Below are 230,686 nucleotides of genomic sequence, written 5' to 3' on the forward strand. Positions count from 1 at the left end.
CAACAGCTACAGATAAAACTCCTAGTAGACCTGCCGCAACCATAATTTCCACGAGGGTAAAACCAAACTCATTATTTCGTTTTTTGTAATTCATTTGAGACACCTTTAAATATGCATTATGTTATAATTATAAGTGTATTTAAATTTTAATGCATTATTATTAACTAAATAATTTTACCTCGACATAAAATATGTGCAAGTGACTGAAAATATGACTAAGAAAAAAATGATTATTACAGGTGGGTTAGGCTTTCTTGGAAGCGCTATTGCCAAGAATTTCTTTCATAAGTACGACTTAGTCATCATTGACAACGAGTCTACTAATGTCATTAAAGCTGACGAATTGTCTCTGTTAAGTGACCAAATTATCTACAAAAAGCTCGACTTAGCACTATTAAACGAACAAGAGAAAGATTGGTTTAAAAAAGAATTAGAAGATACCACATATTTTTGTCACTTTGCAGCCGCTGTAGGTGTCAAAAAAATTGATGAGAACCCGAATGCGGCCATTATAAATGAGTACCAAGTAAATCAAAATATACTTCCATTAATAGCGCAGTCTAATGCAAAACTACTCTTTGCTTCAAGCTCTGAAGTTTATGGAAATGCCACTGAATGCACAGAGGATCAGTCTCTTGAGATAGGCTCGCCTGATACCTTGAGATGGGGATATGCTTGTAATAAGCTTATGACTGAATTTCTAATAAAGAGTTATGAAATTCCACATATCACCCTAAGACTTTTTAATGTAACAGGTCCTGGTCAATCACCAGATTACGGAATGGTTATTCCAAAAATGATTAAGGATGCAAAAGAAGAAGGTAGTATTAATGTTTACGGCGATGGAAATCAATGTCGAAGTTTTTGTGATGTAGAAGACTTCCTAAAGGCCATCGACATATTAATATCGAATGATATGTTTCATAACCAAACTCTTAACATTGGTAATGATAAAAACCTCATTACAATTAAAGAATTAGCTCATTTAATAAGAGACACACTTAAAGTAGACGCACAAATTAATTATTTAAACTTCCATGATGTCTACAGTAAAAATAGTGATGATATTTATAAAAGATCACCTAATACAGCAAAGCTAAAAGAGATATACACTCCAGAGATCGATGTGAAGTCAATCATAAGAAAAATTGCTGAGCACAAATATGGATAAGAAGAAAGTTTTAATGATTCATGAGGTATTTGACTGGATGTTAGATCTTGATCTATCTGACTATATTATAACGTTTGATGATGGACTATATTCACAATACAAAAAACTAGAACATTTCAAAAAATTTAATACACCTAAGATATATTTTATTTCAACGGGGATTTTGGCCAGTGAAGACATTGAACAAAATGAATCAGTAATTGAATGTGCAAAAGCACATGAACTCTACTTCAAAAACGAAGACACTAGCAATTATATGAAATGGAGTCAGGTTAAAGAAATTGCTTCAACCAAGAATTGCTTCATAGGCGGGCATTCTCATGCTCATCGCGACCTAAGAAGTAACACAAGTATAAAAGATCTTCATCTACATCTAAAAGACGATACCGACTTAATGCTTAAGAAATTCAAGGAAAATGGAATAGAAATTCAAGATTTCTGCTTCCCATATAATTATGAAGCACCTCTATACAAAGAAATATTAAAACAAAATGGCATTATTAATTTCTTTGGCAAAGAAAGAGTTGCGATAGAGGATCTAAAAAATGCAATATGAGAATCAAAAGATTCTAGAAATTGGACAAGGCTCTCCTCTCAATATTAACTGGGAAATGGTATCTCATTGTCAATACGATTGTTCTTATTGCTACTATCGTCCATTTACTAGTGACACAAATTATTCAACTCTAAGCAAGATCATTCTCAAAAAACTTAAAAATATAGAAGAGGATTTCATTATCAACTTAATTGGTGGTGAGCCTACCCTCCACCCGGACTTTACACAAGTCATTGATGAATTAATCTCAATTGAAAACTTAAAAGAAATACGTATTGTAACAAACTTTATAAAGCCGGAAAGCTTTTGGAATAAAATACAAAGAAGCTCAAAAATAAAAATCACAGCAAGCTATCATCCAGAGTACAAAAATAAGGATTTTATCAAAAAAAGCGAGATTCTATCCGATCAATTCAATATCGACATCGCATTCTTGTTTACAAATAAAATTGAAGAATTCATTAAGTACAAAGAAGTATTTGAAGATGCCTATCAACTGGCAAAACAAAAGAAGCTTACACTCAACTGTGTAAGACTTCACAAAGAAGAATATAATAATACAACATACGAAGAGTATGATCCTGAAATTGAAGACTTCATTAAAGAAAGCGAACATAAAGTATCTTCACTAGATAACAAAGAAACCACACTGATTAAAACTAGTGATATTCAAAAAAATATAGCAAAGTCTCACTTTCTTGCTAATGGATATAACAAATTAAAAGGTTGGAAATGCGATATCAAGGCCTTTATTATTCATTACGATGCGCAAGTGTCATATGCATGTAAGAACACTAAAAAACATATTTTAACTTGTGACTTTAAGACAGAAGGCATTGTTTGTCCTTTTAACTTATGTGAATGTGATGATTACTGGAGCTTTAAAAAGGTGGCACCATGAATAAAAACATATTAATTGTTGTGGCCCATGCTGATGATGAAGTCCTGGGTTGTGGAGCCACTATAAGTAAACATATAAGAAATAAGGACAATGTTAGTATTTTAGTTCTAACAGATAGCTCTTCTGCACAAGGTAAAGATATTAACATTCGTCATAATGAGTTTCTTAAGGCAATGAATATCTTAGGAGTAGAAGATTTTAAGAAGCTAGATTATAAAGATAATCGTTTGGATTCTTACGATCTTGTGGATATTGTCAAAGACATAGAGATTATAAAAGAGAAGATTAATCCTGATATTGTTTATACACACTCATATAATGATCTCAACCTTGATCATCAAATTACAAACAAGGCCGTTTTAACAGCATTTAGGCCACTACCAAATTATAAGAAGTGTAATATTTTTGCATTTGATATTCCATCTAGTATCGAATATCAATCAGTCTATCATCTACGCACCAATCCAAACTATTACAACACGATTGATGAGATTGACTTAAAAATCAAAATTCAGGCCATGATGGCATATGAAACAGAACTCCATCCCTTCCCACATCCTCGATCAATTGAGAACCTTGAAATAAGTGCAAAAAAAGAAGGGACTATGTGTGGAGAAGCTCTAGCTGAGTCTTTCTATATTGAAAGGTTAATTAATTAGAATGAAATTGGTCAATAAGGCCACAGATATATTCAATTTCATCATCTTTTAAACATTCAAAAAAAGGAAGACTAAGTGAAGTTCGAAAATACTCTTCAGCGCCTTTAAATGTATCACCATTATTCCAATGAGAATGTAGATGAAGTGGCCGAAAGTGAATCGATGTTTCAGCTCCATGTTCTTTTAAGAAAGCCTTAAGCTCATTACGGCGTTCTGAGTGAATAATTAAAAGCGATGGTATATTAGCATTATAAGTTGGTACTAAATTGATATTTTCAGATAATAAACTTTTATATTTCTTATAGAGACTAGTACGCCTATCTACCTTTTCATCAAAATTATTAAGCTGATCGATTATAAATGCCGCACTAATATTGGTCATATTGGCCTTGCGTCCTAGTTCAACAATATCATAGCTTCCATCAGAAAATTTTCGTATACCATGGAGTCTTCTCTCTTTTGCCAAACTAATCATTGTTTCATCAGAAAAGACCATGCCTCCACCATCAGGAGAAGAAATAATTTTATTAGGATAAAAACTAAAAAATGATGCATCAATAGCTGAATGAAAACAATTTGGATAAATCAACTGGGCCAAGTCTTCAATAATTTTAAAACCATACTCTTTCTTTAGCGTAATCAAATTCTCCCGATCGTATAGTGCACCACCAATCGATACAGGAATGACAGCATTCACCTCATGTGACTTAAGTATTTCTGATAAATGGTTAGTATCAATCATCCCTAAAATTGGATCTACATCACAAAAGATCACTCTATGACCTAAACGCTTTGGAACTTCTGCTGTTGTTGCAAAAGTATTGGTTGGAACTACAATATTTACAGATTCATTAGTAAAAAACGTATCCAAAATAACTTCAAAAGCAGAAGTTGCACTACTTGTTGCAACAAAATTAGGAAAATTGAATTTTTCCATCAATAAGTATTCAGCTTCGGTAACCTTTACACCACCAGTCCAATATCCTGAGACAATAACCTCTTGGACTTCTTGAATTAACTTATCTGATGAATAGGGATAGAAAAAAGGAATTTTCATGTATATAAATACTTTTCCTGAGCATCCGCGATTGGATATTCTCGCGCTAATATATTCTTAACATTAAAGAAAGGGTTTCTATTCTTTTCGAGATAATATAAGCAGTTAATATTATAATCGCAGATATAGACAAATATAGGACGACGTTTTTGAATTTCAACGTATTTTAAATCAACTATCTTGATCTCACCTGTTTCAACATTCTTATAAACTTTAGAATAGAGTTGATTATAGAATGGAAAAAGTACTCTGCGATCATTTCCCCACAAGTTCTTAGTAAGCTCAACGATAACCTTTCCGTCATTTTCTTTGAGGTCATCCATTTTAAACCAACCGTTCTCTTCTCTGTAATATTCGAAAACAAGAAAGCTTTCAGACTCCTCTAATAACGTCGGTAATATTGTCTTTTTATTCATTACCTTACGATACTTTTCTAATAATTCATCAAAAGTGAAGTCCACTGAACGATCGATATCGGGAGCCTCTGTAACTAAGTATTTAAGAGCTGGTTTGAAAACATACTTTTTATTTCCTACAGGGATAAAGTAAAAGCTCTTACTTTTACCAAAGCCTGTTCCTACTGGAACATCAATATTAAATTCTTCCTTAAGCTTTGCTTGTGATGCATATAAGAATTCAATCTTCTTTTCTCTTAAGATATGTTCAATATCCAATTCAAACCTCTTTCATACGTTTAAAATATGCTATTCTCTCTCTCACTTTATCATATTTCGAGTTTGGATAGAGATGTTCATGCCAAAAATATATATTGCTTAATCGGTCTTTAGGAAAGGTATTAACTGAAGCGTAACCTTCACCTACTTGATAGTATTGAATAGGATAGATATCTAGCTTTCCTTCATTATACGCTTTTTCTATAACGTATTCCTCTAAAAAGTATTTTTCTACATTACTACAATACTTCTGCCACCTCTCATCACCATTTGTTTCGTAAAGTTTCATTAACTCATTAAAAAAGTAGTGATAAAAACCACTGTCTCTTCTTGATATAATAAAGCCTGTATCAAGAGGATTATCCCAGTCTTCTCCTATGAAGCGTTGATCCTTCTTTGATATATCGTCGTATTGTCCAACTACGATTTTTCCATTACAAACAATATCAAAAAGAGTTTGATCAATTGGTTTAATAAGGTTCATATCAAGATCAATGTGGATCAGGATATCCTCTTTAAGTTCTCTTTCGAGTAACATTCCACAAAATGGTACATTTATAAAACCAGATTCAAATTCTTCAGTTTCTTCATGATATTTTTCAATATAGGTTACATTCAATTCTTTAAATTTTTCTTTCGTTTTGGCACTTACAACGTGTTTGGACGGACAATAAGTATAGATTGGTATATCACTTAAATCCCCACCATTTTTACGCCAATTCTCAAAACACAGAATAGCTTCGTCTTCATAATATCTTTGATTTTCAAAAGTAATACCATTGTCATCATTTGTACTTCGGCCATTACTTTCAATCATTGTAATAAGAGCAATTTTCATACGTTCTACTTTGTATAATCGATATATTCGTCATCTCTATGTGTATCGAGCGTGGAACAGTGTATTCCACCACCAAAGATCTCACAATTTTCGAGCCTAACTGGGTGAGGAATAAAACCATGCTTATCTAAAAGCTCAATCACGTTAGATGCACTTTCACTAACAAGCACATTTTTTTCATCTATATTTACAATATTAATATCCATTCCTCTCGTACTTGCAAGTTGAATATCAATATCAGTTTTCCCAGATTCAATAACGGGCTCCGCCTTATAATCATCAGGGAATAGACATTCCCAATTCTTAAATTTTTCAGGTAAGAAATCTTTTATATTTCTATACTTAGGATTAACTAAGAAAGTACCAGGTTTTAAGCAAACGAGAACACCATCAATATGGTTATCAGCAACATTAACGGTATGGAAGTTAGATTCAGGAAAAAATGACTTCACCCACTCAAGTCCTAAGAAATGATTATATGAATTCACATTTACAATAACATCTTTTCCGATTCTTAGAAATTGTGCGCCATCAATGGCCATAGTATATTTACTACGATCAAAATTTTCATAATCTCTTTTAGAATTCCACTCACTTAAGTCCATGGCCTCTTCAACAAGTTTATTATGTGGTGAGCGAATCCATTTTCCACCTCGCCCCCCGTCAAAGAGTTTGTTATAAACATTATATAAGAGCGTATTTTCAAAAAAGCGATTTCTTACATATGTAGGTGTTTCAATTATATAATCACGATAGACAAGAGAGACATCCCTTACATTACTAGCACTAGAAAGTTCAGTTTTATAATCAGGTGTTTTAATCGTAACAACTTCACCAAGTCGCTCAGGCCTGTAAACTTTAACTCCTAATTTTTCAAATGTAGCCGCTAAATTATCTAATTGCTCATTTCTTTTTAATAGTAACTCATGATTAACATAATATTCTTGACCACCGTGTTCTAAGCGATCATAGACAGCGTGAGTTAAATTTTCGCCGTAAAAATGTTGAAACGTAAAGTCAGCAATTCTTTTACTAATTTCTAACTCTCTTCCGACAATTATAGAATTTAACTTACCAAATGAGGTATTACTATTTATCACGATATCTTCCTAATACTTTCTAAATTATCATATTCAAAATTATTCATATAGAAATCACAATTTAATTTACATTGAGTCGTATTCCCAAGGGCCTGAAAGCAGCGACAAAACTCTTTTGAGAACTTAATAAAGTCTGAAAAGAACTCAAAGGTATGATTATATGAATAAATACTTATTGGCTCAACTTTTGTTTTACCATAAATAAATGAAACACAAGGGTAACAATTACCATCAGAGTTTATATATATTCTTTTAAACCAAGGCTTAACTGGAGCTGAATGATTCTTCTTGTAGAGAAAGTCCATATTCCCTCTCAGGCTCTTCTTCTTTGGAGGTCTGATTCTATCTGTTACAAGAGTCGTATCTCTAAAAAGGAGATCTAATCCAAACTTATCCCTAACGAGATCTGCTGTTTTAATTGCATACTCTTCATTAAGCTTGTGACGTGAAAATATTAATTCAATATTGAGTTTATCTTTTAGCTGAGTAATATTTTTGAAAACTAATTCGAGATTCCCACCACTTCGCGTAAGTTCGTGAATCTCTTGAGTTGGTCCATCGATAGCAACCTGGTATACAATATTTTCATATTTTGATAACCGCTGAACATCAAGTGACATTAGATTTTCACCATTTGTAGCAATCAAGATATCTTGATTAAAATTTTCGCCAAGCTGTTCAAGAATAATGTTTATATCACTATGTTCTAGAGGTTCACCGTCATTTCCACAAACAAAGACTTCTTTTGGATTAAAGTCTTTTATAATGGGAAGTACTTTTGAGAAATCTAACTCACGCTTATTCTTATGTCCTGGGTTCAAACTTGGACATCCCTGACACTGTAATTGACAGCTATTATTTAAACTAAGTTCTATAAATTCAACAAATTTATTATATTGCATTATAGAATCTCAAGCTCCCACATATCCATTAAACGTTTGCAGTTCTTTTCACAAATTTGGCAACACTCATATTCAAAGTTTTGAATTTTCTTATAATCTAAATCCCATTTATCTTGTCGACTTTCTTCTAACCAAACGTAGCAAGGAAAGACCGTACCGTGCTGATCGATATGAATACTTTTATTGTGGTAAGAGCGACAGTCGATATCGTAATCTTTTCCTCCACTAACTTTTTCGCCCCATTTTTTCTTAGCAGAGTTAATAATAACGTCGTACTTTCTTTTTAGTTCAGGAGTAACAAGCATTTTATCCAAATTAAATGGATTCTTATAAACTTCAGTGTCGCGACGATATAAGGTTTGAGTTAGGTTAATATTACTGAACTCTTTTAATAGTTCATCCATACTACCGTCTTCTAAGTCTTTTGCATTGTAGTCAAAGAGGATATGCTGAATATAATCGATTCCATATGGATTAGATTCACGAAATGCTTTTGCATTTGCTCTAATATTAGCAAGACTCGTATTTACTCGATATATTTCATGTAACTCTTGAGTTGAACCACAAATTGTAAAGTAAACGCTATCTTCTGGCCCAAGGATCGTTCCAAGTTCCGCCCACCAATCGGGGTTGTGGGTGTCCCCATTTGTACATATTTCTATAGCAATATCTCTCTTGCGAAGATAGCGACACAAATCAAAAATCGAACGGTATAAAGTAGGTTCTGAAAATGCTCCCACTAAGTGGACATATTTTGCATTAGGGAAATGATCTAGTTGATCTGTTATCTCGTTTAGATGGCGTTCATTATACTTTACTTCTATATGCTTATAATTTCGTGCACACAAAGGACACTTTGCATTACATGTTCCAGTGAGATCTAATTCAATTCTCTCACTACGAATAAGGGCATCATTACTAGCAGACAAAGTCCAACTCCATTACATCAATTAGTTTTTGAATTCGCCTTTCACACTTAAAGCAATCCTTAAACTTAAAACTTAAAACTTCACCGTAATCAAAAACTTCACCAGAAAAATGTCCAGGTCCTTCATATTCAGCATGGCCATAACAAGGTGAGATTTGGCCAAATTGATCAATATAAATTTTTCGATCTCTTAAGCTCATACACTTTATTTCAATATCCGAACTTTCACCTGGCTTTGGCTTTATATTAAAAAGAGCATCAATGGCCCTTTTTCTTTCATCCTCAGGACGAATTAGATCCTTATCAAATGATTTTACATATTCATTAAATGTTCTCTGCCCTTCAGTATCAACATTAAAAGTCTTACTAAATCGGGCAATAATACTTTTCATCGCTTCACTTTCATAATCTTCACGATTATATTTGAACATAATATGTTGAATATGATCGATTCCCTCTTTATTTGTTGAAATAAAGCCCTGATGATTATCTAAAATGTCTTGTAACTTACTACCTACTCGATATTTTTCATGAAGTTCTTGTGTAGAACCACAGATTGTAAAATAGATGCGATCATTTGATGAAAGAATCTCACCTAATTCTGCCCACCACTTTGGATTATGAGTACTACCATTAGTAAAAAGTTCAATGGCAACACCTCGATCAACAAGGTAGCGACAAATCTCTTTAACTTCGGGATGAAGTGTCGGCTCAGAAATATTTCCAGCCATATAGAATACTTCAAGATTAGTGAATGTATCTAGTTGCTCTTTAATTTCTTTAAAGCTACGTACATTTCTTTTTAATAAGTGACCTGCATGAGCATAATTTCTTGTACAAAGTGGACAACGTAAATTACACGTTCCCGTTAGATCCATCTCAAGTTCGAGGATCTCACTTCGATGCAATGTTGTTTGCTTGCAACTCATTATCCCATCCTCTCTAAACCAATATCTTCTAGCATTTGGGTTGTCATTGCTTCGCACTCATAGCAAAAATCGTACTTAAATTGGTTTATTTTAGAATAGTCGAGATTAAATTTTTCTCCGACGTTATAAATTCGATACAAGAAACATGGAAAGATTTCTCCCCATTGATCTATTGCCACAAATTTCTCTTCCAAGCTTTTACAGCGCATTTGGCATTTAATTTCGCCAGTCTGGTTTCTCTCATAGCGTCGCTTAGCATGTCTTGTGATTAAGTTATAACTTCTTGCTAGATCAGCAGTTAAAGCAATGTCATTTTTCTCATCTTTAATAAAACCAAATCTTTCGTTATAAGGTAGAGTATTAATATTATACTCTCGACTAAAGCGTGATCGAATATCTTTCATCGCATCACTTTCAAAGTCTTTGGCATTGTATTCAAACTTTATATGCTGTAGGTAATCAATATCGTACTTACAACCTTCTTTAAATGCAGCGTGGTTATCTAATACTTGTTGTAAGCTTGAGCGAACGCGATACTTTTCATGAAGTTCTTGTGTTGATCCACATATTGTGAAAAATACATGATCTCTTGGACTCATCATTGCCCCAAGTTTTCTCCACCAATCAGTTGAATGAAGTGACGCATTTGAATAGAGTTCTACTTCGATTTCTCTCCCAATTAAATATTCCATTATAGTAAAGAATTCTTTATGCAAAGTAGGCTCAGATATCATTCCCGCCATACAGCACATTTTAATATTTGGGTATTGATCTAGTTGAGCAATAATCTCACTTGCTGGTCTTTCATTATATTTAACCAAGTGCTTAGCATTTGAATAACTTCTTGAACAAAGAGGACAATCAAGATTACAAGTTCCTGTTAACTCGAGTTCTATTTCGAGAATATCTTCTTTGCTCAATGAATCTGGTAATTTTTCCATAACTTACCTACTTATAATCACATTCAGGATAATGACCACGTCGATAGTGAAGAACATCATCTATCTTCTCACCTTCAACTGGATATACTTCCTGAACTTTTGATATTTTCTTTTCAACACCATCACACACAAAGAAGTATTTACAATTGAAACACTTCTTTTCTTTTGTATATGTATGCTTTCTTTTTTGTGCAGCAACTTCGAAATACTCTTTTGTATCCAAAACTTTTTCTTCTATTTTTTCCACATCATATGCATAAATATTCCAATCATTACGATCATAGATATGTTGATAAACACCTACTACATATTTCTCATACCCCTGCATAAAACAAAATGGGATATAGCGTACATTAATCTGAATACCATCATCTAAATTATCGATAGCTTTTTTTATATACTTACTTAAGTGTTCATAACTTTGTGATTCAAGACGATCAGCATCTTCCCAATAATTTAAAGGTAGGAAGTTAAGTTGATATGGTTTTATCTTATTTATCAATGTTACATACTCTCCAAGAAGCTCTGCATTCTTGTCTGTAACGGTACAATTGATACGAACTTTGATTCCTATTTCTTGGCAATTTGAAATGGCCTTCAGCATTTTTCGAAATGCGCCCTTTCTTCCAACTATTGTGTCATGATTCTCTTCATTTACTCCATGCAGACTAAAGAGTAATTCAGTAAGGCCATGCTCTTGAGACTTCTTACAAAATGCCAAGTTTGCAAATTTAGCACCATTAGTAAGAGCTGAGATATTCGTAAAACCTAAGTCATTACAATAATCAAGTATTGCAAACCAATCTCTGTGAACAGAACTTTCTCCACCACTTAGATCGATTTCTCGCATTCCACAATTATAGATTTTCTTTGCTCGTTCTTTAATGACTTCAAGAGGTGTGACTTTATCAAGATCATCAAGGTAATAGCAAAAGTAACATTCGTAATTACAGAATGTTCCAGTGTCGAGCTTTGCTCTCTTATTGAATTTATCATTAATTAGCCTCAAACCTGAATGGCTAAAAATATTATAATCCAATATGTTCTCCCAAGATTTCTAGTATGGGATCGCCTTCTTGAAGAAATATCGATTCAAAATCATTATCGATATCCCACTTTCTCCAATAGAGGCCTTTATCTTCATCCCAGTAATCTATATTATAATACACAACCTCTTTATCAAAAAATTTGCATTCTGAGATCATACGGGGACTACAATCAAACTTACGAGGAACGGGCGTATAGATGTATCTATCAAACTTCTCAAATAAATCCGGCACGGGCATCTCAGGAAACTCAAAACGCTCTGAGAGTCCCTCTAATCGTCCCTCAGGGCGATTCTCTTTATTAGTTAAGCACAGGAAGTCTCCATCATATTTTTCCAACAGATCAAAATACATTTGATCTGGAATATTTCGACAATTTTTTGTGCCATATAGAAGATTACAACGTGCTGATTTTGTTGGCTTTTTCAAGCGATTAAAGTTGATGCGTTTTTTATAATCAATAGCATTCTTACAATCACGATAAATGCGCTTATCTTGAAGAATAAATACATTATCCTTATCATTATCTTGTAGCTCCTTATCACCACAAGCAAAGTGAAATATTTTATGCGCTAAGATATGCTTACCTTCCAGAGACTTAGCTCCACCATCGGTAAAGAGGATATTATTTGCATGTATAAGATTAGGTCTATTTACAAAGAGAGTATCTTTTTCAAGCTGGACTAGCTCTTCTTCAGTAATGATATATTTTCCTACAATCGATGCACGAAACATTGGCCAGTCAATATCTTCGCATAAGAGGATCCCGACGCGCATATAATCTTTAAGAAAGAGATAGTAGTCGATCACCTCATATGTGTGACCACAAAGACCATGATTATTCGCACTCCAACTATAGGTGAGCCAGAGATCATAATTATCTTTATCTAGTCTTAAAATCATACTAATCCAAAAATGCTTGAATTAGCTTATCTTCTTCGTCTAAGTGATAAGCCTCAAATCCGTTTAATAAAATATCATTATAACGCATATTTACGGAGTCTTGTATAACACTCTTGAAGATTTCGACCTTCTTTTTGTAGTATAAACTTTCAGGAACAAGTCGATTATTTGTATCAACTTTAGCAGATTGGTAATAGAGCATCGTATCAAACTTTTCATGTAGATTCTCATGATGTCTATTTGCGATTTTATATATTATATTACGTTCTCTATATTCCTCAGGTATTTTAATATTTGAATAATCAAGAGAAGGTGTATTTACAAAGACGTAGTCAGAAACCTTTCCAAGCTCTTTATAATTACCAAAAGAGAATTTAAGAAGTTCTTGCTCATCAAAGTTTTGATACTCGTAGAATCCGAAATACTTGACCTTCTTCATCTTGTATCTTTGCATGTCATGGCCTTCATTAGAAAAGACAACTAGATCACAAGGAATCGTTTCTCCTAAAAGCTTGAGTGTATGAATATCTAAGATCATGCATCTCTTAGGTTTCAATTTGTAAATATCATAAACTCTTTGGGTAACAATGAAGTCAGATAGATACTCATCTGGAAAATGATATCTTTCTTTAAATACCTTAATCCAGCCGATGCGCTCTTCTTCTGTACAATTATAGAGAACAAATTTGACATCACTGCTTCGAGCTCTTGAAAAAAGAAAATACTCGAAGCAGTAAAATAATGTTCCATTTACTTTACGATGATCTTTTTGTGAATAGAGTATAACTCTAAAAGAATGTTGAATAATAATCCTCTAAGAACTTATTTGTTAGATCTTCGATTTTTTCTAGATCCTCTTCTTCAGTAATTAGCTTTCTAAAGTGATCAAACTTCTTGTTAAGAGCTGCGACCCTTTCAATTTGATCTTTTGTATTTAAGTAGTCCTCTAGCTTCTGGATAAGTTCTTCGTTACCTGTTTCTAAAATTTCAAGATATTTAGATTCTCTATTTTCAGCAGTAATAAAGAAGCCTTTGTCACAAAGTTCATTATTAAGGCACATAAAACTATAAAATGTATAACCACTTACTGAAGCAAGATCATGAGTGACAACCATACGGGCCTTTTTAATTGCAGATTCGCGAGCATAATTATGATCATTCTCGTCGCCTTCAATTAATCTAATCTCATGAGGCATTACTTCATTATATTCAAGAGGCTTCGTGATCCTTACTTCAATTCCCTTTTCAATAGCATGCTTAATGATAGAAGAAGAAACTGCTGAAAGGTTTAACAATTTCTCATGTCTCTCAATTGGATCAAGTGTATGAGGAAAAACATTTGTCACATACCAATGTGATCCACGATCTTCAACTGAAGCAACATCATATAACATCATATTTAAATCCTTTTAAAATATCTTAATAGTGACAACCACAATTATTGTGGCATGCACAAACAGCGTTACAATTACAGTCTGTATTACAAATACAGTCGGCCCTTAAAGTATTATAATAATTTAAAATCTCTTGAACATGAGGCTCTTTAATCGTTTGACCTGTTTTATTCCAACCATAAGTTCCACGATGATAACCACCGGCAGTATCATCATCTCTTGTTTTTGGCCTATTATCAGAAGGAGAAGGATTTGCAGCACTCCATACTGAATCATTTGGTGTCATTTGATTCAAACGAGAGACCATATTAGCTGCTACACTATTTGTAATCTTAGTACCTGCTGCATATGAGTTAGTAGGTGTACCAGGATTATACATTGCATGCTGACGTCGCCTTGCCATTTCTGCTGAGATAACATCTCGTAAAGCCTTAACATGGGAGCCGTAAATAATTTTTCCAACTGCAATATTAATATTTAACGTATGTGTTCTATTTGAAGAACAAACTCCACGGTGCCCTGAACAAGTTGAAGTTCCCGTATTATGATAGGAACAATGTCCACCACTACATGCCATTTGCCATCTCCCTGTTTCTGTATTCCTCATCAGTTTCTGCATGTAAAGCAAATAAGTGCTTCTGTACTGCGCGGTCAATTTCTCCAAAAGCTTTAAAAAAGCCACAAAGTTCATTAACCCAATTATCCGTCCACTTAGCGAAAAAGTCAGTTTTCTCACTCTTTTCATGACTTGCAACAGGACAAATCATACAAGTCGTGGCAACACAATCTTGGCAATCTTTATGGATTTTCTTTAATGGTTCTTCAAATTTCTTTGTATAAGCACTAATCTTTTGGACAAATTCTTCATCATGGATATCGCTATACGCTAATTCATCCTTATGTTTTGAATAGATGGCACCGTGACAAGCGTAGAGATTCCCTCTTTGATCAATTGCGGCCATATTATAACCAGCAGAACAATGCTTTCTATTATCTTCTCCACCAAACCATGAACAAAGATAGCGTCCATTTTCACGGTAAAATTCAATTTCACGCTTAGCAATTTTCAAGAACTCACTTCTAAAGACTTTTACCGCATCTTTTTTCTCGTCTAAGCTAAATTTTGTAATATAGTCGATGGTTGGTGAGTAATTGATATTAATATTCTTTGAAACCTTCCAAAGAAGTTTTTGAATATCATGATAATCTTCCCAACATTTATAAAGACTATCCATACTGTCAATTGGAAGGGTTGCCTTCATACTCACATTGATACCAAGATTTGCTAACTCATAGAGGTTATTAATTACTTGATTACTAGATGCCTTCTTATTCTTCATTAAACGGTAATTATCATTAACCGCACGGCCATCATAAGATACCTGAACATGAAGTTTAGACATATCAACATTATCAATAATTTTCTTCATATTGTGCATATTGAATGCATTTGTATAAAGGTGAAAATCAATATTATCGTGTTCACGATATTGATTCATAAGATCGATAATAAATTTTGGATTTAAAGTAGGCTCACCACCCCATAGAGAGATATTTAGGCCATCATATTTTGCTTGAAACCATTCCTTGTCTTCAAGGATACTATCAATCCTTTTAAAAATTGTTGGTAGATCGTTATCAAGCCTTGCCTTGTCAACTTTCTCTCCTTCAAAACAATATGTGCAATTAAGATCACATAGTGCAGAGGTTGTAATTTCAAGTGTGAAGTAATTCCTTACGCCACCTTTTGCTTTCGCTGGGTTTTCAATATTATAAGCTACCATTATTCAATCTCCGTATTCATGATTTCATCCAAGATGTTATCGAGTTTATCTTCCGAAACCTTTTCCTCTTCAACTTTTATCATTGCTAGAATTTCATCAGCATCTTTTAAAAGTTTGTCAGAATACTCAGGTGCAATTGGATGCATATGCTTACTAGCTTCAACAAGATGTTGAGCGGCCAAATACATACTTCGATTCAGTGCTTTAAGATTCATAAATTTCTCGCTTCAAGATTCGTTTAAAATATTCATTCCCTTTCAAAGTTTTAATCATACGTTGTACTTCTTTGTAGAAGTGCTTATACATAAAACAAATACTTTCAATTGGGCCTTCATTTTTTATGTTCTCATACAAACAGCCTTTTCTACAGTAATTTTTTACCGAACAAGACTCACAAGCTGCCATATTTTTGTATTCTGGAATTTTAAGATATAAGTCGTCATCTTTGAAGCGATTACAGGCAATTAGCTTATCTTCAGAGAAGGATAAATGAGTATCCCCGGCACCACAATAATCAATGCGCACATCTTTAGCTGTGTAGCGTAAAATATGCCTTAAATATGTGAGTATAATTTTTGGCATTTCAACATTATCAACGTTTTCAATATACCAATCGACCAGTTCACTAAAGCCATAATTCACTTCTTGTGCACTTTCATTGGTCCAAACACCCACATCTCGAATTAATGTTAAATCAGGATTGAGATTAAGGACTTTTTTAATATAGAGATGATTTTCTAATATATTATTATTTCCAGAGTAAATCATTGAATGACACGAAAGATCATTCAGCTTTTTTATTATTGGGAGCTTTTTTTGATAAAGATAATTGGTACCACGGCCATCATGCTGATTGCGATTTATATCCTGCCATAGGCCATCATATGATAATGAGACTCTAACTTTATTAGCATTTAAAAATTCAACTTTTTCATCATCAAGTAAAAGACCATTGGTTGGCATATAGAATTGCACATTGGGATCATCTTTTAGTTCTTTAGTTACTGTAACGATTTTATCCCAATGTAGGAGAGGCTCTCCTCCATAGAAATCAACTTGAATAAGCTCTTGTGGGTTTTTAGAACGTACTTTTTCATAGGACTCAAAGAATAAGTCAGTATTAATTGACTTCTTAGAAAGCTTATCAACATTGCAGTAACTACAATCTAAGTTGCAAGCTTCCGAGAAAGCTATTGATAAGACAATCATTTTATCCCTTTATGATTTAACTTTAACCCAGTGACGTCCATTGACCTCGATTTCAGTTTTTCCATCACCAAAAGTGTCTTTCATTTCCTTCTTCTTGTAAATGGCCACAAGACGTTCTGGAAAGTCTCTTTTTTCTTGTAATGTCATTTCAGTTAAATTTCCGTGCTCATCATTTGTAAGCGGTGTTCCACAAGGGTACTCCTGATCGACATAAGCAAGGACCCAACCACCAATAGCAATCGGAACTTCAAGCCCAGCATTACCTTCACCTACACCCATACCAAAAGTATCAGATGCAATTCCGATAACACTCAACTGACACCTTTCCGTACAAAGCCTTGCGCCTTCGACAGTGTCGATATAGCATTTTCCATATATTAATTCGTCATTAAGTAATTGAAAATCTGCGACATCATTCCAAACGGCATTAAAAACACGCGTAGCCGTCACATCACCAGTTGCCTTGATACTACCTCTTGCAACAAAGTTTCCATTACAAGCAAAATCACCACCGGAATAATATAAATCGTTTCCACCACCAGCTGTATATGAAAAAGTTGCAGCTCCATAATTTAATGTTCCAGTTCTCAATGTCATAAGTACACCTTTGAAAAATTATTCTATAATTTCCTAAAACTATTATATAATAATAACATGAAACGAAGAAATTTTATTTTATCTACAGTCTTTTCACTTTTTACCTACAAATCGTTTGTACATGCATTTTCACGTGCAAAAGTAATCGACTCAGATAACATACTAATATCTAAGGATAATGGAACCTGTATCACACTAAAGTCAGGAATGAATTACCAACTTCCTGATAATCCTAAGAGTATTCATTCTTGTATTCATTTCAAGGTTATAAAATCAAAAAATTCGAAATCCCCTACTATAACTAGTAAGAATCACATGATAGCCGAAAAAAATGGGCAACTCATTATTGACAAGGATATCAGCATTGAAAAGTCTCGTTTCTTTTCTCTACAGTATATTAACGAAGAGTTCGGCTGGATTGTTTTTCGCGGATAAGAAATAAGAGACCGATAAGAATTAAATTCGATACAAATTCCACCCTCATTGTTAAGACAGTTAACAGATGAAATATTATAATAGAACTTGCCCATAGATAGAGGCATGAGCGTTTTTTGAAATATAGAAATAAACCCGAAAGTTCTAAGATTACGATCCCTAGACCAATTAGAAATAGAATAACACTTGGGATTACATCTATGATCGGCCAGCTATGATTAGTTAAAAGGTGTGATTCCTTAATAATCTCTCTGAGTCCTTCAAAGTGAAAATATCCAAGGCTTTCATTAAAAAATGCTTTAAATGAATAAAATAATTTCCAGAATCCAGACATAAAATAAATGAGAACAATGGTAAGTTTAGAAAAATCTAAAATTGCTTTGTCACTTTTTTCATCTCTTCCTTCAAATATAAAAAGAATAGAAATATAAAACCAAGCAAATAGATCATGATCAAAATCGGCACCATTTGTTAATGCGATAATTAAAAAGAGGAAGATGGAATATAAAATGCGAAAGTATCTACGTAAAAAGGAGCCTATTGAACCAAATATTGAAATGGCCCAAAGTATTATTAGCGGAGTGATTGAATTAAATGAGGGTAGTAAGCTTGCAACCCAATTACCAGAGTTTTGAACTTCATAGCCTTCATAGAGATACATACTCACAAGTGGAAAAGTCATGAGGTAAAATATCTGAGATATCGTACTTAACATCTACTGGCCTCTCGTTGTACTAAAGAGATTCCAACTAAAGAAAGGATATACGTTTCCTCTATAGCCTATCGACTCACATAGAATAGATAGTGATATAAAAAGAATCGTAAAAATCAATTCTGCTTTTTTCACTAATTGATAACCTCAAAGAAATTTGGAAATGATTTTTCAACACATTCCGTATTTTCTAATTTTCCTCCACCATTAACAATCTGATAGAGGTAAGAGACCATAACCATACGATGATCACGAGGAGGTGTTAAATCGACGACACGTCCATCAGCTTTTCTGCCTTCTATTTCAAGAAGATCATTTTCTTCATCATAATGATGTTTGATATCGTATAGCTCCATTAAATCCATAACTGCATTTAAACGATCTGATTCTTTATGAACTAAAACTTCAACACTTCTAATAATTGAGACACCATCTGCATAAGATGCGAGAAAACAAAGCGTCGGAATAAGGTCGGGACAGTCTCGACAATCAATCTCAAAGCCATTTAAATTTTCTACACCATTAAATAGAAGCCCGTCTTTTGTAAAATCGAAGTCTCCACCTAGCTCTTCTAATAAACTTATAAATTGACTATCTGCTTGGAATCGATCGATTCCCTTACAATTCTCAACAAGCACAGGTCCAGACATACATGCATATGCTAGTGGATAACCAAGAGAGCTAAAATCGACAGGAACTTCAAAGACTTGTTCTCCACTTTTAAATCTTTCGATTAGATTTAGTGTCATCTCCCAATATGGACGACTTGTGGACATATTAACTGGCTCCACATCGATATCGTTGGGAGATAAGGCCATTGCCAGTCCCGTTGCAAACTGAGTTGATCTTGAGCAATCAACTTCATAAACACCTTTTGATATATTAATTGGCCCTTGAACTTGAAACCAATTTTCTTCATCTCTTAAAACTTCGACATCTAACTCATCTAGTGCCTTTTCTAGTTCATCCATTGGACGATCAAACATTTTTTCACTTGGTATCAAATTATACTTATTATTTCCAAGCGAAAGTAATGGGATTAAAAAACGATTTGTTGTTCCACCATCTCCTGAGACAAGGTTAATAACTTCATCAGTCTCAATTTCACAAGCAGGAAAGGAGTCCTTTATTGTGACACTTCTTCCCTCTTTATTGATCTGTAAACCAATATGCCCAAGACAATTAAGCATATGAATAACATCTGTAGATTCTGGAAGATCTAATAATTCAATGTCTTGTGGATATATAGCAGCTAAAACAAGCGCACGATTAGCAAAAGACTTAGATGAAGGAACGCGGATCTTCTTAATGAAATCCTTCGTTGCTCCTTTACCGTGGGCATACTCCATTAGTCGCTTTCTTATTTCATCCAGAGACACTTCTTGAATGATAGGCTTGCCTATCCCTGAAGGTAAAATCACTTCAATTGTATTATTAGCAACGACTTTTTTATCTTTTGCAACATATTCCATAAGCTCATCGATAGGTAAATTATCTTGCCACGGACACATAAGAGCATTTAGACCAAAGACATGAGCAAATTGATTTAGGAACTCACTCTCTTCATCTCTTTGAAAGATGTTAAATATAAGTTTAAGCCCCCAAAATACAGCAACTCCATGCGGTAGTTCGTAAACTTTTTCAATAGCGTGTCCTAGTGTATGTCCTAGGTTTAAGATCTTTCGAATTCCACCTTCTTTAAAGTCTTGATCAACTATCTCTTGCTTATAACGAGCACAGCGAATTGTAATTTCATCAAATGATGCTTCATTATTGATAAGGTTAAATACCTCTTCATCTAAGAAGAAGTACTTTGCTAATTCCCCAAGGCCAGAGATGAAATGATCTTCTGGTAAACTTTGGAGAAACTCAGAACATATATAAATATTATCTGGTAAGTGAAAAGCTCCGATTAAATTCTTACCAAAGGCCGAATTCACTGCAACTTTTCCACCGATACTTGCATCAATCATTGAAAGTAGAGTTGTTGGAATAACACTCCAGCTAATTCCTCGTAGGAGCATGGATGCAACAAGACCAGCAAAATCAGAACACGCGCCTCCACCAATAGCAACCAGGTGGGCCTTACGATGAATGCCTCTTTCTAAAAAGAATTCACATGCTTTTTCGACTTCACTTAACTTCTTACAATCTTCTCCGCCAGGAGCTATATAGATATCTACTCCATTCTTAGGATCTATTAGATCTAAGTAGAGATCATTAACATTAGAATCAATGATAATTAGTATCCGATCTGAATCGATCTCATTAATTATAGTATTAATCTTTTGAATATCACTAAAATGCTTAATTTCAGACAATTTAAACCTCGTATGCCTTTTGTCTTAAAAAATGATCTGCTAAAACGACTCTTACCATTGATTCCACGACAACAACTGCACGCGGAAGAATGCATGGGTCATGACGTCCTTCTTTTGCATTTGCGCCAACTGTTGAAGTGGGCTTAAATGTTAAATCTAAGTTAATCATCTCACCATTACTTATTCCACCTTCAATTCCCCCAAAATTTGCACTATCAACGCTTACTTCTTGTCCACTCATATCGGCCATTTTCACACCTGCACCAAATGAGAATGCGACACAAGCTCCAATTGATAAAACAGCTTTTGCAAGATCTGCTTTCAGCTTATCAAAAGCAGGCTCCCCAAGACCGACTGGACAATTTTCAATATTAACGGAAATTCGACCACCAACAGAATCGCCCTTGGCCTTTAAATCAATCAAGTACTTTTCAATCTCTTGATCTTTACTAGGATCTCCAAAATTATAAGTTCCTAAATCTTGTGGAAAAGACTTAATTATATTTTCACATTCAAACGGCCCAAGCTTAGAAATAAAAGTATTAACTTTCACCTTAGGAAGAACCAAACTTGCAAAATAACCAGCAACAACACGTGCAACTGTTTCTCGTCCACTACTTCTTCCACCACCACGATGATCTCTAATTCCATACTTTAAATCATAAGTTCGATCAGCATGACCAGGCCTATAATTATCTTTTAATTTATCGTAATCCTTACTTCGTTGATTAGTATTTCGAATGATAACAGCGATTGGTGTTCCCAAAGTCTTATTTTCAAAAACACCTGAGAGAATCTCTGCTTTATCTGCTTCTTTACGGGCAGTCACTCCCTTTGAGCGACCAGGTGCTCTCTTATCAAGCATTGCCTGTAAATCTTCTAGATTAAAATCAAGACCACTTGGTACTCCATCAAGAACAACACCAAGTGCTGGGCCATGGGATTCACCAAAGGTAGTCATTGAAAACATTTTACCAAATATACTTCCGCGCATTATAACTCCTATCCCCTTATTATCACCTTAAATATATAAATATTCCAATCGCAGCTGCTAGGTAAATATGTTATTAATTATGAATGGAAAACTTAAAATACTTAAAAGATGTCATGAGCCTAGATAAAGTCATATTAGGCTTAAAGCAAGCTAATAATGAAGAGTTAAAGCGTATTGAATTTCTCATTAAGCAAAAAGACAAGAAAGAAGAGGAAATTGCTCAACTACGTAATGATACCAAGCAAGCAAAAGAGCAGGTTACGGCCAATGAAAAGTCGATTTTCGAAATAGAAAAAAAACTAGAACAAAGTAGAGCAAATCTCAATGCTGTCACTAGTCAACAACAAGAAGAAGCATTAAGCGTAAGCATAAAAAAGCAAGAAGATGAGTTTGAAGGCTTGCAAGATAAAACATTAGAGCTTCTAGAAATGATCGAAGAAAAAGAAGCTCTTCAAAAAGAGGCCATTGAGTTTATTACCGGTATCACAAATACAATTGATGAGATTCAAGCAGAGGTCGATCAAGGCAATAAGGCCAATGAAAGTAAAGTTTTAAGTTTGGAAAATCAAATTGAAGGACTTTTAAGTGAAATACCTCCAGAAGCTGTGAAATTATATAAGATGGCCGCAGCAAAACGGGCCCATGATGCTTGTACATTTCTTATTGGACAAAGTTGTGGCAGCTGTAAATTTACATATGCAGTAGGAGAGGTTGCTACTTTTAATAAAGGAATTGATCTGATTCTTTGCAAGGGATGCCAAAGGTTACTCCTTCCTGCACCCCTAAGAGATATTTAATAAAAATATTGTTCAAGCTTTCCGTAGATATCAAGTAAGTTGAAATATAATTTTTCTCTTCTACTAATATATTCTACGTATTTATTTTCAGTATTTATAAGGCGCTCTTCTGCACTTATCACGTTATCAAAGTCAGCTCGTCCTCTTGAATATAATTTATTATATTCTTTAACAGATAGTGTTGCTAACTTATGCCTTTTTAAAACTAAGTCGATTGTTTTATCAATTAATCGCATTGTATTTGTCAGGGCCTCAAGTTGATTCTTAGTTCTAACTCTAGCTAGTCTCTGCTGATACTCTGTATTCATACGATTAATTTTTGCTTGTTTTAGAGAGTTCTCATCAGCACTAAAGCCAAGTGGTATAACTACCGTTAGTCCAACTTCTGTAGCATCATTATCAGAACCAAAAGTTCCGTCACTAAAAACATTTCCGTTGTTTGCTGTGACAGTTGAATAGGCATTTGTCTTATAGGCACCCATTAATTCAATCGTTGGAAAAACTGAATTATCAAACTTTTCTACCGTCTTATTTAGAGACTCAAGTTTTTTGTTCAAAGCTTGTATTGTAAGGTTCGAGTCAATATTACCTTCTTCAATTGGATCTAACTTAATTTTCTCAATACGATATAAGCTAATATCACTAAAGCGATGTCCTCTTTCGAGTTTACTTTCTAATGACTTTTTAAAAGTTTCTAATTGTGATTCCAATTCAGCATATTCTTCACTTACAGAGTTTACCTGTGCTTGTGCAGAATAGAGATCAACTCTCTCACGTAGTCCATCTCTTACCTGTTTTTGAACAAAGTTAAGTCTACGAACGGCCCTCTTCTTTGCTTCATCTTTTAAATTCAATAATGTCTTTGTTTTTTTATAATCGAAATAGCTTTCAATAAGCTCTAATACATTTTGAGATCTTTGCGCATCAAATTCGTATTTTGTTGAATATACTTCTTGTGCAGCAATTTCTTTATCCATTTTGTCATTGCGGCCTAAGAAGTTCTTACCAAGATCTTGTGTATAACTTACTTCTTGATTATAACCTTCATATTCAGTGCCACCATTAAAGTCGATATAAGATCCAGTGATCGCAAACTTTCCACCATAGATATTTTCTTTCGATAATTCAGCTGCCGAAGTATAGGCCTTATATGTATTAATTAAATTTGGGTTATTAGGATTCGAAATAAGTCCTACGTTATTAAATTCATTCAACAAACTGAGGGTCCATGGTCTTTTATCATCACTTTGAAGTTCAAAATTAAGTTTTGCTAACTCAAAATTATATCCAGCTTGTTTGATCTCAGTAGAATTTTTTAGATATTCTCTTACATAACTTTTAAGATTAGCACTGGCGTTTAATGATAGAATCGCCAATAAAATATATTTCATGTGGTCCCCACGTTATTACTTATCTTTATTACGAATGAAGTTAAAAAAAGTTTTACCAATTTATTCAACCCATGACTAGATACCGTGTAAGTCTTTGACATTCAGCGTGACATAGGGCATAAATCCAACAGAGTTAAGGAGACTATCGCTGGTTTATTATATTTCGGTATAATAGACGGGAGGAAAGTCCGGGCACCATACGGCAGCTTAGCGGGTAACGCCCGTCGGTCGCGAGACTAGGACAAGTGCAACAGAGAAGAAGTACAGGGGTTTGAACTCGATTGGGGTAGCTTCGGCCGGCCAATCAGTGACGAGATTTATCTCACCTGCTGTAGTGAAAATAGGTAAACTCTAGGCGGTGCAAGCTTGAATAGGTCAACTTATGGGGTAGCCGGCCCTTGTTGACGGGTTAAGCGCTCGAGCCAGTGGGTAACTACTGGCCTAGACGAATGATAGTCCAATACAGGACCCGGCTTATACCTTAACTCTATTTTTACAAATGTGTCGTTTCGGCGACACATTTTTCATTTCAGGGGGAATAATGGAATATCCTAAACCAAAGAAAGTCTCGCATGAGACAAAGATCCACGATCAAATTCTAACTGATGATTATTTTTGGATGAGAAATCGCGAAAGTGACGATGATGTCATGAAGCTTCTCAATGCAGAAAATGACCTTTTTAAAACATATCTAAAAAATAAAGGTAATTTGAAAGAAACAATCTTTGAAGAATTAAAGTCACGTGAGCTTCAAACTTATGAAACTTGTCCTTATCCTCACGATGATTATGAATACTATGAACGCTATGAAGAAGGTAAAGACTACCCTATTCACTTGCGTCGTCACTTAAAGTCTGGTGAAGTCCAAGTATGTTTAGATGAAAATGAATTGGCAAAAGGACATGACTTCTTAGACGTAGGAGCCTTTGATATCTCACCTTGCCACCGATATTTAATTTACACTGTTGATTATAATGGTGACGAACTATATGACTTATATATTCTTGATTTATCCACAAACAAGATCGTTCAAGAAGGACCAAAGAAGATTAGTTATTCACCATGCTGGTTTAATGACTCAAAGACTTATGCTTATATTGAAATGGATGAAAATCTTAGACCTTATAAAATCCATGTCACAGATATGGAAAACTCATTTGATAAAGTAGTCTACACTGAAGATTCTGGTGAATACTTCCTAAGCCTTGAAGAAACAATGGATCACCAATATATCCTAATCAATGTATCAGGATCTTCAAATAACAGTGTTCTTTATATGAAAGCTGATGCAAGTGATCTAAATCCAATTGAAATCTTTCCTAAAGAAGACAAGATTGAATATAGCGTTGAAAGTGATGGAGACGACTTCATTGTCCTTACAAATAAGTTTCATGAAAACTTTTCACTTCTTAGAACTCCAATAATGACTCCTTCATATAAAGACGCAAAAGTAATTATCGAAGGAACTAAAGAAAACTATCTAACAAACTTTAATACATTTAAAGATTTTATGGTCCTTCATTATCGCACAAAGGGACTTAATCGCTTTGCTATATTAAAAGATGAAAAGCGAATTGAGGCGAGTTTTCCCGAAGATGCCTACTTTGTAGGAGGTGGCGATAATGCAAACTATGAGACTAAGGTATTTCGCTATGAATACAGCTCATTAACAACACCTACTACAACATTTGACTACGATATAGAAAGTGGTGAATCAAAGAAGATTCATCAAAAAGAAGTCCCTGGTTTCGATCAATCTAAATACGAAGTTGAAAGAACTTTTGCTCCTTCTCATGATGGGGCCATGGTTCCAATGACTATTATTAAAGCGAAGACAACTAAGAAGGGTGATCCTAACAAATGCCTACTCTATGGATACGGCTCTTATTCCATGTCGATACATCCATGGTTTAATCGCAATATTATCTCACTTCTTGATCGTGGATTTGTCTATGCAATAGGACATATCAGAGGAAGTTCAACCCTAGGTCGTCACTGGTATGAAAACGGTAAATTTCTTTATAAGAAAAATACTTTTGAAGACTTCTATGCCTGTGGGAAATTTCTCATTAATGAAGGCTATACTGTTAAAGGTAAACTTGGAATCATGGGTGGTAGTGCAGGTGGAATGCTTGTAGGAGCAACAATAAATCTTGATAAAGAAAACCTCATCGGAGCTGCTGTTGCGGATGTACCATTTGTTGATGTTTTAAATACAATGCTTGATGACACACTACCTTTAACAAAACTTGAATACGAGGAATGGGGAAACCCAAATGATAAAGAATATTTCGACTATATGAAATCATATTGCCCTTATACGAATCTTGAAAAGAGAGAGTATCCTGCAGTTCTTGCAATAGGTGGGCTTAATGATCCTCGTGTTACTTATTGGGAACCTATGAAGTGGACTTATAAGCTTAGAGACCTTGCTACAGACTCAAGAGTAAAACTTCTTTGGACAAATATGGAAGCAGGTCATGCAGGTGCATCAGGTCGATTTGAAGCCTTTAAAGAAGTCGCCGATATTTATACTTTTTTAATAAATGAATTAGAATAATTCTACGAGGTCTTGGGGAGAGATCCCTAAGACCTTTGTCATCTTTGTCTTTTTTATCTCTTTTGACCAAATAAAACCATTAATTTCATCACCATCTAAAATTAATTTCATATCACCTTCTCCTGATCCTGGACGAAGGCAATCTTCATTTGAATGAGGCTGTTTTGAATAATCAAAGACTCTAATCCAACCATCTTCTTTTATTTCACGTATGATTGCGATATGACCACTATCACCACTAATCGGTATAATATTTTTTCGCCAAAGAACGATATCTCCGATACAAAGCTCACTAAACTTCTGCTTAATTTTCTTAGATGATTCAATTGCATCAAAAAGTTCAAAAACACGATTAAATGGAAGATTAATTCCCTTATCTGCCAACTCTTCTTGAATAACACTAAAGCAATTAACTTTCATGATAACTTAGCGAGGGCCTTTGTTGTGGCCGTTGAAATATTTAATTTATCCGTAAGCTTATACTTTCTAAACTTACCACTAAAACGATCTTTAAATTCTTGTGTTGATAACTCTAGAATATAATTTGTAATCTTATACTTAGTGATGGCGGTTTTATATTTTTTCAATTTCTTATAAGATAGTTTTTTATCTAAATGAGGATATTGCATTAAGTTCTTATCTTCACTTTTTAAGATAAAAGTTGGACACTCAACTTGTCCAGCAAGCCACTCGTCATCAGACTTCTTATATCCTAAGATCGAATTATTTTCATTTACAATAATTCTTAGAAGCTCAAGTTCATAAGTCTTAGCAATTTTCTTAACAGGAATTTCTGGATACTCAAGTGGATCTTTTGCATTTCCTGCAATACATTTTTTCTTAACAGGACAACCAAGACAGTTAGCACTTCTGGCCTGGCAGTAAATTCTACCAAGATCCATCAACGCTTCATTAATCTCACGGCCACCACATTTATTGATCTCTCTAAACTCACCTTCTTCAAACTTCTTTTTTAAAAGCTTTTGAAGTTTTGGTCCTTTCTTTCCTTGTATACCGTAAATTCGACTAACGACTCTTTCGATATTTGCATCTATTGCAAGTGCGTTCTTATTTTGTCCGATACTTAATATTGCATTGGCCGTATACTCACCAACCCCAGTAATCGTAATTAGATCCTCATAATTACCTGGAATTTTCCCGTCGTAATTTTCAACTATATCAATGGCAGCTTTTCTTAAGTTGCGCGCACGTCGATAGTAACCTAAACCTTTCCAAGCTACACATATCTCTTCTTCTGAAGTTTTAGAAAGTGCATGGACATCGGGATATATTTTCAAGAATCTTTCAAAATGATTTTGAACAGTTCCAACAGTTGTTTGTTGCAACATAATTTCAGAGACTAATGTCTTATAGACAGTTCTATCTCTTCGCCATGGAAGGTCTATATAAGCGTCTTTTGACCATTCGAGTAATTTTTTAAACATGATTATTTGTAGCGATTTCTACTATTTTTGACAAGTTGCTTTTAAATTATCTGCTAATTTAAATAGATCTTCTGGATAAAATGGCTTGGTTCCAACGCCATGTACCTTTGCTCCGATATTACTTAAAAAATCAGTAAGTTCCCCATTTGCTTCATCGATGTCTGTTAATACAAAGAGATGTTTCGCATTTGAATTCTTTACCCAGCGAATAATTTTCTTTGTATTATTTCCACCTTTAGTTTGGCAAAGGTAGAGATCATTAGCAATTTCTTTAAGGGATGAATCAAAGGCCTTAATCGTTAATGGACAAGAATGAGATAGTCTTGAGACGAAGCTTCGACGATAACAAGTATCCCCGGACTTAGACCAATCAGCACGTCTTAAAGAAGCACTTGTATCAATCCATATTTCATATTTTGACTTTGGTTTCTCTTCTACTTTTTTTGCCTTTCCACAAAAGATATCAAAGTAGGCACCAGTACAGCGAATCATATTTGATTCAATTGTATTTTCAACTTCAACCTTTTTATTAACTTTTCCATATTCTTGATCAACATAATCGACAGCTTTATCATTTTGGATATAGCCTTTCTGAGGATCAAAACATCCTTCACCCATTGGAACGCAATTTTCTTTTTCGTTTTGAGCTACTTTTCTATAATTGATTATTTTTGAATCTAATAACGTCGTCTTATTAGATGCCGCAGGAGAGATGAAGACGAATTCTACCGTATCAGGCAAGGAGAGCACTGACTGGGTAAGTAAGAATGCGAGAGTTAATCTCTTAAGCAATCATTCCCCTTTGTCTGAAATAACGAAATAAATCATTTCCTAAATCAACAATTAAATCACGAGCATCAATATCTAAGCTTAAAAAATCTGCAACATAAGCTTTTTGTCTTGGCGTTAGCTCTGCCATTCTTTGCTTTAGCATATCTTCATTACTTGTATCGGCCATAAATGGCATCGTTCTCGTTTTACCACCAACTTTTACTCTAGCATTGGCATTCATTTGAGCATTACCAGTTGAACCAGTTTTTAATGTATCAACAAGAGCATCTTCAAAACTTCCAGTAGGTACTTCTTCTCCCCTTGGTTGTTCCGGTGCTGATTGAGCTTGTGCTGCTGGTTGCTCTTTCTTTTCATCACCCTTATAGAACTTAACAAGTCTAATGAAGTGATCTGTAAAATGCTCTTCGACAAAATCAATCATTTCATGAAGTGGAATCTCAAGCTCCGCAGTTATTTTTGCTACTACTTGAGGGTTTATCTCCGTTGTCTTCATTGATAGAAAGCGTGAAATCGTTGAAACACCAAGCCCAGTTGCTTCGGCCAACTCTTTTTGAGTCATTGGGCCACGAACCTGCATGTATTTCCTAATAATCCCTAGGTAATCATCTAGTTTGTCTTTGTTAAATTCCGACATGAAATTCTCCTTGCAATTTGAAACACCATGCAAGTGCCTGATATTTCGATTACGTGCAATTGAGGTCCTAAAAAAAATCACCTCAAAAGTCCTTAATATCATTATCGGATTTAATTTTTATTTCTTGATGCAATTTTATTGCTTGACGCAATTAGTCAATTACCGCTATTATTGCATTGTGGATGAACAAATCCACTAATTAAGCAAGGCTTGGGGGGATCACATGGCCACATTAACAAACTTCATTATGCCAGAGAAACTATCAGACTTCACAAATGGACAATTTGAAGTGATTGAAAATGAGGTAGTAAAATCAAGTGATTTAAGTAACTTAACCGTATCTGGTTCTCTCTTCTCTCAAACTACTTTTGTCGCTGTTCACTTCAAGTCTTGCACTTTTTTTGGTTCAAAAATAAAACAGTGCAAATTTATCAACTGTGTATTTGAAAATTGCACCTTCGAATTTTCACATATTGAAGATTGCAATTTTGAAAGCAGCAGACTTATTGGGAATACATGGAAGTATTCCACTTTAAAGGGCTCAAGTATTGAGGAATGTGAATTTGATCTTGTAACTTTTAAGGTCATTAAAGATGGAGATCGAAATCAATACGATATTTTTGAAGAAACACAGGATATCGAAGAAATAAAAGAAGAAGTTGAAGCAGTTTTAAGCTTTGAACAAGCATTAACATCTTCACCGAAGCAATGGGGGACAAATCTCATTAACTTCATTAAATCAGCAGCATAAGTTTTAACTTAAATATTTAGCTGGCAATGGTGTTTATATCTAAAGTCTCAAGGAAAATACGGCCAGCCGCAAATCTAAATTGAGACGACATATCACAACCGAGTATAAAACAGAGGATGTTTTAGCGTAGGTAATCTCGCAACTAATAATTGCTCTTCGGCCAACTCTCTCTCATAGGTGTTGGCCTTCTTTTTTTATTTAGAGCTTTCTGTAAAAGCAACCAATTGATTCTTTATTACGCATCGAAGACTTTACGATCATCGTCGATACCTCAATAGCATTTCTTAAACCGATAAGACTATCATCTAATTTACAACTACGATAAAAGCGTGAAACTTCATCGTTAATTTCATTAAACATTGCAACCGCTCTTTTAAGACGATTCGTTGTTCTTGAAAGTCCAACATAATTCCACATGGTAAGCTTCAGAGTCATCCAATCTTGCTGGACAAGGGCCTTATCAATTGAAGCATATTCTTCACGCCAATCTTTTATTTGTAAATGAGAATATAAATCTTCATTTTTAACAGTCTCTTTAATATCCATGGCCGCAAGGTATCCCCATGTTAGGCCTTCTAAAAGAGATGTTGATGCTAGTCGGTTTGCACCATGTAGACCTGAGCAAGAAACTTCTCCAACTGCATATAAGTTTTTAATTGAAGTTTGTCCCTTCATATCGATCTTTACTCCACCACATGTATAGTGAGCGGCAGGAACAACAGGAATTGGCTCATTTGTCATATCAACACCGTGTTCAAGACAGTGCTTATAAATCGTTGGAAAACGCTCTTTAATCCAAGTATCTTCTTTGTGTGAGATATCCAGGTAAACACATTCATGGCGTGTCTCAATTGTCTCTTCCATGATAGAGCGGGCCACAACATCACGTGGTGCTAGCTCCATTTCAGGATGATACTTCCCCATGAATCTTTCGCCATTACAATTAACCAGAATTCCACCTTCCCCTCTTACTGCTTCAGATACTAAGAAACGTCCATGAGAAGAAGAGTCATAAAAAGTTGTGGGATGAAATTGAATAAATTCCATATCAATAATATCGGCTCCAGCTCTCTTTGCCATTGCGATACCATCACCTCGACTAGCTCCAGAGTTAGAGTGATGTAAATATAAAGCCCCAACTCCACCTGTTGCTAATACAGTCTTCTTTGCCATGGCCTTTACTACGTTACCTTTTTCTTGATTTAAAAGGTAAGCACCTAAGATTTTTCTTTCTTCATATCGTTGAGAGATGGTAATTCCATGATGGGATGCTGTAATAAGATCAATTGCAGTATGAGCTTCCAAAAATCTGACCGTTGGATAACGCTCATTATCTTTTAAAAGGTTTAGAAGACTTATTTGAATTTCTTTTCCAGTATAATCTCCACGGTAGAGTATTCTTTCAATAGAATGGGCGGCTTCTTTTGTGTATTTTAGATTATTCTCACAATCTTTTTCAAAGTTAACCTTGGCCATTTCTAATAGCAGCTCATCAATTGCATTCTTTCCATGTTCTTGAAGGGTTGCGATGGCAAGTGGATTTGATGTATTTGAAGAAGCTATTTGAATATCATCAAATAAAGCTTGATCATCACCTTTTGGATAGATTATTCCACCTTGGGCCCAAAATGTATTTGATACCTGTGGGTCTCTGGCACGAGTAACAATACCGACTTTTAAATGCTCTCCTGCAAGCTTTGCAGCTGTTGCAAGGCCAGCAATTCCACAACCTAGAATAAGTACATCAAAATCGTAATTGTCCAAATTTAGCCCCTACTATATTTAAGAGAGAGATCAACTGCAGGAGCATCGTAAGTAAGTGCACCAATGCTTATTGCATCCACTCCTTCAATTAGATAATTTTCAAGAGTATTTAATCTCACTCCACCAGATACTTCAAAAGTAACATCCGAAGGTTTTTCTTTTACTGCCTCTCTAATTTCATCTGGAGAGAAGTTATCAAGCATAATATGTTTTACGCCTTCATTAAGCGCTAACTTAAGTTCAGAAAGATCATGAATCTCAACTTCGATAGGAGTATAGAAAGAATTCTTTGACTTAAAAAAGTCGATGGCCTCTTTTACACCACCAAAGAAAGACTTATGATTATCTTTAACCATCCACATATCACTTTGACCAAATCGATGATTATTACCACCACCAGTTACAACAGCATATTTCTCAAGAGCGCGATAACCTGGAAGAGTTTTTCTTGTATCAAGAATCTTTACGCCACTACCTTTTGCCATGACAGCAAATTTATTCGTATATGTTGCTATTGATGAGGCCCTCTGAATTAAGTTTAAGGCAATCCTCTCCCCTGTTAGAGCGATAGAAAATGGAAGAGTGAAATGAATTTCGGCCATCTCATCTTTTTGATACTGACGTCCTTCATATTTTTTAAAATCTTCATATTTTAAATTAGCTCCAAGATAATTGAATGACTCTACAAAGTAAGGAAGGCCACATAGAATCATGTCATCCTTGATTTTTAAGCGACACTGTACTTCATCACTTGGAAGCGATTGAATATAATTAAGATTACGTGATAAATCATCTTCTTTGAAATAGTCCGCGATAGATTCTTGCAATGCTTTGTTTATAAGTAGATTTGTCATAATTAACTCCGTAGAAATAATTTCTACCATTTTCATTTTAGAAAAAAAACTCTCAAAAGATGAGTTTCAGCTGATATTTAGAGATTTCTTCCATATAAAGCTGCAATGCGTTTCAATATTATCTTTCTAGCTGCATTTCTCTTTATCAATCCACTAACTAATCAATTTAATTACAGAAAATACCGCCCCGCGCCCAAAATTAAGCTTCCAAGCAAAATAAAGAAGTCGTTTAAAGAAAAGAAGAATTTCTACTTCTATCGCTCAGTTATAACTGGTCAGAAATGGGGCCTTGATAAAAAATTAAAAAAGCGACTGTCACATTTGAATCTTATGCACTTGATGACACCATCCGGACTTCATCTCTCTTCTTTATTTCTAATTTTCTTTTTAATCAGAAGGAGGTTTAAGAGACCAACTCAATTCATAGAGCTTGTGATGTGTTTTATCTTTTATTTCTTTCTACCAGGATATTACTCTTTTCGAAGGATTGCCTTATTAAGAAGTTTCTTTATTTTAAATGATATTAGAAAAACAAATTATACGAAAATGCAGATATTCATCTTTTTTCTTATAACGGATTTTCTTTTCGGAACATACCGCTTTGGCCATCTTTCTTTTTACTTAAGTACATTATTTCTAGCATTAATTTTTTCAATTAAAGACTTTCGAGTATATAAGATGTACTTACTCTTTTTTGTTGCTCAACTTTTTATCGCCCATAAGTTCTCGGGTGTTATTTATCCCGCATCAGTAATTCTCTCTCCTCTTTTAACGAGTCTATTCACTTTGGTTTATCCCATTCTATTTTTAAATCTCTTCTTCATTAAAATATGGAATTATTCAGAGGTATTAATAATAATCTATACAAAACTCGTTGAATTCTGTTTTAATATTGCAAATAGTATAGGATTTATCCATGTAAACTTTTTAATCTTAATTGGTATAATAATTTACACAAGAAAATCTAAAAATTATTCATTTGCCTTAATTACGATTGGACTAATTAGTGATTTCCCAAGAGACGGGCTTCAAATCATTCTCAATGAGATAGGCATTGGCCTTTGAAAATGGTTTTGAGCCAAAGAAGCCGCGATAAGAAGAAAGAGGAGATGGGTGAACAGATTTAAGGACTAAGTGCTTAGACTCATCAATATTCTTGCCCTTCTTTTGTGCAGGAGAGCCCCAAAGAATAAAGACTACATTTTCACATTGCTCATTAATCACTTCAATAATTTTGGCAGTAAACTTCTCCCACCCTTTTTTCTGATGAGATCCTGCCTGTGCTTTTCTAACACTTAAACAATTATTAAGTAGCAGAACGCCTTCCTTTGCCCATTCTTCAAGAAATCCATGTTCAGGTACCTCGACTCCTAGATCTTCATTTAATTCTTTGTAGATATTTCTAAGAGAAGGTGGAATTTTCACACCTTTATTTACAGAAAAGCTTAAACCATGGGCCTGCCCTTCACCGTGATATGGATCCTGACCAAGAATAACGACTTTAACTTTTTCTAGAGGAGTTAAATTTAATGCTGAAAAGAACTCTTCTCTTTTAGGAAAGATTTCACCATCTTCTGAATTTAAAAATTCAGAAAGTTCACGCATATAATCTTTTTGGAATTCGTCTTTAAGGTAAGTTAGCCAGCTCTTATCATTTAAGAATTCAATCATAAGAGCTGGCCTTTATTTTAATAACTTAGAAGTTTATTAAGTTGTTCGTATACGTCTGAAACTTGTGGAAGAATATAATCTTCTGAAGTTGGACAATACGCAACGTGAGAGTCTTTTGCAGCAACACGAAGGATTGGAGCATCAAGTGCTTCAAAACATTCTTCGTTAACACATGCAGCGATTTCACCAGCAAAGCCTGAAGTTTTCGTTTCTTCGTGACAAATAAGAAGACGATTAGTTTTTTCAAGTGACTTCTTAATTGAATCCATATCAAATGGAGCAAGTGTTCTAAGGTCAATAACCTCAATCGTCTTACCAGTTTCAGATTCGACTTTCTTAGCGGCATCAATTGATTTTTGAACTAATGCACCCCAAGCAACAACAGTTGCGTCCGCTCCTTCTTTTGCGACACGGGCCTTACCAAATGGAATCATATATTCTTCACCTGGATCAGCAGTACGATTATAACCTTGGTAGTAAAGGTGCTTATGCTCTAGGAACATAACAGGATCATCTGATCTAATAGCAGTTCTTAAAAGACCAGCAGCGTCTGCTGCGTTTGATGGGAACACAACTCTAATACCTGGAACGTGAGTGAATAGAGACTCTCCACATTGTGAGTGATAAATCGATCCACCTCTTAGGTATCCACCGATTGGAACACGCACAACCATTGGACACTTAAAGTCTCCACCTGAACGGTAGCGAGTCGTCGCCATCTCATTCTTAAGTTGCATATAAGCAGTCCAGATATAGTCGAAGAATTGAATTTCAACAACAGGCTTAAGACCTCTCATTGCCATACCAATTGCACGACCGATGATATTTGCTTCTGCTAGTGGTGAGTTAAATACTTGTCCTTCTAAAGATGCTCTTTGAACACCTGAAGATACCTTAAATACACCACCTTTACCTTTTAGTTCTGGATCTTTTAATTTTTCTAGATCAGAGAAATCGGCAACGTCTTCTCCAAACATTCTTAGAAGTGGGTTCTTAGAAAACTCAGAGCGAAGAACAGCATTAATTGCTGATGCCATTGGAATATCTGTTTTTCCTTCAAATGAACCTTCAGTTTCAAAATCCGATGAAGTTGGATCAACATCGTGAGAATATAAGTGATCAAGTGCAGATTCAGGAGCCGGCCATTCAGTATCAACAGCTTCTTTCATTGCACGTCTTACATCAATCGTTACTTCTTCAAGAAGATCGTTAACTTCTTTCTCAGTCATTACACCAAGCTCAATAAGAGTCTTTGGGTAAGAGTTAAATACGTCGATTTGCTTTTCTTCAGCAAGCTCATCTTTTGTACGATACATTGACTGATCATCAGAAAGAGAGTGTGAGTATGGACGAGTTACATGAGAGTGAAGAAGAACTGGCCCCTTTCCTTCTCTAATATGCTTTGCTGCTTTTTCAGCGGCCTTATAAGATTCAATAGGACAATTACCGTCACATTCAATAATCTTTAAACCAGGAAATTCATCTAGAGCTTTAGAGATTGATCCACCTGGAGTTTGCTTAGAAGTAATTGTTGAAATGGCATAACCATTATCTTCAACGTGGAAAAGAACAGGAAGTTTATTAGCACAAGCTGTTGTTAGACCTTCCCAGAACTCACCTTGAGCAATCGTTCCATCACCACATGAAGTATAAACAACTTCAGCATCTTCAACTAAGAATTTTGATGTATCGTAATTATGCTTTTCTTTTAATTCTTTAAGAGCAAGTCCTGCTTCAGCAACACCACATGCCTGTAGAAATTGAGTTCCAGTACATGAAGACTTTTGAACGATATTTAGTTTTACATTCCCCCAGTGAGCTGGCATCTGTCGGCCATGAGTTGCTGTATCTCCGATGTTACCATTTGCTTGGCAAAGCATTTCATATGGAGTTACACCAAGACCTGTACATAGTGCTCTATCTCGGTAGTAAGGAATAAACCAATCGTGAGCTGGCTTTAGAACTTTTGCAAGAGCTGTTAAAACACCTTCGTGTCCCGCTCCAGAGATTTGGAAGAAAGCTGTTGATTGTTTCTTCATTGTGATCTCAGCATCGTCTAGCTTTCTTGAAACGAAAACATTACGAAGCATCCAAGTTAGATCCTCTTTTGAAAGATTGTACTTTTTAATAATCTCTTTTTTCTTATCTAATTTGTTAGATCCCACAGTTGATCCTTTTGCAGTTTTATCAAGCATTTAACGCCCCTTTTTAAGTGGGGCTAGCTTACCAATTTTAGTGCAAAAGGTGCACATGCTGTGCATTAAAATAGAGTATAAGTTTTGACAAATTTCAGGTATTTAGAAGATTAACTTTAAAAACCACTAGAGATTCCTAGCACATATCGGCGATCGACCTGTCCTCTGAAGTCTGAATCTGTTGTATCAACAGCATAAGTTGAGAGATCAAACTCCATTTTTCTCGTTCTAATCCCAATTCCTCCGGAACCAAAACCGTCACCGTAACCTAAACGGAAATAGAAAATACGACGTAAATCAAACTCTAAACCAAGTCCAAGTTTTCTAATAGTGTCGACATTCGAGTGTTCACCTAGCGCATCTTTATAATTTAATTCCATGTGAACACGCATCGTTCTACCTATTTGTGGTGTAAGAGAAAGTCCTAAGTCAAAAGTTTGTTTGATATCAGCTGGTGCTGCTGGACCTCCGGTCTGCTCAAAACTTGTACCACCTGTATTATGTGAAGTGATGGCAAGAGTTGGGAGAAATGTGTATGGAAGAGTTAAGCGAAAACCAGTAGTAAAAAATAACATTTTACCTTGGTTGTAGGCCGTATCTGGTAGATCTAATGCAACCGCTGGATCAGCTGTCCCGATTGCTTCCTTTCTAAATAGATAAGTTGCGGTAGCACCTATTTTTACGATTCCACCAAAGAGTGAAAAGTTAAAAGCTGCGTATGGACCGTGATCAGTTCTTTGTGCATATTCAAATTGGTCACCAGCTTGATCACCAATAAAAGCTCGTTGTTGAACAGCATAGACATATCCCATAGAGAAATAGCGAGTTGAGAAGTTTGGCATCATTTGGAAACGACTATGTGAAACTGTTCCCTTATTTTGATTGAGAAGTTTTCTTGCACCCTCAAGCGATAGTGCATCAAAAATATCACCGGCGTTACCAGTTACATCTCCACCAAAGAGAGTCTCCATCCATCCCTTATTGGTTTCAAATTGAAAGTTTGAAAGGTGAAAGTGTTTTCCACGATAAGTTCCAAGGCCTGCTGGGTTATAGAAAGCAGCGGATGCATCATCTACTTTTGCAATAAATGCATTTCCCATGGCAAGGGCACGAGATGAAGTAACAATCTCTGGAAAGACAGCATCCTCAAATTGTATTGCATAAATACTTGAGTGAATTAATAGGAGTAATAAAATCAACTTCTTCACGGAGTTAATTTTACCTTAAGAAGACCTTAATATTAACTCGTGGCACAAGATGCCGACATAAACAAAAAAGGCCCGTAAAAACGGGCCCTTATATCGAAATATGTCTATCGACTCTTTATTTCGATAGCTTTCCCATTGCTCCAGAGGCAACAAAGCCGGGCTTGAACCCGGCTTGTTGAATATATTTTTCATTTCATTGCAATGGGAGCTAGCGTAGCATCCAATGGACTGGCCTTAGCCAGTCAATGACGCTAGCGCTTCTTCCTACCTGGAAAACGGTGTCCTACGTGACCTAGGAACTTCCCTTGGATATTCTTAATTGATTCAATTCTTGATTCTGCAAGGATATCAGTTGCTTGATAAACTGGAATATCTTGTTCTTCAGAAATTTCGAAAATCTTCATTGTTGTATCATAGATTGTATCAACCATTCTGATTGCCTTATCTTCTGACCAACCTTCAAATTCAATTGAAACGTTCATTAGACCACCAGCATTGATTAGGTAATCTGGAGCGTATAGGATTCCTTTTTCTTTAAGGATTTTTCCGTGACGATTTTCTGCAAGTTGGTTATTTGCAGCACCTGCAACGATCTTACAATTTAGACGCTCAATCGTTTCATCATTGATAGTTGCACCAAGTGCACATGGAGCATAGATATCCATCTTCACATCATAGATTTCATCAATTCCTACAACCTTTGCATTTGGAACTTTTTCTTTGAAAAGTTCAAGGTTCTTTTCATTGATATCACATACGTAAACTTCTGCACCTTCATTGTATAAGTACTCACCTAGGTAGCGACCAACTGATCCAGCACCTTGAAGCGCAACAACTTTACCTTTTGGTGAACGGTCTCCGTAAACTTTCATACAAGCTGCTTCGATACCTCTGAAAACACCGCGAGCTGTCCATGGAGAAGGGTTACCTGAACCACCATGGATTTCAGCAACACCTGCTACATTATTTGTTTCAGTAAATACGTGCTCAATATCATCAACACCAATATTTACATCTTCTGCTGTGATATAACGTCCATTTAAAGACTCTAGGAAACGTCCGTATGAACGGAAAAGAGCTTCTGACTTATCCTTTTCTGGATCACCAATAATTACGGCCTTTCCACCACCAAGGTTTAGACCAGAAACAGCTGCTTTATAAGTCATCCCTTTTGAAAGTCTTAATACATCATTGATTGCTTCTTCTTCTGAATTATATGGCCACATTCTAGTTCCACCAAGAGCTGGTCCTAAAACTGTGTTATGAATCGCAACGATTGCCTTTAGGTTACAACTTGGGTCACTGAAAAAGATAACTTCTTCGTGTCCATCTTTGTATAGTCTCTCAAAACTAGGCATGCTTAATCTCCTTAATTGATTGCAATAATTACCCGAAATTTCATGGCAATTTAAATTGCTTAAAATAGTGCTACAATAGTGAAAAGAACAATAAACTTTCAAGGATAAAAACTGTATGCACAAAGCGTCACTAATCGATGAGAATGGGCAAAGTACTGAATTTACGATCGATGAAAATCAAAGTATCTTTGACGCACTTCAGGATCAAGGCAAGACTCTACCTCATGGATGCTTGAGTGGCTCTTGTGGCTCATGTCGTATACAGATCATTGAGGGAAAAGAAAACATGAAAAAACCAGGTATCATTGAGCAAAACACAATTGATGCAATAGCTGGTGAGCATCCAGAAGTTGAAGAAGGTAAAATTAGAATGGCCTGTCGAGCTAAGGTTCTAGGTGATATTAAATTTTCTTCTCTAAAATAAGTTGAATTAAAGCACGAAAGTGCTTAATGCGATCAAAGTCCCAAGACTTATTTCCATCTTTATAAAAATCTAATCGTTCTTGATCTAAGACAGTAATCAGATGATCAACATCATTAACGATAATATATTGTTCATCCTTAAAAAGAGCAGATTGAATATCCACCATTCCATCATTTCGACCGACACGATTATAAATATAATTACGGCTTGATTCTAATAGAGACTCTCGTCCATCTTGAGCATCAATAAAGGTAATGAATTGTAAAAAGTTAACATCGCCTAGAACCTTCATGACTTCTTCTCGATGCTCACTCATATACTTTTTTCTTTCGGCCGTACCTACAGACTGCATTCCACTAATGTCACCACCAAGAAGGTAGAAGGCCCAGCCAATTAGCGTTTTCGTCACTGTTCCATCAATAAAGTAATCTGCAAGAACTGATCCACGAAACGGAGATTGCATTGTCACCCAACCCACTACGCGATCTTTCACTTCTGGATGGTTTATTAAAACTTCTAGAAATTCAAGACCACCTTTAGAGTGACTTATAATAAGTAGTGGCCCTTTAATCTTATCTAACTTTGATTTAATGAAGCGTGCATTCTCTTTAACCGGTGCCTCTGATTCCACAATAATTCTTTTAAAAGGAATCTTGTGCTCTTCTAATAACTCCATATAATCACTAAAGTAATCACCTACAAAATAGGATAGGTTTAAAATTTGACCTGATTTCTTTATTGCTGATTGAGATAGAATTCCTGGTAAGAAAACGACTGTAAGCTCTCTTAGCTTTGCTATTTCTTTTTTAGATAATTTTGGTTTTGATTGATAGAGACTCTTATAATGAGTTGTTTTATTTAAGGCCCAGACAACTTCTGTCCTAAAGACAGAAGTTATCAGAGTAAATATAAGAACTAAGCTAAACCTTTTGATGTTAATAATGCTGCCCTCTTCTTGCGGCGAATTTTGGCGTTAATATCATCTAGAGAATCAACGGCCATATCCCATGCTGTATAAATTTGTTTCTTCTTATTGGCCCTCAGGTCACCGGCAACATAGAAATTTTCAATATTCGTTTCACCTTTTTCATTGCCTAGAACGTAGCCACGTTCATCAACTTCTGCGCCAATGGCCTTTGCTAATTCATTATAAACGATAGTCCCGAGGGAAACAAAAGAAAACGCTGATTCTAAAGTTCGCCCACTTGCAAATTTATAACCTTGAACCTGTCCTTCTTTACGATCTCCAAGTACATCCACAATTTTTTCCGTGAAAACTTCAATATTATAAGCTTTGATTAGAGTTTTAACTTCATCGCTAAAGTCAGGAGTCTCTCCATTTGTAAGGATCGACATCGAAGGAGTGTTGTACCTCTCCTTGAGCATCACAGCAACCCACACGGCCCCTGAAGTGTGCCCTATAATCGATGTGTGCTTATCATAGACATGGTGTCCATCACATCTTAAGCAGTAGTCTACTGTTTGTGCATTAGCAAAAGGAAGTATTGGTTTAATGCTGTCGTTAAAATGAGGCTGAACATCCATGATTCCAGTACAAAGGACCACATAGCTTGCTTCATACTCGCTTCCATCACTATCAATGAGCTTAAAAGAGCCATCATCATTTTTTGTGACCTCTGTGACACCTTTTCCTTTTACGAAAGTGAGATTATCTTTAAATTCAGACTCTTGAATCCACTCAAGAGTTTCCTTATTAGGTTCTTCGATCCCTTTTTTATACTTATGTGTACCAGGCATATTCTCAACCTTATAGACCCACTTCTCACGTGAACGCTTCTTATCGCGAGGAGAACCTGGAAACATCACAACTTTATCGTTATTTAATACACCTCTTAGTGTGGCCATCATTCCTGCGGCCCCGCCACCAATTACTGCAATATCAAATTTTTCGCTAGACATAATTTTCTCCATCTATGTTTCTCAATAAGTATAGACTAACAAAAAGAGGGAATCTAATAGATTCCCTCTATATAAAGATATATTAACTATATGATGAAATTAGATAGTTACTTTACTGGAATATCGACAAGATCCTCACCTGAGTCGACTGCTTCTTTGGCCTCTTTCTTAGAGAAGAAATGCTTTTCACCATCGACATCTTTGATTTTGACCTGTTTGATCTCATAATCAAAAACTTCAATTAGTTCAAAACTATAACCTTCCCAAATAATAATCTGACCAGATTCAGGGAAGTTATTACCAAGCATATCAAGTAGAAAACCTGCTAGGGTTGAATAATTATCATTAAGTGGAATCTTAATATCATAGTCATGATCAAGATCTCTTAAGTTAGTGGCCCCATCAATATCCACACCGTCGATAAGATCATTTTGTTCGTATTCTTTTGTAATCTGATCGATATCATCATCGTGCTCATCTTGGATTTCTCCAAGTATCTCTTCAATGATATCTTCAAGAGTAATAATACCAACGATTAAACCGTTCTCATCTTTAACAAGTGCCATGTGAACTTTCTTGCGATTCATATGATCAAATACGGCCTGTATCTTCATATGCTCGTAGACAAAGAATGGCTCTCTTAAGTGTTCAGATAATGTGAAATTATCGCGCTGGTCCTTCTTGATGAATGCAAGTTCCTTAACGTGAAGGAAGCCTTCAATATTATCAACTTCACCATCACATACTGGATAACGAGAGTGAATCGATTCCTCAATTTCACTAATAACTTCTTTGTAAGAGCTACTAACTTGAATTGTTTTGATTTCCCTACGAGGAATCATAATATCCTTAACCTTAATCTTAGGAAACTCTAAGATCGAGTTAAAAAGATCAATTTGCTTGTGATCAATCGTATTTTCTTTTTCTGCTTTTTGAATCATAAACTCAAGATCATCTTTTGTTACAATACGACCTGTAAGTTGAGCATTTTCACCAAGAACAGTATGGATTAACCACACCATAATCTTAATTACAGGATAAAGAAGATAGTAGAAAATTTGAAGAACTCGAATTACGAAAAAAGACATACTTTCAGCGTGTGTACGAGCAAAAGTTTTTGGAATAATTTCACCAAAGATTAAAATGATAAAAGTCGTGGCACCAACAGCAATTCCTATGGCATCATCGGCAAAGAGACGAGTTGCTAGAACTGTTGTAAGAGATGAAGCAAAAATATTAACGACGTTATTCCCTACGAGAATCGTTGTAAGAATCTCACTTGGACGATCAATCATAAATGCAATGGCACGTCCCTTTGCTCCACCTTCTTGAATAAGCTGGCTTGCTCGGTCATGAGGAATTGATAGCAACACGGCTTCAGAGCCAGAGAAAAAACCTGAGCCAATAAAGCAAACGATTAGTGAGACAATTTCAAGGCTACTAACATCAGTCATTGCCTTGTCCTAGTTTAAACGAAATGGAGTTGGAGTTTTTTAAGAAACAACAATAAAGCGGAGGTTCTATAAAATGTATCCTTGTTACGGGCATAGAGAGATTATCTCACCCTGTTCAATAGTTAATATTTTATCAGTATTCCTGATGTGATTCAATACATCATAACTCTATAAATTTCAAGGATATAGGTTTATTTCTTCACTAGTGATGATCTAGCTGCTCACCCTTGAAGTCGTGATCCGAGTACACAATTCGGTCATTCATCTCGTGATTAAAGTCATATATCTCACTGATATTACAGACTTTTCTAAAGATCGTCTGGCACTTATAGCAGATAACCACAGGCGGAAGACGCTTAAAAAGAGCGAAGTCAAAAATATATAAAATAATAAAAGGGGCCACTGAATATGGAGCATATTGAGTTGTGGCCATATAAAGTGTTAAGAGAGCGGCAATTACAAATAGGGTTACACCCACTTTTCGATTAAAGTCTTTTTGCTTATAAAAGTCTTTACGCTTGCAACAAGGACAGTCTTTTAAGATGCCTTTTTCGTGATCTTCGTTCATATGAACTTCAGTTTTTGTATGACAGATCTGACATTCAACTTCACTTACATCCTTATTTGGATGAAATGAAACCCCTGAGCCACATTCTTTACAAGTTAAAGTAATTTCCATCATAGTAGTAATCCATATGTATAAAATAAATAAATCGCAATAATTTCACCAATGAAGATAAAAATCGTCATGGCATAGAAAACACCTGTAGCACTTTGTGTACTTCTCATGCAAACAAGTTTCCAACCAAATATACTCATTGCAAAGATAACTAGGTATCCCCAGATATCACGCATAATAACCATTAACCAATTAAAGGCATAACCGCCGCCAAGTTGTGTCCCTTCTGTTAAATATGGCCCAAGCTTTGTGTGTTCAACGGCCGTCCAAATAAGCTTAATCCCAATGAGTGCCCACATCGCCAGAGTGGCCCTTTTAAGAGGAAGCTCTGAAAGCTTTGGCGTTACAAGATACCAGTGACCTAAAATCATAGCATATGTAATTGCACCTAAGTAATAGACTGACGAAGCGACATATAAGTAATTTAATAAATTCTTTTCTTGAAATAAATAAAGAACAATAAAGCCTAAAAGAGTTGGGATAGCATAAAGAATCCATAGTGCCGTATTCTTCTCATCATAGTGATTGTGTAATTGATGATGAAAGAGGATTGAAATCGTACTTATATAAATAAGAATTGCTTCAAGATCAGTTGCACTGTGACCCGTTATTATATGAGTGATAGCTGCAAAGAATAAACTAACTAAACATGTTGTCGAAAGAAGCTTTTGAAAACCTCCACCAGTCATCTTTGAGTTCGCAACAGGTGCAAAAGCAAATACTCCAAAGCCTGCGGCCAAGAAAAAGTACTTTGCGATTTCAAATGTATTACTCATTATATTTACTCTCTCGTAAGAAATGTTCTACTAAGCGCATAATTATTGTTTTATTTGCATCTGGAATATTAAGCTCTTCTACCTCATTTTGAGCGTTTTCAAAAGATATCTTTTGCGCAATAAGGTTCATACTTTCAATATAATCAGTAACATAGACATAGAGAAAGACACTTCGATCGGGGTACTTGAAGCTTAGATGGGTAAAAAGGGAAATTTTATTTAATTCACAGCCTACCTCTTCTAAAAATTCTCGACGAGCAGCCTCCTCACATGACTCACCATCTTCAATCTTGCCTCCAGGAAATTCAAACTTTCCATCCAGTGGGCCATCTTCTTGGCGTTTTTGTCCGAAGAGAACAATTCCATCTTCTTCTATGCGATAAGGTATAACTATTGATATTTCCATAAGATTATATCTACCCTAAAAATATTGAAATGTTAAAGAGCTGTGCTAGCTTTTTATAAGCGGATTGTTTATAAGAAGCTCAGTGAGAAAACTACCTTTTGATAAACATTCTATGATCTTTGCGCCGATGGAAGGTGTAACAGATGGCCCTTATCGCGAGGCCATTCAAAGGGCATTTGGTGACTGGGATTATTATTCAACAGATTTTTATCGAATTCCATCGGTGGGTAATGTTCATACAAAGACACTAGTAAAACACTACGGTGAAGAATATTTAAAAAAGAAGTCTCATAGCATTAAGACGGCCTATCAATTTCTAACCTCAGAAATTGCACAAACGAAGCAGGCCATTAATTTAATTAGTGAACTCAATTATCACCATATCGACTTAAATCTTGGATGCCCTTCAAAGAAAGTCAACTCCAATAAAGGGGGAGCCTATCTTCTATCTGACCTTAAGGCCCTTGAAAAAATCATAAGAGATATTCGTGAATCATTTCAAAATGTCTTCACGGTTAAGATTCGAATTGGCTATCGCGATGACTCGCTCTTCTTTGACCTCTTAAACCTTTTTGAAGATTGTGGTGTTGATGGAATTACAATTCATGCGAGAACCCGCGATCAGCTTTATAAAGGTGTTGCCGATTGGAGCTATATTGAAAAAGCTGTTAAGCACTCATCTCTTCCAATCATTGCAAATGGTGATATCTGGACAATTGAAGATATTGATCGCATTTATGACCAATGTGACCCTTATGCGATTATGTGTGGTCGAAGTGCCTTAAAGACGCCATGGCTTGCTTCAATTTATAAAGAATATCAGGGGCGTGCAGACTTTATCAGTGAAGAATTTCTCTTAAAGTTAAGAGCTCAAAACCTTGATCTCTACTTCTATGAATTAGAAAAAGAATACCGAAAGTTTGGCTATCCAGAATCGACAATACTTAAGAGATTCAAAGCATTTTGTCGCTATCTCTTTGATGATTATGAGAACTTTGAATTAATTAGAGGTAAGTTTTTGAGATCACAAGAACTTCGTGAATTTAAAGATCATCTTGATCAATTCGTTCATCGCTATTCTTAGCAACATAATTTAAAACACTTTTAGAATAGAAAAAGAAAGTTATCTCAAATAGAATGACTCCGCCAAAATAAACTAGCCAACCTTGAATTGACACTCCTGTTAAAGATACAAGTAGAAAGAAAAGAAAGCCTGGTATTTGTCTTACAAAGAAGTTTCCCCACGTATTATCTGGAAACCGTTTTTCTAAATTTAAAAAGAAGCTCATAACAGCATTGGCAAAGTTAAAACGATTTGTTCGCCCCTCAAAATATGAGACTCGATCTGGATGACAATAAAGTCCTGCAAAGGCTATTGCTGTAAAGAAACAAATATACTCTTCTGTTGAAAAATTAAGGACGGCCGAAGCAATAAAGAAAATAACAAAAGTGGGAATAAAAAAAATGTAGTAGCGAATGCCTAATTTCATCTTCATTACTTTTCTCCAAAATAAAAAGGCACCCTATTGGGTGCCCTCTTACTATTATAAATGTAATTAGTTTTACTTCGCAACTCCAACGGCCTTAGTCTCACGAACAACTGTAATTTTAATCGTTCCAGGATAAGACATTTGCTCTTCAATTTGCTTAGCAATATTTCGAGATAATAATACCGTCTCTTCATCGTTGATTTTTTCATTCTCAACAAAAACTCGTACTTCACGTCCACCAGAGATAGCGTAAGACTTGCTAACACCTTCAAATGAATTAACAATTTCTTCGATATCTGTAAGACGAGAAACATAAGACTCAGTAAGTGCTTTACGAGCTCCTGGTCTTGCACCAGAAATCGCATCAGCAGCTGCAACGATATGAGCAAGAATTGATTCCGGCTTCTCATCATCGTGGTGAGCTCTAATTGCATGAACAACGTCCGCAGACTCTCCATACTTTCTTGCAAAGTCAGCACCGATAACAGCGTGTGATCCCTCGGCCGCAGCATCAAGAACTTTACCAATATCATGTAGAAGACCCGCACGACGAGCTTGCTTAATATTTAGACCCATCTCAGCTGCCATTGAACCACAAATAAATGCTGCTTCAATTGCATGCTGGTATTGGTTTTGAGTATATGAAGTTCTAAAATTTAATGCACCAACAAGCTTAAGGATCTCAGGGTGAATACCGTGAACACCAATCTCCATTTGTGCCTTCTCACCTAGTGTAAGAAGCTTCTTCTCAAATTCAGCTTTTGACTTATCATGAAATTCTTCAATTTTTGCTGGGTGAATACGACCGTCAGCAATTAGCTTCTCAATTGTATCCTTAGCGATCTCACGTCTTACAACGTTAAATGAAGAAATAACAACGATCTCTGGAGTATCATCGATAATTAAATCAACACCACAGATTTGCTCAAATGCTCTAATATTACGACCTTCACGACCAATTAGACGACCTTTCACATCATCAGATGGAAGATCAACAGTTGAGATTGTCTTTTCACCAACATGTTCACCAGCATATCTTTGAATTGCAATACCAACGATTCTCTTAGCACGGCTTTCAGCTTCTTCTTTTGCCTCTTCTTCCATGCGTTTAATCATTTTAGTGAAATCAACTTGAGCGTCTTCTTTCATTGTCTCTAGAAGTTCTTCTTTGGCCTGCTCTTTTGTCATGGCCGCAACTTCTGAAAGCTTTCCAGCATATTCTTCTTGGCGAACGACATACTTTTCTTTCTCTTTAAGAGCGTCGAGTTCTTTTTCTTTAACTTCGTCTTCTCTCTTATCAAGCTTCTTCATTTTCTCATCAAGCTCATCCATTTTAGACTCAAGCTTGGCCTGTCTTTTATTCAGGTCTTTTTCTTGATCATTAAGCTCGCGCTTAACTTTTTGGACATACTTATCAGCGTCCTTCTTTTCTTCTTGGGCCGCTTCTTTTGCCTCTTTTCTCGCTTTATAGCTAATCTCTTTTGCTTGCTCTTTAGCCTTGTTGATGATTTCATCACCCTTTGCCTCACGCTCGGCCAATTCTTTTTTGGCCTGAAGGTTACGGATAACAAAACCAACTGCTAGTCCAAGAACAAGAAAAAGAAGTGATGCTAAGATTAAATCTGTACTCATTACTCTCTCCCTATATTCACACTTTAATCACTTTCTTTGCTGTTACAACAAAGTCCATTACTTGGTCATGTTGCTCGCAAGGAATGCTTTCTTGTAACTGCTGATTAAAGCAAACGCCTATTTTTAATGGTTCTTTCTTCTTTCTATTTGTGAGGTATCGATCATAATAACCCTTACCTCTTCCTAAGCGATGCCCTGACTCATCAAAAGCAACACCTGGGATTAATATAATATCTGGTTCAACAATTTGAGATGACTCACAAGGCACCTTAAATTCTTTACCAAAAGCATTAATAGTCTTTAACTCACTTAATGATGAAGACTTAAATTCCATATCATTTGAGTCTTCATCAAATACGGGAAATGCTAAGCTCCCCAGTACCTTTAAGTTAAGACAATTAACTTCTCCTGGAATCGGATAAAAGATCCCAAGAGTCTGCGGATAAAAGTTTTCGGATTTAAAAAGAGTAACGAGGTTTGAAACAACTTTTGCACTTTGAATCTCAAATTCCTGAGGATCCATCTGCGCTATGATATTTAAAACTTCTTTACGAAGGTTTTTCTTTTCCGAACTCATGATTAGTGAGTCTTTGGAAGTGATTCCTCTATCAATCTCAGGGCATTATCAGAAAGAGACATCACATCTGTGATCTCTTGTTTATACTCTTTCTCTAAAGATAACTTTTCCTTCGCTAACTCTAGTGCCACAAGTGCAGCCAATTGTGAGTTAGAAATTGAAGGGGCCTTTTGGCGAATATTACTTGCGATCGTATCAACATACTCAACAATTTCTGTCGCAGAAACAATCTCATCTTCTCCAGACTCTTGGAGTCTGAAATTATGACCTAAAACTTGATATTCTTTTACTTCCGTACTTATATCCATAGTAATTCAATTGTAGTCCTACAAAGGATTCCAGTCAATCAATCAATTACCTACCAGTGCGTCAAGATACTCATCTAAATTGAACACACTCAGGTCTTCGACATTTTCACCGACACCAATATAAGTAATTGGTATTTGAAGTGCGTCAACAATTGAAATTGCACTTCCGGCCTTCGAAGATCCATCACACTTTGTAAATACTAGACCTGTTAGATCCAATGCCTTATTAAACTCTTCCGCTTGGCGAATTGCATTCTGTCCAGTAATGGCATCAATAACTAAAAGTGTATGATGAGGTGCATCCTCCATCAGCTTCTTAAGAACATTCTTACTCTTAGTCAGCTCATCCATTAAATTTCCCGCTGTATGAAGACGCCCCGCCGTATCAAGGATACAATAGTCAGCTTCCTCATTCATTGCAGCCTGAAGCGCGTCATAACCAACACCACTTGGGTTGGCCCCTTCCTTTGCGCGAATCATTGTTGCACCTGCGCGATCGCACCACACCTGGAGCTGATCAACTGCCGCAGCACGGAATGTATCACACGCACCAACAACAACCTTTGCTCCTTGATTAGTAAGCTTTGTCGCAAGCTTTCCAATAGTTGTCGTCTTTCCTGCTCCATTAACACCAACAATCATTATGACCTTAGGTAATTTTGAATCACTCTTTTCGAATTGAAACAGATCACCAGGACTATTGGCCTGTACACTTGCCATTTTATTTTTCAAAAAGTCTTTAATATATGACTTAAATTTTGCTTCATCAAAATCCCCAGACTTTGCCTTTTCTTCAAGATCTTCAATGAGTTCACTTGTTGCCTTTGGCCCAAGATCTGCTCCATAGAGAAGCTCTTCGACTTCTTCAAGTGCATCCTCATCAAGACCTCCGCGGCCAAAGATACTTCCGATCTTTCCCCAAACTCCCTCACGAGAGCGTGAAAGACCCTTTGTAAGTCGATCTTTCCATGACTTCTCTGGCTTAGTCGGCTCAAGGACTTCTTCCTCTTCCTCTTTTTTTACTTCTTCAACAACTTCTAATACTTCAGCTTGTGACTGAGGCTCATCTTTTTCTTCTGTCTCTATTTTAGTTGGTGGAGGCAGCTTTGCCTTTGGTTTCACAAGATAGAAAAGCCCAGTGAAACCACTCACACCTATTACCGAACAAAGAGCAATAAAGGCATAAGCATATTCGATTGTGATTATGATATTCATTCCAGCTTGGTCTGCCCAAGACTGTAGAAAAGCAACGAGTTGCAACATATAATTCTCCATTTTGTGTGCTTTAGAGATATGATAAGTAAGTATAAAAATCAATATTTTAAGTCAAAAAACGGCATTAATATGGCAAATAAATTAGCTCTTTTTCAATTACAGCAAACGATTCGAAACTTTTTCAACAAAGAAGGTTTTATTGATGTGCTAACACCACCAATTGTGGAGAATCCGGGAATGGAAACTCACATTCATCCCTTTGCAATTCACTCGGTGCATCAAGAAAAAACTCATAATCTCTACCTTCACACTTCACCAGAATTTCATATGAAGGAACTATTGAGCGAAGGAATGAATAAGATCTTCACTATGAGCTACTGTTTTCGTGATGAGCCAAATAGTGAAACACACCGCAAGCAATTCATAATGCTTGAATGGTATCGAGCTAATGAAAATTATGAGAAGATCATGGAAGATACTATCCAGCTTTTTAAATACTGTTATGAGCAAGTTCGCAATAAGACAGAAGTTGATATAAAAAAACTTACTGTTCAAGAGATTTTTCAGACCGTGCTTAAATTCGATATTCTCAACTATCTTGAAAGAGATAAATTATTCAATAAGATAAAAAGTAACTTCAGTGAACGAATAAGTCTTTCTGATAATAAAGATGATTATGCGTGGGACGACCTCTTCTTCTTACTTATGTATAATTATATTGAACCAGAAATGAAAAAAGATCCTTTCGTTCTTCTTTATGAATTCCCAGAGCCGCTACGTGCACTTTCAACTATAAAAGAAGACGATCCTCGAGTGTGTGAAAGATTCGAAGTTTATTGTCATGGTATTGAAATTTGTAATTGCTTTAATGAACTGACAGATCCGATTGAGCAGATAAAAAGGTTTGAAAAAGATAGCAAATTAAAAGAAGAGATTTATCACTACAAACTACCGTGGCCAAAAAGATTTATTTCAACCCTTGAAAAGGGCCTTCCCAAGAGTGCAGGAATTGCACTTGGAGTAGAACGCCTTCTTATGGCCATTACAGCTGAAGAAGACGTATTCTTTGATTAGTTTATTGTTGTTTTTGAAGATGATTAAAAAGCAAGTGTAGCTTCAAGATAAGCTCCGACTTAACAATATCAGGTGTCATCTTCATGGCCCAGCGAAAGTGAACTCCACTTTCTTTTGTACTTCTTAGTTTACTACTCCATATTGGATAATTCTTGGCCAAGTCAGCAGATAAAACGGCGTACCAACGACTGAAATTTTCCTGACTTTGACCGAGGAGGGCCTCCATTACTTCAAGAGATTTTTCTGTCGTGATTCTTTTTATGGAATAAATATTTAAAGAACTAAGTTTAGCTTTTTCTAAATCATTATTTAAATATGTACCAAAGAAAGAAACAGTAAAGTCTTTGGCAACCTCTGAAGTTTGTTCTTTATAATTTTCAAGCCTCTGGTAATAAGGAGAGAGAACAAGAGAACGATATACACCTTCACGTGTTCCCCCTTGTTCTAGAGTACTATACCACTTTGATAACTCATTTCGATTTGCTTCTAAACCTCTTGTCGCTTTAATTAGCTCATTTATATAAGAGAGATTATATTGAGACATTTTTTCTTTTGAAAAAGGTGAATTATATTTTTTCTTGTTATAAACACTTAAGTCTTTTGCATCTTTTTTAATTGTTGGTATCTCAGGTAAAGTAACTTCGTCCTTTGCTCCCCAAATTTTATCCGCAAGTTCTGATGAAATATTTTTTTCAACAAATGGCCTTAAGTTTTGCAGAAAATTAACCTGTGCAAAGGTCGTACTCGCAACTAAACAAACAATAATGAGTTTCTTCAAAATGGTCCCCCAAAAAAAACAATAAGTTATCAATATTTCCTCATTATAAATGCCCTTCGTATTTTTAGGAAGTTAGCAAAAATTAGCCACATATTTTTGTCAAGTTTTTATCCAAGTCACAGGCAAGAAATACCTCTATCCCCCCGTAAACAGGGGTTATTTCAAATTTCGTAAAGATTATGGACGTTTCATTCGATAATAATTGTATGAAAACGTTAAAAGGTAGACCGTCACTCCATTTATTATTAATCTTACTTCTCATCACATCTTCATGTGTGCCAGATAGCTTAACTAAGTTTAAGGAAGAAGGTGCAACAAGTGATGATGCATCAAGTTCAGTTGGTGAAGTCGTCGATCCACCAAGTCAGTTCGAAGATGATTTTGGATTTCCTATTGATGGTGACTCTATTGAATCACCTACATCTGTTTCGTATTCAACATCACCGACAAGTATTTTTGTAACTGGTGATTCTGGACTTATTAATAAAAGTGATAGCAATATTGTCACAAGGCTCATTCCTTCAGGTTCATTTGGAGACTATACAATAGAAGATGATGAAGGTGTCTATGTTGTAACTCCTTCAACTCAAAATAACTTCTTAGACCCTATATCAAACCCTGGGTTTAACTTTGGGACCGACCTAACAACAACATACGCAGGAACTTTTAGCCTTAGTTCAAGAACAGGTGTAATTCAATTAACAAGTAGCACCGTAGATCCTGTTCGTAAGTTCACTGCCGCAAATACAAATTTTAACTTCTATAGTCCTGCTGATGAAACTGCAGAAACAATAACAATTACATCTATGCCTACAATAACTGTACAGGCTCCAATCCCAGAAAAACTATCATTCGAGGTAGAATCTAGTTTTAACTGTACTGGTACTAATATTGGTACATCAGCACCAGGCATACCGACAATAGGTGACACATACCTTGACGCTGGAACTTGTTACTACAACTATGATGGAACAAATTTAAATACAGTGGCTTTTCCATTCTCGGGACCTGTTTATATAGGTTTCCAATTAGACACAAATGCAAACTTCCTAATTGATGACTCTATTACGTCTGAAACATTCTCAACTTCAAGTGGTGCAACAGGAACTATTACTTATAAAGATGAAGCAAATGCCATTTATGGAACACTAACGTCAGGGGACTTATATCCTGGAGACCTAATAGACAATGAATTCCCATTTTCTAACACGGAAGGAATTATTGAAAAGGTTAAATATTACTTTCAACCTGAATCAAATATTATTTTAAAACTCATTAATGATACAAGTGTTGGCCCTGCAACTCACATTGGCTATAACAATCATACTAATATTGAAATAACACCAGATCTACCATCGACTTTAAAACTTGTTAAAGATGTTGATAGTCCACTGTTTGGTTATATCATTGATACATCAGGGACAAGTGATCATGAATTACAATCGGCATCAGAATATACAGTAAAGGTTTCAAATGATATTACAGAAAGAGTCTTTACATTTGATATCGGGATAGTAAATCCACCAGAAAAACTATCTTATTCTCAACTAACTGCTTTTAAAGTTAAAAATTTAGTTCAAACGAGTTCATCATTTACTGTAGGTCAAGAAGTCGCTACAGCTGTAACTCCTCCTTTTGAAGAAGGTGCAAAAGGGATTATTAAAAGAATTTTAGATATTGATGGAAATGAGAAATACTTAATCGTTCAAGTTATTTCAGGTCAATTTGTCAAAGATGCGTCTATCGATAACTATAAGGAATTCTTGGACGAAGAAGCAATTATTCAAACAACGCCAGTTTCACTTACACACATACTCGAGTTGAACACTACAGCGGCGTTTACCCCAACATACATAGCAGAGCAACCTTCTATTTGCCAAGAGTTCATCGCAGCCCCATCAAATGAATATGCTAAAGCAATTGTAACAGGTAATCCAACTGATGCGGGTCTTGCTGGATATATATTTGTAAATCAAGTTAAAAATCCAGATGATACCACTTCTAATAGAGATTTTATTGCTAGTAATACAACACTCGAAGATTGTGATTTAGGAACATCATATACAATGCAAGAAATATGGGCTCCTGTCCTAGAAGCAACATTTACAAATACATCATCGTTGACTTCAGGTATGGATTTACTAACAACGACTAATCGAGCTAGTTTATCTTTATCAAGTATCAACTCAACTGATAATACAGCTTTATTACAAAGTGCTGATGGGAAGTCTCTAACCCTTTCTCTTCCAGCGCAATTTTCATCAGTAAGGCCATATGCACTAAATGCTGCGTCGATTACAAATTATAAATCGCTTACTACTTTTGAATTACAAAGAGGTGTTGAATCATCACTAATTGCAACTCTTCCAAAAGGAGACTCAGTTGTGTATTCAGTAACACCTGAACTGCCACCAGGACTCTCTCTTGATCCAGATACTGGAGATATCTCTGGTATACCAGAAGTAGCAGCTGCTTCTAAAAACTTTGTCGTTACAGCGACAAATATTTTAGGGTCAGTTTCTAGCTCATTTAATATCTTAATCGAAGACTATTTCGAAGTTGATATTGATATTGCAAACACTCCTAAGTTTTACTTACACAAAGATGGTGAAGATAATCTTTTTAATCAGTGTCGTATTAAAAAGCGTGATATTGTATCCAACCCAAAAACGACAGCTCTAGAAACAGAGGACGTAGTTGATATAGATTGCTTTGCTGATATTGGAGAAAATAATATTCACCTTAGAAACCTAACATTTAATGCGAAAGTTGGCCCTGGAATCTGTCACAGTGTTAAATACCAGCCATTTTCATTTTTCTCAAAGAGACCTCACAGAACTTTGGCATCTGATACAGACATAAACTATAGTCCGACAGCAAGATTCATTGTACAAGAAGTTGTAAATGCAAGCCCAGAATGTGCTGGAGTCGTAGGTGCTGACAATACAGCAAATGATGGTTTAACTGGTAACCCTACACCTGCAAATACTTACAGCGTAGATGGTATCTATGTTAATGGTGTTTTATTTGATGGTACTCTTGATGACCTTTGTGCTGGAAAATATGATGATGTTAACTGTGATGATGGTCAATTTACATATGCTACTCTTGACTATACTTATACAGAAGCAGACTCAGACCTTGGTACTCCTGAAACTTGTGAAAATACTATTGAAGTTAAGACACATAGCTGTGAAGGAAATATGTACGCATGTCGTAACGGTCCAATTAGAGACTTATTTAATGATGTCGAAGTTGAAGAAGGATTTGGATCATTAATAATCGAAGCATTTAGTGGCCTCAATTATACAGAAGAACTAAGTTCACCAATTGATATTGGCGCATCTACTAATCGCTACATTGCTTCATATACAACAAGTAACTCATGTTTTAATCCAGGTGATAGTACTCAGTACTATGCAAAAGGTGTTGTAGAACACTCACGAAGAGCGGATGGTGACCCTAATGGAATTGTGGACCCATTTATTGAGTCTCAGCCATTTTACAGCTTTACATGTCTTGATGAATTCTCAGTGATCCAAGCACGAATTAATGTTCACGTTAGAGATTGGGATAATACATATGTACTTGATGATCTAGACAAAGTAACAACTGGAAATATGGATGAGGGTGTAAACGAAGATGTGTTCGATGAACCTTTAAATGAATATTCTGACTGGGATGACTCTGCGATCACGACAGGTGTATATTCAGGCTGTAATGATTCAAATCCGCCGTCAATAGCATCTACATTTGATTCTATAGGCACAGGTAGTGGAGTACAAAGTAGTCAATACTTCTACTTTGCAGCTAGTGGTCTTGGATTATACTCTGGGCAAGATGTGACGATTAATGGCGATGCCTATACCATTAAAAGGGTATATAGTAACGGTGTTAAACTAACACGTCCACTAGAGACAACATACTCTAGTGTAAATATCTCCGCTAGATATCTTATTCCATTCCCTGCAGTGGAGTTTGAAGAAAATAACTAAAGCACACGACCAACTAAATCAAAATCTAATACTTCGGTGATCTCAACTTCAATGAGGTCACCGATTTTTAAATCTCTCTCATTTAAATCATTGATAATAACTTTTCCATCAATATCCGGAGCTTGTCCAAAGTGGCGACCGACAATTAAAAGATCAGTATCCTCATGTGTTCCTTCAACTAAAACTTCAACTGTTTGACCTAAGAAATCTTGATTAAGCTCGCGAGCAATTTCTTTTTGAGCTTCATATAAGCGATCAAATCTTTCATCAATCACTTCCTGCGAGTTCTTATCTTTAAGACGATAGGCCGGTGTACCTTCTTCATCAGAGTATCTGAAAATACCAAGGTGATTAAAGCGAGCCTTTTTTACACCTTCTAAAAGTTTTTCGAAATCTTGTTCCGACTCACCAGGAAAACCGACAATAATTGAAGTTCGTAGAACAATACCTGGTATTCTCTCACGAAGCTTAACAATTCTCTCCATGATCTTCTCACCAGTGATCTTTCGATTCATTCTCTTTAACACGTAATCAGAGAAGTGCTGAACTGGCATATCAAGATACTTACAAACTTTTGAAGATGTTGCCATCTTTTCGATTACTTCATCAGTTAATTCATCTGGGTAGAAGTAGAAGAGTCTAACCCAATCAACACCATCAACCGTTTCAAGGCCAGACAGGAGTTCAAATAGATTATTTTCATCACTTAAATCAACTCCATAATCAGAAAGGTCTTGAGAAATAAGATTTAACTCACGAACACCTGATTCAGAAAGTTTCTTTGCTTCTTCAACCAGAGACTCAACAGTACGTGAACGAAGACGCCCTCTAAGTGTTGGAATAATACAAAATGTACAATTTCGATTACACCCTTCAGATATCTTTAACCAAGCTGTATAAAATGGAGAAGTATTAAGTCTTGGATCAAATTCAGTATGAATAAATCTTGGAACTTCAACAAATGACTTCTTTTCTAATTTATTATTTTCTAAAGCAGTTAGAAGAGGAACAATCTTATTGTATTCACCTGTTCCAATAAACATATCAACTTCAGGAAGACTTTTTTCAAGTTCATCTGAATATCTCTGTGCCATACAACCTGACACAACGAGGGCCTTACATTTTCCGACCTCTTCATCTTTATAGTCTGCAAGGTCTAGAATCATCTCTATCGATTCTTGCTTTGCCGCTTCAATGAAAGAGCATGTGTTAACAACAATTACTTCTGAATTTTGCGGCTCAGTTTCAACCTTGAAGCCATTTAGGCCCATATGCCCTAGCATAACCTGAGCATCAACAAGGTTTTTAGAACAACCCAGAGAAGTAAAGTAGACCGTGCGGTCGTTAAATTTTTGGTTAACTTGAGATGAAATCTCAGTCATATATGTCTCCAATGTAAGCGAAAGTAGGTACTTATAAGTCTCAACCGACGTTTTTTCAAGGTCTTATGTAATTTTTTTAGGTACAGAAGTGCCTATTTTCAATTACTTGAAGGAATTACCTTCTCGGCCTATTCTAGATAGTAATGAGATTAATTATTATAACAACATTTATTTTACTTCTGGCCTCTTGTACAAACTTAGATCGTCCACCAAAGGAGCGTAAAGCAAGTGGTGAATTAACAAACCTACTTGTGAAGATTTCAAAGAACGACAAAGTCTCATGTCGAGAATATGAAAAGTTTTTAGTGACTGATTTCCCTTTAGCTCCTTGGCTGAGAGCGAATTATCATAAAAACTGTACAAAGAGTATCCAAGAACTCAGTGAAGAATATAAGAACGTAGAACAATATCCATACTGGGCCCGTGAAGAACTCATCGACGCCATAATCTCAAAGCCTTATTACAATGATACTTATGTAAGTGCTGTATTAAATAAGATTGATTATTTGAAAACACGTGGAGAAACAGAAAGACTACTTCAAGACAGTTTAAAAAGATTTCCACAAAATACAAATGAATACGATCGAATCTATGAAAAATTAATTGAAGTTTCACCTCGCTTTAACACATCTCCAAAGCCAGAAGAGTTTATGGAAGTTGGAAAGAGTTTTGAGCGTGATCGCCAATTCCCAAAGGCGAGAAATTTCTATCGTCGTGTTATTAGAAATAAAGATTCCACAAAAGAAGAAAAGGTCGATGCTTGGTTTCGACTAGCATACTCATATAAGAGAGAACGTAAAGGTGATAGCTTTCGTGAAAATATCAGAGGACTTGTACTCTATCTTCAAAAGAATCGTGAATCAGAATACTTAAAAGAAAAGCATGCTGAGTATTCAATTCGTTTAGCAAGAATATATTGGACGGAAGATAATCTACAAAGAGCAGTGAGAGTCCTAAGAAACCTACTATTATATAAGGAAGTTCCAAACGATTCAGTAGTAACGACTTATTATACAATCGGTGGTATTTTTGAAGATTTAAGAAAATATGATCGCTCTATTAAGTTTTATAAAAAGGCATATGCAGCAATTGAAAAAGAACATGAGCATCTCGAAAGTATTGTATGGAATCTCGCCTGGACAAATTACAAAGCTGGAAATTATGAAGAGATGATCAGTTGGTTTGATCAGTTTGAAAGTAAATCAGAAGAGGCAAATTACCGTTTTCTTTATTGGAAGTTTGTAGGCTTAAAAAAGCTTAATCGATTTAAAGAAGCGCAAGAGCTTCTTAAAAGAATTCAAGAAGAAGATCAATTTGGATACTATGGCCAAATTGCTCATATGAATCATACAAAACTTGAACACATCAACTATCGTGAAAGGTTTGATATTACAATTGATGAACTGGCCTGGGCAGTATACTTAAATAATACAGAACTTGCTAAGAAGATTATCGATAGTAATGAAGATGTAAGCTATAGTGACTTATATGCGGCGAAATATTTCAATATTATGATCTTCAAGTTCTTCAGAGAAAGTGATGAAAAACAAAAAGAGATTCTAAGTAAAGATCCACAATTTGCATTTCCTTTAGCATTCAAAAAGGAGTTCCTTGAGAATAATCGCTCAAAAACAGTCACAACTCCACTACTTATGAGTATAGCTAGACAGGAGTCGGCCTTTAATCAATACGCACGCTCACCTGCCGATGCATTTGGACTTCTTCAATTAATTCCGGAACAAGGTAAACGTCTTTCTAGACGCTATAAGATTCCATACAATAGTTATGAAGACCTTTATAATCCAAAGATTAATATCACCTTCTCAAGCCTTCTTTTAAACGAGTTAATGAAGAGAAGAGATAATAACTTTATTGATTTTGTGGCCAGCTATAATGCTGGAGGTACACCGGTAAGACGCTGGAGAAGCCGAATTAAACTTCCAGACCTAGAGTATATTGAAGAGATCCCTTACAAAGAAACACGAAAATATGTAAAACTTGTAACGAGAAATTATCTCATATACTCACGATTACTAAGTGATGAGCCAATTACTTTGAAAGAGAACTTCTTTCGCGGTGGCTTTATTGATATGAAACGTTAGCACCTTTTGGTACTTGAAGGATAAAGTTCTTCTCTTGAAATTTCTTATTTGTGGCAATATTAGATAGTTCTAAATTAACACTTTTACCATCAGCATAGTTGATTTCAATCTTTGAAAGATTACTGAATTTCTTATCTGTCGATTTAAAAACAAGCTTTGTTTCAATTACACCAGTGTCCTTTACAGCCTTTTCTTCAAATACCAGTACACTATATTTTTCGCTGTCTTTAACCTTGTAATTCTTATTTGTTTTTAGTCCACTTTTTAAGAGATCAAAGAAGTTGGATAGCCCTTTATCACTTCCCTTATGGATAACAATCTCAGCAGGATCTCCAGGCATAAAGCCATCTCTCTTATACCAAGTTGTCTTTTCATTCGTTACATAAACAAGAGCATCAGTTCCAACTTGCTCAAGTCTAAGTTTTCCTGGGTACTGGTAATCAAAAGTCCCATTAGACTCTTTAGGCGTTCCCGTTAATTGATTTTTTACAATTTGTTTATACTTAGTAGAAAAAGACCTTGGAACGAATCCCAAGGCCATATTTGAAATAATTGTCAGTAGTAATAGTTTTTTCATTACTGTAATTGTACCGAAACTGCCTTTGAAACACCAGGCTCCTGCATTGTTACCCCGTATAGTGTATCGTTTAACTCCATTGTTTTCTTATTATGTGTAATAAGAATGAACTGTGATTCAGCACTCATTTCACGAAGAAGTTCATTAAAACGTCCTACGTTGGCATCATCAAGTGGAGCATCAACCTCATCCAGTAGACAGAATGGAGATGGCTTAACTAAGAAGATAGAGAAGATTAGTGAAACCGCAGTCATGGCCTTTTCACCACCAGACATTAGGTTAATATTTTGCATCTTCTTACCTGGAGGTTTTGCAATAATATCAACTCCACATTCTGCATCTTCAATATTTCCAACGATTTCTAGACGAGCTTCCCCTCCACCAAAGATGATTGGGAATACTTTTCTAAATCTCGTATCAACTTCTTCAAAAGCAATTTTAAATCTTTCTTTTGATTTCTCATCAATGTGATCAATCGCATTTTGAAGATCTTCTAGAGACTTTCTAAGCTCTACTTCTTGAACCTTTAAGAAGTCATAACGAAGTTTTTGTCTGTCATAATCTTCAATCGCCTGCCAATTAATCTCACCTAAGCGACCAAACTCAGACTTATAATTCTTAAGCTTATGCCCTTGGTCTTTAAGGTCTTGGCCATATTTACGAACAAACTCATAAGATTCTTTTTCAATCTCTTTTGGTCCATTCTCAGTTTCCATGAAGTACATTGTTGAAATATCATTAAGCTTTTCAAAGTCAGACTCACCATATTCAAGATAGCGACCAAGAGTCTCGCGAAGATCAACACGGTACTTCTCAAAAATATTACGTACGCACTCTTCTTCTTCATTAAGACATCTTTCAAGACGAACTTCTTTTTCAGTAATTTCCTTGTCGGCTTTATTGATATTCTTAGTGAGTTCTTTAACCTGCTCTTCTCTTTCTTGCATCGCAAGTAATAATTCAGAGAACTCATCTTTCATAATGCTTAGGACTTCATCTTTACTTGCAAGAACATCTGCCTTGTCATTATTTGAAAGTTCAAGCTCTTCAATCTCAACTTGAATCGTTTCGATTTCATTTTCAAGTTTCGTAATTAATTCAGTATTGGACTCTTTACGAAGCTTTTGCTTTTCAATTTGTTTTTCAATATCCTCTGACTGAGAACGAAGTGAATTTACACGCTGTTCAAAAGTCTTGGCCTCAACTTGTTTAGAAACATAAACCTCACGATCAGCTTCATAAACCTCATTCATCTCATTATATCCATCACGTAGATCTTGAATTCTTTCAGACATATCTGAAATTGATTCTTCTAGTGATGACTTCTCTTTATGAAATGATTCCTCTTTTTCAAGAATAGCAAGTCTAAGCTTAGACGTTTCATCCTTACGATTCTTAAGAATATCAAGTCTCGTATTTCCAGATTCCATTGAAGCAAGCTTTGACTCTAAAGCAGAGTTCTTTGCTGCATAATCTGCTCTTGCTTCACTTAGAGCAAGACGAGCATCTTCTAGTTCTTCAACTTTCGACTTTAACATCTCATTTGAAGCACTTACTTCTTCTTCAAGGTTGGCAACTTTTTCATTTAGAGAGACTAACTCGTTTTCAAGAGTTTCAATTGTATTATTTCTTTCAATCGCACTTTGACCTTGCTCTCCAGATCCTTTGATATGAAGAACTGTCGCATTACGGCGATTTCTAATTTGAATATTTCCTGCAATATCTGAGATTCCACCAAATGAGATCGAGCTCTCAAGTGAAGCAACCTTATCAACGTCAAGAGTATCAACGATGAATAAGCTTGATAAATAAGGAGTCAGTTTCGCTTTATACTCTTCAGGTAATTCAATAATATCACTTAACGTTGTTAGCTCTGCTCCTAGCTTAACCTGGAGTCTTTCACGTGCTTCAGCCGAAATGATATCTGCTGATTTATCAGCAAGTAAGATTTCAAGCGCATTCTCATCATTTTCAGACACCCAGTTTTTCAGAAGAGATAGGTCACTTTCAGAAGTAACTAAAGACTCTAAGAACTCTCCAAGAAGTGCTGTAACAGCTTTCGTGTACTTGTCATCACACTTGATAATATTTCCTAGAACAGTGTAATTTTCCGAGTCAACTTCATTTAAGAACTTCGATACACCTTCTTTTGCACCTTCTAGAGATGCGCGGATTTCTTTTAAAGAAGATAAGCGTGATTGTTTCGTAATCTGCTCTTTTGTAAGAGTTTTCAGTTCACTCTCTAGATCACGATCCTTAATAGTTAATTCATTTACTGTTTCTTTCAGGTTTGATTCTGATTCAGTTAACTCCTGCGCTAAATTCTTAGCGGCCATAACCTCGTCTCTTTCCTTGGCAAGTTCTGTTGAAACACCTGAGTATTGTTTTTCAATTGCTTCAATTTCAGTTGCAAGGTCTTGAAGAGTTGCAGCATATTCTTCAAGTTTTGAACTATTTTGAAAGGCTTGTTGTTCCATTTTAACAAGCTCTTCTTTTTTAATATTTAACTCTTCTTCAATTTCATTTATTTGAGATTGGCGATCTTCAAGTTCAGACTTTAAAGTTTCAAGTTTTTCACTTGCAGCTTCATAGTCATAATCTTCTTTTGAAGAAGTGATAACATCATTAATTTCTGTTTCAATTTCTTCTTTCTTCAGTAGTCTTTCTTCAATCTCTTGTGAAAGCTCTTCGATCTCTTTTTGCCTTTGCTCTAAATTCTCTTCCTTATCCGTTAGAGACTTGCAAAGAGCATTAAGCCTTTCTTCTGAAGCAGCTAATTTATTTGAGATCTCATTTCTTTCTTTTTGAAATTCATCAATTTTTGCAGTCTTCTCTTCTCTTTCAAAGCGCTCTTCTTCAAGAGATATCTCTAGAGAATCTTTCTGTGTACTCCAAGCCTCAAGGTTCATTCTTTTTTCAGTAAGTTCTGATGAACCATCACGAAGTTCGCGAAGATCTTCAAAAACCTTGTGTGCATTAACAGAGATTTCAGTGCGCTTAATTTTCTCTTTTAAGTTACGAGCTCTTTCAGCTTTTTCAGCTTGTTTTTGAAGAGATTTTAAATTCTTTTCAATTTCAACAGTAAGATCATTTAGACGATTTAAGTTTTGCTCTGTTGCTTCGATCTTTCTCATCGATTCTTTTTTACGAACTTTGAATTTCGTAATACCAGCAACTTCTTCAATCATTGTACGACGCTCAACCGGTTTTGCTTGAACAAGTCTGTTGATTTCACCTTGAGCAATAATTGAATAAGACTTTGCACCAGCACCAGTATCCATAAATACTTCTTGGATATCTTTGAGTCTTGCTGGCTCTCCATTGATACGATATTCCGTATCTCCATTTCTATATAACTTTCTTGTTAATTGAATCTCTGAAGGGTTTGCAACTTTTCCACCAATGTGAATATGCTTACCATCCGTATTTTCTAGGACAAGAGTTGCCTCGGCCCAAGCAGCTGGATTGTATTTAGAAGAACCAGCAAAAATAAGGTCCTTCATAGAGTTACCTCTTAGGTGTTTAGCTGATTGCTCACCCATAATCCAAAAAAGGGCATCTACGATATTTGATTTACCGCATCCATTTGGCCCAACGATACCTGTAATACCGTCGTCAAAATTAACAATTGTACGATCTTTAAAGGATTTAAAGCCCTGGATAATAAGTCTTTTCAGTTGCACTTTGATTCACTCCGTCAATGTCTACTATATTTTGTGTGTTGTGTAGGGCTTAATGTACCATTTCAAGCACCAAATCGTACACTTTTAATATTTAAGTTTCGCTAAAAGACTTACGTGTTTTTAATATCTTACAAAGCCAAAATCCTAACAAGAACTAACACGCCACTTTATATTGTACGAATTTAATACTAGGGCTTCATCATTCACTCAAAGTTGCCGATAAGAAATCCAATGAGCCAAGATCAAAAGACAGTCTATTTCACAATCGACTTTCATCTCGTTTCACGAGAAAAGCCGATGCTATATAATATCTACATCAATTCATCGACGGTAAAAGACAAGGATCACTATGTGAAAATTGTTAAGCCAGGTGAAGTACTTACTGACGCAGACGTGGAGGACTTTAAAAAGTATCAACGTATTCATGTCCTCGAGTCAGAACGAGGTCTTTACTTACAATCCCTTGCTGAAAATGATGATTTTGAATCTCTTGATAAAGTAACGGCCATTAAAGACTCAGCTGTTAAGCATCTCGATGATATCTTTAATCCAGGAAAAGAATTTAATACTGAAATTCTTGGTGAGGCCCTTGATGGTTGTCACGATTCAATGAAGGCCATGGTTGGAGTTATAAAAGACTACGATATCAATAGTCTTAAGAACCTGATCGGTGAATTATCTTTTCACGACTTCTACACTTACGATCATTCAATAAATGTTAGTATGTATAGTGTTCTCATCTATAAACAATATAGACCTAAGGCCAGTGAAGCAGATCTTGTAGCAATTGGACTCGGAGGACTTCTTCACGATTTAGGGAAAACAAAGATTTCAACTGAAATCCTCAATAAGTCTGGTGGTCTTTCTGATGAAGAATTTGCAGAAATAAAAAAACACCCAGAACTTGGTGTCGAGTTGTTTCGAGAAGCTAACCCAGATTTTCCAGGTTTAAAAAAAGAAGCAATTGAAAGAGTAATTGTTGAACACCATGAAAATATTGATGGTTCAGGCTACCCAAAGGGATTAAAAGGACCTGACCACCACATCTTTTCAAAAGTAGTTTCTGTTGCTGACTTCTTTGATGCCATCACAACAAAGCGTTCATATTCACAAGCACTTCCAATTGAAGATGCTTTAGAAATTATGAAAAAAACAGTTGGAAAGAAGATCGATGCTGAAATTTTTGATTTCTTTGTTAAAAAAGTTTCAAAAGTAATCTTAACTGGAAAGACAATGATAGAACTTCCAGAAGACTTCAACACTGAAATTGCCCACGCTGAACTTCCAGTACAAAAAGTACAACCAAAGAAGCTTGGTGAGAATTTCACAAAAGCACCAGATAATCCTAATAAGATTGAAAAATAAGTTAAATTTATGGGATTTGAAAAATGGTCGGAGTAGCAGGATTTGAACCTGCGACCCCTTGCTCCCAAAGCAAGTGCGCTACCAAACTGCGCTATACTCCGACATTGAAAAATTGGGTGTGATTGTTATAAGTGATCTAAACCTTTTTGGCAACCCAGAACTTAAACTTATTTAAAGTTCCTTAAAAAATTTCACAGCACTCTCAACGGCCTTCGCTCGATGAGAATTTGCATTCTTCCACTCTTCTAATTCAGCTACGGTCTTATTGGGAAAGGCTTTAGGGCAGAATACGGGATCGTAACCAAAGCCACCATCTCCCACATAACTATCTGAAATCTCACCTTCCATGCGCCCCTCAAAAAAATATATTTCCTCAGGTGAAATATAGAAACACAGAACACAAGTAAAGAAAGCTTCACGTTTTTCTTTGTCTAAAAGCTTCTCTAAAAGAAGCTCAGCTCTTTGTTTATCTGTTAAACCTTCTCCCCCAAAACGAGCAGAGAAAATTCCCAACTCATCAGGTAATGCCTCTACATTAATTCCGGAGTCATCTGCAAGAACAGGCTTTTTAAATTCTTCATAATATGCCTGTGCTTTTTTTAAGGCATTTTCTTGATAGGTTGTTCCATCTTCAACCACTTCTAATTTAGTTGGTGCTGCCTTTACGGTAACGTTACTATCTTTAAAAAGAATACCAAACTCTTCGGCCTTGTGGGCATTACCAGATGCAAGAATAAAGTTCATTACTGTCCTAAAGTTTCTTTTTGTTTTGCAAATACAATTTTTAATGACTCTGTTGCACAATCCATAAGAGCATCCATTTGTTCTCTTGAAAATGCCTGGCCTTCGGCCGTTCCTTGAACTTCAATAAACTTTCCAGACTCAGTCATAACAATATTCATATCTGTGTCACAACTTGAATCTTCTTCATAATTTAAATCAGCAATAATCTTACCTTCTTTATTAATTCCACAACTAATTGCGGCCAATGGTTCAATAATTGGACTTTCTTTTAAGTCACCACTTGCAAGTAATGATTGAATTGCCAATTCAAGAGCAATAAAAGAGCCAGAGATAGAAGTTGTTCTTGTACCACCATCTGCAACCATTACGTCACAATCTAGCGTAATCATTCGCTCACCAAGCTTTTCAAGATCAACGACGGCCCTTAAGCTTCGTCCAATTAACCTTTGAATTTCCTGAGTTCGTCCTCCAATTTTAGAGCGTTCACGTCTTGAGCGAGTATGAGTTGAACTTGGAAGCATTGAATATTCGGCCGTCACCCAACCTTTTCCACTGCCTTTCATCCACCTTGGAACATTATCTTCAATTGAAGCTGTAATATGAACTTTTGTGTTACCAAATTCAGCTAGTACAGAACCGGCTGCATAAGGGTTAATATTAATAGAAAAGTTAACTTCTCTTGGAGTAGAACGTTCGATTAGTGACATATTGAATACCTCTGATTTTATTAGTATTCTTCGATAATAACATAATGAGAAAGCCTATGAAACACTTACACTTTAAAGAACTTCCCTCTACCCAACTTAAAGCTATTGAATTAATTGAAGAACACAATTCAATTCTAATTAGCGCACAGAAGCAAACACAAGGAAGAGGTAGAAGAGATAATAATTGGGAAGATCTCGAAAATAGTCTAGCTTTCTCATTTAATATTAGCCCTACAGGTAAGCCTACTCTTCTGGCACTAGAAATTGCGATTACTCTTGCGAAGTATTTTGATGAAGATAATTTAAGTCTCAAATGGCCTAACGATATTTACAATGAAAAAGGAAAGAAGGTCATTGGAATCCTCGTAAATAAAGAGGGAGATGATTACATTATTGGTATTGGAATAAATTATGGCCCAGTTACGAAGTCCACTCATAATAACTATGGACAGCTAAAATCAGGTCACTTACTTAACGAAGAAGAGTACAAGACTCTACCGGAGCAAATTTATAAGTATATCTGTGAGAATCGATTAAACGATCATGACATTATCTCAAAATGGAGTCGATTAAGCTTTCATATCAATCAAAAATGTAAAGTTATTGATGGTGATGAGATTATCACTGGCACATTTGAAGGCATTGGTGAATATGGTGAAGCATTGATTAAAAACGGAGATAAAATAGAGAAAGCCTATACAGGCTCTCTCTTATTGGATTAGTTTTATTCTGAAATTGAAGTAAGAACTTTTTTTGAGATTGTCTTAAGTTCTTTTTTAATTAGGTTCTCTGCAAGATCTGGAACAATTTCCCAAATAATCTTCTCTAGGTTTTGTTCGCAATATTCTTTTGCATATTTTTCAATGATAGGTGCGACGTCAGCTCTTAATGAAGCTTTTAAGTCTTCCATATCAACACTTGGTGCCTGCTTTGATGCACCTTTATTAACAAGAGCTGTTGTTGTGCGCTCAAAAGAGAAATTATCATTCATTTCACTAGCATTAGAAACATCAATTTCGTGCTCATCTTCTTCTGGTGATGAAAATGCTTGAGAAACTTCTTCATCAACATCCCAAAGATTCTCATCTGCGATCTCTTGTGGGAAGTCATCTGATTCATCTGTAGCATCTTCTTCAGCAGAAAGTTCTTCACTAGTATATTGAGATCGTGGCTCCTCAATAATAGGCTCTTCTTGAGGAAAGTCATCATCAAGCTCGTCATCAAGACTTCCAAAATAATTACTAACATCTAAAACTGTCGAAGCCGCCTCTTGATTTATATCTGGTGCTTCATTCTCAGAACTAATTTCTTGCCCTTCAATAACAGGAGGCAGAGAATCAAAATCACCTGTTACATCGCTACCTTTTAAATTTGTTGGATCAAAGCCCCAACCGTCTAACTCAGAGCTTAAATCTGAAGGATCGATCGTTTCTTCATTTTCTAGAGAATCAATATCTTGCTTATCATCGAGGTGAAACTCACCTGTCTGATCTTCTTCTTCAAATTCACCTTGAGTCGTATCGACACCCCAACCAGAGAAGTTATCATCCTCAGAGTCTTCCTGAGGAAACTCTTCGCTATCTTCAATTGGCTGTTCATCAGAAACACCATTTTCAATTAAGTCATTACATAAATTGATAAACTTTTCAGTTTCGAAAGGCTTTACAACTTTATCTGAATATCCGCTACTACGTAGCTTCTCTTCATCAATGATATCAAATGTCCCTAGCATTGCGAGAATAGGAGTTTGTGAAAACCTCTCTCGAACTTTTCGACCAAGGCCATAACCGTCATCAGCAAGACCAAAGTCTAATAAAATCAAATCAAAGTCTTCACTTTGGTTGAAAATATCCTCTTCATCCAATACAGGAGTAAGCTCAAAGTCTTGGCTTGCAAATGTAATTTTGATTACTTTTTGAATCGTCTGACTATCGTCAGCAACTAATACCTTTCTACTCATATAAAACCTCAATATATTGTTACGCAAAAAATCCAGCTAAGCAAGTATTGAGTTTTACTAGGATTATTTAATTATATTATAAAATTGAGAAAATAATGGCCGACTGATTGTCTAAATTACCTTTTCGATTAGCAAAATTAAAAAGGCCGTCGATTTGAGTCACTTCATCAGGGCCCAATTCTTGAACAACACGTTTTATATCATTTAATGAAAGGCTTCCATAAACCCCATCCGATAGAAGAATTACTTTATCATGTGGCATTACATTTACTTCCCATATTTTTGGAGAAATCTCTTCATAGAGCCCCAATGCAACAAGAGGAAATGTACTTTTATGATGAGTATTATCTGAAGTTGATATTTGAGTTGGTGAATCTGGTGCGCTGATTTGTGATAAAGCACCGTCTCGATATAAAAGTGCAACGCAATTGCCACATGAAACAACAGATAGAATATTTTCCGATAACATTGTTAATGCAACCGAAACACCACCTTTATCCTTCATCTCTTTCTTCTTATTAATGGCCATTAAGTTTTTATGAGCAATCATCATGGCATTCACTAATGCATTAGTCTCTAAAACATATTGAGGTGAATAAAAATAAGGCATCGTTGCATTTGGATCACCTGATAACTTTGTAAAATAGTTTTCAATCGATTTAGTCACTGATTCGAGGTTTAAATCAGAAATCCCACTTCCACCAAAGCCATCAAAAACACCAAATATTTTCTGCTTTAAATTAATATAGGTACTATCTTCATTTAGATTTAAATATGGCCCTTGATGTGTGCGAGCAAAAAAGCTTTCAAGTTCTCTCATAAGTTTTTTAACCTTTTAGAGGCTTTGATATAATACTCATTATCTACAGGTGAGATTTGTTGAACTTCCTGAAACTTCTCTCTAGCCTCTTCAAAAGCACCTAGTGATTCAGAGACAAGACCCTGTCGATAAACTTTGCGGGCACGTTCAGTAAGTATCTCATTAATATCATCAAGCTCATTTTGAGCATCAATCTCATTTGGGTTGTATTGCAGAACTTCTTTAAAGACTTCATAAGAAGCTTTTAAGTCCTCAGCTTCTTTTAAGGATCTTGCTTTACCCAATAAAGGTCCAGTAATATTTTTCAAATTTTGTCGTGATTTCTTTAACATATCGACTGCCTTCTTCATTAAATCTTCGTCGATATTTTTTTCACTTATAAACAATTCAAGTGCATTCACAGCTTTAAACCACTCTTCTTGTAAGAATAATTTCTCACCTGGCCTTAATGCGTCGACCATTCTTTGTCTTTCTGCCTTCTTTTGGGCCTCTTCTAATTCTTTTCGATTCTTCTCTTTTACATATGCATTTATTTCTAACTCTAAATTTGCAACATCATAATTATCTGGATCAAGCTCCTTAATTTGCTGAAAGAGTCCTCTTGCTAAAGTGACGTTCTTTTCTTTTACAGCTGCTTGAGCTTTTTCTAACAATTTATCAACTTTGGCCTTTATAAGTTGTCTTTTTTCTTCGGCCCTTCTTTCTTGCTCAGCTTTTTCAAGCTCTGCATATTTATCTTTTGCTAACTGATAGAAAGTCTGCGCCTGCTTATAGTCTTTTGTGATTAAGAAAAGTTTTTCAAATTCTGTAATTGCTCGTACAACATTTCCTTCGTTAGCGTAGCGAGTGGCAAGTTGGTATAAAGCTTCTGCTTTTTCTTGTTGTTCTTTAGTTAGTCTCTTATCGACAGATGTAACAACTGCTTTCTTTTTTTGCTCTTGAGCTTGCTTATCCTTAGCACTCTTTTTCTGTTGAGGCTCACTATCAGGAAATAAAAACATATAAACCCCTAACAATACGACAGTATAAATTAGAACTTTTTTACGTTTTTCCGGATCTTTTAGTATTTTTTTGATGATTGATTTTTCTTCGGTATCATCAGGCATATCAGATAATTCAAGATCACCTAAATCGTCATCATCTGAAACTTCTACAACTTCCTCGATTTCGATTTCCTGATTATCTTCAACTGGCATCAGCATATCCTGCTGACTTTTAATGAAGTCACTTGCAATTTTTACAGTGAACGTCGTTGAACCAATAATAAATTCATCACCATTGGTGATTTCTTTTTGATTTATCCTCTTTCCATTAAGAATTGTACCGTTAGCAGATTGTAAATCTTCAAGAACACAAGTAATTCTATTCTTACGTATAACTGCGTGTACTGATGAAACCTCAGGGTCACTTAAGACAATTTGACATTTATTTGGGTCTCTTCCAATAAATGTTTCAGCTTGGTCGAGATTAAAGTGATCGTAAGGAACATCCTCACCAAATAACTCTAATATAAAATTTGCAAACCCACTAAATACTTGTGTCTTATCACCAGCATCATCATCTAGTGTGTCGATATCGTAATTTTGATCACCATACTCATCATTATATTCTTCTGAATAACCATCATCCTGAAAGTCACCAAATCCTTCTTCTTGATTTCCATCCATCTGAAAATCGTCAGAAGGTGCATCACTTTCAAAAGAGTCATTAAAGTCATCTTGAACTTGTTCCTGAAAGTCTTCTTGAACTGGCCCTTCATCGTTTAAGTCAAACTCTTGCGTTTGGGCATCATCCTCAATTTCTCCATTTTCAGGGTTATCCATAACAGAAGTTTCATCTTCTTCTTCCACAATTGGAATATCCACTTCGTCATCAAGTTCTGCTGGAGTGTCATTTACGTCTTGATGATCGTGCGACTCTGCAACATCATTTACAACATTGGCCTCTAATTCTGTGAATGTTATTCGATAATCATTACAAACAATAAAATAATTACTCTTAACTTCAACTTCAGAGTCAAACATAGGAGTGTTATTTAGCAATATCGTATCGTAATCCGATAGTTTTTTAATAGTCCAAGAAACACCATTATAATTCAAACTGGCCAATTGACGTGAAACTTGTGGATCTTCAAGTTTTACCTGAGCATCATCAGATCTTCCGATTAAAAAAGACGCACTTTGGCCTAAGATTACTTGGTCAGTAAACTCGTAGTTATTTAAAATTGTTCCATTTTTAGAAACAGTAATTATCACTCTTTTTCATCCCAAGTTTTTCGGCCATATCTTCAACGTTCTTTTTGGCCTCAATAAAACGCTCATCTGTTTTATATTCAATTAATAATTTATAAATTGCACAATAGGTCCCTAAGGCCCTTGAATATTTAAGTGAATCTTTGTTCTTAGTTGCTTGATCAAACATATCTTTAATCTTTTCATCAAGTCTTTGTTTAGCAATATTCAAGTGATATGCAGCTTCACCATCATTTGGATCCAAGGTTAAGGCAAGATTAAACTCTTGCATGGCCCTAAAATAGTTTCCTTCTCGCGCCTCACGTCTTCCACGATGGATATAGGCCTCTACTTTTTCTTTTACCTCTAAGTCTTCTTTATATTGAATCCCTGTATTTTTATTGCTCGACTCAATTACGGTACTTCCTGTTTTATTTGATTTTGCTTTCTTTACCTGTTCAGTATCCCCATCCATAAAGAAAAAGATCAACATAATTGCAGCTAGGCCATATATAAGCTTTTTTCTTTTTGCTTCTTTACTATCAACTTTCTTCTTTTTTGGCTTAGTCTTTTTTACCTCTTCCTCTTCTTCCTCGTCTTCTTCATCCTCATCTTCGAACTCAACTAATGCTTTTTCTTCTTTAACCTCTAGGAAAGAGTATTTAAATACAGTTGAACCAATAATAATTTTATCGCCAGACTTTAACTTATGTTGAGTAACCTTAAGATCATTTACCATAACCCCGTTCTGTGACTTTAAATCAGTTAACGTGTATTCATTATTAACTCGAGTCAATTCAACATGCTCTCGTGAGGCCTGTGTATCTAGTACTTGAACATCATTTGAACTCAGACGGCCAAGCACAACGCGCTTACCATTAAGGTAATAACAAATTCCCTTATTCTTTCCTGTCATGCAGATAATACGGTGGTATTTCCCAGCACTTTCAGGAGCAGATAAATTTTTTGTCATCCTTATAGCAGCGACCATTCTTTATTAATCCTCTTTAATTAGTGTAACATAGAACGCTTTTGCATAATTATCTCGTCCTATCAAACTCGTTACATAAATATTATAGTAGTGCCCTGATAGCTCATATTCACCTTTTTGAGATGTTCCACCATTATCTGCAGATGCATCACAAAGCTCTATAATTGTAGCTGCAAAGCCTTTTTCTCTGGCAACATCCAATAGACTCATCCCTTCTGATGAGCTTCCTCGAATAGCTGTAATATCTTCTGCCAGCGTATTTATATGTGCCAAGTTTTTTTGCGAATCTAATACAATAACAGCGCCATGTGCTCCTTGCATAAATTCATATAAATTTGCGACATAAGTCTCATCACTCTCTAGTTCATCAAAGCTCATGTCATCATCAGTTTTTTGTAGTTCTCTAATTCGTTGTATCATTGAATTAATTGAAGATCGTAATGGATCAATCTCTTCCCATAAATAACTACTTTCGATACTCTTTCTCGTACCACGTAGAGCCTCTTCAATTTGAAATCTCATTTCATCAAAATGACGAATCGTCATATAGTAGACAATTGCAAAAAATACGATTGAAGCAATAAATGATGTAATTAGAGCTTCAAGATATGCCACTCGGCTTTTTGATGCTTCATCAGCAATTGATGATGGTTTAAATCGAATCGCAATAACACCAACGACATCAAGCATACCGGTTTTAACGTTTGTCGCTTTGATTTTCTGACCAATTCCAATTTCACCATTTGCAAGTCTTCTAACGATTGGTAGATCACCATCATTCTTCTTTGTTCTCTCGGCCCATTCTCTAACCTGTACGGAGAATGAGTCATCGATGTACATATTAAGTTTTGTTAAAGGCCTAACGATTCGTCCATCAATATCAAAAAGATCATAAGAGACAACACCGTTATTACCTTGCTCCATAAACTTCGTATCAACACGATCCAGGTCTTTTCTCGCCAAAGCTCCACGATTTAATCTTTTGATTTCATCGGCATAATGAGCACCACGCTTTGCAACTTCCATTAGAAGTAGACTTTGTGATGTTTTCATTACTGGGAAGATTGTTAAAGTAACTGTAACAAGAACAAAAAGAGCCAGTAAAATACCTGTGAGAACACGCCATTCATATTCTTCATTAATTCCATGAACAACAGGCATTAAACGATATTTAAATAACCAAATAACCTTTCCAAAAATATTTTCAGGCATTTCACCACCTGAAATATATGTTGGTTCATCATCTTCTTCGTGTGTTTCTACACGCTTTTTAATTATCTTTTTCTTTTCTTTAACATAGACAACTTGAAGGATTGAATCTGGAAGAGCGATCTTATCCCCATTTTTTACAGTTGCTCGCTTAATTGCCTTCCCATTGATGAAAGTACCATTTGAACTTCCCAAGTCTTTAACAAAGGCAACATCTTGAGTTACTGTTACTGAAAGGTGCTTTTTAGAGACACCATTAACAGGGAAGTGTACATCACACTCTTCACTTCTTCCTAGAGTGTTTTCACCTTCTTCTAACTTATATTCTGTACCACGTAGCTTTCCTGCTACTACAACTAACTTGTACATATATCTAAATGATCCCCTTCTTTTACTTCTAATGGAAGTTGTCCATTGGCCAGTTCAAGAACTCTACTTGCCTTAAAAACAATTTGTGTATGTCTCCAAGGTTTTAAACCTCTATATATTTTTATAATTTCATTTTTTCGATTAAAGAAAACAACATCAATTTTATAATTCATGAAGCAGGTATGGATTGCGTTTGTTCCGTAGAAAACCATTCCATCAAATCCATCCATACGATCTGAGAACATTAATCCTTTTAATTTTTTAAAGAATGAATCTGCAACGATTGCATTGTTACAAATTTGATACTGGCCACAGGTAATCTTCATTAATTACCTCCAACAAGATCTACGATTAAAGGAGCAAAGATCATTAAAAGAACAGAAGGAACAATAAATGCCATCATTGGAAATAGAATTTTTGTTGCTGCAGTAGCACCTTCTTTTTCAATTTGTGCTGATTTCTTTTGTCTAATCTCAACGGATAGTGCTTTAAGGATAGGTCCGATTGATGCACCAACAGAATCAGCAGCAATCAAAGTAGCACAAAATGAAGATATTTGAATGAGGTCTACACGCCAGGCCATATTCCTTAGGGCCTCTGCTCGACTCGCACCAATTTTAGTTTCCTTTAAAAATATTTCAAACTCTTGTGTTAATGGGCCCGGCTTTGCTTTATCTACAACTTTTGTCATGGCAGCGACGAAATCAAGTCCTGCTTCAACTGACAGGGCCAACATATCAACGGAAAAAGGCATCCCTGAAATAATGTCTTTTTGTCTTTGATCAATCTTTCCCTTGATCCAGATATCTGGATATACAAAACCAACTGCTGCAACAACCGGAATTAACGAAAGCTGCCAATCAGCATCCATAAACTCTCTAACCCCTAGAAATACAATTGGGAATCCTATAATTAGGAAAAGCTTAAATGCATAAAAATCTTCAGTTGTAAGAACTTCAGTTAAACCAGCACTTGCTAGCTTCCTACGATATTTTTCTTTTATCTTCTTTTTGTTCTTCATTGAAGAAACAATGGGAGAAATGTAGCGTTTAAAAAATGGCCTTGAATATTGTAGAACAATACCGTGTTTTTTAAATTCATCCTGTTTCTTCGAATCACCTTCTTCAAGCTTTTGTGCCGCCTGGAAAGAGTCATTATCTTGAAACATCATTTGGGTAACAATGTAGACAGCAATCCCAATGAGAATGATAGAAGACCACATAAGAAGTTGTGAACTCTTAAACAGTTCAGCACCTTGAAGATAATCACACGCATTACGCTCACCATTTTGACATGCCTGTTGTATTATCTTTTTCCCTTCTTTAGGATAATTGATTCCATCTTGTTTAAAGTTTTTTCCAGTAAAGTTTTGATAAAGAAGACCTAATTCAAAACAACTTGCTTGCGCGCCTTTATCACAAGACTCTTTAAGAAGAGCAGCAAAGTCTCGTTGCGAGTAATCACTATATGTTTGGGCACTGACATCAAAAGATGTAAATGTCGTAACCACATAGAAAATAAGTAAAGTTATGAGACCTTTAGTCATAACATAAGAATATCAAAAATAATTGATTTCAAGCAGTTAGAGGCAATTATGGCCAGTTGAGTTAGGCCGAGAAAAACTATGCCTGACTAACCTGCTCAACGAGATTTTGATTCTCCGCTGTTCCTACCTGACCTGCGACATCAGGAATATAAATAGGAGAATAATTTGAAAGATACTTCTTCTTAAGTTCAAGAATTCGTTCATATCGACTCGAAACTTCCTGCGGAGTAAATTCTCCACTATTAACGGCATCCTTCACATACTCATATGCACTACGACAAGCTTCAAATGAACGATATTCAATAAGATCAGCCCCGGCCTTAAGTGCTTTTAGAGCAGCTTCACCAAGAGAGAGATCTTCAGAAATGGCCTTCATTTCCATATCATCGGTAATGATCACTTTTTTGAATTTAAGTTCTTCTCTAATAAGCTCATAGGCCTTAGGAGAAAATGTACATATATTTTCCTGATCAATTGAATCAACTTTAAGGTGCGCCATCATTACCATGTCAACTCTTGCTTTTACCGCTTTAACAAATGGTATAAATTCTTGCTCTCTTAATTGATCCAGTGATTTATTTACTATAGGAAGTTTAAAATGCGAATCCTCTAGAGTATCACCATGTCCGGGGAAATGTTTTGCACAAGACATAATTCCAGAAGTCTGCTGTCCCCTAATCATTGCAGAAATATACTTACTAACATCATCAGCATTCTTACCAAATGCACGATCACCAATGACACTATTTTTAGGATTTGTAAAAATATCACAAACAGGCCCTAAATTGAGGTTTACACCACAACTTAATAATTCATTAGACATTAATTGAGAGATTTCAAAACAAAGCTTTGGAGACTCTTTCTTAGTAACATCTAACATAGAAGGGATTTTAGTAAATCCTTCTTTAAAGCGTTGAACACGACCACCCTCATGATCAGTAGCGATAAAAAGAGGATAGTTATCACGTAGTGATTGAATATTATTAACAAGCTCAGCTAATTGTGCAGGAGATTCATAGTTATGTGAAAAAAGAATAACACCACCGATATTTTCTTTTTGAATAAACTGTTCTTCTTCAGCACTAAGCTGCTTACCTGAAATACCAGTTATAAATAATTGACCTAAATCTTTATTCATGTGCGTTTGCCTTTTTTAGTTCTTAAGCTTTGGATCTAAGTAATCTCTTAGACCATCACTAAATAGGTTTAATGAAATTATTAAACCAGTCATTAGTAAACTTGTAACAATAACAACGTGAGGCGCTTCAAGTAGTACAAGTTTGGCCATTGCCAAAATTGCTCCCCAAGAATACTCGCTAGCACCCAAGCCTAGAAAACCTAAACTTGCTTCACTTATTATAACCCCACTTATCCCTAAGACAAAGTGTATCGAAATTACAGGTATAATACTTGGTAAAATTGACTTATAAAATAAACGAAATTCACCTACACCAATTGCACGTGCACTTTCTACATAACCTAAATTAAGAACTCTCATCGTTTCACCACGGGCGATTCGCGCATAGCCTGGCCAAGACGTAAATATTAAACATAGCACTAATCCTGAGAAAGATTGTCCAGAAAAAGACATTACAAGAATTGCTAGCAGAATACTTGGGAAAATGAAAATTAAGTTAGTTAACATATCCATTATTTCAGAAATAAACTTTATTCTAATTGCAGAAAGATAACCAATTACAATTCCAATAACGCAAGAGCTGATACTAATCAGTAAAGAGATACCAACTGTATATATCAGGCCAACACTTAATACTTTAAATAAGCTTCGACCATTAATATCAGTACCTAAAATATAGTCATGACTAAAAGGAGAAAATAACTCGTGTGAGATAATACTTTCAGGAATATAACTTCCACCATGAGTCATTAACCAACCAAAGGCCCAAAGAATATATAAAGATAAAATTGCACCACCAATTATCATTTCTTTATTAATTCTTCTTGTATGCTTTTTAGAACTCATTATGCAATCCTCGGATCAAGCTTCTCATTCACATAATCAACCATTACGTATACAAGCATATAAATTACAGTTGAATAAGCAATGACTCCTTGGACAAGCGGATAATCGCGATTATTTATTGCTTCAAATAGTAATGAGCCAAGTCCTGGAATATCAAAAATTGTTTCCGTGATTACTGTTCCCGCTAAAACGACTGACAACTGGATTGCTACAACATTTAAAATTGTTGGCATACATATCTTTATTAAGCGATAAATCACGGCCCTACTTGAAAGACCTTTTGCGTTTAATACTAGAACCCATAATTGAGACTCTTCTTCGAGATACTTATTTCGCATTACTCTTACAATAACTGATGATAGTGGAAGAACGAGTGTTACAACAGGAATTACCATATGTTTGTAAGACAACCATTGTGATACTGGAAAGATTCCAAGCCAAATTGAGAATACTAATACCAACATTGGTGCTAAAGAAAATATAGGAAATGAAAGTAAAGTTAGAGTTAAAACTCTTATTGAGGTATCTGGAAGTTTTGATTTTTTCACAGCTGCAACAACACCAACAATTACTCCAATAGGTGTCGCTAGAATAATTGATATTAGTGCAAGAACAAGTGTTGGGGATAAGTGTTCTTGAATTAAATTAACAACAGGCTTTTTCTTAACATAAGACTTACCCAAATCGAAAGTAAGAATTCCTTCAGCGAAGTCTACATATTGTGCAGGAATACTTTTATCTAAACCAAAGTCAGCTCTTACCTTTTGGACTTCTTCGACTTTAGCCTCAGGCCCCAAAAGTCTTTCGACAGGATCACCCGGTGTTAATCTAAGTGCAAAAAAGATTGTTGTAATGGCAAAAAATAATGTCAGTAATGACTTTAAAAATAATTTCATTCAATAATCTCTTTTGTTAATCCCTGCGCTGCCCAGTAATGGCCAACAAGGTTTAGATTCTTATTCAAGGTATAAACAATTGATTGTCCTCCCACCGAAAGAAGGAATCGATAATTGCCTTTCTTATCAAAACTATCAAAAGTTAAAACAGCTTTAGAAACAATTTCTTTAGGCATATTGATATATTGTTCTTGAAAGTATGGGTAGCTTTCCCAAAGGACATGAAAAGACATATCACCATTTCTTTTCTCAATTGCTTTACTTATAAAGCCAGAGATCTTCGCACATTCAATTAAGTTTGAATAAAAGCATAGAGCTTTTATATCATCTGTAAATTTATATCTCTTTTGACCAAGCCACTTATATTCTGGAGAATTTAAATTATAAACAATCTCTCTTCTTCTCCAGTCCACCTTACCTCTTACAGTATAAGTATCCTTATTTAAATAATATGTTGATTCGTATTCAAAAGGTGCCAAGAACTCAACCTTGGGCATGATTTCTCTTTTCTTAGAAATTGTTATAGTTTTTTCAAATGCATTATTCTCATTATGCATTGATACAACTTCAATTTTTTTGATAAAACTATTGTTTTTTCCAAAGCCTGTCCTAGTCTTAACTAGATACTCACCACTTACTTCGACTTGTTTAAAACGAATCTCAGCAGGTTTAAGTTCAACGCTTTTTTCTGAGCTCATAAGTGAGCAAGACGTAATAAAGAATAAGTTTATAAGGACTAGAAGTCGTAACATGGACTACTCCTGAGACTGTTGATTTATATACTTATTAAATTCCTCATCAAGTGAAGTTAAAATAATAGACTTATCATCTAACTCATCTAGGTAATTCTTTAAGTCCTCACCTGCTTCAAAGTGAACACCAATTTTTTTCATAGGAATATTATCGAGTCTAAAATTCACATAGTCGATATCATAAACCTTTTGAATATTTTTAATATCAAATGACTTTTTCTCTAATACTAAAGTACCAATAGAGAATCGCTTATTTTCGTAGTTTTTAAAATCTTGCAATGACATTACAAATGAAGCACCAGAATTTGAGACATCAACCAATTTTGCTCCCCTAAACTCTGGGAAGTCATCTAAACTACTCGAGAAGTCTTTAATAAAAGATTCTTCTTTATTCTTTGCCTTATTGAAGTGAAGGATATTATCTGGCCCTTCGTTTTGAACCTCTTCATCGATGACATCAAAGTATAAATATGAGGAAGTCATATAAGAAACATTAAATCTCATATCTTCTCTTCTCTCGCTTCGGTAAACCTTACCTTTTAAAGTAATTCGATCAGAGTCTATCTCTCCTTTGAAGAAATAGCTCATTTGTCGAAGCGTAAAGGTCGCCATCACTTCCCCTTGAATATGGACGCCTTCTTCAACGGTAAGAATATTACCATCAATTCCATTAATTAGAACAGAAGAGACCTGTTGTGAATTGGTCCAGATTTTCAGTTTATTTTTTGTGGCAACAAGCTCTCTGATTTTTAAATTAATATCAGAGAGCTCTAATTCGATGAATAGTTTTTCAGAATTCAAAATATAACCTATGCCTAATTAAGAAAGAGTCGCAACTTGCTTAAGCAGGTCAATTGACTCAAGTGCCTTACCACATCCACGAACTACACATGTAAGAGGATCTTCAGCAAGAGCAACAGGTAGTCCTGTTCTTTCTTTAATAAGTACATCTAGGTTAGCAAGAAGTGATCCACCACCAGCTAGGATGATTCCGTTATCAACGATATCAGCTGCAAGCTCAGGAGGTGTTTTCTCTAATGAAGTTTTAATTGCTTCAACAACTTCAGCAATAGGATCAGAAAGTGCATCTCTAATCTCATCCGAAGTTACCTCAATAATTTTCGGAGCTCCAGCGACAAGGTCACGCCCCTTAACTTCATATGTTCTTACTTCATCATCAAAAGGATATGCATTACCAATCGACATTTTGATTTGCTCTGCAGTTCTTTCACCAATTAATAATGAATACTTTTTCTTAATGTATGAAGCAATTGCCTCATCAAATTTATCACCTGCTACTCTTTCTGATTGTGAGTAAACAATCCCACCTAAAGAGATAACGGCAACTTCAGTAGTACCACCACCGATATCAACAATCATATTCCCTGATGGTTCAGTAATTGGAAGTCCTGCACCAATTGCGGCTGCCATCGGCTCTTCAATAAGATAAACTTCTCTTGCACCAGCCTGCTCAGCTGATTCCTTTACTGCGCGTTTTTCAACTTGAGTAATACCAAATGGAATACAAATGATAATTCTAGGTTTTACTAACTTAGAACCTGATAGTGATTTTTGGATGAAATACTTAAGCATGGCACCTGTTACTTCAAAGTCAGCAATAACACCGTCTCTCATTGGACGGATCGCTTGAATTGAACCAGGTGTACGACCAAGCATTTGCTTTGCTTCTGCACCGACAGCAAGAACTTTTGATCCAGTTCCCTTATATCCTTGGTGAACAGCAACAACTGAAGGTTCATTAACAATGATCCCTCTATCTTTTGCGTAAACTAGAATGTTTGCAGTCCCTAAATCAATTGCTAAATCGTTTGAGAAGAAATTAAAAAATTGCTTTAACATTTCATATTCCTTTATAAAATTTTACCAATGATAATGTCTGATATTCTCACCGCGCTCAGCAATGTCTGCCATAGCTTCGATCCCTAATTCAATGTGAATATCTGTATACTTTCTGAAGACTGATTTAGCAGACTTCTTCGTTTTAATACCATCTTTAGTCATTGGACAATCGGAGATTAAAAGTAGTGCTCCAATATTTACCTTACTAACAAAACAAGAAACAAAAAGTGCCGCTGTTTCCATTTCAACTGCTAAAACTCTTTGCTCGATTAATCGTTCTTTGAAGCGATCATCAAACTCCCAAAAACGGTAATCTGTAGAGTGGATCGTTCCAGTACGGTAATCGTGTCCATGTTCTAATAATATTTGAGAAACAAATTTTTGTACTTTAAATGTTGGAAGGGCAGGAACTTCCCTAGGAAGAAAGTGCTCAGTAACACCTTCTGCTCGAATCGAGGCAATAGGTAGAACAAAGTCACCAACTTTAAGTGATGGGTGCACTGAACCAGCTAATCCTAAAAACAGAACGGCCTTCGGTTGAATTACTGAAATTAATTCACCAATTAATGCGGCCATTGCAGCACCAACACCAAACTCAATAATTGTTACTTTGGCTTTCTTTGAACTCGATGCCTTAAATGCAGAACCCTGCGTATAAATATGATCATCTAATAGTGCATTAAATCTTTCTACGTAGTAGTGAAAGTTCGTAAGAATAATCTGTTGCTGAAAATCACCAAAATCATGGCCCGTATAACGCTCGAGCATATCAATTGCAATCTTACGCTTGTCTTCATTCCAATGAATTCTTCTGGCACGAAGGGCAGCCTTCTTCATCTCTAGGTTTGCACCTAAATCTGTAGTATCCCTTTTTGACTTTATTGATAGTTCATCTACAAATGCAGACGATAAACTAGGCTTACTACTCTTAGTAGAAGTTTTCTTACGTGAAGTTTTTTTCTTTACAACTTTTTTCTTAGTTGCTTTTTTAGCGGCTTTTTTGCCAACTTTTTTCTTAGAAGTAGCAGTCGCTTTCTTCTTTGAAGCTGTTTTTTTCTTTGCAGCGCACATTCCATTACACCTTTTAATAGCAATCCATTTGCTTATATTATGTAAAATGTACCATTTAGGTCGTTTTATTGACAACTAATAAAAACATTTAGGGACAAAGCTCCCCTTCAAATCAGTGAAAATGGTACTTAGTACTTGTCAAAATCATTATTTTTAACTAGTATAACTGAACTATTTTCTAACACTACGCAAAAGGAAAAATTATGGGTGCAGGTAGAAAGAAGACTATTGCAAAGATGAGTAAGAAAAGAGCTCAACTTAAGAAAAAAGCTAGAATCTTACGTAGAATCAACGCTGCTAAAGCAAAGAAGTAATATAACTGACGCCCAAGGCGTCAGTTTCCTACTTCTTATTTATTCCCCAATCGATTTTTCAGTAGTGAAGTTCACTTTATTTAGCCTTCCTCTATAAAGGCTCATTAAACTCATTTCTTTCATCCAAACATCATCTTGTAGACGCCAAGACCCAGTAATACCAGCAACTTTTTGTGCATTCATAACTGTAGACTCTAATTCGTCTCGACTATTAAATTCACCTAAAGATAGAATATTTGCCGCTAAAGACATACTTTCAAAACCGAGAATTTCAACAACGCCTGGCCTTTGGTCATAACGTCTTTGAAAGCTTGAAACAAAAGCTGAATCTGTTTTTGGTACCTCAGAGTCAACAAATAGTAACTTTCCAAGTTTAGAAGCTTCACGAGAGATACGACGAGAACGCCAATTCGGACCACCAACAAGAGTTACATTGAAAGCATCATAGTAATTAAATGACGGTATCAACTGAAGAGCATCGTTAGGTGCTGCAGGTAAAAGAACCCAGTCAAAGTCAACAATTGGCCCAAGTGTTTGGACACGTCTAATTGTTGTATTCCCCTCAAGCTTATGTACTTCTTTTAGAAGATCATATTCTTCCTGTCTTTCACGAGTAAAGTATAGGCCTAAGATCTTTGCTACAGTGGAGCGATGATCTGTTTGATTGTGATCAAAAGATTGAATACTTACAATTTCAGCTCCTGACTTCTCGGCCATCTTCCACGCTGAATCAACATATGCATAGCCACTTTCTGTATTAGGATAAATAATAGAAACTTTATTTCCATACTTTGATAAATATTTTTCAGAAAAAAGAAGGGAAACTTGAGACTCAACAGAGCCTGGTACCTCTATTAAGAGATGATTCTTTTCATCTTTATTCGTATAGATTTGAGATAATGAAATAAAGAATGCCCCATACTTTCTTGCAGCTTCATACTCTGCTCTTGCTTCATCTTTTAAAAGGCCACCAATAACAATTGAAGAGTTTTCACGCTCAATCATCTCTCTAACTTTCTCTTTACCTACGATTGCACTACCCATGCTATCAAAAATCTTAATTTGTATTGGTTGAAAGTTAGGTTTATTGCTATTTCTTTCGTTATACTTTCTTACTGCGTGATCAATTCCAGCTAATGCCCTTTTACCAAATTTACTCTTATCACCTGTTAAAGGAAGGACTACACCTATTGATTGCATATTGATCTTGCTATACTTCTTTAACATTTCAAATCGAGTTGAAACTAGAGCTAAGATCTCAGGGAACATTCCAAAGTTAGACTGCATCCAACTTCCTACTTCTTGCGCCTTAGTTTTATTTCCTTCATTGATAAGTTGCTCAACTTCTAAATATGATAAATATGCACAAACAAACTCTTTGCCTTCTTTAAAGTCTTGAACAATCTTCACTCTTTGCGATTGATCAACAATAAAGTATTGAGTAACTAATTGTGGATAGAACTTATTATTCTTTAAGTCTTCAACTGTCGTCGCACCTGCATTAAGCCATAAAAGAGAATCTAATGCGACAGTTTGAAAGTCTAGTTCCTTAGAGACGCGATATCTTAACTTATGAAAGTTTTCGAGATCTCGATTTAAAAGATAACGAGAGTCAGTACCATCAAGTGTTTTGAATGTATTCTCAAGATCATCTAATTTATAATAACTACTCGCTAGGTTAAGTCTAATCTGAGCACTTAACTCTCCATCTTCTTGAGAACTATTAAGGGCCAAATTGAATTGAAAAATAGCTTGTTCAAAGTTGCCGTTTGAATAATTAATGACACCAATTAAGTTATTCTTTGTTGCAAGTTCTGCAGGCTTCAATTTTGCATCTTGGATATTATTTAACTGTTGAAGAGCGACATCTTTTTGCCCTTCCACAAAACTCTTTTTTGCTACATCAAACTTAGCGAGAAATTGTTTTGTATATAAGTGAGAAGTGTCGCGATTAATCATTTGGATTCCGCTACAACTCACAAGAAATGTAATTACAATTAGTGAAATGTATTTAAACATAATAGACCTTTTTTAATTTATTCAGTGTCTATTTTATTGGAAATAGGGATAGATGAAAACAGGAGAAATAAAAAGATAAAAACAATAATGGGAGACTAAAACACTCAGTCTCCCATTCATATAATAAATTAACTAAACAATTCTTTAACTTTATCAATGAAACCATGGCTCATCGGATGACATTGCTTTCCTTCTAGCTTAGCAATTTGTTCCAGAAGCTCTTTATGTTCCTTTGATAACTTTGTTGGTGTTTCAACATGAACAGTTAAAATTGCATCACCTGTACCATAACCACCAAGCTTTTGAATCCCTTTGCCTTTAAGTCTCATCTTCTTACCTGATTGAGTACCAGCAGGCAGGTCAACAACAACCTTTCCATCAAGAGTTGGAACTTCTACTTCAGCACCAAGAGCAGCCTGTGAAAAGCTAATTGGTACAGTATAATGAACGTTAAAACCATCGCGCTTGAAGATTTCATGCTCTTTTACATCTACAACAATGTAAAGATCACCATTTGGGCCACCCTGAGCACCAGCATCTCCTTCACCAGATAGTTTTAATCTCTGTCCATGATCAATACCTGCAGGGATTGTTACTTCAAGTTCAACTTTTTTCTTCTTGCGTCCTTGACCATGACAAGTACCACAAGGATCTTTAATCATTGTTCCTGAACCATGACATTTAGGACAAGTTGAAGCTACAGTGAAAAAACCTTGCTGACGTCTTACTTCACCAGCTCCATGACACATATCACAACTAGTTGGTTCTGAGCCTTCTTTTGCACCAGAGCCTTTACAAGTTTCACAAGTTGTTTCTTTATTAATTGAAACTGTCTTCTTAGCACCAAATGCCGCTTCTTCAAAAGTTACACCTACGGCCATTTGAAGATCATTACCAGGTACACCCTGACGACGACGTCCGCCACGACGACCTCGGCCTCCGCCCATCATGTCACCAAAAATGTCTCCAAAAATATCACCTAGGTCACCAAAGTCGCCAAATCCACCTTGGAATCCACCACCACCGAATCCACCGGCTTGGCCGTTTACTCCAGCGTGTCCAAACTGATCATATCTTTGGCGCTTACCTTCATCGAGTAGTACTTCTGCTGCCTCTGAAGCTTCTTTAAACTTTGCTTCTGCTTCAGCATTATCGGGATTACGATCGGGATGATATTTCATTGCAAGCTTACGATAAGCTTTCTTTATTTCATTTTTGTCTGCGCTTTTTGAGACACCCAGAATATCGTAATAATCTCTTTTATCACTCATAACTTTTTCTCTTTATTACGAAAAAGGGAGCACACTGCTCCCTTCCTCAATTTTATCTTTTAATTAAACTTCTTTGAAGTCAGCATCGACAACATCGTCATCTTGCTTATCATTTCCAGCATTAGCTCCAGCATCTGCACCGGCTTCTGGACCAGCTTGCTGTGCACCTGCATCAGCACCTGGTTGTTGGTACATTTGTTGAGCTACTGCATGAGAAGCATTCGTTAGAGCTTCTTGAGCTGCTTTTAACTCATCAAGGTTTTCTGATTGAAGTTTTCCTTTCGCTTCATTGATCGCAGCTTCTAGCTTTGATTTATCGTCGTCAGAAATTTTACCTTCACCGTCCTTAATCATTTTTTCACAGCTTAAAATAAGAGCATCTAAACTATTTCTTGTATCAACAAGTTCACGAGCTTTCTTATCCGCTTCCTTGTTTGCTTCTGCTTCAGCTACCATTCTTTCAACTTCTTCATCTGAAAGACCTGAACCAGCTGTAATCTTAATCTCTTGAGATTTACCAGTTGCTTTATCAACAGCTGAAACATTTACGATACCGTTAGCATCGATGTCAAAAGTAACTTCAATTTGTGGTACACCTCTTGGAGCTGGTGCAATTCCACTTAGATCGAAACGTCCTAGAGACTTATTATCTTTAGCAAATTCACGCTCACCTTGGCATACGTGAATTGTAACAGCTGGCTGGTTATCAACAGCAGTTGAGAAAGTTTGAGACTTTTTCGTTGGAATAGTCGTGTTCTTCTCAATAAGAGTTGTCATTACACCACCAAGAGTTTCAATCCCTAGTGTAAGAGGTGTTACGTCTAGAAGAAGTACATCTTTAACGTCACCAGCTAGTACACCACCTTGGATTGCAGCACCTGCAGCTACAACTTCATCTGGGTTAACACCTTTTGAAGCTTCTTTACCAAAGATTTCTTTAACTCTTTCTTGTACCGCTGGAATACGAGTTGAACCACCAACAAGGATTACCTCATCAATTTCATTCTTCTCAAGTCCAGAGTCTTCAAGACAAGTTAAACATGGCTTAGCAAGAGCAGTTAAGTGATCTGCAATTAGTGATTCAAACTTAGCTCTTGAAAGGTTTACATTTAAGTGTTTTGGACCTGAAGCATCTGCAGTAATGAATGGAAGGTTAACATCTGTTGAGTTAACATTCGATAGTTCATGCTTTGCTTTTTCAGCAGCTTCTTTAAGTCTTTGAAGTGCCATTTGGTCTTTTCTTAAGTCAATTCCTTCTTGCTTTTGAAATTCTTCAGCAAGGAAGTTAATGATATTTTCATCAAAGTTCTCACCACCTAAGAAAGTGTCTCCGTTAGTTGCTTTAACTTCGAATACACCATCAGATGTGATTTCAAGAATTGAGATATCAAAAGTACCACCACCAAGGTCAAATACAGCAATATTCTTATCTTGCTTAGAGTCTAATCCATAAGCAAGTGCCGCTGCTGTTGGCTCATTAATAATTCTTTTAACTTCAAGACCTGCAATTTTACCAGCGTCTTTTGTTGCTTGTCTTTGTGAATCGTTAAAGTAAGCAGGAACTGTAATTACTGCTTCTGTAACAGTTTCACCTAAGTAGTCTTCAGCTGCTTTTTTAAGCTTTTGAAGAACTTTTGCTGAAATTTCTTGTGGTGCCATTGCTTTACCGTCAACTTTAACCCAAGCGTCACCATTATCATTTGCGTAAATTTCAAATGGAGCTACATCAGCAAATTGCTTAGCTTCTGGCGTATCAAACTTACGACCGATAAGTCTTTTGATACCGTATAGTGTTTTTGATGGATTTGTTACCGCTTGTCTTTTGGCAACTTGTCCAACAAGAGTTTCACCGTTGTTTGCGAATCCAATTACAGATGGTGTTGTATTATGCCCTTCTGCATTTGGTACAATTTTGTACTTTCCATTCTCAAGAACTGATACACATGAGTTAGTTGTTCCTAAGTCGATTCCAATAATTTTTCCCATTATAATCTCCTTTATATATTAGTTTTTAGCTACTACTACTTTTGCTGCTCTAATCACTCTACCATTTAGTGAGTAACCATTTTGATATGTCTGAATTATTTCTTGATCTTCCTTTCCTTCAGCTGGCATCTGTGCCATAGCTTCATGGAAATGAGGGTCAAATGTTTTTCCATCAGTTTCAATAAGCTCTAATCCATTATTTTTTAGACAATCTAAAAACTGGTTTTTAACCATATCTACACCAGTGAAAATATTTTTAACTTTTTCGTCTTCATCATTTTCAATGGCCTGAAGTGTTCTTTCTAAATTATCAACAACATCAAGAAGGCCTATCATAACTTTTTCAGTTCCAAATTTCATTTGGTCCTGTAGCTGTTTTTCATGGCGTCTTTTTAAGTTTTCCATTTCAGCGGCTACATAATAGAACTTATCTTTAAATTCCATAAGCTCTTTCATCTCTTCAGAGATTTCTTGCTCACCATCTGTAGTTTCTTCCTCAGCAACTTGAGCCTCTTCATTTTCTTTAGCTTCAAGCTCTACTTCTTTTTCATTTTCATCATTAACTTGAGTTTCTGACATCTTTAACTACCTCTTTAAATTTATCTCTAATCATAAGATGGGAGCATATGGCCTAGTGTCAATGGCGAGGATAAATATTTTTTGAGATAAAGACTAAGTATCTAGAATTACTTAGATATTTTAAAGATTTCATCCATTATTGAATCAAGAATGAGAAAGCCGCGGGACGTTAGAGTAAATTTATTCACTCCAACCATGGCCAATCCGTCCTTCTTTAATTTTTGAACGTATTCGCTAAGATCACCCCAGTACTGATCCTTTATAGGAAAGCCGACACTAGAGCGTAAGTTCATATAGAGTTTCTCTATTTGATACTCATCCTCTGATAGTCTTTCTTCAACAACCTGAGCATCCTTGGTTTTCCACTTGTATCGATAACGTGTATTTTGGATAAGGCCTGTAGCTGATGGACCTAGCGCTGCAACAGATCTCATGCGCCAATAATTTAAATTATGCTCAGAGGCTTTCGAGCGCTTTGCAAAGTTTGAAACTTCATAGTGTTCAAAGCCATTGATAGAAAGGAATTGAGCAACTTTTGTATATTCATCACTTATCCACTCATCATCTGGTAGATCTTGAAAATATTTATAATGCTTAGGAACTGTTAATATATACAGGCTAATATGACTTGGATTATACGTTAAGATTTCAGTTAACTCTGAAATGATATCGCGATTGTATTTTTTTGAAAAAGGCAGACCTATCATAAAGTCGACAGAGAAATTATACTGACCTTCTTTAAAAAACGTTAGAGTATTATGCACATCATCCACGTTATGGACTCTGTCGATTATCTTTAAAAAATTCGAATCAAGAGACTGAATTCCTAAAGAGTAGCGATTAACTCCAATATTTCGCCAAGCTTCAAGCCCATCCTTAGTCCATGCTCCAGGGTTTACCTCAAGGGTAAATTCATTTTTTTCACAGAAAGAAATATTATTTTCTTCCATCCATTTACCTAAGAATTTTGCCCCTTCGATTCCCCATAGACTTGGTGTTCCGCCACCAATATAGAGCGTTTCAAGCTTTTTCAAAGTAGCGTTATTGTCTGTTAAAATCTCTTGATGCTTTTTAGACATCTGGGAAAACAAAGACTCAAATTCTTCTAATTGTGCCTCATCTTCCTTTATAGACTTATAAAAGTCACAATAATTGCAAAGATGGCGGCAAAAAGGAAAATGTATATATAGTGACTTTATTTCTTCCATATTAATTTTGTCCTTCACAGACTATAATTAACTGATACCTAAATATAAAAGGCTATGTAAATGAAATATGAAATAGAAAGACTAAAAAATGGTTTAGAAGTAATTTTTGTCGATGTTCCAGGTAATACTAGTGCATCAGTTCAAATTTGGTTCAGGGCCGGATCAACTTTAGAAGATAAGAGTAATTTTGGAATTGCTCACTTTTTAGAGCACATGTTTTTCAAAGGTACTAAGAAGAGACCTGGAGCTAAAATTGCTCACGATGTAGAATCATATGGTGGAGAAATAAATGCATTCACTTCATTTGATTACACTTGTTACTATATAAACTCACCAATAGCCTACTTTAATAATACAATCGATATTGTAATGGATATGGTTTCCAACCCTATGTTTAAAGAAGAGGACCTAATACCGGAAAGAGAAGTCGTCTTTGAAGAATATCGAAGAAGTCAGGACAATCCTGGACAATTCTCTTTTCAAAGAATTCAAGAAATGTCTTTTAAGGGGGGGTATGCTCATCCTATTTTAGGAAATGAGAATACGATTAAGAACTTCACTAGAGAACAATTAACAGAGTTTAGAAATAGCCACTATAATAACGCCAATGCTTTTTTAGTTGTTGCCGGTGATTTGAGCGAAAAAGAAAAGTACAAAAAAACGATTGAGTCTTATCACCTACCAGAAGGTTCTTTTTCTGAGCGTCCTTCTTTTAGCTTGCAAAAGAAATCAACAATTGAAATTCATAAAAAAGATGTCAGAATGTGCCAGCTAACAATGGCCATCGAATGCCCTCCAATGAAATCAAATGGAGCCGCTGCTGAAGATCTTGCCTACAATGCTTTAGGCTACGGAGAAACATCTCCACTATATAAGAACCTCGTCCTACGAAACACTCTTGCTAATAACTGCACTTCATCTTCTATGTTCTTTGCTGATGGTGGTATACACTTTTTGAGAATAAACTTTCCAAAAGAAAATTATCAGAAAGTTATGTCAGAGTTAGAAAAAACAATTTCAGAAGTTTCAACAGTCGGCTTAAAAGAAAGTGATATTAAAAAAATTAAGAATCAATATGTCGCTGCTAAAATTTATGAAAAAGAATCTCTTGAGTCATATGCGTTCTCTCTAGGAAGTAGTTATGCTGGAGCAAAAGACCTAGATGTTGAACAAGAATTTATCGATAAGATCAGAAAGATTAGCTTAAAAGAAGTTAATAAGAAATATTCTGAAATTTTTGGGCGATCAATACATTTAAGCCTACAGCTTCCAAATGACTTAAAGCCACAGGAATTTAAACCTAGACTTACTGAATTTAAAAAGAAACTTGCTCAGATCAAGAAGACAGGAAAAGATAATACAATTAAATCTACAAAGTCTAAATATGATCCAGCAACTCAAGTCATTGAAGTTAAGCCAGGAATTAAACTTTTATATCGTTATAACTCTATTACGCCTACGTTTGTAATGCATGCATACCTAAAAGGTGGGCTAGTTGATGAAACAGTGAAGACAAATGGTCTCTACAGCTTAATGAGTTCGCAATTAACAAAAGGCTATAAAGGCTTATCGTATGAAAAGCTCAAGCTAGACCTTGATAGTCGCTCAACAATGTTCAATAGCTTCTCTGGGAAGAATGCCTACGGAATAACAATGCATGGTCAGATCGAACACTTTTCTGATTTATCGAAGCATTTTTTCAAATCACTTATAACTCCATCTTTTCAATCAAAGAGCTTAAATCATGAGAAGAAGCTAATCCTAAGAACGATTGAGGCCAATAAAGCAGATCCAACAAGGCAATGCTTTACCGAAGCAACTAATATATTATTTAAAGGACATCCTTATTCTCTTTCTACAATTGGAAATGAGAAATCAATAAGATCCATAAAAAAAGATGACCTCATAAAAAAGCATGAAAAAAATCTAAAATCAAAAGAGATGCTTATCACATTCTGTGGAGACTTAAGTGTTGAAGAGGTTTTAGAAAAGGTTGAATTCTATTTTTCTGACTTAAAACCGAGAAAAGAAAAGAAAAAAGAAATTAAAAAAATTGAAAAAATAAAAACTCTTAATAAGCATATCGATTTCGACCGCGAACAAACACAGATATTGATCGCAACACAAACAAAGAAGCTAACGGCAAAAGAAAATGTAGTTTTCAAAATGCTAACAACTCACCTTTCCGGACAATCTTCAGAGCTTTTTGTCGATGTTAGAGATAGAAAAGGTCTATGCTATGTTGCTCAACCAATTCACATGAATGCACTTGAAGCTGGTTACTGGGGAATTTACATGGCAAGTGGACATGACAAGACATTGGAAGCAATTGATGCCATAAATTCGATCTTGGCCAAAATTCAAAGAGAGGGACTATCAAAGTCCAACTTCAATAGAATAAAGAAAATGATTGAGGGTCAAAATCAACTTAATCTTCAAGTTAACGATGACTATGCTAACGTATATTCAGTACCTACTTTACATGGACTTGGATCTGATTACTTTTATAAAGCAAATAAAGAAATCAGTGATTTTAAACACGAGGACTTTCAAAGAATTGTAAAAAAAGTTCTAAGTCAGAACTGGATTACAATTACAGTGGGTAAACCATTAGATAAAGAAATGTCTCCTAAGATACGTCTTTAGCGAAGAGCAAAAACTGCTCTTCGTTTAAATTACAATCACTTTGTAAAAGGCTCATCATATTTGTTAATTCATGAAATTGCTTTGAAAAGTGTTGGAAGAAACCTTTATAGTCGTAGAATGATTCTTGATAACTATCGAGCTTTCGATAAGCTGTTCGTCCAATCTCACAATAATAATTGATATCGATGATCTTCTCATTTATTGAATTAGAGAAATATCCACATAAAAACAAAGCTGTATCACCAATATCTCTGAGCTCTCTTCTTTTTTCTGACTCAGAAAGGCCTTCACTTTTTAACAACTTAATTCCCAAAGTCTTTTCTCGTACTCTGCCATCCTCTTGTTTTTCAAAATACTGATTAGATAAACTAAAACGATCCATAACAAGTGATGAATAATAAATAGATAAATCTGGTAAGGGTTCTTGTCGCTTCTGATTTATTCGACGCAGCTCATCAAAGAAGTAAGCTTGAAGCGAGGCCTCTAGGCAAATACTTGAGTTACTCTTCTTCATATTCTCCTCCATCTTCTTAATTATATCGCAATAACTTAACGCTGCACAACAACCCAACAATTTCTTCCTTTTGTGGTATAAATTCAACTATGAATAGAGAACTTTGTGATTTCCTACACTTAGAAGATAGTGATATCGACTTATTAGATACTTACACCAAAGAAAAGAAATATATCTTCTTTGATATGGACGGAACTATCTTAAATAGTGAGCCTCTTCACTACCAAGTTGTACAAAAATTATGTGGTAACAACGAAATTCCTTCCATGGAAGAAACCTTTGGCATGTCAGATGAAGAGGTTTATCCACTTATACAAAATGCCCTGGGGCTTGCTAGCCTTGAGGAATTCTTAGAGTTAAAGAACTCAGCATTAATAGGGCTTATTGGCCAGTCTGATCCAAATAATATAAGACATAGAAACATTAGAAAGCTTCTAGAAAGCCTTACTTCAAAAGGTCTAAAACTTGCACTTGTAACTGCAAGCCAATATGAAGTAACTCATCCTTTACTAGAGCATTGTGAATTAAAGAAGTATTTTGAAATAATAATAACAGAACGTGAAGTTGAAAAAGGGAAACCAAACCCTGAGCCATATTTAATGGCACAAAATCATTTCAACGCTAAAAGTGAAGAGTGCCTGATTTTTGAAGATTCACCAACAGGTATACGAGCAGCACAAAGCTCAGGAATTGATTACATTGTTGTTAAATGGTTTGAAGGAGAATAAATGAGCAATAGTATTGATGCTTGGAAAGAACTAGCTGACAAAGAAACAAAAGGTAAAGGCCCTAAAGTTACTCAAACACCTGAAGGTATTGAGATGAAGGCCCTATATACAAAAGAAGATCTTGCAGATAATGAATTAACAAATACAATGCCAGGTATGGCCCCATTTATTCGTGGGCCAAGAGCAACAATGTATACAGGACGTCCTTGGACGATTCGTCAGTATGCAGGTTTTTCAACAGCTAAAGAATCAAATGACTTTTACAAGAAAGCATTAGCAGCAGGAGGCCAAGGTGTTTCTGTTGCTTTCGATCTTGCAACTCACAGAGGTTATGACTCCGATCACCCAAGAGTTAAAGGTGACGTTGGTAAAGCAGGTGTTGCGATTGACACTGTTGAAGATATGAAAGTTTTATTTGATGGGATTCCATTAGATAAAGTATCTGTTTCAATGACAATGAATGGTGCCGTACTTCCAGTACTAGCAGGTTATATTGTTGCAGCCAAAGAGCAAGGTGTTTCTCTTGATAAGCTTTCAGGAACAATTCAAAACGATATTCTAAAAGAGTTCATGGTAAGAAATACTTATATCTTCCCTCCTGCTCCTTCGATGAAAATCATTGCAGATATCTTTGAATATACTTCTCAAAATATGCCAAAGTTTAATTCCATTTCGATTTCTGGTTACCATATTCAAGAAGCTGGTGCTGATGCAGCACTTGAACTTGCATATACTCTAGCAGACGGAAAAGAATATATTAACACGGCCATAAAAGCAGGGATGGAAATTGATTCATTTGCACCACGACTTTCATTCTTCTTTGGTATTGGGATGAACTTCTATATGGAAATTGCGAAGCTTCGTGCAGCAAGACTTCTATGGTCGGAGATTGTTTCAGAGTACAACCCAAAAAATATTAAATCGAAAATGTTACGTACACACTGCCAAACATCCGGCTGGTCACTAACAGAACAAGATCCATATAATAACGTTATCAGAACAACGATTGAAGCAATGGCCGCAGTCTTTGGAGGAACACAATCACTTCACACAAATTCATTTGATGAAGCGATTGCACTGCCAACGGAATTCTCTGCACGAATCGCCAGAAACACTCAAATCATTCTTCAAGAGGAAACAGGAATTACAAATACTGTTGATCCTTGGGGTGGTTCATACATGATGGAAAGCCTAACACAAGAAATCGCAGACAAGGCCCGTTCACTGATCAAAGAAATCGATGATGCAGGAGGAATGGCCAAGGCGATCGAAACTGGTCTTCCAAAATTAAAGATTGAAGAAGCAGCAGCACTCAAACAAGCAAAGATCGATCGCGGAGAAGATGTTATCGTTGGTGTTAATAAGTATAAGCCAACAACTGAAGATGAGTTTGAAGTCTTAGAAATTGATAATGTACAAGTTCTCAATGAGCAAATTAAGAGGCTTGAAGAAATCCGCGAAGCAAGAGATGAGGCAAAAGTTAGTGAGTGCATGGCCAAACTTGAATATTATGCAAAAACAGGTAATGGAAACGGACTTGAACTAGCAGTCGAAGCAATGGAAGCCCGTTGTAGTGTCGGAGAAATTACTTACGCTCTTGAAAAAGAGTGGGGACGTTATAACGCTAATACTAAAACAGTATCAGGTGTCTATGGACAATCATTTGAAAGTGATGAGGAATGGATGAATTTAAAAAACGAAATCGACCAATTTGAAAAAGATTATGGGCGCCGTCCAAGAATTCTAATTGCAAAGATGGGACAAGATGGACACGACAGAGGAGCAAAAGTTGTCGCTACAGCTTATGCCGATGTTGGCTTTGATGTTGATCTTTCTCCTCTTTTCTCAACACCTGAAGAAGTTGCAAAACAAGCAGTTGAGAACGATGTCCACGTAATTGGAGCATCATCACTAGCAGCAGGTCATAAAACATTAATCCCAGACCTTATTGAAGAACTTAAAAAGCTTGATGCAGAAGATATACTTGTTGTTGCGGGTGGAGTAATTCCAAGAAAGGACTACGACTTTTTATATGAAGCAGGAGTCAAAGGAATCTATGGACCTGGTACAACAATTTCTGATGCCGCAAAAGACTTAATTACAAAAATTAAAGAGGCTCAAAAGTAATGCAGATTGATCTTGAGAAATTGAAAACAGGAAATATTCGATCTCTTTCAAAATTTATAACTTTAATAGAAAGTAAAAAACCTGAGCATCAAAAAAATGCACAGAAGCTTCTAAATGAAATCCTTCCTTTAACTGGTAAGTCAATTCGTATTGGAATATCTGGTACTCCAGGTGTTGGAAAATCGACTTTCATTGAAGCTCTTGGCCTACACTTAATATCAAAGGGGCTTAAGGTTGCTGTACTCGCAATTGACCCAAGCTCCCCTTTAAGCGGAGGAAGTTTACTTGGTGACAAAACAAGAATGGAAAAGCTTGCTCAGGAAAAGAATGCATTCATTAGACCGACACCTTCTTCAGGAAACCTCGGTGGTGTTGCTCTAAAAACAAGAGAAGTAATGCTAGCATGTGAGGCTGCGGGCTATGATGTGATTCTCATTGAAACTGTTGGTGTTGGACAATCAGAATACGATGTAGCAAATATTGTCGATCTTTTCTCAGTACTACTTCTTCCAGGAGGAGGAGACGAGCTCCAAGGAATAAAGAAAGGGATAATTGAGTTATGTGACAATATTATTATCAACAAAGCAGATGGAGATAATAAGCAGAAAGCGCACGATACAATGGTTCAATACAAATCAGCACTTGGTGTCATCAAAACAGATCAAAAAATTGGTGCCAACGTTCTCATGTCTTCAGCATTAAATGATGAAGGAATCAAAGAGTATTGGAGCTTAATTGATAAGACATATAAAGAGAATAAAGAAAAGATTACTCAAAAGAGAAAAAGACAAAATCAAGCCTGGTTAAACAAACTTTTCCACGAACTAATTGAAAATAAAGTAAAAGAAAATCCAAAACTTCAAGAAGAATGGAATCAGCTTAACAACAACATACTCAACGAAGTCGAAACGCCTTTAAGCGCAGCAGAAAAACTAATTAACACTCTATTTGAAAAATAAAAAAAGCCTTCATTAAGAAGGCTTTATTTATAGTAGTCCAGCACCCTGCCTTATTATATCAGGGCCACCTTCTGTAAAATTAACAATAGTTGATTGTCCGGCGAAGCTTAATTCTCCTGGATCAACAATCATTGAAACGACTCCACCCAACTCTTCTTCGATCATATACGAATAAACTTCATCATATGATGTTACTGAGCTAGAAAACTTTTTAAGATCAACATTTGTCGATAAAACAGGCTCCCCGTGAACCTCAAGTAAACGTGTAACTAAAGTAGAGGGAACAAATCGTATACCAACCTCATGATCTGTTTTATTTGCAGCAACGGCTTTCGTAATCTTCTTACTGGCACCAAAAATAAAAGTAAAATGTCCTGGTATAAGTCGTTTAATAAAACGAAAGATATTATCTTCAATTATTGCAACTTCAGAGGCCATTGAGATGGAATCACAAAGTAATGAAAATGCTTTAAGCTTAGGAGCATTTTTATACTTATAAATCTTCTCCACACCCTTCTTGTTAAAAGGAGATGCAATAACAACCCAATTTGTATCAGTTGGTATACAGACAAGCTCTCCATTATTTAGAGCATCTGATACTTTCTTTAAAACACGGTCATCTGGATTTGATGCGATTACATATTCAATCAAAATTACCTCAAAAACTTTAGGAATTCGTTATCATTAGAAATAATTAATTTAGTATTTCCATCGATTGATTTCTTATAAGCCTCTAGCGTTCTAATAAACTCAAAAAAGTCAGGATCTTGCTTAAATGCTCTTGCGTAAACAGCACTTGCCTTAGCTTCTGCACGACCTTTAATCAGCTGAGCTTTTCGATAACCTTCTGACTGTATAGTTTGAAGATCTCGTACTAAACGACCTTCAATCTTTGCTTTTTCACCAGATCCAATAGATCTAATTTTTGAAGCAATTCTTTGACGTTCAGAAATCATTCTTTCGTAAACCTTTTTCTCAACAGATTCCTCGTAAGAAATTCGTCTAAGCTGTACATCGATTAATGAGATACCAAATTGTTCTAATTCACCTTCGGCTTTTTCAACAATTAATTGAGATAACTTTTCTCTACCAACTGCTACATTTTCAATGTCACCAGTTATTTCTTCTTCAATTTCGTTAACATTTTGTTTAGCTGATTCTAACTTCTCAATGATTGCATTTGAGTTTCTAACCGCTTCAACAAGTTGATGAGATGAAATCACATTACGTGTAGCCGAATCCAAAATCGTATCAAGTCTCTGCTTTGCCCCCTCAGTATTTCGTACTGTTTGGATAAACTTAAGAGCATTCATAATTCTAAATCGAGCTGTTGTATCTACTTTAATGAATTTCTTATCTTTTGTAGGTATTTGATTTGGAAACCCATCCCAACTCAAAATTCTTTTATCTACAAATCGTACATCTTGAATGAAAGGCTTTTTAAAATGAAGTCCAGCTTCAGTAATAGGTTCTCCAACAGGCTTCCCAAATTCTGTAATTATGGCCTGACGACCTTCATTAATAACAAAAATAGACTGCTTCCCTAAAACTAAACCAATAAATACAATTACAACTAAAGGAATTAACTTATTCATTACTTCCCTCCTTTATCAAATACAGGAAGTAGCCCTTTAACCTTAGGATCGATGATTGTTAGGTTTTTATAATTCTTATATAAACCTTCCATCGCTTCAATATAAAGACGCTTCTTAGTAATACGAGGCGCACGCTTATATTCTTTTAATACTTCCTTAAATTTTGCAACATCACCTTCTGCACGGTTAACTAATGCAGCAGCATAACCTTCTGCTTCAGAAACGATTTTCTCGGCCTTTCCTCGAGCTTCAGGAATAACTTTATTATAAGCACCTTCTGCTTGATTAATTGCTTTCTCTTGTTCTTGCTTAGCTTCGTTTACTTCATTGAATGATGCCTTTACAACCTGTGGAGGATTAACATCTTGAAGTTTAACAGAGATAATCGTTACTCCCATGTCATACTTATCAATTACTTCTTGCATAAGTACTTTGGCATCTGCTTCAATTTCGACCTTTCCTACAGTAAGAACATCTGTAACTGAGCGGTCACCAACAACACGTCTCATAATTGACTCAGAGATATCTCGAATATTTCTAACTGGCTCACTTGTTTGAAAAATAAATTTGAATGGATCACGGACTTGGTATTGAACCGCCCATTCTACTGAAGCAACATTCAAGTCCCCAGTTAGCATTAGTGATTCACTATCAAGATTACGACTCGAATAAGAAGTTCTTCTTGATCTTGTACTCTTTGTTCTAAAACCAAACTCTTCTTGAAGAACAGTTTTAACCTTAACTTTGATTACATTATCGATACCAAATGGGATCTTAAAATGTAGACCAGGTGGATTTGTATCGACGTACTTACCTAAACGAATTACTACGGCCTCCTCATCCGGCTCAACTGTGTAAAACGATGTGTATCCGAAAACAAATAAAACAACAAAAATAAAAAAAGGCCCAAGTAACTTGAGCCCTTTATCTAAATCTTGTTTCATTTTTTCGAAGTCATTTCTTGGTGCTTGTCCATTATTAAAAGACATTTACTCTCCTTATGCTTCTACTTCTAACATGAGAACGTTTTCTTCTAAGGCGTCCCCTTCCTTAACGTGGATGGCCTTAACAGTACCATCAATCCCCGTTTTAATTTCATTTTCCATTTTCATGGCCTCAAGAATTAAAAGTGTATCACCCTTTTTAACTTCTTGACCAACTTCCACATTGATTTTTACAATCTTACCTGGCATTTTTGTTAAGAATTCACCTGCGTCGGCTCCACCAAGTCCAGAAGGCTTATACCCTCTAAATAGTGAATAAACACGATCAACATTTACAACTCGAGATGGAAGATCTTGACGTGGAATCTTCTTCCAAGTTCTTTGATCTCTAGAGATGAAATACTGACCACAGATTTTCTTTAGCCACATTGTTTCATGTAAACTTCTCTCGCCATCTTTCAGAGTTGAGAAGTCAAATTCAACAAGGTTGTACTCATGAACTTTAGTTCTTGTTAAATCAACAATTACTTCTTCATTATCATTAATTAAATATGTTCTCATATTAAATACCCATCCTACGTGCTTCAGAGCCAGCAATGATCGTATATAGCTTTATATGATCAAGGTCTGTCTTCACGTTGTTCTGAGGTGCAACTTCACCAATGTAAGCTGTTGAATAATGTCCATCAACAAAGTTCTTCTCTGTCATAATTTCTTTTAACAGTGGAAGATTTGTTTTAAGACCTTCAATGAATAGTCCATCTAGGGCTGCATTCATTTTTCTTACAGCAACGTCACGAACGATTCCTTTACAAACAAGCTTTCCTACCATTGGATCGAAATCTGGAGTAACTTCTAATCCTTTGTATAGGCAGTGATCAAAACGTGTTCCTTGTGGAAAATTTGTTTCAAAACCTGTTACAAGACCTGGAGCTGGAAGCATTGTAATTGGATCCTCTGCACAGATACGACATTCAATCGCGTGTCCTGATCTTCTGATGAATTCTTGTGAAGGGATTCCCAACTCATCACCAAATGCAGCTTGAATCATACAAACAATAAGATCCATTCCAGTAATTTCTTCAGTGATTGGGTGCTCAACTTGGATACGTGTATTCATCTCAAGGAAGTAAAATTGCTTATCTTCACCCATGATGAACTCAACTGTACCTGCCGAATCATATTCAACTGCCTTTGCAAGCTTAACAGCTGTTTCGCAAACACGTTGACGAAGCTCCTCATCACTTCCAATAAATGGCGATGGTGCTTCTTCAATAATCTTTTGGTGTCTTCTTTGAACTGAACATTCTCTTTCAAAGAAATGGAATGTATTACCTTTCTTATCTGCAAGAATTTGAACTTCGATGTGGCGAGGATTAACAATAAGCTTCTCTACAAGTAGATCACCATTGTTAAAAGCCGCTGCGGCTTCTCTACCAACAGCATCAAATTGCTCACGTACTTCAGCTTCATTATTACATGCACGCATACCACGTCCACCACCACCAGCAACTGCTTTAAGTAGAACAGGATATCCAATTTTATCTGCTATTTGGACTGCTTCATCAACAGTAGGTACAGCATGATCTGTACCTGGAACAGTAGGAACACCTGCTTCATTTGCTAGCTTCTTAGACGTCGCCTTATCACCCATTACTCTAATGGCCTCAACATGTGGACCGATAAAAGTGATCCCCGCTTCAGAAAGTGCATTTGCAAAATCTCTATTCTCTGAAAGGAAACCATATCCTGGGTGAACACCATCTGCTTTAATCTCTTTAGCTAAAGCAACTAGTTTTTCAACATTTAGGTATGTCTCTGCATTTGTATTACCTTCAAGGTAAACCCATTCATCACAAAACTGAAGATGTGTCCCTTGAGGCTCATTATCTGTAAAAATACCAATTGCTGTGTGACCGAGCTCACGACAAGCCTTAGCTACACGAGAAGCGATCTCTCCACGGTTTGCAATTAATACTCTTCTTTCCATATTCTTTGGCTGTCTGATCATCATAATTGAATATTCCCGTGTTTACGTTTTGGTCTATCAACTTTTTTGTCTTTAAGTACTTTTAGATATTCATAAAGACGCTTTCTTGTTTCTTCTGGAAGAATAACAGAGTCAATATAACCTCTTTCAGCTGCTACATATGGATTAGCAAAGTTATTTTCATAATTTGCAACTAGCTCTGCTTTTTTCTTTTCATATTCTTCACCTTCAAGACCTTTTAATTCATTCCTAAAGACGATATTTACTGCACCTTCTGCACCCATAACGGCAATTTCACCAGTTGGGTAAGCAAGGTTAACATCTGCTCTAATGTGCTTTGATGCCATAACATCATACGCTCCACCATAAGACTTTCTTGTAATTAGAGTAATTAATGGAACAGTCGCTTCTGCATATGCATAAAGAAGTTTAGAACCGTGCTTAATAATCCCGCCATACTCTTGAACTGTACCTGGTAAGAAACCTGGAACATCGACAAGTGAAACGATTGGAATATCAAATGAGTCACAGAATCTAATAAAACGAGCTGCTTTACATGATGAATCTATATCAAGAACACCTGCTAAAACTTCTGGTTGGTTAGCAACAATACCAATTTTAATACCACCAATTGATGCGAAACCAACAACGATATTTCTTGCGTAGTCTTTATGTACTTCTAAGAAGTGCCCATCATCAACAATATCAAGAATAACTTCTTTCATGTCATACGGCTTCTTAGGATTACCAGGAACAACTTCCTTAAGTTTTGTATTATCTCTATAAACTGGATCCGAAGTATACTTGTCTTCTTGTGCTCTGAAGTTTGAAGCCGGTAAGTAACTCATTAGTTCTCTTACTCTTTCAAAAGTCTCATCTTCGTCCTTACACTTGAACTGACATACACCAGACTTCTCAGAGTGAGCAGTAGCTCCACCAAGGTCTTCTTTTGTTACTTCTTCGTGAGTTACAGTCTTGATAACATCTGGACCTGTAACGAACATATATGATGACTGATCTACCATGAAGATAAAGTCAGTTACTGCAGGTGAATAAACTGCACCACCAGCTGAAGGCCCCATAATTAAAGATATTTGAGGAATAACACCTGAAGCTTTTACGTTTCTATAGAAGATTTCGGCATATCCACCAAGAGCATCAACACCCTCTTGAATACGTGCTCCACCTGAGTCCTGAATACCGATTACAGGAATTCTATTATCAAGTGCGAAGTCCATTATCTTACAGATCTTCTTTGCGTGAGCTTCACCAAGTGCACCACCCCAACAAGTAAAATCTTGAGAATAAACAGCGATCTTTTGACCATTAATTTCTGCAATACCTGTTACGACACCATCACCAAGAAACTTCTTCTTTTCCATTCCAAAGTTTACACATCGATGTGTAACAAATTTATCAAACTCGATAAATGTACCTGGATCAACTAATCTTTCGATTCTCTCTCTTGCTGTGTACTTACCTTGGTCATGTTGCTTAGCAATTCTAGCTTCACCACCACCTTGCTCGGCTTCAGCTCTCTTGTTAAGGAGAAAGGCCCTTTTTTCTTCTAATATATTTTCACTGGTTGTCGACATAAACCCTCCACCAACTTCTTTCAAAATTTCATGTTTAAATTATCAGTGCATATTACACCTTTAAAATGCAATTTGCCCAATCACGATGCGTTATTTTATGGGGGTTAAGTCTATGAAATTATAGGAATATAAATAAAAAGGCCCTCGTTGAGGGCCCAAAAGTGTCTATATTTTATTATTGTAAGTTTTTAACTATTCATTACCTGCTTTCGCACGTTTATCTAGTCCATACTTATCAACTTTCATGATTAAACTAGCACGAGACATACCAAGCTCTTTAGCAAGCTTTGATTTATTAAAGTTACATCTCTTAAGCCCTTCACGAATCATAATAATCTCAAGTTCCATAAGTGCGTCTTTAAGTTTTCCAGATGTGTTAACACCTCTAGTTTGCTCAACTGGAGCCGCTCCGTGATCTAGAACCTGTGGACTAAGGATATCAGGTGTAATTGATTTATCATCACCAGCAAGAACAACAAGCCTTTCAACCTCGTTTTCTAACTGACGAACATTTCCTGGCCATGGATAATCAAGCATCTTTTCCATACACTTCTTAGAAAAAGTCTTCATTGGCATGCCTGACTCATCACACTTCTTCTTTAGAAAGTGCTCCATTAAAACAGGAATATCTTCTCTTCTCTCTCTTAGCGGAGGAAGGTTTACATTTAAAACGTTAATACGATAGTAAAGGTCTTCTCTGAACTCACCTTTTGCCATCATTGTTTTAAGGTCTTTATTTGTTGCTGCAATAATTCTCACATCTGTTCTTCTCGACTTATCAGCACCTACTGGTAAGTAAGTACCTTCCTGAAGAACACGTAGAAGCTTAACTTGCATCGATAGTGACGTATCTCCAATTTCATCAAGGAATAATGTCCCACCATTTGCTAGCTCAAATAAACCAGACTTTTCTTTATGAGCACCAGTAAAAGAACCCTTCACGTGACCAAATAATTCAGAATCTAGTAGGTTCTCGTTAAATGCAGAACAGTTAACAGCTAGGAATTGAGCATCTTTACGAGGTGATGCAAAGTGAATTGCTTTAGCAACAAGTTCCTTACCCGTACCGTTTTCACCCTGTACAAGTACAGAAGATTCACTAGTAGAAATTCTTTCAAGTAAAGAGTAAATCTTTTGCATAGCTTTCGATTTACCAATCATATTATGATAACGGAACTTTTCTCCGAGTTCAGAATTAAGCATATGAATTCTTTCTTCTCTTTTAGAAATTTCGACATGGAATGTAGCTACTTCACCGGCAACTAGTTCAACTAGTTCTTTTAGATATTCAATTTCTCTTGGAAATAATCGTCTTGTTTCATTTACACATTCCTGTGCTGCTTCTGGGCTCGCTCCATGCTCAGTAAGTGCGGCCACTAGCTCTTTTTCATCTTCATCACTGAAAGTACTTTTCAAAAAAGGAAAAGCAAAAACAGTTCCCTGATATTCACCTTCAATTTCAATTCTTGTCCCCATCATTTTCACACCCGGAAAATATGAATCAAAGATCATAACTGTTTCACCAGACTGACTTAATTCATCACTAAACCTTTCTACATCGGCCGTAATAAAGTCATAACCATGCGGAAGAGACATCTGTGTTTGAAAGAAAAGGTTCTTAAAATCATAATCCTTATCTTTATGTCCACTTCTTATTTTGAAATGGTTGTCTGCATAGAATACCTCTACACCAAACCACTTATTAATTATTTCTTCGAGCTTAGAAATAACATGTAGTCCATTTAGTTCAGTCCAATTGATCATTGTTAATCTCCGATGTTTATTTTTTTGGCACAAAAACGATATACCAAAGCTTAGTCTGTAAAACTTTTCGGCAGATTTTAATAAAACTTAACTACAAATGATGAAAAAATAGACAAATTCAAAGAAATATTATTAGTTTAATTTACCCCTAAGTAGTTAAGAACACGTGTGAAATATGAACTCATCTTCCAATCTTGAGGTCCCTTAAACATAATACGGTGATCGAGGTTAGAATCGAAAACAAAAGTTTCCGGAACTTTAACAACCCCTAATTTACTCATAGATATCCCAGAAACATCATGAATAACCATAGAATTGCTTGGTAGGTCTTTGAATCTTTTTAGAAACTTTTTAATTTTCATGTCCTCATCTTTAACGGCCATGAAAACGACTTTTACATTCTTTTCTTCGAGCTTACGTGCAAACTCAACGAATTCAGGAAATTCAGCTTCACAAGGTGCACACCATGTTCCCCAAAAATGGACAACAAGACCATTAGAGCTTTGCGCTAAATCTTGTAACTGAACAGGACTATTATCTTCAAAATTAGTTAACTCAACACTAGGGAGTGTTTTTAATATATACGTGCGACTTTCATCAACATAGGTATCAATTTTATTCTTATGATAAATAGAATAACCAAGCGTTATGGCCACAATTATAAAGATGAATGATATTTTTGAAGAAGTACTCATAGCAAATACAATGTGAAATAAAAAAACCCATCATACCTAAATATGATGGGCCTATTTTAGTTTGAATTAATTAAAATATTAATCAACGAAAGCAATATAAGCCATCTTAGAGTTATCACCAACTCTGTTATCAGAAAGCTTCATGATTCTTGTATAACCACCATTTCTTTCTTTAAACTTTGGCCCAAGCTCTGTGAAAAGCTTGTTTACTGCATCTTTATCGTTAAGTTTTTTGAATGCAAGTCTTCTATTAGCTACTGTGTCGTTCTTAGAAAGAGTTACTAACTTTTCTACAACTGGCTTAACAGCTTTAGCTCTAGTAAGAGTTGTCTTAATCATACCGTGGTCAATAATTTCTGACGCAAGGTTTTTAATCATAGAAACTCTGTGTGATGGACTTACACCTAATTTATATTTATGTCTTTGATGTCTCATATCTCTACCTCAACTTATAACAACTTTTAGTTTTCTTCTTTCAGGTCTTGCATAATGCTATCAACTTTCATACCTAGACCAAGTCCCATTTGAGATAATACTTCTTTAATCTCATTTAGTGACTTACGACCAAAGTTCTTAGTTCTTAGCATTTCACCTTCAGTTTTAGAAACTAGCTCATAGATATACTTAATATCTGCGTTCTGCAAGCAGTTTGCAGATCTTACAGACAGTTCAAGCTCAGAAACAGGCTTTAATAGAGCTGCATTAGCTGTATTTTGTTGTTTCTTTGGCTTAGCTTCCATTCTTGTAATTTCTTCTTCATCTTCAAAGCTTAGGAAAACTGCTAATTGATCTCTAAGGATCTTAGCAGAGTATGCAACAGCATCAGATGGCTCAACACCAGCGTTAGTCCATACTTCTAAAGTTAGCTTATCAAAGTCTGTTCTCTTACCAACACGTGAGTTAGTAACTGTATAGTTAACACGTGCAACTGGTGAGAAAAGAGAATCTAGATATACCCAACCGATTGGAAGATCAAATGATTCTTTATTATCTAGAGCAGTAACATATCCTTTTCCTCTAGCAACAAGTAGTTCCATCTTGATTGATCCACCTGTAGATAAGTTACAGATAGCGTGATCAGGATTAAGAACTTCTACGTTAGCTGATTCAGAAATATCACCAGCAGTAACAACACCCTCAACTGATTTCTCAAGAGTTAGAGTTACCTGCTCTTTATCTTTAATTCTAAAGTGTACCTCTTTAAGGTTTAGAATAATCTCAGAAACTTCTTCTTTTACGTTGTTGATTGTACCAAATTCATGTTCAACACCTTCAATTCTAATTGCAACAATAGCTGCACCTTGAAGTGATGAAAGAAGTACACGACGTAATGAGTTCCCAAGAGTTTGTCCATAACCTCTTTCAAGTGGCTTAGCAACGAACTTACCATAAGTCTTAGTTAGCTTATCGTTATCCATTTCCAAAGCTACTGGTCTTATCATTCCTGTCCAATTTTTTGCTGTAAATGTGTCCACAGACAACTCCTTAATAATATAAGTCTATAAATTATACTCTTCTTCTTTTTGGTGCACGACATCCGTTGTGTGGGATTGGTGACCTATCAGCAACAGAAGTAATCTTCAGACCTGCAGCGATGAATGCTCTTACAGCATTTTCTCTACCTGCACCTGGACCTTTAACTCTTACTTCAACGCTTGATAGTCCGTGCTCCATAGCTTTCTTGGCTGCTTCCATTGAAGCCATTTGAGCCGCGAATGGAGTCGACTTCTTAGATCCTCTAAAACCTAGCTGACCTGCAGACGCCCATGAAATTGCGTTACCATTCATATCTGTGAATGTTACGATTGTATTATTGAAAGAACACTGAATATGAGCGATACCTCTCGTGATGTTCTTTTTTACTTTTTTCTTTGAAGCTGTTTTCTTAACCATCATTAACTCCTAACAATTACTTCATTGACTTAATTGACTTCTTACCTGCGATTGCTACTGCTGGCCCCTTACGAGTACGAGCATTAGTAGAAGTTCTTTGACCTCTTACCGGTAGACCTTTTCTGTGTCTAATACCTCTGTAACAACCTAAATCTTTAAGTCTCTTAATGTTAAGACCAACTTCTCTTCTTAAGTCACCTTCTACAGTGTACTCACTTTCAAGAACAAGTCTGATTTCATTTGCTTCTTCTTCAGTAAGTTCGTTTGAACTTTTGTTTAAATCGATGTTTGTTTTTTCTAATACTTCCTTAGCAATCTTTGGTCCTACACCATAAATAGATTGCAGGGCAATTCTCATTACCTTATTTCTAGGAATATCAACACCAAGAATTCTCGCCATAGCTACACTCCTTCCTATTAATTAGCCTTGTCTTTGCTTGTGCTTAGGGTTTTTACATACAACTCTAAGTACGTTTTTTCTTTTAATAACTTTACAATCTTTACACATCGGTTTCACTGATGCTCTAACTTTCATAACTACCTCGTATGTTCTACTACACTAGCGTTTTTTACTTCTATATGTAATTCTTCCCTTCGTTAGATCATACTTGCTGATTTCAACAAGGACCTTATCTCCAGGTAAAATTTTAATAAAGTGCATTCTCATTTTTCCACTAATGTGGGCAATTACCGAATGTCCATTCGGTAGCTTGACTTTAAATTTAGTATTAGGAAGAAGCTCAGTAACTTCCCCTTCAACCTCAATAGTTTCCTGATTACTCATATACTAAAAACCTAAAGTAATTGCTTATATATGACTCATGGCCATATTGCAAGCTCAATCACTTATTTATAAATTATTTAACAACTTTTTTTATATCTTCAAAAATAGCGTCAAGGTCTTTGGTTGCGTCTACCTTAACTAGTCTTCCCTGTGACTCATAATACTCAAGTACAGGCTCAATATTGTCTGTAAAAACCTTCATTCTTGTTCTTACAGTTTCTTCATTATCATCTTTGCGATGCACAAGGTCTTCACCACTTACATCACACTTTCCATCAACTTTCGGTGGTTTAGTTTTAAGGTTATAAATCTCACCACTCTTAGGAGCGACACGACGATTTACAATTCTCTCAACTAAAGTATCGATATTGACTTCAAAATAAACAGCTAATGACTTAACTCCACCCAATAGAGCACTATCAAGATCTTTAGCTTGTACTAAATTACGTGGATAACCGTCAAAAATATATGTCGATTTATCAACAGCACAATTTGCTTTTAATAAATCTAATACAAGCTCGTCACTAACTAACTCACCAGAGTCCATTACTTCTTTGATTTTAGTACCTAGCTCACTTCCTTTAGCAACTTCTGCACGCAGAAGATCACCTGTAGAAACATGATTGTAACCAAGTTCGTTTACAATCTTTTTAGCTTGAGTACCTTTACCTGAACCGGGTGCTCCAATAAGTATTAACTGTGGCGACATATTGACTAGAACCTTCTGTTATTTCCGTTATATTTACCTTTAGACTTATATGATGACTCATATTTGTCAGCAAACATAAACGATTGCACATTCATCATTACTCTAACTGAAACTGAAACAAGGATCAGCATAGATGTTCCACCGAAACGTGTTTGAGCTCCTGTAATTAAAGAAGGCACAATACAAACAACAATAAGGAATAAGGCCCCAAAGAATGACATACGATTTAAAAGTGTATCTAGATATTCTTTAGTTTTATCACCAGGTCTAATTCCTGGGATGAATGCATTATTCTTTTGTAGCATTTCGGAAATTTTCTTAGTTTTGAACTGAATTGGTGCATAGAAATAAGTCATATACACAATCAAAGCTCCAAACAAGATATTAAATAGTAACTGCCCTGGGTATAAACTTTGTTGAATAGTATCAAAGTATGGCTTAAACGCACTATCAGCTGGGATAAATGTCGCAAAAGTTGCAGGTGCAGCAAGTAGAGAAGATGCTAAGATAGGAGGCATAACTCCACCAGTATCAACTCTCATCGGAAGTGTTTGATTCCCTCCGTAAACTCTGTTGTTAACAACTCTTTTTGCATATTGTACTGGAATAGCTCTAAAGGCTCTTTCAATAAATGCAACCACGAAGAACGCAACAACAATTACAGCAGCGAAAGTTAGTAGCTCTAAACCACCCATTTCACCGTTTCTAAATAATGTTATTTTCTGAATTACTTCTGTCGGTAGCTCAACTGCAATACCAGCAAAAATAATCAGTGATACACCATTTTCGAGTCCAAATTCAGTGATTCTCTCACCTAGCCATAGAAGAAACATTGTCCCTGCAGCTAGAGTAATCATTGTAACAACTCTAAAAAGCATACCTGGATCAGGAATAACTCTAGCACCACCTGGTGAAACAAATGTTTCAAACACAGCGGCCATTGAGTAACCCTGTATGCAACAGAGTATTACTGTTGCATACCTAGTCCATTTTTGTATTTTCTTTTGTCCTTCTGAGTCTTCCTGCATCTCTTGGATTTGAGGAATTACCTCACCAAGAAGAGAAAAGATAATAGAAGTAGTAATATAAGGCATAATCCCCAGTGCTAAAACTGAGAATCTCTTGAAGGCACCACCACTAAAAGTGTTGATTAGATCGAAAAGACCTCCGCCTCCAGATTCTGCAAAATATGAAGAAATTGCTTGCGCATCAACCCCTGGAACAGGGATTTGCGCAACCAATCTATATACTACTAATAATAAAAAAGTAAAAAAGACTTTTTTCTTAAGCTCTTCAAGTCTTCCATGAGCATTTGACATCAGACGATCCTTTTTATTTTGTTGCTATTTTTCCACCAGCTTTCTCGATTGCTTCTTGTGCACTCTTAGAAAACTTTTCAATATTAACAAAATTTAACGATTTTGAAAGCTCTCCGTTAGCAAGAATTTTCACAGGACGTCTTTTATCCGCACCCTTAAGAATACCCTTCTCAATTAAAGCTTCTTTTGTAACGTCTCCGCCATCAAATTTCGCTTCTAGAGTAGCTAGAGAAACTTCAGCATATACTGTTTTAAATGGAGCGTTAGAAAATCCTCTCTTTGGTAGACGCATGTATAATGGCATGTTCCCACCTTCGAAACCAGTTCTTACACCACCACCGGCACGAGCTTTTTGACCTTTATGACCTTTACCAGCTTGAGTACCTTGTCCTGAACCTTGTCCACGACCAATTCTCTTGATGTTCTTATGTGCACCCTTTGGGCTTTTTAAGTTATTTAAAGTTAACATATCTACCTCTTATTCCTGGATGTCTAAAAGGTGAATTACCTTTTTGATCATTCCTCTAACAGCTGATGTATTTTCTAAAGTCTTAGATGTACCTGTTTTTCTAAGTCCTAGACCTCTAACTGTAGCTTTTTGCTTTTCGTTGCACTTAATAGTACTTTTCTTCAATGTAACTGTAATTGTTTTCGCTGTCATATCAACCTCAATTAACCTTTAATTCTTAAGCCCTTAGCTTCTTTACCACGTACTCTTGCAACTTCTTCAACTGATCTTAGTTGTGCTAGAGCATCAAATGTCGCCTTAACGATATTGTGTGGGTTATTACCTCTAAGTGACTTAGTTAGAACGTCTTTAACACCTGCAAGCTCAAGAATTGAACGACATGCACCAGCAGCCTTAACCCCTGTACCTTCTGCGGCAGGCTTGAAAAGGATCTGACCAGCATCGAACTCACCCATAACTGTATGTGGGATTGTTCCACCATCAACAGGTACTGAAATCATACTTTTTTGAGCCGCTTGTGTTGCTTTTCTGATTGCTTCAGGAACTTCTTTTGCTTTCCCTAGACCAAAACCAACGCGACCTTTCTTATCACCAACGATCATTAGAGCACTAAAAGAAAATCTTCTACCACCCTTCATAACCTTTGCAACTCTGTTTACAGCAACAACTCTTTCCTCAAGCTCAACATCCATTCCGTTATTATTTTGACGTTTTTTAGATGGAGCTCTTTTAGAAGCTTTCTTCTTAGGTTCTGCTTTTACTGTTTTTTCAACGCTTTTATTTTCTTCAGACATCACTTACTCCTAAATTTGAATTCCATTTTCTCTAGCAGATTCAACAACAGCTTTAATTACACCGTGGTATTTAAGTCCGTTTCTGTCGAAAACAGCAGTTGAAATATTCTTAGCTTTTAAGTTTTCAGCAAGTTTAGCACCTACAAGTTGAGCACCTGCAACATTACACTTTCCTTCTACTGCGTTCTTACCATAAGTTTGAACACTGAAAAGAGTCTTGTTAGCTTCATCATCAATAACTTGTACAGTGATGTGCTTGTTTGTACGGTTTACAGATAGACGTGGTCTTTCTGCATTACCAGCAACTTTTTTACGAATTGCAAGTTTTCTTCTAATTCTTCTAGCTGTACTTGCTTTACCAGCTTTACCATAAGGTTTTCTAATCATTTTAGTCTCCTCACCCTAGGCCCTAACCGCGGGCCATTCTCAGGCTACATATTTATTACTTACCGCCAGATTTACCAGCTTTTCTAACAATGTGCTCTTCAGCGTATTTAACACCTTTACCTTTATATGGCTCTGGTGGTCTGAATGAACGGATTTTTGCAGCAGCAAATCCAAGAAGCTCTTTATTTGGTCCAGTAAGTTCAATCTCATTCTTAGTTACTTTTGCAGCAACTGTTTCTGGAAGAACGTACTCGATTGGGTGAGAGTAACCAAGGTTAAGTGTCATTGTGTTTCCACTTACTGACGCCTTGTAACCAACACCGTTGAACTCAAGCTTTCTTGTAAAACCATCAGTAACACCTGTTACCATGTTAGAGATGATTTGTCTTGCTGTACCCCACATTGCACGAGACTTTTTTGACTCGTCAATTGGGTTTACTTTTACTTCGTTACCTTCATGTGAAAGAGTTACTAAATTATTAAAAGTATACTCTAGTTCACCTTTAGGCCCTTTAACCGATACTGTTGTACCGTTTATTGATACCTGAGTTTTCTCAGGAACTATTACCGGGTTTTTTCCTACACGTGACATTACTCGCTCCCTACTACCAAATATTACAGATTACTTCACCACCAACTTTTGTCGCTCTCGCTTCTCTATCAGAAATAATTCCTTTAGAAGTTGATAGGATTGAAGTACCTAGACCACTGATTACTCTAGAGATATCTTTATAACCACGGTACTGTCTTAGACCTGGCTTAGATACTCTTTGAAGACCAACAATAGCGTTATCTTTTAGTAGTACTTTAATTCTTATATCTGACTGGCTTTTTGCAATAATTTTGAATGAACGAATATATCCTTCGTCCTTCATAACTTTACAAACACCAGCTTTCATTTTTGATGCTGGGAACTCAACTCTATCGTGTCCAGCATTAATTGCATTTCTAATTCTTGTTAACATATCTGAAATAGGATCAGTCATCATAATCTCGTCTCCTCTACCATCACCAGCTTGACTTAGTTACACCTGGGATCATCCCTTTAAGTGCTAACTCTCTAAATTGAATTCTTGATAATCTGAACTTTCTATAGAAAGCACGTGGACGACCAGTCAGTTCACATCTATTTCTTACTCTAATTTGAGCTGAATTTCTTGGAAGCTTTTGAAGTCTGATCATCGCTTCAAATCTCTCTTCATCAGAAAGTTTTTCGTTGATGATAGCAGCCTTAAGTTCTTTTCTTAAAGCACCATATTTTTCAGCAAGCTTAGCTCTTTTCTTGTTACTTTCAATTTTCGCTTTTCTAGCCATTACTATATCCTCTATTACTTGTTGAAAGGCATACCAAAAAGGTTTAGTAGCTCTCTACCTTCTTCGTTGTTTCCAGCAGTTGTTACGATTGAGATCCCTAGACCTCTTACTTTATCAATTTGATCGTAAGAAATTTCTGGGAAAATAATCTGCTCTTTTAAACCTAAAGTATAATTACCCTGTCCATCGAAACCTTTAGAAGAAACACCTCTAAAGTCACGAACTCTTGGAAGAGTAATATTAACAAGTCTATCAAGGAATTCGTACATTCTCTCACCACGAAGAGTAACATTTGCACCTAGAGGCATACCTTCTCTAACTTTGAAACCTGCAACAGACTTTCTAGCCTTTGCAACAACTGGCTTTTGACCAGTAATAGTTCCAAGATCCTTAACAATCGACTGAACAACTTTAGAGTTAGTAACTGCGTCTCTTGTACAACAGTTAACCACTATCTTTTCTAGCTTAGGAATCTGGTTAACATTCTTATAACCAAACTTCTCAGTCATTTTATTTTTAATTTCATCATTATAAAGTTTTCTGAATCTACTCATATCTGCCTCTACCCTTAACTCAGTTCTGATCCACAAGAAACAGCGACTCTAACTTTCTTTCCATCTTTTTCTTCAAATCTTACTCTTGTAGCCTTTTTTGTTTTTGGGCTTACAACAGCAACATTAGAGATGTGAAGAGGCGCTTCGATATCAACGATACCGCCTGCTGGGTTCTCTTGAGTTGGTTTAATTGCTTTTTTTACTAGATTAACACCACCAACATAAACAACTTTGGTCTTGAAATTAATTTTCTTAACTTCACCAGTTTTGCCTCTGTCTTTTCCTGTTAAAACTACAACATTATCATTAACTTTTAGCTTTTGCATAACTTCCTCACTGAACCTTGATTATAGAACTTCCGGGGCCAAAGAACAGATCTTAGTGAAACTTCTGTTTCTTAATTCTCTAGCTACAGGACCAAAAATACGTGTCCCTACTGGTTCATTGTTATTATTTAGAATTACAACACTGTTCTTATCAAATCTGATGTAAGAACCATCTTCTCTTCTAATTGGGTACTTAGTTCTAACGATAACTGCTTTCTTAACGTCACCCTTTTTAATTTTTCCACCTGGAAGAGCTTGCTGAACTGCTACTACAATAATGTCACCAAGATTTGCGTTCATTCTTTTTGAACCACCAAGAACCTTGATACACTTTACTTCTCTAGCTCCAGAGTTATCAGCAACTTCTAACTTAGTTTGCATCTGAATCATTTCTAACTCCTAAAATAGGCTTATTAAGCCATTACTTATTTACCTTTAACAGTTCCCACTTTTTGAGTTTTGAATAAGGTTTACTTTCAATAATTGTTACATTGTCACCTAGACTTGCTTCAAAACTTTCGTTATGAGCATGGTATTTCTTAGTTTTTGTAACGAACTTACTGTATACAGGGTGCTTAAAACGTCTAGCAACGTTAACAACTACAGTTTTATCATTCTTTACAGAAACAACTACACCATCTAGCTTTCTTTTAAACGTTTTTGTACTCATGGTTATTCACCTTTAGCTTTCTTTGCTGTTAATAATTTAGCAATATTCTTTTTTGCAATTTTTAGCTGATGAGGCTTTTCGATTCCACTTGTCGCTTTTGACATGTTCATATCGAAGATAGCTCTTCTCATTTCAGTAACTTTTGCATCAATTTCTTTACCGCTTAAACCGCTTACTTCTTTATAATCTAACTTTTGCATAACTTCCTCTAACGATTAAAGTTCCTGTTGCTCTCTAGAAATGATTCTAGTTTTAACAGGCAGCTTGTACATAGCAAGCTTAAGTGCTTGTTTACTTAGCTCAGGATCAGTATGCTTAATTTCAAACATTACTCTTCCTGGTTTTACTACTGCAACCCAAGAATCTGGAGAACCTTTACCTTTCCCCATACGAACTTCAGCTGGCTTCTTAGTTAGGACTTTATCTGGAAAGATTTTGATCCAAACGTTACCACCTCTTTTGATCTTTCTTGTCATTGCAATACGGGCAGCTTCAATCTGACGGTTAGTTATATACCCACATGACAGGGCTTGTATAGCAAATTCGCCGAACGTGATAGTATTTCCACGGTTTGCTTTCCCTTTCATTCTTCCTTTCTGCTGCTTACGCCACTTTACTTTTTTTGGACTTAACATATTTACCTCAATAAATTCAATTCATTAACGAATTTCCAACTACTTGTAAATCTCACCCTTATAAACCCAAACTTTAACACCGATAATACCGTATGTTGTTTGTGCTTCAGCAGTGTTGTAATCAATATCTGCTCTAAGAGTGTGTAGAGGAACTTTTCTCTCTGTATAACCTTCTGCTCTTGCCATCTCAGCTCCGCCTAAACGACCTGCTGTTCTAACACGAATACCTTTAACACCAGCTCTGAATGCTGACTGCATAACTTTCTTCATTGCTCTTCTGAAAGCTACACGTTTCTCAAGCTGACCTGCGATATTCTCAGCAATTAACTTTGCTTCTGCATCTGGTCTTTTAACTTCTGCAATATTGAAGATTAGAGTCCCTTTAGTAAGTTTCTTAAGGTCGTTTCTAATTTTCTCAATTCCTGCACCTTTTTTACCAATTGCTACACCTGGCTTAGCTGTATAAACAGTAACCTTAACCTGGTTTGAAGTTCTTGATAACTCGATGTTAGCTACAGAAGCATTCTTCATGTTCTTTTCAATGTAGTTTCTAATTGCAAGATCTTCGTGAAGTGTTTCACCGTATTCTTGATCGTTAGCAAACCAATTTGAGTGCCATGACTTAATATAACCTAATCTAAAACCGTATGGATGTACTTTTTGTCCCATAATTTATCCTATGCTTCTTTTAGTTCAACTGTTATGTGACTAGTTCTTTTTCTAATTCTGAATGCGCGACCCTGAGCTCTTGGCTGGATACGCTTTAAAGTTGGACCTTCGTCCGCTTTAATGATTGAAACAACTAAGTTGTCTAAATCATATTTTTCAGAATCAGCTGCGATTGCTAATCCACTATTAATTAATTTTGTTAAAACAAGTGCAATTTCTTTCTTCTCTTGGAAACGTAAAATCTTTAACGCTTCAGAAGCTTTCTTCTTTCTAATTAGATCGCAAACCTGTCTTACTTTTCTTGGCGCGATACCAACTCTACTGTTTCTAACTGTAATGGCCATCTGACCTTCTCCTTATTCAACTGTAACTTAACTACTTTTTCTTGCCTTTCTTATCTGCACCGTGACCATAGTAAGTTCTTGTAAGTGCAAATTCACCTAACTTATGTCCGATCATATTGTCTGTAACATAAACTGGTATGAATTTCTTACCGTTGTGAACGGCAAATGTAAGTCCAATAAACTCAGGAACAATCGTTGATCTTCTAGACCATGTCTTGATCACTTTGTTACCTTTATTACCTTCTTCTTGCATTTGTAGAGCTTTTTTCATTAAGCTAATATCAACAAATGGTCCTTTTTTAAGTGAACGGGCCATATTAATCTCCTACTACTTTCTTCTCTTAACGATGAACTTATCAGTTCTCTTATTAGTTCTAGTCTTGTAACCCTTAGTTGGTGTTCCCCATGGTGAAATTGGATGACGTCCACCTGAAGTTCTACCTTCACCACCACCGTGTGGGTGATCAACTGGGTTCATAGCAACACCACGTACAGTTGGTCTAAATCCAAGCTTTCTCTTACGTCCAGCTTTACCAATGTTACGTTTTTCGTGATCTAGGTTACCTACCTGACCAATAGTTGCCATACATACTAATTCAACTTTTCTAAGCTCACCTGATGGCATTCTAAGAAGAGCAAATTTACCCTCTTTTGCCATGATTTGTACGTAAGAGCCTGCAGAACGTGCTAATTGACCACCAGCTCCTGGGTACATTTCAACGTTGTGTACAAGAGTACCAACTGGAATGTCCTTAAGCTTCTTAGCATTTCCTACTTTAATATCTGCATCTGCAGATGCGATAACTTTATCACCTACTTTAAGTCCAAGAGGAGCTAGGATATAGCTCTTCTCACCATCGTGGTATGCGATAAGTGCGATATTACAAGTTCTGTTTGGATCATATGAGATCGCTTGAACTGTTGCAGGGATATCCATTTTGTTTCTTTTGAAGTCGATAATTCTATATCTTCTCTTAACTCCACCACCTCTGTGTCTAACAGTGATACGTCCAGAGTTATTTCTACCTGCAAAATTTTTCTTAACTGATGTTAGACCTTTAACCGGCTTTACATCTTTTGTTAACTCATCACTATTTAGGACTTGCATCTTTCTTAGTGAAGGAGTTGTTGGTTTAAATCTTTTAATACCCATAATTTCCTCAGCTAACTAGTTAAACACCTTTAAAAAATTCAATCTTTTGACCTTCCGCTAATTGAACGAAAGCCTTCTTGAATTTACTAGTCTTTTTTACACCTTTACCAGCTCTTTTAATTTTACCTGGAGTGATGTTTGTCTTTACATTTAATACTTTCACATCATAAAGCGCTTCAACTGCATTCTTAATTTGATGCTTGTTAGCTTTAAGATCAACAACAAAACCAAATCTGTTGTAGTTATCTGTAGCTACAGAAGTCTTTTCAGTGATAAGTGGTTTCTTTAATACATTTTCTAACGTCGCCATAATTACACCAACTTATTTAATAGGGTTTCTAATGCACTCTTTTCAATAACTAGGTTTTCGAATTTAACCGCTTCGTATACAGAGAAACCTTCAACGGCCATCCCTTTACCCCACTGTAAGTTCTTCACTGCTCTAAGAGCTGGTGAGTTTTTATCAGCAGTTACTACTAAAGCCGGTAGTAAACCTTTACCATTTAAAAGATTGTACATTTCTTTAGTTTTACCAGTTGATTCAATCGTATCTACTACTGTCAACTTTCCTGCTTGGAGTTTGTCAGCAAGAATAGATTGAATAGCAACCTTTGCCATTTTCTTATTAACTTTTTGAACGTAGCTTCTTGGGCTAGGACCGTGAACAGTTCCACCGCCTACCATAAGAGACGATCTAATAGAACCTTGACGTGCTCTACCTGTACCTTTTTGTTTGAATGGCTTAATACCACCACCGCTAACATCTGAACGACCTTTAACACAAGCATTACCTTGTCTTCTTCCCGCTAGAGTAGCTTTAACAACTTGGTGTACAGCCGCTACGTTAATATCTTCAGCAGTTAGACTTACGTTTGTAGTAAGCTTTCCCGCTTCTTCTAATTTTGCATTTAATACTGTTACATCACTCATAACTATTACCTCAGTCTACTATTACTTCTTAAGTGCTTTTGCAATTCTTACAAAACCGTTTTTAGAACCAGGAACTGATCCCTTAAGTAGCATGTATCCTTTATCTTGATTAACTTCAACAACCTTGATGTTTTGAATAGTTTTTGTCTCACTACCCATGTGACCAGGCATTCTTTTGTTCTTCCAAACTTTACCAGGAGTCGCTCTGTTACCGATCGAACCACCACGTCTGTGGAATTTCGAACCGTGAGTTGCAGGTCCACCTTTAAAGTTGTGTCTCTTCATTTGACCTTGGAAACCTTTACCTTTAGATGTTCCTGTTACGTCAACATATGTAGAAGCTTCAAATGACTCAACTGAAAGATCTTTACCTAAGTTAGCAGCATCTACACCTTGAGCTGTAACTTCTGCAAATCTTACAAAGTTATTCTCAACGTTAGCTGACTTAAGGTGACCCTTAGTTGCTTTATTAAGTAGTTTTTCTCTTTTTTCGTAGTAACCAACTTGGTAAGCTTCGTACCCATCTTTATCTAGAGTCTTAACTTGAGTTACTTTATTAGGAATAAGTTTGATTACTGTTACTGGAACGTGGTTACCAGCTTCATCAAAGATTCTTGTCATACCAGCTTTAACACCATAGATAGTATTAAGAGCTAGTGAACTAGATGATTCAGTAGCAGCTGTCTCAACTGCTTGAGTTTCTTCTGTCATTTTGCCTCCACAGCATCACTCTTCTCCAAGAGATGCATGCATGGTTAATAATAAAATTTTTTTAGTTTATACTAGTACTTGATTTCAACGTCAACACCAGCTGATAGATCTAATTTCATTAGGCTATCAACAGTCTGTTGAGTTGGATCAACAATATCAATTAGTCTCTTGTGTGTTCTCATTTCAAATTGCTCACGAGATTTTTTATCTTTGTGAGGTGATCTAAGAACAGTAAATTTATTAATTTCTGTTGGTAATGGGATTGGTCCCGCTACTCTAGCGCCTGTTTCTTTAGCTGTTTGAACGATCTCATCTACAGAGCTATCAAGAAGCTTGTGATCATATGCGCGCAATTTAATTCTTAACTTAGAAGCTTTCATACACATCCTATTAATCAATTTTAAAAGTTGAATTTGACTTTTATATGTTTTTTGGGCCTATTGTCAAATTATTTTTACGCTAGGCCATATATTTTTTACGCATCAACCAATTTTTCTCATAAAAAAAGGGTGGCCCTTAAGACCACCCTCTTTATATACAATAAAATTAGTCTAGAATTTCAGATACTGTACCAGCACCAATTGTTCTACCACCTTCACGGATCGCGAACTTAAGACCTTTTTCCATCGCAATTGGAGTAATTAAATCTACTGCGAATGAAGTATTGTCTCCTGGCATTACCATCTCAACTCCGTCTGCAAGTGTAATATCACCTGTTACGTCTGTTGTTCTGAAGTAAAATTGTGGTCTATAACCTTTGAAGATTGGAGTGTGACGTCCACCTTCATCTTTTGAAAGGATATATACTTCACAGTTGAACTTCGCGTGTGGAGTTACTGATCCTGGCTTAACTAGACACTGACCACGTAGTACTTCTTCACGCTTTACACCACGTAGAAGTAGACCAACGTTATCACCTGCACGACCTTCGTCAAGAAGCTTTCTGAACATCTCAACACCTGTTACAGTTGTCTTAGTTGTTTCTTTAATACCAACGATTTCGATTTCTTCGTTTACCTTGATAATCCCTCTTTCAACACGTCCTGTACAAACTGTACCACGTCCTGAGATTGAGAATACATCTTCTACTGGCATTAGGAAGTCTAGATCTGTTGCTCTAGCTGGAGTTGGGATATACTCATCAACTTGTGCCATAAGCTCTAGTACTTTATCTTTACCAATTGCATCGTCTCTCATTTCAAGAGCTGCTAGTGCCGAACCAGCTACGATAGGAATATCGTCACCTGGGAAGTCGTAAGAAGATAGAAGCTCTCTTACTTCCATTTCTACTAGCTCAAGTAGTTCTTCATCATCTACTTGGTCTACTTTATTTAAGAATACTACGATCGCTGGTACACCTACCTGACGTGCAAGAAGGATGTGCTCTCTTGTTTGTGGCATTGGCCCATCAGCCGCTGAACAAACTAAGATTGCTCCGTCCATTTGTGCTGCACCTGTAATCATGTTCTTTACATAGTCAGCGTGACCTGGACAGTCTACGTGTGCGTAGTGTCTTGTTGCTGTTTCATACTCAATGTGTGAAGTATTGATTGTAATACCTCTAGCTTTTTCTTCTGGTGCCGAATCGATTTCGTCGAATTTTCTTACGTCACCACCAAGTGCGTTCGCTAGTGTAATTGAAATTGCCGCTGTAAGAGTTGTCTTACCGTGGTCAACGTGCCCGATCGTACCAATGTTTACGTGGGGCTTACTTCTGTCAAAAGATTCTTTTGCCATTTTTTACTCCTGCTTTTTGTTAAAAAAAATCTAAAGTGTTTTAGATGTATATTCCTCGTTTTTCAAGTATTTCTTTCGCCATTTTCATAGGAATTTCCTCATAACGATCAAAGTTCATCGTAAAGTTGGCCCTTCCCTGTGATTTCGAGCGTATATCTGTTGAGTAACCAAACATTTCAGATAAAGGAACTTCAGCATCAATCACTTCTTTATCTTGCTTTGCACTCATGGCGTGAATTTTTCCACGCTTTGTATTTATATCTGAAATAATATCCCCAGTGTAATCAGTTGGAGTTACTACTTCTAGGCTCATTTTAGGCTCAAGTAAAGATAATCCAGCATTACGACATGCTTCTCTAAATGCGTTTGAAGCTGCAATAGCATATGCAACTTCAGAGCCTTCTTCTTCATTAAAGTTTGCTGCGACTAATTTAGCCTTAATATTTATAAATGGATACCCAGCAAGTGCTCCCCCCATTGAAGTATCTTTGATACTTTTCTCAATAGCATTTAAGAAGTCTTGTGGTAGATCACGCTTAGTTAGAGCTGTTTCAAATTGAACACCAGACTGATGATCCGTTGGCTCAACCTCAACAACAGCATGGCCATACACCATCTTTCCACCTTGCTCGCGGTTAAATGTATCTTCGGCCTTAGCCGTACCTGTAATACTCTCTCTATAAGAAACCTGAGGATCTCCTACTCGTATACCAACTTTAAATTCACGCTCAAGACGATCACAAATAATCTCTAAGTGAAGCTCGCCCATACCAAAAATTAGAAGCTGACCAGTTTCTTTATTATGTTGATAAGTAAACGAAGGATCTTCTAGCTTTAGCTGACTTAAAGAAGTCATTAACTTCTTTTCATCATTTGTCGTTTTAGGCTCAATGGCAACTGAAATTACAGACTCTGGAAATTCCATAAGGTCGAAAATAATTGTACGGTTTTCCGCACAAAGAGTTTCACCTGTTACAGTTTCTTTTAATCCAGAAATTGCAATAATATCACCAGCTTTTGCTTCTTGGAGTTCAGTTCTCTTAGCAGCATGCATTTGAAGAATTTTATTAACTCTTTCACGCTTACCTTTATGAGGATTATATACCTGTGCTCCAGCCTTAAGAGAACCTGAATAAATTCTGAAGAATGTTAAAGAACCAACAAATGGATCCGTTGCAATCTTAAACGCAATCCCTGAAAATGCATCTTCAGTATCTGGTCTTCTTACCTCTTCCTTATCATGATTCTTTCCATTCACACCCTTTACTTCACCACGATCAATTGGTGAAGGTAGGTAGTCGCGAACTGCATCGAGAAGTGGTTGGACACCCTTGTTTTTAAAAGCAGAACCACAAAGAACTGCAACAAATTCGTGATTAATAACTGCTTCACGAATAGACTTTGAAATTCTTTCTGCAGATATAGACTCACCCGACAGATAATCCTCTGCTAATTGGTCATCAAAGTCTGCCAAAGTTTCAATTAATTCCTCATGGGCCATTTGTGCATCATCTTGCATATCTTGTGGAATTTCTTCAACAACAACAGTTGAGCCCAGGTCTTCATCTTTAAAAAGAATGGCCTTCATATTTACAAGGTCAATAACACCTTTAAAAGTATCTTCTGCACCAATTGGCAATTGAATTGCTGCTGCAGTTTTACCAAGCTTTGTTCTAATCTCTCCAAGACACATTTCAAAGTCAGCACCAACACGGTCCATCTTGTTAACAAATGCAATTCTTGGAACGCTATACTTATCAGCCTGGCCCCATACAGTCTCTGACTGTGGCTCTACACCGGCCACAGCATCAAATACACCAATTGCCCCATCAAGAACTCTAAGAGCTCTCTCAACCTCAATTGTGAAGTCTACGTGACCTGGAGTATCGATAATATTAATATTTGTTTTCTTCCACATACAAGTCGTAGCAGCGGAAGTAATTGTGATACCACGCTCTTGCTCCTGAACCATCCAGTCCATAGTCGCAGCACCATCATGCACTTCTCCAATCTTATGACTCTTACCCGTATAATAAAGAATACGCTCAGTAGTTGTCGTCTTTCCGGCATCAATATGCGCCATAATACCGATATTTCGAATATTTTCTAAACTCATAATAAGTCCTTAAAAATTTAATAAAATGCAGACATATAATTAACACAAACAAGGCAGTTTAGGTAGGAATAAAAAAGGGCCTCAATAGAGGCCCTTTATAGTTTATTATGAAATTTGCTTAATTTTATCTTGTTAGATTAATAACAGATTACCACTTAAGGTGAGCAAATGCTTTGTTAGCTTCTGCCATCTTGTAAGTGTCTTCACGCTTCTTAACAGCTCCACCTCTACCTTGAGAAGCGTCGATGATTTCGTCTGATAGTTTTTCAACCATAGTTCTACCACCACGAGCTCTTGCGTAATCTCTTAGCCATCTAAGTGCTAAAGATTGTCTTCTGTTATTTCTAACTTCAACTGGAATTTGGTAAGTTGCACCACCGATACGACGAGACTTTACCTCTACCGCTGGCTTAATGTTAGAAAGTGCTTTTTTGAATACTTTTAAAGGCTCTTCACCAGTCTTTGACTCAACTCTTTGAAGTGCTCCATAAAAGATTTTTTCAGCAACTGACTTTTTCCCATCTTTCATAATTGCGTTTACACATTTTGCAACAACAACGTCTTGAAAAATTGGATCAGGTAGTACTTCTCTAGTCTGTGCTCTATTTTTTCTACTCATATTATTTCTCCTTCACCGGAAACAGATTTAACTGATCGATTACTCACCTCAGGCCATTACGCAATCGGTGTCAATTAGTTAACTAAATTACTTTTTAGGCTTTTTACAACCGTACTTAGATCTTCTCTGACCTCTTTTATCAACACCTTGGCAGTCTAATGTACCTCTAATAGTGTGATAACGAACCCCTGGAAGGTCTTTTACTCTACCACCACGAATCATAACGATCGAGTGTTCTTGTAGATTGTGTCCTTCACCACCAATGTATGAAGTAACTTCAAATCCACTTGTTAGTTTTACCCTACAAACCTTTCTCATCGCTGAGTTTGGTTTCTTAGGAGTAGTTGTATATACTCTTGTACATACACCGCGTCTTTGTGGACACGCTTTTAAGGCAGGTGATTTAGTTTTTTCAAACTTATCAGTTCTACCTTTTCTAATTAATTGGTTAATCGTAGGCATTTCCGCTCCTTAACTACAACAAATTTCAAAGATAAAATTAGGCTTTAGCCCATAATAAACTATAGAGGGATGGTGTAACACACCACCCCTCATATAAGCAAGTTTTTATAACATTAATGTAGAAGTTTCTTCAACTGAAGACTCTTCTTCAACAAATGCTTCATAATCACGGTACTTAGAGATACCAGAACCTGCTGGAATCAGGCGGCCCATAAGTACGTTTTCTTTAAGACCGCGAAGCATATCTTTCTTACCTTCAAGTGAAGCTTGAGTAAGAATCTTCGTTGTCTCTTGGAATGAAGCAGCTGATAAGAATGAATCAGTTGAAAGAGCTGCCTTAGTAATACCAAGTAGAACTGGTCTAGCTTGAGCTGGCTCATATCCATCAGCAACTAGTTCTTCGTTCGTAGTTAGTAATTCTGCTTTAGTTACAGAGTCACCAACAACAAATGTAGAGTCACCTGGATCAGTTACTTCAACTTTCTTAAGCATTTGAGAAACAATTACCTCGATGTGCTTATCATCAATATCAACACCCTGTAGGCGGTAAACAGCTTGAATTTCATCAACGATGTAACCAGCAAGTTCCTTAATACCTAAAACTCTTAGGATATCATGTGGGTTAGCTGGACCATCCATAATAGCTTCACCAGAACGGATGTAGTCACCTTCGTTAACTGTTACGTAACGACCCTTAGGGATTGTGTAAACAACTGGATCTGAACCATCTTCAGGTCTAATTAGAACTCTTCTAGAACCTCTAACCTCTGCACCAAACTCAATAGTACCTGTAACATCGGCAATTTGAGATGCATTAGTTGGCTTTCTAGCTTCGAAAAGTTCTGCAACTCTTGGAAGACCCCCTGTAATATCTTTTGTTTTCGTTGTTTCACGAGAAACTTTAGATAATACACCACCAATTTCAACTTCATCACCTTCAGTTACAGTAAGAGTTGCTCCTACTTGAAGACGGTATGTTGCTTGACGGTTTGTTCCAGGAACAATTACTGGGTTTCCATCAGCATCAAGAATGGAAATTCTTGGCTGTAGAGAAGGATCCTTAGTTTCCATTACAGTTCTTTGAGTTAGACCAGTTACTGCATCTGTTTGCTCTGCAATAGTTGCACCAACAACTAGGTCTTCAAATTTAACTGTACCAGCTACTTCTGTTAGAAGTGGAATCGCAAACGGGTCCCATTCAATCAGAGTATCCCCTACGTTTACTTCGTCACCTTCTTTGAAGTGTAACTTAGCACCGTAAGTTGCTGGATATTTTTCTTTTTCAACTCCACGTGCATCTTTGATGATTAGCTCACCAGTCTTATTCATAATAAGAAGACCGTTTTGAGTTTCAGCAGTGATAACGTTGTTAAATACAACCTTACCAGACGTACGAACTGTTGTTTTATTTACTTGTGCACCAGCAGTTGCAGTACCACCAACGTGGAAAGTACGCATTGTAAGCTGTGTACCAGGTTCACCAATTGATTGAGCGGCAATAACACCAACTGCTTCACCAACTGAAACCATTGTACCGCGAGCAAGGTCACGACCAAAACATGCAGCACAGAACCCATGTCTTTCGTTACAAGTCAGAACTGATCTAACTTTGATTTGGTCAACTTCATTTGCTTCTAGCATTTCAAGGTCTTTTTCAGTTAGTAAGTGACCTGATTGAAGAACTTCATTACCTTCAGCTGAGATAACTGGAGCTGCTGTTACACGGCCCATAGCTCTAGATGCTACGTGCTCAACAACTTCACCAGACTCAATACGTGAAGTAAGAGTAATTCCGTCAGTCGTACCACAGTCTTCATTTCTGATAATACCATCTTGAGCTACGTCAACTAGACGTCTCGTTAGGTAACCAGAGTTTGCTGTCTTTAGGGCAGTATCGGCTAGACCTTTACGTGCACCGTGTGTAGACGTGAAGTACTGAAGTGCCGATAAACCTTCACGGAAGTTTGAAGTAATTGGCGTTTCAATAATTTCACCTGATGGTTTGGCCATTAGACCCCTCATGGCAGCAAGCTGTCTCATCTGCTGAGCAGAACCCCTTGCACCTGAGTTTGCCATCATATATAGAGCGTTGAATGAAGGAGCGTATACTGGCTCTTCACCTTCTTTCTCAGATGTAAATTCATCAGTTGAAATTTTCTCAAGCATAACCTTAACAAGCTTTTCTGTTGTTTGTGACCAAACATCAACGACTTTGTTATATCTCTCACCGTTAGTGATTGAACCTTCGTTATACTCTTCAGTAATTGCGCTAACTTCATCGTGAGCTTCTTGTAGGATACCTTCTTTTTCAGATGGGATTTCCATATCAACAACGTTAATCGAAATACCTGCTTTCGTAGCGTTGCTGTAACCAAGCTGCATAAGACCATCAGCAAGAAGAACAGTATCTTTTTCAGATCCTCTTCTGTAAGCAAGGTCTAGAAGTTTAACTAGCTCTTTCTTCCCTAGGATAATGTTTACATCAGCAAAGTTTAAGCATGATGGAACAATATCGAATACGAAAGTACGACCAACAGTTGTTTCGTGAACAACACCATCGATACGAACTTTAATAGGTGCTTGAAGGTGTAGGTTACCTGAGTGGTAAGCAAACTGAGCTTCTTCTTTAGAAGAGAAAGTTTTCCCGTACCCACGAGCATATGGTCTCTCACGAGTCATGTAGTAAAGACCAAGAACGATATCCTGAGATGGAGTAATAATTGGAGAACCATCTTTTGGAGAAAGAATATTATTTGTCGACATTGCAAGAACACGACACTCAATTTGAGCTTCAAGTGATAGAGGAACGTGAACGGCCATCTGGTCACCATCGAAGTCGGCGTTGAATGCTGTACATACAAGAGGGTGAAGACGAATCGCTTTCCCTTCAATAAGTACTGGTTCGAAACCTTGGATACCAAGTCTGTGAAGAGTTGGTGCACGGTTAAGAAGTACTGGGTGTTCTTGTACAACTTCTTCAAGGATATTCCATACTTCTTCTTTTTGTTGCTCAACCATACGCTTAGCAACTTTAATCGTAGTACAGTGTCCTTTATCAATTAGTTTGTTGTAGATAAATGGCTTGAAAAGCTCAAGTGCCATAAGTTTAGGTAGACCACACTGGTGAAGTCTTAAACTTGGACCAACAACAATTACAGAACGTCCTGAGTAGTCAACACGCTTTCCAAGAAGGTTTTGACGGAAACGTCCTTGCTTACCTTTTAACATATCAGAAAGAGATCTTAGTGGACGCTTGTTAGCACCAGTAAATACTTTACCACGACGACCATTATCAAAAAGAGCATCTACTGCTTCTTGAAGCATTCTCTTTTCGTTTCTAATGATGATTTCAGGAGCATTAAGTTCTTTAAGTCTTCTTAGACGGTTGTTTCTGTTGATAACACGTCTGTATAGATCGTTAAGATCTGAAGTTGCAAAACGTCCAGCTTCTAGAGGAACTAGAGGTCTTAAGTCTGGTGGAAGAATTGGAACTACATCCATCATGAACCACTCAGGCTTGTTTTCAGACTTCATAAGAGATTCAACAACTCTTAATCTCTTAACAAACTTTGTTCTTGCCATTTCTGTTGTAGCATTAGCAAGACCACGTCTTAAGTTTTTGTTTTCTAAATCGATATCAAGCTTAGAAAGTAGTTCTTGAACAATCTCTCCACCCATACCAGCTTCAAAGTCAATTCCTTGATCTTTAAGTTCCCAGTATTGTTGTTCAGAGATAACACGACCTACATCTAGACCACCTTCAACACCATCAGTTGCCGAAGCAGTTACAATATAAGCTTCATAGTAAAGAACCTTTTCAAGTTCTTTAAGAGAAAGATTAAGTAGAGCGGCCATTCTTGAAGGAAGTGAACGTAGGAACCAAATGTGAGCAACAGGAGTTGCTAATTCGATATGTCCACATCTCTCACGACGTACTTTAGAAAGTGTAACTTCAACACCACACTTCTCACATACTACACCTCTGTGCTTCATTCTCTTGTACTTACCACAGATACATTCGTAATCTTTTACTGGTCCGAAGATCTTTGCACAGAATAAACCATCTCTTTCAGGCTTATATGTTCTATAGTTAATAGTTTCTGGTTTTTTTACTTCACCAAATGACCACTCTCTGATTGTATCAGGAGAAGCAAGCTTGATAGATACACCCTCAACGCTTACTGGATCTTTTGGCTTATCAAAAAAGTTTAAAAGGTCTTTCATTTTTTATGCCCTCTTAATATATGGCAGGACTAAGCCTGCCATAAATTAACGAATAGATTCTTCAATTCTGTCTTCTTCAAGTTTAACGTCTAGACAAAGTGCTTGTAGCTCTCTGATTAGAACGTTGAACGATTCAGGAAGACCTGGTTCAAGTACTTGCTCACCTTTAACGATTGACTCATACATTCTAGTTCTACCGATAACATCATCAGATTTAACAGTTAAGAACTCTTGTAGTGTATAAGCAGCACCGTATGCTTCTAGTGCCCAAACTTCCATTTCCCCAAGTCTCTGACCACCAAACTGAGCCTTACCACCAAGTGGTTGCTGAGTTACAAGTGAGTAAGGACCTGTTGAACGTGCGTGAAGTTTTTCGTCTACAAGGTGGTGTAGTTTAAGCATATACATAACACCAACAGTAACGTCCTCAGCAAATGCATCACCAGTTTTACCATCAAACAGTGTAGTTTTACCGTGTGGTTCTAGGTCTGCAAGCTCAAGCATTTCTCTGATATCTGCTTCTGAAGCACCATCAAATACTTTAGTTGAGAAACGAACACCGCTAGTAAGCTTCTTAGCAAGTGCCATAACAACATCGTCTGAAGCTGACTTAAGCCACGCTTCAACCTCTGGAGTCTTATAGATTTTGTAAATGAAATCCTTGATCTCATGAACTTTCTGCTGCTCTTCAAGCATTACCTTGATTTTTTCACCAAGACCACGTCCGGCCCATCCAAGGTGAAGCTCAAGAAGCTGTCCGATATTCATACGAGAAGGTACCCCTAGTGGGTTAAGTACGATCTCAACAGGTGTTCCATCAGCAAGATATGGCATATCTTCACGAGGTACAACGTTTGAGATAACACCTTTGTTACCGTGACGACCGGCCATTTTATCACCTGGCTGAAGCTTACGCTTAATTGCAACGTAAACAGTAATCTTTTTGATTACACCTGGAGGAAGCTCATCACCTCTATGAAGTTTAGCAATTTCATCAGTAGTCTTAGCTCTAACTCTATTGATCTTGTTTCTAACATCTGCGAAATACTCAGATAGTTTTTCTTCAAGTTCAGCTTGTAGAGGTAAGTAACCAATTAGCTCAAATGGAATTGAAGCAAGTACTTCACCTGTGATCTCAGTTCCCTTAGAAAGAAGTTCTGCTGAACCATCTTCAGAAACAAGAACGTCAGTGATTTTTGCACCTTTAAGCATATCTGCAATTTTTAGAATTGCTGAAGTTTGAATTGCTTTAATTTCAATTCTTTCATCTCTTCTAAGAAGAGTTGTTTCTTGCTCAATGATATCCTTAGATCTTGCACAAAGCTCAACACCTTCACGAGTGTAAACTCTAGCATCAATTACTGTACCGTAAACAGATGAAGGAACTCTTAGTGATGTATCTTTAACGTCACCAGCTTTGTCACCGAAGATTGCTTTAAGAAGTTTTTCTTCAGGAGAAAGTTGAGTTTCACCCTTAGGAGTAATCTTACCTACAAGAATGTCACCTGGCTTAATGATTGCACCAACTCTAACGATCCCTGCTTCATCAAGGTCTTTTAGAGACTCTTCTGAAACGTTTGGAATATCGCGAGTGATTTCTTCTTTACCAAGTTTTGTATCACGAGCTTCAACTTCGAATGCTTCGATATGAACAGAAGTAAATACATCTTTTGCAAGAAGATCTTCTGAAATCAGGATCGAATCCTCGTAGTTGTAACCACCCCATGGCATGAATGCAACAAGAGGGTTTTGCCCAAGTGCTAGGTCACCATTGTCAGTACCTGGTCCGTCAGCTAGAACGTCACCTTTCTTAACAATGTCACCTTCAGTAACAAGAGCTTTTTGGTTATTACAAGTGTTCTGGTTAGTTCTTTGATATTTAACTAGTTTATAAATATCAACGCCAGATTCACCATCTTTAAAACTATCTCTTTGAATAACGATTCTATTTGAATCAACAAAGATTACTCGACCATTGTCTTCAGCAACAAGAACAGCACCAGAGTCTCTAGCGACAATTCTTTCTGTTCCTGTACCAACGATTGGAGCTTCAGTCTTAACAACAGGCACTGCCTGTCTCATCATGTTCGATCCCATTAGGGCACGGTTGGCATCATCGTGCTCAAGGAAAGGAATTAATGATGTTGCAACTGAAATCATCTGAGTTGGAGAAACGTCCATTAAGTTAACTTCTGCAGCGTCAACAAGCGTGAATTCACCTGAATCACGTGCAGCAACGTGCTCACCAACTAGCTTTCCATCTTTGATGTTATTTGCATCGATCTGAGCGATAACTTTACCTTCTTCTTGGAAGGCAGTGAAATACTCAACATCACCAATCTTTTGGTCTTCACCAATAGTTAGGTATGGAGTTTCAATGAAACCGTATTCAGAAACTTTTGCAAATGTTGCAAGAGAAGTAATTAGACCAATGTTTGGTCCTTCAGGAGTCTCAACCGGACACATTCTTCCGTAGTGAGTTACGTGAACGTCACGAACTTCGAAAGATGCTCTTTCTCTCGTTAGACCACCTGGCCCAAGAGCTGAAAGACGACGCTTGTGAGTTACTTCTGAAAGTGGGTTCGTTTGATCCATGAACTGAGAAAGTTGTGATGAACCAAAGAATTCCTTAACGGCAGCAGCAACTGGCTTTTGGTTAACAAGGTCATATGGCATCATTGTATCAATTTCTTGAATTGCCATTCTCTCTTTAACCGCTCTTTCCATACGAACTAGACCAACTCTAAATTGGTTTTCAAGTAGTTCACCTACAGGTCTAACACGTCTGTTACCTAAGTGGTCGATATCATCTACACGTCCCTTACCATTGTTAAGCTCAACAAGGTACTGGATTGTAGTGTTAATATCTTCTTTTGTTAAAACTGTATTCTCAACAGGAACATCAGTTTTAAACTTATAATTAATTTTCATACGACCAACGCGTGATAGGTCATATCTTTCTTCATTAAAGAAAAGACTTTCAAATAGAGCTTCTGCAGCTTCAACCGCTGGTGGCTCACCTGGTCTTAGTCTTTCAAAGATCTTAAGAAGAGCATCTTCTTTAGTATCTGTCTTATCTAGTAGAAGTGTGTTTCTGATTTGATCTCCAAAGTTGATCATATCAATATAAAGACACTCAACTTCTTTAACACCAGCTGCTGTTAATTCTTGAATCTTAGCTTCTGAAAGAGCTTCGTTTGCAAGACAAATAACTTCACCTGTTTCTTCGTTAAAGATATCTTTAGCAACAACTTTACCAACTACTTCTTCTAAAGTTGCAGGAATTTCGTTTACTCCAGCTTCAGTAAGTCTTCTTACAGATGCTTTTGAGAACTTCTTCCCTTTTCTAACAATAGCTTTGCCAGTTTTTGGATCAAGTACATCGTTTGTTGCACGAGTACCAGTCATAAGAGATAAGTCTAAAGTTCTAGTGAACTCACCATTCTTATCAAACTTAATCGTTTCCATGTTGTAGAACATATCAAGGATTTCTTCAGTACTATAACCAAGAGCCTTAAGAACTACTGTTGCATGTAATTTTCTTTTTCTATCAATTCTAGCGAATAGGATATTCTTGTGATCGAATTCGAAGTCTAGCCAAGAACCTCTGTGAGGAATGATTCTAGCTGAGTAAAGAAGCTTACCACTTGAGTGCTTCTTACCACCATCGTGTTCGAATACGATACCAGGAGATCTGTGAAGCTGAGAAACAATAACCCTCTCAGTTCCGTTATATACAAAAGAACCAGTTTCGGCCATTAGAGGAATATTACCTAAGTAAACTTCCTGCTCTTTGATCGAAGATACAGTTCTCTGTTCGTTACCATCTTTGTCGACTGCTACATCATAGAATACTAGACGAACAACTACCTTAAGTGGGGCTTCATAAGAAAGTCCTCTTTGGCGACACTCTTTTACAGTGTACTTTGGCTCTTCAAGTGAGTAGCTAACAAACTCTAATGATACAGTTTTGTTAAAGTCATGGATTGGAAATACAGAATGAAAAACAGACTGCAGTCCCATTTCTTCTCTTTGAGAAGGAGGTACGTCCTTTTGAAGAAAGTCATCATAGGACTTCTTTTGTAGAAGCATGAGTGGAGGCGTCTCTAGCACCGATGGTGTAGAGGCAAAGTTTCTGCGAAACCACTCGTTTGGTCTAAAAACCTCAGTCATTATGGTTCTCCCGGGTTTTAATTGTTTAAACGTGCACGTTGTATATGTTTTTTTAGTTACTTAATAACTTTTTTTTTTGGTTTAATCAAACGCAAAAAAGGTGTGAAGATCGCTAAATCTCCACACCTGAATTTTTTAAATTTTTATGCGATGAGCAATGGGCTTAAATTACTTAAGCTCAACCTTTGCACCAGCAGCTTCAAGTTTTTTCTTGATTTCTTCTGCTTCTTCTTTAGTAGCGCCTTCTTTAACAGTCTTAGGAGCACCTTCAACCATTTCTTTTGCTTCCTTAAGACCAAGACCAGTGATACCTCTAACTTCTTTAATAACGTTGATTTTCTTAGCACCTGCTTCAGCAAGTACAACGTCAAATTCAGTTTTTTCTTCTGCAGCACCTGCAGCACCTGCAGCACCAGCAACAGCTACTGGAGCAGCTGATACACCAAATTTTTCTTCAAGTTCTTTTACAAGTTCAGAAACTTCAAGAACAGTCATGCTAGAGATTTTTTCAATTAATTGTTCATTTGTAATAGACATATTTAACTCCTAAATTTTTAAAATAATTTCAACTATTAACTATTAACTTTTAAATTATTCTGCAGATTCTTCAGCTGCAGCTGGAGCAGCTTCACCGCCTGCTTCTTTTTGCTCTTTAATTGCATTAAGAACTCTAGCAAATGCTGAGATCGGTGCATTAAATGTTGCAAGAAGAGTACCAAGCATCTCATCACGAGATGGTAGGTCTGCAATTGCGTTTACTTCTGCTGGTGTTAGTGCTTTACCATCTAGTAAACCACCTCTAAGTTCTACTAATTCAAACTCTTTCCCACATTCCTTAAGTGCTTTTGCAACACCTGGAGCGTCTCCAAATGCGAAAGCAACTGCTTGTGTACCTTTAAGACCTGAAAGAAGTTCTTCCGCGTCTGTTCCGGCTGCAGCCTTTGAGAAAAGTGAGTTACGAGTAACAACTAGCGTTCCATCCGCATCGCGAACAGACTTTCTTAGAGCGTTGGCATCATTCGACGGTAGTCCAATAACGTTTGTTAGAAAGATAGCGTTTGCATCAGTGATCTTTTTATTAAGACCCTCGATGATAACGTCTTTCTCTGCTCTAGTTAACATCGTTTACCTCCTAAACTACTGGAGGGAGATTTCATGCAGGCTTTATGTGGCGTTAAACTTAATCAGCGGCCACACCGACAATCATCAACCCCTTATTATTTACTAGCTACTGCTGTAGCTTCTAGTGTGTCAATTCTAAGACCTGGTCCCATTGTCGTACTGATAGTCAGTGACTTAAGGTAAGTACCTTTTGCAGATGCAGGCTTAGCTTTAATAATTGCTGATACCATTGTATCAACGTTCTTTCTTAGGTCTTCAGTTGAGAATGAAGACTTACCAACTGGAACGTGGATGATACCATTCTTTTCAGTTCTGTATTCAACCTTACCAGCTTTTTGCTCTTTAACAGCATTTTCGATGTTTGGAGTAACAGTTCCTAATTTTGGGTTAGGCATAAGACCTCTTGGCCCTAGGATTCTTGCTACACGACCAAGCTTACCCATCATATCTGGTGATGCGATAACTCTATCGAAGTCTAGCCAACCACCAGCGATCTTAGCAACTAGGTCATCCCCACCTACATGATCAGCACCTGCTGCTTCAGCTTTAGCAACATTATCACCAGAAGTGATAACACATACCTTAACTGATTTACCTGTACCTGCTGGAAGAGCTAGTGCACCTCTAATCATTTGATCTGCGTGTCTTGGATCAACACCAAGTCTAAATGCTAGATCAACTGTTTCATCAAAGTTAGCAAACTTGATTTCTTTAGCTAGTGCGATAGCTTCGTCGATTGTATAAGTTTTTGTTGTATCCACTTTTGAAAGTGCTTCTGTATATTTTTTTGATTTCTTAGCCATTGTACACCTCTTAGTAGTCCAGTTTAATACCAGCTGAACGACATGAACCTTCGATGATTCTTTCAGCAGCTTCTTGAGTAGCAGCTGTTAGATCTGGTCTTTTCGCTTCAACGATTTCTTCAATAACGTTTTTAGATACTGTCGTTACAACTTCTGTACCTGGCTTCTGTGCACCTCTTTTAAGCTTAAGCTTAGTCTTAAGAAGGTATGAAGCTGGTGGTGTCTTTGTTACAAATGTAAAAGAACGGTCAGAGTAAACTGTAATGATTGTTGGAAGCATTACACCTGCGTCTTTTTGAGTCTTTGCATTAAAAGCCTTACAGAATTCCATGATATTAACACCTTTTTGACCTAGTGCCGGCCCAACTGGTGGTGATGGGTTTGCTTTCCCACCTGGAATCTGTAGCTTAATGAAACCTGTGATTTTCTTAGCCATAAAATTCTCCTGCGAACTTGCGTTCTACCAACGATTATTAATTCTTTTCAACCTGAGAAGCGTCTAATTCTACTGGTGTTGGTCGACCAAAGATAGAAACGTTCACTTTCAGTTTTCCGTTTTCGTTTACTGATTCAATAGTTCCAATGAATGAAGCAAATGGTCCTTCAATAACCTTAACTTCTTCACCTTCAGAAAAGTCCACAGTTGTGCGTGACTTTTTGAAGCCTTCATTAGATTTACCTGTCATATATGCTGCCTCTTCATCTGATAAAGGGGCTGGTTTGTCAACTGTACCACCGACAAAACCTGTAATTTTATCTGTATCTTTAACTAGGTGCCATGTGTTCTCATTCATAACCATTTGAATTAACACATAACCTGGAAAGAGCTTCTTAGTGATCGTTCTCTTTCTTCCACCTGCATGAGTTGTAACTTTTTCTTCAGGTACAACAATCTCACCAAAAGAATCTGTTAGCTTGTAGTTAACGATTCTTTCACGAAGAGTCTTTTGAACCTTGTTTTCTTGTCCTGTAAGAGCTTTTGCAATATACCAACGAAAGTTAGGGTTAACTGCTTCAGCCTGTTCAGTTGTTTCTTCAGAAGCCTCTGGCGCTGCAGTTACTTCTTCGTTAAGTTCTTTTTCTGATTCGTTATTATCAACCATGCTTTATCTCACTTTTAATTTTTTAAGTTAGGCTACAGAATTAAACTTAGTAATTGTCTGAATGAGTAATCAATCAGAACAAAGATACCGCTAACAATACTTAAAGCGATTACTAGTCCAACAGTTGTCTTTAAAACATCATCCTTATTAGGCCAAACTACCTTAACTAGTTCGCCATAAACATCTTCAAGTAATGTCGATGCAGACTTGTTTTTTACGATTGACATAAAAACAATTAAACCTACAACAATTCCAACGACTTGTACCGTGATTGGAAAGTTAGGAACCTTTGCTTCTAGATCAAACCATTCTCCTAATTGCTCGAAGAATCTAATCGTAATAAATCCACAAATTGCACTTACAGCAGCAACGAAAGCGTTAATCCACTTTTTGCTGTCTTCACTCTTAATGAGAGACATTTCAAATCCTTTTTTACCTAAATTAAACGTACAAGTACCAGATTATATCCCTTAATTAACATGCTTTGGCAAGTCTAAACAATAAAATGGGATAATTTTCCAAGTATTAACAAATAATATTTAAAAGAAAAGTGGCGGGCGCATAAGGATTCGAACCTTAAACCTACTGATTTGGAATCAGCCGCTCTACCAATTGGAGCTATACACCCGTAGTGATATTGGATTGATAAGTTACCCAAAAAGGCCTTCCTCGTCAATCTCTTATTCTTAGAAAAAAATCAAAATTTAAAAACTTACATGCATATTATAGGATGCAATCCCTACTCAATAAAAAAGGGGACCAAGTGGTCCCCCTCTATATCTTCAATAGAAAATTTATTAGTCTAGAATTTCAGATACTGTACCAGCACCAATTGTTCTACCACCTTCACGGATCGCGAACTTAAGACCTTTTTCCATCGCAATTGGAGTAATTAAATCTACTGCGAATGAAGTATTGTCTCCTGGCATTACCATCTCAACTCCGTCTGCAAGTGTAATATCACCTGTTACGTCTGTTGTTCTGAAGTAAAATTGTGGTCTATAACCTTTGAAGATTGGAGTGTGACGTCCACCTTCATCTTTTGAAAGGATATATACTTCACAGTTGAACTTCGCGTGTGGAGTTACTGATCCTGGCTTAACTAGACACTGACCACGTAGTACTTCTTCACGCTTTACACCACGTAGAAGTAGACCAACGTTATCACCTGCACGACCTTCGTCAAGAAGCTTTCTGAACATCTCAACACCTGTTACAGTTGTCTTAGTTGTTTCTTTAATACCAACGATTTCGATTTCTTCGTTTACCTTGATAATCCCTCTTTCAACACGTCCTGTACAAACTGTACCACGTCCTGAGATTGAGAATACATCTTCTACTGGCATTAGGAAGTCTAGATCTGTTGCTCTAGCTGGAGTTGGGATATACTCATCAACTTGTGCCATAAGCTCTAGTACTTTATCTTTACCAATTGCATCGTCTCTCATTTCAAGAGCTGCTAGTGCCGAACCAGCTACGATAGGAATATCGTCACCTGGGAAGTCGTAAGAAGATAGAAGCTCTCTTACTTCCATTTCTACTAGCTCAAGTAGTTCTTCATCATCTACTTGGTCTACTTTATTTAAGAATACTACGATCGCTGGTACACCTACCTGACGTGCAAGAAGGATGTGCTCTCTTGTTTGTGGCATTGGCCCATCAGCCGCTGAACAAACTAAGATTGCTCCGTCCATTTGTGCTGCACCTGTAATCATGTTCTTTACATAGTCAGCGTGACCTGGACAGTCTACGTGTGCGTAGTGTCTTGTTGCTGTTTCATACTCAATGTGTGAAGTATTGATTGTAATACCTCTAGCTTTTTCTTCTGGTGCCGAATCGATTTCGTCGAATTTTCTTACGTCACCACCAAGTGCGTTCGCTAGTGTAATTGAAATTGCCGCTGTAAGAGTTGTCTTACCGTGGTCAACGTGCCCGATCGTACCAATGTTTACGTGGGGCTTACTTCTGTCAAAAGATTCTTTTGCCATGACTTAAGTCTCCTTAAAAAAGTTAAACAAAACCCTATTAGTTTGTCTTTATAAGCTATTTTTGAGTTGTAAGTATCGGATAAATTCAGAATAGATTCAACATAAAAAAAATGCCATCACTATAAAAACCGTACTTACAAATTTTATTTTCTCAAATTGATAACATAAAATTCTTGGATTGCCAGTAAAATCTATACTTAACAGCACAAAAAACGACAATTTAACTTAATTTAATGGAGCTCACGACGGGATTTGAACCCGTGACCTCTTCCTTACCAAGGAAGTACTCTACCCCTGAGCCACGCGAGCATCACAAGATGTGTACAGAGATTTTAATTGAAAACTTAGAAAAAAGGCAAAAAAAAAGCTCCCAAAAGGGAGCTTTTTAATGGAGCGGGCGACAAGGTTCGAACTTGCGACATTCAGCTTGGAAGGCTGACACTCTACCAACTGAGTTACGCCCGCATAAGATTTATCTTTTATAGCCTTTTAAAAATTATCTGTAAAGATATTTTTTAAAATGGTGGCGAGAGATGGATTCGAACCATCGAAGGGATACCCCGACAGATTTACAGTCTGTTGCCTTTGGCCACTCGGCAACCTCGCCACAATCGTAGTAAAAATGGAGCTGGCAATAGGACTCGAACCTACGACCTGCGGTTTACAAAACCGCTGCTCTAGCCAACTGAGCTATGCCAGCCCAAATTTCCTGCGATGGAAATAAGTTATAAAAGAGAACAAAAAATTTGGCAAGTTTTTTTTAAATAATTTTAAGAAAAAACTTTCTCCATCGCTATCGCTGCAGCAACAGAAACATTCAAGGACTCAATCTTTCCTATTGGTTCTAAACGAATTTTTTTCTCTAATAATCGTACAGAAGCGTGTGATAGACCTCTATCTTCCGCTCCTAGCACTAAACATTTGATTCCTGCTATTTCACCAATTTCATTATCATCTGTATGTTCTGTAAGTCCTACAGGTGTCACTCCTCGTTTTATTAGAGCAGATAAGAATTTTGGTAGTGAATTACATTTTACTATTTCAATATACTCAAGTGCACCAGAAGCGATTCTGGCCATTGAAGGTCCAATATTAAAATTATTTTTAACAGCAAAAACAATATGTGAAACATTATAAAATGCAGCTGTACGCATAATTGCTCCAGCATTATGTACATCAGTTACACCATCAAGGCATAATATTTTAACTTCTTCACCAGCATCTATTGCATCAAAAAGAGGTTTCGTTTCTGAAATACTCTTAGCGGAACTTACAAGAAGTACACCAGAAGGAACTCTTGAGTATTGGAAGTCTTCTTTAGCGTAGAGCTCTTTAGCAAGCTCTTGAACCTTATGTGAAGAAACAAGTTTTATATTTAAACCATCTAATTCATGCTTTTTGAGCCCTCCCATTTTATTGAGTTTTTCTAGCCCTTCTTCGCATGCGATAAGTTCTACTGTTGTTCTTTTAGGATTGCGAATTGCATGTACAATTGAATGAACACCAACAATTAAATCTTGTTCCATTACAGTTCCTTTAGTAACTCATTCACTTTAGATATTAAGTCTTCTTGAGACACTTTTATTTTTTCGCCAGAGCGACGTATACGAATCTCAAGCATACCATCTTCTTTATGATCTCTTTCACCAAGTACAACCTGGAGAGGTAAACCAAGTAGATCTGCATCCTTAAACTTAAATCCTGGTCCTGCCTTGCGGTCGTCATAGACAACTTCAAGACCACTGTTGATTAGTGTTTTATATAGTTCGTTTGCTTTTTCTTTGTATTCTTCGGATTTTACAATCGCTACAAATGAAACATTATAAGGTGCTATAGCGGCCGGCCAAATGATTCCATTCTCATCATGGTTCTGCTCAATTGCAGCAGCAACTAAACGAGTTACACCTATTCCATAGCATCCCATAAGTGGTGCCATGGCCTTACCATTTTGATCTAAGATGGTAGCATCCATTCCCTTTGTATACTTATCTCCAAGTTGGAAGATATGACCAACTTCAATCCCTCGCTTTAATTCAACTTGATGCTTTCCATCAACAGTATAATCACCAGAGCATGCCAACCTTAGATCTGCTGTTTTAATTTGTTTAATAACTTCTTTTGGAACAAAGTTTTCTAAGTGCATATCAAGTTTATTAGCACCAACAACATATGCAGCATTTAGATCAACCTGAGTATCAAATACAATATCAAGGTTTGAGATTTCAACAGGACCAATAAATCCCTTAATAAGGCCAAGGGCCTTAAGTTCAGTGTCTGTAGCAGTCGTCACTTCATAGCCAGGATATACTTTTTCAAGTTTCAGCTCATTGAGCTCATCATCACCTAATAAAAGAACAAGAATAAACTTTTCTTCTTCATCATTTCTAGCTTTATAGACAAGTGATTTTAAAGAATGAAACTCATTCTTTTTTAAGAATTCACAAACTTCTTTAATTGTTGCTTTTCCAGGTGTCGACACTTCGGCCATACTTCCTGTTTTAGCAGCACTTTCAACTTTTCGTATTGTTTTAGCAGTTTCAATATTTGCGGCGTAATTTGCTTCATTTGAATAGATAATTGCATCTTCACCTGAATCAGCAATAACTTGAAATTCATGTGTTTTTGCATCACCATCGGCCATTGCACCACCATCTGCTACGACGGCAGAGAATTCTAGTCCAAGACGATTAAAAACATTTTCATAAGCTTCATACATTCTGTCATATACTTCATCTAAACATTCTTTTGTTGCATGAAAAGTATATGCATCCTTCATTATAAATTCACGGCCACGCATTAGCCCAAAACGAGGTCTGATTTCATCACGAAATTTTGTATTAATTTGATAAAGAGATAGAGGTAAATCTTTATATGACTTAATTGTTTTTCTAAAGACATCTGTGATGGCCTCTTCATTTGTTGGAGAAATACAAAGATCGCGATCAGCCTTATCTTTGAACTTAAGCATTTCACCGCCCATCTTTTCCCAACGTCCAGTTTCCTGCCAAAGTTCACCTGGAGTAACTACAGACATGAGCATTTCATAGCATCCAGCCTTATCCATTTCCTCACGAACAATTTGTTCAACCTTGCGAATCGAACGATATCCCATTGGTAGATAATTATATAATCCAGCAGCTGACTTATGAATCAAACCTGCTCTCATCATTAATTGGTGTGAAGCGATCGTTGCATCAGCTGGTACTTCTTTGTAAGTTTGCCAAAATCCCTTTGATAGAATCATGTAAATCTCTCTTTTTATTAATACGAAAAAACGTAAGATAATGAAAATTCAATATCATTGTACACGTGGTTGATCACGCTTTAAATGCTAAAATATTTTTATATAGACTGATTAGAATGACGGCGCAAGGGCCATGGGTAGATCAAATGCCTGTACTGCTTCTTTCTCTAAAGTAGTAGCTGAAACGATTTCGTAGGCATCTGGTGTTTCTAAAAGCTTACGACAAAGCACGTTGTGAACGTGGTGACCTGACATATAAGTAGTTATTTTTCCGGCAATTTCATAACCTAAAAGACTAATATCACCAATTGTATCAAGAATTTTATGTCTCACAAATTCATCGTTAAAACGAAGCCCATCAGGATTCATTACTTTGAAGTCATCAAGAACAACTGCATTATCGAGAGAGCCACCCTTAATTAAACCTTTTCTCTTAAGCATATCGACATCTCTTAAGAATCCAAAAGTACGTGCTCTTCCAATTTCATTTATATAATTTTCACAAGTAAACTCAAATTCTTTACGCTGTGTCTTAATAATAGGATGTTTAAAGACAATAGTTGAGTCAATTATTAGCTTTTCACAAGGCTCTATTCTTGCCCATTTTTCGCCAACTTTAACTTCCACTGGCTTTGTAACTACTAGAAATTTCTTCGTTTTATGTAATTGTTGGATACCTGTCTCTTTAATGACATATAAGAAAGAGGCACCTGATCCATCCATTGTAGGAACTTCTGGCCCGTCAATTTCGATAAAACAATTATTAATACCAAAACCGTAGAGAACAGAAAGTAAGTGCTCAACTGTGTGAACTGCGCCCGCACCAGAACCAATAGCAGTATTATTCTCAGTGGCCCCAACTGTCGTAGCAGTCGCCTTTAGGATCTCTGAGTCCTTAATATCTGTTCTTTTAAATGAAATACCAGAATCTGCTTGAGCTGGATGCAGAGTCATAGAAACCTTCTCACCAGAATGGATTCCAATTCCCGTAATCGTAACTGTCTTAGCAATAGTTCGTTGGTTTAACATTTAAATTCACCTAATATTAAGTACTTCATTCCATTTTAAACTTTGCAGCAATATATGGCAAGTATCGTCAAATACCAGCAAAATATTACCAAATCTACCATGTTAAAGCTTTTTGTAACAAAAATTAACCAAGCCTTCCACTCTTTTAATAATAACCCTAAAATAAATGCATATGATAAAACAATATTAGCTTATCTAAATATAACACGTTCAAAAGGTTTTATTTATGAATATATGGAATGAAGAATTCGAATTAAGTGACGTAAACAAGTTCAACAAAGGCTGTTGTGTCGAGCATCTCGATATTAGAGTGACAGACTTTGGTGATGATTATCTCGTAGCAACAATGCCAGTCGATGAGAGAACAAGGCAACCATATGGCGTCCTTCACGGAGGGGCAAGCTGTGTTTTAGCAGAATCTGTTGGCTCTATCGCTTCTAATTTAGTACTGGATTCTTCTAAGTACTATGCTGCAGGACTTGAGATAAACGCCAATCACGTTAGGCCAGTTCAAAGTGAGCTCGTTACGGCCAAGGCCAAAGTTGTCCATCTGGGAAAATCAACTCATATCTGGGATATCCGCATTACAGACGAGAAAGACAAATTAGTATGTATCTCTCGTCTGACAATGGCAGTTATTAAAAAATAGCTTATTTTTTTAAAAGACGTGTAGGCATTTCAAACGCTTCATCTGTGAGTTTTTCTCCAGTTTTGGGATGCCTTACTGTTCTTAATGCCACAAAGTGGAATAAGAGAGGATTGATTGAATAGATCTCGTTAAGAATATCTCTTTCCTCTTCTGTAATAAATCCTTTTTCAACCAGATCAGTAGTTCGATAGATCCAATTGATTGCAGGTAGTGGATAATCAGAACCATACATTACACGTGAATGAAATTGCTTATTCTCAATCATTTCAATTAAAGGCTGGCTTAGTCTTTCGTAGATAATTAATGCCGATAAGTCAGTGAATAAGTTCTTTTCATATTTCTTTTCTTTGAAAAGACGCCAAAATAGATCTGAACATTCTGCTTGTACTCCACCGTTATCCAGATCGGCACACTTACCTCTTGAGGCGGCATGAGAGATAATTACATCGATTCCCATATCAAGTGCAGGACGAAGACGAAGAGGATTACCAAGCTCTTGAAACTTATCTCCTTCAACGGCCTTTTCTTCACCTGCATGAGAGATCAGTGTCATGTCATATTTTTTCATCATCTTATAAAAAGGAAGAACTTTTTTATTTGATGGATCAATCCCCATGGCATTTGGAAGCCATTTTACAAATCGAACACCTTGAGCGGCCCATTTTTCAAGCTCCTCAAGTGCATCCTGACGATATGGATGAATCGAAGCAACCATTTTAAAATTGACAGGATTTTCTTTTACAACTTTAGCGATATATTCATTTGGAACATAAAACTCTGAGTGTTCTAAATCTATCGTGCCATCTAATTTATAGTGATAATCAAAAGCTAAAGCGTATGCTGGAATGAAATGAGGCTGATATCTCATCAATTCAGTTAAGCGTGCAATATATTGCTCATCGGCTTGTGATTCATCATCAACACCAGATGCCGTCATATAAACATTAAATCGATTATACTTAGACAGGTGATTAAACCAATCTTTCATATGCGGGTTAACCCAAATGCCACTGCCACTATTTCCAAGGCCAACAATGTGTAAGTGAGTATCTCTTAATTTTTTTAAGTCTATTCCATCATATGACTTTTCGATGAATTCTCTTACGTGTTTAGGAAGCTTTTCGTATTCACTTGGTTCATAATCAAAATCTCCACCAAGCTTCCCATAGAGCAATGAACATGATGTCATTAATAGTGCGAGTGCAAGTAATAAAATTTTCTTCATTTAAAATAACCTTAAACCTTTCTTATAATCATATTTCAATTGTAGTAGCATACTGAAGTGATTGCGGTTAAATCGATCACGATTCCCACCAAGAACCACATCATAAGTCCACTTTTCTTTTTTAAATTGATTTAAAAAACCAACAAATGTTTTATCCTGTTTTGTTTTTTCAGACCAAGTACGAAAATGAATAATTCCAAATGTGTACTTATCACTATATTGATATGCGATGATATTTCTCATGATGTTTACAATATCATCTGATTGGATCTCAAGTGTATGAAGGGCATTTGCTACCTCACCCTTAAAGTCGTAATCAAAGTAATCTCGTTGATAATCATTAATCATGACGAATTTCTTATATCCGAGAACACTATCAACTCTTAAATAAGAACGAGTTCCATCAGAGTCACAAACCTGAACATCACAATCAAAAGTATCTAACTCTTTTGAAGAGCGATAAACTTGTTCTGATCCTGCTACGAAACCAAGAATTGAAATTGGAAAGAATTCAATCTTTCCACCAATCGTATTAATGGTTCCACTTGTCGTAAAATAAGCGGCCTCGCGAAGAAAGCCATAGATTTGATCATTATGGCGCCAAAGCTCCTGGTTAGCTCCACCTTCAATACGAGCGGCAGCACCTAGGGCATAGGAGCGAAATCCAGCTCCAGCGTGGAGATCATATGTTGCTTGTGAATTTAGGGATAAAAAAACTAAAACTAAGATAAAAAACTTATTTTTCATTAATCAACTCTTTTGCAATTTGTGAGATCTCGCGACCTCTTGGCGTACGTATTAAAAATCCTTCCTTAAGTAAGAAAGGCTCATAGACATCTTCAATTGTGGAACGATCTTCTGCGAGAGTCGCACAAAGAGCTTCAATACCAACTGGCCCGCCACCATAGTATTCTTGAATCACTTTTAAAATTCTTCGATCCATACGATCAAGTCCACGTTCATCAATTTCCATCATTTCAAGAGATTTCTTTACGTCATTTATATTTACATGTGATGAATCACGAACAATAGCAAAGTCTCTTACTCTTCTAAGAATTCGATTGGCAATTCGCGGAGTTCCCCTTGAGCACCTTGCCATTAAAAGCTCAGCGTCTTCATCAATTCCCAAGCTTAATTTCTTTGCATTATTAGAGATAATTTTAGCTAACTCTTCAGGTTGATAAAAATCAAAATGAAAGTGGGCCATAAAACGATCTCGAAGAGGATTTGATAATAAACCTGAACGAGTTGTTGCCCCAATTAAAGTAAAGGGAGCAATATCAATTTGCATTGTTCGTGCCGCAGCTCCATCTCCAATTACAATATCAAGTCGATAGTCTTCCATCGCTGAGTAAAGTATTTCTTCGACTGAGATATGCATGCGATGTATTTCATCAATAAAGAGAACATCTCTTGCTTCTAAATTAGTTAAGATAGCGGCGAGATCACCTTTCTTTTCAATGGCAGGTCCAGAGATAACGTGCAGATGACTCCCAAGTGCATTTGCAATAATCATGGCCAATGATGTTTTCCCAAGACCAGGAGGTCCCGATAAAAGAGCATGGTCCATAGACTGATTTCTCTTTACAGCAGAATTCACCATGACATCGATATTTTGAACAATCTTTTTTTGACCAATATATTCAGTAAAGTCTTTAGGCCTTAGAAGAACTTCTTTCTTTGTTTCCTCTTCACCTAGTTCAGGATCGAAAATTCGTTCATCAGACATTTAGACCTCTTTTAAAACGAGGTGAACTAATTGTTCAGCTCTAGTAATTTGATTCTCATCTAAGATTCTCTTAGCAAGAGGCATAACCTTATCTTCAGTAAAACCAAGTTCCTTACATGCCATTATGGCATCATTCATTAAAGCTGAATCATATGATGGTGTTGCATGAATTGTTTCTTCAATTATTTCGAGATTAAGAGTTGGCTGTATTACTGTATCTGGTACAGATGTAGCTGTTGCTGAAGCCTTAGAATACATTTTTATTTTTTGGGCTTTTCCACTTAAATCAAGAATGATTTGTGAAGCGGCCTTGGCACCAATGCCAGGAGCCTTTTGAAGTGTCTTCTTATTTTCAAAAAGAATTGCATCAATTATATTATCAACGCCAATACTCGTAACAAGAGCAAAGGCCCCTTTTGGACCTACACCTTTAACACTTAAGAGCATTTCAAATGCTTTCTTTTCACGAAGTGAACGAAAACCAAAAAGTTCCTCACTCGCCTCTTTAACAATATGAGAAATAAAAATTGCAGCAATTGAACCTTCCGGTAGAACGTGCTGAAAATAAATTTGGTGTCCGACACCTGAAGGTGAAAATAATATCAACTCGTTTCCGTCACTGAAAACGACTTCTCCTTGCAATAGTCCAATCATAAAACCTACTTAGAAAATACTTCTTTTAATGTACGCGCTTTTGTACGTGTTGATTTTCCCTTTATTTTTGCTCTTTGTCCACGATTCAACGCGTGACATAAGGCTATAGCAAGGGCATCTGACTCATCATGTGACTTAAATGTAATCTTGCCAAAAATCATCGATAAGGCCTTATCAACACCTTCTTTAGTTGCATGGCCATGACCAGTGACAGTAGATTTTATTAAGTTTGGTGAATATTCTGTGATTTTCCCCTGATACTTCTCAGACAGACCTGCGATAAGTGCTCCACGAGCTTGGGCCAATTTTGATAAAGCAGGGACGCTCTTTACATAGATAAGAGATTCAATTGAGATTTCATCAGGTTTGTGAAGTGAAACAATATCTTTAATTGACATCGAGATAGTAGCGAGACGATCGAGAAATTCCGGTATCTTATCAAATTTTAAGACACCCGAGTCAATGTATTTAAATTTTCGCCCCTCAACTTCAATCACGGCCCAACCAGTGGTACGAGATCCTGGGTCAATTCCAAGAATATACATAACTCTTAGTATAAACGAAAAATTCGAATTTACGAGCGATCTACGCCTTTTATCATATGACCGATATAAAATACTGCTGAGCCACCAATGAATTGATAAAGTTCGAGCATTTCATAATCACCTTTTTGCAATCCAGCAAAAAGACAGAGACCAACTGAGGCAAAACCTATTAATTGTAGTGCTAATCCTAACCAAAAAAACATAAATCAATGAATACGATGTAATTCTGAAATTGCCAATACTTAGTGTTAAAGATAATATAGATCGATGCAAAAAGAAGCTAAATTACTATATGCTCAGCCCGTTATTGAAAAACAGGTTGAAGTCCTCAAAGATGAGTGTAAATCCTTAAAGTCTAAGGGTATAACTCCTTGCTTAAAGGTAATCCTTGTTGGCAATAATCCAGGAAGCGTTATTTACACAAATAGTAAGAAAAAATTTGCAGAAAAAATTGGAGCTAGTTGTGAGATCATCAACCTCGATGAATCCACAGGAGAGGAAGAGTTTCTAAAAGTCGTAAACGAATTCAATAATGATGATTTGGTTCACGGTATTCTTATTCAACTCCCACTACCAAAAAGCTTATCTCAAATCGATACCACAGACCTTGTTGTTCCCCATAAAGATGTCGATGGTTTTCATTATGAAAATGTCGCTAAACTTTATCGTGGTCAACTTGGTGAGACATCCATGATTCCATGTACTCCAAAAGGAATTGTGACCATGGCCAAGTATTATGGAATTGATTTTGCAGGTAAAAATGTTGTTATTGTTGGAAGAAGTCTTATCGTAGGAAAGCCTCTTTCTCTTCTACTATCCAATTTAAATGCAACAGTAACTTTAGCTCACTCAAAAACACAAAACCTAAAAGATTTAACTAAAACCGCAGATATAATCGTCACAGCAATCGGTTCTCCAAAACTATTCACAAAAGAATATTTTAGAGATGATAATTCTCAGATAATTTTTGATGTTGGAATCAATCGCAGTGAAGATGGAAAATTATGTGGAGATTGTGACTTTGCTAATATCAAAGATCAAGTTGCAGCAATAACACCTGTTCCAAAAGGTGTAGGGCCAATGACAATCTTTAGTGTTTCACAAAACCTCATTAGCGCGGCCAAAAAATAAAATACAAGGACATTTATGAAACAAACATCCCTAACACAGGCCCATCGCGACCTAAAAGCAAAAATGGCAGACTTCGCTGGTTATGAAATGCCTATTCAATATGCAGGAGTAAAGGCAGAAGTTGAAGCTGTAAGAAATAATATTGGTGTCTTTGATGTCTCACATATGGGTGAATTCTTTGTTGAGGGTAAAGACGCTATCACATTTGTTGACTATATCTTAACTAATGATTTTGCTGGTGCGCAAACAGGTAAAGCTGTGTACTCACCTCTTTGCCGCGAAGACGGAACTGTAGTCGATGATCTTATTGCTTATAAATTGGCCGATGAAAAGATTATGATTTGTGTTAACGCTGCAAATATAGAAAAGGACTGGAGTTGGATTTCCTCAAAAACCGATGGCTTTGATATTTCATTAACAAATAAATCAGATGATTATTCCCTATTAGCGATACAAGGACCAAAGACTGAAAAGGTACTTGCTTCACTAGGTTTTGAGTCCGTTACGAATGCACAATACTACTCAGCTTACGAAAGTGAATGGAGTGGTTGCGACGTTATTATGGCACGAACTGGATATACAGGAGAAGATGGTTTTGAAATTTTTGGAGGCCATGAAACAATTAAGAAATTATGGTCACAGCTTTTAAATGCTGATGTAACTCCATGTGGACTTGCATCTCGTGACGTGCTTAGACTAGAAGTATGTTATCCACTTTACGGCCATGAACTGAATGATGAGCTGACACCACTTGATGCGGCACTTAAATGGACTGTTAAACTTAAAAAAGAAAAGTTTATTGGAAAAGAAGCATTAGATGGATTAACTTCAAAGTATCGTCTAGTGAAGTTATCAATTGATAAAGGTATACCTAGAGAAGGTTATCCTATTTTAAATGAGCAAGATGAAGTTATTGGAAAAGTTACAAGTGGAACAATGTCAGTAACAAACTCCCAAGGTATCTGTCTTGGACTCGTACAAAGAGAACGTTTTCCAGAAAATAAAAAATTTAAAATACAAATTAGAAAGAATATTATAGATACTAATTACCATACAAAACCATTTGTTAGCGGAGGACATAAATAATGAACAACATTCCAACAGAACTAAAATATACTAAAGAACATGAGTGGGTAAAAGCAGAAGGTGATATCGTAACTGTTGGTATTACAGACTTCGCACAAAACTCTCTTGGTGATATTGTTTTCGTTGAACTTCCAGAAGTAGGACAAGAGTTTTCAAAAGATGATACTTTTGGTGTAGTTGAATCAATCAAGTCAGCAAGTGATCTTTATCTTCCAGTATCAGGTGTTGTAACAGAAGTTAATGAAGAGCTTCCTGATGCACCAGATAGTCTTAATTCTGATCCATATGATTCATGGATGGTTAAAGTAAAAATGACAAATCAAGATGAGTTAAGTGACCTTTTAAGCAACGAAGATTACGAATCTCTGTGTCAAGAATAATTATTAGAAAATAACTTTTTCTATCATATCAAGGCCCTCTTATAGAGGGCTTTTTTGTATTTCAAACACTTACAAATTCAACATAAAAAATATTTCCATTACCACAATTTTTTCCTTTACGAATGAATGCTAAGGCCTCATACTCCCAATTCTCACTGATATCGAATAAATTGAGACGGGTATTAAATGCACAATAATCAAGAATCTATTCAGCTAATCAACACAGCAATCATTAAGGGTAAAGAAAGAAAGATCGATACTACTTATGAGGATAGATTAAGTCAGGCTTGCAACTCTTCAGCAATCGCAGCGATTTCAAATGCAATTGAACAATTAGCAGAAACTGATCGTATCTCTTACGATCAAGCAGCTATTAAAATTGTGGAAACTATCAAAGAGCTTGATCAAGTTTGGACTGACTATGTTCTTATGGAAGGTATCAACAATATCAAGAAAATGCTTAAAGGAAATACAAAGCACTAGTTCTTTGTAACGGCAAATCCCCAGTCAATATTTGCGAAACCATTTTTCACCATTCCAGCTGGTGGATTTGGAAAAGGTCCTGCTTTATTAAAGGATTCAACCGCTGCATCATCTAGGTCTTTTACTCCAGACGAGCCTTGAACAATAACATTAACAATGTGACCTTTTTCATTTAAAACAACGCGCACATTTGTTAGAAATTTACTTCCTGCTGGGCCTCTGCGGTTTTGACGATAGATCGCCTCCATCTTCTCTCTTAAAGTGCTACCCCAATGCTGCTCTAGTTGTTGCTTTATTCGAAAGTAGAAACCGTAATACTTATACTCTGTTGTATTTAGCTTAGTGATATCCCCTAATTTGATATCTTCTAAATGGTCATTTGAGCTAGCAATCCCGCGACTATTCTCTGCGCCTGTTTTTGTACCTTTAACTAGGTTTTGATCTTTTTCTAAAGAAGTATTTTGCGATACTGCAAAGTCTTGAAAACTAATACGTCCTGTTTTTGACTTCGTTAACTTTCTCTTATTTTGCTTCTTGGCTTTCTTCCCTTGAGCCTTTTGGTCAACTTTAGCATTACCAAGGCCCCCAAGATTAAAAGAATCCACAACTTTTGCCTTCGTCTCTCGGTCAACTTTATTATTAGTTTCACTAAGAAACTTGGCCTTATCAGCGAGTTCTTGGTTGGCCTTTGCTGTAGTGACAATCTGTCGGGCCTTATTATTTAACTTAAGACGAATGCGCTGAGGCTCTTTCTTATCGAGCTTAGGCAGAGAGATCATACTCAGAGAAGTCATTTTGGAAGGCATCATCACAAGATGCACAAGTAGCGATGCAGCGATCGCTAGATAGATATAAGTTCTGTGTTTTTTATGAACTAATTCCAAAAAAGGCTCCGAGAAGATGCGCTTTATGCGCTCTTACTATGTCTTCTCGGATAAAATAGCGGAATATTTACGACAAATTTTAATTAATTGTTAAAGAAATCGTCATCTTCTAGGATCGCTCCAGATTCCTGACTATTTTCCTCTTTTTTAAAGTAGTTATTCTTTGAATTTGAACCTGGCTCTGTTCCCTCAACAAAACTTTCCAAAAACTTAGGCCCTGATCCAGTTGCAAGCTCACCAGTTTTCTTATCAATAGAAACATTTACGATTCCAGGAGGCATTTGGAAATCACGCTCACCATAGATTTGAATTGAGCGCTTCATGTATTCATTCCAAATAGGAAGAGAAGCTTTTGTTCCCGTTTCTGGCCAACCCATAGATCGATTGTCATCCATCCCTGTCCAAACACCAGTTACAATATTTTGAGAGAAACCAAGAAACCATGCATCCACATAACTACTTGTGGTTCCAGTCTTACCACCTATAAATTGACTTGTACTAAGTGCTCGACGTCCAGTTCCGTAATGCACGACACCCTTTAAGAGATTCGTCATAATATAGGCCAGACGTGGGTCATAGACTTGTTCTTCATTTAAATTTAATAGATATGGATTAACGGCTTCTTTTTCAAATTCATTATGTTCTTTTCCATTTTCATTTTTTTCACGAACATTTTCTGGACGATTTTCATCCTTTGACTCTCTTGCTAACTTTTCAAGCTCAAGCTTTGATTGAGTCGCAAAATCATCTTGAAAGAAGTACTCCTTACCATTTCGATCTGTAATTGAAATAATCGACTTTGGTAGAACCTTCTTTCCACCATTTGGAAAGATTGAATATGCTCGAATCATTTCAAGTAATGTTACTCCAAATGATCCTAAAGATATTGAAAGATCATTTGGCATATCAGCATGAAAATCAATACGATCTAAGAAGTTAAAGATTTTATCCATCCCTAAATCAAGGGCCAACTTAATTGTTGGTATATTACGACTATGTTCAAGAGCTTCCCTTAAGGTCATAGGCCCTTTAAACTTACCATCATAATTTCTCGGCTTCCAATTTAACTCTTGATTAGCACCACCAAGGGCCTCCGGTGTGTCGAGAATGATTGTATTAGGAAGGTAACCATTTTCTAAAGCAGCGGCAAAGAGAAGAGGCTTAAATGCAGAACCTGGCTGACGCTTTGATTGTAAGGCACGATTAAACTCACTCTTATCAAAGTCTACACCTCCGGACATTGAAACAACTTCACCAGTGAATGGATTTAAACTCATCAGTGCTGCTTGAACCTCAGGCTCCTGTTCTAGAGCACACATCAAATAGTTTTGATCCTTTAGGTGCTTATAATCCTTCATGCGTCTAAAATCATCACGATATGTTTTATAAATTGTATTCTCTAGCTTAGTACTAAAATCAGTGATGCGAACTTGGATAACGTCACCCTTTTTAAGGATCGTATTTGGATTTTTAACATATCCCCAATATTTAACATTATCAGTAATCGCTCTTTCGTGCGCCCAACGATAGTGATGATAAGGTATTACGCCAGTTATCCCACCGACAGAAATAATTATATTTCTCATACGGCTATCAAGACGAAGAACGACAGCTTTATAAAGCTTGTCTTTTTCTAAGTATTTAAGAAGTTGGTCTTCACTATTATAACCAGTGTAAAACCGTGAAGAATATAGTTTAGACATCTGTTCCTGAGTAAACTCTTTAAGAACCTCTAGCTCATCTTCTTGCATTTGAATTTCATATTCTCTTTCATTATCTTCAGTCAGAGTAAAGTAATTAGACTTATCTTTATAAAGGTCCTTTCTAAACTTTTCGATATATTCATCTAGCTTTTCAAGATCGATATGACCAACAGGACCTTTATATCCTTGTCTCTTATCAATTTCTTTCGCCCCTTCTAAAATACTTTCTTCGGCAGTTTTTTGAAGTTCGTAATTAAGAGTCGTTTGAACTGTAAACCCATTAGTTAAGAAGTTCTCCTCACCAACGATATCAATTGCTTGACGACGTACCCAATCAGTAAAATAGCCAGCTAAAAAAGGACTATTCTTACGTAGTTGATATTTAATCTTTTCTTGTAAAGCTTCTTGATATTCTTCTTTTGTAATTTTCTTATTAGCAAACATCCTACCTAGAACATAGGCTTGTCTTGTTTTTGCATGTTGAGGATTTCGATAAGGAGAATACTTTCCAGGAGCAACTAAAAGTCCAGCAATAAGAGCGGACTCTGCGACTGTGGCTTCACTTAATTCCTTATTAAAGTAACCTTCAAAAGCAGATTTAATTCCATAATATCCTCCACCTAGATACACTTGATTAAGATATAAATAGAGAATCTCTTTCTTATTAAAACGTTTCTCAATTTTTTGTGCCAAAAGAAAGTCTTTTATCTTACGAGTTATTGACCTTTCTGAAGTTAAAAGAAGTGATTTTGCGACCTGCTGAGTAATCGTTGAACCACCTTGAACAACACGTCCGGCCTTGATATTGGCAACAAATGCACGAAGAACACCGACGTAATCAACACCTTCGTGTTCGTAGAAGTTTGAGTCCTCTGCTGATAAAAAAGCATCAACAACTCTTGGCGGGATATCATCAAACTCAACTAACTCTCGGTTTTGTTTCCCTATATTATAAAGTATCACACCATCCTTAGATAATATCTTTGATTTAATTGGTGGATTATAATCTGCAAGGCTACTGATTTTTGGCAGTGTAAATGAAAAGTACACTAAGACAGAAAAGCAAGCGAGTCCTCCAATCAAAACTAGAAAGGACATTAAGACGACTAATCGTTTAAAATATTTCATAAATTCTCTTTTATTATTTCACACTTCTTAACTAAGCTGTAATTTTGCTTTGGCATATTGATTTGAACCATTTTACCATTTATATGATTTTTAGAAACCGATAACTTTTTATCATATGAGAAGAAAAAAACTTTATTTGCAATTAAAGGTGAACCCTTTGTTACATCGACTTTATAAGCACCGTTCATAATTAATTTATTCAATTTAATATTATTTCTTATATTGCTATCGATATCACCTTTAGTATCAAAGGAAATTGTTTTATCTTTCGGCTTTGCAAGATAGAGGGCCACCGTTGAGCGCTTAATCGCTCTCTTAGAAAGAGAAAGCTCTTCGAGCATATCATCAATATCCTCTTTATCTTTAAGTCTGAAGAATTTCCACTTAACAAGTTCAGGCTTCTTAGTCTGGGAAAAGAGGGCGGCCACAACAGCAGACTTCCCTAGGCCAGCTACAAAATTAATTTTCACATCACTCTTTAGTAAACAAGAAACGTAGTCCATCACATCGGTATTATAAGATGAATTTGGACCGATAATAATTCCAGCAGTCTGAATTCTTTCAACCTCTTCAACAACGCTTTCTCTTGCAACTTGTCCTGGGCCGTATTCCGTATAAGAGGACTTCTCATCTACATCTGGAACAACCTGCTGATCATCGGTATCAACGGAGATGGTAACAACTCTATCCTCACTAGTTGCGCGCTCCTTTGTTTGGCATGTATTACTTAATAAAAGTAAGACAAGAAATGTTAAGATGAAATTTATCTTATTCAATCTCTTTTTCTTCCAGCTTATCTGTGAGTTCTAGAACTTTTTTCTCAACTTTTTCAAGGTAGCCTTTACTATCAGTATATAGTTTCACTCCCTCTTCAAAGTTCTTTAAGCTATCGTCTAAAGTTAACTCACCAGACTCAAGCCCATGAACTAGTTCCTCTAATCTTTGTAGGTTTTTTTCAATATCAATCTTCTTGGCCATATTTCACCGTGTCATTTTTTCAACATTAATAGATCTTCAATGACATAATATTCCCATACTTTACGTATTCTTTAAATAAAAATGCGTAATAATGGACACTTACATCATGGGTCAATTTTACCTATGTAGGTAATTTGGCACCTCGGTTGATATAGTAGAAGAAGAATTTGCCAGGAGGGCAGATGAAAGAATTATGGGTACCGCTATCCGGTGCAATCGCACAACAACAGAAAGTTGATACAATTGCCAATAATGTTGCAAATGCCAACACGCCAGGCTTTAAAAAAGATCAACTCGCATTCAAAGAGTATCTAACGGCCCTCGATAAAGGGACGCAGGATATCGACTTGCCTAATAAAGAATGGGCGCCAGAAGACTTCTACCGTAGTTATGGAGCAGAACATGCAATGGTAAAAGTAGATGGCTCATATACAAACTTTAAGCAAGGAACGCTCTCTCCTACAAGTAATCCACTCGATATTGGACTACGAGGAAAGGGATTTCTAACCATCGATACTCCAAAAGGTATTCGCTATACACGAAGAGGCACTCTTTCATTACGACAAGATGGAATCCTAACGACACAAGAAGGATATCCTGTCATTGGCCGTGATGATAATGAGCCAATTGCAATCCCACCTGGGACAAAGAATATTACCATCGCATTAGATGGAGCAGTTTATGCCAATAATAATCAAGTTGGTGCACTTAATATTGCTGAATTCAATGATATTCATGCCCTAAGGAAAGAGGGGAACTCATTATTTGTGAATAATAATGAGGGCAATCTAAAAGAACAAACAAACACATCAATCCATCAAGGCTTTGTGGAACAATCAAATGTTAATGCTGTATCTGAAATGTCAGACCTTATTAAGGCACACAGACATTTCGATTCAATTCAAAAAGCAATTAAAACTTATGATTCAATTAGCTCTAAAGCAGTTAATGAGATGATTAAATTCTGAGGTAATATGAAGAACTTTATACTATTTATTACATTTCTATTCATGGCCCGTTACTCATTTGGAATGATGAAGGCACTCGATATTTCAGCAACAGGTATGGCCACACAAGAGATGCACGTTAATACGATATCTAACAACGTGGCAAACCTAAATACAATTGGCTATAAGAAACAAAGAGCTGAATCTCAAGAGCTTATGTATGAAACGATCAAGGAAGCTGGATCGAGATCAGATGCTAATTCTAACTACACTATTGGTGTACAAGTTGGTTCTGGCTCTAAGATCAGTGGAGTAAGAAAAGTATTTTCTGCTGGTGCTCCTAAAGTAACAAATAACCCATTTGATCTTATGATCAATGGTGATGGCTTTTTCGGCATTATTAAACCAAATGGAGAACTTCGTTTTACTAGAGATGGTGCTTTTAATGTAAATGCTCAAGGACAACTAGTTACAAAAGAAGGCTATCAAGTATTTCCTGGAATAACATTTCCTCCAGGTGTTGCAAGCGTCAGCATTGGAAATGACGGAACATGTGAAGCCTACTTTACAGGACAAGTTGAACCACAAAACGTAGGACAAATTCCAGTTTTTACATTCGTAAATAATCCGGGACTACACTCTGACGGAAATAACCTTTATCGCCAAACAACGGCCAGTGGACAACCGATCCAAGGAATTGCAGGCGTAAACAATACAGGATCACTACAACAAGGTGCCCTAGAGATGGCAAATGTTAGTCTTATGAATGAGATGACTGATCTAATCAAGGCACAAAGAGCATATGAAATGAACTCTAAAGTAATGGGTGTTGCTGACCAAATGCTACAAACAGTTAATAACATCACAAGGTAATAAGGTTAATACGAAAAGATGATTAAAAAATTAATTATACCATTCTTATTCACTTCATTAACAAGCTCGATGACAAGTGCTTGTAAAGTATCATTTGCTGATAAAGTATATCGTGTAAACAACGCAAGAGTGACATTCACTCAACAAGGTTGTAACCGCAGTCAGATTGAAATCTTAAATGAAATCCTTCAAGAAGTGACTGGAAACTTAAACCTTCATCATAGTCGTGAGCTAGCGCAAAATCAGATTCAATTAATGACTAAAGAAACGGTTTTTGTAAGTCTTGAAGACAGTATAAAAAATCAATTTTCGATACCTCATAACTGGAAAGTAGAATTCCACTCAAGAAAACCTCTCGAATCTATTTCTGTAGATCGACTAACTTCATTAGAGTTTGCATGTAATCAATGTAAAAAGCTCGGAAGGAATAAAGTTAAAATCACATATGACAACAAAATAAAATGGCTAGATATAGAAGTAAAGAAACCTGTAAAAGCTGTTGTTGCAACTAATGAGATAAACTTAAGTTACAAGTCTATTGATAAAAACAATGTAAAGAAGAAAACAATTTATACAACAGATGAAAAAGCAGTTTTTAAAAACATCGAAGAGATTCCATTTTATAAATCAAATAAAGTGATCTCTCCGGGTGAAGTAATTAAAAAGAGAGACCTCACTCCAATAAACTTAGTATCTTTTGGTGTGCCAGTTAAAGTCACACTTATAAATAACGGAATTAAATTATCAGGGACAGGTACGCCATTATCTGTTGGTAAGCTAGAAGACTTTATTAAAGTTAAAAATGTGAAAACCAACAAAGTGTATACAGCAAAGGTCGTCGGTCTCAACGAAGTAAAGGTTGAATTATGAGATTGTATTTATTATTAGTTTTTTCATTGATGACTACTTCATGTGCTAACTACATCAGTAAAATGTACACAGAACTTGATGGGCCACAAAGAAGACAGGTAGAGCAACAACGTCGTGCAAATGCAGATAGTAAATTTGACCAATATCGCAGATCGAGAAGAAGTGCAGATGCACCACAAGACAGAAGAAGTCTTACTTCAACGACTCGAGCAAATGTACAACCCCAGGTTAAAAGACAATATTCTAAAACAGTAAGTCCTCGAGTTACTGCAAGTAATTTTTATGACAATAGAAATGATGGAAGCCTTTGGGCCGGTGACGGTAACGAGAATTACCTTTTCACAAAAAATAAATGGAAAAGAAATGGAGACATTATTTTAGTTAATGTTCAAACACGTTTAAAAAATGAAATTACAATGGAATTAAAACGTGCTTTTCCACCAATTCCTAAACTTGGCGCAACACCGAATAAAGAAGGTGAACAACAGGCTGGACAACAACAAGCTGCCGCTGAAGGTGCTGGCGATGATGAAGACAAAAGCGCAGACAGCAAGATTCACGATAAGATCTCTGGGGTTATTGTAGAAGAAATCAGTCGTGATCACCTATTAGTACGTGGTCAGAAAAATGTATTATTTAAAAATCGTAAACACTTAATTGAGCTACAGGCACTCATCTCTCGTAAAGATATTAATGAAGATGACACTGTAAATTCGACAAAGTTCTTAGAAAGCTCTGTTACAGTATTGAGGTAATAAATGTTTAAAAAGCTAATTTTTGGATTAATTCTTCTTTCATTTGGAACGCATGTCGATGCAAAGATGAGTCGATTAAAGGACCTTGTCGATGTGAAGGGTGTTCGTAAAAACCCTATCGTTGGGTACGGACTTGTTGTCGGTCTAAATGGAACTGGAGATGGTGGTGGAGAAATTACTAATACATCACTAAAGCGTATGTTTCAAAAGCTTGGACTGAATCCACAAAATGAAATCAGCTCAAAAAATGTCGCAGCAGTTATTGTAACAGCGCAATTGCCATCATTTAGCCGTGTCGGTCAAAAAATAGATGTAACGATCTCTTCAATTGGAGATGCTTCATCACTAGCTGGGGGGACTCTTTTAATCACTCCACTAAAAGGTGGTGATGGAAATGTTTACGCTGTAGCAAATGGCCCGATCTCTATCGGTGGCCTTGATAAGGGAAAGAAGTTTGCAACAACTGGCCTAATTCCACACGGTGCCACAGTAGAGCGTGAACTGAAGTTAAATTTCGACAAAAAGAAGTCATTACGTCTTGCTCTAAAAAACCCAGACTTTACGACAGCTGCTCGAATTGAAAAAACAATCAACCAAGAACTTGGTGGAAAATATGCAATAGCAAAAGACTCAAATACTGTGGATATCATCATCCCTATTCAGTATCAGAGAAAAATAGTTCAGCTTCTAGCAATCATTGAGAATTTTCGAGTTCACACTGATCGCATTGCAAAAATCATCATCAATGAACGCACTGGTACAATTGTTGCCGGCGGAGATATTGCTGTAAAACCTGTAGCGATCTCACACGGCGGGCTAAATATCCAAGTAAATAACCAGGATAAAGAAGGCACGCCTGAAAATGTAAAATTTGTGGATAAGTCCACAACGCTTAATGAATTAGTGAAGAGCTTAAATGCTCTTGGTGCAACACCGGAAGACCTTATTTCGATATTTCAAGCACTTAAGCGAAATGGTGCTCTAATTGGAGAAATTGAGTTAATTTAAGTTTGCATGTCAAATAGCATTTTTTACCATTTTTTAAGGCCCGGTATAAAAAACCTTAAAAAAATGTTAAAATAATTAATGTTAATGGGCTTTTCGAGGATTGAATGGCCAGAAACTCAGGATGAGTTATATGAATGAAGTAAAAATTCATCGACCTCAAATTCAAAATAGAAATGCAATGAATAATGCATCTAATTCTATTCGTCCTGAAGAATCTGAAAAGTACATTCCCGAAGAGATCAAAAGTGCAGCACAAGGGCTAGAAGCACAGTTTAACGAGTTAATGGTTAAAGAAATGACAAAGAACCTAAACGCAGGCGTTCAAGGTACAGCTGGAAATTTCTACAAAGGACTATTAACTAGCGAAAGGGCCAAAGCACTTGTGAATGAGGATAGCCAAATACAGAAATTAATTTTGAATGAGATTTATCCTAAACACATGAGGAATTCTCAAAATTATCAAAACTATTTGGACAATAAGAATAAGTACGCACAACACAATATTAAAATGGATGAAGGGCCAACTCAACCCTCACAGGAAGTCGCAATAAAGCGCAAAAACCAAATTGGAGTAAAGTATGAGTAGTGTACAGAATACGAGATCTAGTTTCTTCCCAAACTCAAGAACTCAAAATGAGCGAGCTCAGGATGTTCAGAAACAATCTCCAATTAAAAGGAATTCAACAGCTCAAAAGGCATATATCGACAACCAAACAAGTCGTGATGCTAAGGTAACGATTCCAGAAGCTGTAAAGGACTTTGCACAAATTAAAAAAGCCGTCGATGCGGCTCCAGAAATGGATAATAGCGCCAAGATCGCAGCCCTAAAGGCACAGATTCAAGGTGGAACTTATAAAATGGACTATGAAAAAATGGCCGACAAAATACTCGGTGAGGAATTTGGAGTCTAATGAAAACACAACTTGCAAAATATTATTTTCAAATTACAGATATTTGGAAGTCGCAATGTGAGCTTCACTATAAGCTTTTCGACCTTACATGTGATGAGTATGCATTATTACTTGAAAGCGATCTAGAAAAATTAGAAGAGAAAGTTGCTCAAAAAGCATTAATCGTTTCTGAAATAGAAAAGAACGAGTACTTACGCAATGATATTCTTGCAACGATAAAAAAAGATTACAAAGAGCTTGAAGTAAACTCTATCAATGACCTACTCGACTTCTTTGCAAAGTTTGAAGCGGAAAAAGAAGGAAAGCATCTCTATCGTTTTAATGCTCTACTCGTTGATATTATTGAAAAGATTCAGGCGCAAAATAAGAAGAATCAATTATTTATTAATAAAGCACTCAGCTCTCTTCGCGAGATCAGGGAAAGTGCCATGGGTACAAAAACTGTATCTACATATAATGCAAAAGGAATGACTCAGGAGAGATCTCTTGGGCGCAATCCATAGCACGGAGAAAATTTGTCATCACGCCTTTTAAACATTGGGAATACGGGACTATCAGCTTCAAAGAAAGCTCTTGAAGTTACGTCTCACAATATTTCAAATGCGAATACTGAAGGGTATTCACGTCAACGCGTGCATCAACAAGCAAATACTCCACTAATTAAGGATGGACTTGTAACAGGTAGTGGTACTCGCATTAGAGATATCAATCGTGTCCATGATAAATTTGTTGAAAAGAAATTAAGAGACGCAAATACTGACAAGTCTTATTACGATAATAGATCCCAACAAATGGGTCGTATCGAAGACATCTTCAATGAAATCGATAATCAAGGTCTGAATCAGATCTTAAACAACTTCTTCAACTCATTTAGAGATCTTGCAAATCAACCAGAAAATGAAACGGTACGATCTGTTGTTCGCGATAAGGCACAACTTATTGTTAAAGACTTTCGTCGAATTGCTGAAACTCTCGACGAAATCTCGAGAAGTATCGATGACAAAATTTCTTTAAATATCAAAGATGCTAATCAGCATATTGAAACAATTGGTCAGCTAAATCGTAAGATTCGTGAACTAGAAGCAAATGGTGACGAAACCGGAGATATGCGAGATCAACGAGATCTTGCAATTAAAGAACTATCTAAAATTGTTAAGATCCATACTTATGAAGATGAACGTGGAAATTATAACGTTCAAGCACCAGGAGTTGGGACACTCGTAACAGCTGCCCAAACTCAAACACTTGGAACATACGTCTTTGGAAAAGAAGACTCAACAAGTGGTCAAGATGGTTCTGTTGAAGTTTTTTGGGCTTCAAGATCTGGTCAACAAATTACTGAAAAATTTAAAGGTGGATCACTTGGTGCAGTCATCAAGGTAAGAAACCACGATATTAAAGCACTAAGAGAAAAACTCGATCAAACAGCTTTTGAATTTATGAATTATGTTAATGCAATTCACAGAAGAGGATTTGTTAATCGAGAGATTCAAACTGATGCCCAAGGAAATCCGGTTACAGTTGATTCTAAAGGGCCGACAACTGGATTAAATTTCTTTAAGGAGCCAACTCAGATTGAAGGTGCGGCGCTTAGACTTGATTTAAGTGATGCCATTAAGTCTGACGTTTCAAATATTGCAACGGCACTTTCTCCAAATAGTCCCGGGGATAACCGTGTCGCAATTGCTATCTCTAAGCTTCAACACGAAAGACTTATGGGAGACGGTACAGCAACGATTGAAGAGGACTACCTAAAGACTGTCGGGAATGTCGGTTTAGAAACAGGAAAAGCAAAGCTAGACGCTGAACAATCGGAAGGCTTACTTGCACAGGCAAACTCTATTCGAGAAAGAATCAGTGGTGTTTCAATTGATGAAGAAGCGGCAAATATGATCAAGTATCAGCACGCTTACGAAGCAGCAGCTAAAGTAATGCAAACTGCAAATGAAATGTTTGATACTGTTTTATCAATTAAGCAGTAATTAGGAATATAAGTAATGACAAGAGTGTCTGAAAATTCAACGACTTTATCAATTAGGCATACGCTTAATAAGCATAAGTCTAAGATGGAAGACCTTCAAATGAAGGGGACAACTCTTAAAAGCATGCGTAAGCCATCAGACAATCCAGCTGCAAATATTGAAGCATTACAAATATCAAGTGTTACAAATGATAATGCTCAATTTAAAAGAAATGCAGACTTTGCAATACTCCAATTAAATATTACAGAAAAAGCATTAGAGAATTTAACTGATGTTGTTAATAAGGCAAAAGAAATTGCAATCGCTCAATCATCAGATATTTATAATGCCGATGTAAGACGAAATGTTGCAAACGAAGTACACCAATTACGTAATCTTGCATTATCCATCGCCAATAAGCGAGTTGGTCAACGCTATATCTTTTCAGGATATAAGACACTGCAAGCTCCGTTTGATGAAAATGGTAAATATCTTGGTGATACAGGTCACACAACGTTAGAAGTTGGAAAAGACTTCTTTGTTCAGGTTAATCTTCATGGGAAAGAAGTTTTTATGGCCGAGTCTGAATCAGACTCTAAAGTAAAACATCCTCTTGAGAAGTTTCCTGAAATGGCCGCAGGAAAAGATAGAAATAAAAATAGAGAAATTGAATCAGTTGAAGCAAATAATCGTGACATCGCATCAGTTGGTGAAGATGCTGGTAAATATACTGAGACGGCCAATATATTTGGACTACTCGACTCCCTTGCCATTTCATTAGAAAATAATGATCCAAAGCAAATTCAAAACTTACTTGAAAAATTTGATACGGCCATTACACGTCTTGTAACTTTAAGAACAAGAGTTGGTTCTGTTTCAAGTTCAGTTATGAGTAATGTGAACACAATTGAAGCAAACGATATTAGCAATATGGAAAGAAAGAGTAAGCTCGTCGATGCAGATGTAACTGAATTATTCTCAGACATCACGCGTCAACAAGAGATCTTAAAAACAGCATATAAAACATCCGAGGGGCTCTTAAATAGAAACCTCTTAGACTTTCTGCGATAACACGCTGCTGCTACTTTTTTTTTATTTAGTTGATTTTTTACTTGATTTTTAAAGTTTTGAATAATATATGAACTCTACCTGATGAATCAGGAAGGTTCAAAATTGAGGATGTGAAATGCTGGTTTTAACAAGGAAGCTAGGGGAAAGTATTGCTATAGACGATCATATTAAGATCGTTGTCGTACAAATTAAAGGTAAACAAGTTCGTCTTGGAATCAAGGCCCCGAAGGAAACAAAAATTCACCGAGAAGAGGTCTACAAGGCCATTCAAGAGCAAAATTATGAAGCTTCTCAGGCTGGACCAGATAGTCTTAACGATCTCGCAGACGCCCTGCGCAACAAGAAATAAATTCCGCTTGCTCTTTTGCCCCTACGACTGTTAAAATCTGTTATCAAGTTCTGAAACTTGAATTCGGAGGAACGACACAGTGAAAGTAAGCACAACACGATTTGGGGAATTAGAAGTTAATAAAAAAGATATCATCAAATTTGATGAAGGTATTCTTGGGTTTGAAAACCTTAAAGAATTCTTTGTTGTTGATCCAGGTGATCAAACACTTATTCTTTGGCTACAATCAGTAGATGATGGAGCAACAGCTTTCCCAATCATTGAACCAAAAATCTTTAAAGAAGATTATTCTATCAGCCTATTACCAGCTGAATTAAATAGCCTTAAGCTAGAGAACCTCACAAACGCAAGCGTTTATACAATCCTAACAATTCCTTCGGATGTAACGCTTATGTCGGCTAACTTAAAGGCACCAATCATTATTAATAACGACACTCACAAAGCACGTCAGATTGTACTTCAAGATAATAAACTAGAAGTAAAATTTGAAATGTATGCGGCCCTGAAGAAGTCGATTGTTAATTTTCATTCTGATGATTCTGTTCGTACAAATGTTAATGTTTCAAATGAGCCAACTGTTGTTGAGCAAAGTGAAACAACAAATACAGAACGTACAGCAGAAGCTTAATTTAAATTTTCCAAATTTATATATAAAAAAAGCACCATGTATATGGTGCTTTTTTATTTTAAAATTTCTTTTTTATTTCTTATAAAGTAGTTTCTGTAGCATTCTTAGCAAAGTTTAAATACATTTGTGCTTCATTATTAAGAGGATCAACAGATACAACTTTTTCCCATTCAGAAGTAGCATTTAAAACATCACCTTTTCCATAGTGTAGAACACCAAGAGCAATACGACCTGGAAGATAGTCAGGTCTTTCATTCTTAAGCTTTGAAAGTTCTTCAAATGACTTATTAACAAAGCCTTTCTTAGCATAGACTTTTGCAATCTTTACTCTGGCTTCTAAATTTTCTGGATCAAGCTTTAATACTTTTCCGTATTCAAATAGAGCTTCATCAAAACGATTATATGTTAGATATAAATCAGCTAACTCATAGTGCTTAATCGCAAATTTACGATCAATATGATTATCATTAAGCTCAGAGCTCTTAGAGTTAACCTTAACCTTTTGTGAAGCAACCTGAAAGATCTTACTTGCTTCTTCATATTGTCCAATATCATTATAGAGAACCGATAAGCTAACAGCTGCATCTGTGTGATCTGGCCTTACTTCTAAAACTTTTTTGAAAGCTTTAATGGCCTTAGAGATCTCACCCGTTAAATGAAAAATATTAGCAATTGAAAAAAGAGCATCAGCATCTTTTGGATCAATATCTAAGAGTTCATTATAAATTGATATCGCTTTATTAAATTCACGATTATCAAAAGCAACCTTGGCCTTCTTAGATAATTTCTCTTGTTCAAATGACTTCATCATAATTGGCGTCCCCTATCTTAAGCACTCTTTTACATCACTTTTTAAGTTAGAAAGATCACCATCTTTATATAAGTAGCGATAATTTTTAAAAACTAACTCACAAAGCTCTGGCCTTGCACTTTTTAAACCAATTGTTACCAAACGATCACTGGCAAGTTTTTTAACTTTATCATCATTGAATCGATTCAATAAATTCTTATAGCGAAAAGCCGCTGATTGAAAGTCTTCCGTTTTATAATAGAAGTTGGCAATGTATAGCTCTTTATCTTTTAGCATCTTATAACATTCATCAATTTTATCCTTAGCATCTTTTAGATACTTTGAATTGGGATATAAACTTCTTAGTTCATTAAAATATTTAATGGCCTGTTTAGCGGCAGTAAGATCGCGATCAAATGTTGATGGCTTCTGTTTATAGTAGGCTTCTGCAATCTTAAAAGTTACATAATCCATTCTTGGATGTTTTGGATGAAAGTCCTTAAACAAAAGATATGCAGCAGCAGATTCCTCATAGTTTTCCTGTAAATATAGGATGTCTGCCTGCATTAACTCAGCAGAGGTTGCATAGTAACTATATGGATATTGAGATTTAATTGTATTTAATTTTTCAAGCGCCATAATATAACGCTCTGATTCTTTAAGCCTTGTGGCCTCTTTAAATAAAACCTCTGCCTCAGTACTACCTTTTGGTCGATTTACTGCGCAGGAAGTCAAAACAAGAATAGAAAATAATAATGTAAGATACTTAAGCACTTGGCCCCCTATATATAGGGAAATTCTAGCACTTAACAATAATACCCGTCAAAGCTAATAGCCTTCTTCGTAAACATCTTTAAGAACTTGATCAATTAATAGCTTAATTGCGGCCGCTAATGGAATTGAAATAATCATTCCCGTAATTCCAATCATTTGAGAGCCAAGAATAACACTCCCTACAACAACAACTGGGTGGAGGTTAACGATTTTTGAAACAAGTAATGGAAAGACAATTGCGATATCAATGGCATTGGCAACAAGATAGAGGATTAAAACACCACCAAAGTCTGTGCCCATTCCGTATTCGGCGGCAATAAAGATTAATGCAGGAACAGAGCCAAATAATGGGCCTAGATAAGGGATAATATTAGTAACTGCTGCAAGGATTCCAAAGATCAGAGAAAAGCGGATATCCATAAAGAATAGGCCCGCAAAAATTATGATCCCTAAAATACTGGCCTCAATAACCTTAGCCAGAATATAATCACCAATACGACGGTTAAATTGAAATGAGAGATGATAAAGCTTTTCAAAGTACTTATTAGGTAAAAGTCTTGTGACCTTCTCTCTGAATGTTCTCATATCTCTTAATGTAAAAAAGAGAAATAAAGGCACAATAAAAAACAATTCCAGTGCCGTACCAAGAAACTTTGGCAGTACCAAAACAAAAGCACTGATCTCATCTTTTACAAAGTTCAAGGTTTGTAAAAGGTACTCATTACTTAAACGATAGCCAGACCTTGCTTCAACAAATGCCTGCAAAGATGAGTAGCTTGTTTTTAGGAAATATTCTACTTTTGGAATATAAACTTCTAAATTGTTTAATTCACTCACCATTATTGGAGTAACCTTTACCACTGGATAAATTGTAGCAAATAGAAAGATGACAACAAGGATGGCCGAGGAAAGGTTTCGATTTATATGATAACGTTCAATAAATAATAATATTGGATTTAGAATCAGAGTTAGAATGTAGCAAATTAAAAGAGGCGTTGCGACTCTAGGAAATAGAAAAAACAGGCCCATGCAACAGAGGATAAATAATCCAAAAATTATGGCCCTTAGACGATCATTACTGGTCATTTTTTTCTTTCTCTTCATTTAGTGCATTTACTTCATCATTCAAATCAGAGTTCTCAACCTTAAGTTTTCTAATTTCTCTTGCAAGAATATGTAACTTCTTTACAACTAGCTCACTCATTGCTTGGAGGAATTTAGAAGAGAGTCCCGGCTTTTCTGTAATCATTAGCTCGAGATCAGGTTTAAAAATTCCCAGCATCTCAAGTGGCTCTGAAGCAACTGCAGACACAGAACGCTTATGACCTTCTTCAAGTAGACCAATCTCTCCCAGGTAGTCCCTTCTTTCAAGATTAGTTACATGAAACTTCTTTCCACTTCGCTCTGTATAAAGTTCAACACGACCAGAGACAATGATGTAGAAGCCAATTCCAAAGTCACCTTCTTTGAAGATAACCTCACCTTTTTCATATGTTCTTTTGTGAAAGTATTTTGAAAGTTGAAATAATTCAAATTCACCGAGATTTCTTAAGATAACAGTTTCTCTTAGCAGATATGGGATGGTTACCTTATTGCTTTTAATAAGAGGATTAATCGACCACAAAAACTTTATTAAGTTAATATCGATTTGATCTTCTTTAGAATACTTCTCAGTCATAAATTACCTTTAATAAGTTTCAATGGAATCGGACTTAACCCAACCCTTAACGCTACTTGGCCAATAAATAAAAGACCATCCCTCATTCACCTTAGAGATAATCACTCTAAGTCCTTCACGTGCCTGCTGGTTATGTTCAAAAATTGCAGAAGGTCCTTCATGGACTTGCGTATCTTTCATCACAACAGCATTATTATATGTTGCTTTCAAATAGATGCTATTGAAAATAGCAGGACTGAGTGAAACGATAAATAAAATAAAAATAATACCTTTATGAATTTTAGTTCTCCAATTTAAAACTAAAACAATCAAAAGTAGTACCAAGGTAATACTAGTATAATAAACACTTGGTATATCAAGGCCTTTGGCAACAAGATTATACTCCTGACTACCTAAGTCATATTGAGTCTTAATATAGTCGATATTATTGGTTACAAGCTTATCTTGCTGACCTAGCTGATATGACTTTTCAAGATAAAGTCTGGCCGCTCCAAGGTCTTCTAATTTCAAGTACGCGGTGCCCAAATTATAAAAATACTGGGCATCGATAAATAGACTTTTATTTTTAATCAGAAGATCTTTATAAGCTTCATAATCTTTATTTTTATAAAGTTCTTCCAATTCTTTTAGTGGATTTCCTGTGTTAGTATCTGGCATAAATTTATTATCTATTTGGCTTGTAGCCTTTGCAAGTGAGTGATAATTCTACCACATAAAAAAAGTAAAAAAGAGGTGAGTTATGGAATACGGCGTTAGAAACAATGAAATAAATGATCAATTTGATAAGCTATTCTCTTCAATTCTTAAAGAGCAGAAGAATTTTATGGAAGTTCGTGGGCCACAAGAAGGAAAAGAGCATCTAGTTGAAGAAACTTTAAAAGCTTATAATCAAGAAAGAGGTAAAGGTATCTACTTTAACTATGTTTCATCTGGACGCGGACACGGGCCATTCACTGAGTTAATTGACGGTTCAGTAAAGTATGACTTAATCGGCGGTATTGGTCCTAACCTACTTGGTCACTCACATCCTATCTATATTAAGTCACACCTTGAGGCAGCTCTTGGTGACTCAGTTATGTGTGGAAATCTTCAACCATATCCACAAGCAATCGAATTAACAAATAATCTACTTAGTGCAGTTAAAGAAAGTAACCTGAAGCACTTTTGGTTTACAGGTTCAGGTAGTTTTGCAAATGATCTAGCTCTTAAGCTTGTTTGGCAAAAGAAAGATCCTGCTTATCGTGTGATTGCTTTCAAGAAAGCTTTTGCAGGTAGAAGTGTTGCTACTCAGGATATCACTCATAATGCTAATTACCGTCAAGGGATGCCTAAGTCTTTAGATGTTGATCACGTTCCACATTTTGATCAAAACAACCCTGAGGACTCATTAAAGAATACACTAGCGGCACTTGAGGAAGTTACAGCGAAACACCCAAATCAGCACTGTGCAATTATGCTTGAAATTATTCAAGGTGAAGGTGGGTTTATCTTTGGACCAAAAGAATATTACGAAGAAATTTTTAAGTGGGCCAAGAAGAAAGGTTTATATATTTGGATTGATGAAGTTCAAACATTTGGTAGAACAAGAGAATTATTTGCATTCCAAACAATGGGCCTAGATAAGTATGTCGATATTGTTTCTGTAGGAAAGGCCCTACAAGTTTGTGGTGTCCTTTATAGTGAAGAATTAAACCCTAAGCCTGGTTTAATTGCAGGTACTTTCAATGGATCTGTTTCAGCACTTTCAACAGGAAGTAAACTTATTAAGTATCTAACAGAAGGTAATTTCTACGGAGATAATGGACGTATCAAAGAATTAGAAGATAAGTTCATCACAAAGCTTACTCACTTAATGAAGAACTCTTGTAAAGACAAGATGACTTATGTTGGTGGTATTGGAACAATGATAGCTTTTGAAGTCGGTGACTCAACAACTGAAACCGTTTCAAAATTTGTTAAGGCTCTATTTAATAACGGAATCGTTGCCTTTATGGCCGGTAAAGAACCAACGCGAGTTAGACTACTTCTGCCTCTTGCTATGACTGATGAGCATATTGATGACATCATTTCTATAATTGAAAAAACAATCTTAGAAGAAATAAATTAGGGAAAGAAAAAATGTTTCGAATAAGACCTGTTAAAAAAGAAGACTTAGAAGATTTATATGATCTTTCGGGATTATATACTTTTATTAACTTACCTCATGATAAGGAGTTAATCGAAAGTAAGATCAATAGTTCTCTTCGCTCTTTTAAACAAATGAGTTCTGATCTTTCACGAGATCATTATATTTTTGTGCTAGAAGACCTTGAGGCAAATAGAGTTATCGGCTGCTCTATGATTCACGCACGTCATGGTGATGAACATGAGCCTCATTTTTATTTGAAAGTTGGACAAGAAAATAAATTTTCCCAAACAATAAATACAGGTTTCATACACGGAACCCTAAAGCTTGGCTACGATACAGATGGGCCTACAGAAATTGGTGGCCTTATCCTTGATCCAAGTTATCGAGGCAATCCTAATAAACTAGGAAAGGTTCTTTCATTTTGTCGTTTCATGTATATGGGATTAAATCCTCATCGTTTTAAGGACACTGTTCACTCTGAACTAATGCCCCCATTCGATGCCGATGGAAAATCTCCACTATGGGAAGCAATTGGTAGACGATTTCTAAATATGGAATATCATGATGCCGATATCTTAAGTCGTAAGAATAAAGAATTCATTCTAAGCCTCTTCCCTTCAGGAACAATTTACGAAACCCTACTTCCAATTGAAGCGAGAAATGCCGTTGGAAAAGTTGGACTTGATACAGAACCAGTAAAGAGAATGCTTGAATCAATTGGTTTTAAGTATACAAATGAAGTGGATCCATTTGATGGTGGTCCACACTATCGCTGTAAGCTAAAAGACATTAAGCCTGTTCAAACAATCCAAAAAGCAAAGATAGAGCAAGGAAGTTGTAATCATCCAAAACTTTACCTTGTTATGACAAATGAAGAAAACTTTGAGGTAATCTGTCTCAAAGGTGAACTCAATAATGATATACTTACTGTCGACAACATTTCACAATATAAACTTGATCAAGGTCAAGACGTCACAGTGATGGCAATATAAGGAGATATTTATGTATCAACTAAAAGGCTCATTTTTTAATAATAACTTTGTGCAATTTGATAATACTGTAGATAAGCGAACAGATCGTACGATTTCAAGAGAGTGTCCAAGTGATACTTCTAAGATCCTTTGGAACCTACAAGTAAATTATTCTCATATCGATGAGTTAATTGATTCTGCTCACAAAGGATTTCAAACTTGGCGCAATACTTCCATTGAAGAAAGAATTGAAGCATTAAAAAGGTACCAAGAAGCACTTAAAGGTAAGCAAGAACAAATTGCTACTGCCATCGCCCTTGAAGTAGGAAAGCCTCTATGGGAGGCCCGTACAGAAGCGGCTGCTCTTATTGCAAAAGTTAATGTAACGATTGAATCTTCCCTGCCTCGTATTCAGACAAAAGATATGCAAAACATTGCGCCAAATACAAACGCGCATATTTACTATAAGCCAGTTGGCCCAAGCTTTATTATTGGCCCATTCAATTTCCCATGCCACCTTGCAAACGGACAAATCACAGCGAATCTTATCTCTGGGAACTCAATTATTTTCAAGCCTAGTGAGAAGACATGTTATTCAGCACAGCTAATGTTTGAATGTCTTGCAGAAGCAAAGTTTCCAATGGGTGTTGTTAACCTTATTCAAGGTGATGGTGAAGTCGCCAGAAGAATCATCAAAGATAAAAGAGTTAAGGGTATCTTCTTTACTGGTTCAAAAGAAGTTGGTCAAAAGATTCTAGAGTCAACTCACACAGACTTATCAAAACTTGTCTCACTTGAACTTGGTGGAAAAAATACTTCAATCATCACAGAAAGTGCAGATATTGATTATACGCTAGAAGAAATTCTAACAGGCTCGTATTTAACGACTGGTCAACGTTGTACCTCAACTGGTCTCGTTGCAATTCATAGTTCAATTAAAGATGAATTCATTAGTCGCTTTCATGATATGGCAAAGAAGATTATTGTTGATCATGCAACAGAACATGAAGTTGAACCTTTCATGGGCCCTTTAATCGATCAAGCCTCTCTTGATCAATACCTACTCTTTATGGGAATGGCAAAAAGAGAAGGACTTGAAGAAGTTATGCGTGGGAAGCAATTAGAGCGTGCGACAAATGGTTACTATGTCTCACCTTCAATTCATTACGCAGATAAGCTAATTCCAAATAGCCATTTCCTTGCAAATGAAATTTTTGGTCCAAACTGTACCTTTGTAAGTTATGACGATTTTGATGAGGCCATCAATATTGCCAACTCTACAGAGTATGGACTAGCAGCTTCAGTCTTCACTAAAGATGCTGCAAAATTTCAACATGCAGTTAATAATATTGATGCGGGACTTGTTAACCTAAACCGCGCAACTGTTGGAGCAAATTCAAAGCTTCCTTTTGGTGGCGTTAAAAACTCTGGTAATTATCGACCTGCCGCTGTTTCGACAGTTGATCATTGTGTTTATCAACTAGCAACATTAGAAATTGAAGAAACTAGTGCAAAAGGAAATATTAAAGGATTAAAAGAAGATTAATAATGTTTCTTATTTACAAGAACGCCGGTCGAAGAGTTCTGTGAAAGGTCTCTTCGATTTTTGCGTTCTTGTTCTAAATCAACAACAGAGTTTTTTGCATATAAATCGAGAACTTCCTTCCCTTTTATTTTTGTATAAACATTCTTAAAGCGCTCTTTTTCATTAATGATAAAAGTTGTAGTCTCAACAGGCTTGGCACCTGGGTGAACTTTATGTGATTCGAATTTTACCTTAGTTATAAAGTTATTAATGAATTGATGAACTCTATGTCCAGTGAAGACCTCACCTTGATCAAGGCCATCAATAGTTAGATCTGCAACAGCTTCCTCTTGTCCCGGGAAAGGAATAATCTTGGCCATTCCAGAAGGCGTATAAGTAATTTCCTGCCCTTGATTATGACTAATTAAGAGATTAGTTAACGTATCCTTTGCATCCATATCACCGAAGGTTGTTAAATCAGTAACTTCTTCTGGAGTTATGATACGTAGTAAATGTCTAATAAGGTTTGATTGTTCCATCATTTCCTATATTTTACACCAAAGTCTGACTCAACTTATCGGCTTTTCAAAAAAAAAAATTAGCAAATTTAATTGAGATACAATAATTTCAAACACTTAACTCATTGATAAATAATTTTCCCATAAAAGAAAATATTTACAATTTAAAAAAATAGGATTATAAAATTAACTACTTAAGATTGCTGGGATGTGGCGCAGCGGTAGCGCAGTAGACTGTTAATCTATTGGTCGCGAGTTCGAATCTCGCCATCCCAGCCATTTTTCATACCGAAACTCCATGAAACAATTCAATCAATTCATTCAAAATAATAACTCTTTCAAAGAGTCTTATTTAGAAACACTTGCACTTTATCGTGAAGATGCATCTAGTGATGTAGAAGAGAGCAATGAGTATTTGTCTCAAAGATTTCAAGACTTCTATAAAGAGGCCATCTTTTCAACTAAACTCGACTCATATTCAAACTTAAATTTTTACTGGTTTAATCTGATAGAAGCATTAATTGAGATCATTTCTTACCATTCAGAATTTGAAGTAGGCCAAGACTACGAAATGAGTGAATCAGAAGATGCTATATTTAATTTCTGGCACGATAGCAATCTTGCAAAGTCTTTTTTGAATTCACTTAGTGAGACAAAAGACCTCTTAGCTGAATCAAAAAAGCTTGTTCATATTTTAGAAGATAATATTATTTCATTTTTTAAAATACATATCCTAGAAGAAGTCGACCAAGAGCTGCGCTATTTGAATGTACCTGAGCTTGGTGATGACAATATATCAGTATATCAAAACGGTAACCGTATACTATTTGATAAACTAGAAGATAAAGTCCTTGCTCATATCAATGAAAATTCTAAAAACAAGCACGCTCTAAGTACGAAGATCGATGACTTAACTATAATCTTCTACTCCGACCTTGAAGATTCATCATCTTTAATGACAGAGAAAATAGCAAAGGCTTACGAAAGATTAAGAAAGTATACTCCTGATTTATTTGAGGTATTTAAAACTTTTACGAATAATATTATACCGATTAAAGAAAAGGGAATTGTCAGCTACTCAATGCAAACACTTCCAGGATACTCATCAATCAATACATTTGACCGTGATGATATAGATCTAATGGATGACCTTCTTCATGAAAATGGACACCATGTTCTAAATAGCTATTTAAATCAGAATGAGCTCTTAGAGGAGCTTGAAGAAAAAATCTATTATAGCCCTTGGCGTAGGGCCTTAAGGCCAATTAGAGGTATATACCACGCTTATATGACCTTTTATTGGGCCCTTGAACTATTCTCATCGCTTTCAAAACAAACAGAACACGACTTCACAGAGAATGAATTTAAAAAAATACAAGAGAGAGCAATTGAAGAATATTATATGCTCGTATTTTGTGAACTTGATTTAGAGAAGGCTTATAAAGAAGAGATTATTTCAACTGAAGGCCATGAAATCTATCTTGTTTTTAAAGAAATGGTTGCCTCACACCGTAATCATATTTTGAATCTAGAAAAAAAGATAAACTCTGACTCAATTGAGAATATTAAAAACGAGTTACTAGCTGCAAGAAGTGAGTATTACTAAACCTTCCTTAAAACCTTAGACTTAATTGTTTGCATCTCATTTGCAGGCATAAGCTCTCCTTGAGAAGTTGCAATCGGTATTCCTTTTTCAATTACTTCTAAGCATTGCTCATATTTCTCTTCACTAAAGAGTATTTTTGACTTTAGTAAGTAGGCTACAGAATATTTAGGATTTTCATTTAATACTACTTCTAAATGCTTTAGTGCCTTTTCAAATTTTTCATTATTAAAATGAATATCAGCTAATCCAAAGTTTGCAACAACATCATTTTCATCAATGGCCAAAACCTTATTAAACATTTCAAAACGACGGGCACGTTCTTCTTTTTCCGCTCTTTCTTGTTCCTCTTTCGCTTTCTTCGCTTTAGCTTCATCACCGAAACGCTTGAAAGAAGCAACTGTTGCAAGGGCCTTTTCTTCCTCGGCCTCTTCTATTTTTCCAAGCTTCATTAAATATAAGGATTTATTGGTATGTGCCATAACAGAGCTTTCATCAACCGCTAATAACTCATCCATAACATCAATGGCCATCTGGTGTTCTCCGCTATTTCCAAGAATAACTCCTTTAGACTCATATGCATCTGCGTATAAAGGATTGAAACTAATAACTTGATCTAACAAGCTTAAAGATTCAGTAATCTTATTTTTATGAAAGAGATTAACGGCCTTATTATAATAGTATTCACTAATCTCTTCTTTTATATTTTCTTTAGCAAGTACAGGATATGTATTAATTTTGATTAAATCATCTTGGTATGAAACCTCAAGATTATTAATTAATAGCTCCCTTGGCGCTTTTGCTACAGAAAAGTGAGTTTCACCAATCTTACAACGATTAAGTATCTCTACCTTTTTATCATTTAGACTAACCTCATCAGCTAGTTCTTTATTTGAAGTTAATAACACTGGATAACGAGCGGCACCTCTTCGACTTTCAATTTTTGATGCGGTTTCTTGTCCAAGAAAACATCCTTTATTATAACTAATTGCAAATTCATTTAAGCGCGTTTCATTAATTAATTTAGTGCGATCAATTGTTTTATCTAATATAGGCCATGCTGTTAAGACTTCTAAGAAGTTCACATAATCTTTCTTGTCTAATTTCTCATCAACAAGACCGATATAGCCTACACCATCAAATAGATCCATTGTAACGAAGTCATTTCCCTTCCTCGTTGAAAGGCATGGAAGCTTTTGAGTTTTCTCAATCGTTATATCTTCCATGATGATAAACTTCTCTAACTCTTCAATTGTTTCTTCAGAAATTTTCTCATCGACAGCAAGATAAAAACCATCATTATTATGAATTAAATAGAAAAAAGAAAACACACGTCCTGTACGATCAAGGCGACATGCAATTGTCGCAGCATTATCAAGGCCACTTATATCAGCAGTAATTTGCCTTTGTAGATACTCTCGAGTTTCCTCACCTTTGAACTTGTAAACAACATAATTATTTAACGTAAATTGGTTATCGTTAAAGAAGAATTCAAACATTACATCTTTAATAATCTCTTGATTGTTTTCCATATCGTTAACCTACTTTACTAATTACAATATTAACTAAACTCTACTAGGCATTTTTTATTGTACCTTTCACTATATAAAACTAAATATATAATAGAAATTGTCTTAAGACTATTTAACGTAATTTAGTGATGCACTGAAAAAAGGAAATCGTAATGTCTATTCGCCTCATTATCGATGACAAGAAAAACACAAAGAAAATTCTTATAAAAAATAAAATAACTTTTGGCCGAAACAAAGAAGTTGTCGATATTGTTCTGGATGACCCTAAAGTCTCTTCAAAACACTTTGAAATTATCTATGACAAAAGCTCAATTCTTGTCCGTGACCTGTCTTCCAAAAATGGAACATTTATCAATCAGAAAAGAATCGAAAATGAAGAGCCTTTATATGTCTATGATATTCTAAAAGCTGGCAGCATTAGTATATCTATTGATGCTAAATCACTTACAAGTTTTGAATTTGAAAGACTCTATAGAAAAACAGATCCAAATTACTGGGGTGAGAATATTACCAATATTCTAAAAACCAGCAAATTCGTCTTAAAAGATATTAAAAAACCTATTAAGATTAAACGCTAAAGCTTTCACCACATCCACAAGTATTCTTTGCATTTGGATTTTCAAATACAAAGCCCTTTCCGTTTAGGCCGTCTTTGAAATCTAAAGTTATTCCACTAAGGTATATTGAAGACTTAGGATCGATAAGAATCTTTACGCCATCCATTTCAATAATATTGTCACTGTCCTTAGGGGCATCAAAGTCGATATTATAAGATAGTCCAGAGCATCCGCCTCCGATAACACCTAGACGAAGACCGAAGTCAGTCTTAGAACGATTTTCACTTTCGAAAATGTTTTTTATTTGGCCAAGGGCCTTTGATGTTACATTTAATAGCTCACTCATATAAACCTCTGAAATTACGTAGGTAATTATATCCAATACCTGTATTATATCATATTGGTGATATACTTTATATAGGAGTATCAAGCAATGTCTATCTCATTAGTTATTAAATGTGGTGAAAATACGGCCAAATTTTTGATCAAACCAAAAATCACTTTTGGGCGATCAAAGTCGGCAGTAGATATATCAGTAGATGATAAGAAAATATCATCAAAACACCTTGAAATTACACACGAAAAAAAAAATGAGATAATAGTTAAGGACCTTAACTCTACAAATGGTACCTTCATCAATAACAAGAAAATCGAAGGGCCCCATAGGCTCTATGTCTATGAAACTGTAAGAATAGGAAATTGCTATATTACAATATGTCTTGATGACTTAACTGAGCTCGAACTTAAATCTCTCACCCGACCGATCGAAGAGCATTTTGAAAATGGTGAAGTGACACAGACCAATACGAATCTTGCCGATCAAACAAGCTTTTTGGCCATAAATAATAAATTAAGTCTGCAAAGCCCAAAGCTTCGCGGAGATATTAAGAAGAAAGCACAAACTAAAAAGCCAGCTAAGAAAAAGAAACCAAAAGAGCCTGAAGAGGATAAAACTGTCATGACTAAAATCATGAAGTTTTTCAAATAAGACTCTTACTTATTTGGTACCCAAGCAACATCCTTAATATTTTCAATCTTATTTAGAAATCTTGCTACAATAAAGAAATAGTCAGATAAGCGATTTAGATATTCTAAATCGATTCTTTCAACATCACCTAAGTCCACGGCCTGTCTTTCTACTTCACGAGTTTTAGTACGACAGATATGAATATGAGAAGCGGCAACACCTCCCCCAGGTAGAATAAAGTACTTCAATGGATCAACGATAGTATCGAAGTAATCGATTTCTTCTTCTAAGTGGATTAACTCATCTTCTTTTAGCTTAGGTAAATTGTAATTTTCACGGTCCTCTTTTAGACTCGCAAAGTTGGACCCAAGGACAAAGATATTGTCCTGGATCCTTTTAAATGTATTTTTCAATCGTACTTCTTGAATATAACAAAGAGATAAACCGATATAGCTATTTAGCTCATCCAAGTTTCCATAAAGGTTTATTCTAGCACTTGCTTTAGAAACACGTTGTCCACCAACTAGACTAGTCTCACCCTTATCACCTGTTCGAGTATATAGCTTAGATTTCTTCATTACATATTCCTTCTATATTTCCCACCAATCTCATATAGAAGATTTGTGATTTCACCTAATGAACAATAATTTACCGTCTCGATTAATTCTTCGAAAATATTTCCTCCAGAAAGTGCAACTTCTCTTAGGCGATTAAGCGCGTCTTCTGATTTATTTTTATTTCTTTCTTTGAAGTCATTGAGTCTAGCAATTTGTCCTTTCTTTTCTTCATCACTACAGCGAGATAATTCAATTTCTTGATTTAGTTGCTCGTCAATATTATCGGCGATGTAAGTATTCACACCAATAATTGGTAGCTCACCTGAGTCTTTAAGAGTTTCATAATGAAGTGACTCTTCTTGAATCTTAGATCTCTGATACATACTTTCCATTGCACCAAGAACACCACCTTTGTCTGAGATTCTCTCAAATTCAGAAAGAATAGCTTCTTCAACAAGACCAGCTAACTCTTCAATTACGTAAGCTCCTTGCATTGGATTATCAGACTTATTAAGACCGAATTCACGGTTGATAATCATTTGAATTGCCATTGCACGACGAACAGACTCTTCAGTTGGAGTCGTAATCGCTTCATCATATGCATTTGTATGAAGAGAGTTACAATTATCTGAAAGTGCAAGATAAGCTTGTAGAGTTGTTCTAATATCGTTGAAATCAATCTCTTGAGCATGAAGTGAACGACCAGATGTTTGAATATGATACTTAAACTTCTGAGCCTTATCATTTGCTCCATACTTATTACGCATTGTAATCGCCCAAATCTTTCTAGCAACTCGACCGATTACTGAATATTCAGGATCTAATCCATTAGAGAAGAAGAAAGATAAGTTTTGAGAGAACTCATCTATATTTAATCCACGAGCTAAGTAGTACTCAACAAATGTGAATCCGTTTGCCAGTGTGAAAGCAACTTGTGTAATTGGATTCGCACCAGCTTCTGCAATATGATAACCAGAAATTGAAACAGTATAATAATTTCTAATTTTTTGCTGACAGAAGTATTCTTGAACATCCCCCATCATTTTTAGTGCAAATTCTAGAGAGAAGATACAAGTATTTTGGGCCTGATCTTCTTTTAAAATATCTGCTTGAACTGTTCCACGAATTTGTTGAAGGATCGCCAAACGCTTATCTTTATCATAATAATCATCGCCCTTAAGTTTTTGTCTTAGGGCCGTATTAAGATAGAATGCCAGCATAATTGGTGCCGGTCCATTGATTGTCATTGAAACAGAAGTGTATGGATCTGAAAGATCAAAACCATCAAATAATAATTCCATATCCTCAACTGTTGCAATTGAAACACCTGCTTCGCCAATTTTACCAAAAATATCTGGACGTAAATCAGGGTCCTCTCCGTAAAGAGTTACAGAATCAAAAGCTGTTGAAAGACGCTTTGCCTTGTCATCTTTTGAAAGATAGTGAAAACGTTTATTAGTTCTTGCTGGTCCACCTTCACCTGCAAACATTCTCTTTGGATCTTCATCTGTACGCTTAAATGGGAAAATCCCAGCACCGTATGGGAAGAACCCTGGAAGGTTTACATTTCTAATGAACTTATACTGATCTACAATTGAGGTGAAATTTGGTGTTCCAACTTTTTGGATATCAACACCTGAAAGGGATTGATACTTAGTCGCTACGTTGAACTCACGATCACGAACCTTGTAAGTAAATGTTCCACTTTCATATTGCTTAAGAACGGATTGAAATTGTTCTAATTCTTTTTCAACTTCTTCACCAAGTTCTTCTTTTAACTGAGTAAGCTTTTCTTCGATTTCTTTACTAGGAACAATTTTACTTGTGATCTCTAGGGCCTCAACATCACGTAGCTTTTCCATTCTCTCAAAAGTTTCTGAGTTATAGTCACGACTTGTTTTTGCAATTTCTCTTAAATAAAGAGCTCGCTCTGGTGGAATAATTCTAGTCTTATCGGTACGTGCACGATTGGCCTCAATTCCTTCCAGAGGTGCTTGATCGAAATCAAAAGTCTGTGCAATTGCTTGAAATAATGCATTTACTCCAACGTCATTAAACTTAGATGCCATCGTTCCAAAGATTGGTAAATCTTCATCAGTTGGAGAACCTGGATGCCCAGCAAAGAGATTATGATTGCGACGATATTGTTTTCTAATATCTCTCATTGAATCTTCTGAGCGAGGTTTTTCAAATTTATTTAAAACAACAAAGTCAGCTTGTTCAAGCATTTCGATTTTTTCTAACTGAGTTGCGGCACCGTACTCAGGTGTCATTACATACATACACTTATCAGAAATCTTTGTGATCTCATCAGAAGCCTGACCAATACCTGAAGTTTCAACAATAATTAAATCAAAGTCTTGTTCCTTTAAAAAATTAACAGTCTTTTTGATTTGTGGTGAAAGCTCTGTTCCTGAGTCACGAGTTGCAAGGGATCTAATATAGAAGTTTTCAAAGTTTGCAGACCCTAATCTAATACGATCTCCAAGTAGTGCCCCCTGTGTCTTTTTCTTTGTTGGATCAACTGAAATAAGAGCGACTTTCTTCTCTGGATAGAAGCGGTGAAATCTTAAAAGAGTTTCATCAATTAATGATGACTTACCGGCTCCACCTGTTCCCGTAATACCTAGAACTGGAATATTCTTTTCTGAAGATGGAATCTCAATTTCTGTCCCATCCTCAATTGCAGTAATAACCTTTGCAAGACTTGTCTTTGGCAGCTCTTTTTGCTTAGCATTTAAGTCAAAACCTTCCAGTGTCGAATGAGTTGCTCGCTCAATCATGTCATCAATGATGCCCTCAAGACCAAGCTTCATACCATCTTCTGGAGAATAGATTCTTGTAATTCCCTTTTCATGCAGGGCCTTAATCTCTTTTGGTGTGATAACTCCACCACCTCCGCCAAAAATACGTACATTAGAGGCACCAGCTTCATCTAAGAGCTCTCTAACGTAGGCAAAGTACTCATTATGCCCACCTTGGTAAGAACTCAGTGCAACTGCATGAGCATCTTCATGTAATACAGCATCCACAACTTCTTGCGCCGAGCGGTTATGGCCTAAATGAATTACCTCAACGCCTTTTGACTGAAGTAATCTTCTCATAATATTTATTGATACATCGTGACCATCAAATAAGCTGGCCGCTGTGACAAATCTTAGTTTTCTCACGGTAAACCCCTGAAATTATGTAAAGTAAAAATTATTATTTACTTAATCTTTTTACGTTCCAATATTGCTAAAGGACTATACCTAATGTATTTTAATCAGGCAAAAATCCCTTTAATGATGCGTTGATATACGTTAAAATACTGTCTGTATTAAAGTATTAGGAATTGCTAATGAGCGAAGATGTTAAATTTTTAGTTGAGAACCCTTACCACTCAGCACGTTTTAAACCTGCGAGAAAAGGTAAAAAAGGTCCAAAACTACTTGCTGTTGTACACCAATCAGGTTGTACAGGTTGTGAAATCTGTATTCAAGGATGTCCAGTAGATTCAATTGAACTAGTTCCTGGGCCAAATCCAAATAACCCACAATTTAATCAAACAGTTGAAATCGATCTAGCACGTTGTATCGGTTGTCAAAACTGTTCTCAAGATTGCCCTTGGGAAACGATTACAATGTATGAACATAATGATGCATTTGCTATCTGGGGAAAAGAGACTCTAAAGTCAGAACTTTATATCTCAGAAGAAAGCTTAGATCAGCTTCATAATGAATACGGGATTAAAAAAGATTTACCAAGTGAAGAATCAAATAATGAAGAAGAGAGTGCTTAAGTATTAGCACTCTTCTTCTTTCCTTTATACTCAGTTAAGAAATAATCAATTATATAGATACCTGCTGCCACAGAAATGGATGCGTCTGCAACATTGAAAGCTGCAAAATGCCAGCCACCATAATAGAAATCAAACATATCAACAACGTAATCTAGTGATATACGATCAATTAGATTTCCCACGGCCCCTGCAAAGATCATTGAATAGGCAAGACATAGAAGATAGCTCTTCTTACGTGCATCCCAAATAAGATAGACAAACCAAAAGCAAGCAATAACTGGAAGAATCTTAAAGAGAACCATTCTAACAACGTCCGGGAAGCTTCCTCCCATTCCGAATGCAACCCCTGGATTTCTAACATATGTTAAATTAAAAAAGCCTGGAATTACCTCAAGAGTTTCACCTAGTTTAAAACTTGATTGTATTGCGCCTTTTGAAAATTGATCTAAAAATAAAATCCCTACAATAAGTAAGGTCATTTGCCATATTCGATTCATTCGTAATATTCCTTAGGATTAATTTCGTATTTCTCAATTTTACGAAGTAACGTCTTCTTTGGAATATTCGCTTTTAGAGCAGTTTGATTAATCTTACCCTTATTGATCTTTAAAGCCTGAACAATAAACTCTTTCTCAAAGATATCTTTTGCCTGTGAAAAATTAAGCCTTAACTCACCATCTTCTTCTGTCGTCGCAAAAACAAATTGATAGCCTTGCGCACTTGCAATTAGCTTCTCATCTTGACCTGCGTCTGTAAGAACAGAGTCTTTAATCTCTTCATAATCGATAATTGTTTGTTCATCAGCATCATTAGATGATTCAACAGTTGCTGATTTACGAATCTTATCTGGTAGTGAAGAAGATTTGATTATGTCTCCGCTTTCAATAATAAAAGCATGCTCAATAACGTTTCTTAGTTCTCGAATATTTCCTGGCCAATCATGACTCTTCATAATGGCCATCGCATCATCATCCAGTCCCGAAATACTGAGATGGTGAACATTGTTAAAATATTTAACGTAGTAATCTACAAGATGTGGAATATCTGAATTTCTTTCTCTTAATGGAGGTAGATAAACAGGAAGAACATTTAAACGATAAAATAAATCTTCTCTAAAAGTTCCGTCTTCAATCATTTTCTCAAAAGGCTTATGTGAAGCAGCAATGATTCTTACGTCACATTTAATTTCTCTGTTTGAACCAACAGGAGTGAACGAGCCTTCTTGAAGAACACGAAGTAGCTTTACTTGCATTGTAGGTGAAACATCACCAATCTCATCTAAGAAAAGTGTTCCACCGTCAGCAAATTGAAATTTACCAATCTTTCTTTCATTGGCACCAGTAAATGCACCTTTCTCGTGCCCAAATAATTCAGACTCAATTAAGTTCTCTGGTATCGCTGCAAGATTAATCGTTACAAACTTTTCATCTTTTCTTGGCCCATTATAGTGAATGGCACGAGCAACAAGCTCCTTACCAGTACCTGACTCACCTCGAATAAGAACCGGTGTATTGACCTGTGCAAGTTTTCCAATTACGTTGAAAACCTTTTGCATAACATCTGATTCACCAACAAATTTATTCTTAGTATCCCCAAGAGATAAAACTGGAGCAGAGAATCCAACTGTCTCAACTAGTGAGCGTGCTTTTAATGCTCGCTTAATTAAAGAAACTAAATTCTCAGAGCTAATTGGCTTCTCTAAGTAATTATAAGCACCTTCTTTAACGACCTTTACAGCATCAGTAACATTCGAATATGCCGTTAAAATAATAACAATAACAGATGGGTCATGTTTTTTGATTTCAGTTAAGGCTTCAATCCCATCCATCTCTGGCATGTTAACATCCATAACAACCAGGTCATATTTCGTTTTATAAACTGCACTTAGTGCTTCTTTTCCATTGTCTGCAACATCGACAGCGAAGTGATGAAATTCAAGAGCTTCCCTTACAGAACTCTGTAAAACCTTATCATCATCAACGACTAAAACCTTATGCATACGCACTCCAATTATTTATTTAAAAATTTAATTAAAAAGCTTGTTCCTTCACCAATTTGAGAGGTTACAGATATCTCTCCACCATGAAGTTCTACAAAGTATTTTACCAGATAAAGACCTAGACCGCTTCCCTTAATCGTATGAGAAGCATCGTTTTTAACCCGATAAAACTTCTCAAATATATTATCGACGTCATTTTGTCCCATACCAACGCCATTATCCGATATTTCAATATAAACCCAAGTATCATCATCCCAAGTTTTAATATCAATGACTTTGCCTATACCGGCATATTTAATTGAGTTTTCAACAATATTTGAAATAATTCTATTAACTAAGCTCGTGTCAATTTCGATAGGAAATAATGGGCCTAATTCAGTATTGATTTTCATCTCTTTTGATCGCGCTAAATAACTTAAGCTATTTACACAATCATCAATTACTTTATTAACATCCTTACTTTGTAGATTAAGAGAAATATTTCGTGATTCAACTTTAGTTAAATCTAAGATTGAAGTTATAAAATTATTTAATTCTTTAGTTGAATCAATTATTGTTTTTAACCCTTCATGAACATACGTTTCACCACCACGATTTTTCTGCAACATATTGTCTGCAACACCTGCAATCTTGGCCACAGGGGTTTTTAAATCGTGTGACATTAATGAGATAAAGTTTTGTTTCAAATCTTCAACTCTTTTTAATAATTTAGTCTCTTCCTGAATTTTATAACGACGTTGATATTCACCAATGGCCCTAAAGGGAACCCAAATATAATAAACAACAAACACAGTAAGTAAGATGTGGGTTATATATAGCCAAAGTCCAAAAGCAATGAATATCAAATAAGAAATCAGAATCGTACTAAAGATAATAGCAACTGTAGTTACAAGTCCTTTTACTGGCTGGATACGTGAGATAACAATTGAAAGAATGATACCAATTAGCATCGAAATTAATTTTGTTACCCACATCGGTATTGCATAGACTAGCTTATTTTCTATAAGTGACTTAGTCATATTGGCATGTATTTCTAATTTTGGTGATCGCCTCTGATCTTTATCAAATGGAGTTTTAGCGTAATGACCAAGATTTGATATATAGGCGGGACCAATTAATACTATTTTTCCATTAAAATAGCCTGGCGGAATATTCCCAACAACAACCCTATGAACCGGTAGTTTTTCGACATGCTTAAGTTTGCGTAAGGGGTAACGAAACAAGCTAAAACTAGCGTCAGCTTCGGGCATATAATATGCACTTTTTAGATTATTAAGAATTAGTGGCTCTTTACCATGAAGAATTCTCCACTCATTTGCCGTCCAAAAGCTTAATGTCTCTTCTCCTGATATATTGAGAACCATTCTTCTTACAACATCATCTTTAGCAAATAGCTTACTATCAATATTAACAATTGCTGGAGAATAACCAAGATCTCGTAATTGTTGAGGAGGTAGTCTTTCCCCCCATGCGTCTAATTCAGTTCCATAACGATATAGGCCACCTTGTTTGACGTAGGCTTTAATTTCATCGTGAAGTAATTCTAAAGAGTTTGCTTCTCTCTCATTTAAAGGAGCTGAAAGATCTCCAAAGAAATTAATAATAGCAGGCTTATCTTTTAAAACCTTACGGAATAATTTTAAGTAAGTTGTATAAGTATAGGGATAGCTCTCACCTAAAAACTCATCACTTTCTTCATCAATTTTTATAAGAACAATTCTGTCATCTTTATTTAGACTAAAGTCCGTTTTTAGACGTAAGTCATAGAAGATTGCTTCAATCGTTGGAAATTTGTATTGGAAAAGAACCAAAAGAAAAACAATCGTAAAAAGCGCTGGATAATACTTTGTATAATCCAAATCTTTAAAGAACTTAAAAACTTTCTTCATAGTAGCTCACTTTGATAGAACCTTTGGTCCATCTCGTGTTCCTTATGATAATGGAGTGACCACATTGTTGTAGAAGAAATATTAAAATGTACTTTGTTAATTCTTGAATTCTCAAGATAAATCACTTTTTGTGCAATACCTCTTATATCGATTTGACTGTTCTCACTATTGCTAAAAAAATGTTTCTTATAGCTATTAGAAATATAGTTAAAGAGTCTTCTCGGTACGACAAAAATATAGCGAAAGACGGCTTCCGCTCTTAAGAGATTAAATAGCCAATTAAAAATATTACGCCAAAATAATAGTACTGCTAATAAATGCCCCAGAATCTTTGAATTGAATGTATCAGCAAATCCCATCTCTGCTTCAAGATAGCGATCCATTTCTACATCTGTTAAGCGCTCGAGTAAGCTTGAGTTTAATATGAGAAAATGGCTTCCAAGAAGTGTTCCCTGCAAGAAGAATGGAGCATCCTTACCTTGATAAATCTGTGGTGTTGGCCGACTTCTATAAAATAAGAAGCTTGAAACCTTCTTATACAATCGAGGTCTTTCTTCCCTAGAAACTTTCTGTAAGTTAAATCGAGAAATAACGATTGAAGGAATTATGTAAGTAAATGAAATCACATAGATTAAGACAGCGATAGCAAGATTATTTAGTATATGTAGATTAGGTCCAAATACAACCAAGAACCCAGTTATAAAAAATATCTGAATGAAGATAATAAAAAAGCTTAAAAGATATGAAATAAATACACTAAACAAAATTTTGTCCCTATTTTTTTTACAAGATCATCTCTAATTATAGACCCAAATCCAAATTCCGGCTATAAGTCATCTAAATTACAAATTGATAATAGTCACTGTAAGCGCTATGCGCAAGCAAGCATTTCGCAGCGCACCTATTGTCGAATCCGTAATTGTGATACACAAGGCATTAACGTTTAAATTATAGAATTAAAGGGGTGTTTTTGATGCAAGGTAAGCTACTATTCGGTACAGCAGGTGTTCCAAATTCAACAGCTAAAAAGAACAATCCAGTAGAAGGCGTAAGACGAATTCACGAACTAGGTCTTGACTGTATGCAACTAGAGTTTGCACACGGTGTTAGAATGAAAGAAGAAGTTTCATCAAACCTAAGAAAAGTTTCATATGAATTAGGTGTTCCTTTGACATCACACGGCCCTTACTACATCAACTTAAACGCAAGAGAACAAGATAAAATTGACTCTTCTGTTGAAAGAATCATTCAAACAGCAAAGATCTCAGATCTATGTGGTGCTGAATCTATGACTTTCCACGCTGCTTTCTATATGAAAGATTCACCATACGATGTTTTCGATCTTGTAGAAAAGAGTATGAATGTAATCGAAGAAAGACTAAGTCGCCTTGATATCGAAATTGAACTAAGACCTGAGCTAACAGGTAAAACATCTCAATTTGGTTCTCTTGAAGAGCTTATTAACCTTACTAAAAACGTTGATTCATGTCGTCCTTGTATGGATTTCTCACACCTTTTCGCACGTACTAATCAGTATAATAGCGAAGAAGAATTCGACATGGTTATTGGTAAGTTAAAAGAAGAATTAAGTGAAGAAGCTATCCAAAATATGCATATTCATATTTCGGGTATCAGCACTAACTCTAAGGGTGACCTTAAGCATCTAAACCTTGAGCAATCAGACTTTAATTGGAAGGCCCTACTTAAGTCTCTTAAAAAGAATGGTTGTGGTGGATATATGATTTGTAATTCACCAAACTTAGAAGAAGACGCATTGATGCTAAAAAATTATTACATGACTTTATAAAAATAAAAAAGCGGCTTTTAAGCCGCTTTTTTTATGTCTGCATATTCCTTAAATCTCAAATATAAATCATCACCAAAAACATAGAAATAAATATCTTCCGTAGTATTGAAGAATTCTTTTAAGGCACTATCAAGATCAACATCATAAGATTTTAAATCTAAATAGCAGCCTTTAATTAAATCCTGTATTAATGCAAAGCTTTTTGGAAAATCGAGAGTCTTAGTGTCCCATTCAACTCGATATGAACTTGTGTCTGAAATATATTTTAATTTAATCCCCTCAGACTCATTAGGTTCCAAAATATCAAATGTTTCATAAACAAGACTTTCTAATGTAAATTCAAGTATTTTCTTATTCTTCACATTAAACTATTCGGTAACTTTTAAATTATATTAACGAATATCTTCTTCTTTAAACTCGTAGAATGACTTTACATCACTAATATTTGAAATGAACCACTTTTCATCTCTTTTAACAATTAAAGCGATCTTTTTGACAGAAATGGAAACATCTCTCTTTGATTCTTCTGCCGTTGCATCCGCTTCATATGAGAGAGTGTAAGTTATTGAACATTCATCACCACTACAGTTTTTATAGACAATTTTAAAGCGGCTATCTGAAAATTCATTTGATTCGTTTAATTTATTAGGGTCTTCACCAAGAGCTTGAGTGTACTCCTCAAGTAAATCACCAGTAAGGTAATCTTCAAGGTCATCAACACTGATCTTATCGTTTAAGCGCTTTTCAATAAATGATTTTAACACTCCTTCCGGACTATTATTTGACTGACAGCCTATTAGCAATAGGCAAAAAATAAGAACTTTAAACATAACTTCTTCCTTGAATTTTAATAAGAGACAATTCCTCTTCTCTTTAAAATATTAAATAATGTATTCCAATTATACTTTCCACTTGAGCTTGAATTTATTAACTTAAGGCCATAGCCATTTTCATAAACTAACTCAACATTAAATGTATCACTAAATTTTGCGCCTTCATAATCCAATTCAAAGTCTAATTTTTCACCTTTAGATATTTTTTCATCTGTAAAAATAACAATACCTTTATCATCACAATTAGAAACTTTGACAGGTATCTTTGAGCCTGATGATAAGAAGATACTCCCCTCTAAAATACAGAATTTATCAAAATTAAAATTCTCTTTATTAAAGTTAGGCTTAAAAATAGCCTGGCCTAGCTCCTCTTTTAAAAGGAGGATCATATTATATGCAACTAACAAGAAAACTACTGAAAAGAGTAAGATGATTTTGTCATACTCAACCAAGAAAAGAGAGAAGACTTTGTAAAATATATTTAATACGAAAACGGCCATCACAACGACAGTAAGTTCTCCCATATACATAATTTTAAAAAGTAAAAATAATGCGAGGGCCGTTGTAAGTTTATAACTTCCAAGAATCCCGACAAAGCGTTCAAAGTTTAATGCAGAGACATCGGCATCTAAAGAGAAGCATGTATGCAGAAAAAACAGCGAAAATATCACAAATAAAATATTAAGCAATTTAAATATTAATGTGTCAGTATTGTGCACTTTTTCCCTTCAATTTTAATTTTTTGATATAATCAATATATGGATTATTATCTCGAAATTTCTTCACGTTGTATAGAGTGTGATAACTGCAGGCTGATTTGTCCAGAAAAGGCTATTTTTATGGACAAAGGAAAATATACGATAGAACCATGGGCATGCACTTTATGTAATGCATGCACGCTTGTTTGCCCTGTCGATTGTATTAAAGAAGTGTCTCAAAAGGAGTAAGAAGCTCCATTATATTTAATTAACTTATTCTCGAAATCAAAAGTAACCCCACACCAAGTCATCTTTTTTTGTGATTTAAAATCTGAAGTATCTAACTCAGGAATACCTTTTAAAAAATTAACTATCACATTAGGTATTTCATCAAGCTTACTAATGACGCTTAAGTATTTATCTAAAGTTCCAAGATCTAAAAAGACAGGATTATCTGGTAAGCTCATCAATACATTTGACGACTTATAATCACAAACTGTTTTAAAAAATCCAGAAGACCCAGGTGTATAATTAACCTTTCCAAGATTGATTAGTCCGACACCAGAATAAGTGAAATAATCCCCACTTCCCTCATGTGGAATAATATCAATTAAGTGCCCATCTTTTAAAACAGTTTCATTATAACTAGAATTACCATCGACATTTATGGCATACAAATGTGCAACAGCATCACAACGTTCTAAATTATAATAATCCGATTTTATGTTTTCAAAATCAAAGAAGTAAAACTGATCAGAGTTAATAATTAATATAATTTCGTTATCAACAACTTTTTTCAAATTATGTATACACCCACCACTACCTAGAATTTCAGGCTCATACAACAGAGTTACATTTTTGTCCTTTGCCCAATCAAGCATTTCTTCATGGCAATGATGAGAATTTATATAAATATTCTCGCAACCTAAATTTCTAGCATAAGCAACTTGTAAATCAAGCATCTTTAAATTTAGAAATGGCCACAAGGGTTTTGGAATAACCTTTCCAAGCTCCCCCATTCGCGTACCAAAACCTGCACTTGCGATAAAGCATGTCTTAATCATCACTACCTCTTTCAAGAATCTTTGCAAAACGCACGAAAGAGTCTTCATCTCTTAACTTTAAAACATCGATTAACTTCTTTAGATTAGGTTTGATAAATGGAAGATATCCATTTTTATTCTTATCAATACTAAGATAAGCAAAACTACCCAGTGCTTTAAAAGTTCGCTGTATCTGAACTATCTGATAATCTTTTAAATATTTTGAATTAAATTCACTATCAAAAGAATTTAATAAAACTGACCTTTCTTCGTCTGAAAATTGTATATAGCAGTCATCTACCAGAGATACTAAATCATACATAGCTGGCCCCACTCGCATATCTTGATAATCGATATGATAGAGCTCATCAGCTTTCACATATAGATTGTTAGAATGATAATCACGATGACATACTACTTTTTTATTTTCTTCATAGTAATTAATCAATAACTCTCTAACACTTGCAATGACAATTTTTTCGTCTTCATTTAGGTTTAGTTTCAAATGTTTTTCTAAAAAGAATTGAAGGGCCAAATCGAATTCAAACCCAATTTTCTCTCTATCGAAATATCGACTTTGACAAGTTTCTAAAGGGAGTCTTTGGTAAGATTTGATATCATTTACTGCTTGTATATGTTTCGTAAGTCCATTTTTAAGATAATAATCTTTCAAAGAAATATCACCAACATCCTCAAGAATAAGAAGAGAGATCTCTGGTAAATAAAGATAGATTTTTGGAGTGTTAATATCTTTTTCAATGAGTGTCGTGATCAAATTAAAATCACGACTCTGCTGTCCATTTGGCTCTTCTGTACAGACAATTAAACTTTCGCTCTCGTTTTTTAATCGATAATACTCTCTACTTGAAGCATCGCCAGAAAGTTTTGTAAGGTTCCAACTCTCTTGAGAATATCCCTGCTGGTCTAAAATAGATTTAACTTCATTTATTTCCATATCATATACTTTCTTTGAACTTATAAAATTGTTTTGATGAATTCTTTTCAAAAATAAGATTTTCATCTTTTGTGCTTTGAACCATATAATTCTTAAGCAGGAACTCTTCTTTTGATAAGTCTCGAGAATAAACCTCTTGAGTTGAGAAACTAAGCGATTGCCTATTCAGTGTTTGTAGCCATAACAATCTTGCTTCAGGGTCATAACCAGATTTCTTTAAAACATCATAAACAAGGTTATTTAAGTCTCGTTTTGCATTTAAGTCTAGACGATTAAGTCTAATCATATCTTTTACCGTATATGAATTAAGCGGTATGATTTTATTCTTTTCATATATACCAATTTTACTTCTTAATAATTCACCGATTAATACTGAAACAAAAATACTTTCGGAATTCATAAATCGACGCAGAACTCCGCGAGACATAAAGACGTTATTTCTAGGAAGTGAGAAGTAAAAATTTCTATTATCTTCAACAATATAAAAATTAATTCCAAAATCATCTTTCACAAAGAGACTTTGGTTATTTAAATATAGCTCACGAGCTATCTTTTGTAGGTATCTATTTGATCTTCTTGAGGGCCTCTTAACTTTATTGTTTTTGATAAACAATTCTGCTACACCTTCGAGATGAACAAGGTAATCTTTAGAAGTAAAATCAACTTCGTAATTATATGGATATCCCTTATCGTCCTTATATAAATAGGTACAAGAAGTTAAAAATAATATTGATATAAAAATATAAAATTTCATTAGTTCTCAAATAAAAAGAGCTCTCATTATGAGAGCTCTTATATCATTTGATTTATTATACACGATTTACATTGGGCTGGAAGCAACATCTCTTTCTTCTGGGATGTAATATAAAGTAAATCCAGCAAAAATTAAGTTTGGATCTTTAATCATTTCTCTGTTGTTATCCCAAATTGATCTCCATTTTGCTGGTGTACCGTACTTGTCTTTTGAAATTACACCTAGAGTCTCACCCTTACGAATAAGATGAGGAAGACCCACTGGATTCCAGTTAAATTGACCACTTTCATACTTAATGATGTCACCTGGTTGAAGTCCATCAGCAAGTGCTTCTTGATTCATTGCTTGAACATCACGCCACTTGCTATAGTCTCCATATAATTTAAAAGCGATCCACATAAGTGTTTCACCTTTTTGTACTTCATATGTATCAGTTTTAGAAACAACAACTTCTTTTTCGAGTTGAACGTTTTCCTGAAGCAATACTTCATCAACTGGTTCTTCGTTTGTTGCAACTGCTTCCATTGTAGGCTCTGCAGTTGGATCAGCGACTTCTTCTAGATCAGCAAATTCTTCATTTGCATCAACGACAAAGTCTGAATCATCAATTGAAATTTCTTCAGCAGCTTGAGTTTCTGCTACTTCTTCACCTTTCTTCTCGTTGTTTGAACAAGATGTGAAAGTTAATGTTGAAACTAGGAATAGTAAAAATATTTTTTTCATGGTCTAAAACCCCTTTTTTAGTAACAATCTATATAGTTACCCATCGGTTCCTTTTTAATTATAATTAAATATTAACCGCCTAGACTAATTTCTTCATGCAATGTACAATTTTTCCGTATGAATGTTTTTAAACTATTTACTATAGTATTCTTCTCAATCTTTTCATTTGCGCAATCACCTATCAGTGATTTCTCAAATAGTTCCAATTACGATTTGGCCAAAGAAAAGATTATAAGTGTATCTGGAACAAAACGAATTCTTCTCATTAGTAATGGTCAAGATAGTTTTGCCAAAGGTGATTACATTACTATTTTAGTCAACAAAGAACCTGTAGTACGAGGTATTGTTCCAAAACAAAAGAATAATGTAGCAGCAATTAAAATCACTAAGATTTATAATGAAGAGATTTATTCAAATATTTTCGTGAACCAAGATGTTGAAGTACTTCGAGGTGATGATTCTGCATATGGTAAAGCAAATACAGCAGAAGAAAGTGAATTTAGAATTACTGATAGCGAATCACTATATGATGATACTACTTTATTAGATGAGGACATTTATAGTGAAGAGGCACAAGAAGGCGGAATAATTAAAAATGATAATCTTGTCTCTGTTGGTATTGGGCTAGTAGATGGCTTTAATACCGCAGGTAAAGAAGATACAAATACTCAGTATAATGCATCTTGGGCTTTTCAATTAGATAAGAATATTTGGCTAGAAGGAAGTGTTGGGCGTCACTTAATCAGAGGCTTTCCAAATGAAGAGATCGACACTGCTGTAAACCAATATATATTCCGTGCAAAATATTCATTTGAAGGACCACTTTATACAGTATTTATGCCATATGCAGGATATAAATTTGCAACTGCAGATAGTCCTGGTGCAGGTGATGTATCAGCGGTTGGTGCTGATGCAGCCGCACGAGAAAAAGATTTAGTTGCAAGTGTTGAGAAGAGTGAGCCAGTTTTTGGAATTACGGCATTAAAAAGATTAGTCCCTGGTTGGTTCTTTAGAGCTGATATTGGTACCGATCTCATGGGAGTCAGTCTTGCTCTTGAATTCTAAACTTTTTTTAATATTAATTTTACTTAGTTCATGTGGAGTAAAAGCTCCACCTAAACCAAAGAACCAAAACTTCCCTTCATTTATTGAAGAGAATAAAAAAGTTCTTAGGCCATCAAAAACCACAAAACAAGAAACTAAAAAGAAAGAAGATAGTAATTAATGAGAATCATTCTTAGCCTTGGGACTAATCTTGGTGACCGAATCGAATCAATCAAAAGCGCATCTAAGTTATTAGAAGACGCATTTAACTGTGAAGCCAAAATGAGTCACTTTTATGAGTCACCTCCCTATGGACCGCAGGATCAACCTTCCTTTCTTAATATTGCCCTAGAAATAAACACTTGTTTAAATCTTTCCCCAACTTCAATCTTGAAAATATGTAAGGAGATCGAAGAGAGGTTAGGTCGAAAACACCGCTATCACTGGGGTCCTCGTGAAATTGATATTGACATAATTTTTATCGACTTCTTAGAAGTAAAAGAAGAAAAGCTCACCATACCGCACAAAGACTTTCGAAACCGAAGCTTTGTTTTAGAACCATTAAAAGACTTACCTTCATTTTCTGAGTATAAAGAGCATTACAAAATTAAAACATTGAAGAACAAGAATACAAAATTGATCCTATAAACTTTTCTCGTTGCGACACCTGGTGCCAAGTCCTTATTACCTATTTACTAAATACTGAAAAGGTATCTATAATAAGGTACTTAAAACTTTGAACAATTGGTTCCAATATGATCAACTTTGAATTAACTTCCGAGCAGAAAGAAATTCGTGAACTTGCAATGAAATTTGCAAGGAATGAGATGATGCCAAAAGCTGGCGAATTTGATGAGAAGGCCCAAATGCCAATGGATATCTTAAAACAGGCATGGGAGCTTGGTCTCGTTAATACTTGCATACCTGCAGAATATGGTGGTGCCGGATTTACGACAATTGATTCAATGATTATCACAGAGGCCCTAGCTTACGGTTGTCTCGGAATGAATACTTCGATTATGGCCAATGACTTAGCACTTCTTCCTATTGTTATTGGTGGAAGTGATGAGCAAAAGAAAAAGTTTTTAACTCCGTTTACAGAAGATTATAAGATTGCAGCTTTTTGCTTAACTGAACCTGGTTATGGTTCTGATGCGGCTGGTATAAAGACAACAATAAAAGAAGATGGTGATCACTACCTATTAAACGGTAACAAGATGTGGATAACAAACGCAGGTTATGCAGACCTCTTCGTTGTTTATGCCACGATTGATCCTGCAAAAAAACACAAGGGAATTACGGCCCTTGTTATCGATGCCAAAGCAGAAGGAATCGAGCTTGGTGAAAAAGAAAATAAAATGGGCCATCGTTGCTCAGACACTAGAGCCGTTACATTTTCAAATGTGAAAGTTCCAAAAGAAAATATTTTAGGTGGTGTTGGTGAAGGTTGGAAAATTGCCATGGCCACACTAAATCATTCACGTCCAATGGTAGCAAGCTCTGCAGTAGGTGGTGCACAGTGCGCAATGGATCATGCAGTAAAATATTCAAGTGAAAGAAATCAATTTGGAGTGCCCCTATCGAGGCACCAAGCTATACAGATGATAATTGCCGATATGGGAATCGAAATCGAAGCAGCGCGACTACTCGTTCAGAAAGCCGCGTGGCATATTGATAACGGAACACCTAATCCAGAACTTTCATCATATTCAAAAGCCAAAGCAGCTGATATGTTCATGAAAGTTGCAACTGACGCTGTCCAAGTATATGGTGGATATGGTTACAGTAAAGAATACCCAGTAGAAAAGTTGATGAGAGATGCCAAGCTCATTCAAATATATGAAGGCACTTCACAAATACAAAGATTAGTAATTGCTAAGGAAATTTTTACAAGGAGCTAAAATTGAACATTTTTGTATGTATTAAACAAGTTCCAGACACGGAAACTAAAGTTACTCCAAACGGAGACGGATCTTATATCGAAACTAATTCGATTAAGTGGATCATGAACCCATACGATGAGTTTGCTGTTGAGCAAGCACTTCTAACAAAAGCAGCAAACAGTGGCTCGACTGTAACTGTTGTAAGAGTTGGTGGTGTTAAAGATACAGAAGCATTAAGAACTGCCCTAGCAATGGGTGCAGATGATGCAATTCTTGTTGAGGCCGATGACAATCTAGATTCTTATATGACTGCAAAAGCACTTAAGGGTGCTATTGAGAAGTCAGGTAAGACTCCAGATGTAATCTTCACAGGAAAACAAGCTATTGATGATGACTGTCTACAAGTTCCTCAACTACTAGCGCAAATGCTAGGCCTACCTTCAGTAACTGTTGTTGATGGTTGCGAAGAAGAAGGTGGTAAATTCACTCTTAAAAGAGAAGTAGAAGGTGGAGCACTTGAAGTTTACGAAGTAAACTCACCTGCTGTTATCGCTGCTAACAAAGGTCTAAACAGTCCTCGTTACGCATCTCTTCCAGGTATTATGAAAGCAAAGAGAAAGCCTCTTGCTCAACACTCACTATCAGATGTAGGTGTATCTGCTGATGATCGTCGTGTTAAGTACTCAGGATTCCAACTTCCACCAGAGAAGCCAGCTGGTAAGAAATTTGATGCGATGGACGAAGGTCAACAAGCATCTGTTGTTGCTGAAGTTGTTAAGCTTTTAAGAGAAGAAGCGAAAGTTATCTAAGGAGATTATTGAAATGGCAAAGATATTAGTATTTTCTGAAACAAGTGGTGAATCAGTTAAATCTGTTACATTTGAAATTCTAGGTAAACTTACAGGACACGAAGTTGACGTAGCAATCGTTGGCGAAATGGGTCCAAACGCTACAGCTGACCTAGCAAAGTATGGTGCTGCTAATGTACATAACCTAAAAGGTGACAACTTAGATAAGTATTCTCCTGAAGGTTATGCAAACGCACTTAAAGAATTTATTGGTTCAAATTACGACTACGTATTTGCAGGTGCAACTTCACTTGCAAAAGACCTTATGCCAAGACTAGCGGGAATGTTTGATGCAGGTATGGCATCTGAAGTTACAAACTTTGTAATGGAAGGTGATAACTTCGCAGGAACAAGACCACTATTTGCAGGTAAGGTTCTAGCTAAAGTTGAACTTGATGGACCAAAGCCAGGCTTCGTAACAGTAAGACCTAACGCACTTGGTATGCCAGATGCACCAACTGCTGGTGCAGGTACAGCAAATGAAGTTGCAGCAAACGCTGGTGACATCAAAGCTGTTATTAAAGAGATCGTTAAAGGAGCTTCAGAGAAGCTTGACCTTACAGAAGCAAATATTATCGTTTCTGGTGGACGTGCAATGAAGTCTGCTGAAAACTTTAAAATACTAGAAGAGCTTGCTGAAGTTCTTGGTGCAACTGTTGGTGCTTCACGTGCTGCTGTTGACTCAGGATACGCACCTCACGCAATGCAGGTTGGACAAACAGGTAAGACTGTTGCTCCATCACTATATATTGCTTGTGGTATCTCAGGAGCTATTCAGCACTTAGCAGGGATGAGAACATCTAAGGTTATTGTTGCTATCAACACTGATCCAGATGCACCAATCTTTACTAAAGCTGACTACGGTATTGTTGGAGATCTATTCGACATCGTTCCTCTTCTAAAAGAAGAACTTAAAAAAGTATTGTAAGCATCTGCAGCATAGTTTGCCCCAAGGCAAACTATTGGCTGTAGTGCTAGCTCCCCTCGCAAGGAGCACACTTTGATCGAGAGCGAGGGTTCAACCCCGAGCGGTTCGTATCAGGAGCATTTAATAATATAAAAAAAGGCCCTCAATTATGAGGGCCTTTGTTTTTCTTCTCTCTAGTTATCTTGGATTAAAATCCGTATCCTTGTCTTTCAAATTCTTGGTTATCTTCACCTTCATAGTATTCTTCTTCGTCATATCTTTCATCTTGATACTCTTCTTCGTATCTTTCTTCTTCGATTTCTTCAGCTTTTGGTGCTTGATAAGCAGCTGATACAACGTTTTGTTGAATAATATTAATGTCTTGTTCAACATTACCTTCTTGAGTTAGTTCCTTTTGAAATCTAGACTCTTCTTTAGCTCTTTCCATTTTTTCGAACTCAATATTAATTTTTTCTAACTCATCATAAGTTACATAATTAATAAGTGCTCCTTGATATGGACCTGTTGCAAATCTTAAACGGTAACCATTTTCACCATTTTTAGAAAAGATACCACTTGATTTTTGACCTTGTAGTTCAACTTCAAAAGAGTTTCCATCCTTTAGTTTTAAGTCACCTACAACTTCATTAATCTCTTGTCCGTTCGCATATACCGTAAAGAAAAGTCCCTCTACTCCATTTGGTCCAACTGTTACGCTTCCATCAATATCATGTCCACGGAACATTTTATTATTCATACTTGGTAAGATCGCTCTTTCAATAACGAATTCTCTTCTATCTTGTGTTGTTGCAACTACTTCTTCTTCAACAAGAGCTTCATCAACAATTTCTTGTGATGTTTGCTCAACAACAACTTTTTCTACAATCTTTCTTGCTTCAATTAATTCAAATCCATCTTCAAATGCTCTAAAGATAGAGATATTCTTTTTATTTTCATGAAGAAAAGAAACGTCAAAAGTGTAGTCATCGTTTTCATTTAATCTTACAAGACCTGTTCCGATTAACTCCATATCAACAATTCTTTTGTTATTGCTTTTAACTTCATTATAAATTTCTAATCCTTCGTGATCTTCTATTCTAACGACTTCCCACTTTCCATTGATAACTTGTGAGTACTCAGCAACTGGAAGGTATTGAACAGCTACAGAATCACGATCAGAAGAAGCAACGATACGATCAGAATTCTCATCAACTCTCTTTTCAAAAGAAATTTCCTTCTTTTCCATAAAAGAGTTACTAGTCACTGACATTCCTTGGTAGATTCCACCAAATACAAGAAATGATCCTGATAGTACTGATGTGATGATAAATTTTTTGTAAATAGCTGATGCTTTCATACAATGCTCCTAATACCTTATGTGTATATAGAAGCAACTAACGTGCCAAAGTGAACAAATACACTAAGACCGTAAGTAGCTGTAATTACTTGCACTGTATACTAAGAATGGGGGTCTGATTAAAGATTAGACTGTTAAATTTTTAACACTGTAGAAAAAGTAAACACACGTTCGTGTGTTTACTCTATATATGAAAACTATTTAGTCGACTTGAAAAACTTTCTTTTCATAGTCACTATGAGAGGCTCTAAACCTCTTAAGTGCAACAACAATCAACTCATCAAGAGCAATTCCTGTGTTTTCGGCCATATGCTGGAAAGATTCCACAACATCGGCCTCGATATTAACTTTTAATTCTTTTAACTCACCTTGATTATGAACTTGATCCTTCATAAATACTCCTATTTAACGACTTTGAGCGCACCTAGTCTTCTTAAACTTACCAGGGCCTGAGTTACTTCAAAGTCAAATAATTCGCAATTTGTATAAATATCGTTAACTTTGCTGTATTCAGCTATAGTTTTTAATAGTAAAAATTCGTTTGCACCAGTCTTTTTTCCAACTTTTATGAACGCAGGATTGATTAAAATGTGAATATCTGCTGGTGGCCTTAAAGATAAGGACTGACGATGTTCTTGATATGCTTTTTCAGCATTTTTTTTAAACTCACTAAATTTTAATTTGAATTCAAAGTCACTATCAGAGACCACTTCTGGTTCAGCGACTAAGGTGAAATTTTCAATTCCATCCATATCGAAGATAACAAGAGAATATAGAGCTTTTATTCCTGTTTTCTGAGAAAACTGAGCTGCGACAATTTCACCTTCATTGATATATACAACACCGAGAAACTGGCGATCAGCTTGTTTTAAAATATTGATTCGACCAGTAAAATTAAAAGAGCACTGCTCTTCTATTTTCTGTATGATGGACATTCATTACCTTTTGAAAATTTTAGAGAAAAAACCTTTTTCCTCGTCACCACCATTTTCTAACTCAATGATCTTTTTTGCAATACCGGAATAAGCATTCCATACCGGCCTATTTTCGTATGAATTATTGGCCATATAAGGATTTCCACTATCACATGATTCCCTAAGAGCGATCTCTATTGGAACCTCACCTAAGAATGGATAACCAAGCTCTTTTGCGATAGCTTCTCCACCTTTTTCACCAAAAATATAATACTTTTTCTCTGGCATATCATCAGGAGCAAAGTAACTCATATTCTCAACAAGCCCTAAAACAGGAACATTAACTTGTTCAAACATGTTAAAACCTTTACGAGAATCTAAAAGAGCGACATCCTGAGGTGTTGAAACACCAACGATTCCATCAAGCTTAAGTGTTTGAGCTATCGATAATTGAACATCTCCAGTTCCTGGAGGTAAGTCTAGAACAAGATAATCTAGCTCGCCCCAATCAACATCAAAAAGAAATTGATTTAGAACTCCACCTAGCATTGGACCACGCCAAATAACAGCATCCTTTTCTTCAATAAATAAACCAAAGCTAATAAACTTTAAACCGTGTGCCTCGATAGGGGCAATTTTCTTATCATCAGTAGCTAATGGTTTTGCATTTCTTTCACCAAGTAGCATTGGGACAGAAGGTCCATAGATATCAGCATCAAGTAAGCCTACTTTTTTTCCTGCATTCTTAAGAGCAAGGGCCAAGTTCACCGATACTGTAGACTTTCCAACACCACCCTTACCAGATGATACTGCGATTATTCTATTTACACCTGGAATATCTCTTTTTTGAGGAGCAGCTTTACCGTGACCAACTTGCAGTTGTGCGTTTTGCTGCTGTGGTTTTTTCTCAGCCTGTGATTTAGGTGCTTCTTGAGTTGATACTGTTTTAATGAAAAGGTCATCTTCATTTACTAGATCAGCAAGGCTATTAACAATTGCATCTTCAATATCACGTTTTTGAGGTGCAGTAATCTCATCTCGATTATAGACAAGAGTCACTTTATTTCCATCTACATGAATATCTTTGAATCGATTTTCATCCAGTAGAGACTTCTGTGTATTAGGGTTTTTAACCTCAATTAATTTCGTTTTAATTGCTTCAATATTTATCATAGTAACTCGCTCGGTTTCTTTCTATTTTCATTGTGGATTCTATTAAATATTGAGGACTTATTCAATCAGTAAAGCAAATTTTTGCCCTACAACAAAATCTATAAGATGTTATAATTACAATAGAAACTAATTTTAGATTTGGAGAATTTGTGTCTAAACCATATAAGAGATCAATCATCATTGTAGACTCTAAATTTCAATTGAAATTTAGTATCTTGATATGCATTGTCATTTTAGTTCTAAGTGCATTTTATCCCTTAGTTATTTATCAAGTACTTTCTAATATTTCAGAGAAGTTCCCACAATCCGCTGAACATATAAATACTATGAAAAGCGATTTATTGAATTTCCTAATACTTTGCCAAGCGTTTTTTGGAATCCTTGTATTTATCGTGACTCTATTTTTCACGCACAAGGTAGCTGGCCCTTTATACAAACTAAAAAAATACCTTGCAGGCTTAAGACATACTGGCTTCGAAAGAAGTTTAACATTTAGAGACGGTGACTACTTTACTGATGTAGCAGATGAAGTAAATCTGACAGTCGAGTATTTCCAAACAAGATTTAAAGAAGACACCGTCTACATTGATGAGATTTGTAACTACTTAAAGAACTTACAACAAGTTGTTCCAGAGGATAAGAAAGTTATCCTAAATGAAGTAGTGACCAAACTCAAAGATATGGAAGGTCGTTTTAATGAATTTATCGGGTAAGAGATTATCTACATTTTTAATCGTTGTAAGTATGAGTTACTTCACAACGGCTCAAGCAAAGCAGTCAACAAAAGATCGTGAGATCAAAGCGGCTCGTCATATTGCACAAATTGAGCGCAATTTAAGAAGAAAGAAGCTTTCTAATTATTCAATTAATAATGCAAAGAAAGCAATAAAGACTGGTGGGATCTTCAAATCATATGTTGGCCATCTCGATTTTCTATCTAGCCTAAAAGAAGACCTCAGAAAGAATAAATACTTCAAGTGTAATATTAAAAGTAAAGGTATCAACAGAGTAGAAGATCAATTTGTTAGCAACATCAGAGACTACTGCTACCACACTGTTAATTATCTTATTGATGATAAATTCTATCCGCAAATCGTAAAAGATGAGAGTAACTTTAATAAGGCAATAAAGCATTTAGCTACCACAAGAAACTCTCTTTTCACTCATAAGTTAAACAATATTGATAAGAATTCGAAAGTTTATAAGTATATAAAAAAGCAACTCATTGAGACTACTCTAATCGAAGGCTTAAAGATTGACTCTAATCTTTATTCACATATCGATTTCGATAAGGACATCACATACCTTTTCCAAAGTAACCTTCATCGTATCAAAAAGAATAAGCTCACTATTACTAATGAGTTTATCAAACAATACAATAAGCTTAAAAGAGTTATTAAAAATAATAAAAATATTCAAACAGACTTAGAAAAGTTTTTAAGATTTGAAGAAAGCAATAATGAATATATTTATAAGAAGTCAGCTTGGAAACGAGTACGCTATATTGGTAAACTTCTACTAAATAATGGTGATATAAAGAATGCAAATCGATTCTTTGCACGCTCATATGAAATAAGTTACGACAGTGAAACAAAGAATGAATCCTTATTTCTTCTACTTTGGAATTCGATCAAACAAGAAAATTATAAAGAGAGTATTGTCACTGTCCAAAATTATAATCTAATTGATGAATTCTCAAACTTGTATACAAAAACAAAGTTTTGGATTGCATATAGTTACATGAAAGATGGAAACGAATCACTCTCTAAACATCTTTTCAAGTTAATGATTAAAGGTAATCCATTGAGTTTCTATTCAATTGTTGCTCAAGAATACCTACCAGAGTTTGATAAGAAATATGTTAAATCACTCTACTTTCATAAGAACACTATTAAGCTTCCAGAACTTACTCTAAGTGACTTTACCGAACTAAGACAACGCAATATTAAAGAATCTCGAATTTGGAATGAGCTAAAGTACTACGGTAAAGTTGATAAGCTCATTTATGAATTCATTAGGCTTGATCCTAAGAAAGACATCGCTAATCAAGCTAAAATTGATACGTTGACCACTGAAGATCAAAGAGTTGCAATCTTTAATTATTTTCTTCATTACTTTAAAAATAAGAAGGACTTCTTATCAAGTTTTAAACTGGTTTCTCGAACTATTGATTTAAACTTAATTAGGCCTTCTAAAATAGATATCACAACACTATTTCCGGTGCTACATCTCGATAAGATAAAAGATGTGAATACTGATATTGATCCACTATTAGTACTTTCAATTATTAGACAAGAAAGTGCATTTAATCCTGAAGCTAAATCTGCCGTAGGTGCACTTGGCTTGATGCAACTGATGCCTGCAACAGCAAGACAGATGACAACATTTAGAAAACAAGAAGAGCTTTTCAAGCCACATAAGAATATTGATGCTGGTGTTCGCTACTTCAAAGGTCTTTTAAATAAGTTTGATGGGAATATTATCTATGCATTATCTTCATACAATGCGGGTCCAACCAAAGTAAAACGCTGGTCAAAAGAACTAATGGATTTAGATGATCCAATCTTTCAAATTGAACAAATTCCATATAAAGAAACAAGACTTTATGTAAAACTCATTTATAGAAATTATTTCTTTTATAATTTAATGAAAGATAAATATATTCTTGAAGAGAGTATCGCGTCGACCTTTAATACCAATCGACCTAAAGAAGCAAAACGAAAAATTTCATCTCAAGTTGAACTATAAAAAAGGGCCTACAAAAGAGGCCCTTTTTCATTTCGATATATTTTATAACTAACTAAACATTGAATCTGAAGTGAATAATATCACCATCTTTGACAACATATTCCTTACCTTCCATGCGAAGCTTTCCAGCTTCTTTAACCTTGGCTTCTGATCCATTAGAGATAAGATCATCATAGTGATAGATCTCTGCCTTAATAAAACCTCTTTCAAAATCAGTATGGATTACACCTGCAGCCTCTGGAGCTTTTGCACCATTTTTAAAAGTCCATGCTCGAACTTCTTTTACACCAGCAGTAAAGTATGTACGTAGACCAAGCATATTATATGCTTCATGAGTAAGAGTTTCTAAACCAGAAACTTCAATACCAGCAGCTTCCATAAAGTCAGCTTTATCTTCTTCACTATCTAGAGCTGAGATTTCTGACTCAAGCTTTCCACAAATTTTAATTGCACGTGAGCCTTCTTTTTCTGCGAAGTCTTTAACGGCCTTAACATATTCATTATCTTCACCAACACTGTCTTCATCAACATTACAAAGGTATAAAGTTGGCTTTAAAGTGATTAGGTTAAGATCACGGATTAACTCTAAGTCATCCTTATCTAATTCAAGAATACGAGCTGCGAATCCTTGCTCTAAATGAGCAACTAATTTCTCAAGTACAGGTACTAGCATTTTAGCTTTTGAAGAAATCTCTTTATTTTGATTCTTCATAAGTTTTGGAAGATTTGCCTGCTTTCTTTGAACGACTTCAAGATCAGCAAGTGCAAGTTCCATATTGATTGTTTCAATATCATCAACTGGATTAACTTCACCGTGAACATGAACAACGTTTGGATCGTCGAAACAACGAACAACGTGAACAATTGCATTTACCTGACGAATATTTCCAAGGAATTGATTTCCAAGACCTTCACCTTTTGAAGCTCCTTTTACAAGACCTGCAATATCAACAAATTCAACTATTGTTGGAATAACTTTTTGTGGACCGATAATTTCAGCAATCTTAGATAAACGCTGGTCACCAACATTTACAATTCCGATATTTGGCTCAATCGTACAAAATGGAAAGTTAGCAGCTTCAGCTGGAGCTGAAGTTAATGCTTGAAAAATAGTCGATTTACCGACATTTGGAAGTCCTACAATCCCGCAATTAAGGGCCATTACTTATCTCCTAAATCTAATAACTTTTTCTTCTTATAACGCTGTATCGCTGTTTTGAAACCATTTTTTACATAACATTCAACAGCTTTTGAAGCTTTTTCTAAATAATCGTCAATAAAGTCAGCTTCAGCGCCGTGATAACGACCCAAAACCCAGCTAGAAACATCTCCATGGGTTGGACGACCAATTCCCATTCGTAAACGTTTAAAATTATTATGACCTAATTGTCCTGCAATGGACTTAAGTCCATTATGTCCAGCTAGGCCACCACCGTCTTTAAATGCGATCGTTCCCCATGGTAAATCTAATTCATCGTGAATAACTAAGATATTTTCTGCTTCAACTTTAAAATAATTAGCAAAAGGAATCACACTTTCACCACTTAAATTCATATATGTTTGTGGCATCAGTACATAGAATTTGTCTTCATCTGTTTCAAATGATGACCAAATGCCCTTAAACTTCTCTTTAAAATTCAAGTCCTTAACAGGCTTGATAAAATTCATAATATCCCAGCCAATATTATGCCTGGTACCTTTATATTCAGAACCTGGATTACCAAGCCCCACAATTAAATAATTCATAATTAACCCGTTTTATAAAAATAATGAACTAACAGAGTCGTTATTAAACGTTCGATGTATCGATTTGGCCAATATTTCAGCTACTGACACTGAAATTATCTTACCACTATCAATGGCCGCCTTGCTCAATGGAATTGTATTTGTAACCAACACCTTTGATAAGGCATCAGATTTAGTAATTCTCTCAATTGCAGGACCAGAGAAAACAGGGTGTGTCGCACAAGCAACGACACTCTTTGCACCATTTTCCTTTAATGCATTACACGCCTCAATCAAAGTACCAGCAGTATCAATCATATCATCGAGAATAATACAGTCTTTTCCTTTAACATCACCAACTATATTCATGGCCTTGGCCACATTCTTTCCTGTACGGCGCTTATCAATCATCGCAATGTCACACTTACACTTTTTAGCATAGTGACGAGCACGTTCAACTCCACCAGCATCAGGTGAAACAAAGATTGTATTATCACCAACTAATTCTCGCTTTATATGACCAACGAGAACTGGTGAGGCGTAAATATTATCAAAAGGTATATTGAAGAAACCTTGAACCTGGCCTGAGTGAAGATCCATTGTGATAACACGTGAGGCACCTGCTACAGTGATTAAATCACTGACCAACTTTGCTGAAATTGGCGTTCTTGGTGAGACCTTACGGTCTTGGCGACAGTAACCATAGTGTGGGATTACGGCGGTAATAGAAGCTGCTGAAGCACGCTTAAGTGCATCAATCATAATCAATAATTCCATCAAGTTGTCATTTACTGGAGCACAAGTTGATTGAATAATGAAAACATCAGCTCCACGAACATTTTGTTCGATTTCACAGAAAGTTTCACCATTTGCAAATTTTGTTACTTGAGGATCAACAAGGGGTACATCTAAGATTTTTGAAATATCGGATGAAAGTTTTGGATTTGACGTGCCTGATACAAGAACGATCCGTTTCATGATCTCTTCCCTTTCTCTGATCCGTGAGAAAAATGGTTGGGGTAGAAGGACTCGAACCTTCGAATGGCAGAATCAAAATCTGCTGACTTAGCCACTTGTCGATACCCCAACAATGTCGATATGTATGTAATATATAAGCTAATATCTTTTTTTTGACAAGATATTTTTAAAAATCGGCAATTATTCACAGGCTAAAGATGCAATGCGCTGGCCAGAATATAGGATAATTTCCTGATACAATCTGAACGCGGTCGTACTCCCGTATAATCTCAAACCTTTTTTATTGGCACGACTTCCCTCATATCCAACCCAAATGGTGAAAAGATCATGGCCATCGTATCCCACAAAGAGATTATCAAAACCATTATTAGATGTACCTGTTTTACCAAAGAAGTGCTGATCTCTAAGGGCCGGCTTTACCATGCGTCTGATAGTAGTTTTTCTAGGATCGGCCAAAGCTTCATATACTTGAGAGCCTTGTTCACATTCTTTTTCTAAAAAGTCGCGATAAACTTGGTGCAACTCATGTACAGATAACTCAACAGCTCCAAGTAATTGAGCTGGATATTGCGACAGCGGAGTCTTTATATCTGCAATACGTGATTTAAGATCCTCTTCAACTTTTTCAAAACCAATATCCCTTGCTAGCCTGACAATGGGATTATTAAGGGATTCTTGTAAAGCCTGAGAAATTGGATATTCACTAGCATCTGGAGTATGAGACTCAGATGGTGTCCATACACCACTTATAAGGTCTAAAGTAACTGGCTCAGTTGAAACGAGATCATCGATTTTATAACCATGCTGTAAATAAATTTGATACAAGACAGGCTTTAAGGTTGAACCAACACCATGCCTTTCTTCTAAAAGGGCCTTTTCTACATTTCTCTCAAACTTTGAATAATAAAAGGTTTCTTTGTCTTTTGGCCCAAATGATATTTTAACAGCTAAATTCTCTTCTATTTTTTTAAGGTCTTCTAAAAGACCCTTGGATGCTACGACAGTTTTAAAGAAACGATACTCATTCAAGTCCTTATCTTTATTTTTACGTGTCGTTGTAAGATAGATTGCTTCATAAAAACCTTTCTCTTGAAAGTCTTTTAGTCCCTGCCTCCAGCGATCCCACTTTTCATCACTCCATTGATAAGACTCATTTGAATCAAAGAGATTTAAATCCTGTAGTTTATTGAAAATGAAATTAGCTCGTCCCTTTAATCTCTCTGTTCGGTATATAGGATGGTAATACCCAGGTCCCTTTAACATCGAAACAAGAATGGCAGATTCATATGGATCAAGCTCTGAAATAGGTTTATTAAAATACAGCACCGCTGCAGTATGAACACCTTTTACCCTGACACCACCAAGGCTTCCCCAAAAAACCTCGTTAAAATAAGCTTCTAATATATCTGACTTCTCAAATTTAAAATCGATATATACAGCAAGAATTGCTTCTTTAATTTTTCGACTGAAGGACTTTTCATTAGTGAAATATATATTCTTAACTAATTGTTGTGTTAGAGTTGATCCTCCCTGAACAAGGGCACCTGCTTTAATATCAGCAACGATTGCACGCAGGATTGAAATATAATCAATCCCAATATGATCGAGAAATCTAAAGTCCTCAATTCCAATAAGACCTTTAGAGAGAATAATTGGAATATTATAAAATGGAATTTTATACTGTAGGCAACGATTATAGTGGCAATTATTATTTCTTAGAGCTTTTAATTCAAATGTTTCATTAATACTTAAAATTCTTTCATTGAAGTTTTCAAATTTATTTTTAAAAACAGATGTGAACCTTTCGTCATTTGAATTTGCTTTAAAAAACAAGAATTCATCTTTAACAATAAAGCTGCCTTCTTCAAAAATAACAGATTTTTGCTCATGCTCACTTAGCTTGCCACTAATGACCTGACTTAAGTCTGCGTCATTTATTGTTTTAACGACAAAAATGACACACAATGCAACAAAAGGCACTGATAATAGTAATAATATCTTTAATCGTTTTAAAAGCATTTAAGAAAACACCTATTTTTTTGACGTTACATCAAGTCATCTTATATTATTTCATTACAATTTAATCCAATTATAAAAGGAATAACAACTTATGTTAAAGAATTTAAATAAGGCCGCAATTCTTGCCACTTTAGCGTCAACTTCTTTCGCACTACCAATTGATTGGCATGGTGAACTTCAAACAGATATGCACTCACTTGGAGATTACAATCGCTCAGTTACTCAAACTCCTGGTGCAGTTACTAACGGTGACCAAGCTTTTGATATTGGAGATGCCGATCCAGATTCAGCCAATTTTCAAACATATATTTTCAAGTTACAACCAACGATCATTGTAAATGATTCGACGACGATCAATGCAGAATTAACTTCTGGTTATGGTTACGGTGGAAACTTTGGTGACTCATCAAATGATGGCCGAACAAAAACTGGAACAACAGATGCAACAACAACTGGTTCATTTGCTAATGCTCGTTATTCTTTTAATACAGTAACAAGTAATGAAATCAACCTGACTCAAGCAAATGCAGTATTCTTTTCAGACACAGCAACTTACACAGTTGGCCGTCAGAAATTTAACTGGGGTCTAGGTGCTGTATATAATGATGGAAGTGCCGCTGGTTCTCGTTTTGCATCAATGAGAGATGGTATAACAATTGATTTTAAAATCGGTAATTTTAAATTCTCTCCATACTACTCAAAAATCAAAGCAAACAATCTAACTAAAACAGGTCGAATCAGAGAGATGGGTATTTCATTACTATATGAAAATCTAGACCGTGAATTCACGTTTGGTGCTTTATACAACAAGAACACATCAGGTGGTTCAACATCAGTATTTGCTGATGTTGACGGTGACGGAACTGCAACAGAACTTGGTTCATCTAGTGTGACGATGATTGACCTTTACTTCAAAAAGACTTTTGGAAAATATACAGTAGAAGCTGAAGTTCCATTAATGTCTGGTGATATGGGTGAAATCTATCCTGGTGTAACTGATACAGAAGTTGATGCTCAGGCATTTCTTTTAAATAATACTTATAAGTTAAATACAAACCATTCCCTACATTTAGATGTTGGTATGGTTAGTGGTTCAGAAGCTGACAATCAAACTTACGGGGCCATGTACCTTAATCCAAACTTCCAAGTTGCGAATATCATGTTTCGCTATAACTTAGGTGCAATTGGAGATACAACTCAAAACGTTTTCAACTCATCAATAACAAATGCAACTTATGCTAAGTTTGCCCATCGCTATGACTCAGGAACATGGTCTTGGACAAATTCAGTTATTTGGGCAAAAGCTGATCAAACTGCAACGGCCGGATCAGATGCTATTAACCACGAAAAGAATAAGAGATTTACTGCCGCTGCAAATCAAGCGGATGATCTAGGTTTTGAAATTGATTCAAACTTTTCTTACAAGTGGAATACTTCAGTATCGATTAATACTAATATCGGTTACTTCTTTGTTGGTGACTATTACGCCTTCTCAAACACGGCAACACCAAATGAAACAAATGACACTTACTTAATTTACATCGGTGCAGATATAAAATTCTAAAAAACAAAAGGCTCCTTTAAGGAGCCTTTTTTATTTCTTAATTTGTGTTTTAATTATTGCCAAGGATTTGACCAATTACCAGAGCTTGGCGACCTTGTTTGATTACCCATCAGATTAAAGTTCCCCTGACCATTCCAACCATTAGATGTTTGAAAGTTTGTTTGTCCAAGTCCACCTAAGTCTAAATTAAACCCTGGTATACCATTAGAGTAACTTGAAGTATCTCCAGTCCAAAGATCAAAAGGGCTTCCTGAAGAAGCAGATGCTAATTGTGATTGAAGATTATTAAGCTGAGTTGTACGGTAAATATTATTAAAGCGACCAAGAGTACTTCTCTGTTCAGAGATCGCACTTCCATATCTATTGTTAAAATATGAATTATAATCGCTCATACTATTTTGTTTCCACCCCATATATTGATTATAAATATATGGTACATAAGTACTTTGAACCGTCATACAATCTTGATAATTCCCACCAGAAGTACAGTAACTACTTACTAAATCTTTAGCATATGATTGAATATAATCATCATAAGCACTTAACTTAGCTTGTTGTTGCTGACGATCCTTCGCTGCTCTTTCTTGTAGACCTTGAATGATCTTTCGACGTCTAGCAAGTGGTGATTTATCTCCAGCTCTTAGTAAAGCCTCATCACCCCAGTCAGCAAGTGTCCCTCTTTCAAGTCGACTAATTGCTTTATCACTATTTGTCTCTGCCTTATCAACAGTTCTCTTATTTGCACCCTCAAGTTTTACATTAGAAAACTCTTGAGCATGAATAATTCCAGTTAAAACTTTACGTCCTGAAGTTTGCATATTTTCTTCACGTAGGGCCGCGATAACACGCTTATATTCAGCACCATTTTCATTTTGACGATTAAATTTTGCAATAAGATCATTTATCTCTTGAATTTTATCCGTAATTTGATCCTTACGTCTTTCATCTTCAGTACTTTCACCAAGCTCATCATATTCAGTCATTAGATGCTCTAATTCACTCTTAAGAGCTGGGATTAATTCTTTTGAAAACTTATTCATATGATTTGCATACTCGCGTAAAAGTTCTTTACGCTTATCTCGGCTAACACCATATTCATCACCGTTTTCAATATCTTCAGCAGATGGAGCAATATCTCTTTCGATTTCCTCCATTCTTGTAACCATTTCTTCAACTTCATCTTCAATTAAAGAATGCTGAATTCCTGAAAGAAGTCTTGTTAAATCATCATAGTTACCACCAGATGAACTTCTTAATTTCTTTAAGCTATCTGCAATATCCGTTAAATTCTTTCCGTTACACGCAGCAATTGCTTCCTCACGTAGGTCGTATTCTGGTGTCGTATTTGCCATAATTTTTCTTTCTGCTGGCTTTGCAAAGTCCATACAATTAAAACTCGGCTTAGAAAAAGATGTATGTTGTGCAACAGATGCTAAACCAAATGGCATATCATCACGATAATCTAAATCTTTATTTGTTGAAGCAATAACAAGTTCTGAATTTCTTGATTGATCAATATTTGGGTGATCAATTGTAATACGTGATGGAGATGCAAGGTGTCCTTTATCGATAAGATTTTGAACCTTAAAGAAATTTGGATCGCCACCGGCCAAGTGATTCATACACTTTTCATATTCTTTTTCAATTGAGTCACTTCCAGCAGGATATGCACTTGAATCAACTTGAACGTCAAATTTCAAGTAAATATTATTATCGACAGGATTGGTGATTGCCTCTGCACTAATATCTGAAATACATGCTGATACTCGTGTTGGCATATCAATGATCACTTTACCATTTGCAACAGTAAATTTTGGAGTATTCCCCAAAAGAAGAGTTTTCATAAATCCGTAAGATACAGCATTATCTCTTCGACATTCAACTGTTGTCGATCGGCTAGATGGCCCAACATCAACGCTACCAGTGGTAGAAGTATTACTGCTTCCACTACCAATCGAGCTCGTTCCAGTGAAAACAACTTTTGCACTGCCCGGTACCATTAAAAGTGAACAAACTAATAACTTTAACTGAATTGCTTTTTTCATAAATTATCCTACTTAATTCATCGCTTAAGACATATCGGATAATATAGGAATTACTTTAAAGACAAATTAATTCAAGTCGTAAAATCAATCACTTACTAAAACAATAGATTTACTTTTTCTTGAATTTCTTCCCCTTCAATAGAAACTTGAGCGCTTTCACGTTGATCATTTCGCTCTTTAAATTTGATATACTCTTGTCTTCTCTCGGCAATGGACTTATTCGCTGAGTTTAGTAGATAGTATGTTGGTATTTCTATAAGGTATTTATATGTTGAATTCTTTACTTCTATATATTTTGGAAGTGTATAACGACCATTATAAGTAACATAACTTCTAGGAACAATCGTATAAACATCATCACTCATATGTAGTTCCAAGAAGACTAATTGATGAGTATCATTTTTAAATTCACCCTTAATATTGTCTAAGTTTATTGACCAGACAAATTCACGATTTCGCTTTATCAACTTAAGATTATTTGTTCCACGATATAATGACGAATTCATAATATTTTTAATTTCTGCCTGCTTTTGTTCACCATCAGCATCAAGCGGAGAAACAGGAGCAGCGGTATTAACATCCTCATATTCCTTAACTTTCTCTTCGTACTCTTTCTTCTTAACAAGAAACTTCTTATACTCTTCAATAAGGGATGCTTTATCTTTATTAATTAGTTCAGAATTAGATTTATAATTTTCCTCTATTGATTTAAAAATTTTATTAAAACCATAAGAACTATTAAACGTGTAACTTAAAATCAAGCTCTGAAGAATATTTTTAGTATTATCATTTGTTAATAAACCCTCTATCCTTGTCGCCTTCTTAATGTCACTTACGGCTCCAACATCATAACTTCCATTCTCATATTCAACAGCAATCATCTTTTTAAAGTCATCTTCATTTTCTGATGAAACTAATAAATATTTAAAGAAATTTGTATTAACTTGTGCCGTATCATCATTAAAGTCTGAATCAGCGGCCGTTCGCTTTACGATTATATGTGCAACAACAAGTTCCTTATCTAGTTCACGATTTGAAGGATTTCTCATAAGTCCTTCTAATGAAGGAATTGAGGCATAAATATGTGTACTAAATAGTAAAAGCGAAAAAATTAAAACTTTCATAAATCTCCTAATTAATACTGATAATAATACCAAAAAATATGAGTCATGTAAGTTGAATTTCAAATAAGAAGAAAAGACCGACAATATCAATCAGACATATAGATGTGACGAATTTTAAAATTACCTTTATAATATTTCTAAGTTAACAAGGGTATTACATGAGCAAATTAGTAAAATTTATATCACTATTATTAATCATTCAATTAAGTGCAAATGCAAAAATATTAGACTACAAAACGACGCGTTTAAAGTCGACAGGTGGAGCTGGTGTTGCCTCACTTCTAATGGATGAAGCAACTGTCTTAAACCCGGCCCCTATTGCATTTTTTAATATGTCTTCAGTTTATGTTGAGAAATCTTCTACAGACAACAAAGATCTTGAAGAAAATAATTTAAAAGGCTCTTCAAATTTAGCGGTAATTGCCTCTGATAGTTCAAAGGCTCTAAAAGGATCTCTTTCATACGTTAAGACTAAGAAGGGTGACGAAAATTACAAACAACTGTCTACTTCATTTGCTTCAACGGTTGGCCCTAAGTCGTCTCTTGGTTTTACATATCAAGATATAAAAAGAGTTGATAACTATCTAGGAAATATAGAAAAGAATGAATACTCACAAGTTAATATTGGTGTTTTTCATGCAGTCACATCAAGCCTATCACTAGGTATGGTTGCAATGGATCCATTTAAAAGTTCTGAAAATGGAACGAAAGCAATTCTTGGAATGCAGTACCAATATGGAAAATTTATTTCCCTAATGCTAGATGCCGGTGCTGATTACACAACAGAGCTTTCTGAGCGCTCTCTTGTAAGAGGTGCTATCCAATTCAATGTTCTTTCTGATTTTTATATAAGAGCAGGTATGTTTGACGATAAGATTGATATGCAATCAGGTTCTGGATTTGGAATAAGCTGGATTCAACCTAAGTTAACTTTAAACTTTGCCATGTCTAATATCTCTGTTGATGAAGATGCTTTATTAAAACAAATAGCTGAAGAGATCCAAGAAACTTCTTTTTCTCTTTCTTATCGCTTCTAACAATCGGTATTTATCATGAGCAATAAAAAGAAAGCTGACGGTGAAGTTGAAGAGTTAAATGAAGGCGTCAAGAATGCATATGCCGAAAGATTAAAAACTCTTAAACAAGCACTCGATTTTGTTGCTAAAAATGACCTCCCAAAAAGTGTAGAAAAGTTTAAACACTACCTGGGTATATTGGCCGCATACAATAGAACAGACGAAAAGCATCTAACACCAAAGATGTTTGATCCAGAAAGAGATGTTGCAGAATTGCTACTTGTAAGCCAGGCTTACTGGAACCTTGCAAAGTCATATGATAAAAGTCCTAGGTTAAGACAAGAATCGGTTAGATGCTTACAACAATTTATTAAGTTTTCTATTGGGTATAAATATCAACATGCTAATGCACAATTAATAAAAAAGTTCTTAAGGTCTGGACAGGCACATAATAAAAAAGCCTTTCAACAGGCTTATGAAAAAATCAATGTTAGATCAAAGAATTGTTACTTAGCAACACATGCTTATCCAGAAAATGAAGACTTATTAAACACACTAAGGGCCTTTAAAGTTAAGCTAGCAAAGTATAGTGCGGGTATTATTTTTATTAATCGTTATTACGATTACTCACCATATATCGTGAATTCTTTTGAACGTAATAGGTCTTTAGATTTTGTATTTAATAAGATACTTTTAAGGCCAATAATTTATTTAATCTATAAAGTAGTAAAATGAATGTAGTTAGAACCTTAATCACAAGAGAGTGGCTAAAATTCTTTGCCTCTTCAGCACTATCACTGCTGCTGTTAATTTCACTTGGAAACCTTATTACAGGATTTTTACGTGAAACAGTAACAGCTCAAGAGGTACTACTTGGATATATAATTCAACTACCAAGCTTCTTAATTAAAGTAATTCCAATCTCTTGTTTGATTGCGAGTCTTTTTTCTATTAATAAGTTAAAAAGTAGAAACGAGCTTGTGGCCATTTTTGCGGGAGGATACTCTCGTCAAAATTATCTTAAAGATATACTTACAACCTCTATCTATGTTGCATTATTTCAATTTATCTTAAGTGGTTATATAAGCCCTTATATAAATTCCAGAAGAGCAAATATACTTGAAAATCCTGATGAGAAGTTTAGAGTTTTTCAAAAGAAGGGACTTTCATCTTCCACAATTAAATCAGGAAAGATTTGGTATAAATCACCAAAGTACTTTTTCTCATTTGCAAATTTCGATCGTAAGACCAATACACTTAATGATGTAACTATTTATCATTACAATGATAATAAGCAGCTTACAAAGATCGATACATTTAAGATGTTAAGTTATGACTCAACAACACAGCGTTGGTGGCCAAATGAAGGGATGAGCTACGATGATCTTGAAACTCCTTCATTTCCTAAAATTGATGCCCATGAATTACCCATCAATCTTGACGAGAGCCTAGAGGAATTCAATAAGATTGAAGCAGATATCTCGACACTAACCTTTTTGCGACTTTATGAATATATCTCACAACTAAATAGCAATGGTATCAATGTTAATGAATATCTCGTAATGTTCTACATGCATATTTCAGAAGGGCTTATTTGTATTATCTTTGCTCTTATTGCGGCCACTAGTATCTTTAATCCAAATAGAAGAAATAGTTCATTTGGTCGCAGTGCTGCATTTATTTTTGTCTTCACAATACTCTACTGGTTAGTACAAACTTACTTTTTAGAACTAGGACGAAACCTAAAAATTAACCCATTTTTAGCAACTTTTACGGTCCCAGCACTATTCATCCTCTTCATTGCCATTATTTTCTATAAAAACAGGCGCTTAACCTAAGTTTCCTGACTGGACTTGTGCGGTGCACACGTGATATAAGTGGGCCATGAATACTACAGAAGAATTTTTAAAAGACTACACCCTAGAAGGTGAAAAACTAGAAATATTTACTTATCCAGCACCAATTCTTAAAAAAGTTGCAGAGCCTGTCACAGAATTCAACGACTCTCTTAAGAAATTGGCCAAAGACATGCTCTATACTATGTATCACGCACCAGGTATTGGCCTTGCGGCACCACAAATTGGTGTTTCTGATCGCATCTTTGTAATGGACATCGATTTTGAAAGAAAAGAAGTAACTCGTGCAGATGGTACACGTGATTACGACATCTCAAACTTTAATCCTAGAATTTTCATCAATCCTAAAATTGAAAAGACTGCTGGTGACATCGTTTATGAAGAAGGTTGTCTATCTGTACCTGGAATATATGAAGAAGTGAAAAGAGCTGAAGCAATTAAAGTTACATATCAAGACTTAGATGGAAATGAGCAAATTCTTGAAGCAGATGGACTATTATCAGTCTGCATACAACACGAGAATGATCATCTTGATGGAATTGTATTTTTAGAGAGATTATCAACTCTAAAAAGAAACTTCCTAACAAAAAGATATATGAAGCGAGTAAAGGGCAGATAGTGAAAAAACTTAAAGCAGTATTTTTTGGAACTCCTGATTTTTCATGTCCAAGCCTTGAACTACTTGCAAATCACCCACAGATTGACCTGCAATTAGTTGTAAGTATGCCGGATAGAAAAGCTGGCCGTGGACAAAAACTGCAATCTCCACCAGTGATCGAATACTGCAAAAACAATAGAATTAACTTCTATCAAACAGAGAATATCAATAAAGATGAAGAGCTACTTGCTAAACTAGAGGAACTCAATGCTGATTTCTTTTTAGTTCTAGCATTTGCACAATTTCTTGGGTCAAAAGTTTTAAATATGCCAACTATTGGATGCTTCAATATCCACACTTCTCTATTACCAAAGTATAGAGGTGCTGCACCAATACAGTATGCACTTTTAAATGGTGATAATGAAACTGGTGTATCAATTCAAAAAATGGTCAAGAAGATGGATGCCGGAGATATCGTAAAAGAATCAAAACTTCCAATCTCATTTGAAGAAACAGGTGGACAACTATATACACGTCTAAAGTTTGCTGCCTCACTTACTCTAAATGATTTCATTCAAGATATGATTAGCGATGACATCTCTTCTTATAAGCAAAATGAAGAAGATGTTACTTTTGCACCAACATTGAAAAAAGAAGACGGCCATATCAAGTTTTCTGAAAAAACATATAATGAAATTCATAATCAAGTACGTGCACTAAAACCTTGGCCTGGAACATTCTGCTTTCTAAATGGTAAAAGACTAAAAGTTTTAGAAATTAGTCCTTACACAGGAAACAAATTGAATGCAGGTGAGATTAAAATAAGTGACAATAAAATCTTAGTAGGATCGAAAGATAAAACTATACGTCTAGATATGATTCAACTGGAAGGAAAGAAAGCCTGCCGAGATACTGATGCAGTAAACGGGCTTACTAATAAATACGATACATTTGAAATTTCATAGAGGAGATTAGATGAAGACCATAATATCACCAAGTATTTTAGCCGCTGACTTCACAAATCTAATTTCCGATATCTCTGTAATTGAAGATGTAAACGATCTATGGCTTCATCTTGATGTTATGGATGGTCACTTTGTACCAAACTTAACATTTGGTATTCCCATTATTAAACAATTAAAAAAGAAAACAAAACTACCTCTTGATGTTCACCTGATGGTAACTAATCCAGAATTTCATATGGAAGAGCTAAAGGATGTAGGGATAGAAAATATCACTTATCACTTTGAAATTGAGACAGACCATATGGAGCTCATTTCAAAATATCGTAGTCACTATAATAGCATTGGTCTTTCCATCAAACCAAAGACCAAGGCACAAGATCTAGATTTAGAACTCTTAAAGAAACTAGATCTTGTATTAGTAATGTCAGTTGAACCTGGTTTTGGAGGGCAAAGCTTCATGCCAAATGCCTTGGATAAAATTGAATATTTAAATAAGGTGAGAAAAGAAAATAACCTAAGTTTTAAAATACAAGTTGATGGAGGCATCAACAAAGAGACCGGTACAAAATGTCGTAACAAAGGTGCCGACAATATGGTTGCAGGCTCATATATTTTCGGAAAAGAAAAAGATCAATATAAAACACAAATAGAGACTTTAAGATAGGAATATAAAGATGAAAGAAATTATTATCGATGGACACAGTTTAAGTGTCGATGACATCTATGAAGTATCATACGCAAAAAAGAACACTGTAAAAGTAAAACTAAGTGATATTGCACGAGACAATATGTTTAAGTCTAAAGCTTACGTTCAAAATATTGTTGATAAAGGTGAGCCAGTATATGGGATCAATACTGGTTTTGGTGCCTTATCCGATAAACACATCAAAAAAGAAGATCTATCACAACTTCAAGTTAACCTTATTCGTTCACACTGTACTGGAGTGGGTAAACCATTTACGAAAGAAATCACGAAAGCAATTATGCTACTTAGAGCAAATTGTCTCGCTTCTGGATTTTCAGGTGTAACGATTGAAGCCGTTGAGTTATTAATTGAGTTTATCAACAATGATATTATCCCTGTTGTTCCTGAAAAAGGATCAGTTGGAGCCTCCGGTGACCTTGCTCCCCTTTCACATATTGCACTTGCTTTAATTGGTGAAGGTGAAGTTGTTTACGGCGGTAAAGAGGTTCGCTCAGATTTTGCCATTAGAGATATCGGAAGAGAACCAGTTGTCCTTGGACCAAAAGATGGACTTGCTCTAATAAACGGAACAGCTGTTATGGCCGCACTTGGTGCACTGGCAATTAAGAAAACAGAAAATCTAGTTAAAGTTGCCGATATTTGTGCAGCAACTACTTTAGATGGAGTACGTGGAACACTAAGAGCGTATGATCCAAAAATTCATGGACTAAAACCTCACCCGGGACAAATTGCATCTGCAATTAACGTAAATAATATTATTGCTGGAAGCCAAATTCTTGACTCACACGTAGACTGTGGAAAGGTTCAAGATCCATATTCTCTTCGTTGTGTTCCTCAAGTTCATGGAGCCTCAAGACAAACACTTGCTCATGCCAAAGAAGTAATTGGTATTGAATTAAATGCTGTTACTGATAATCCTCTAATATTCCTTAGTGAAGATGAAGTTATCTCTGGCGGAAATTTCCACGGTGAAGCTATTGCTATGGTTATGGACTATCTTGCAATTGGTGTTGCTGAATTATGTAATATTAGTGAAAGACGTGTCGAAAAAATGATGAATCCTACATTCTCAGATCTACCTGCGTTCCTTACACCAGAATCAGGTCTTAATAGCGGTCTAATGATCGCACACGTTACTGCTGCTGCACTAACTTCTGAAAATAAATACCTATGTCACCCTGCTAGTGTGGACTCAGTACCAACATCAACTGATAAAGAAGATCATGTTTCAATGGGTGTAACATCAGGACGAAAACTTCATGAAGTAATTGAAAATGCAACAAAGTGTCTTGCCATTGAACTACTATGTAATACACAAGCAATTGAATTCCATAGGCCATTAAGATCATCAGATGCAATTGAAGAGTTAATTGCTCATATCAGAAAGTCTGTCGATAAAATTGAAGAAGATCGCGTATTTTACAAAGATATTAACTATATTGAAGCTCTAGTTGATAATGGCGAATTATTAAGAGCTGTAGAAAAACACGTCGGGAAATTAAAATAATGTATATCTACAAGAATATTAATGAACTATTAACACTTAAAGAAGCATTTAAAAAAGATGGCCGCAATCTTCTGCCTGAAGATTCTTCAATCATCAAAAATGCCGCTATTGTTTTTAACGACAATGAAATCATTTGGGTCGGAGAAAGTTCAAATATTCCTGTAGAATATCAAGATAAAGCAAAGTCTACTAAAGACTTAAGTGGTTATGTCATTACACCTGAACTTGTAGACTCACATACTCACCTAATCTTTGGTGGTAACAGAGCTGATGAATACCAAATGAGATTAAATGGTGCTGATTACCAGGCCATTGCTGAAGCTGGTGGTGGAATTGTTGCAACTTCTGTTGGAACAAATGAAACAAGTGATGAAGAACTTTTAAATCTATGTCGTGAAAGAGTAAACAGAATTGCATCATACGGTATTGGAACGATTGAAGTTAAATCAGGCTACTCTCTTTCTTATGAAGGAGAAAAGCGAATGACAAAACTAATAGCTAAACTTAAAGAAGAATTCGCTCCAGAAATTCAAATCATCAATACCTTCATGCCTGCACATGCACTACCTAAGAGCTACAACAATACTGAAAAGTATATGGATGAAATCGTCATTCCACTACTCGAAGAAATTGGTAATGATGGAATTATTGATTGCGTTGATATATTTCATGAGAAAGGATACTTCAATGCTGATGATGTTAAAAAATTAGCTCAAACAGCGAAGAAATTTAATATTCCAATGAAAACTCATGCTGATGAATTCAATGATAACAAAGGTGCAATACTCGCATGTGAACTCGAAGCACTCAGTACAGACCATCTTCTATGCACTACTGAAGATGGAATTAAAAAGTTAGCAGAATCAAAAACTGTAGCAACAGTATTACCAGGTACAGGAATTTTCTTAGGAAAACCAAAAGCAGATGCCAAGGCACTAGCAGATGGTGGATGTAAACTTTCTATTGCCTCAGATTACAATCCTGGTTCATGTCATTGTGACAATTTACTATTATTAGCTTCAATTGCTGCTCCTTTATATGGAATTAATATGACTCAAATGTGGAGTGGTATTACATTAAATGCAGCAGCTGCAGTTGGTAAATATGATCAAGGTGCAATAGTAGAAAAGTTAAAACCAAGGTTTAGCGTCTTTAAGACAAAGACAATTTCTGAAATTACATATAATTGGGGAAGAAACTTGGCCGTTAATAGAAATTCTATTTAAGCCATTCCTGAATTTTTTCTTTGAATTCTTCAGAGTTAAAGTCTTTTGATCCATTAGCGACTTCCATCACTCTTCCATCTTTGAATACAATTGAGACTGGAATTGCTGAAACCATGAATGCATCAGTTAACTTTCCATTCTTATCTTTAACGATATCAAAGTTAACATTGAACTTTTTACTAACTTCATTGATTTTCTTATCTTGCTTTGGCCCTTCATCAGAGTTAATTGCAATGATTTTAAGATCTTTATTTTCAATTCCAGATCTTAATGAAACTAGACTAGGAAATTCTTCAAGACAAGGTGTACACCAACTTGCCCAAAAGTTTAAAATCACAACACCTTTTGAAAGATCTTCTTTTTTAAACTCTTTACCTTTAATTGATTTTAAATCTGGCCTAACGAGCATTGACTCATAATGTTGAATCTTTTTTGTATCAACGCCTGCAATTTTAGCAGTAGTAAAACTCTCATCAGTAACAAATAATGAGCCCAATACTAGAAAACAAGCGATTGCGATTAGTTTAAATGGAAATTTTTTTCTTTCTGTACTCAATTTCCGACCCCAGTTAAAATACAATTATACACAAAGTAAGAAATAATTGCATCATGCAAAAAAGGCAACTTAAAATGAAAGAAATTGGCAAAAATAAGAGTCGAAAACATTTTTTAGATGATTCCGGCCAAACTTTCATCGAGTTCATATTCCTACTTGTTATACTTGTCGGATTATCTGTAACAATCTTAAAGGGTTCCAACTCATTCTTAGCTGGCCAGTGGGAAATTGCAATAAACAGCATTGTGCGCAATTACCCAGGGCATGATCCTGGGTTAAGATTATCTCAATAATATTTAAATTAATTCTCTCTATACTGGAGTAAATATGTATATTTTATCATTAGATCAGGGAACAACTGGTACGACTGCAACTGTTATTAATGCTGAGACTTTTGAATTCATTGACAAAGAAAATCAAGAATTTAAACAGTATTTTCCAAATACTGGGTGGGTAGAGCATGATCTCGATGAAATATGGAAGAGTGTACGTCTAACTGTCGAAACAGTATTAAAGAGGAATAATATCGATACTAGTAAGATTAAATCCATCGGTATTACAAACCAGAGAGAGACGACATGTGCATTTAATCGCAAAGGAGAACCTCTTGCTAAGGCCATCGTTTGGCAAGACCGTCGAACGGCACAATATTGTGAATCGCTTAAAGCAGATGAAGAGTTATTCAAAAAGAAATCTGGACTACCGCTAGACCCTTATTTTTCTGGTACAAAAATGCACTGGCTTCTTGAGAATAACCAATACGTAAAAGAGGCCCATAAGAATAACGACCTAAGATTTGGAACGATTGATACATTCTTACTTTATCGTTTAACTGGACAAACATCTTTTAAAACTGATGTTTCAAATGCATCAAGAACACTCCTAATGGAACTTGATAATTGTTCATGGGATGATGAACTATGTGAGAAACTAGGGGTAGATAAGAATCTATTACCTGAAATATGTGAATCGATCTGTGACTTTGGAATAACTAAAAGATTAAACTTTCTGCCTGATGGAATTCCTATAAACGGAATTTTGGGAGATCAACAAGCGGCCCTGTTTGGTCAAGCATGTTTTAAACAAGGAACTGGTAAATGTACTTATGGTACAGGCGCATTCATGTTAGTAAATACTGGAGAAGAAAAGAAATATTCAGATCATGGATTACTCACTACTGTTGCTTATAAGTATCAAGGTAAGACACACTATGCTTTAGAAGGATCTTGTTATATTGCTGGTGCCTGCGTGCAATGGTTAAGAGATAATTTACAGATTATTGATAATGCCGCTCAAACAGAAGATAAGGCCTTAAATGTAAAAAATATTGATCAAATTAAAGACCTTTTACTTCTACCTTTTTTTACAGGGATTGGTTCACCGTATTGGAAACCAAACGCAAAAGCTGCACTAATTGGAATGACTAGAGCAACAAATACTGATGATATATGTCGTGTAGCACTTGAAGGAATTGCCTTAAGTATTAATGATCTAATTAAGGCAATGAAAAGTGATATGGGTAGTGATCTTGAAGAATTCAAAGTAGATGGTGGAGCTGTTGCAAATAATCTCCTTATGCAAATTCAAGCCGATATTTCTCAAATTAATGTAACACGACCACAAATAATTGAAACGACATCTTATGGAGCTGCACTAGCAGCTGCAATTGGAGCAGGGCTTATGACCATAGAAGATGTTAGTAAACAATGGAAGAAAGAGTCTTTATTTGAAACTAAAAATGATCATCGACAATATTACGACTATAAGAAGAATCTTTGGTCTAAATATATAGAAATCAATTTCTAAATTAGCGGTTAGGGTTAATCCCCTAACACGCTAAAGATATCTGTAATTTTTCTAACTGGTATAATTTTTAATTTAGATTTCTTAGAAAACTCTCGTGCAATCTTTGGTGATGCAACTAAAGTTTTATAATTTAAGGATTCCATTTCTTTAATACGCATCTCCATATGAGGAACTGTTCGAACTTCACCAGTTAGGCCCACCTCGCCTAAAAAGATCGTATCTTTTGGAATAGGTTTAGATTTATATGAACTTAAAAGAGCTGCAATAATACTTAGATCGGATTCACGTGTTGTAAGTTTCATACTACCTACAACATTAACGTAAATATCATTCATTCCCATAGGAATTGAAGCATATTTTTCGATAATGGCCACCATCATAGCTACACGATTATTATCTAATCCCTGAGTTGTACGTCTTCCATTTCCGAATTTATTTTCTGCTACTAAAGCTTGTACTTCTACAAAGAGCGGTCTTGTCCCTTCTTTTATACACGTTAAGCTCTTCCCGAAGCTCCCTTCAAGATCATCTTCTAAGAAGAATTGTGAAGGATTCTTTACTTCATTAAGGCCATCTTCTTTCATTTCGAAAATACCAACTTCGTTAGTGTTTCCAAAACGATTCTTGATTGCACGAAGCATACGATAATGACCAAATTGATCACCTTCAAAATAGATAACTGTATCAACCATATGTTCTAAAATCTTAGGCCCAGCGATAGCACCATCTTTTGTTATGTGACCAACAACAAAACAAGTAATACCAGTAGCCTTCACATGATTCATCAGCTCATAAGTTACTTCACGAATTTGTGAAACAGTACCTGGAGGCGAAGACAACTCACTAGATGTCGTTGTTTGAATTGAATCTAGAACCATAAAACGTGGCTTTATCTTTTTAATTTGATTTAAAATATTCTGCCAATTTGTTTCGTTATATATATAGAAGGAATCGTTTTTTAGGCCCATTCGTTTGGCCCTACCGGCAACCTGCCCCTCACTTTCTTCACCACTTACATATAAGAAGCTTTCGTTTTCTTGTCTTCCTGATAGTTTTGATAACATTTCAGTTAAAAGAGTTGATTTACCAATACCTGGCTCACCACCAATTAAAATAAGTGATCCTGGAACAAGTCCTCCACCGACAACACGATCAAATTCATCGATCCCAGTTGAGACGCGATTGTATGTTTCAACTTCAATTTCTTTTAATTTCTTAGGTTGAGTCTCACCAACGGCCTTTACTTTAATACTTTCTTGTACTGGCGAGAAAGTTTGCTCTGTGAAACTATTCCATTCACCACAATCTGTACAACGCCCCATCCATTTAGCTGTTTGGAAGCCACAGTTTGAACATTCAAAAACTTTCTTACTCTTTTTGGCCATTAATCATTCCCATTACTTCATCTTCAGTCTTAATAGTAATTCCCAACTCTAATGCCTTCTTATACTTAGAAGACTTAGCTTCAGTTTCATTTGTAAGAAGAATATCTGTATTCTTACTTACAGAACTAACAGGAGTTCCACCAGCTGCTTTTATATCTTTTTCAATCTCACTTCTTTTTCGAGATAAAGAACCAGTAATACATATTTTTATTCCAGCCAAGCTAGATCCAGTATCATTTTCGATTACTTCAAATGTGAAACCTATTTCTTGTAAGTTTTTTATAAGATCTTTTTTTTCTTGTAATGAATTAACAAAAGTCGTTGCTGACTTCTCTGCAAATCCTTCTAGGCCTTGTAATTGCTCCGCTGTCATCGCTAGCAACTTCTCGATTGAGTCAAATCCACCTTCAACAACTTTTTCACATTTATTGTAGGCTCCACCAGTAATGCCAAGTGCAGAAAGAAAAGTAATAAGATCAGCCTTCTTTGACTTTTCAATACTAGTTAAAAGTTTTGTGGCCAATTTTTCTTTAACTTTATCTAGTTCAATTAATTTATCAATATTCAAATTATAAAGATCTTCAATCTTTGTTACTAGCTTACGGCGAATCATTTCCTCGAGACGCTTAGAACTTAAATCATCAATACCTATCTTTTGAATGAAGTTTAAGATAACTTCTTTGACTTGTGCTGGACATGCAGGATTATCACAAATAATTCGTATATCAACTTGTTTAACTGGAGCATCACAGCTAGGACAATGTGTTGGTACAGAGAAATCATTCTCTGACTCCTTAATTGTTTGTAGAAATTTAGGTATAACTTCACCACTGCGGATAATTTCGATCTTATCACCTGCTTTTAGATTGTGTTGTTTTACCATTCCAAAGTTATGAAGTGTAACACGTGAAACGACAGCACCACTGATACTAACAGGCTCAACTTCTCCAACAGGAGTTAAAATACCATTTCTAGAGACCTGCCAAGTAATCGACTTAAGTATCGTTTGAACTGTTTCACCAGGAAACTTAAAGGCCATTTTATAACGAGGATGATGGGCAGTCTCACCTAGTTCATGATGTAGCTTTATATCATTATAAACAAATACCAACCCATCAATTAAATAATCACCATTGGCCATAAAATCTTTTGCATCCTCTATCGACGCTTCAAAATCTTTTTTTGATTTCATGATCTCATATTCGAGAATATCAAATCCTTGCTCTTGTAAATGATGGTATTTCTGTTCTTCCTTATCAAAATCAATTCCTAAAACATCAAATGCTTTAAAATTAATAAAAGAACATAAGTTTATATTTTCCTTACGGCCAACAAGTCCTGCCACAATATTTCGTTGAGAAGTAGGTTTTTCAAGACCTTGTGAGATCATCGCTTCAGATAATTTAAAAAATGACTCTTCGTCGCAATACATTTCACCACGAATTTCTATTCTCTCTTTATCTTGAATGGAACTAGGGACACCTTTCATCCATTGTACTTTTTGAGTGATATTTTCACCAAATGTACCATCTCCCCTAGTCTTACCTATAACAAGTTTTCCATTTTCATAAATCAGTGAACATGAAACACCGTCAACTTTGTAAATTCCTAATACTTCGTAGTCCTTGGCCCAATTGATTAATTCATCGATCTTATATGTTTTTCCAAGAGAGAGCATTTTCTTATCATGCTTTACCTTTTCAAGTGACGATATAGTAGAACCTACTAAATTTAGGACCGGATTATCAGGGTCAATTTCCCTAAGCTCATCTTCTATTTTATCGTAAGCAATATCACTTATTTCAGGTTCACCGCGATAATATAAAGCTTTATGATACTTTATTTGATCTTCTAACAACTTAATCTTATTCATTATTTACCTGTTAAAATTTAAATTTTACACCGGCTTTAAGTGATGTACTTTTGATATCAACCTTTCTTTGATCACTAGCAAACTCGGCTTTGTTTCCTAAGTAGGCAATCCCACCAAATAATGTGACTGCAGGTCCATACTTATATTCTCCACCAGCTTCAAGATAGATATTACTTGTATCGCTTGCATTTCCAAAAACCGTAACGTCTTCTTCATAACTAGGAGAGAACATAAAATCGAATTGAAAATAAATTCTTAAATCTTTAACAATTGGCATTGAACCTTTGGCACCAATGAGAAGACCACTGAAGTTAACTCCAGTAAAGCCATTACTAATTTGTGTATCATAGCCATGTGAATATGAACCGTAACCAAGATATATATCAATTTGTGGGCCGAAGAAGAATCCCATTGGTAAATACTTATAACCAGCAAGAAGTCTGAATGTTGAAGAATCCATTGAATTATCTTCAGGACTAAGAGTGCCTGAATCTTTAGAATAACTTCCAAAGCCTTTTTCTAGATCAATCCCAACCCAGTAGTTTCTAGTAGCATAGATTTCACCCTCAATTGCAATTTTAAAATCAAATCCACTAATGGCCTTTGTTCCGCCTGAAGCAGACGAATTATTATTTGATCCAGTACCTAGTAGTAGAGAGGCTCCAAAATTACCAAGTAATCCAAAGCTATAAGCTTCCTCATCCTCAGTTGGTGTATACTGCATCTCTCTTTTTTCAGATGATTTAGTATTCTTATTAATGATCACCCAATCATCAACTTGTACTAGACTTTTGTCTTCGTATCTTAAAACTTTAACTTGTGAGAGACTCTCACCTACATGAATAATTCGCCCAGTACCAATTGTTTTCGTATCCCAGTCAACAACTTCTTTTAAAAGAGGATGTCGACGACGTCTCATAGGACGTACTATTTTTACTTCATAATCAACATAGATCCCTGCATCTTTACCTAAATCAATTGAGAATTGCTGCCCTAGTACACCAAGAACTCTAGCATCATAAGGAATTTGCTTTTCATATTGGTCTAACCAATTATTTACAGTTTGAGCAATAACATCAGGATCATCCTGATTTAAATCTAATTCTTCTCGAAATAAGATATCTTGTCCATTTGCACCTATAATTTTTAAGTGAACTGTTACACCTTGAGGAAGTGATTCAATTTTAACTTTAATAATTGAGCCAGCATTTGTTTTATCAGAAACTAAACGTAAAACTTTTGGATTTTCTAATGCCTTATCTAGATCCTGTTTATAGTTTGATAAGATATTAATAATTTCAGAATTATATTGGTAATAACACCAACGAGAAGACTTTAGGTAGCGCTCAATTTTTGAGAAAACTTCATACCCGATAGCTCCTCCAACAGTATCCCTTACAGGTAAGATCATACAACGACGAGCACTTGGTGCAGCAAAAGCATCAATTGAGATTAGAATAATAAAACTAGTTAAAAGTAACTTGATTATTTTCATTCAGACGGCCTTCATAAAGATCAACAAGCATCTTATACTCATTAATCTCTTGTTTGGTTTTGATTAATTCTTTTTTTAATTCTTCGTGTTCTTCTTGTAATCGTTTTAAATATACGATTGCATTTGATTCATTAAATGAATCATTATATTCCCACTCGTTAATTTGAATCAGGTATTTACCGTTTTCAAACTTCCAAATTAATTTTTCTTTTTTTATATAGCGACGAATTGTTGATATTGAGATTCCCTTCAACAATGAATAGTCATTTATGTCCATCCAAATCATTCCTTAATTTTAACTAACTTGACGTGCTTTGCCAAAATTTATCAATGCATAAATGCCTATATCGAGTATAATTAATTTATGAATCGAATTGACATGGAAAACTTACGTTCAAAAAAGACAGCTCTCGTACTTTCAGGTGGAGTTGTTAAAGCTGCTGCATGGCACCTAGGTGTTAGCTGGGCACTTCATGATCTAGGTTTTACGTTTAAACACAATCATTCGGATGTAAATCCTGATTTTGAAATCTCAACATATGTTGGTTCAAGTGCTGGGGCACTAATAAGCCTCTATTTAGCATCTGGCCATTCTCCAATGGACATTATTGAAGCATTCCTACACAAGAATAAACATGGCCTAAAACCAATTACATATCGAGATATGCTCTCCATTAAAAGGCCAAAATTAAAACCTCACCATCCAAATCTCTATGATCCATTAGATGGTTTTCCAGGAATGTTAAAAAAAGTCTTAAGCCCAATAATCTCCATATCGGGATTATTTTCAACTCAAGGACTCCATGATTATATTGTAGATAATATTATTAAATCTAATAATTTTGATGATTATGACGCCGATCTATTTATCATAGCCACTCAACTAGATCACTCTAGAAAGGTTATTTTCTCAAGGTATAACTACCCAAACCCAAGTCATGATCCAACTGCACACTACTATACTGATATTCCAATTGCTGAAGCTGCTACTGCTTCAATGAGTGTACCCCCATTTTATACACCTTATCCAATTCATAATAATACAACAAATAAGACTGACTTCTATATTGATGGTGAAATTAGAGAAACATTATCAACTCATGTTGCTGTGGATAATAAGTGTGATTATATTATTTCAAGTTGGACACATACGCCTTATCACTATCAAGATGAAATTGGTTCACTTGCAAATTACGGACTACCAGCAATTTGTACACAAGCAATATACCTAATGATTCAAAAGAAGATTATCGACTCTCGTGCTCGAAGAATTGCAGCACAGGATATTATTGATACTGTTAACCAGTATATGATTAATGAGAAATTCAGTAATGATCAAAGACGTCACATCACTTCTATTATTGAAAGAAAGCTTAATTACGATCCAAATGTTAAATTAATCGATATTTATCCAACTCATGAGGATTTCAATCTCTTTTTTGCTGATGTATTCAGCTTGAATCCTAAGAAGATGACAAAAATGCTTGAAGCCGGCTACAAACGAACAATGGATATATTTAATAATAAAGAATTTGAAGCATAAAAAAAGCCCACTTAAAAGTGGGCCTTCTTATATCTATAATTTAAAATAAAAATTAAAGATCAAGTGGAAGTGATACACCTAAAAGTACTTCAGAAGCATCTACATCAACTGTTGCACCATTTAATTCATCATAATTAATTGTACGGTATTCAACATTAACTGATACGAATGGAAGACCTGTAAATCCCACACCTAAAGCTACACCTGAACCTTCATACTCAGAAGCACCAATTTCGGCCTTAGCATTTAAGTAATATGAAGCGTAAGCTCTTACTAAGATAGGAAAGTCTACTGCTGCGTATAAACCTAAGTTACTTACATCAATATCAGTACCATCAGCATCATATGTACCCATATTATAATCTAGCCCAAGGCTTACAAGCATAGGAAGAGAATAACCTAGACGACCACCAATATTAACACCATTTGTGTCAACATTATTAAAGTCACCTGCTAAGTTGTAACCTAAATAAGGCTCAACATAGATACCTGCATTTGCTTGAAATCCCGCAACCATAATCATCATTGCAATTAATAATCTTTTCATAAAATCTCCTCATTTTATCTAGTAATTTCTCTCAAACTAGATGTGTTCAATAATATATAAACCTTCAGTACAAAAGCTTTGCATATAGTTAATATTTCCATTTCCTGAATCAATTTTCGTATTAAGAATTCCGTAATCATGGGAGATCACAAAGACCTTCTCAGTTAGCCCTGTGATTTCAGCACTCACTGTTCCATCTTTATCCATATAGTAGAAATCATAAGATCCTGATGGTCTAAGAGAAGACATATAGGCTTCAAAGTTCACAAGAGGTCGATCTAAATTTATTTGGATTACACATGCACCATTATCAGCATAGTTTTGGAATAATTCTTTTAAATAATCAATATATTCAAGAGATGGTATGACAATCTTCTTAATATCATCAAAACCAACAAAAACAGGTGTCTCTTTTCCAACTTCTAAATAGTGTTTAAATCCTGCTTCACGAATTGGTGCGATTAATTTGTAACGATTAAGGCCAACTTTCGTTGGTTTAATATCTCGATTAAAGTAGTTAATACTTTTAGCATCAAGATTCATTTGTTGTAGTGTTTTAGCAGCAAGATTTTCTTCAAAAACAGAGAAGTTAACAGCCTTTGAACTCAGTAAATATGGTGCTTCATAAGTCATTTCATCTTGAACAAGATGGATAATCTTTTGAGCAACCTTTCCTTTAAAGTCCATGTATTTAATTAAGTGATTACCTAGTTCAACATCTAAGTAAAGCTCATATACAAACGATCCACCTGGCTCAATTTGCTTAAAATTCTTATTTAAAAATATTTTCTTTTTAAATTTACCCGTAAATGTTGATGTATCAATCTTACTTCCAAGATCAACTAAAATGTGTGCACCCGTTTCCTCTTTTATCTTATTCTTTTCAAGAATTTTATCGAGGTAATCTGCACTTATTACAGGAATATCAAATGTCGTATCACTTCGAGCACTTAATTCAAAATTTGTACGAATAATTCCACGAGCAGCTACAGATGCTCTAAATGTAGAAAACTTATCATCTGGAGCAATTGGTACTTTGATAACTGAAGAACCTGCATCAGTTAGTAATTCATTTAGATTATAACTAGGCACTAAGTCGTAATCGCTTAAATTATTCTTTGATGGGCCTTTATGATTGAACTCTCTAAGCTTAATATTAAACGTAGAAGCCGCTTTCGTACGTTTCGCAGCTGATTGTATAAAGCTTGAGAAATCAATTATAGGCTTATAGTTTTTAGGCTTTCCGCCTGCTTTTCTTGCCTTATTCTTCAATGCTACAGTCGGTCTTAAGACCGGTTTAGCTTTATTCACTTTATTCTTTTTATCATCACCGTATGTAAAGAAGACCATCTCTTCTTTCTTGGTTTTATCTTTTGCATTCTCAATTGCCTTTGGATTTCCATGCTTGTTAATTTTTTTAACGCCAGATGATCTCAAGTTAATTGTGTCAGAATAAATATCAGAAAAGTTGAATGAATTTAATTCCTTCGTTTCAAAATTCTTAGGTTTGAGACGAATTATATCGCTACCAGTAAGTGCTGAAGAACTTACTTGAAAAATTAAGAATAATAGTGAAATTAGAAGC

General features: G+C 35.8%; 235 protein-coding genes, 8 tRNA genes and 1 other RNA gene (2 of these 244 running past the window's edge). 67 read left to right on the forward strand and 177 right to left on the reverse strand.

What is annotated here, in order from left to right; all coding sequences use genetic code 11:
- Positions 1-94 carry the beginning of a tail fiber domain-containing protein gene (locus tag DAY19_RS03305; protein ID WP_114705758.1) on the reverse strand. Its footprint begins 1,445 nt before the window's first position, so only the first 94 of its 1,539 coding nucleotides appear in the window; the start codon lies at positions 92-94; its stop codon lies beyond the left edge, outside the window.
- A 117-nt stretch (positions 95-211) separates the two neighbouring features.
- Between DAY19_RS03305 and DAY19_RS03310 the strand changes: the two genes are divergently transcribed.
- The 4 genes from DAY19_RS03310 to DAY19_RS03325 are packed head-to-tail and all read left to right on the forward strand — an operon-like array spanning position 212 to position 3,287.
- Positions 212-1,171 (forward strand): NAD-dependent epimerase/dehydratase family protein, encoded by a 960-nt coding sequence (locus DAY19_RS03310; RefSeq protein WP_114705759.1) that lies wholly within the window; start codon positions 212-214, stop codon positions 1,169-1,171.
- Positions 1,164-1,727, forward strand: a complete 564-nt coding sequence (locus DAY19_RS03315) for a polysaccharide deacetylase family protein (RefSeq protein WP_114705760.1) — start codon at positions 1,164-1,166, stop codon at positions 1,725-1,727. The genes DAY19_RS03310 and DAY19_RS03315 overlap by 8 nt, the downstream gene beginning before the upstream one ends.
- Entirely contained in the window at positions 1,717-2,628 is a 912-nt protein-coding gene (locus tag DAY19_RS03320; protein WP_114705761.1) for a radical SAM protein, read from the forward strand. The genes DAY19_RS03315 and DAY19_RS03320 overlap by 11 nt, the downstream gene beginning before the upstream one ends.
- Positions 2,625-3,287, forward strand: coding sequence for a PIG-L deacetylase family protein (locus DAY19_RS03325; protein WP_114705762.1), 663 nt, complete (start codon positions 2,625-2,627; stop codon positions 3,285-3,287). The genes DAY19_RS03320 and DAY19_RS03325 overlap by 4 nt, the downstream gene beginning before the upstream one ends.
- Here DAY19_RS03325 and DAY19_RS03330 read toward each other — a convergent pair.
- From DAY19_RS03330 to DAY19_RS03410, 17 genes are all read right to left on the reverse strand, one after another.
- The gene (locus DAY19_RS03330) at positions 3,280-4,344 is read right to left on the reverse strand and encodes a DegT/DnrJ/EryC1/StrS family aminotransferase (protein ID WP_114705763.1); all 1,065 of its coding nucleotides are present in this window, start codon (positions 4,342-4,344) and stop codon (positions 3,280-3,282) included. The two genes, DAY19_RS03325 and DAY19_RS03330, sit on opposite strands and share 8 nt — an antisense overlap.
- Entirely contained in the window at positions 4,341-5,018 is a 678-nt protein-coding gene (locus DAY19_RS03335; RefSeq protein ID WP_114705764.1) for a hypothetical protein, read from the reverse strand. Before DAY19_RS03335 ends, DAY19_RS03330 begins: the two co-directional genes overlap by 4 nt.
- 1 nt (position 5,019) lies before the next feature.
- A complete protein-coding gene (locus DAY19_RS03340) occupies positions 5,020-5,856 on the reverse strand; it encodes a hypothetical protein (RefSeq protein ID WP_114705765.1) in 837 nt (278 codons plus the stop codon).
- Between the two features lie 5 nt (positions 5,857-5,861).
- Positions 5,862-6,956 (reverse strand): hypothetical protein, encoded by a 1,095-nt coding sequence (locus DAY19_RS03345; protein ID WP_114705766.1) that lies wholly within the window; start codon positions 6,954-6,956, stop codon positions 5,862-5,864.
- Positions 6,953-7,858: a radical SAM protein gene (locus tag DAY19_RS03350; protein ID WP_114705767.1), complete on the reverse strand. Its 906-nt coding sequence runs from the start codon at positions 7,856-7,858 to the stop codon at positions 6,953-6,955. The genes DAY19_RS03345 and DAY19_RS03350 overlap by 4 nt, the downstream gene beginning before the upstream one ends.
- Positions 7,858-8,787: a radical SAM protein gene (locus DAY19_RS03355; RefSeq protein ID WP_114705768.1), complete on the reverse strand. Its 930-nt coding sequence runs from the start codon at positions 8,785-8,787 to the stop codon at positions 7,858-7,860. The genes DAY19_RS03350 and DAY19_RS03355 overlap by 1 nt, the downstream gene beginning before the upstream one ends.
- Positions 8,777-9,715, reverse strand: a complete 939-nt coding sequence (locus tag DAY19_RS03360; protein WP_114705769.1) for a radical SAM protein — start codon at positions 9,713-9,715, stop codon at positions 8,777-8,779. The genes DAY19_RS03355 and DAY19_RS03360 overlap by 11 nt, the downstream gene beginning before the upstream one ends.
- Complete coding sequence (locus DAY19_RS03365; protein WP_114705770.1) at positions 9,715-10,656, reverse strand: radical SAM protein; 942 nt, start codon at positions 10,654-10,656, stop codon at positions 9,715-9,717. Before DAY19_RS03365 ends, DAY19_RS03360 begins: the two co-directional genes overlap by 1 nt.
- Before the next feature lie 7 nt (positions 10,657-10,663).
- The gene (locus tag DAY19_RS03370) at positions 10,664-11,695 is read right to left on the reverse strand and encodes a radical SAM protein (RefSeq protein WP_158536766.1); all 1,032 of its coding nucleotides are present in this window, start codon (positions 11,693-11,695) and stop codon (positions 10,664-10,666) included.
- Positions 11,685-12,605, reverse strand: coding sequence for a hypothetical protein (locus DAY19_RS03375; protein ID WP_114705772.1), 921 nt, complete (start codon positions 12,603-12,605; stop codon positions 11,685-11,687). Before DAY19_RS03375 ends, DAY19_RS03370 begins: the two co-directional genes overlap by 11 nt.
- Position 12,606: 1 nt before the next feature.
- Positions 12,607-13,143 (reverse strand): hypothetical protein, encoded by a 537-nt coding sequence (locus tag DAY19_RS03380; RefSeq protein WP_114705773.1) that lies wholly within the window; start codon positions 13,141-13,143, stop codon positions 12,607-12,609.
- 250 nt (positions 13,144-13,393) lie between these two features.
- Positions 13,394-14,002: a hypothetical protein gene (locus DAY19_RS03385; RefSeq protein WP_114705774.1), complete on the reverse strand. Its 609-nt coding sequence runs from the start codon at positions 14,000-14,002 to the stop codon at positions 13,394-13,396.
- A 22-nt stretch (positions 14,003-14,024) separates the two neighbouring features.
- A complete protein-coding gene (locus DAY19_RS03390; RefSeq protein WP_114705775.1) occupies positions 14,025-14,576 on the reverse strand; it encodes a hypothetical protein in 552 nt (183 codons plus the stop codon).
- Positions 14,566-15,783, reverse strand: a complete 1,218-nt coding sequence (locus DAY19_RS03395; RefSeq protein ID WP_114705776.1) for a radical SAM protein — start codon at positions 15,781-15,783, stop codon at positions 14,566-14,568. The genes DAY19_RS03390 and DAY19_RS03395 overlap by 11 nt, the downstream gene beginning before the upstream one ends.
- Positions 15,783-15,998 carry a hypothetical protein gene (locus tag DAY19_RS03400; protein WP_114705777.1) on the reverse strand — a complete coding sequence of 72 codons (216 nt, stop codon included), beginning with the start codon at positions 15,996-15,998 and terminating at the stop codon, positions 15,783-15,785. The genes DAY19_RS03395 and DAY19_RS03400 overlap by 1 nt, the downstream gene beginning before the upstream one ends.
- The gene (locus tag DAY19_RS03405; RefSeq protein WP_114705778.1) at positions 15,988-16,992 is read right to left on the reverse strand and encodes a radical SAM protein; all 1,005 of its coding nucleotides are present in this window, start codon (positions 16,990-16,992) and stop codon (positions 15,988-15,990) included. The genes DAY19_RS03400 and DAY19_RS03405 overlap by 11 nt, the downstream gene beginning before the upstream one ends.
- Positions 16,993-17,001: 9 nt before the next feature.
- A complete protein-coding gene (locus tag DAY19_RS03410; protein WP_114705779.1) occupies positions 17,002-17,589 on the reverse strand; it encodes a hypothetical protein in 588 nt (195 codons plus the stop codon).
- A gap of 57 nt (positions 17,590-17,646) precedes the next feature.
- On the opposite strand from DAY19_RS03410, the gene DAY19_RS15130 reads away from it, so the two are divergent.
- Positions 17,647-18,024 (forward strand): hypothetical protein, encoded by a 378-nt coding sequence (locus DAY19_RS15130; RefSeq protein WP_133296874.1) that lies wholly within the window; start codon positions 17,647-17,649, stop codon positions 18,022-18,024.
- On the opposite strand, the gene DAY19_RS03415 is transcribed toward DAY19_RS15130, so the two are convergent.
- From DAY19_RS03415 to aroC, 3 genes are all read right to left on the reverse strand, one after another.
- Positions 17,987-18,706 (reverse strand): hypothetical protein, encoded by a 720-nt coding sequence (locus DAY19_RS03415; protein WP_133296875.1) that lies wholly within the window; start codon positions 18,704-18,706, stop codon positions 17,987-17,989. The genes DAY19_RS15130 and DAY19_RS03415 overlap by 38 nt on opposite strands.
- A gap of 164 nt (positions 18,707-18,870) precedes the next feature.
- Complete coding sequence (locus DAY19_RS03420; RefSeq protein WP_114705781.1) at positions 18,871-21,057, reverse strand: 3-dehydroquinate synthase family protein; 2,187 nt, start codon at positions 21,055-21,057, stop codon at positions 18,871-18,873.
- Between the two features lies 1 nt (position 21,058).
- Complete coding sequence (gene aroC / locus DAY19_RS03425; RefSeq protein WP_114705782.1) at positions 21,059-22,051, reverse strand: chorismate synthase; 993 nt, start codon at positions 22,049-22,051, stop codon at positions 21,059-21,061.
- An 83-nt stretch (positions 22,052-22,134) separates the two neighbouring features.
- On the opposite strand from aroC, the gene DAY19_RS03430 reads away from it, so the two are divergent.
- Entirely contained in the window at positions 22,135-22,848 is a 714-nt protein-coding gene (locus tag DAY19_RS03430; RefSeq protein ID WP_114705783.1) for a zinc ribbon domain-containing protein, read from the forward strand.
- Here the strand turns inward: DAY19_RS03430 and DAY19_RS03435 are convergent.
- On the reverse strand, positions 22,845-24,239 hold the full coding sequence (locus DAY19_RS03435) for a TolC family protein (RefSeq protein WP_114705784.1): 1,395 nt from the start codon (positions 24,237-24,239) through the stop codon (positions 22,845-22,847). The genes DAY19_RS03430 and DAY19_RS03435 overlap by 4 nt on opposite strands.
- A gap of 129 nt (positions 24,240-24,368) precedes the next feature.
- Between DAY19_RS03435 and rnpB the strand changes: the two genes are divergently transcribed.
- Together rnpB and DAY19_RS15135 are read left to right on the forward strand one after the other, a co-directional pair.
- Positions 24,369-24,732: RNase P RNA component class A (rnpB, locus tag DAY19_RS03440), an RNA gene on the forward strand.
- Between the two features lie 48 nt (positions 24,733-24,780).
- On the forward strand, positions 24,781-26,799 hold the full coding sequence (locus tag DAY19_RS15135; protein ID WP_158536767.1) for a S9 family peptidase: 2,019 nt from the start codon (positions 24,781-24,783) through the stop codon (positions 26,797-26,799).
- Here DAY19_RS15135 and DAY19_RS03455 read toward each other — a convergent pair.
- From DAY19_RS03455 to DAY19_RS03470, 4 genes are read right to left on the reverse strand one after another with little or no spacing between them, the layout of a single operon-like run.
- On the reverse strand, positions 26,791-27,219 hold the full coding sequence (locus DAY19_RS03455; protein WP_114705785.1) for a hypothetical protein: 429 nt from the start codon (positions 27,217-27,219) through the stop codon (positions 26,791-26,793). The two genes, DAY19_RS15135 and DAY19_RS03455, sit on opposite strands and share 9 nt — an antisense overlap.
- Positions 27,216-28,244 carry an HhH-GPD family protein gene (locus tag DAY19_RS03460; protein ID WP_114705786.1) on the reverse strand — a complete coding sequence of 343 codons (1,029 nt, stop codon included), beginning with the start codon at positions 28,242-28,244 and terminating at the stop codon, positions 27,216-27,218. The genes DAY19_RS03455 and DAY19_RS03460 overlap by 4 nt, the downstream gene beginning before the upstream one ends.
- 21 nt (positions 28,245-28,265) lie before the next feature.
- Entirely contained in the window at positions 28,266-29,036 is a 771-nt protein-coding gene (locus DAY19_RS03465; protein ID WP_114705787.1) for a hypothetical protein, read from the reverse strand.
- The gene (locus DAY19_RS03470) at positions 29,029-29,670 is read right to left on the reverse strand and encodes a helix-turn-helix domain-containing protein (RefSeq protein WP_158536768.1); all 642 of its coding nucleotides are present in this window, start codon (positions 29,668-29,670) and stop codon (positions 29,029-29,031) included. Before DAY19_RS03470 ends, DAY19_RS03465 begins: the two co-directional genes overlap by 8 nt.
- A 223-nt stretch (positions 29,671-29,893) precedes the next feature.
- On the opposite strand from DAY19_RS03470, the gene DAY19_RS03475 reads away from it, so the two are divergent.
- Entirely contained in the window at positions 29,894-30,421 is a 528-nt protein-coding gene (locus tag DAY19_RS03475; RefSeq protein WP_114705789.1) for a pentapeptide repeat-containing protein, read from the forward strand.
- 198 nt (positions 30,422-30,619) lie between these two features.
- Here DAY19_RS03475 and nadB read toward each other — a convergent pair whose 3' ends face one another.
- Positions 30,620-32,185, reverse strand: coding sequence for an L-aspartate oxidase (gene nadB, locus DAY19_RS03480; RefSeq protein ID WP_114705790.1), 1,566 nt, complete (start codon positions 32,183-32,185; stop codon positions 30,620-30,622).
- 2 nt (positions 32,186-32,187) lie between these two features.
- Positions 32,188-33,039, reverse strand: coding sequence for a carboxylating nicotinate-nucleotide diphosphorylase (gene nadC, locus DAY19_RS03485; protein WP_158536769.1), 852 nt, complete (start codon positions 33,037-33,039; stop codon positions 32,188-32,190).
- Between the two features lie 105 nt (positions 33,040-33,144).
- On the opposite strand from nadC, the gene DAY19_RS15515 reads away from it, so the two are divergent.
- The gene (locus DAY19_RS15515; RefSeq protein WP_114705792.1) at positions 33,145-34,104 is read left to right on the forward strand and encodes a ComEC/Rec2 family competence protein; all 960 of its coding nucleotides are present in this window, start codon (positions 33,145-33,147) and stop codon (positions 34,102-34,104) included.
- On the opposite strand, the gene ung is transcribed toward DAY19_RS15515, so the two are convergent.
- From ung to DAY19_RS03510, 4 genes are all read right to left on the reverse strand, one after another.
- Positions 34,039-34,710 (reverse strand): uracil-DNA glycosylase, encoded by a 672-nt coding sequence (gene ung, locus DAY19_RS03495; RefSeq protein ID WP_114705793.1) that lies wholly within the window; start codon positions 34,708-34,710, stop codon positions 34,039-34,041. The genes DAY19_RS15515 and ung overlap by 66 nt on opposite strands.
- A 17-nt stretch (positions 34,711-34,727) precedes the next feature.
- Positions 34,728-36,905, reverse strand: coding sequence for an alpha-ketoacid dehydrogenase subunit alpha/beta (locus DAY19_RS03500; RefSeq protein WP_114705794.1), 2,178 nt, complete (start codon positions 36,903-36,905; stop codon positions 34,728-34,730).
- Positions 36,906-37,021: 116 nt separating this feature from the next.
- Positions 37,022-38,113, reverse strand: coding sequence for a PorV/PorQ family protein (locus tag DAY19_RS03505; RefSeq protein WP_114705795.1), 1,092 nt, complete (start codon positions 38,111-38,113; stop codon positions 37,022-37,024).
- Between the two features lie 251 nt (positions 38,114-38,364).
- Complete coding sequence (locus tag DAY19_RS03510) at positions 38,365-39,471, reverse strand: Glu/Leu/Phe/Val dehydrogenase dimerization domain-containing protein (protein WP_114705796.1); 1,107 nt, start codon at positions 39,469-39,471, stop codon at positions 38,365-38,367.
- Positions 39,472-39,586: 115 nt separating this feature from the next.
- Here DAY19_RS03510 and DAY19_RS03515 point away from each other — a divergent pair, with 115 nt between their 5' ends.
- Positions 39,587-39,895 (forward strand): 2Fe-2S iron-sulfur cluster binding domain-containing protein, encoded by a 309-nt coding sequence (locus tag DAY19_RS03515; RefSeq protein WP_114705797.1) that lies wholly within the window; start codon positions 39,587-39,589, stop codon positions 39,893-39,895.
- Here DAY19_RS03515 and DAY19_RS03520 read toward each other — a convergent pair.
- From DAY19_RS03520 to DAY19_RS03545, 6 genes are all read right to left on the reverse strand, one after another.
- Complete coding sequence (locus DAY19_RS03520; RefSeq protein WP_114705798.1) at positions 39,873-40,571, reverse strand: hypothetical protein; 699 nt, start codon at positions 40,569-40,571, stop codon at positions 39,873-39,875. The genes DAY19_RS03515 and DAY19_RS03520 overlap by 23 nt on opposite strands.
- A gap of 239 nt (positions 40,572-40,810) precedes the next feature.
- Positions 40,811-41,815, reverse strand: a complete 1,005-nt coding sequence (locus DAY19_RS03525) for an NAD(P)/FAD-dependent oxidoreductase (protein ID WP_233500233.1) — start codon at positions 41,813-41,815, stop codon at positions 40,811-40,813.
- Between the two features lie 107 nt (positions 41,816-41,922).
- The gene (locus DAY19_RS03530) at positions 41,923-43,269 is read right to left on the reverse strand and encodes a hemolysin family protein (RefSeq protein ID WP_114705800.1); all 1,347 of its coding nucleotides are present in this window, start codon (positions 43,267-43,269) and stop codon (positions 41,923-41,925) included.
- Positions 43,270-43,471: 202 nt separating this feature from the next.
- A complete protein-coding gene (locus DAY19_RS03535; protein ID WP_114705801.1) occupies positions 43,472-43,951 on the reverse strand; it encodes a hypothetical protein in 480 nt (159 codons plus the stop codon).
- Positions 43,948-44,724, reverse strand: coding sequence for a hypothetical protein (locus DAY19_RS03540; protein WP_114705802.1), 777 nt, complete (start codon positions 44,722-44,724; stop codon positions 43,948-43,950). The genes DAY19_RS03535 and DAY19_RS03540 overlap by 4 nt, the downstream gene beginning before the upstream one ends.
- The gene (locus DAY19_RS03545; protein WP_114705803.1) at positions 44,717-45,130 is read right to left on the reverse strand and encodes an NUDIX domain-containing protein; all 414 of its coding nucleotides are present in this window, start codon (positions 45,128-45,130) and stop codon (positions 44,717-44,719) included. The genes DAY19_RS03540 and DAY19_RS03545 overlap by 8 nt, the downstream gene beginning before the upstream one ends.
- A gap of 112 nt (positions 45,131-45,242) precedes the next feature.
- On the opposite strand from DAY19_RS03545, the gene DAY19_RS03550 reads away from it, so the two are divergent.
- Entirely contained in the window at positions 45,243-46,214 is a 972-nt protein-coding gene (locus tag DAY19_RS03550; RefSeq protein WP_133296877.1) for a tRNA dihydrouridine synthase, read from the forward strand.
- Here the strand turns inward: DAY19_RS03550 and DAY19_RS03555 are convergent.
- From DAY19_RS03555 to ftsY, 5 genes are all read right to left on the reverse strand, one after another.
- On the reverse strand, positions 46,174-46,626 hold the full coding sequence (locus tag DAY19_RS03555; protein WP_114705805.1) for a hypothetical protein: 453 nt from the start codon (positions 46,624-46,626) through the stop codon (positions 46,174-46,176). The genes DAY19_RS03550 and DAY19_RS03555 overlap by 41 nt on opposite strands.
- A 66-nt stretch (positions 46,627-46,692) precedes the next feature.
- Positions 46,693-48,252 carry a ribonuclease Y gene (gene rny / locus DAY19_RS03560; RefSeq protein ID WP_114705806.1) on the reverse strand — a complete coding sequence of 520 codons (1,560 nt, stop codon included), beginning with the start codon at positions 48,250-48,252 and terminating at the stop codon, positions 46,693-46,695.
- 16 nt (positions 48,253-48,268) lie between these two features.
- Positions 48,269-48,829 carry a 5-formyltetrahydrofolate cyclo-ligase gene (locus tag DAY19_RS03565; RefSeq protein WP_114705807.1) on the reverse strand — a complete coding sequence of 187 codons (561 nt, stop codon included), beginning with the start codon at positions 48,827-48,829 and terminating at the stop codon, positions 48,269-48,271.
- A gap of 2 nt (positions 48,830-48,831) precedes the next feature.
- Positions 48,832-49,137, reverse strand: coding sequence for a cell division protein ZapA (zapA, locus tag DAY19_RS03570; protein WP_114705808.1), 306 nt, complete (start codon positions 49,135-49,137; stop codon positions 48,832-48,834).
- A 42-nt stretch (positions 49,138-49,179) separates the two neighbouring features.
- Positions 49,180-50,400: a signal recognition particle-docking protein FtsY gene (gene ftsY / locus DAY19_RS03575; RefSeq protein WP_158536770.1), complete on the reverse strand. Its 1,221-nt coding sequence runs from the start codon at positions 50,398-50,400 to the stop codon at positions 49,180-49,182.
- A gap of 30 nt (positions 50,401-50,430) precedes the next feature.
- Between ftsY and epmA the strand changes: the two genes are divergently transcribed.
- Positions 50,431-51,426: an EF-P lysine aminoacylase EpmA gene (gene epmA, locus DAY19_RS03580; protein ID WP_114705810.1), complete on the forward strand. Its 996-nt coding sequence runs from the start codon at positions 50,431-50,433 to the stop codon at positions 51,424-51,426.
- Position 51,427: 1 nt separating this feature from the next.
- Here epmA and DAY19_RS03585 read toward each other — a convergent pair whose 3' ends face one another.
- The gene (locus tag DAY19_RS03585) at positions 51,428-52,204 is read right to left on the reverse strand and encodes a hypothetical protein (protein WP_114705811.1); all 777 of its coding nucleotides are present in this window, start codon (positions 52,202-52,204) and stop codon (positions 51,428-51,430) included.
- A gap of 206 nt (positions 52,205-52,410) precedes the next feature.
- Here DAY19_RS03585 and DAY19_RS03590 point away from each other — a divergent pair, with 206 nt between their 5' ends.
- Positions 52,411-56,199 (forward strand): Ig domain-containing protein, encoded by a 3,789-nt coding sequence (locus tag DAY19_RS03590; protein WP_158536772.1) that lies wholly within the window; start codon positions 52,411-52,413, stop codon positions 56,197-56,199.
- Here DAY19_RS03590 and rimO read toward each other — a convergent pair.
- The gene (rimO, locus tag DAY19_RS03595) at positions 56,196-57,581 is read right to left on the reverse strand and encodes a 30S ribosomal protein S12 methylthiotransferase RimO (RefSeq protein WP_114705813.1); all 1,386 of its coding nucleotides are present in this window, start codon (positions 57,579-57,581) and stop codon (positions 56,196-56,198) included. The genes DAY19_RS03590 and rimO overlap by 4 nt on opposite strands.
- A gap of 143 nt (positions 57,582-57,724) precedes the next feature.
- Between rimO and DAY19_RS03600 the strand changes: the two genes are divergently transcribed.
- Complete coding sequence (locus tag DAY19_RS03600; protein ID WP_114705814.1) at positions 57,725-59,683, forward strand: lytic transglycosylase domain-containing protein; 1,959 nt, start codon at positions 57,725-57,727, stop codon at positions 59,681-59,683.
- Here the strand turns inward: DAY19_RS03600 and DAY19_RS03605 are convergent.
- Both DAY19_RS03605 and smc read right to left on the reverse strand, forming a co-directional pair.
- The gene (locus DAY19_RS03605) at positions 59,664-60,260 is read right to left on the reverse strand and encodes an outer membrane lipoprotein carrier protein LolA (RefSeq protein ID WP_114705815.1); all 597 of its coding nucleotides are present in this window, start codon (positions 60,258-60,260) and stop codon (positions 59,664-59,666) included. The two genes, DAY19_RS03600 and DAY19_RS03605, sit on opposite strands and share 20 nt — an antisense overlap.
- On the reverse strand, positions 60,260-63,943 hold the full coding sequence (smc, locus tag DAY19_RS03610; RefSeq protein WP_158536773.1) for a chromosome segregation protein SMC: 3,684 nt from the start codon (positions 63,941-63,943) through the stop codon (positions 60,260-60,262). Before smc ends, DAY19_RS03605 begins: the two co-directional genes overlap by 1 nt.
- Positions 63,944-64,174: 231 nt before the next feature.
- Here smc and DAY19_RS03615 point away from each other — a divergent pair, with 231 nt between their 5' ends.
- Positions 64,175-65,308: an HD-GYP domain-containing protein gene (locus tag DAY19_RS03615; protein WP_114705817.1), complete on the forward strand. Its 1,134-nt coding sequence runs from the start codon at positions 64,175-64,177 to the stop codon at positions 65,306-65,308.
- Positions 65,309-65,332: 24 nt separating this feature from the next.
- Here the strand turns inward: DAY19_RS03615 and DAY19_RS03620 are convergent.
- From DAY19_RS03620 to rph, 3 genes are all read right to left on the reverse strand, one after another.
- Positions 65,333-65,409 (reverse strand) — tRNA-Pro (locus DAY19_RS03620).
- 70 nt (positions 65,410-65,479) lie between these two features.
- Positions 65,480-66,052: an RdgB/HAM1 family non-canonical purine NTP pyrophosphatase gene (gene rdgB / locus DAY19_RS03625; RefSeq protein WP_114705818.1), complete on the reverse strand. Its 573-nt coding sequence runs from the start codon at positions 66,050-66,052 to the stop codon at positions 65,480-65,482.
- The gene (rph, locus tag DAY19_RS03630) at positions 66,052-66,759 is read right to left on the reverse strand and encodes a ribonuclease PH (protein ID WP_114705819.1); all 708 of its coding nucleotides are present in this window, start codon (positions 66,757-66,759) and stop codon (positions 66,052-66,054) included. The genes rdgB and rph overlap by 1 nt, the downstream gene beginning before the upstream one ends.
- Before the next feature lie 56 nt (positions 66,760-66,815).
- On the opposite strand from rph, the gene DAY19_RS03635 reads away from it, so the two are divergent.
- Positions 66,816-67,481, forward strand: a complete 666-nt coding sequence (locus DAY19_RS03635) for a biotin--[acetyl-CoA-carboxylase] ligase (RefSeq protein ID WP_158536774.1) — start codon at positions 66,816-66,818, stop codon at positions 67,479-67,481.
- Positions 67,482-67,483: 2 nt separating this feature from the next.
- Here DAY19_RS03635 and DAY19_RS03640 read toward each other — a convergent pair whose 3' ends face one another.
- The 19 genes from DAY19_RS03640 to DAY19_RS03730 all read right to left on the reverse strand — a co-directional run bounded on the left by DAY19_RS03640 (position 67,484) and on the right by DAY19_RS03730 (position 89,825).
- Positions 67,484-68,719, reverse strand: a complete 1,236-nt coding sequence (locus tag DAY19_RS03640; RefSeq protein WP_114705821.1) for a response regulator — start codon at positions 68,717-68,719, stop codon at positions 67,484-67,486.
- A 76-nt stretch (positions 68,720-68,795) separates the two neighbouring features.
- Positions 68,796-69,539 (reverse strand): PP2C family protein-serine/threonine phosphatase, encoded by a 744-nt coding sequence (locus DAY19_RS03645; protein WP_114705822.1) that lies wholly within the window; start codon positions 69,537-69,539, stop codon positions 68,796-68,798.
- Entirely contained in the window at positions 69,536-71,794 is a 2,259-nt protein-coding gene (locus tag DAY19_RS03650) for an FHA domain-containing protein (RefSeq protein ID WP_114705823.1), read from the reverse strand. Before DAY19_RS03650 ends, DAY19_RS03645 begins: the two co-directional genes overlap by 4 nt.
- Positions 71,775-72,743: an FHA domain-containing protein gene (locus DAY19_RS03655; RefSeq protein ID WP_158536775.1), complete on the reverse strand. Its 969-nt coding sequence runs from the start codon at positions 72,741-72,743 to the stop codon at positions 71,775-71,777. Before DAY19_RS03655 ends, DAY19_RS03650 begins: the two co-directional genes overlap by 20 nt.
- A gap of 24 nt (positions 72,744-72,767) precedes the next feature.
- Positions 72,768-74,339, reverse strand: a complete 1,572-nt coding sequence (locus DAY19_RS03660) for an FHA domain-containing protein (protein ID WP_114705825.1) — start codon at positions 74,337-74,339, stop codon at positions 72,768-72,770.
- Entirely contained in the window at positions 74,327-74,665 is a 339-nt protein-coding gene (locus tag DAY19_RS03665; RefSeq protein ID WP_114705826.1) for a DUF192 domain-containing protein, read from the reverse strand. Before DAY19_RS03665 ends, DAY19_RS03660 begins: the two co-directional genes overlap by 13 nt.
- Positions 74,665-75,885 (reverse strand): type II secretion system F family protein, encoded by a 1,221-nt coding sequence (locus DAY19_RS03670; protein ID WP_114705827.1) that lies wholly within the window; start codon positions 75,883-75,885, stop codon positions 74,665-74,667. The genes DAY19_RS03665 and DAY19_RS03670 overlap by 1 nt, the downstream gene beginning before the upstream one ends.
- Positions 75,886-75,961: 76 nt before the next feature.
- Positions 75,962-77,023: a beta-N-acetylhexosaminidase gene (gene nagZ, locus DAY19_RS03675; RefSeq protein ID WP_114705828.1), complete on the reverse strand. Its 1,062-nt coding sequence runs from the start codon at positions 77,021-77,023 to the stop codon at positions 75,962-75,964.
- A 15-nt stretch (positions 77,024-77,038) separates the two neighbouring features.
- Complete coding sequence (locus DAY19_RS03680) at positions 77,039-77,869, reverse strand: ABC transporter permease (RefSeq protein ID WP_114705829.1); 831 nt, start codon at positions 77,867-77,869, stop codon at positions 77,039-77,041.
- Positions 77,869-78,765 carry an ABC transporter permease gene (locus tag DAY19_RS03685; RefSeq protein WP_114705830.1) on the reverse strand — a complete coding sequence of 299 codons (897 nt, stop codon included), beginning with the start codon at positions 78,763-78,765 and terminating at the stop codon, positions 77,869-77,871. Before DAY19_RS03685 ends, DAY19_RS03680 begins: the two co-directional genes overlap by 1 nt.
- Positions 78,762-79,517 (reverse strand): hypothetical protein, encoded by a 756-nt coding sequence (locus DAY19_RS03690; protein WP_114705831.1) that lies wholly within the window; start codon positions 79,515-79,517, stop codon positions 78,762-78,764. Before DAY19_RS03690 ends, DAY19_RS03685 begins: the two co-directional genes overlap by 4 nt.
- 3 nt (positions 79,518-79,520) lie before the next feature.
- Positions 79,521-80,318 carry a hypothetical protein gene (locus DAY19_RS03695; protein WP_114705832.1) on the reverse strand — a complete coding sequence of 266 codons (798 nt, stop codon included), beginning with the start codon at positions 80,316-80,318 and terminating at the stop codon, positions 79,521-79,523.
- 18 nt (positions 80,319-80,336) lie between these two features.
- The gene (locus tag DAY19_RS03700; protein ID WP_021266421.1) at positions 80,337-81,377 is read right to left on the reverse strand and encodes a rod shape-determining protein; all 1,041 of its coding nucleotides are present in this window, start codon (positions 81,375-81,377) and stop codon (positions 80,337-80,339) included.
- A gap of 21 nt (positions 81,378-81,398) precedes the next feature.
- Positions 81,399-82,448, reverse strand: coding sequence for an AMP nucleosidase (locus DAY19_RS03705; RefSeq protein WP_114705833.1), 1,050 nt, complete (start codon positions 82,446-82,448; stop codon positions 81,399-81,401).
- A 353-nt stretch (positions 82,449-82,801) separates the two neighbouring features.
- On the reverse strand, positions 82,802-84,781 hold the full coding sequence (locus tag DAY19_RS03710; RefSeq protein ID WP_114705834.1) for a penicillin-binding protein activator: 1,980 nt from the start codon (positions 84,779-84,781) through the stop codon (positions 82,802-82,804).
- 128 nt (positions 84,782-84,909) lie between these two features.
- Entirely contained in the window at positions 84,910-86,052 is a 1,143-nt protein-coding gene (gene dnaJ, locus DAY19_RS03715) for a molecular chaperone DnaJ (protein WP_114705835.1), read from the reverse strand.
- A gap of 63 nt (positions 86,053-86,115) precedes the next feature.
- Complete coding sequence (gene dnaK, locus DAY19_RS03720) at positions 86,116-88,038, reverse strand: molecular chaperone DnaK (RefSeq protein WP_114705836.1); 1,923 nt, start codon at positions 88,036-88,038, stop codon at positions 86,116-86,118.
- A gap of 18 nt (positions 88,039-88,056) precedes the next feature.
- On the reverse strand, positions 88,057-88,617 hold the full coding sequence (grpE, locus tag DAY19_RS03725; protein ID WP_114705837.1) for a nucleotide exchange factor GrpE: 561 nt from the start codon (positions 88,615-88,617) through the stop codon (positions 88,057-88,059).
- Between the two features lie 107 nt (positions 88,618-88,724).
- Positions 88,725-89,825: a coproporphyrinogen-III oxidase family protein gene (locus DAY19_RS03730; RefSeq protein WP_114705838.1), complete on the reverse strand. Its 1,101-nt coding sequence runs from the start codon at positions 89,823-89,825 to the stop codon at positions 88,725-88,727.
- A gap of 60 nt (positions 89,826-89,885) precedes the next feature.
- Here DAY19_RS03730 and DAY19_RS03735 point away from each other — a divergent pair, with 60 nt between their 5' ends.
- Positions 89,886-92,471 (forward strand): M16 family metallopeptidase, encoded by a 2,586-nt coding sequence (locus tag DAY19_RS03735; protein WP_114705839.1) that lies wholly within the window; start codon positions 89,886-89,888, stop codon positions 92,469-92,471.
- On the opposite strand, the gene DAY19_RS03740 is transcribed toward DAY19_RS03735, so the two are convergent.
- A complete protein-coding gene (locus DAY19_RS03740; protein ID WP_114705840.1) occupies positions 92,455-92,985 on the reverse strand; it encodes a hypothetical protein in 531 nt (176 codons plus the stop codon). The two genes, DAY19_RS03735 and DAY19_RS03740, sit on opposite strands and share 17 nt — an antisense overlap.
- Before the next feature lie 89 nt (positions 92,986-93,074).
- Between DAY19_RS03740 and DAY19_RS03745 the strand changes: the two genes are divergently transcribed.
- From DAY19_RS03745 to meaB, 3 genes are read left to right on the forward strand one after another with little or no spacing between them, the layout of a single operon-like run.
- Entirely contained in the window at positions 93,075-93,713 is a 639-nt protein-coding gene (locus tag DAY19_RS03745) for an HAD family hydrolase (protein ID WP_114705841.1), read from the forward strand.
- Positions 93,714-95,840 (forward strand): methylmalonyl-CoA mutase, encoded by a 2,127-nt coding sequence (scpA, locus tag DAY19_RS03750; RefSeq protein ID WP_114705842.1) that lies wholly within the window; start codon positions 93,714-93,716, stop codon positions 95,838-95,840. It abuts the gene before it with no gap.
- Positions 95,840-96,799 carry a methylmalonyl Co-A mutase-associated GTPase MeaB gene (gene meaB / locus DAY19_RS03755; protein ID WP_114705843.1) on the forward strand — a complete coding sequence of 320 codons (960 nt, stop codon included), beginning with the start codon at positions 95,840-95,842 and terminating at the stop codon, positions 96,797-96,799. The genes scpA and meaB overlap by 1 nt, the downstream gene beginning before the upstream one ends.
- A 27-nt stretch (positions 96,800-96,826) precedes the next feature.
- Here meaB and DAY19_RS03760 read toward each other — a convergent pair whose 3' ends face one another.
- The 58 genes from DAY19_RS03760 to lpxC all read right to left on the reverse strand — a co-directional run bounded on the left by DAY19_RS03760 (position 96,827) and on the right by lpxC (position 141,663).
- Positions 96,827-97,450 (reverse strand): L-threonylcarbamoyladenylate synthase, encoded by a 624-nt coding sequence (locus tag DAY19_RS03760; protein ID WP_158536776.1) that lies wholly within the window; start codon positions 97,448-97,450, stop codon positions 96,827-96,829.
- A 2-nt stretch (positions 97,451-97,452) separates the two neighbouring features.
- On the reverse strand, positions 97,453-98,394 hold the full coding sequence (gene hflC / locus DAY19_RS03765; RefSeq protein ID WP_114705845.1) for a protease modulator HflC: 942 nt from the start codon (positions 98,392-98,394) through the stop codon (positions 97,453-97,455).
- Positions 98,394-99,383 (reverse strand): FtsH protease activity modulator HflK, encoded by a 990-nt coding sequence (gene hflK / locus DAY19_RS03770; RefSeq protein ID WP_114705846.1) that lies wholly within the window; start codon positions 99,381-99,383, stop codon positions 98,394-98,396. Before hflK ends, hflC begins: the two co-directional genes overlap by 1 nt.
- Before the next feature lie 9 nt (positions 99,384-99,392).
- A complete protein-coding gene (locus tag DAY19_RS03775) occupies positions 99,393-99,899 on the reverse strand; it encodes an acetyl-CoA carboxylase biotin carboxyl carrier protein subunit (protein WP_199506606.1) in 507 nt (168 codons plus the stop codon).
- Between the two features lies 1 nt (position 99,900).
- On the reverse strand, positions 99,901-101,352 hold the full coding sequence (locus DAY19_RS03780) for an acetyl-CoA carboxylase biotin carboxylase subunit (RefSeq protein WP_114705847.1): 1,452 nt from the start codon (positions 101,350-101,352) through the stop codon (positions 99,901-99,903).
- Entirely contained in the window at positions 101,349-102,923 is a 1,575-nt protein-coding gene (locus tag DAY19_RS03785; protein ID WP_114705848.1) for an acyl-CoA carboxylase subunit beta, read from the reverse strand. The genes DAY19_RS03780 and DAY19_RS03785 overlap by 4 nt, the downstream gene beginning before the upstream one ends.
- A gap of 192 nt (positions 102,924-103,115) precedes the next feature.
- Positions 103,116-104,687: a sigma-54 interaction domain-containing protein gene (locus DAY19_RS03790; protein ID WP_114705849.1), complete on the reverse strand. Its 1,572-nt coding sequence runs from the start codon at positions 104,685-104,687 to the stop codon at positions 103,116-103,118.
- Between the two features lie 137 nt (positions 104,688-104,824).
- Complete coding sequence (locus DAY19_RS03795) at positions 104,825-105,382, reverse strand: TlpA family protein disulfide reductase (protein ID WP_114705850.1); 558 nt, start codon at positions 105,380-105,382, stop codon at positions 104,825-104,827.
- A gap of 78 nt (positions 105,383-105,460) precedes the next feature.
- Positions 105,461-105,817, reverse strand: a complete 357-nt coding sequence (gene rplQ / locus DAY19_RS03800) for a 50S ribosomal protein L17 (RefSeq protein WP_114705851.1) — start codon at positions 105,815-105,817, stop codon at positions 105,461-105,463.
- Positions 105,818-105,843: 26 nt separating this feature from the next.
- A complete protein-coding gene (locus tag DAY19_RS03805; RefSeq protein WP_114705852.1) occupies positions 105,844-106,857 on the reverse strand; it encodes a DNA-directed RNA polymerase subunit alpha in 1,014 nt (337 codons plus the stop codon).
- A 31-nt stretch (positions 106,858-106,888) separates the two neighbouring features.
- A complete protein-coding gene (rpsK, locus tag DAY19_RS03810; protein WP_233500234.1) occupies positions 106,889-107,278 on the reverse strand; it encodes a 30S ribosomal protein S11 in 390 nt (129 codons plus the stop codon).
- Between the two features lie 13 nt (positions 107,279-107,291).
- The gene (rpsM, locus tag DAY19_RS03815) at positions 107,292-107,675 is read right to left on the reverse strand and encodes a 30S ribosomal protein S13 (RefSeq protein WP_114705854.1); all 384 of its coding nucleotides are present in this window, start codon (positions 107,673-107,675) and stop codon (positions 107,292-107,294) included.
- A 21-nt stretch (positions 107,676-107,696) separates the two neighbouring features.
- Positions 107,697-107,810, reverse strand: a complete 114-nt coding sequence (gene rpmJ, locus DAY19_RS03820; protein WP_021276174.1) for a 50S ribosomal protein L36 — start codon at positions 107,808-107,810, stop codon at positions 107,697-107,699.
- A 24-nt stretch (positions 107,811-107,834) separates the two neighbouring features.
- Positions 107,835-108,059, reverse strand: coding sequence for a translation initiation factor IF-1 (gene infA, locus DAY19_RS03825; RefSeq protein WP_021266177.1), 225 nt, complete (start codon positions 108,057-108,059; stop codon positions 107,835-107,837).
- A 73-nt stretch (positions 108,060-108,132) separates the two neighbouring features.
- On the reverse strand, positions 108,133-108,768 hold the full coding sequence (locus DAY19_RS03830) for an adenylate kinase (protein WP_114705855.1): 636 nt from the start codon (positions 108,766-108,768) through the stop codon (positions 108,133-108,135).
- A 5-nt stretch (positions 108,769-108,773) separates the two neighbouring features.
- Positions 108,774-110,087: a preprotein translocase subunit SecY gene (gene secY / locus DAY19_RS03835; RefSeq protein WP_114705856.1), complete on the reverse strand. Its 1,314-nt coding sequence runs from the start codon at positions 110,085-110,087 to the stop codon at positions 108,774-108,776.
- A gap of 13 nt (positions 110,088-110,100) precedes the next feature.
- Positions 110,101-110,556: a 50S ribosomal protein L15 gene (gene rplO / locus DAY19_RS03840; RefSeq protein WP_114705857.1), complete on the reverse strand. Its 456-nt coding sequence runs from the start codon at positions 110,554-110,556 to the stop codon at positions 110,101-110,103.
- 9 nt (positions 110,557-110,565) lie between these two features.
- Entirely contained in the window at positions 110,566-110,748 is a 183-nt protein-coding gene (rpmD, locus tag DAY19_RS03845; RefSeq protein WP_114705858.1) for a 50S ribosomal protein L30, read from the reverse strand.
- An 11-nt stretch (positions 110,749-110,759) separates the two neighbouring features.
- On the reverse strand, positions 110,760-111,248 hold the full coding sequence (gene rpsE, locus DAY19_RS03850; RefSeq protein ID WP_233500243.1) for a 30S ribosomal protein S5: 489 nt from the start codon (positions 111,246-111,248) through the stop codon (positions 110,760-110,762).
- A 111-nt stretch (positions 111,249-111,359) separates the two neighbouring features.
- Positions 111,360-111,737 carry a 50S ribosomal protein L18 gene (gene rplR / locus DAY19_RS03855; RefSeq protein WP_114705860.1) on the reverse strand — a complete coding sequence of 126 codons (378 nt, stop codon included), beginning with the start codon at positions 111,735-111,737 and terminating at the stop codon, positions 111,360-111,362.
- Positions 111,738-111,792: 55 nt separating this feature from the next.
- Positions 111,793-112,329: a 50S ribosomal protein L6 gene (gene rplF, locus DAY19_RS03860; RefSeq protein WP_114705861.1), complete on the reverse strand. Its 537-nt coding sequence runs from the start codon at positions 112,327-112,329 to the stop codon at positions 111,793-111,795.
- 13 nt (positions 112,330-112,342) lie between these two features.
- Positions 112,343-112,723, reverse strand: a complete 381-nt coding sequence (gene rpsH, locus DAY19_RS03865; RefSeq protein WP_334677875.1) for a 30S ribosomal protein S8 — start codon at positions 112,721-112,723, stop codon at positions 112,343-112,345.
- A 22-nt stretch (positions 112,724-112,745) separates the two neighbouring features.
- On the reverse strand, positions 112,746-113,051 hold the full coding sequence (rpsN, locus tag DAY19_RS03870) for a 30S ribosomal protein S14 (protein ID WP_114705863.1): 306 nt from the start codon (positions 113,049-113,051) through the stop codon (positions 112,746-112,748).
- A 14-nt stretch (positions 113,052-113,065) separates the two neighbouring features.
- Complete coding sequence (gene rplE / locus DAY19_RS03875) at positions 113,066-113,605, reverse strand: 50S ribosomal protein L5 (protein WP_114705864.1); 540 nt, start codon at positions 113,603-113,605, stop codon at positions 113,066-113,068.
- A 14-nt stretch (positions 113,606-113,619) separates the two neighbouring features.
- Positions 113,620-113,931: a 50S ribosomal protein L24 gene (gene rplX / locus DAY19_RS03880; RefSeq protein WP_114705865.1), complete on the reverse strand. Its 312-nt coding sequence runs from the start codon at positions 113,929-113,931 to the stop codon at positions 113,620-113,622.
- 21 nt (positions 113,932-113,952) lie between these two features.
- Entirely contained in the window at positions 113,953-114,321 is a 369-nt protein-coding gene (gene rplN, locus DAY19_RS03885) for a 50S ribosomal protein L14 (RefSeq protein WP_114705866.1), read from the reverse strand.
- Between the two features lie 31 nt (positions 114,322-114,352).
- Positions 114,353-114,601, reverse strand: a complete 249-nt coding sequence (rpsQ, locus tag DAY19_RS03890) for a 30S ribosomal protein S17 (protein WP_114705867.1) — start codon at positions 114,599-114,601, stop codon at positions 114,353-114,355.
- Between the two features lie 2 nt (positions 114,602-114,603).
- A complete protein-coding gene (rpmC, locus tag DAY19_RS03895; protein ID WP_114705868.1) occupies positions 114,604-114,801 on the reverse strand; it encodes a 50S ribosomal protein L29 in 198 nt (65 codons plus the stop codon).
- 15 nt (positions 114,802-114,816) lie between these two features.
- Positions 114,817-115,236, reverse strand: a complete 420-nt coding sequence (rplP, locus tag DAY19_RS03900; RefSeq protein WP_114705869.1) for a 50S ribosomal protein L16 — start codon at positions 115,234-115,236, stop codon at positions 114,817-114,819.
- A 39-nt stretch (positions 115,237-115,275) separates the two neighbouring features.
- Positions 115,276-115,905, reverse strand: a complete 630-nt coding sequence (gene rpsC / locus DAY19_RS03905) for a 30S ribosomal protein S3 (protein ID WP_114705870.1) — start codon at positions 115,903-115,905, stop codon at positions 115,276-115,278.
- A gap of 8 nt (positions 115,906-115,913) precedes the next feature.
- Positions 115,914-116,249 (reverse strand): 50S ribosomal protein L22, encoded by a 336-nt coding sequence (gene rplV, locus DAY19_RS03910; protein ID WP_114705871.1) that lies wholly within the window; start codon positions 116,247-116,249, stop codon positions 115,914-115,916.
- Positions 116,250-116,280: 31 nt separating this feature from the next.
- Positions 116,281-116,565: a 30S ribosomal protein S19 gene (rpsS, locus tag DAY19_RS03915; protein ID WP_114705872.1), complete on the reverse strand. Its 285-nt coding sequence runs from the start codon at positions 116,563-116,565 to the stop codon at positions 116,281-116,283.
- A gap of 12 nt (positions 116,566-116,577) precedes the next feature.
- Positions 116,578-117,402 carry a 50S ribosomal protein L2 gene (gene rplB, locus DAY19_RS03920; protein WP_114705873.1) on the reverse strand — a complete coding sequence of 275 codons (825 nt, stop codon included), beginning with the start codon at positions 117,400-117,402 and terminating at the stop codon, positions 116,578-116,580.
- A 19-nt stretch (positions 117,403-117,421) separates the two neighbouring features.
- Positions 117,422-117,712: a 50S ribosomal protein L23 gene (rplW, locus tag DAY19_RS03925; protein WP_114705874.1), complete on the reverse strand. Its 291-nt coding sequence runs from the start codon at positions 117,710-117,712 to the stop codon at positions 117,422-117,424.
- A 2-nt stretch (positions 117,713-117,714) separates the two neighbouring features.
- Positions 117,715-118,332, reverse strand: a complete 618-nt coding sequence (gene rplD, locus DAY19_RS03930) for a 50S ribosomal protein L4 (RefSeq protein WP_114705875.1) — start codon at positions 118,330-118,332, stop codon at positions 117,715-117,717.
- 21 nt (positions 118,333-118,353) lie between these two features.
- Positions 118,354-119,043: a 50S ribosomal protein L3 gene (rplC, locus tag DAY19_RS03935; protein WP_114705876.1), complete on the reverse strand. Its 690-nt coding sequence runs from the start codon at positions 119,041-119,043 to the stop codon at positions 118,354-118,356.
- A 71-nt stretch (positions 119,044-119,114) separates the two neighbouring features.
- On the reverse strand, positions 119,115-119,423 hold the full coding sequence (gene rpsJ, locus DAY19_RS03940; protein WP_114705877.1) for a 30S ribosomal protein S10: 309 nt from the start codon (positions 119,421-119,423) through the stop codon (positions 119,115-119,117).
- A gap of 166 nt (positions 119,424-119,589) precedes the next feature.
- Positions 119,590-120,780, reverse strand: coding sequence for an elongation factor Tu (gene tuf, locus DAY19_RS03945; protein WP_114705878.1), 1,191 nt, complete (start codon positions 120,778-120,780; stop codon positions 119,590-119,592).
- Positions 120,781-120,820: 40 nt separating this feature from the next.
- Positions 120,821-122,896: an elongation factor G gene (fusA, locus tag DAY19_RS03950; protein WP_114705879.1), complete on the reverse strand. Its 2,076-nt coding sequence runs from the start codon at positions 122,894-122,896 to the stop codon at positions 120,821-120,823.
- A gap of 148 nt (positions 122,897-123,044) precedes the next feature.
- Entirely contained in the window at positions 123,045-123,515 is a 471-nt protein-coding gene (rpsG, locus tag DAY19_RS03955; RefSeq protein ID WP_114705880.1) for a 30S ribosomal protein S7, read from the reverse strand.
- 87 nt (positions 123,516-123,602) lie between these two features.
- Entirely contained in the window at positions 123,603-123,977 is a 375-nt protein-coding gene (rpsL, locus tag DAY19_RS03960; RefSeq protein ID WP_114705881.1) for a 30S ribosomal protein S12, read from the reverse strand.
- Between the two features lie 105 nt (positions 123,978-124,082).
- A complete protein-coding gene (rpoC, locus tag DAY19_RS03965) occupies positions 124,083-128,201 on the reverse strand; it encodes a DNA-directed RNA polymerase subunit beta' (protein WP_114705882.1) in 4,119 nt (1,372 codons plus the stop codon).
- A gap of 45 nt (positions 128,202-128,246) precedes the next feature.
- Positions 128,247-132,374, reverse strand: a complete 4,128-nt coding sequence (gene rpoB, locus DAY19_RS03970) for a DNA-directed RNA polymerase subunit beta (RefSeq protein WP_114705883.1) — start codon at positions 132,372-132,374, stop codon at positions 128,247-128,249.
- 168 nt (positions 132,375-132,542) lie between these two features.
- The gene (gene rplL, locus DAY19_RS03975; protein WP_114705884.1) at positions 132,543-132,911 is read right to left on the reverse strand and encodes a 50S ribosomal protein L7/L12; all 369 of its coding nucleotides are present in this window, start codon (positions 132,909-132,911) and stop codon (positions 132,543-132,545) included.
- Between the two features lie 54 nt (positions 132,912-132,965).
- Positions 132,966-133,496, reverse strand: coding sequence for a 50S ribosomal protein L10 (gene rplJ, locus DAY19_RS03980; protein WP_114705885.1), 531 nt, complete (start codon positions 133,494-133,496; stop codon positions 132,966-132,968).
- 95 nt (positions 133,497-133,591) lie between these two features.
- Positions 133,592-134,299: a 50S ribosomal protein L1 gene (rplA, locus tag DAY19_RS03985; RefSeq protein ID WP_114705886.1), complete on the reverse strand. Its 708-nt coding sequence runs from the start codon at positions 134,297-134,299 to the stop codon at positions 133,592-133,594.
- Between the two features lie 10 nt (positions 134,300-134,309).
- On the reverse strand, positions 134,310-134,735 hold the full coding sequence (gene rplK, locus DAY19_RS03990; protein ID WP_114705887.1) for a 50S ribosomal protein L11: 426 nt from the start codon (positions 134,733-134,735) through the stop codon (positions 134,310-134,312).
- A gap of 37 nt (positions 134,736-134,772) precedes the next feature.
- A complete protein-coding gene (nusG, locus tag DAY19_RS03995) occupies positions 134,773-135,402 on the reverse strand; it encodes a transcription termination/antitermination protein NusG (protein WP_114705888.1) in 630 nt (209 codons plus the stop codon).
- A gap of 32 nt (positions 135,403-135,434) precedes the next feature.
- On the reverse strand, positions 135,435-135,821 hold the full coding sequence (gene secE, locus DAY19_RS04000) for a preprotein translocase subunit SecE (protein ID WP_114705889.1): 387 nt from the start codon (positions 135,819-135,821) through the stop codon (positions 135,435-135,437).
- Positions 135,822-135,953: 132 nt separating this feature from the next.
- Positions 135,954-136,030, reverse strand: a tRNA-Trp gene (locus tag DAY19_RS04005).
- A gap of 169 nt (positions 136,031-136,199) precedes the next feature.
- Positions 136,200-137,390, reverse strand: a complete 1,191-nt coding sequence (tuf, locus tag DAY19_RS04010; protein ID WP_114705878.1) for an elongation factor Tu — start codon at positions 137,388-137,390, stop codon at positions 136,200-136,202.
- Between the two features lie 234 nt (positions 137,391-137,624).
- A tRNA-Thr gene (locus DAY19_RS04015) sits at positions 137,625-137,699 on the reverse strand.
- Between the two features lie 80 nt (positions 137,700-137,779).
- Positions 137,780-137,855, reverse strand: a tRNA-Gly gene (locus DAY19_RS04020).
- A gap of 56 nt (positions 137,856-137,911) precedes the next feature.
- Positions 137,912-137,997 (reverse strand) — tRNA-Tyr (locus tag DAY19_RS04025).
- Between the two features lie 16 nt (positions 137,998-138,013).
- A tRNA-Thr gene (locus tag DAY19_RS04030) sits at positions 138,014-138,090 on the reverse strand.
- 70 nt (positions 138,091-138,160) lie between these two features.
- On the reverse strand, positions 138,161-138,916 hold the full coding sequence (locus DAY19_RS04035; RefSeq protein ID WP_114705890.1) for a TrmH family RNA methyltransferase: 756 nt from the start codon (positions 138,914-138,916) through the stop codon (positions 138,161-138,163).
- The gene (locus tag DAY19_RS04040) at positions 138,916-140,634 is read right to left on the reverse strand and encodes a proline--tRNA ligase (RefSeq protein WP_114705891.1); all 1,719 of its coding nucleotides are present in this window, start codon (positions 140,632-140,634) and stop codon (positions 138,916-138,918) included. Before DAY19_RS04040 ends, DAY19_RS04035 begins: the two co-directional genes overlap by 1 nt.
- A gap of 111 nt (positions 140,635-140,745) precedes the next feature.
- On the reverse strand, positions 140,746-141,663 hold the full coding sequence (gene lpxC, locus DAY19_RS04045; RefSeq protein ID WP_114705892.1) for a UDP-3-O-acyl-N-acetylglucosamine deacetylase: 918 nt from the start codon (positions 141,661-141,663) through the stop codon (positions 140,746-140,748).
- Between the two features lie 226 nt (positions 141,664-141,889).
- Between lpxC and DAY19_RS04055 the strand changes: the two genes are divergently transcribed.
- Positions 141,890-142,312, forward strand: coding sequence for a PaaI family thioesterase (locus DAY19_RS04055; protein ID WP_114705894.1), 423 nt, complete (start codon positions 141,890-141,892; stop codon positions 142,310-142,312).
- Between the two features lies 1 nt (position 142,313).
- Here DAY19_RS04055 and DAY19_RS04060 read toward each other — a convergent pair whose 3' ends face one another.
- The 6 genes from DAY19_RS04060 to DAY19_RS15205 are packed head-to-tail and all read right to left on the reverse strand — an operon-like array spanning position 142,314 to position 146,668.
- On the reverse strand, positions 142,314-143,537 hold the full coding sequence (locus DAY19_RS04060; RefSeq protein ID WP_114705895.1) for an amidohydrolase family protein: 1,224 nt from the start codon (positions 143,535-143,537) through the stop codon (positions 142,314-142,316).
- A complete protein-coding gene (locus DAY19_RS04065) occupies positions 143,538-144,284 on the reverse strand; it encodes a hypothetical protein (protein ID WP_114705896.1) in 747 nt (248 codons plus the stop codon).
- Positions 144,274-145,266 (reverse strand): Holliday junction branch migration DNA helicase RuvB, encoded by a 993-nt coding sequence (gene ruvB / locus DAY19_RS04070; protein WP_114705897.1) that lies wholly within the window; start codon positions 145,264-145,266, stop codon positions 144,274-144,276. Before ruvB ends, DAY19_RS04065 begins: the two co-directional genes overlap by 11 nt.
- Entirely contained in the window at positions 145,267-145,920 is a 654-nt protein-coding gene (ruvA, locus tag DAY19_RS04075) for a Holliday junction branch migration protein RuvA (RefSeq protein WP_114705898.1), read from the reverse strand. It abuts the gene before it with no gap.
- A gap of 5 nt (positions 145,921-145,925) precedes the next feature.
- A complete protein-coding gene (ruvC, locus tag DAY19_RS04080) occupies positions 145,926-146,465 on the reverse strand; it encodes a crossover junction endodeoxyribonuclease RuvC (protein ID WP_114705899.1) in 540 nt (179 codons plus the stop codon).
- Between the two features lie 29 nt (positions 146,466-146,494).
- Complete coding sequence (locus DAY19_RS15205) at positions 146,495-146,668, reverse strand: hypothetical protein (protein WP_158536777.1); 174 nt, start codon at positions 146,666-146,668, stop codon at positions 146,495-146,497.
- A gap of 64 nt (positions 146,669-146,732) precedes the next feature.
- Between DAY19_RS15205 and DAY19_RS04085 the strand changes: the two genes are divergently transcribed.
- The 4 genes from DAY19_RS04085 to DAY19_RS04100 all read left to right on the forward strand — a co-directional run bounded on the left by DAY19_RS04085 (position 146,733) and on the right by DAY19_RS04100 (position 149,545).
- On the forward strand, positions 146,733-147,596 hold the full coding sequence (locus DAY19_RS04085) for a bifunctional 5,10-methylenetetrahydrofolate dehydrogenase/5,10-methenyltetrahydrofolate cyclohydrolase (RefSeq protein WP_114705900.1): 864 nt from the start codon (positions 146,733-146,735) through the stop codon (positions 147,594-147,596).
- A 15-nt stretch (positions 147,597-147,611) separates the two neighbouring features.
- A complete protein-coding gene (gcvT, locus tag DAY19_RS04090) occupies positions 147,612-148,682 on the forward strand; it encodes a glycine cleavage system aminomethyltransferase GcvT (protein ID WP_114705901.1) in 1,071 nt (356 codons plus the stop codon).
- On the forward strand, positions 148,682-149,062 hold the full coding sequence (gene gcvH, locus DAY19_RS04095; protein ID WP_114705902.1) for a glycine cleavage system protein GcvH: 381 nt from the start codon (positions 148,682-148,684) through the stop codon (positions 149,060-149,062). The genes gcvT and gcvH overlap by 1 nt, the downstream gene beginning before the upstream one ends.
- Before the next feature lie 186 nt (positions 149,063-149,248).
- Positions 149,249-149,545, forward strand: a complete 297-nt coding sequence (locus tag DAY19_RS04100) for a hypothetical protein (RefSeq protein WP_114705903.1) — start codon at positions 149,249-149,251, stop codon at positions 149,543-149,545.
- Here DAY19_RS04100 and DAY19_RS04105 read toward each other — a convergent pair.
- From DAY19_RS04105 to xseB, 4 genes are all read right to left on the reverse strand, one after another.
- Complete coding sequence (locus DAY19_RS04105) at positions 149,542-150,429, reverse strand: TonB family protein (RefSeq protein ID WP_133296878.1); 888 nt, start codon at positions 150,427-150,429, stop codon at positions 149,542-149,544. The genes DAY19_RS04100 and DAY19_RS04105 overlap by 4 nt on opposite strands.
- Before the next feature lie 83 nt (positions 150,430-150,512).
- The gene (locus DAY19_RS04110) at positions 150,513-153,260 is read right to left on the reverse strand and encodes a penicillin-binding protein 1A (protein ID WP_114705905.1); all 2,748 of its coding nucleotides are present in this window, start codon (positions 153,258-153,260) and stop codon (positions 150,513-150,515) included.
- A complete protein-coding gene (locus DAY19_RS04115) occupies positions 153,257-154,036 on the reverse strand; it encodes a hypothetical protein (RefSeq protein ID WP_114705906.1) in 780 nt (259 codons plus the stop codon). Before DAY19_RS04115 ends, DAY19_RS04110 begins: the two co-directional genes overlap by 4 nt.
- Complete coding sequence (xseB, locus tag DAY19_RS04120) at positions 154,029-154,238, reverse strand: exodeoxyribonuclease VII small subunit (protein ID WP_162929716.1); 210 nt, start codon at positions 154,236-154,238, stop codon at positions 154,029-154,031. Before xseB ends, DAY19_RS04115 begins: the two co-directional genes overlap by 8 nt.
- A 182-nt stretch (positions 154,239-154,420) precedes the next feature.
- Here xseB and flgF point away from each other — a divergent pair, with 182 nt between their 5' ends.
- The 12 genes from flgF to fliW all read left to right on the forward strand — a co-directional run bounded on the left by flgF (position 154,421) and on the right by fliW (position 163,611).
- On the forward strand, positions 154,421-155,206 hold the full coding sequence (gene flgF / locus DAY19_RS04125) for a flagellar basal-body rod protein FlgF (protein ID WP_114705907.1): 786 nt from the start codon (positions 154,421-154,423) through the stop codon (positions 155,204-155,206).
- A 6-nt stretch (positions 155,207-155,212) separates the two neighbouring features.
- Positions 155,213-156,058, forward strand: coding sequence for a flagellar basal-body rod protein FlgG (flgG, locus tag DAY19_RS04130; protein ID WP_233500235.1), 846 nt, complete (start codon positions 155,213-155,215; stop codon positions 156,056-156,058).
- An 18-nt stretch (positions 156,059-156,076) separates the two neighbouring features.
- On the forward strand, positions 156,077-156,928 hold the full coding sequence (gene flgA, locus DAY19_RS04135; protein WP_114705908.1) for a flagellar basal body P-ring formation chaperone FlgA: 852 nt from the start codon (positions 156,077-156,079) through the stop codon (positions 156,926-156,928).
- The gene (locus tag DAY19_RS04140; RefSeq protein ID WP_114705909.1) at positions 156,925-157,683 is read left to right on the forward strand and encodes a flagellar basal body L-ring protein FlgH; all 759 of its coding nucleotides are present in this window, start codon (positions 156,925-156,927) and stop codon (positions 157,681-157,683) included. Before flgA ends, DAY19_RS04140 begins: the two co-directional genes overlap by 4 nt.
- Positions 157,684-157,686: 3 nt before the next feature.
- Positions 157,687-158,691 carry a flagellar basal body P-ring protein FlgI gene (locus DAY19_RS04145; RefSeq protein WP_114705910.1) on the forward strand — a complete coding sequence of 335 codons (1,005 nt, stop codon included), beginning with the start codon at positions 157,687-157,689 and terminating at the stop codon, positions 158,689-158,691.
- A gap of 130 nt (positions 158,692-158,821) precedes the next feature.
- Entirely contained in the window at positions 158,822-159,277 is a 456-nt protein-coding gene (locus DAY19_RS04150; RefSeq protein ID WP_114705911.1) for a hypothetical protein, read from the forward strand.
- Entirely contained in the window at positions 159,270-159,602 is a 333-nt protein-coding gene (flgM, locus tag DAY19_RS04155) for a flagellar biosynthesis anti-sigma factor FlgM (protein WP_114705912.1), read from the forward strand. Before DAY19_RS04150 ends, flgM begins: the two co-directional genes overlap by 8 nt.
- Complete coding sequence (gene flgN, locus DAY19_RS04160) at positions 159,602-160,105, forward strand: flagellar export chaperone FlgN (protein ID WP_114705913.1); 504 nt, start codon at positions 159,602-159,604, stop codon at positions 160,103-160,105. Before flgM ends, flgN begins: the two co-directional genes overlap by 1 nt.
- Positions 160,106-160,117: 12 nt before the next feature.
- Entirely contained in the window at positions 160,118-161,584 is a 1,467-nt protein-coding gene (gene flgK / locus DAY19_RS04165) for a flagellar hook-associated protein FlgK (RefSeq protein WP_114705914.1), read from the forward strand.
- Between the two features lie 15 nt (positions 161,585-161,599).
- Positions 161,600-162,634, forward strand: coding sequence for a flagellar hook-associated protein FlgL (gene flgL, locus DAY19_RS04170; protein ID WP_114705915.1), 1,035 nt, complete (start codon positions 161,600-161,602; stop codon positions 162,632-162,634).
- Between the two features lie 115 nt (positions 162,635-162,749).
- On the forward strand, positions 162,750-162,983 hold the full coding sequence (csrA, locus tag DAY19_RS04175) for a carbon storage regulator CsrA (protein ID WP_114705916.1): 234 nt from the start codon (positions 162,750-162,752) through the stop codon (positions 162,981-162,983).
- A 79-nt stretch (positions 162,984-163,062) separates the two neighbouring features.
- A complete protein-coding gene (fliW, locus tag DAY19_RS04180; protein WP_158536778.1) occupies positions 163,063-163,611 on the forward strand; it encodes a flagellar assembly protein FliW in 549 nt (182 codons plus the stop codon).
- Between the two features lie 79 nt (positions 163,612-163,690).
- On the opposite strand, the gene DAY19_RS04185 is transcribed toward fliW, so the two are convergent.
- The 5 genes from DAY19_RS04185 to DAY19_RS04205 are packed head-to-tail and all read right to left on the reverse strand — an operon-like array spanning position 163,691 to position 167,510.
- A complete protein-coding gene (locus DAY19_RS04185; protein WP_114705918.1) occupies positions 163,691-164,422 on the reverse strand; it encodes a tetratricopeptide repeat protein in 732 nt (243 codons plus the stop codon).
- 12 nt (positions 164,423-164,434) lie between these two features.
- Positions 164,435-165,175, reverse strand: a complete 741-nt coding sequence (locus DAY19_RS04190; protein ID WP_158536779.1) for an outer membrane protein assembly factor BamD — start codon at positions 165,173-165,175, stop codon at positions 164,435-164,437.
- A gap of 54 nt (positions 165,176-165,229) precedes the next feature.
- Positions 165,230-166,279, reverse strand: coding sequence for an AI-2E family transporter (locus DAY19_RS04195; protein WP_114705920.1), 1,050 nt, complete (start codon positions 166,277-166,279; stop codon positions 165,230-165,232).
- Entirely contained in the window at positions 166,251-166,853 is a 603-nt protein-coding gene (locus DAY19_RS04200; RefSeq protein WP_114705921.1) for a cyclic nucleotide-binding domain-containing protein, read from the reverse strand. The genes DAY19_RS04195 and DAY19_RS04200 overlap by 29 nt, the downstream gene beginning before the upstream one ends.
- Positions 166,854-166,862: 9 nt before the next feature.
- Positions 166,863-167,510, reverse strand: coding sequence for a tetratricopeptide repeat protein (locus DAY19_RS04205; protein ID WP_114705922.1), 648 nt, complete (start codon positions 167,508-167,510; stop codon positions 166,863-166,865).
- Positions 167,511-167,592: 82 nt separating this feature from the next.
- On the opposite strand from DAY19_RS04205, the gene DAY19_RS04210 reads away from it, so the two are divergent.
- The 3 genes from DAY19_RS04210 to DAY19_RS04220 are packed head-to-tail and all read left to right on the forward strand — an operon-like array spanning position 167,593 to position 171,498.
- A complete protein-coding gene (locus DAY19_RS04210; protein WP_114705923.1) occupies positions 167,593-168,960 on the forward strand; it encodes an aminotransferase class III-fold pyridoxal phosphate-dependent enzyme in 1,368 nt (455 codons plus the stop codon).
- An 11-nt stretch (positions 168,961-168,971) separates the two neighbouring features.
- Positions 168,972-169,973, forward strand: a complete 1,002-nt coding sequence (locus DAY19_RS04215) for an arginine N-succinyltransferase (RefSeq protein ID WP_114705924.1) — start codon at positions 168,972-168,974, stop codon at positions 169,971-169,973.
- Positions 169,974-169,983: 10 nt separating this feature from the next.
- Positions 169,984-171,498, forward strand: a complete 1,515-nt coding sequence (locus DAY19_RS04220; protein ID WP_114705925.1) for an aldehyde dehydrogenase family protein — start codon at positions 169,984-169,986, stop codon at positions 171,496-171,498.
- On the opposite strand, the gene DAY19_RS04225 is transcribed toward DAY19_RS04220, so the two are convergent.
- Complete coding sequence (locus DAY19_RS04225) at positions 171,495-172,019, reverse strand: hypothetical protein (protein WP_133296879.1); 525 nt, start codon at positions 172,017-172,019, stop codon at positions 171,495-171,497. The genes DAY19_RS04220 and DAY19_RS04225 overlap by 4 nt on opposite strands.
- 180 nt (positions 172,020-172,199) lie before the next feature.
- Here DAY19_RS04225 and DAY19_RS04230 point away from each other — a divergent pair.
- Positions 172,200-172,274, forward strand: a tRNA-Asn gene (locus tag DAY19_RS04230).
- 19 nt (positions 172,275-172,293) lie between these two features.
- Positions 172,294-173,601: an aKG-HExxH-type peptide beta-hydroxylase gene (locus DAY19_RS04235; RefSeq protein ID WP_114705927.1), complete on the forward strand. Its 1,308-nt coding sequence runs from the start codon at positions 172,294-172,296 to the stop codon at positions 173,599-173,601.
- Here DAY19_RS04235 and DAY19_RS04240 read toward each other — a convergent pair.
- Positions 173,598-175,130: a CDC27 family protein gene (locus DAY19_RS04240; RefSeq protein WP_114705928.1), complete on the reverse strand. Its 1,533-nt coding sequence runs from the start codon at positions 175,128-175,130 to the stop codon at positions 173,598-173,600. The two genes, DAY19_RS04235 and DAY19_RS04240, sit on opposite strands and share 4 nt — an antisense overlap.
- 152 nt (positions 175,131-175,282) lie before the next feature.
- Here DAY19_RS04240 and DAY19_RS04245 point away from each other — a divergent pair, with 152 nt between their 5' ends.
- Positions 175,283-175,708 carry an FHA domain-containing protein gene (locus tag DAY19_RS04245; protein WP_114705929.1) on the forward strand — a complete coding sequence of 142 codons (426 nt, stop codon included), beginning with the start codon at positions 175,283-175,285 and terminating at the stop codon, positions 175,706-175,708.
- Here the strand turns inward: DAY19_RS04245 and DAY19_RS04250 are convergent.
- On the reverse strand, positions 175,698-176,033 hold the full coding sequence (locus DAY19_RS04250; protein ID WP_114705930.1) for a HesB/IscA family protein: 336 nt from the start codon (positions 176,031-176,033) through the stop codon (positions 175,698-175,700). The two genes, DAY19_RS04245 and DAY19_RS04250, sit on opposite strands and share 11 nt — an antisense overlap.
- A gap of 87 nt (positions 176,034-176,120) precedes the next feature.
- Here DAY19_RS04250 and DAY19_RS04255 point away from each other — a divergent pair, with 87 nt between their 5' ends.
- On the forward strand, positions 176,121-176,675 hold the full coding sequence (locus DAY19_RS04255) for an FHA domain-containing protein (RefSeq protein ID WP_114705931.1): 555 nt from the start codon (positions 176,121-176,123) through the stop codon (positions 176,673-176,675).
- A gap of 5 nt (positions 176,676-176,680) precedes the next feature.
- On the opposite strand, the gene DAY19_RS04260 is transcribed toward DAY19_RS04255, so the two are convergent.
- Together DAY19_RS04260 and icmF are read right to left on the reverse strand one after the other, a co-directional pair.
- Complete coding sequence (locus DAY19_RS04260) at positions 176,681-177,232, reverse strand: cob(I)yrinic acid a,c-diamide adenosyltransferase (RefSeq protein WP_114705932.1); 552 nt, start codon at positions 177,230-177,232, stop codon at positions 176,681-176,683.
- Positions 177,232-180,381: a fused isobutyryl-CoA mutase/GTPase IcmF gene (gene icmF, locus DAY19_RS04265; RefSeq protein WP_199506607.1), complete on the reverse strand. Its 3,150-nt coding sequence runs from the start codon at positions 180,379-180,381 to the stop codon at positions 177,232-177,234. The genes DAY19_RS04260 and icmF overlap by 1 nt, the downstream gene beginning before the upstream one ends.
- Before the next feature lie 170 nt (positions 180,382-180,551).
- Between icmF and DAY19_RS04270 the strand changes: the two genes are divergently transcribed.
- Positions 180,552-180,992 (forward strand): 4Fe-4S dicluster domain-containing protein, encoded by a 441-nt coding sequence (locus tag DAY19_RS04270; protein WP_114705933.1) that lies wholly within the window; start codon positions 180,552-180,554, stop codon positions 180,990-180,992.
- Here the strand turns inward: DAY19_RS04270 and lspA are convergent.
- From lspA to DAY19_RS04290, 4 genes are read right to left on the reverse strand one after another with little or no spacing between them, the layout of a single operon-like run.
- Positions 180,989-181,489 carry a signal peptidase II gene (gene lspA / locus DAY19_RS04275; protein ID WP_114705934.1) on the reverse strand — a complete coding sequence of 167 codons (501 nt, stop codon included), beginning with the start codon at positions 181,487-181,489 and terminating at the stop codon, positions 180,989-180,991. The genes DAY19_RS04270 and lspA overlap by 4 nt on opposite strands.
- Positions 181,486-182,991, reverse strand: coding sequence for a sigma-54-dependent transcriptional regulator (locus DAY19_RS04280; RefSeq protein ID WP_114705935.1), 1,506 nt, complete (start codon positions 182,989-182,991; stop codon positions 181,486-181,488). Before DAY19_RS04280 ends, lspA begins: the two co-directional genes overlap by 4 nt.
- Positions 182,992-183,002: 11 nt before the next feature.
- On the reverse strand, positions 183,003-184,880 hold the full coding sequence (locus DAY19_RS04285; protein WP_114705936.1) for an ATP-binding protein: 1,878 nt from the start codon (positions 184,878-184,880) through the stop codon (positions 183,003-183,005).
- The gene (locus DAY19_RS04290; RefSeq protein ID WP_133296880.1) at positions 184,877-185,569 is read right to left on the reverse strand and encodes a hypothetical protein; all 693 of its coding nucleotides are present in this window, start codon (positions 185,567-185,569) and stop codon (positions 184,877-184,879) included. The genes DAY19_RS04285 and DAY19_RS04290 overlap by 4 nt, the downstream gene beginning before the upstream one ends.
- Before the next feature lie 284 nt (positions 185,570-185,853).
- On the opposite strand from DAY19_RS04290, the gene DAY19_RS04295 reads away from it, so the two are divergent.
- A complete protein-coding gene (locus DAY19_RS04295) occupies positions 185,854-186,687 on the forward strand; it encodes a TIM barrel protein (RefSeq protein ID WP_233500245.1) in 834 nt (277 codons plus the stop codon).
- Between the two features lie 17 nt (positions 186,688-186,704).
- Here the strand turns inward: DAY19_RS04295 and DAY19_RS04300 are convergent, their stop codons facing one another.
- Genes DAY19_RS04300 through DAY19_RS04310 form a run of 3 tightly spaced genes read right to left on the reverse strand, consistent with a single transcriptional unit; the run spans position 186,705 to position 188,191 of the window.
- Complete coding sequence (locus tag DAY19_RS04300; protein ID WP_114705939.1) at positions 186,705-187,049, reverse strand: hypothetical protein; 345 nt, start codon at positions 187,047-187,049, stop codon at positions 186,705-186,707.
- A 30-nt stretch (positions 187,050-187,079) separates the two neighbouring features.
- On the reverse strand, positions 187,080-187,517 hold the full coding sequence (locus DAY19_RS04305) for a hypothetical protein (RefSeq protein WP_114705940.1): 438 nt from the start codon (positions 187,515-187,517) through the stop codon (positions 187,080-187,082).
- A 17-nt stretch (positions 187,518-187,534) separates the two neighbouring features.
- Positions 187,535-188,191: a hypothetical protein gene (locus DAY19_RS04310; RefSeq protein WP_133296881.1), complete on the reverse strand. Its 657-nt coding sequence runs from the start codon at positions 188,189-188,191 to the stop codon at positions 187,535-187,537.
- Between the two features lie 87 nt (positions 188,192-188,278).
- Here DAY19_RS04310 and DAY19_RS15520 point away from each other — a divergent pair, with 87 nt between their 5' ends.
- On the forward strand, positions 188,279-188,467 hold the full coding sequence (locus DAY19_RS15520) for a 4Fe-4S dicluster-binding protein (RefSeq protein WP_114705942.1): 189 nt from the start codon (positions 188,279-188,281) through the stop codon (positions 188,465-188,467).
- Here the strand turns inward: DAY19_RS15520 and DAY19_RS04320 are convergent.
- The 4 genes from DAY19_RS04320 to DAY19_RS04335 form a co-directional block, all read right to left on the reverse strand.
- The gene (locus tag DAY19_RS04320; RefSeq protein ID WP_158536780.1) at positions 188,455-189,282 is read right to left on the reverse strand and encodes a nucleotidyltransferase family protein; all 828 of its coding nucleotides are present in this window, start codon (positions 189,280-189,282) and stop codon (positions 188,455-188,457) included. The genes DAY19_RS15520 and DAY19_RS04320 overlap by 13 nt on opposite strands.
- The gene (locus DAY19_RS04325) at positions 189,275-190,216 is read right to left on the reverse strand and encodes an aminoglycoside phosphotransferase family protein (protein ID WP_158536781.1); all 942 of its coding nucleotides are present in this window, start codon (positions 190,214-190,216) and stop codon (positions 189,275-189,277) included. Before DAY19_RS04325 ends, DAY19_RS04320 begins: the two co-directional genes overlap by 8 nt.
- A gap of 1 nt (position 190,217) precedes the next feature.
- Entirely contained in the window at positions 190,218-190,970 is a 753-nt protein-coding gene (locus DAY19_RS04330) for a hypothetical protein (protein WP_114705945.1), read from the reverse strand.
- Between the two features lie 66 nt (positions 190,971-191,036).
- Positions 191,037-191,693 carry a LysM peptidoglycan-binding domain-containing protein gene (locus DAY19_RS04335; RefSeq protein WP_114705946.1) on the reverse strand — a complete coding sequence of 219 codons (657 nt, stop codon included), beginning with the start codon at positions 191,691-191,693 and terminating at the stop codon, positions 191,037-191,039.
- A 117-nt stretch (positions 191,694-191,810) separates the two neighbouring features.
- Here DAY19_RS04335 and DAY19_RS04340 point away from each other — a divergent pair, with 117 nt between their 5' ends.
- From DAY19_RS04340 to DAY19_RS04360, 6 genes are all read left to right on the forward strand, one after another.
- A complete protein-coding gene (locus DAY19_RS04340) occupies positions 191,811-192,758 on the forward strand; it encodes a hypothetical protein (RefSeq protein ID WP_114705947.1) in 948 nt (315 codons plus the stop codon).
- Entirely contained in the window at positions 192,748-192,918 is a 171-nt protein-coding gene (locus DAY19_RS15210; protein WP_158536782.1) for a hypothetical protein, read from the forward strand. Before DAY19_RS04340 ends, DAY19_RS15210 begins: the two co-directional genes overlap by 11 nt.
- The gene (gene folK, locus DAY19_RS04345) at positions 192,918-193,385 is read left to right on the forward strand and encodes a 2-amino-4-hydroxy-6-hydroxymethyldihydropteridine diphosphokinase (RefSeq protein ID WP_114705948.1); all 468 of its coding nucleotides are present in this window, start codon (positions 192,918-192,920) and stop codon (positions 193,383-193,385) included. Before DAY19_RS15210 ends, folK begins: the two co-directional genes overlap by 1 nt.
- Positions 193,386-193,495: 110 nt before the next feature.
- Positions 193,496-194,638 (forward strand): acyl-CoA dehydrogenase family protein, encoded by a 1,143-nt coding sequence (locus tag DAY19_RS04350; protein ID WP_114706246.1) that lies wholly within the window; start codon positions 193,496-193,498, stop codon positions 194,636-194,638.
- A gap of 2 nt (positions 194,639-194,640) precedes the next feature.
- Positions 194,641-195,429 carry an electron transfer flavoprotein subunit beta/FixA family protein gene (locus tag DAY19_RS04355; RefSeq protein ID WP_114705949.1) on the forward strand — a complete coding sequence of 263 codons (789 nt, stop codon included), beginning with the start codon at positions 194,641-194,643 and terminating at the stop codon, positions 195,427-195,429.
- 13 nt (positions 195,430-195,442) lie between these two features.
- Complete coding sequence (locus DAY19_RS04360; protein ID WP_114705950.1) at positions 195,443-196,396, forward strand: electron transfer flavoprotein subunit alpha/FixB family protein; 954 nt, start codon at positions 195,443-195,445, stop codon at positions 196,394-196,396.
- Positions 196,397-196,583: 187 nt separating this feature from the next.
- Here the strand turns inward: DAY19_RS04360 and DAY19_RS04365 are convergent, their stop codons facing one another.
- From DAY19_RS04365 to DAY19_RS04380, 4 genes are all read right to left on the reverse strand, one after another.
- Positions 196,584-197,732, reverse strand: a complete 1,149-nt coding sequence (locus tag DAY19_RS04365; RefSeq protein WP_114705951.1) for a hypothetical protein — start codon at positions 197,730-197,732, stop codon at positions 196,584-196,586.
- 201 nt (positions 197,733-197,933) lie between these two features.
- On the reverse strand, positions 197,934-198,125 hold the full coding sequence (locus DAY19_RS04370) for a hypothetical protein (RefSeq protein ID WP_114705952.1): 192 nt from the start codon (positions 198,123-198,125) through the stop codon (positions 197,934-197,936).
- 8 nt (positions 198,126-198,133) lie between these two features.
- Entirely contained in the window at positions 198,134-198,667 is a 534-nt protein-coding gene (locus DAY19_RS04375) for a hypothetical protein (RefSeq protein ID WP_114705953.1), read from the reverse strand.
- Between the two features lie 3 nt (positions 198,668-198,670).
- Positions 198,671-199,819, reverse strand: coding sequence for an Mrp/NBP35 family ATP-binding protein (locus DAY19_RS04380; RefSeq protein ID WP_114705954.1), 1,149 nt, complete (start codon positions 199,817-199,819; stop codon positions 198,671-198,673).
- A 149-nt stretch (positions 199,820-199,968) separates the two neighbouring features.
- Between DAY19_RS04380 and DAY19_RS04385 the strand changes: the two genes are divergently transcribed.
- Both DAY19_RS04385 and DAY19_RS04390 read left to right on the forward strand, forming a co-directional pair.
- Complete coding sequence (locus DAY19_RS04385; protein WP_114705955.1) at positions 199,969-200,532, forward strand: hypothetical protein; 564 nt, start codon at positions 199,969-199,971, stop codon at positions 200,530-200,532.
- Positions 200,516-202,567, forward strand: a complete 2,052-nt coding sequence (locus DAY19_RS04390; protein WP_114705956.1) for a lytic transglycosylase domain-containing protein — start codon at positions 200,516-200,518, stop codon at positions 202,565-202,567. The genes DAY19_RS04385 and DAY19_RS04390 overlap by 17 nt, the downstream gene beginning before the upstream one ends.
- A 52-nt stretch (positions 202,568-202,619) precedes the next feature.
- Here the strand turns inward: DAY19_RS04390 and ychF are convergent, their stop codons facing one another.
- The 5 genes from ychF to DAY19_RS04415 all read right to left on the reverse strand — a co-directional run bounded on the left by ychF (position 202,620) and on the right by DAY19_RS04415 (position 207,289).
- A complete protein-coding gene (ychF, locus tag DAY19_RS04395; RefSeq protein WP_114705957.1) occupies positions 202,620-203,729 on the reverse strand; it encodes a redox-regulated ATPase YchF in 1,110 nt (369 codons plus the stop codon).
- Positions 203,729-204,313: an aminoacyl-tRNA hydrolase gene (gene pth, locus DAY19_RS04400; RefSeq protein WP_114705958.1), complete on the reverse strand. Its 585-nt coding sequence runs from the start codon at positions 204,311-204,313 to the stop codon at positions 203,729-203,731. Before pth ends, ychF begins: the two co-directional genes overlap by 1 nt.
- Positions 204,314-204,325: 12 nt before the next feature.
- Complete coding sequence (locus tag DAY19_RS04405) at positions 204,326-205,273, reverse strand: ribose-phosphate diphosphokinase (protein ID WP_162929729.1); 948 nt, start codon at positions 205,271-205,273, stop codon at positions 204,326-204,328.
- Positions 205,274-205,303: 30 nt separating this feature from the next.
- A tRNA-Gln gene (locus DAY19_RS04410) sits at positions 205,304-205,379 on the reverse strand.
- A gap of 71 nt (positions 205,380-205,450) precedes the next feature.
- Positions 205,451-207,289, reverse strand: coding sequence for a transglycosylase domain-containing protein (locus tag DAY19_RS04415; RefSeq protein WP_114705960.1), 1,839 nt, complete (start codon positions 207,287-207,289; stop codon positions 205,451-205,453).
- 91 nt (positions 207,290-207,380) lie between these two features.
- Between DAY19_RS04415 and DAY19_RS04420 the strand changes: the two genes are divergently transcribed.
- Entirely contained in the window at positions 207,381-208,853 is a 1,473-nt protein-coding gene (locus DAY19_RS04420) for a hypothetical protein (RefSeq protein WP_114705961.1), read from the forward strand.
- Between the two features lie 53 nt (positions 208,854-208,906).
- Here DAY19_RS04420 and DAY19_RS04425 read toward each other — a convergent pair whose 3' ends face one another.
- Together DAY19_RS04425 and DAY19_RS04430 are read right to left on the reverse strand one after the other, a co-directional pair.
- The gene (locus tag DAY19_RS04425; RefSeq protein ID WP_114705962.1) at positions 208,907-210,898 is read right to left on the reverse strand and encodes a coiled-coil domain-containing protein; all 1,992 of its coding nucleotides are present in this window, start codon (positions 210,896-210,898) and stop codon (positions 208,907-208,909) included.
- Positions 210,899-210,993: 95 nt separating this feature from the next.
- Entirely contained in the window at positions 210,994-212,022 is a 1,029-nt protein-coding gene (locus tag DAY19_RS04430) for a hypothetical protein (protein ID WP_114705963.1), read from the reverse strand.
- 158 nt (positions 212,023-212,180) lie between these two features.
- Here DAY19_RS04430 and DAY19_RS04435 point away from each other — a divergent pair, with 158 nt between their 5' ends.
- From DAY19_RS04435 to hutI, 8 genes are read left to right on the forward strand one after another with little or no spacing between them, the layout of a single operon-like run.
- Entirely contained in the window at positions 212,181-213,059 is an 879-nt protein-coding gene (locus DAY19_RS04435; RefSeq protein ID WP_114705964.1) for a hypothetical protein, read from the forward strand.
- A 15-nt stretch (positions 213,060-213,074) separates the two neighbouring features.
- Positions 213,075-213,773: a hypothetical protein gene (locus DAY19_RS04440; protein WP_114705965.1), complete on the forward strand. Its 699-nt coding sequence runs from the start codon at positions 213,075-213,077 to the stop codon at positions 213,771-213,773.
- Positions 213,770-214,876 (forward strand): LptF/LptG family permease, encoded by a 1,107-nt coding sequence (locus DAY19_RS04445; protein ID WP_114705966.1) that lies wholly within the window; start codon positions 213,770-213,772, stop codon positions 214,874-214,876. Before DAY19_RS04440 ends, DAY19_RS04445 begins: the two co-directional genes overlap by 4 nt.
- A gap of 46 nt (positions 214,877-214,922) precedes the next feature.
- Positions 214,923-215,513 (forward strand): peptide deformylase, encoded by a 591-nt coding sequence (gene def, locus DAY19_RS04450; RefSeq protein ID WP_114705967.1) that lies wholly within the window; start codon positions 214,923-214,925, stop codon positions 215,511-215,513.
- Entirely contained in the window at positions 215,513-216,457 is a 945-nt protein-coding gene (fmt, locus tag DAY19_RS04455) for a methionyl-tRNA formyltransferase (RefSeq protein WP_158536783.1), read from the forward strand. The genes def and fmt overlap by 1 nt, the downstream gene beginning before the upstream one ends.
- Positions 216,458-216,467: 10 nt before the next feature.
- Positions 216,468-217,121: a ribulose-phosphate 3-epimerase gene (rpe, locus tag DAY19_RS04460; RefSeq protein ID WP_114705969.1), complete on the forward strand. Its 654-nt coding sequence runs from the start codon at positions 216,468-216,470 to the stop codon at positions 217,119-217,121.
- Between the two features lie 10 nt (positions 217,122-217,131).
- Positions 217,132-218,670, forward strand: a complete 1,539-nt coding sequence (gene hutH, locus DAY19_RS04465) for a histidine ammonia-lyase (RefSeq protein ID WP_114705970.1) — start codon at positions 217,132-217,134, stop codon at positions 218,668-218,670.
- On the forward strand, positions 218,670-219,896 hold the full coding sequence (hutI, locus tag DAY19_RS04470) for an imidazolonepropionase (protein ID WP_114705971.1): 1,227 nt from the start codon (positions 218,670-218,672) through the stop codon (positions 219,894-219,896). The genes hutH and hutI overlap by 1 nt, the downstream gene beginning before the upstream one ends.
- On the opposite strand, the gene DAY19_RS04475 is transcribed toward hutI, so the two are convergent.
- Entirely contained in the window at positions 219,889-220,452 is a 564-nt protein-coding gene (locus DAY19_RS04475) for a TlpA family protein disulfide reductase (protein WP_114705972.1), read from the reverse strand. The two genes, hutI and DAY19_RS04475, sit on opposite strands and share 8 nt — an antisense overlap.
- A 327-nt stretch (positions 220,453-220,779) precedes the next feature.
- Here DAY19_RS04475 and glpK point away from each other — a divergent pair, with 327 nt between their 5' ends.
- Positions 220,780-222,258 carry a glycerol kinase GlpK gene (glpK, locus tag DAY19_RS04485; protein ID WP_114705974.1) on the forward strand — a complete coding sequence of 493 codons (1,479 nt, stop codon included), beginning with the start codon at positions 220,780-220,782 and terminating at the stop codon, positions 222,256-222,258.
- Between the two features lie 14 nt (positions 222,259-222,272).
- On the opposite strand, the gene radA is transcribed toward glpK, so the two are convergent.
- The 4 genes from radA to DAY19_RS04505 are packed head-to-tail and all read right to left on the reverse strand — an operon-like array spanning position 222,273 to position 227,297.
- The gene (gene radA / locus DAY19_RS04490) at positions 222,273-223,643 is read right to left on the reverse strand and encodes a DNA repair protein RadA (protein WP_114705975.1); all 1,371 of its coding nucleotides are present in this window, start codon (positions 223,641-223,643) and stop codon (positions 222,273-222,275) included.
- Positions 223,627-225,516, reverse strand: coding sequence for an NAD-dependent DNA ligase LigA (gene ligA, locus DAY19_RS04495; RefSeq protein WP_114705976.1), 1,890 nt, complete (start codon positions 225,514-225,516; stop codon positions 223,627-223,629). Before ligA ends, radA begins: the two co-directional genes overlap by 17 nt.
- A gap of 10 nt (positions 225,517-225,526) precedes the next feature.
- Positions 225,527-227,011 (reverse strand): outer membrane protein, encoded by a 1,485-nt coding sequence (locus tag DAY19_RS04500; protein WP_114705977.1) that lies wholly within the window; start codon positions 227,009-227,011, stop codon positions 225,527-225,529.
- Positions 226,983-227,297, reverse strand: a complete 315-nt coding sequence (locus DAY19_RS04505) for a MerR family transcriptional regulator (protein WP_133296882.1) — start codon at positions 227,295-227,297, stop codon at positions 226,983-226,985. The genes DAY19_RS04500 and DAY19_RS04505 overlap by 29 nt, the downstream gene beginning before the upstream one ends.
- 78 nt (positions 227,298-227,375) lie before the next feature.
- Between DAY19_RS04505 and DAY19_RS04510 the strand changes: the two genes are divergently transcribed.
- The gene (locus DAY19_RS04510; protein WP_114705979.1) at positions 227,376-228,554 is read left to right on the forward strand and encodes a patatin-like phospholipase family protein; all 1,179 of its coding nucleotides are present in this window, start codon (positions 227,376-227,378) and stop codon (positions 228,552-228,554) included.
- 52 nt (positions 228,555-228,606) lie between these two features.
- Here DAY19_RS04510 and DAY19_RS04515 read toward each other — a convergent pair whose 3' ends face one another.
- Both DAY19_RS04515 and DAY19_RS04520 read right to left on the reverse strand, forming a co-directional pair.
- On the reverse strand, positions 228,607-229,101 hold the full coding sequence (locus DAY19_RS04515; protein ID WP_114705980.1) for an outer membrane beta-barrel protein: 495 nt from the start codon (positions 229,099-229,101) through the stop codon (positions 228,607-228,609).
- Positions 229,102-229,137: 36 nt separating this feature from the next.
- Positions 229,138-230,686, reverse strand: partial view of a hypothetical protein gene (locus tag DAY19_RS04520; protein WP_114705981.1) — the 3' portion only. 8 nt of this gene lie beyond the right edge of the window; only the last 1,549 of its 1,557 coding nucleotides appear in the window; its start codon lies off the right edge, out of view — the gene reads right to left on this strand; it ends in the stop codon at positions 229,138-229,140.

It is taken from the genome of Halobacteriovorax vibrionivorans, from assembly GCF_003346865.1.
Lineage (GTDB): Bacteria > Bdellovibrionota > Bacteriovoracia > Bacteriovoracales > Bacteriovoracaceae > Halobacteriovorax_A > Halobacteriovorax_A vibrionivorans.

Bases quoted from the DNA above. Each gene is read 5' to 3' on its own strand.
- rpmD (WP_114705858.1), bottom strand. From the start codon at position 110,748: ATGACAGCGAAAACAATTACAGTTACATTGAAGAAAAGTACTATTAAG.
- DAY19_RS03375 (WP_114705772.1), bottom strand. From the start codon at position 12,605: ATGATTTTAAGACTAGATAAAGATAATTATGATCTCTGGCTCACCTAT.
- DAY19_RS04220 (WP_114705925.1), top strand. From the start codon at position 169,984: ATGTATCAACTAAAAGGCTCATTTTTTAATAATAACTTTGTGCAATTT.
- ligA (WP_114705976.1), bottom strand. From the start codon at position 225,516: ATGAATAAGATTAAGTTGTTAGAAGATCAAATAAAGTATCATAAAGCT.
- DAY19_RS03635 (WP_158536774.1), top strand. From the start codon at position 66,816: ATGAAACACTTACACTTTAAAGAACTTCCCTCTACCCAACTTAAAGCT.
- DAY19_RS04225 (WP_133296879.1), bottom strand. From the start codon at position 172,019: ATGATGGAACAATCAAACCTTATTAGACATTTACTACGTATCATAACT.
- csrA (WP_114705916.1), top strand. From the start codon at position 162,750: ATGCTGGTTTTAACAAGGAAGCTAGGGGAAAGTATTGCTATAGACGAT.
- DAY19_RS03315 (WP_114705760.1), top strand. From the start codon at position 1,164: ATGGATAAGAAGAAAGTTTTAATGATTCATGAGGTATTTGACTGGATG.
- hutH (WP_114705970.1), top strand. From the start codon at position 217,132: ATGAAAGAAATTATTATCGATGGACACAGTTTAAGTGTCGATGACATC.
- DAY19_RS04415 (WP_114705960.1), bottom strand. From the start codon at position 207,289: ATGCTTTTAAAACGATTAAAGATATTATTACTATTATCAGTGCCTTTT.
- DAY19_RS03790 (WP_114705849.1), bottom strand. From the start codon at position 104,687: ATGATCAATTGGACTGAACTAAATGGACTACATGTTATTTCTAAGCTC.
- DAY19_RS03710 (WP_114705834.1), bottom strand. From the start codon at position 84,781: ATGTTTAAATACATTTCACTAATTGTAATTACATTTCTTGTGAGTTGT.
- hflK (WP_114705846.1), bottom strand. From the start codon at position 99,383: ATGTCTTTTAATAATGGACAAGCACCAAGAAATGACTTCGAAAAAATG.
- DAY19_RS04375 (WP_114705953.1), bottom strand. From the start codon at position 198,667: ATGTCCATCATACAGAAAATAGAAGAGCAGTGCTCTTTTAATTTTACT.
- DAY19_RS04425 (WP_114705962.1), bottom strand. From the start codon at position 210,898: ATGAAAAAAGCAATTCAGTTAAAGTTATTAGTTTGTTCACTTTTAATG.
- DAY19_RS03705 (WP_114705833.1), bottom strand. From the start codon at position 82,448: ATGTGCGCTGCAAAGAAAAAAACAGCTTCAAAGAAGAAAGCGACTGCT.
- rplW (WP_114705874.1), bottom strand. From the start codon at position 117,712: ATGGCGACGTTAGAAAATGTATTAAAGAAACCACTTATCACTGAAAAG.
- DAY19_RS04245 (WP_114705929.1), top strand. From the start codon at position 175,283: ATGTCTATTCGCCTCATTATCGATGACAAGAAAAACACAAAGAAAATT.
- rpsK (WP_233500234.1), bottom strand. From the start codon at position 107,278: ATGATGGTTAAGAAAACAGCTTCAAAGAAAAAAGTAAAAAAGAACATC.
- rpsG (WP_114705880.1), bottom strand. From the start codon at position 123,515: ATGAGTAGAAAAAATAGAGCACAGACTAGAGAAGTACTACCTGATCCA.
- DAY19_RS03660 (WP_114705825.1), bottom strand. From the start codon at position 74,339: ATGTACAAGTTAGTTGTAGTAGCAGGAAAGCTACGTGGTACAGAATAT.
- rpsM (WP_114705854.1), bottom strand. From the start codon at position 107,675: ATGGCGAGAATTCTTGGTGTTGATATTCCTAGAAATAAGGTAATGAGA.
- DAY19_RS04335 (WP_114705946.1), bottom strand. From the start codon at position 191,693: ATGAAAAAAATATTTTTACTATTCCTAGTTTCAACATTAACTTTCACA.
- rplC (WP_114705876.1), bottom strand. From the start codon at position 119,043: ATGACAGAAGAAACTCAAGCAGTTGAGACAGCTGCTACTGAATCATCT.
- rplK (WP_114705887.1), bottom strand. From the start codon at position 134,735: ATGGCTAAGAAAATCACAGGTTTCATTAAGCTACAGATTCCAGGTGGG.
- DAY19_RS03310 (WP_114705759.1), top strand. From the start codon at position 212: ATGACTAAGAAAAAAATGATTATTACAGGTGGGTTAGGCTTTCTTGGA.
- DAY19_RS04235 (WP_114705927.1), top strand. From the start codon at position 172,294: ATGAAACAATTCAATCAATTCATTCAAAATAATAACTCTTTCAAAGAG.
- rpsQ (WP_114705867.1), bottom strand. From the start codon at position 114,601: ATGAGTACAAAAACGTTTAAAAGAAAGCTAGATGGTGTAGTTGTTTCT.
- DAY19_RS04430 (WP_114705963.1), bottom strand. From the start codon at position 212,022: ATGAAAGTTTTAATTTTTTCGCTTTTACTATTTAGTACACATATTTAT.
- DAY19_RS03680 (WP_114705829.1), bottom strand. From the start codon at position 77,869: ATGAGTTCTAAAAAGCATACAAGAAGAATTAATAAAGAAATGATAATT.
- pth (WP_114705958.1), bottom strand. From the start codon at position 204,313: ATGAATTATTTAATTGTGGGGCTTGGTAATCCAGGTTCTGAATATAAA.
- def (WP_114705967.1), top strand. From the start codon at position 214,923: ATGAATACTACAGAAGAATTTTTAAAAGACTACACCCTAGAAGGTGAA.
- flgM (WP_114705912.1), top strand. From the start codon at position 159,270: ATGAGTAGTGTACAGAATACGAGATCTAGTTTCTTCCCAAACTCAAGA.
- DAY19_RS03410 (WP_114705779.1), bottom strand. From the start codon at position 17,589: ATGACATTGAGAACTGGAACATTAAATTATGGAGCTGCAACTTTTTCA.
- folK (WP_114705948.1), top strand. From the start codon at position 192,918: ATGAGAATCATTCTTAGCCTTGGGACTAATCTTGGTGACCGAATCGAA.
- DAY19_RS04195 (WP_114705920.1), bottom strand. From the start codon at position 166,279: ATGAAGAGAAAGAAAAAAATGACCAGTAATGATCGTCTAAGGGCCATA.
- rplO (WP_114705857.1), bottom strand. From the start codon at position 110,556: ATGTTAACTTTAAATAACTTAAAAAGCCCAAAGGGTGCACATAAGAAC.
- DAY19_RS03795 (WP_114705850.1), bottom strand. From the start codon at position 105,382: ATGAGTACTTCTTCAAAAATATCATTCATCTTTATAATTGTGGCCATA.
- DAY19_RS03605 (WP_114705815.1), bottom strand. From the start codon at position 60,260: ATGAAAAAACTATTACTACTGACAATTATTTCAAATATGGCCTTGGGA.
- DAY19_RS03395 (WP_114705776.1), bottom strand. From the start codon at position 15,783: ATGGTAGCTTATAATATTGAAAACCCAGCGAAAGCAAAAGGTGGCGTA.
- DAY19_RS04360 (WP_114705950.1), top strand. From the start codon at position 195,443: ATGGCAAAGATATTAGTATTTTCTGAAACAAGTGGTGAATCAGTTAAA.
- DAY19_RS04085 (WP_114705900.1), top strand. From the start codon at position 146,733: ATGCAAAAAGAAGCTAAATTACTATATGCTCAGCCCGTTATTGAAAAA.
- DAY19_RS03365 (WP_114705770.1), bottom strand. From the start codon at position 10,656: ATGGAAAAATTACCAGATTCATTGAGCAAAGAAGATATTCTCGAAATA.
- DAY19_RS04250 (WP_114705930.1), bottom strand. From the start codon at position 176,033: ATGAGTGAGCTATTAAATGTAACATCAAAGGCCCTTGGCCAAATAAAA.
- DAY19_RS03475 (WP_114705789.1), top strand. From the start codon at position 29,894: ATGGCCACATTAACAAACTTCATTATGCCAGAGAAACTATCAGACTTC.
- DAY19_RS04205 (WP_114705922.1), bottom strand. From the start codon at position 167,510: ATGCCAGATACTAACACAGGAAATCCACTAAAAGAATTGGAAGAACTT.
- DAY19_RS04270 (WP_114705933.1), top strand. From the start codon at position 180,552: ATGAGCGAAGATGTTAAATTTTTAGTTGAGAACCCTTACCACTCAGCA.
- rplJ (WP_114705885.1), bottom strand. From the start codon at position 133,496: ATGTTAACTAGAGCAGAGAAAGACGTTATCATCGAGGGTCTTAATAAA.
- DAY19_RS03690 (WP_114705831.1), bottom strand. From the start codon at position 79,517: ATGTTACGACTTCTAGTCCTTATAAACTTATTCTTTATTACGTCTTGC.
- DAY19_RS04365 (WP_114705951.1), bottom strand. From the start codon at position 197,732: ATGAAAGCATCAGCTATTTACAAAAAATTTATCATCACATCAGTACTA.
- DAY19_RS03735 (WP_114705839.1), top strand. From the start codon at position 89,886: ATGAAATATGAAATAGAAAGACTAAAAAATGGTTTAGAAGTAATTTTT.
- DAY19_RS03455 (WP_114705785.1), bottom strand. From the start codon at position 27,219: ATGAAAGTTAATTGCTTTAGTGTTATTCAAGAAGAGTTGGCAGATAAG.
- DAY19_RS03700 (WP_021266421.1), bottom strand. From the start codon at position 81,377: ATGTTAAAGCAATTTTTTAATTTCTTCTCAAACGATTTAGCAATTGAT.
- DAY19_RS04140 (WP_114705909.1), top strand. From the start codon at position 156,925: ATGAGATTGTATTTATTATTAGTTTTTTCATTGATGACTACTTCATGT.
- lspA (WP_114705934.1), bottom strand. From the start codon at position 181,489: ATGAATCGAATATGGCAAATGACCTTACTTATTGTAGGGATTTTATTT.
- rpsH (WP_334677875.1), bottom strand. From the start codon at position 112,723: ATGACTGATCCTATTTCAGATATGTTAACAAGAATTAGAAATGCAATT.
- xseB (WP_162929716.1), bottom strand. From the start codon at position 154,238: ATGGCCAAGAAGATTGATATTGAAAAAAACCTACAAAGATTAGAGGAA.
- hutI (WP_114705971.1), top strand. From the start codon at position 218,670: ATGTATATCTACAAGAATATTAATGAACTATTAACACTTAAAGAAGCA.
- rpoB (WP_114705883.1), bottom strand. From the start codon at position 132,374: ATGACTGAGGTTTTTAGACCAAACGAGTGGTTTCGCAGAAACTTTGCC.
- DAY19_RS04060 (WP_114705895.1), bottom strand. From the start codon at position 143,537: ATGAAGAAAATTTTATTACTTGCACTCGCACTATTAATGACATCATGT.
- flgG (WP_233500235.1), top strand. From the start codon at position 155,213: ATGAAGAACTTTATACTATTTATTACATTTCTATTCATGGCCCGTTAC.
- DAY19_RS03360 (WP_114705769.1), bottom strand. From the start codon at position 9,715: ATGAGTTGCAAGCAAACAACATTGCATCGAAGTGAGATCCTCGAACTT.
- DAY19_RS04110 (WP_114705905.1), bottom strand. From the start codon at position 153,260: ATGAAATATTTTAAACGATTAGTCGTCTTAATGTCCTTTCTAGTTTTG.
- ruvA (WP_114705898.1), bottom strand. From the start codon at position 145,920: ATGATTGGACTATTGCAAGGAGAAGTCGTTTTCAGTGACGGAAACGAG.
- rplP (WP_114705869.1), bottom strand. From the start codon at position 115,236: ATGTTAAGTCCAAAAAAAGTAAAGTGGCGTAAGCAGCAGAAAGGAAGA.
- DAY19_RS04260 (WP_114705932.1), bottom strand. From the start codon at position 177,232: ATGAAGAAATCTAAGCTATATACTCGAACAGGTGATAAGGGTGAGACT.
- DAY19_RS04340 (WP_114705947.1), top strand. From the start codon at position 191,811: ATGAATGTTTTTAAACTATTTACTATAGTATTCTTCTCAATCTTTTCA.
- DAY19_RS03615 (WP_114705817.1), top strand. From the start codon at position 64,175: ATGAGCCAAGATCAAAAGACAGTCTATTTCACAATCGACTTTCATCTC.
- DAY19_RS04210 (WP_114705923.1), top strand. From the start codon at position 167,593: ATGGAATACGGCGTTAGAAACAATGAAATAAATGATCAATTTGATAAG.
- DAY19_RS03350 (WP_114705767.1), bottom strand. From the start codon at position 7,858: ATGCAATATAATAAATTTGTTGAATTTATAGAACTTAGTTTAAATAAT.
- DAY19_RS15515 (WP_114705792.1), top strand. From the start codon at position 33,145: ATGCGTTTCAATATTATCTTTCTAGCTGCATTTCTCTTTATCAATCCA.
- DAY19_RS04215 (WP_114705924.1), top strand. From the start codon at position 168,972: ATGTTTCGAATAAGACCTGTTAAAAAAGAAGACTTAGAAGATTTATAT.
- flgL (WP_114705915.1), top strand. From the start codon at position 161,600: ATGACAAGAGTGTCTGAAAATTCAACGACTTTATCAATTAGGCATACG.
- meaB (WP_114705843.1), top strand. From the start codon at position 95,840: ATGCAGATTGATCTTGAGAAATTGAAAACAGGAAATATTCGATCTCTT.
- rplL (WP_114705884.1), bottom strand. From the start codon at position 132,911: ATGTCTATTACAAATGAACAATTAATTGAAAAAATCTCTAGCATGACT.
- DAY19_RS03470 (WP_158536768.1), bottom strand. From the start codon at position 29,670: ATGTCGGAATTTAACAAAGACAAACTAGATGATTACCTAGGGATTATT.
- DAY19_RS03670 (WP_114705827.1), bottom strand. From the start codon at position 75,885: ATGACTAAAGGTCTCATAACTTTACTTATTTTCTATGTGGTTACGACA.
- DAY19_RS03550 (WP_133296877.1), top strand. From the start codon at position 45,243: ATGATCTTTGCGCCGATGGAAGGTGTAACAGATGGCCCTTATCGCGAG.
- tuf (WP_114705878.1), bottom strand. From the start codon at position 137,390: ATGGCAAAAGAATCTTTTGACAGAAGTAAGCCCCACGTAAACATTGGT.
- rplB (WP_114705873.1), bottom strand. From the start codon at position 117,402: ATGGGTATTAAAAGATTTAAACCAACAACTCCTTCACTAAGAAAGATG.
- DAY19_RS04150 (WP_114705911.1), top strand. From the start codon at position 158,822: ATGAATGAAGTAAAAATTCATCGACCTCAAATTCAAAATAGAAATGCA.
- DAY19_RS04420 (WP_114705961.1), top strand. From the start codon at position 207,381: ATGTTAAAGAATTTAAATAAGGCCGCAATTCTTGCCACTTTAGCGTCA.
- DAY19_RS03435 (WP_114705784.1), bottom strand. From the start codon at position 24,239: ATGAAATATATTTTATTGGCGATTCTATCATTAAACGCCAGTGCTAAT.
- flgN (WP_114705913.1), top strand. From the start codon at position 159,602: ATGAAAACACAACTTGCAAAATATTATTTTCAAATTACAGATATTTGG.
- rpsC (WP_114705870.1), bottom strand. From the start codon at position 115,905: ATGGGACAAAAAGTACATCCATACGGTTTTAGATTAGGTTATATTAAG.
- rpsJ (WP_114705877.1), bottom strand. From the start codon at position 119,423: ATGAAAGCTTCTAAGTTAAGAATTAAATTGCGCGCATATGATCACAAG.
- rpsS (WP_114705872.1), bottom strand. From the start codon at position 116,565: ATGGCCCGTTCACTTAAAAAAGGACCATTTGTTGATATTAGCTTAATG.
- DAY19_RS03325 (WP_114705762.1), top strand. From the start codon at position 2,625: ATGAATAAAAACATATTAATTGTTGTGGCCCATGCTGATGATGAAGTC.
- DAY19_RS04040 (WP_114705891.1), bottom strand. From the start codon at position 140,634: ATGATTCTATCAAAGGGATTTTGGCAAACTTACAAAGAAGTACCAGCT.
- DAY19_RS03665 (WP_114705826.1), bottom strand. From the start codon at position 74,665: ATGAAGATTACCTGTGGCCAGTATCAAATTTGTAACAATGCAATCGTT.
- ychF (WP_114705957.1), bottom strand. From the start codon at position 203,729: ATGGCCCTTAATTGCGGGATTGTAGGACTTCCAAATGTCGGTAAATCG.
- DAY19_RS03520 (WP_114705798.1), bottom strand. From the start codon at position 40,571: ATGGAGTTATTAGAAGAGCACAAGATTCCTTTTAAAAGAATTATTGTG.
- DAY19_RS04295 (WP_233500245.1), top strand. From the start codon at position 185,854: ATGCAAGGTAAGCTACTATTCGGTACAGCAGGTGTTCCAAATTCAACA.
- DAY19_RS15135 (WP_158536767.1), top strand. From the start codon at position 24,781: ATGGAATATCCTAAACCAAAGAAAGTCTCGCATGAGACAAAGATCCAC.
- DAY19_RS04065 (WP_114705896.1), bottom strand. From the start codon at position 144,284: ATGAAAAATAAGTTTTTTATCTTAGTTTTAGTTTTTTTATCCCTAAAT.
- DAY19_RS03555 (WP_114705805.1), bottom strand. From the start codon at position 46,626: ATGAAGATGAAATTAGGCATTCGCTACTACATTTTTTTTATTCCCACT.
- secY (WP_114705856.1), bottom strand. From the start codon at position 110,087: ATGTCAAATGCTCATGGAAGACTTGAAGAGCTTAAGAAAAAAGTCTTT.
- rny (WP_114705806.1), bottom strand. From the start codon at position 48,252: ATGAGTACAGATTTAATCTTAGCATCACTTCTTTTTCTTGTTCTTGGA.
- lpxC (WP_114705892.1), bottom strand. From the start codon at position 141,663: ATGTTAAACCAACGAACTATTGCTAAGACAGTTACGATTACGGGAATT.
- ftsY (WP_158536770.1), bottom strand. From the start codon at position 50,400: ATGTTGCAACTCGTTGCTTTTCTACAGTCTTGGGCAGACCAAGCTGGA.
- DAY19_RS04435 (WP_114705964.1), top strand. From the start codon at position 212,181: ATGAGCAAATTAGTAAAATTTATATCACTATTATTAATCATTCAATTA.
- DAY19_RS03405 (WP_114705778.1), bottom strand. From the start codon at position 16,992: ATGATTGTCTTATCAATAGCTTTCTCGGAAGCTTGCAACTTAGATTGT.
- DAY19_RS04240 (WP_114705928.1), bottom strand. From the start codon at position 175,130: ATGGAAAACAATCAAGAGATTATTAAAGATGTAATGTTTGAATTCTTC.
- DAY19_RS03655 (WP_158536775.1), bottom strand. From the start codon at position 72,743: ATGACAAAAAATTTATCTGCTCCTGAAAGTGCTGGGAAATACCACCGT.
- DAY19_RS03510 (WP_114705796.1), bottom strand. From the start codon at position 39,471: ATGCCTAGTTTTGAGAGACTATACAAAGATGGACACGAAGAAGTTATC.
- DAY19_RS03385 (WP_114705774.1), bottom strand. From the start codon at position 14,002: ATGATGTTATATGATGTTGCTTCAGTTGAAGATCGTGGATCACATTGG.
- DAY19_RS03380 (WP_114705773.1), bottom strand. From the start codon at position 13,143: ATGATCTTAGATATTCATACACTCAAGCTTTTAGGAGAAACGATTCCT.
- rpsE (WP_233500243.1), bottom strand. From the start codon at position 111,248: ATGGATGTTGAGCTTGAGGAAAGAGTTGTTGCTGTAAACAGAGTTGCA.
- DAY19_RS03530 (WP_114705800.1), bottom strand. From the start codon at position 43,269: ATGACTGATGTTAGTAGCCTTGAAATTGTCTCACTAATCGTTTGCTTT.
- DAY19_RS04280 (WP_114705935.1), bottom strand. From the start codon at position 182,991: ATGCATAAGGTTTTAGTCGTTGATGATGATAAGGTTTTACAGAGTTCT.
- secE (WP_114705889.1), bottom strand. From the start codon at position 135,821: ATGTCTCTCATTAAGAGTGAAGACAGCAAAAAGTGGATTAACGCTTTC.
- rph (WP_114705819.1), bottom strand. From the start codon at position 66,759: ATGTCACTAATCGAACGTTCTACTCCAAGAGAAGTTAACTTTTCTATT.
- DAY19_RS04200 (WP_114705921.1), bottom strand. From the start codon at position 166,853: ATGACTGAGAAGTATTCTAAAGAAGATCAAATCGATATTAACTTAATA.
- nadC (WP_158536769.1), bottom strand. From the start codon at position 33,039: ATGACAAATCTACTTATAAACAAAGCATTGCAAGAATCTATCGCGGAC.
- DAY19_RS03740 (WP_114705840.1), bottom strand. From the start codon at position 92,985: ATGAAGAAGAGTAACTCAAGTATTTGCCTAGAGGCCTCGCTTCAAGCT.
- DAY19_RS03640 (WP_114705821.1), bottom strand. From the start codon at position 68,719: ATGAGTAGAAAGGTATTAGTTGCTGACGATAGTCAGACGATTCAAAAA.
- DAY19_RS03400 (WP_114705777.1), bottom strand. From the start codon at position 15,998: ATGAATCTTAAAGCACTGAATCGAAGTATGTATTTGGCCGCTCAACAT.
- DAY19_RS03540 (WP_114705802.1), bottom strand. From the start codon at position 44,724: ATGAGTAATACATTTGAAATCGCAAAGTACTTTTTCTTGGCCGCAGGC.
- DAY19_RS03785 (WP_114705848.1), bottom strand. From the start codon at position 102,923: ATGTCGACAACCAGTGAAAATATATTAGAAGAAAAAAGGGCCTTTCTC.
- rplN (WP_114705866.1), bottom strand. From the start codon at position 114,321: ATGATTCAGATGCAAACTAAGTTAGAAGTTGCTGATAACTCTGGAGCT.
- DAY19_RS03330 (WP_114705763.1), bottom strand. From the start codon at position 4,344: ATGAAAATTCCTTTTTTCTATCCCTATTCATCAGATAAGTTAATTCAA.
- rdgB (WP_114705818.1), bottom strand. From the start codon at position 66,052: ATGAACTTTATTCTTGCATCTGGTAATGCCCACAAGGCCGAAGAGTTT.
- nusG (WP_114705888.1), bottom strand. From the start codon at position 135,402: ATGGTTGATAATAACGAATCAGAAAAAGAACTTAACGAAGAAGTAACT.
- DAY19_RS04380 (WP_114705954.1), bottom strand. From the start codon at position 199,819: ATGATAAATATTGAAGCAATTAAAACGAAATTAATTGAGGTTAAAAAC.
- DAY19_RS04370 (WP_114705952.1), bottom strand. From the start codon at position 198,125: ATGAAGGATCAAGTTCATAATCAAGGTGAGTTAAAAGAATTAAAAGTT.
- DAY19_RS03780 (WP_114705847.1), bottom strand. From the start codon at position 101,352: ATGATGATCAGACAGCCAAAGAATATGGAAAGAAGAGTATTAATTGCA.
- DAY19_RS03685 (WP_114705830.1), bottom strand. From the start codon at position 78,765: ATGAAATTATTTTTAAAGTCATTACTGACATTATTTTTTGCCATTACA.
- rimO (WP_114705813.1), bottom strand. From the start codon at position 57,581: ATGACTGAGATTTCATCTCAAGTTAACCAAAAATTTAACGACCGCACG.
- DAY19_RS04440 (WP_114705965.1), top strand. From the start codon at position 213,075: ATGAGCAATAAAAAGAAAGCTGACGGTGAAGTTGAAGAGTTAAATGAA.
- dnaK (WP_114705836.1), bottom strand. From the start codon at position 88,038: ATGGGAAAAATTATTGGAATCGACTTAGGAACAACTAACTCATGTGTA.
- radA (WP_114705975.1), bottom strand. From the start codon at position 223,643: ATGGCCAAAAAGAGTAAGAAAGTTTTTGAATGTTCAAACTGTGGCTTC.
- DAY19_RS04305 (WP_114705940.1), bottom strand. From the start codon at position 187,517: ATGTTTAAAGTTCTTATTTTTTGCCTATTGCTAATAGGCTGTCAGTCA.
- rplA (WP_114705886.1), bottom strand. From the start codon at position 134,299: ATGGCTAAGAAATCAAAAAAATATACAGAAGCACTTTCAAAAGTGGAT.
- rplR (WP_114705860.1), bottom strand. From the start codon at position 111,737: ATGATTAGAAAACCTTATGGTAAAGCTGGTAAAGCAAGTACAGCTAGA.
- nagZ (WP_114705828.1), bottom strand. From the start codon at position 77,023: ATGAATAAAGATTTAGGTCAATTATTTATAACTGGTATTTCAGGTAAG.
- DAY19_RS03600 (WP_114705814.1), top strand. From the start codon at position 57,725: ATGAGATTAATTATTATAACAACATTTATTTTACTTCTGGCCTCTTGT.
- DAY19_RS04330 (WP_114705945.1), bottom strand. From the start codon at position 190,970: ATGAAATTTTATATTTTTATATCAATATTATTTTTAACTTCTTGTACC.
- fusA (WP_114705879.1), bottom strand. From the start codon at position 122,896: ATGAGTTTAGAAAATATTCGAAATATCGGTATTATGGCGCATATTGAT.
- DAY19_RS03415 (WP_133296875.1), bottom strand. From the start codon at position 18,706: ATGACTTTTCCACTTGTGAGTATGTATCTCTATGAAGGCTATGAAGTT.
- DAY19_RS04035 (WP_114705890.1), bottom strand. From the start codon at position 138,916: ATGGAACAAGATTTAATTGTTGGTGTTCATTCAATTGTACATGCAATT.
- DAY19_RS03730 (WP_114705838.1), bottom strand. From the start codon at position 89,825: ATGGAAGAAATAAAGTCACTATATATACATTTTCCTTTTTGCCGCCAT.
- rpe (WP_114705969.1), top strand. From the start codon at position 216,468: ATGAAGACCATAATATCACCAAGTATTTTAGCCGCTGACTTCACAAAT.
- DAY19_RS03590 (WP_158536772.1), top strand. From the start codon at position 52,411: ATGAAAACGTTAAAAGGTAGACCGTCACTCCATTTATTATTAATCTTA.
- ung (WP_114705793.1), bottom strand. From the start codon at position 34,710: ATGATTGAATTCTTAAATGATAAGAGCTGGCTAACTTACCTTAAAGAC.
- tuf (WP_114705878.1), bottom strand. From the start codon at position 120,780: ATGGCAAAAGAATCTTTTGACAGAAGTAAGCCCCACGTAAACATTGGT.
- hflC (WP_114705845.1), bottom strand. From the start codon at position 98,394: ATGAATAAGTTAATTCCTTTAGTTGTAATTGTATTTATTGGTTTAGTT.
- rpmC (WP_114705868.1), bottom strand. From the start codon at position 114,801: ATGCAAAAGTTAGATTATAAAGAAGTAAGCGGTTTAAGCGGTAAAGAA.
- DAY19_RS04505 (WP_133296882.1), bottom strand. From the start codon at position 227,297: ATGATTTGGATGGACATAAATGACTATTCATTGTTGAAGGGAATCTCA.
- DAY19_RS03340 (WP_114705765.1), bottom strand. From the start codon at position 5,856: ATGAAAATTGCTCTTATTACAATGATTGAAAGTAATGGCCGAAGTACA.
- DAY19_RS04445 (WP_114705966.1), top strand. From the start codon at position 213,770: ATGAATGTAGTTAGAACCTTAATCACAAGAGAGTGGCTAAAATTCTTT.
- ruvC (WP_114705899.1), bottom strand. From the start codon at position 146,465: ATGTATATTCTTGGAATTGACCCAGGATCTCGTACCACTGGTTGGGCC.
- DAY19_RS03500 (WP_114705794.1), bottom strand. From the start codon at position 36,905: ATGCTTGATAAAACTGCAAAAGGATCAACTGTGGGATCTAACAAATTA.
- DAY19_RS04055 (WP_114705894.1), top strand. From the start codon at position 141,890: ATGAATATATGGAATGAAGAATTCGAATTAAGTGACGTAAACAAGTTC.
- zapA (WP_114705808.1), bottom strand. From the start codon at position 49,137: ATGGATATAAGTACGGAAGTAAAAGAATATCAAGTTTTAGGTCATAAT.
- DAY19_RS04325 (WP_158536781.1), bottom strand. From the start codon at position 190,216: ATGGAAATAAATGAAGTTAAATCTATTTTAGACCAGCAGGGATATTCT.
- DAY19_RS03430 (WP_114705783.1), top strand. From the start codon at position 22,135: ATGGAAAACTTAAAATACTTAAAAGATGTCATGAGCCTAGATAAAGTC.
- DAY19_RS03515 (WP_114705797.1), top strand. From the start codon at position 39,587: ATGCACAAAGCGTCACTAATCGATGAGAATGGGCAAAGTACTGAATTT.
- DAY19_RS03745 (WP_114705841.1), top strand. From the start codon at position 93,075: ATGAATAGAGAACTTTGTGATTTCCTACACTTAGAAGATAGTGATATC.
- rpmJ (WP_021276174.1), bottom strand. From the start codon at position 107,810: ATGAAAGTTAGAGCATCAGTGAAACCGATGTGTAAAGATTGTAAAGTT.
- DAY19_RS04100 (WP_114705903.1), top strand. From the start codon at position 149,249: ATGCACAATAATCAAGAATCTATTCAGCTAATCAACACAGCAATCATT.
- rplQ (WP_114705851.1), bottom strand. From the start codon at position 105,817: ATGAGACATCAAAGACATAAATATAAATTAGGTGTAAGTCCATCACAC.
- rplV (WP_114705871.1), bottom strand. From the start codon at position 116,249: ATGGCCATTACAGTTAGAAACAGTAGAGTTGGTATCGCGCCAAGAAAA.
- rplX (WP_114705865.1), bottom strand. From the start codon at position 113,931: ATGCAAAAGCTAAAAGTTAATGATAATGTTGTAGTTTTAACAGGAAAA.
- DAY19_RS03565 (WP_114705807.1), bottom strand. From the start codon at position 48,829: ATGAGTTCGGAAAAGAAAAACCTTCGTAAAGAAGTTTTAAATATCATA.
- DAY19_RS04320 (WP_158536780.1), bottom strand. From the start codon at position 189,282: ATGATTAAGACATGCTTTATCGCAAGTGCAGGTTTTGGTACGCGAATG.
- DAY19_RS03390 (WP_114705775.1), bottom strand. From the start codon at position 14,576: ATGGCATGTAGTGGTGGACATTGTTCCTATCATAATACGGGAACTTCA.
- rplE (WP_114705864.1), bottom strand. From the start codon at position 113,605: ATGAGTAGATTCAGAAAACTTTATAATGATGAAATTAAAAATAAAATG.
- scpA (WP_114705842.1), top strand. From the start codon at position 93,714: ATGAGCAATAGTATTGATGCTTGGAAAGAACTAGCTGACAAAGAAACA.
- DAY19_RS04390 (WP_114705956.1), top strand. From the start codon at position 200,516: ATGAATTTATCGGGTAAGAGATTATCTACATTTTTAATCGTTGTAAGT.
- DAY19_RS03320 (WP_114705761.1), top strand. From the start codon at position 1,717: ATGCAATATGAGAATCAAAAGATTCTAGAAATTGGACAAGGCTCTCCT.
- DAY19_RS03830 (WP_114705855.1), bottom strand. From the start codon at position 108,768: ATGTCGCCACAGTTAATACTTATTGGAGCACCCGGTTCAGGTAAAGGT.
- DAY19_RS04515 (WP_114705980.1), bottom strand. From the start codon at position 229,101: ATGAAAAGATTATTAATTGCAATGATGATTATGGTTGCGGGATTTCAA.
- flgF (WP_114705907.1), top strand. From the start codon at position 154,421: ATGAAAGAATTATGGGTACCGCTATCCGGTGCAATCGCACAACAACAG.
- DAY19_RS04255 (WP_114705931.1), top strand. From the start codon at position 176,121: ATGTCTATCTCATTAGTTATTAAATGTGGTGAAAATACGGCCAAATTT.
- infA (WP_021266177.1), bottom strand. From the start codon at position 108,059: ATGAGTAATCAGGAAACTATTGAGGTTGAAGGGGAAGTTACTGAGCTT.
- DAY19_RS03645 (WP_114705822.1), bottom strand. From the start codon at position 69,539: ATGAGAGAACTTGAAAGCTTTTTTGCTCGCACACATCAAGGGCCATAT.
- rplD (WP_114705875.1), bottom strand. From the start codon at position 118,332: ATGAGTGATGTAACAGTATTAAATGCAAAATTAGAAGAAGCGGGAAAG.
- rpoC (WP_114705882.1), bottom strand. From the start codon at position 128,201: ATGAAAGACCTTTTAAACTTTTTTGATAAGCCAAAAGATCCAGTAAGC.
- dnaJ (WP_114705835.1), bottom strand. From the start codon at position 86,052: ATGAGTGATAAAAGAGATTATTACGATATTCTGGGTGTCTCAAAAAGC.
- DAY19_RS04500 (WP_114705977.1), bottom strand. From the start codon at position 227,011: ATGAAAATAATCAAGTTACTTTTAACTAGTTTTATTATTCTAATCTCA.
- DAY19_RS03525 (WP_233500233.1), bottom strand. From the start codon at position 41,815: ATGTCTAGCGAAAAATTTGATATTGCAGTAATTGGTGGCGGGGCCGCA.
- DAY19_RS04510 (WP_114705979.1), top strand. From the start codon at position 227,376: ATGAATCGAATTGACATGGAAAACTTACGTTCAAAAAAGACAGCTCTC.
- DAY19_RS03775 (WP_199506606.1), bottom strand. From the start codon at position 99,899: ATGAGAACATATTTAATTAATGATAATGAAGAAGTAATTGTTGATTTA.
- DAY19_RS03545 (WP_114705803.1), bottom strand. From the start codon at position 45,130: ATGGAAATATCAATAGTTATACCTTATCGCATAGAAGAAGATGGAATT.
- ruvB (WP_114705897.1), bottom strand. From the start codon at position 145,266: ATGTCTGATGAACGAATTTTCGATCCTGAACTAGGTGAAGAGGAAACA.
- DAY19_RS04185 (WP_114705918.1), bottom strand. From the start codon at position 164,422: ATGATGAAGTCATTTGAACAAGAGAAATTATCTAAGAAGGCCAAGGTT.
- DAY19_RS04145 (WP_114705910.1), top strand. From the start codon at position 157,687: ATGTTTAAAAAGCTAATTTTTGGATTAATTCTTCTTTCATTTGGAACG.
- DAY19_RS03535 (WP_114705801.1), bottom strand. From the start codon at position 43,951: ATGATGGAAATTACTTTAACTTGTAAAGAATGTGGCTCAGGGGTTTCA.
- gcvH (WP_114705902.1), top strand. From the start codon at position 148,682: ATGAACAACATTCCAACAGAACTAAAATATACTAAAGAACATGAGTGG.
- rpsL (WP_114705881.1), bottom strand. From the start codon at position 123,977: ATGCCTACGATTAACCAATTAATTAGAAAAGGTAGAACTGATAAGTTT.
- epmA (WP_114705810.1), top strand. From the start codon at position 50,431: ATGATAAGTAAGTATAAAAATCAATATTTTAAGTCAAAAAACGGCATT.
- DAY19_RS03460 (WP_114705786.1), bottom strand. From the start codon at position 28,244: ATGTTTAAAAAATTACTCGAATGGTCAAAAGACGCTTATATAGACCTT.
- gcvT (WP_114705901.1), top strand. From the start codon at position 147,612: ATGAAACAAACATCCCTAACACAGGCCCATCGCGACCTAAAAGCAAAA.
- DAY19_RS15205 (WP_158536777.1), bottom strand. From the start codon at position 146,668: ATGTTTTTTTGGTTAGGATTAGCACTACAATTAATAGGTTTTGCCTCA.
- grpE (WP_114705837.1), bottom strand. From the start codon at position 88,617: ATGTCAGAAACTCAAGTTAATGATGAAAATGAAAAAGAAGTAGAGCTT.
- rplF (WP_114705861.1), bottom strand. From the start codon at position 112,329: ATGTCACGTGTAGGAAAAAACCCGGTAATAGTTCCTGAGAAAACTCAG.
- glpK (WP_114705974.1), top strand. From the start codon at position 220,780: ATGTATATTTTATCATTAGATCAGGGAACAACTGGTACGACTGCAACT.
- DAY19_RS04285 (WP_114705936.1), bottom strand. From the start codon at position 184,880: ATGAAGAAAGTTTTTAAGTTCTTTAAAGATTTGGATTATACAAAGTAT.
- rpsN (WP_114705863.1), bottom strand. From the start codon at position 113,051: ATGGCTAGAAAAGCGAAAATTGAAAGTAACAAGAAAAGAGCTAAGCTT.
- DAY19_RS15520 (WP_114705942.1), top strand. From the start codon at position 188,279: ATGGATTATTATCTCGAAATTTCTTCACGTTGTATAGAGTGTGATAAC.
- DAY19_RS15130 (WP_133296874.1), top strand. From the start codon at position 17,647: ATGAAACGAAGAAATTTTATTTTATCTACAGTCTTTTCACTTTTTACC.
- flgA (WP_114705908.1), top strand. From the start codon at position 156,077: ATGATTAAAAAATTAATTATACCATTCTTATTCACTTCATTAACAAGC.
- aroC (WP_114705782.1), bottom strand. From the start codon at position 22,051: ATGCGCGGAAGTATATTTGGTAAAATGTTTTCAATGACTACCTTTGGT.